The sequence below is a fragment of the Ruegeria sp. AK4 genome (genome assembly GCF_056541025.1).
This window is the reverse complement of the sequence record NZ_JBQFXS010000004.1, coordinates 1-225875: the sequence shown is the minus strand read 5'-3', so window position 1 is coordinate 225875 and position 225875 is coordinate 1. Positions and strand designations below refer to the sequence as shown.

Here is a 225875-nt window from a genome sequence, read left to right as displayed (position 1 = left end):
GGTTGCCGTGGTTGCCCATGACCAGACCAGCCGCACGGGCATCGACCGCCGCGACGGGTTCGTCAACCGCATCGCCGAAAAGTACCCGGATATCGAGGTCGTAACCGTTCAGTACGGCCAGGGCGACCACCTGAAATCGACCGAGGTGACCAAAGCGATCCTGACCGCGAACCCGGACCTGAACGGCATCTTCGGCACCAACGAAGGCTCGGCCATCGGCGTGGTGAACGGGGTACAGGAACTGGGCACCGAAGGCCTGGTCATCATTGGCTATGACAGCGGCAAGGCTCAGAAAGACGCGATCAAGAGCGGCCTGATGGCAGGTGCCATCACCCAGAACCCGGTTGGTATCGGATATGAGACAGTAAAAGCCGCGGTTTCGGCCATGAAAGGCGAAGAGGTCCCCGCGCTGATCGACACCGGCTTCTACTACTACGATGCCTCGAATATCGACGATCCCAAAATCTCGGCCGTCCTGTACGACTAAGACCTGACCACTCACGGAAACTGGCCCGCCTATTGGCGGGCCTTTTTTGTTGGGGCTTATGCCGCTGCCTGTCGCCGTTTTTGGGGTGACTTCAGACTGGTGTCTCGGAGATTGGCGGGTGGATGTTGAAAGGTTGATCCGAGCGCTCAGCCGTTTGGGTTGAGTTCGGAATGGCCGAAGCGTCAATCATGTTCGCAGGCTTGGATCGCGCAACAAGCGCCCGATCTGCCAACGATGAGAGGGCGATTCCAGACGTTTTGGGAGATTGCGCCAGAAGTTCTGCATGTTGATCGCCTGGGGTGATTTGGTACCTCAAAGCCATGCGGAAGGCACTGAGAAAGCCTGATTTTTAGCAATCTACTTCAATGTGCTATGATTGCTGTCTGGGGTGGTAGGATACCACGCTAAGTCATTGATATATATTGTTAATACATGTAAAATGGAGAGGGCATGGGGTCAAGTTCGAATTCTTGTATTCCGGTTTGTATCCGCAACAGAAAAATTGTCTTAGTAACTTGGCCAGTGTTGCAAACAGGGTGAGTGCTGGCGGTTTCTTAGACCAAACAGATGGGCCTGTCCTCTGCTAGCTCAGGCCGCCTACTATCCCAAAACTCCAGGCGACGGACATACTGGGTCGCCTCCGATTACGCGGCCCTTGGGGCGCAAACGACGAATTCCTCCTCGCCGTCACCGCTCAGAACCTCCGTAAAGTGGCCAAGATCTTTCCTGCACGGCAGCAACCACAAAAAGCCTGCGCAGGTACTCACGCTTGGTTCGCCGCCCCTCGTTCTGCGACAGAAATGCGTCGTTTTTCAACAGAATCGAGCGGGAAACTGACGTTCTCCGCAGGCGCAAATACGAGGGTCTTTTTGTCGCTGAGCGGTCATTTAACCTCCCAGCAGTTCACAAAGCGAACCGCCGCTCAACAAAATAATACGGATCATACTCATCATTGGCAAAAGGGGGTGGGTCGACCTAAGTCGGCCAAATACTCATTGCGTGGTATATAATTGATGAAAGAATGCGCCGACCAGTAGGTTCGCACGATCCGGTGGCAGAGCACGGCTTTCGAGCATAAGTTTCGAAGCTTCTTGAGCCAATCGGTGTTCATAATGCGCGGAAGCGCAAGGGGGAGTTTTGACGAAAGTTCTGTTGGTGGAAGACAATGAAATGAACAGCGATATGCTGTCGCGCCGGTTGGAACGCAAAGGGTTTCATGTTGTCGTCGCGAAGGACGGGCTGGAAGGCGTGTCCATGGCTGGTGAAGAAAGTCCCGACATCATTTTGATGGATATGAGCCTGCCCGAAATTGACGGGTGGGAAGCGACACGGCGTATCAAGGCAGCGCCCGGGACGGCGTCGATCCCGGTGGTGGCCCTGACCGCGCACGCGATGGCCAGTGATCGGGAAAAGGCGCTGGAAGCAGGTTGCGACGACTTCGATACCAAACCGGTCGAGCTGAGCCGTTTGCTGGAAAAGATGGGGAAACTTTTGCCCGCGACCTGAGGAAGAACCGCTCAATCCGCGGCCGTTTTGTGTCGGGTGACATAATAGGTTCTGACCCGACCCTTGCCTTTCACCCTTGTTTCGACAGGTTCAGAGATGTCAAAGCGATGTTCGACCTGTCTGGCGGTGGCCTCGGACACCTGCACCCGGCCCGGCGCACCGGTTGATTCAAGACGGCTGGCAAAATTAACGGTGTCCCCCCAGACATCGTAAAGGAAACGGTGCGATCCGATGATGCCAGCAACCACTGGCCCGGTATGCACGCCGACCCTGATATGCATCGGGTGGTCTGTTTCAAGGTTCAGCGCCTCGACCTGATCGAGCATCCGAAGCGCCATCTCGACCATCACCTCGGCATGATCTTCACGACCGTCCGGCACCCCGGCGGCAACCATATACGCATCGCCAATCGTCTTTATCTTTTCAACGCCAAGTTCCGTCGCCGTTTTGTCGAACCCCGAGAAAATCCGGTTCAGGTAGGACACCACCTGTGCCGGGGCCAGCCTGGCCGACATCTCGGTAAAGCCGACGATATCGGAAAAGAGCACGGTGACGTCGTTGTGGCGGTCGGCGATTGTGGCCTCGCCGTCGTTAAGGCGCGTCACGATCTGTTGCGGCAGAATGCTGAGCAGAAGGTCTTTGTACTTCTGCTTTTCCGCTTCCATCATCTCAAGGTACTGGCGTTCGCGCTTTCGCCAGCGGTTTTTTTCAAGCGCCGCGCTGATCCGGGCTTGCAACAGGATCGGGTTGAAGGGTTTGGGCAGGTAATCCTCGGCACCGGCCTCAATGCAGCGCGCAACGCTTTCGATCTCATCCAGGGCTGAAATCATAATGACGGGGATATCATGAAGGGTGTCATCCTGTTTCAGACGGGCCAGCACGTCGAAGCCGTTGATATCCGGCATCATCAGATCGAGCAGAACCAGGTCGAACGGCTGGCGGGACATCTTGTCCAGAGCGGAATAGCCGCCATCGGCAGTCCAGACGCGATGCCCGTCCCGCTTTAACCGGCGGGCCAGCAAGTCCCGGTTGGCCTCGGCATCATCGACGACAAGGATGTCGCCGGTTGATCCGGATGTATCGGCGATTGAAGGCAGGGGCTGCATGCTCTGGACCAGATTTGCAAACATCGCGACCGTCTCGCGCGGTGTGTCAGATATTTTGAGGCCATCACCAGACAAAACCGAGAGCGTGTCGATACGTTGCAGCAAGGTGCAGGTGTGGTCCAATAGCCCCAGCAAGTCCGGCTGCAGATGTTCTGCGTTCAGGTCCTCCAGATCCTCCAGCATCATCTCGCTGTAGCCTTTGATCGCATTCATCGGGGTACGCAGGTCGTGACGCAGCCGCTTCACGCCCTCATCGCCGCTGACCGTCAGCTTAATCGCCATCTCGGGGTGCAGAAGCTGATCCACCAAGGCGCTCAGCTCCGTCGTCGCCTGAGAAATCCGATCCAGATCCGAAGTGACTTCATCCAGATTCAGCCGCCTGGATTCGCTTTGAAGCAACTCGCAAAACCCGACAATGGCGCTGACCGGAGAGATGAGGTTTTGCCGCAAATTGGCCAGCCACACCGCCTGTGCGTTTTGTGCTTCGTTTTTGGGGCTGTCATTCACAACTTATGTGTCCCTTGCAGGGGCAGGCCGGTGTTTGACCAGAATGTCGTTCAACTGGTTAAGGATGGTTTCAATTTCATCCCCGTCCTTGCTGATCAGCGTCTCGACCGAACCGCTCAGCCGCGCGCGGTCATCGTTTGACAGGGTCTTCGCGGTGACAACGATGACGGGTATGTTCTTCCAGTCCGGGTTCTTCCTCATCCCCGCCAGAAATTCAAAACCGTCCATCTCGGGCATCATCAAATCCAGCAAAATGACGTCCGGAACGGATGCAGAAAGATGTTGAAGGGCGTCCAGCCCGTTGACGGCCTGCTCGATCTGCCAGCCTTCCTTGCCCAGAACCCGGCAGATCATTTCGCGGGTTGCAGCCTCGTCTTCCACGACAAGGGCGCGGGGTGCCGGCCGGGGCGGACAATGCTCTTTCAGCGCGTTCAGCAGTGCGACCGTGTCGATGGGCTTGCCCAGATACTCGCTGGCACCCAGCGACAACCCGCGCGTGCGGTCCTCTGCGAATGTCAGCATGATCACCGGGATGTCTGTCAGATCAGGGTCGTCTTTCAGCTTGGACAACACCGCCCAGCCGTCGATCTCGGGCATGAACACGTCCAGCGTGATGGCGTCAGGCCTGAATTTGCGCGCCAATTCCAAGGCTTCGCCACCCTTGGTCGAGGCAAGAACGCGGTAACCTTCCCTGCGCAGCCGCCGTCCCAAAAGGTCATGTACCGTCGGGTCGTCATCGACCAGCAGAACCAATGGCGCGTCTGAATCGCCACCTTGATCGTCCTCCGAATACCCTTTTCCCCGCAGCAGGTCTGTGGACGGATCTCTGCAGATACTCGGAAGACGAATGGTGAAGGTTGACCCCTGGCCGAGCGTGCTGGCGCAGTGAATGCTGCCGCCCAGCTGTTCGCAGAAGACCTTGGTGATCGACAGCCCCAGACCGGTACCCCCATAGTTGCGGGTGGTAGAGGAATCCGCCTGAGTGAATGCGTCGAACACCCTGTCGACTTGCCCGGGCGACATGCCGATGCCCTGATCGGCGACCGAAAATTCAAGCTGATCCTGTTCCTTGGATCGCAGAACGGACAGCGTGATTGTCGCGTTTTCAGTGAACTTGCAGGCGTTGGACAACAGGTTGAGCAGTGCCTGCCTCACCTTGGTCAGATCGCAGACCATATCCCCGATGTTCTCGGCACACACAATCTCAAGCGTGTTGCTGTTCTTTTCCGCCAGCGGTCGCACCGTCGTTCCGACGTCGTTGATCATCTGAAAAACGTCGAAAGGTTCCAGATTGAATTCCATCTTGCCGGCTTCGATCTTGGACAGGTCCAGAATGTCATTGATCAGCGCAAGCAGGTGTTTCCCGGCAGATTGAATTTTCCTGAGATCGCTCAGGTTAGCCTCGTCATTCTGGTCGATGGATTCCTCGAGCATCAGTTCGCTGTATCCAATGATCGCATTCAGCGGCGTGCGCAGCTCGTGACTCATGTTGGCGAGGAACGTGCTTTTGGTTTTGTTGGCGGTTTCTGCGATATCCTTCGCTACGCGCAGTTCGCTTTCAACTTGCTTCTGGGTGGTAATATCGCGGCCGTAGATATTCGCGTAACCGCCTTCCGGAACCGGCCACAGCAACAGGGCATAGATCAGACCACCGGCCTCATATTCGAAATCCTGCCGTTGATCTTCGCGCAAACCCTTGGCGACACGTTTGCGCCAACCTGTTCCCACACGGTCGCCGACCTTCAGCTGCAGCGCTTTGATCAAGGGCGCGCTTGCCCTGTTGGCATAGACAAGTTTGCCCTGACCGGTGATGCGCAAAACCGGGTTGGGATTCTCTTCGGGAATACGCGCCAATTCGCGCATCCGCATTTCCGCCTGCTTTAGCTGCGTGACGTCCCGCCCGTAGAGGTTGACGTGCCGGGCGTCCGGCACCGGCCAGAGCAGTAATGCGTAGACCATGCCATCGGCGTGACATTCAAAGTCCTGCCGCTTGTCTTCCTGCAATCCCTTCCTGACACGGGCCAGCCAGTCCTCGGTGACATCCGCCCCGACTTTCAGACCCAGGGCATCAAGCATGGGATCGCTGGCCTTATTCGCAAAGAGCAGCTTTCCGTCACTGCTGATACACATCACCGGATTGGGGTTTTCCTCGGGGATCTGGGCAAGCTCGGCGTTGCGGGCTTCGACCTTCTTCAGTTCGGTGACATCGCTGTAGATCGCAACGGTTCCGTTGTCACCGGTCTTGCGCTCGCTGATCTTGATCCACCCGCCGGATGTCCGGCTTTGCATCTGGGTGCCGTGGGGGTTTTCGTGGCGTTTCAGCCGTTGCGCCAACCATTCTTCTTCTCGTCCGATCGCATCTGCAATCACGTTCAGCGACAGCGCTTTGCGAACGACCTGTTCGAACGTCATCCCCGGTTTCACCAGATCTTCGTGCCCCGGATACAGCATCTTCCGATACGTCTCGTTCGCCAGAACCAAACGATCATCGGAATCATAAAGGGCAAAGCCTTCCGGGATTGTGTTTATGGCATCGACGATCCGGTCCAGCGCCCGGTTTGGTCCAACCGGCTTTGACACAGGGTGATCGTCGGATTGGTTCATTCTGCGCTCTCCATCTGACGAGACCGGCACGTCGGTAAGTCACTGTTTTCAGTTGAATTGAAATGCGGGACCAAAACAAGGCTGTTTCGGCCCGTCTGCATGTGCCTTTGGATTGATGTTGATAGAGCCGCCATTCACCCGGGTCCCGTGAGGCCATTGGAAATCGCCTGACGGCGGGCCGGGTCGTTCCTTCTGCTGCGCACCGCAGCCCGGCGATAACCATGGGATCGGCAGGATTGGGCCGTGTTCACCGGTTCAAACCCGCTGCGCGCAAACCCTGTTGATAGAACTCGTGATCCTCCGGTCGCGCGAAAGGATGTGTGCGTTCTGCCAGCTGGAGCGAGGCGCCGGGGTCCAGACGCTTTAGGTCAAGAACAGCCTGCCGCGCCTCATCCAGCTTGCCGCAAAGGGCATTGTTCACGGCAAGATCAAGATAAGAGCTGCCGCGGTTCGGCTGGGCCCGGATTGACGCCTCGGCCCACGCGATGGCTTCTTCGTGCCGGCCTGCCACAAACCCGCAGAGTGAGCGAATGGAGTACCACAAAGCCATCAAAGGATCGCGCGGGCTGAGCCTGATCGCGGCCATGATATTATCGAGCGCTTCCTTGCCGTCGCCCAGATACACCTGAGCTCTGGCAAGCAAAGCATAGGCATGGGGGTCGTTGGGGTTGAGGTCAGTGGCCTCCCGCAACTTTCTTACGGCGTCCTGATGATGGCCTGAAAACAAATCTGCCGCACCAAGTAGGGCCATGGCATACGCGTCGCGGTCGTTCATCGAAACCGCCCGCTGCGCCAGCCTCACCGCCTCGGCCTTGGAAGCGTCAGGATCAACACTCCAGCCGTTCACGCATTGCATCAGATGCGTAAATGACAAATCCGCCAGCCCGAATGAGCTTTGCGGGTCCAACTCGACGGCTTTCATGAGCAGGTTCTGGGCTTCGGCTACGTCTGCTTTAGTGAACTGCGAGATATGCCAATGGGCGCGCGCGGACAATTCCCAGGCATCCATCCGGGGGATCACCTTGCGCCTTGCGCGTTGCATTTCAGCAGTCAGGTATTCAGGTGCAACAGCGCCCACAATTTTCTGCGTGATCTCGTCCTGCAGATCGAAGATGTCTTCAATCACGCCGTCAAATCGATCGGTCCAGACATTGTAGTTTGCAATCGCGTCGATCAGTTGCACCGAGACGCGTACCCTGTTGCCGACCCTTCGAACGCTGCCCTCAAGTACGTACTGCACGCCCAGATCGCGGGCGATTTGCTCTGTCCCGATGGCGCGGCCCTGGTAGGAAAAGCTGGTATTTCGAGAGATCACGAAGAACCAGTGAAACCGGGACAGCGCGGAAATGACCTCTTCGGCGATACCTTCGGCAAAAAAGGTCTGATCCGCGTCGTCGGATAAATTGTCAAAGGCCAGAACCGCAATCGAAGGCCGTTCCGGCACCGCAAAAAAGGTAGCTCTGGATGGCTGATGCGGACATTCCCCAACCATAGGCGACCAAAGGCTCTGCGATGTTTTTGAGTTTCTGGGAACCCAGACAGGTGAAGTGATCCGAAAGCCTGGCATCAAGGCTGCGCCGCGCGGTCTCTGAAATCACCAGTGAACCTGGCTCAGCCAGATTCTGAAGGCGAGCGGCCACGTTGACGCCGTCGCCATAGACGTCTTCATCGGCAAAACTCACATCGCCGCTGTGCAATCCCATTCTCAAGGTGATCCGCGGATCATCGGTCAGTGCGTTTTGGACAGCCATCGCGCACTCGATACCATTGACCACGCTGGGAAATTCAACCAGCCAGCCGTCCCCCATGCTTTTTATCACCCTGCCGCGATGCGCACCAATTGCCGGAGTAAGAATGTCGTTCCGAAAACGGCGCAGCGCGGTCAATGTGGCAGCTTCATCCTCCCCCATGAGTTTGGAATAGTTTGCCACATCCGCAGCCAGAATAGCGGTCAGCCGTCGTTCAGAGGCGTTCGACATGGATGCAGCATAGCCCACGGCAGGCGAATGGGAAACTTCAGTAGCTTTGGGTAAAACGTTAATGCCTCCGCTCCAATTTCGGCTGTGAACGCCAAGGGTTCGATGACAGCGGCTGAAGATCGGAACCACTTCGCGCAACCGACCGTTTTTGTTGTTTAAGTATGTTTTCATCTATGGTGAGCGCACGCGATCTTTGGACCGGGGGACTGCCAAATGACAACGCACACAGGTTACCTGCTGATTGCCGACATTACCGGCTACACTCAGTTTCTGACATCTTCGGAAATGGATCATGCCAATCCCATTCTGCAATCCCTTCTGAGCGTTCTGCTTGAGCAGGTCGGAGACCCGCTGCACTTCTGGAAAACCGAAGGCGATGCCGTTCTGGCCTATTCGACACGACAGGATTTCCCGTCAGGAGAGACATTTCTGACCATTTGCGAAAATCTCTACAACGCGTTCACCCTCAGACGGCAGGATATAATCGCCAACACGACATGTCCGTGCCGGGCATGCGCCAATGTCGGCGGTCTGGACCTCAAGATCATCGCCCATCACGGTCAGTTCGATGAAATTCAACTGGGGCCAACCAAAGACATCTCTGGCGCTGATGTCATTCTTGTTCACCGATTGACCAAGACGGAAGTTGCCGAGCGCACCGGCATTCACAGCTACGCCTTGTTTAGCGAAGCGGCGGAAGAAGCCATGGATATCAGCGATATAATGGAGCCGTTTTCCCAGGAAATAGAACATTTTGGTGAAGTCGGAATGAAGGTCTACAATCTGGCCAAATCATGGGAAAAGATGCGCGCTGATCGCCCGCGCGATTTTCTCGAAGAAGAAGAAGGCGTGTGGACCCTGCGCTACCATTTCGATGCGCCCATGTGCCTCGTGTGGGAGGCCCTCGTCGTTCCTGAACACAAGCTGAAATGGATGAACAGTGTCAGCGACATCAAGATGGAGAACCCTTTGGGACGTCTTGGCCCGGGGTCAGGCTATCATTGCGCGCATGCAATGGCCCAGTTCTTTTATCGGGTCACGGATTGGGAACCCTTTGAGTACTTCTCGACCCGCATCCTGGACCCTGCGCGCCCCGATATCAGCTTTCCCGAGACTTATCATCTGACAGAAACAGATACAGGCACCGAACTGCGCTACACAATGGGTATGGCAACGGATGCAGATGGCATGCGTTCGGAAATTTCCGAGCAGGAATGTTCCGCGTTTTTGGCGGAATTCTGGGCGGTGTCTTTTGCGGATATGAATAAGCAACTCAGCCAGTCCAAATAGCACCGTGCGGCTTGAAGTCGGGCGACAGGTCTGTCTGGCCCACGAAGTGGATTACGGCACGAAACAGCGGATTTGACCGTTGGACCATTCCCCAAACTTCAGGCGTCGAAGTTCCAGATGTCGCGCTGAACCTTCCAACCGTCGTCGCCTTTTCGGAAGTACAGAACATACTTTCCTGTAAGTTCCTGCCCTCCCATAGAACCCGTCAGGGTTCCAGTGGTAACGGCGCAATCTCCGCCGACATGGGCGTCGGTCAGATTGGCCACAACATCGCTCAGGCCACCATCAATGGCTGCCTGCCAATACTGCCGAATGGCTGCGTGACCCGTCATGATCGGCGCTCCCGGCGGCATGGCCGCACCATCTTCAGCATAGGGTGCCGTCGCCCGACTTGCGTCCTTTGCATTGATCCCTGCGATGATTGCCGCGTCGAGTGCTTTTACAGTATCAATATCCGACATTGTTTACACCCGAGTTTTTGCTGGTGCCGTCAGGTTATCACAGGAGTTCGGGTTGATGTTCGTCTCTGGTGTTCAACCTCGGGCGCCGCATCGCCGCAAGTCGGAACCGAGGCCTTTGAGGCTATCTGTTGTCCTCAGTTGAGAGAGCATTGGGCAGGATATGTTTCCGCTATCGCAGTTAGCAGTAAGTTCATTCAACGCCGCTTCCAGAACTGCCAACTCCTTGATTTTACGGCGCACATTGGAGACATGACGCTCTGCCATCTCCTTCACGGTTTGGCAGTCTGCACTGCTGCCTTCTGACAGGTCGAGCAGCGTCTTCGCGTCTGCAAGTGGGAATCCTAAATCCCGGCACTTTCTCAAAAAACGCAACCTTCCAACATCACGTTGTGAGTAGAGACGGCGATTGTTGGAGGCGCGCTCGGGTTTTGGCACAACTCCTTCGCGTTCATAATAGCGGATGGTTTCAATGCCGACTCCACTTTGCCGGGAAGCCTCTCCAATCGCAATCATATGAAATTGTCCTGCTTGATCCTGTAGTGGCTACAGAATTTATACACCGCTTGGGTCATCACTGCAAAGCCATGCCGTGAAGACCAGTGGAGAAAAAGGATGCAGAAATACCTTGGCCTCAGTTATTTAGGATCGGTTTCAGCGCTTGGCGTGGCGACCTGCTGTGTTCTACCCATGGCCATGATGTTGCTCGGGTTGGGTGGCAGTTGGCTGGCAATATTCGGGAAAATTGCGGCAGCAAGTTTTTATGTACTGACAATATCGACTGCGCTGGTCGCGTTGTCTTGGTCGGTATCGCATCGACGCGGATCAATTGGGCGGCTGAAATGGTGGCTTGCCGGAAGCACAGCTATGATCGGGCTAGCATGGGTCATCGTGTTCAATGAGGCTCGGATCAACGATTATCTGATTATGCAGATGTGAGACTATGACAAAACAAACCGTGGTGCTTGAAAGCACATTGACGTGTCCCAAATGCGGACATGCCGAGACAGAGGAAATGCCGACAAACGCCTGCCAGTGGTTCTATAAGTGCAACGCGTGCGAGACAATATTGAAGCCACTCGAGGGCGACTGCTGCGTATACTGCTCCTATGCCACCGTTCCGTGCCCGCCAATTCAGATGGGCGATAGTTGTTGCGGTTGAGTTAAAGGGCAGGTTTGTTGCGCGATGTGTGAGTTCATCAGCTGCAAAATCTCGCACCGGCGGCGAATGTCCGAATAGAGGGCTGCACTTGCAAAAATCTATTGGCGCGTTCACTGACAAATATGGGCCACTATTGATTGCCCTTTCATCAGCGATGACCCAGATGCTGCGCCGTCTCGGACGGCAGGTGCGAGCCAGAAGAAGATGATAAAACATCAACAACTAATGCCGATGTGGCGCCATTTCCGGGCATTCAGTTCCTGTTCCTGAGCTACGTTGCTCGGAACAAATTCGTTGTCTACCATATGTATTGACGCACGAAATTGGGATCTTTGTGACTATGTCTATTCAGTCAGGCTATCTGCTCATCGCCGATATCACCGGTTACACTGGATACTTGACCCGGTCAGAGTTGGAACACGCCAACCCGATCATCCATTCTTTGCTGGAGGCAATTGTGATGGAATTGAAGGACCCAATGAAGTTGCGGGGCCTCGAGGGTGACGCCGTTTTCGCGTATTCGAGTGGGCCATTCCCTTCTGGCGAAACTTTCCTCAATATTTGTGAAAGCCTTTATCGGGCGTTCGCCGAACGCCGTCGGAACATTGTGCAAAACACGACTTGCCCCTGCAACGCGTGTCGCAACGTAGCCGATCTCGATCTAAAGATCCTTGCGCATCACGGAAAATTTGAAGAACTGTCGATCGGACCGATGAAGGATATTTCCGGTGCTGACGTCATACTCGTGCATCGTATGGCGAAGACCGATGTGAAGGAGGATACTGGTATCCTCAGCTACGCACTGTTCTCGGAAGACGCGTTCCGGGCAATGGGCATTGAATCTGACCTCATGCAGTATAGCGCTCAATTCGAGCACTTTGGCGATGTGCCGATGCGGGTCTACGACCTTGCTGCGGCCTGGCAACGATACCGGGAAGTCGCCGGACCCGTCCGCATTACCGACGAGGATGCCGTGTTCACAACCCGGCACACACTAAACGCGCCACCGGTAGTGGTTTGGGAAATGCTCACAGATCCGCGGCTCAAGTTGCGCTGGATGATGTTGAAAGACGCCTATCGGGAAGGGGATGCATCGCGCACTTCGGCCGGCGTTCGTTTGCACTGCATTCATGAAGCCGCTCACTTTCAGATGCTGATCGTCGACTGGCATCCATTCGATTATGTGACGGATATTCTACACAATTCGTCTATTGAGGGTCTCACTAATTTGGAGACCTATGAGTTAGTCCCTGTAGCTGAAGGCACCGAGATCGTGTTTCGAATGGGGCGGCTTACTGATGCCGAGGGAATACATCATCCCGAGGAGGAAGCAGCGGTGATCGAATTATTCGAGAATTTTTATCCAGTGGCTTTCGGTATTCTCGACGAGATGGCATTGGAGGCTCGTCAAAAGAGTCAGGAACAGTAAAGTTGGGTATTTAGGGGCGACACCGCCGCTAAATGGGCTGAGGGTGTGAGCGATACATCGAAGAAGGTGGGACCTTTACGATCGGGGTTGTTCGCTTCAAGCCAGAATGGGCTTGGAGTCATTTAGATGGCCGCAATGGCTTTCAAGCGAACCTCGCGGTAATGTGCAGCCACTTCCGCTTTGTTAGGCAGACCGTGATTTCGAGTTGCGTTCGGCTTTGCTCCTGCGGCGAATGGCGGCAATGCGGGCTGCGGCCGCAGCATTGCGACCTGCCGCTGGATGTCGGCAATGGGCCGTAGGCGATGGCAGCTAAGTACCGCATGGGCTTGCGGACTTGACCATAACGCGCTGTACTGCTTTGTGGTACTCTCCCCGAGATATGCGAGGCAAACTGTTTGCGCTCAAGCCCGAACCTTCCTCCGCTTCTATCGCTTCGTGCTTTTTCAGCCGTTGCGAGGCTCTTGAGTTTTCGAAAGGCCGCGGATGAATTGCTGATATCGCAAAGTACGGTCAGCCATCACATTCGGCAGCTTGAAACGATACTCGGAACGCCGCTTTTCGCACGGCATGCCCGCAGCATCTCGTTAACTCCTAAAGGGGAGCGTTATCTCGTAGAAATCAATGCCGCATTCCGTACGATCGCGGATGCGACCGCAGAACTTCGGGCCGAAGCTGGGCGGGAGACGCTTCGCGTCACGGCGCTGCCGTCCTTCTGTTCAATGTGGCTCATGTCGCGTCTTGCCTCATTTTCGGATGTGCATCCAGGGATTGACATTGAACTGGACCCGACACTCGAGATTGTCAGCTTTGCGCGCGACGAGGCTGATCTGGGCGTGAGGTTTGGAACCGGCCCTTGGAAGGGCGTGGATGCCCGGCTGCTGCATGTCGAAAAGATTGCCCCCGTTGCACATTCCGAGCAAACCTTCACGCTCACGGACCTGTCTGACGAACAACTTCTCATGAGCCGCAAGGAGCAGGAATGGCAGTCTTGGGCGGAGTCGCGGGGAATTGATATTGCGGGCGTGAAACGGATGCCGCTCAACGACTACAATGTGGTGATCCAGGCCGCAATCGATGGCGGAGGGGTGGCAATCGGTCGTCAGTTACTCGTTGAAACACTCGTGCGTGAAGGTCGCCTCACTTGGCTCGCTGAACCCGAGACAGTAGACGAAGACCTCGGCTATTGGCTGGTAAGCGCTGAAGGACGACCTTTCACCCGAGCAATGTCGCTATTCGCTGACTGGCTAACCGAGGCTCTCGCGGAAACCGGTTTTTGAGACCCATCACTTTTTGAGACCCATCACTAAGCGATCTAAAAAATAGATCACTCGTGCGCTTCCTTCGAATTGGTAGGGCTTCGAGCGCCAAATTAAATTCCTCCTTGTAACTGAAAGGAGGACACCATGACAAAAACGCGACCCGATAACCGCCAAGCGCATGGCCAAAACGACCTGTTTTCAAATTTCGTCTTTCGCGGGCCTGTCGCAGAAAAGTCTGGTACGCCTGTAAAACTCGGCCTGCTTCAACGCCCTGTCGTTGCGGGCTTCCACGCATTGACAACTCGTAAGACGCGACAGGCACTGGAAGGTCTCGAACGCTTTCGTTTGTGCGACATCGGCTTGGAATCGAGCGATATTGATCGCGCTGTACGAGATGCCGCTGACCAGGCGTCCGAAGCATTCGCGCGCCGGTTACACGGTCGCTGGCGTATCGCCGCTCAAAGCTCTGGAAGCCTCAACGCAGATAGCGAATGCCTTATGTGCGCCGGAAGGGGGCAGTGATGAGTATACGCGACCCTTCCGCTTACAAGAACCAGGTCACACGCCGCACAATGCTGCAATTGACCGTGGCGGGCGCGTTCAGCGCGGGCCTTCGACCATCCACGAGCTTTGGAGAACCCAACATGACCCACCCGACACCTGCAGTACCGGCCAATGCCACATTTGGCGGCACTTGGCCTTTTCCCGCACGCTACACCGACGCGCCCGGTTACGCCGCCCACTACGTTGATATCGGCGAGGGGCCCGAGACTCTGCTTCTGCTGCATGGCGAGCCCACCTGGAGCTATCTTTTCCGGCACCAGATCGCCACGTGGTCGCGCCATCATCGGGTCGTCGCGGTTGACCATATGGGTTTTGGCAAGAGCGCAACCCCAGGCGACCGGACCTATTGGCTGCAGGATCATATCGACAATTTGGAGGCGGTCGCTCTTGCCCTCGACCTGCGCGACGTGACCCTTGTGATGCATGACTTTGGCGGACCGGCGGGTATGGGCTTCGCAATCCGCCATCCGGACCGGATAAAGCGGATTGTCTCCGGCAACGGACCAACGCCGTTCGGTCAGGCCGATCTCGTTGACCGGCTGGTTGCGAATGCTGGCGAAGCCCCCTGGTTTCAGTGGATCCTGAAAGCGCAAGATGACGGCACTCTGGAACCGCTTCTGGGCCAGCTTGATTACACGATCCTGTCCACAATGAAGTTAAACGGTTTCGAAGACGCCTCAATCGTCACGGATGTTTGGCTCAACGCCTATCGGGCGCCATTCCCAACACCGGCAGAAGCTGCCGGCGCGATTGGATGGGCCAAGGGGTTTGCGACCGGGGCGCATAAGTTTGAAGTACCGGACGCGGCGGCCCGACTGGCGATCAGTGCGAAACCAGCACTCGCGATCTGGGGGGAAGAAGACCGGACGCTGAATGCAAAGCACTTTCTTCCACTGTTCAAGGCGGTGTTTCCGAACGGTAGAATTCAGCGCCTGCCGGGGGCCGGCCATTACAGCCCTGAAGACGCACCGCGTGAAGTGACGGATCACGTGCTCTCTTTCATCGGCTAGGGGCCGACGCGAGCGCGACGCCTGGGTCGAAATCCGATCTTGGAGCGGCGAGCGTGTATCCCGCATTGTATCCCAACTTCGGAGGCATGGGATACATGTCGACTTGAAGGGGCGGAATTCCCCTTATTTTGTTGCTCTTTCGGAGAATGGTGGCTGTGCAGCCAGTCTCGAGCTATCCAGTCTCGCGCAGAAATCCCTGTTTACAGGGTATTTACAGGGAAATTTCATGATTTTGGCCTGATTTGAGCCGGATTTGTAGCTCTGAGCCCTGGTAAAAGACGTTAATTCAAAGCGTTACAACTGATTTCCCTGTTCTTGAAGAACAGGGAATTCCATTCCCCTGATCAAGGAATTTTGCCTCAACAAAACAGGGAAACCTCCTGGCCTTCAGGGATCTTCTCGGGAAAGGTTTTTCAGGGCGACAAAGGCTGTCTGGATTCTTGCTCTTCGAAACAACCGATTCAAACAACTCTTGGGTGTTGCGGAAGCAGATTGTTCATGTTATGTTCTTATTGGGTGATTCCAACCTGCAGAAGGGACGACTGTGCGCGCACGGCCGTCCTTTTTGCTTTTCTGGCGGGTGCTCCGCCAGGCGGCCGGCGTGTCTGGTCGTGTGAATAACTGTGCAGGAATAGAGGAAGAAAGAAGATGGCAAGAGACAAAATAGAGCAAATCGCGATCCGCGATCTCAAACCCTGGGCCCGCAATGCCCGGACACATTCGAAGAAGCAGGTTGGTCAGATTGCCGACAGCATTGAGAGGTTTGGCTTCACCAACCCAGTGCTGATCGATGAACACAGAGTGATCCTGGCCGGGCATGGTCGTGTTGAAGCCGCCCAGACGTTGGGTCTTCGCGAGGTTCCGTGTTTGCGGCTTGATCACATGACGGATCAGGAAAAACGCGCCTATGTGCTGGCGGACAACAAGCTGGCCCTTAATGCCGGTTGGGATGAGGATCTGCTTGCTGCAGAACTCGGTGCGCTTATGTCCGATGATCTGGACTTCGATATCGGGCTGACCGGATTTTCGATCCCCGAGATCGACGGTCTGATGGAAGCTGTCGCGCCGGAAGAGCCTGGCAATCCGGAAGACGAAGCAGTTCCTGAAGAAGCGCCAGCGCGCGTGCGTCCAGGGGACATCTGGCAGCTCGGTCGTCACCGGTTGGTCTGCGGTGACGCGTTGGACGGCGTAGTCATTGACGCTCTTATGGATGATGCAGAGGCCAAGATGGTCTTTACGGATCCACCTTACAATGTTCCGATCGACGGACATGTCGGCAATTCCGGCAAAACACAGCATCGAGAATTTGCGATGGCCGCAGGTGAGATGTCGACGCGAGAGTTCACGCAATTCCTCACGGACGCCTTCCGCAACTTAGCAGATCGCAGTGTTGATGGGTCTATCCATTTTGTCTGTATGGACTGGCGCCACATGGGTGAGATGATCGAGGCGGGGCAGCGGGTTTATAACGAGCTCAAGAACCTGATTGTCTGGGTCAAGGACAACGGAGGAATGGGCACCTTCTACCGATCTCGCCATGAACTGATCTTCGTCTTCAAGAACGGCTCGGGCACTCATACCAATACATTCGAGCTGGGGCAGCATGGTCGGTACCGCACAAATGTTTGGGAGTATCGCGGGGTTAATACGATGCGGGCAGGGCGCATGGAGGAACTGGCTCTGCATCCCACCGTTAAGCCGGTTCAAATGATCGCGGATGCCATCCGGGATGTATCAGGACGCGGTGACATCGTCCTATACGTGTTTGGCGGTTCAGGTTCCACTTTGATTGCCGCAGAGAAAACGGGTCGCCGCGCCTATCTGTGCGAGTTCGACGAAGTTTATTGTGATCGCATCCTGGCGCGTTGGGAAGTCTATGCCAAGGATGACGCACAACAAATTCTCTGTGGGTGGGTCCCGCCCTCGAATGCTCCGTCACTGGAGGCCGCAGAATGAAGCAGGTAACTCAAAAACTGCCAGCGGTCCGTCCTGATGCAGATTATGAAGTTGGCTATGCAAAGCCACCAAAGGCAACTCGGTTCAAACCGGGCCAGTCCGGCAATCCCAGGGGCCGTCCGAAGGGGGCCAAGAACAAGCGTCCCGGACTTCATGAAAAGCGGATGAAGGATATTATTCTTGATGAGGCCTATCGTGATATCACCGTGCGGGATGGTCATCGCGATGTGACCATCCCAATGGTGCAGGCCGTCATGCGGTCTTTGGCGGTTAATGCAGCGAAGGGACAGCATCGCGCTCAACGATTGTTCTCTCAACTCCTGGCCGAGGTGGAAAGCTCCCGGAAGCTTTTGCACGATGAGCATCTGGACAAGGCGCTCACCTACAAGATCGAGTGGGAAAAGGAGTTACGCCGGAGAGCGGAAATGGGTGTAACTGGTCAACCGGAGCCTGTTCCGCATCCGGATCACATCAAAATCGACTTCAGAACCGGAGTAGTCCGTATAGTTGGCCCGATGACCCGGGAAGAGAAGGAAGAGCTCGATTATTGGCGCAGCAGGCTTCCTGAAATAAAGGCGTCTATCAATGAGCTGCGCCAAGCATTGATCGACGAAACTGATCCGGACGAAATTGCCGACCTGGAGGCCAGTATCAGGACCGGTGAGGATCTCTGTGAACAAATCGAAACCGCCCTCAGCGTGGTCGACGGGGCGGGGCTGCGCAGATGAATGGTGGGGGCGAACACTATGCTGTTCAGAGATCAAAATAAGCGAAGAGGCAATCTCGCCAGATGGCCAATGGGCATCAGCGGTGTGGAATACCCAAGTTGCCAATCGCCAGGGCTTCGCCAAGGTTTGTAAGAAAGCTGTTCACCTCTCGTGCAGAGGTGAAATGGTAGGTGATTTTGTCTGTCGGCGCGCTTTCAAAAAACGCGTGCATGTTTTGACGCCCTGTATGGCGGGTCCGCCAGATCCAGGACCAGAACTCCCAGTTGAGTTGTTCAGGACACCCGTCGGGAAGGTCCGGGCGCGTTCGACCGAAGTAAAGGAAAGTACGACGCAAAACGCGCCACGCCCGCAAGCTCAAGGGGATGTCGAGCCAAATCAGGGTGTCCGCCCGCTTCAGGCGTTCGGGCCAAGTGTAACTGTGACCCCCTTCAAATATCCACTGCGGTTTTTTGATCACCTCCAGCGTCATTAGCGACTTTTCCGCCCAGTCTCTCTCAACCCAACCGGATTTCCAGTGGATGTGGTCGATATGGACAACTGGCAAGAATGTCAAAGTCCCTAAACGTCGTGCCAGAGTCGATTTTCCCGAGCCGGGTTGTCCAATGATCATTACACGCTGCATGACAGCATGGTGATCAAAGACAGTGACATGCGCAATGGGAATAGCTAGCTGTTCTTAGTTTGCAAGCTAACTGGCTGAAGTCGCACTCTGCTTCGGACAATTTCAGCGCTTTCGTTGTTAACGCCTAGCCGCCACCAACGACTGGAGGTTCAATTGGACCACTTCATTGGATGACGGACATGTCAGCTTTAGGGATCTGAGCGATCAATCACGGTTACCGCAGAGAACGGCAGCGCTGAGCCCAAACTGATTGATGCTGCGCTGAAGAACAATGTCCACTTATCGGTAATTCGGCAGAGGCTAATCTGAGACTTCTGCCTTGTTGGTTCACTTATTGAAGAACTCCGCCACAGCATCTGCCGACACCTTCACGGCCTCGAGCTTGTAGTAGGAGTCCACATGGGAGAACTCGTCAACGGCCAGTTCATCGTGCTTGTTTGTCTGCTTCTCGGCAAACTGGGTTGAACATGGTGAGGTAGTGTTGGAAAAGTCAGTTTTTGGCGAAAGTCAGTGAAAAAGCAGGCCATGGAACGACGCCACGAGATTTCGGCCAGGGGGTCGGCCAAATCATCAGTGCGGCGCTGTATGTGGCGCTCATGACCTGTTGAGCGCAAACCGACACGACTTTTCGCATGTTCTGAATTTTTGCGGAAAACTGAGAGCCAGGAAATTCTGACTTTTTCAACACTATCTCCGCAGAGCGGTCGTCCATTTGAGTGGGCCTTTTAGTTCCGCAAGATACCGAAATTCAAAACCCATCCATCTGTCAGTATCGTGACCGAACCAAAAGATTGAACAAGCGTTGGTGCAATTATCGATACAATTCTCAACGTTACTGTTTTCGTGCATATCGACTTTCTGATTTGGTTGGCGCTTTACCGCGTTTGACCAGGGATGGTCGGCAACACTCTGTCAGGTGCTTGTCGACGTCTGTCGTTTCTTTTCAGGCCAAAACTCATCCACCACGACATATGCAACGATCACGAAAATCGCAGCACTGGCGACTTGCAGAACGCGCGTGATGCTTTTGACGTCGGCCTCATCCGAAAACGGAGAAATCGATCCACCATAGACAATCAGCACCGTCGTCAGGGCCGAGCCGGCCGCCGCAGCGAACGAAGCCTGAGATTTTCCGAGTGCTCCAAGCGATATGCAAAAGAAAAAGCACAGCAGAATTGGCGTCAGAAAAATCGGGGCAATGACGTTAATTTCGTAGCAAAGAATCGACACTGCCGCACCAAGCAGGTTTGCCGTTAGCATTGCCTTGGCCACGGTTTTGCCCGCGGCAGGCATCGCCGCCAGCTGCTGGCTGAGAAGTGCCACAAAGAACAGAACCAGCAACGCCGATGCGCCGGATACGAAAAACGCCAAGGCAAATGGAACCGTGACAAGCGACATTCTGACGATCCGGCGATGCGGGTCAAAGTCTGTTGGCGATGCTGCCTTTTTCTCGGCCGCTGTCTGGGGTGCGGCTGGTATCACCACAAACATCAGTGTCGAAACGAACCCTGCAAACAGCAGGTTCAGTGGTATCCAGAAAACAAGCAACAAAGCCAGATCCTGCGATTGCAGCGCAAGGTTGGGGATCATCAATGCCCCCATCAGGGCGATGACTCCGGGTAAAACACCTGCGCCGGAAACCGACCAAATGAACGACAGGATAATCCCGAGGGCCACCAGAATGAGGAAAACCACCGGATAGGGCGCGAAGGTAGATGACAGCAGGAAGGAAATGAACATCATCCCAATCGAGAAGACAAACAGCTTCGCGAAGGCCGCCAGTGGCAATGCGGCTGGGGCCTGAAGAAACAGGGCCGAGAACACGGCCCCGACAACGGCCAGAGGCCAACCCAGAAACAGCCCCAGCGCGAAGACGCCAGTTACACCCAGCGCGAGTCTGTGTACTGCGCGCCGATCCTCAGTAGGCATAGGACAGGATCGAAACCACGCGAATGTAGGCGCGGCCCACCGCGTTCAGCAAAGAACTGTCGCTGAGGTACATGATCACGTCGGCTTGTCCGTTGAGCTGAAAGCGCAGGTCATCCTCGGTGCTTCCGGCCTCGTAACCCGGCAGCACGATACGTACCGGGAAACGCTCGGGTTCGCGCAGAAATCCTTTGGTGCTTGGAGGGCTGGCCAATTGGCCGGGTGTGTCGCCGCCGCTTAGGGAAACAGCTGCGCTAAAGCTTTCGATGACGCCAGGAACAATTTTGCCGGGATGCATGTCCAGCACCACATCCACGGGAGACCCAACCGACGCCCGGCCCAGGTTGTTTTCGGTGAAATACGCCTCGATCCAGACATCCGTCGCATCCAGGAAGGTCAGCAGGTCCTGCCCGGACCGGGCATAAGTTCCGGGTGCGATCAGCAGGTTAGAGATCACACCCGTCGCCGGGGCGCGCAGTTCCGTCCATTCAAGGTTAAGCTCTGCATCCGCCAACGCTGCCAACGCGCGTTGAATTTTCGGGTTTTCAATTCCCTCGTTGCCCAGCCTCTGCTTGGCTTTTTTCAGATCTGCTTTGGCGTTTTCAAAATTCGCTTCAGATTCGGCCAGTTGACCCCGCGCATCGTCTGCTTTCGAGACGGCAATCAATCCTTTCTTTTCGAGTGCAAAAACGCGTTCTGTTTGGATGCGCATGGTGTCCAGATCACTTTGCGCCCTTGCCAGTCTGGCCTGAGCGGCGCTTACTTCTGCCGACGAGGCGCCAACCTCTTGTGTTGCTGCTTCCAGGTCCGCTTCGGCTTTGTCGCGATCAATTTCGTAGGGTCTGGGGTCAATCCGAACCAGTAAATCACCGGCCGATACGACCTGACCATTTTCGACCAAAACCTCGATCACAGTTCCGGTGACTTGCGGGACGATCTGGGTTGCCACGGCCTTGACCCTGGCATTTCCTGTAAATGGCGTTTTTCGATCAGCAACCAGATACCAGACGAGAAGAACCAAAATAACGGCTAGGGTAGCCCATATCGTCTTCCTCATTGCGCCGCTCCGTCCGCAGCGTCATTGCCTTCCGGCGTGGCATCGATCCAAACCTTGAACAGCTCGTAGAAAACCGCAAATAGAACTGGTCCCATGAAAATGCCGATCAATCCATAGGCCATCATACCGCCGAGAACGCCGATCAGGATCACCAGCATAGGCGTTTCTAGGCCTTTTGAGATGAAGACGGGCCGCAGGAAGCTGTCCATTATCGTTGTAGGAATGGCCAGAATGGTAAATACCAGGGCCGCGCCGCCTGACATCGAACTCCACGCGTAAATGATAACCGGTAACAGAACCAATCCCGGTCCGATCTGGATGATCGAGAGGATCAGGCAGATGAACGCCAGTGTCGCAGCGGATGAAATCCCGAACAGCGCCAGCAAAATCCAGACAACCACGGCTTGAATGGCTGCTACACCGATGACACCTTTGGTCACATTCCGGATCGTCGCACCCGCTAGTGTAACGAACTCGCCACCTCGCGGCGCGAAAACCCGGTTGGCAAAGCGCTGAAGACCTTGCACCAGCGACGGGCCGGGGCTGAACAAACCCCCCATGATCAAAACAGAAAGGGCAAGTCCCAATAGTCCGATTCCGATGCCCAGAACCTTTCCGAATAACGACTTGGTGATCTCAAGAATCTGCGCCCCGTATTTTGCAAGCGCACCATCCAGATTCCTTTCAAACATTCCCCAGACCTCGGCAATTCTTTCTCCGACCAGGGGCAAGTCCTTGATGCTGTCCGGGGCAGGTGGAATCTCCAATTCGCCGCCGTCAGCCTGTTCGGCAAACTCGGACCCAAGTTCAGCAGCCCCCGACACCGCAGTGGCAATCGGTCCCAAGGTCAACAAAAGGCCCAGCAAAACCAGTATCGTTGCGGCAAGCGACTTTCGTCCGCCCAGCTTGGACTGCAGCCAATCGAATACTGGATAAAGCGCCACACAAAGGATCGTGGCCCAGATCACCACACTCGCCAGCGGGGCGACCATTACCAATGCGCTGTAAAGGAATAGCCCGAGAAAGAGCAAACGTATCGCGAGGTCGACGATCTTGGCGTCCTGTGTCTTTTCCATTCCATCCCTCCGTTACTATGTTAACAATACACTCAAAAAACTTAATATGAATATCTTTTGTGAGTTCCGGGCTTTGGCCGTAGTTTGGACCTTTGCACCGCCTTGGACGGCGATTTGCTCAATCACTTAGAACCCAACCTTCAGGCGACCTTGCTGCGCTTGTTTCCTTTGGCGCTTTTGTGGGTGACTATTCGTCGTCCTGAGACAGGATCGTGTTTGCGATTGTCGTCGCCGCAGCCACAAAGATGCCCAGACCCACGATGATGTAGGCCATCGTAAAGATCTTCCCCGCTGCAGTCTGAGGGGAAAAATCACCAAACCCTACGGTCGAGATTGTCACGACAGAAAAGTAGATGGAATCCAGCCAACTCCAGCCTTCAACATAGTGATAGAAAACAGATGCCCAGAGGATCATTCCAAGTGTGAAAGCAAGCAGGCTTTTGACCCGGCCGTCCCGAAAGGCGACACCTATTCCCCGCGTAATTCTTGTCAGTGAGTTCATTGGTCTCTCATATATTGGAAATCGTATATATCATTAATTTGATGATATGAGAAACCGGGACGGGTTGGTCGTCAGAACCGTCAGAAAGATTGCGCATAAAATGACTGTTCGTTTTCAAAAAATCCCAAAAGGGCGGGTGTTCCCGTTTTTTTGTACTGGGCTGCACGGCATCACGACAGCGCAGGTGTTCACGCGGACCGAAGTTGATTCCTGTTTGATTAAGTTACTGGAAATTGGCAACTTATCCCTCAGGTGCACCCAGTGCTCAGGGCGTCAGCAGAGCCGCGTATTCAAGTGTCGCACGTGGAATTGGCCCAACCACACAGTGCATCGAAACCAAAGGAGTAGAACGTGCGTTTGATTTTCAAAGGCGTTTTGATTTGCTGCGCGATCGCGGTTGTTGCTGTTTTGGCGGCTTGGCTGTTCCTGTCCTCGGCGCTGTTCTCTTCGCTTAGGACCGGTTTCGTTGAAAACCTGATCTCCAAAAAACTTGGTCAGGACGTCTTGGTAGAGGACGAGGTGCGTTTGGGCCTTGGTCGGCAACTGCAGGTCTCGGCGGCGGGGCTGGTGCTTCCCGGTTCGTCTGGAGCTGACGCGAATTTGGCGGCTATCGACGCGATTGAGTTCGAAATCTCTGCCCGCGATCTTTGGAACAGCAAGCTGTCGCTCAGCAACCTTGCCATATCGGGTGTTCACCTGAACCTGATCACCGACAAAGACGGAAATGAGAACTGGCAGTCGCTTTCTACAGTGGAAACCGAAAAGCCTGAGAATTCTCAGAAACCCTCTGTCGGCGGAATTCTGGCGGTTAGTCGAGTTGACCTGACCGACGTCACCATTCTGTACCAGAACGGCCTGAACGGACTTGATCTGAATCTTCAGCTTAAGGATCTGGTGCTGGCGCGTGATGAGGGAACGAGCACCGCGTCTGCCGTTGGGACAGGTTCGCTAAATGGCGAGCCGTTTGACCTGAATGGGTCATTCCCAGCGGAAGACCCGTTTCAGATGGCGATGGACTTCGAACAGATATCGATTGCGGCTGAACAGATCCCCCAAGAGAACGGGTTACAGATTAGGGCGACTGTGGAGATTGCAGAACTTGGACAGCTTCAGGACGTACTCAAACTTAACCGCGTGCTGGAAGGGTCGGGCAATGTGGCGGCGACCTTCAAATCGGCCGATGGCGTCGCCCGGATTGATGATCTGAGCGTATTGGTTGAATTGGATAGCGGGCAGAGCCTTTCGCTGACGGGCCAAATCGGAGAGTTGGGGAACCCCGCAGATGTGTCGCTGACAACCCGCATTCGACTTTACCCCGAAGATGCGGAACCGGCCCCCGCGGCATCTCGCTATGACCTTAAGCTTATTGCGGTTGATATGGTTATGGACAGCGTGCCGGGGCAGGTGCCTCAGCGGCAAATGGTCATTAAAACCAACGGGTTCACATTGGACACCGCCGGTGAAGGGCCGCCGCCGGTCAAATTTTCGGAACTTTCCAGAACACCGGACGATGCATTGCGGATCGGAAACATCAATCTGCGGATCGGGAACCCGGCTGATCCGTTTGTCATTTTGAATGGATCAGTTGATGACGCGCTGCAATTGCAAGGTGTATCAGCCGAAGGTCTGATGGATATTCCCGCCAGCAGCTTGATTTCGCCCGAACTCATGGGGCCAGACGATCAGCTTGGCCGGTTTTCGGGTGACTTTCATTTGAACGGGGACATTAATCAACTTTCACTGACCAACCTTGATGGCAAGACGAGCGAAACGGATGTCTGGTCCCTTGAGGTCCACGGCACGGTCAAGAATGTCCTCAAGTTCGAAAACCTGGATCTGGCAATCGATGTTGATGTTCCATCCGGTGCAGACCTGATGTCTGCATTGTCGCTGGACACCGTTGAAACCGGGAGCGCGCGCTTTGGGATCGAATTGGTGAGTGAAGGCACCGATTGGAACGCAAACGCCAGCGTCGAACTCGCCGAGTCCGTACTGCTCGTAAAGGCAGATCTTGATGACGCGACAAGCGATCCTGTGCTGCGGGGCACGATTGAAAGTGACCTGATTAAGATCGATCAACTTCGGGATATCGTTCATGCCGCAGCGCAGTTGAGAAAGCTTGGCAGTGCAGCGCAGGATGTCGAAGACGCCAGCGCCGAAGCCGATGAACCCGGCGCATTGAGGGATATGACGCTGAAACCCATCGGACGTTCCGTTCTTCTGTCGGGTATTGATGTCGATGTTGACATTGACCTTCGGCACATCGAAGGCGCCAAAGGCGTCAGCAGCTTGCAAAGCGAACTGACGCTCGACGAAAACGAGCTCCGCGCCGGTCCGCTGGCATTTGAATATGGCGGGGCCCAGTTCGAGGTAAGTGGGCAGATGGATCTTTCTGATGAGGCGCATCTGCTGACCCTTTCCGGCAAGGCCGGTGGTTGGCAGTTGGACGACATCCTTCACAACCTGAACTTCAAAAAGGGTGCAAGTGGAACGATCTATGCGGATTTTTCGGTGACCGGAGGAACCAATTCCGCCAAACACTTTATCAGTACCATGAGCGGCAGTGCCACGGTTTCTATGCGCGACGGGTCAATCGAAACGCAGTTGTTGGATCTGGCGGGGCTGGGCGTTTTGCCTTGGGTTTTTTCCAAGGAAAAGCAGAAGGTTGCCCCAATCGCATGTATACGGGCACCCCTTAGCATTTCCAACGGCAACATTACGACCAAGCAAACCGCATTGGAAACGGATCAGGTGCAGGTTGTCGTCTTTGGCGGTGTTAACATAGCCGAAAAGGCCGTGGACCTAAACCTGCAACCGCGCAAGATCGGTAAGCCGCTTTCGCGCAGCCCGTGGCCGGTCACGTTAAAAGGCCCGCTGACTAAGCCGAACGTCAAGGTAAAGGAAGGGCCAAAACGGCTCAAGCGTTCGGACGGTGCGGATCAAATGCCAGCACAGCGGAAGCTGTGCATTCCGGATATCCTGCAATTAAAGTAGCAGTGCGGTCGAAACATCAGCTGAGAGAGGACGCGGTCGAAATCAAACGATTTCCCCATATTGCCTTAGGTTCTGGATCCAAAAATTGTTGCCGCTGTCTCGGTCGCATACTTCGAACCCCTGAGGCTCAGAGGTGTAACACAAACAATCTATTCTGGCAGACTTACGAACAGATGAAGCTCTCCAGCCTTACTTTCCGAAGAGCCATGGCAAGCCCAGGGTTGACGACCGACGTGTTCTGGGTGGGATTATTTTCATCAATTGCAATGGGTTGCGGTGGTCCGACGCCCATCGTGAATGTGGGCACCCAAAGACGCTTAACAAACGTCGACTTCTTCAACAATATCCGGACAACCCCACCTTTTGCTCACGCGGCTATTGCTGATGCAGCATCCGCTTGCAAGCGCCGCACGTTGATCATTGCGATTTAGCACAAGTCAGCAGTAATTGGACGGCGCGGAGATTGCCGGTCACCCAATCGGTAAACAATAATGAGCACATCTGCCAATCAATCAAAAGCCGCTTATGCGCTCAATTAGCCAGTACATCGACACTGAACCGATGCCATATGCGGCAATCACTGTCGCATTTTGGCTGATCGGGCGTGCCATCAGCCGCCAGATTGCAAGCAACAGAGCCAATGCTCCAATAAAACTCAATTGTCCGGCTTCAACACCAAGGTTAAATGCAAGCAAGGCTGCTGGAATATCATTTTCGGGCAGACCAATGTCAGCCAAGGCACCTGCGAAGCCAAGGCCATGCAATAGCCCAAATCCAAAACATACGATCCAGGGCTTTTGTTTCGAAAGCCGGAACCGACCTTCTTCATCCTTCACAATCTCCGTGGCCAGAAAAACGATGGACAGCGCGATGACGGCCTCGACCGGCGGACCAGGAACATTCAAGACACCAAACGTCGCCAGCGCCAGAGTGAAGGAATGTGCGAGTGTGAAGGCCGTCACAGCGCCGACCAGTCTCCAGGGTTCGCGCACCAGAATGAAAAGCGCAAAAACGAACAGAAGGTGATCCCAGCCTTCCAGTATGTGCTCGAAACCCAATAAGGCATAAGCAGCAAAAACTGACCATGTCGTCTGCTCAGAAGGTATGTTCTGGACGGCTATCTCAGGCGTGAAGCGGAGCGTGGTCGGCTCAGCGTTTAGTGGGTGCAAACGAACCAATACGTCGTTCTTTTGAGCCTCCAAGCCGTCAATTACGATCGGCCGCCCCGTGATATCCGCGTGGCACTCGACGATCCAAGATGAAACCCATGCTCGACCGTCTGAGATTGGAGCAGGCCCGCGAATCGGCGTACACTCTTCTGGCAACACCGCGTCAATAGCCATTGGCTGGCCATTCACATCAGGCTTTCGCCAGTGGACGCTCCAGGTGCCAGGGGAGATTTGACGTATCTCCAAGTATCCGGGATCAAGTGCGTGGGCATTTGCCTTGGCTGCGGGCCAAGCGTACAGCACAAAAACCAAAAGGCAGATCAGCCATCTCATTCGGCGGGACCTGATGAATCGGGGCTTACAATCTCGTAGTTTTGGACCAAGCTATCGTATTGCGCCTGGACCAGTTCTTCGCTCGCGGCGCGACGCCAGTCGCCCAAGACATCACTGTGAATTTCGGACAAAGGCGGTGTACGGCTAGGCTCAAAGGTGCGCACTTGAACAAGATGTACACCGTAGCCCGATTGGATCGGCCCTGCCCAAAGACCTGTTTCAACCTCTCTGAGACCTTTTGAAAAGCCAGTGCCAAAGACCGAGTCAATTACTCTGGTCGCGGTTAATGGCATTGAAGCAGGCAACAGTGTTGAAGCGGCTAAATCTGTAGCATCTTGCCCTCCTCTCAGTGCGGCCAGTGCTGCCTCAATTTGGGCCTCGCTGGGGTCTTCACCCAGGAAAATCTGGGTAAACGCCACCTTGTCAGGCGTTGCATACCTTGCGGGGTTTTGATTGAGAAACGCCTCTAGCTCTTCATCCTCCGGAATCATTGACGTGGCTATTGCTTCTGTCAGAAAGTCCATTTTCTGACTCAGCCGAGACCTGATCACGGTATCTCCGCGATCCAGGCCAAGTTTTCTTGCTTCTCTGACCAGAACCTCTTCACGAATTGACGCGTCGACCAAGGCTATTAGTTCGGCATCTCTTGGTCGACGGTTCCACCTGGCTTCAAACTGATCTGCCAAACGGGCGACGTCGTCCTCGTCCACCGTGATGACTTCCAAAGTCTCGACCGTCTCGTTCTCCGGCGCAACAATATGGAACCAAATGAAAATAGCCGTCCCAATCAAAAAGAAATGGCACAGAGGTTCTTTCAGAATTCTCATGAGGGCTCCTGCAAAATCCGAGCTTGAGCTCTCATTTCAGTTGTTTTTTGCAAAGGGTCCCACACCACGCAATCTTCATACCTATGGTGACTGCCCCGAGGTGAGTTCACCGTCTCGCTGTCTAAGTCCATACCTAAATCATGTTACTCCGCGGGGGTGTACCAAATCGGGGAGGAATACGCGCGCTCCTGGTGCGTTAGAACGGCATCCTGCGGCAACTCTGCACCGAACCTCAGCTTGTCATAGAGAACCCAACGAGGAGTTGGGATTTCGATTGCCCGAACGTAGTAAAACGCCCTTGCGTTGGGGTCGAAATCCGGGTCGGACCAAACCTTCACCAACTCGGCGGTGCCGATTGTGTTGGTCCAACTTGCTGTCTCCAGATCTACGGTGTTTCCTACAGCTGGAAGCTTGCCATTTTCGTCAGCCACGCGGTCATCTGACCACGCGACATCGTAAACTTTTTCCTGCAAGCCACCGTCCGAGTCGAGCCATCCCTTCACAACCTGAACGCGGTCTAGATTTGCCCCGACCGGGTCGCGCAGGGCAGCAATCAGGAAGGACGGTGCCCCATCACCTTCGCGGGGGCGCAAATCCGACCCCATGGGAACACCTTTGGTATAGCCAACATCTGCAAGGAACCGGGTTTCTACGTCTGCATCGCTAAAGTCCCATCCGCCAAAGAACCTCAACCCGATCCGAGGTCCGGTCGTCGCGTAGGTTTCGCGCCGCTTGAATGCGTCGAAGATCGCCGCGCGAGTGTTCTCGGTCGCCCAAACAGCTGTGTACCCAGACGCGACCAGAAGATCGCCGGGTATTTCACCAAGATCGTTGGCGATGAATGGGTGCTTGATACGAGAGGCCGATGGCTCAACGCTGACCGACTTGCCAAAAAAGTTGTCCTCTTCAGCCGTCGCCAACGATGTATGGCTGTCCGTAGCGCCACCCATGCCGAACTTGTAGGGGTTCACGCCGAACTTTTCTTCCAGCATCAAGCCGCGTTTCAGCGCTTCTCTAGCGTATTCTCCGGCCAGCATATCCTCTGTCTTGAGCTCGGTGATATCGAGATTGCCGACGTCCCAGTTTTCGTAGTCTGCAAATTCATCATCCGGGCTCAGGAACGGGTGCGCTTCGCCGTCGCCCTTGATCTGCGTAACTTCATAGTGCGGTTCCCATTTAGCGCGCGCAGCTACGTATTCTTCGTCCACCACACCGCCGTGGTATGTGTCTTCAGTTGGAAACATCCATCCATTTGACAAGTTTCCGTTATGGGCAAAGGCGACAGCACGACCGCCGGTCTTCTCCTGATACTCTTCAAGCCAAGCATAAAGCGATTTTGGGTCTGTGTCGCCGTAAGGCGGTTGCGTGACTGGGGGGACCATCTGAAGCGCTCTGATCGGCCCGTCCCGCAACATAACGTTCCGGTGAAGGTTAAACCCCTTCGGGACAGAGGTCCACTCGAACCCGATAAAGGCTGTAAAATTCCCAGGGTCGTTGTGCCGCTCGGCCGCGAGAACAATGTGTTCCCAGGTAAACGCAAAGGCGTCCGCACCAGGGCTGTAGGACTCAAGCAGGATTTCCGGCAAGGTCATTTGAGAGAAATTTGTAATGATATCAAAGGCGGTCTTTCCGGCTTCTTCACCGCCAGCTTTATACCCTTCGTACCACTCCAGACCTTTTGGGTCGGAAATAACGCCTGGCTTGCCGGCTTGCAGATCCGGAGCGAACCCCATCAGATCAGTGTGATCCGTCAAGACCATCCAGTCCAATGGTCGCCCCAGTCTGACGGGTTGGCCTGTCGAGGAGATGACCTGTTCACCCTTTGCAAAGCGCCACGCATCGTCTGGCAGCAACGTGTTTCCAAAAGCGCCCGCGTCCAGAGAAAGCCCCGTGTGAAGATGGGTATCACCCCATAAGGGCCGCTCTGGAAAACTGCGTTGTGCATATGGGGAGTAGGGTTGTTCCAGGAATAAGCTTTCAGCTGCCTCTTCGCTTGGTACGGCGTCTGAAAAAGCGGAAGCTGGCGCAATCGCCAGCGAGAGAACAAGGGTGGAAACCCGGTACATATTGACCTCCCAAATCAACAATACGGTTCGAAACAGGGCTCTTGTCGGCCCGCTAATATTCGATTTTGTTTATATCATAAGGTTTCAATTTCAGTTAAATAGTTTTCTCCGACGATGTTCATTAAGCCATCGTGTTACGCAATTCCTTTCCAACACGAGCTTTTCGGCGGCGAATTCCAGGCCTCGGCGTAGTCATAGGCGATGACTAATCGTATGGGCGAGGGGTCCGAAAACAAGGCCCGCCAATTGGAATTTACTGTCGCAAAACATGTCCAAACTCGACTTATTCGGGTGCGATTTCGTCCTGTAGAACCATGTTTAGAAAAAACTGCGTTGCGGGGTCCGTTTCTTCATGCTCAACCAAGGCCTCAAACTTTTGGTGCAGCGCAGTTTTGCCCCAATTTCGGGTTGCAACAGCGATTTGCAGGGTCAATTCTGGATCTCTATCCAGAACATCTGCAAAAACCCGTATGATCTCATCCTGGAACTGCGTTTGCGACGAACCAGCGTCGGACAATGCCCGAACCAGAGCCTTCTTGTCATCCCGCGTCTTCCTGCGGTCCTGGAGCGCGAGGCCAATTGCGTTGATCGCATGTAGCCTGTCCGCCTCTATGCCGGCGAGCGCCCACTCATGAGAATGCAAACCACCGGATCTCAAGGATCTGGCAAAGTGCGAGCGGGCAATAGAACGTGCCTGTGGATCGGTTTGTAGTCCCAATAGTCGAATAGCAACGGGCCAGTAGGCAAAGCGGTTCAAGTTATGCAACTCTTCCAAGATCTGGCTGGTTGAAACCCTGCCGCCAACCGGGCGCAAATATGCATAATCTACCCGCCCGATTTCCACCATGGCCATGTCATGCAGAACTTGATCCGGGTGCCACAAATAGTCAGAAAAGAACGAAACGCGTGCGGCGTTGTCAGTTTCTCCCAAACGCCAAAGCCCACCATTGGTTTTTAGTTTTTCAAGAAACTCGCTTCTATCCGAATTCATAACAAAGATGCGGCGCCAAGCCCGCGAAGAATCGCGCCCAGCCTTGTCGTTGAATTCTGGTCCATATGTCAGCAGAACCGTTGTCGTTGGATCAGCCCGGAATGCCCGCCGTGTAACGCTGTCTATGAGAAATGGAATATTGGGTGCGTTACTAAGCTTTTGGTCGCTCCCCTTAAAGACGCGTCGAGTCGAATACTCGAATGGATTTTCTAGTGCTGGACCTGCAAATACAACGACTTCTGCAGCCAGAATTTGATCAGAAATGGATGCCTCCGGCAGTTCAGCACAAACCACGCAAGCATGCACAGCAAGCGGCGCCGCAAACCCGAGAATGCATATGAAAGCTGCAATAGTGCTTCGCATCGTTGGCTCACAGACCCAAAATTCAATTCGCAAGCGTTACTGGTGCATTGAATGTACCAAAAATACACTGCTTTGCGAAACCGCGTTGATACTTGAAGGTCTCTCTTCGACCCTGAGGCTTTGAACAACAGCCTGAAAATGAGAAGAAGACTCGATGTACAAGCTACCAATTCGTTACACTTTATGGCTTGAAGAATGAAGAAGGCAATGCGACGTACTCGTCGCTTGTCGACCAGTTGCAACCTCGAATGAACGTCGACCGTGTCCGCGGCCTGTGAAACGTCTGGTCCAGCTTCGCTGCGCCAAACATCGATGACCAGTTTGCCCGCCGCACAGCAGCGTCCGCAACTTCGTAAATGCAGCAATTTTCATGCGGCGGGCGCGCGCACGAAAAATCGCAAAGACCACCTTGGGCTCGGAGCAGACGTTCACTCAGTCTAACCGAACATCTGCTCAGCGGACAAAACTGACCTTGGAAATTAGGTGGCGATTAATACTTCTCCCTCTATTTCCATTGCAAACCCAAGAGGTAACCCAGACACACCAATCGCAGAGCGAGCATGACGGCCTATATCTTGACCGAAAACTTCGATCACAAGGTCGCTGAAGCCATTCACAACAACATGCTGCTCCGAATATCCCGGTGCAGAAGTTACCATTCCGAAAACACGGAGCCATCCTGTTATTCGCGACAATTCGCCGATTTCCGTCTTGATATTCGCGAGCACAGTCAGCGCCACTTCGCGAGCTTCTCTATATGCTTGTTCTGTTGTTAAATCAGCCCCTACTGTTCCGAATGGGCCGCTCAGACTGCCATCTACTGCGCTTTTGGGGTGCCCCGAAAAAAGGAGACGATTTCCTCTGATGTTCACAAAATCAAATGGCAGGACCAAGCCCTTGGGCAGCTTGGTAGGCTGCGGCAGTTTTAAACCTAATTTTTCTAACCTATCTTCTGGTGTCGACATACTTACTCCTCAACTCAATGAACTACTTAAGCTCAATTCAATATGAAATAGTATGTCTTCTTTGACGTAAACGCAGCACACTATTGCTCGGCGGTCGAGCAAGCGTCCGCAGAGCGCTCATAGTGAATGCGAAAGAAATTTTCCGTGCGTTGTGCTAGAATAAACCTGAAAAACTTGCGAGGGGGGCAACGTGGAGCAACGGTTGCGTGTCTGGCTGAGCCGCCTTGGATTAGAAAGTTATGCTTCGTTGTTGGAAGAAAACGACGTCGACCTTGAGACTCTGCGCCATTTGAATGATGAGGATTTGAAAGAGCTTGGTTTCAGCCTTGGGCACCGGCGTCGCCTGCTTGCAGCGGTTTCGCCAGCGATAAAGCCCGTAAAGAAAGGCGCGATTGACAATGCAGCACCGGAACGTCGGCTGCTCACTGTACTTTTCGTTGATATTGTGGACTCCGTTGTTCTCTCCAGACAGCTAGATCCTGAAGAGATGCGAAACTTGGTCACAAAATACCAGTCGGCAGTCGTCTCAGCTGTTCTTCGGTATCAAGGCTATGTTGCCAAGTTTCTCGGCGATGGTGTTTTGGCGTACTTTGGGTGGCCCGAAGCGCATGAAGACGAAGCCGAGCGAGCAGTTAGGGCAGCAAAAGACGCCTTTGCTGCGATACGGGAAATTCAATCGCAAGACGGACGACAACTCCAAGCTCGCGCTGGTGCAGCAAGTGGGGAAGTCGTTATTGGCACGATAGTAGGCGACGTCATGAATGATGACGCCGCAATTATCGGTGCAACGCCGGGTTTGGCTGACAGGCTTCAACGTTTGGCGCGGCCAAACGAAATTGTTGTTGGCCCACTAACCCGCCAACTCTTGGGGCGCCGCTTCGAAGTGGAAGACATTGGTCAGCATGAATTGAAAGGGTTTGACGAGCCTGTTCAAGCTTGGCGCGTAGGCGCAGAAACAACGGTCGAGACGCGTTTTGAAGCATCTAGGTTCCAAGGGTCCACACCATTGGTTGGCCGAGCTGCGGATCTGCAAAGTATTCGTGATGCATGGCAGAAAGCAAAAGCAGGATCCGGTCAGGTGGTTTCTTTTACCGGAGATCCGGGCATCGGCAAGTCGCGACTGGTAGAAGAAATGCGGCGCGAAATCTCTGGAGACAGGCGTTTCGGCTATCGTTATCAATGCTCTCCTCATCACACCAACGATGCCTTTTTTCCATTGATCACTGGAATGCGGAGAGCTGCCGGGATCGCAGAACAGGACACGGTAGCGGCACAACTTGAAAAACTAGAGATCATACTGGGGCTGACGGATGTCCCGTTGGTCGAAAGCGTACCTCTGATCGCGTCGCTTTTAAGGGTTGAAACTGAAGGTCGCTACGATGACCCGAATCTCCCTCCGGTGCAGTTGCGCCGCGCGATAATTAGGTGCCTGATAGATCAAGTACTTCGTATGAGCGCGCAGCACCCGATCATCATAGTTATCGAAGACATCCATTGGGCCGATCCGTCGACTCTTGAACTGCTGCAAGACATGATTTCTGAGGCCACCAAAGCACCAATCATGCTATTGCTAACGTACCGACCGGAGTTTCAACCTAATTGGAGCGACTGCGGCTATTGGCGTGAGATTGTCCTTAGTCGGGTCGGTCGTCGGCAATCTTTGCGGATTCTAAACTCCGTTTCTGGGGGAGACGTGAGTGAGGAAGCGGCCGCGCAAATTGTTAAGCGCGCCGATGGCGTGCCGCTCTACATTGAGGAACTGACCAAGGCATTTCAAGAGGCGGGGTTGAGTAGTGGGGATGTTGTTCCCGCCACTCTTCACACATCTCTTTCAGCACGCCTCGATAGGCTTGGGTCGGCAAAGTCGATTGCTCAGATTGGGTCCGTTATTGGACGGGAGTTCGAGCACGAAGATATTGTGGACTTGTCGAGAGAAGTAGACTTGGATTGCTTGCAGGCGCTTGAGAAGCTCGTTGACTCGGGATTAATACTCCGCAGGGGCGTTCCGCCAACGGCAAGCTACATGTTCAAGCACGCCCTCGTCCAAGATGCCGCCTATTCGACCCTACTAAAAAGTCGACGCCAAGAGCTACACTCAGCATTTGCCGATTTACTTGAAAGCAAAAGTGATAGCAGAGCCGACGAGGCCGCAGGAATCGTGGCGCATCACGCTTTTCATGGCGAAGATTGGCCGCGTGCTTTCCGGGAGTTTCGCAGAGCAGGCGAAGACGCGGTTAATCGCTCGGCGCTGCGCGAAGCGGCAGGCCAGTTTCGTAGGGCACTTGACGCTCGTAAAAAAATTGAACTGGACGCTGAAACCGCGAGAGCAGCAATCGATACGAAATTTGCGCTTCGGAATGTTCTGTGGGCGCTGGGCCAATTTGCCGCTATATTGGAGCCACTAGACGAGGCTGAGAAGTTGTCGCTGACCTTGCAAGACGATGTGCGTCTCGGTTGGGTTTCCGTTTATCGTGGAGCAAGTTTGTGGCAAGTCGGACGTTCGGCGGAATCCAAGGCGGCCGCTGAACGCGGGCGAGACATTGCTCGGAATTCTGGTGATCGGTCGCTAGAAGTTGCGGCTGATTTCTACCTTGGTTGTACATTCGTAACCTCCGGTGAACTGCGCACAGCCGAGAGATACTTCGAACGTGTCGTTTCAAATCTGCCTGGTGATGCTGCGCTTGAAAAGTGCGGACTGCCTTTTGCACCTGCGATTATCGCCCGGTCTTGGCTGGTATGGTCTTATGCCGAGCGTGGCGAATTTGAACATTCTTCGCACCACGCAGAGCAAGCCGTCGCGCTCGCGAACCTTCAAGACAACCCTTTCAACCGCGCGCATATTGGTTACGATATTGGCTATTTTCAGATTGTACGGGGAGAGATCGCTGCTGCGCTTGCAACTCTTGGCAACGCGAGTTCAACCATCGACACGTGGGGGCTTACTTACTTATCCCCTTTCACGAACGGTTTTTTTGGTTTTGCTGAAATCTTGGCTGGAGAGGTAGAGAAAGGTCTGGCTAGGCTCGAACAGGCTTGCCATTTGTATGATGACATTGGGCTTGGTTTGTTTAAGTCATTGGTGTTTTCCCAGCTTGCCTTCGGATACCTTAAAGCTGGGCGTATCGAAGACGCATCCAAACGTCTCGGTCGCGCACTCGATATAGCGCGCAGCCGTGGTGAACGTGGTCACGAAGCTTTTGGTTTGTTTGTTATGGGTGAAGTTTTAAGCAATTCAGGCGCCGGTGAAGAATATGACGGGATGAAATGCTTTGAGCGTGCCTTGGAGATTTCCAATGAGTTAGAAATGCGCCCATTGGCAGAACAGTGCGAAAGCGGGCTCAACAAAATTAAATCTAGGTGGGGGCATAACGATGCCGGAGATCATATGAGCCGAGACAACCAAATTTTTGATAAGCTTGGCCATCCAAGTAACAAACGATCCTAGGCGAAGTTACAACCAATCGGTCTTGTCGTGATGTGCGTGTAGTCGCTGCACAATCCGCCGCAAGTGATTGTTTCATTACTGGTCATATTGGGCTTAAGGCCGAAACCACTCCTGTGAGGGTGGTTTCGCTGTCCGCATGTTCGCTTAGGAGTCGGCAATAATACTTAAACTGTGGACGTTAGCATTCCGACTAGGTCGTCAGGCCTATCAACCATTACGTAGTGCCCGCATGGCACCGAAACCACCTTCCACCCCGACTGATGCTGATACCGCTCGAAAAACGGTCGGCCTAACCCTGGACTCCAGCCAGTGGCATAGATGTAGGTCCGCTTTATCATCTCCGCTCCGCCGCTTACCAATTGCATCGGTTGCTCAAATGTCTTGAGCGGTTGCGCGACACTCCGACGATCCACCCACGCACAGTCTGCTCCGTTCACCGAAAAAGCCTCCGCCGGGCCTGGCGCAACTTTGCCATCGACGGCACCAGCTCGAAGCCCTGCCGCGATCTCCGCAGGCAATACGTCCAAGGCCGTCTGCCCATCGCTCGGCACAAGCGCATCGAGATACACAAGCGAATGAATAAGGTCAGGCACCCTGTCTGCGACACCGGTAACAACCATGCCGCCATAGCTGTGACCGCATAAAACAATGTCGGAGAGTTCCTCGCACGCGATTACCGCCAGAACATCCTCGATATGCAAGGCAAGATCGGTTTCGTCACTCACGAGATGAGCGCGCTCGCCCAGGCCTGTCAGTGTCGGGGTGAAAACGTTGTGACCCAACCCGCGTAAAATATTGGCTACGCGTACCCAACACCATCCCCCCTGCCACGCTCCATGGATCAATACAAATGTCGCCACAGCCCGCCCCAGCATCGTCGAAACAAGATAACAGTAGATTTAGAAGGGCCGCTCCGTCCACAACATCGTTTGGTCGGATTTCCTTCCCAATAGTCGCTATCACCTTAAACGCGCCATAAAATCGGCCTAATGCCTCTACTCTTAATCAACGCTGTACAATCCCCGCTCTCAAAGTGATGGTCTGGCAATTTCGTTGATCTCTATACTGCTCCGACCAACTTAGCTGTATCAGGATCAAATGGTTGGTTCTCATGTCGCTTCGCGAGACAGGGTTTTAGGCTCGTACAGCATGTCTAACACTGCGGGCGCACACAGCATAAAACTGAAATAGCTAGGATGGGTTCAGAGCAATCGTCCGCCAACGTCTGTCGGGCATGCGGCCAGGAAAAACACCACCAACAGAAGTTGCGAGGGAAAAAACCGCCGTTCGATGCTTTCAAAAATGAAATGTGCTACCATGAGAGGATTGGGAGGAGATGTTGGATGCTCGATTTCCCTATGCGCATAGCATTTTTTTCTATGGCGTTCGCTTTACCGTCGAACGTCTTTGGCCAGGAACTTGATCCACAAACCGCAGCTGGGAAAGCACTATACGAAGCTGAAACCCATAGAGTTGGCTGCAGGCGATGCCACGCAGCCGATGGAACGGCTGAGGAAGAAGGCAAGTCCTTCATGGCGGAAAGGAGCATTCAAGGAAAATCTGCGGAGGAAATCAGGATCGCAATTATGGCCACGCCAATGATGTGGACAATCAAACTTAGTGAAGAAGAGCTGGTGCAGCTTGCAGCTTACCTTAAGCATCTCCAGGCGGTGGCTAACTTGGAAGACCCGTCGAAGTAATGGATAAAGAGACCTCCCAAAAGTGGATGAGAAGCGGGCCGTATCCAGTTGTCCATTTAGGGTTCGCTGCAAGTGGCATCTGAGATTTTGGGCATGTCTGCTTCGCGGACTTCCCTGTCGTTCACTAACAAAGGTTCTTAGTTAACAATGCCTCCAAAGTACAAGAACTCCAGGCCGGCCCGACCCAATAAAAGCAAAATACCTCCCGGCGACGCCACTCACTTACGTCTCCGGGAGGTAACCAGACAGGTCTGGTGGATGCGTGGGCAACAGAGGTAATACAAGATTGCCACGCATTCGAATACTTGAATCCAAAATGCAACATTTCAAGTTTTTTACGCGTGTAAAGTTACAATTGTCGCGCAATTGGCGTTTGTTCTTGTATTCAGTCTTTCAGACTGTTTCCAAAGCCAGGACAACATGGTCCAACACCTGCTTACATTTTGTGGCTAGTGTTGTGAATTGCATTCATACAAATCTAGCCATAATGCGCATCTGAACACGCTGTTCAGATAGTCTGGACATTCCCGTGTCCAGACTTTGGCCCGCGTCGGCGATCATCCCAGATAAGGCGGCGCGGGCCGTTTAGCGTCCACTGGGACAAGCTGCCCGTTTCTCGAGTGACCACATTGGGCTCGGAGCGGCCATTCATCGCGGTCGGTGCAAGCGACTGCTATGCAGGACAAACCGGGCTTTCATCCGAGTTGAAGTTTCATCCCATTATGACTTGGCACAAAACCCAATGCCTCATAAAAGCGCAATGCATCGTCCCGCCGTTTGTCTGTAGTTAGCTGTACAAGACTGCATTTGCGCTCTTCACATTGTTCAATGGCCCACTGGAAAAACAGACGTCCAATACCGCGTCCACGCAAATCTGATGAGATACGCACACTTTCTATTTGTCCGCGCCATGCGCCTTTTCTTGACAGCCCCGGTATAAAGCTAATCTGCATATAGCCGATGACTTCGCCATTGATCTCTGCAACCGCCATCATCTGGTTGTGGTCTATGGTAATCGCTTCGAATGCCGCCAGATAATCTGGTCCGACTATTTCACTTTCACGCCCTCTCCCAAGACCATCGTCAGCAATCAGAGATACAATGACGCTCAAATCTTCACGCTTTGCGGTTCGGAAAACTACTTGATTGTCCGTCATTTGGACCGCGCTCCATCATCATTCAAATCATTCGACAACGGGTATCAGAGTATTCAGAAATTTGAGAATCGGTAAATATGGGCTCGGAGCGGTCACTCGTTAAGTCGTGACGGATTAGTACTTTGCGGACAATTCGGAAGTAAACTGTATTTGAAAGTAAGGTACATCTTTCAGCGGAGTAGGTATTTACGATGAACATTTTTCGGCGGACTGATTGGGCCTCAGGCGAAGGTTGGAACGGAAAACTCGAAGGGCACAACGCCGGTACGGGTATTTCATTTCTTTTTAATGAAGTGACCGAATCCGGGAAAGGACCGCCATCGCACAAACATCCCTACGATGAAGTGTATCTGGTACGTCAGGGGCAAGCCAAGGTTACTGTTGGAGACGAAGAGGCAGTTGTGAACGAAGGCGATATCTTGGTCATTCCAGCTAATACGCCACATAAGGTTTTGACATCAGCTACAGGACCCATTGAGATTATCAGCATCCATGTGTCTGGCAAGTTTATGATGGAAATCCTGGAATAGGCTACGTCCCATTCCGAAAAGTGGGTCTAGGGCTCGGAGCGGACTTCCAACGTGCGCGCTGTGAGCGACTGCTTGGCAGTCTCTCCGGCCGCTCGTGTACAAGTTAACCGGAGGCTGGTCTCATAAATTGGAGGTAGGTTTGCCGCAGCGCGACCGCCCATGGCGGCGATTCTCGTGCTATAATAGGGAAGGATGGGTACCGGAACTTCATTGCCAGGCCAGGTTCGGAGGATCGTCAGCCATGCCGGATCACCAGATCGCAGCACGTCCGCAGCATGGCAGCGTCTTGCAGTTGGCCGTCGCGGCTCTTGCTTTTCTCTCGGCCCTGCTGCTGGCGGGGTCGAGGGCCGATGCGCAACTCTGCCGCTCTTTTTTCGGCGCTGGTCTGTCGGACGCCATCCTTGCAGAGATCGGTCCGGCGACCTGCGAGGTCGGTTGGTCGAACGAGGCGGGGTTGCCGCCCTTCATCGGACGTCACCGGATCATCCATCCGACCAGTTGGCTGCACGACCAGACTGCGACCCGGCAACAATATGTGGAGGCAGCCGCGCAAGCGGTCGACGATGCGATATCCATGCTCAACGCGCTCGGCCTGTTTCGCGGTCAGAGTTTCGACACGACCCTGCTGATGGGTGCGGACGAGTTGAGCGCAGCGCTGGCCTCCAGTCCCGCTGCAGTCGGCGATTTCTGGCCGGATGAGGCGGGAGGCTCGGTCTGCCCTGCATTTTCCGGCCATTGGCAAGTCACCAGGCGGTTTTCACCTGATGAGTTCAAGTTTGTAATCGCCCACGAACTCTTTCACTGTTTTGCGTTGTGGAACTACAACGCCGAAATCAGCGCTGATGTCGACCGTTGGTGGATGGAAGGCATGGCACATTATTTTGCCCATGTCCTGTATCCGACGAAAGATGTTGAGCACCGCGACGCGCCCGACTACTCGCCCGGCCTTCCCGTATTCAGGCATAACCGGCTTTCGCTGAGCTATTCGACTGTGGCGTTTTTTCTCTGGCTGGAATTGCGGGGGCAGAACGGTTTGATCTTCGACACGATGGCACGGCTCGACGAGGCTAGAGATCCGGTTTACTTCCACGAACTGCTCAGCGGCTGGCCGGATATCGCGCCGAACTTCCACGGATTCGCGCAGCAGTTCTATTCCGAAGGCTTTGTGGAAGTGACGGGCAGCAGGGTGCCGATCGCGCAACCCGACCCATTGCCTGCTGAGATAAATGAGGTCGTGCCGGATTCCCGCGGAACGCTTGAAATCTTCGCGCAGCCATTTGAGATCCACGCAGAGAGATTCACTCTGGACGGTGGGCGCGCCTACGATATCTCGGTCGGCGAAAACGAGGTTCCAGGTCGCTACCATGTGCGCATCGCGAGTGGCGACTGGCAGGCCATGCCGGATTCGATCATCACCAGGTGTAACGAGGAACAAGACGTCACGGTTCTGGCGACCAGCACCGCCTCGCCTTCCGAAGTGCGGGAGGAGCCCTATACGCTTGATATCGAACTCCGTTGGGAGCCGGCAGGGGTTTGCGCATGCCCCTTCGATCCCGCGCCCACAGCCCTGATCCTGCAAACACCCTCAATGTGCTCGGCAGAAGCAGCGATCGACCGCTGTCTGATCGGTCTCTGGTCGCTTGCGCCCGGATCCTATCGGGCAGATCTGGAACGGATGGTGCCTGGCTCGGTGCATTCCGCTGAGGCTGTCGCTAATATCGCGATTTCCGAATCCGGCCTGGCAGAGGGCTGCATGCACGCCTCGGCTCATATCTCGGCGCCTTCAGCCTCGGACGGTCCGCCAGTCGACGTCAAGACCACGATGGCCGTGACTAGCACACATCAGTTGTCCTCGACCGACTCGGGCGAGCTTTGCGTGACGGAAGTGAGGTCGATCTCCTCGGTCGATTCAGTGGCTACCGTGCTGGGTCAGACGCTCCGAAACTCGACGGCAGGCTCGCCCTTTCCGTTCACCTTACGCTCGGACTACAGCTGCGATGCCGAAAATCTGCGGCTTCGGATCTATCCGCCGGGTGTGGATTATATCGAACACGAATTCATCCGCGTGGACTGAGAACAGATCATCGAAGCGGCCATTCAACTTGCTCGCTGAGAGCGACTGCTCTGCGGGACAAAGCCGTCGTTAGCTACATTGCAGCACGTTTAGATTGAGTGAACGACTGCTTGAGCGGACTCAATCTTGGTCTTGGTTAGCGGATCGAGAGTTTCAAGCGGGTCTCAGTTCAGACATTGAAACTTCCAACTGATGCGACGCTTTAGCTATTTGAAGCCGATAGTGAGCGTCAGCTCGGCCTCTTCAGAAGGTTGGTGCGAGCTTGGCCGTACATTGCGGAACCGGTGTGATAAATCAAACCTGAGCTCGAAAAAGGCGGGGTACCTTATTTCAAGTAAGCCCTAAACTGAACACAGTTGATTTCAGAGTGCTGCCTTGACGGGCGTACTTCCATTGATGATGGTTATTTTATGAGCACTTTGAGAACATTTTTGCTTTCAAATCTGTGCATCCTGGTGTCTTCCGGATTGCTCTATGCAGAAAGTGGGATCGTAAAGTCCTTTGCAGGTTGCGCAGGGCGCTTCTCGGCTGAAATGGAACACGCGTGGCTTTTGAACGATCCAAAAGCTCAGGACTATGAACTGCGGCGCGGCGGATTTGTCTCGTTGCTGGAAGCGACTACGACAGCGGACAATGCAGAATTTGTCCTGGGCCACAGGGTGAATTCCAAACACGCGCACGCACGCTTGCTACAAACCGCGACCTTTGCTTCGGATGAGGTGAAAGCAAGTGCGGCGCGCCGAGCTGCCAATCAGTATTTGGATCAATGCAACCTGTTGATCCTAGGCGGCGCTTGAAGACTGCTTCGCTGCATCGCCGCATTATTGAGCGTGACACGCTGCGCTGCCGCAAAATTAGGCAGTACCATCAATCAATCCAAGAACTCGGGCTTTGAGTCTCTGAGAGCTGCAGAAAACTGCCTTAGCACTGTGTTGTGCCGCAAGACGGCTCGGAACATGTGCGAAGGTGCCCGGCCTAGGAACCTGAAGACGCCCTCGCACACCGCAATTATGCGTGGGGGGTATATGGGACGTTTCGGCGCCCCGAACAACCCTGCTGCGCATCGCACAAGAGGAAATGCTGATGCACACCAAACTTCTCACCACAACCGCTGCAGTCCTGTTGGCCAGCTCTCTGCCTGCACTGGCCGATTGCCCGATCAAGGTTGGCGTCCTTCATTCGTTGTCCGGTACGATGGCCATTTCGGAAACCACGCTGAAAGACACGATGGAAATGCTGGTCGAACAGCAAAACGAAGTCGGTGGTCTTCTGGGGTGCGAGCTTGAAGCTGTCGTTGTAGACCCAGCCTCGGATTGGCCGCTGTTTGCCGAAAAGGCGCGCGAATTGCTGACAGTGCACGAAGTTGACGTGATCTTTGGCAACTGGACTTCTGTTTCCCGTAAATCCGTCCTGCCCGTAATCGAAGAACTGAATGGCCTACTGTTCTATCCGGTTCAGTACGAAGGCGAAGAAAGCTCGAAAAACGTATTCTACACCGGAGCAGCGCCAAACCAGCAGGCAATCCCGGCCACTGATTATTTCCTGGACGAGCTGGAAGTTGAGAAATTCGCGCTGCTGGGAACCGATTACGTCTATCCGCGGACCACGAACAACATCCTCGAAAGCTATCTGAAGCAGAAGGGTATCGCGGAAGAGGATATCTTCGTCAACTACACACCCTTTGGTCATTCGGACTGGTCCAAAATCGTGGCCGACGTGGTTGCGCTTGGCGCGGACGGCAAGAAAGTTGGCGTGATATCGACGATCAATGGCGACGCGAACGTCGGTTTTTATAAGGAACTTGCAGCCGCAGGTATCTCGGCTGACGACATTCCGGTTGTGGCCTTCTCGGTTGGTGAAGAAGAACTGGCTGGTCTTGATACCAGCAACCTTGTCGGTCATCTGGCGGCCTGGAACTATTTCCAATCGGCCGAAAGCGATGCAAACGAAGCGTGGGTCGAAGCTTGGAAAGCACGAATGGGTGACGAGCGTGTGACCAACGACCCGATGGAGGCCCATTACATCGGCTTCAACATGTGGGTAAACGCGGCAACGGAAGTTGAAACCACGGGTGTCGACGCCGTTCGGACCGCCATGTACGGGCAGGAGTTCCCGAACCTAACAGGTGGTACGGCCGTAATGCTACCGAACCATCACTTGGCCAAACCGGTCCTGATCGGCGAAATCCAGGAAGACGGTCAATTCGACATCATCAGCCAGACCGAAGAAGTTCCGGGCGACGCCTGGACCGACTATCTGCCTGAATCCGCCGTTCTCGTGTCGGATTGGAAAGAGCTTGGTTGCGGTATGTACAACACCGAAACCGAAAGCTGCGTGCAGATCAAGTCCAACTACTAAGGTCTTAACCCGAACTCCTCGGGGCGCGCGAGTTGCGCCCCGAGACTCAATACAAAGGTCTTCCTCAATGACGCTTCCGTTCAGGTGGGCAGTACTTGCCCTGCTGGTTCTTTCGGTGCCTACGTTTTTGCAAGCGCAATCCGCAGACGCCCCTGTGCAACAGGTTTTGCAGTCCCATGCGGACGTAATTCAGAAATCCTCTCGCAAAACGATTGGCCCAGCGATTGGTGCGTTAGCGCAAAGTGGACTGCCGGAAGCGCAGACCGTTCTGGAACGTTGGCAAGCCAAGGACATGTGGTTCAACAAAGAAACCGGTCTTTTTGTCTTTGCCTCAAAGGCCGACGGTGGGTTGCAGATTTTCGATGTATCTGGCGGGGCCGAGATCGGGGTTGTCGACAGGAAGGAATACAAACAACTCAAGCCCAATTCTGGAATTCGCGGGTTGATCGCGTCTGCGCTGGTGCAGTTTCAGCTGAACGATCCCAATCCCAAGAACCGCGACGCCGCATTGACAGCAATTGAGCGAGATGCCGAAGCGTCGCATCTGTCCGCACTGCGTGCTTCCATCGAAACGGAACAAGATGCCAACCTCAAGGCGCGCAAAGACCGGTTGGAGCGCTTGCTGACCATTCGCTTTGATGAGGATGAAGCCGCAAGGCTTGCTGCAATTGACAGGTTTGCCGGCGATCTGGGGGTCGATGTCCGGGCAACGCTCAATCCGCTGGTTTCCTCTAAAATCAAGGTCGCAGACGAAATCCCGGATGGCGCGGTTCGCATTGAGGTTGGATCAGACGAGCTAACGCAGGACCAAGCCTATGGCTTACTTGTCGCGAATGGGTTGGCACCGGAACCGGTAGATGCGGTAACAATTAAGCAGACTCTGATCGCCAACATAAACGGCGATACCGTTGCTGGTGTTCAGGTCGCGAGCCTTGACGAGGACGCCGCACGAGAAGCCGCGTATCAGGTGTTGGCTCAGCAAGGCCTTGCGGCCCCACTGGTGGCACAAGCTGACGTTGCTGAAGCCGTCCAAAACCATAAGTTTTTCAAGGTTTACGTCTCGGCGCCCCTACCCATCGCCCTTGCTGCGCAGGCTGCTTTGGACAACATCGAAACACAAGTTGCTTTGAACCAGACAGCCGATCTGGTGTTGGATGCGCTGTCTTTGGCCTCGATCTACTTCCTTGCAGCAATTGGTCTTGCAATCACCTTCGGGGTCATGGGCGTGATCAACATGGCCCATGGTGAGTTCATCATGATGGGAGCCTACACCGGCTATGTGGTGCAGTTGTTTATTCCTGACCTGACGCTTTCGATCCTTGTGGCAATTCCCTGCGCATTTCTCGTGACATTCGGGGCCGGAGTTCTGCTGGAGCGACTGGTCATTCGGTGGCTGTATCACCGGCCGCTAGAGACGTTGCTGGCAACCTTCGGCGTTTCTGTTGCATTGCAGCAACTGGCCAAGAACATCTTTGGCACGCAGGCGCGTCCTCTGACGGCTCCGGCATGGTTGGACGGCTCGATGGTGCTGAACGACATCGTATCGATCAGCTACATCCGCATTGCGATCTTCTTTCTGGCACTGCTGTTTCTGGCGCTGTTCCTTATCGTCATGAACCGAACAAGGCTGGGCTTAGAGGTGCGTGCCGTAACCCAGAACCCCCGCATGGCGTCCTCAATGGGAATTAACCCGGATCGGATCAACATGCTGACGTTCGGCTTGGGTTCGGGCATCGCGGGCATCGCCGGCGTGGCCATCGGGCTTTACGCCAAAGTCACGTCCGAGATGGGATCTGACTTCATTGTGCAGAGCTTTATGACGGTGGTCGTTGGTGGCGTTGGCAACATCTGGGGCACGCTGCTGGGCGCGACGATGGTCGGAACGCTGCAAAAGGGGATCGAGTGGTTCAATCCGTCCAATACCCTGGCGGCGCAGACCTACATGATCCTTTTCATCATCCTGTTCATTCAATTCCGACCTCGCGGCATTATTGCGCTTAAAGGTCGGGCGGCGGAAGCGTGATATGGTTGACATGACCTCTACGGCCGAGCCGATATGCAAGCCGCTGGTGCTGCGCTATCCCTCTGTCGCGATCTTTCTGATCATCCTGACCCTGTTTGCGGCGGTCATCACCGTTTTGGGCGAAGGGTTTGGCATCGGGCTGATTTCCACCAGTTTTATCAAGACGCTGGGCAAAACGCTGTGCCTGTGTCTTGCAGCGCTCGCGATGGATCTGGTGTGGGGATACACAGGTATCCTGTCGCTGGGGCACATGGCGTTCTTTGGAATTGGCGGCTACGCCATCGGCATGTGGCTGATGTACGCCCGCACCGAGATTATCGTTGTCGACAGCCTCGCGACCTCTGCCTTGCCGCCGACAGCACAAGAAATTTCGGATGGTATCGCCACCCAGATTTTCGGCGTTGTCGGCGCATCAGAGTTCCCCCCGATCTGGGCTTTCGCACATTCCCTGCCGCTGCAACTGGCCGCTGTCGTACTGGTGCCCGGTCTGCTGGCGCTTGTTTTTGGGTGGCTGGCGTTCCGCAGTCGGGTGACTGGGGTTTACCTGTCGATCCTGACGCAGGCGATGACGCTGGCGCTGTCCCTGTACCTGTTCCAGAACGACAGCGGGTTGCGCGGGAACAACGGCTTGTCGGGGCTACAGAACCTGCCGGGGTTGGACTCGGTGCCGCAATCAACGGTTTCAATACTATTTTTTTGGGCATCGGCGCTGGCGCTTGGGCTCGGCTACCTCGTCTGCGCATGGGTGGTATCCGGTAAATTCGGATCGGTCATTCGCGCCATTCGCGACGATGAAAGCCGGGTTCGGTTCCTTGGATATTCGGTCGAAGCCTACAAGCTTTTCATCTTCACCTTCACCGCCGTGATCTGCGGTATCGCGGGCGCCTTGTACTACCCACAAGCGGGCATCATAAACCCGGCCGAGATAGCGCCCATTGCGTCAATCTACTTAGCCGTTTGGGTGGCGATCGGCGGGCGTGGACGGCTGTACGGAGCAGTGATCGGCGCGGCCTTTGTCTCGTTGCTATCAACCTGGTTCACGGGAGGCCAGGCTCCAGACATCTCGCTTGGTTTCTATACGATCCAATGGGTCGATTGGTGGACTATCCTGCTTGGGTTTTCGTTTGTCGCGGTCACGCTGTTTGCGCCCCGTGGCATAGGGGGGCTGATCGACAAGTTTACTAAACAACGCGCGCCTGATCGCCATGGTGCCAACCTGGGGCCAGACCTTGGATCGCTGCGCGAAAAGGAGGCGAACGAATGAGCACGCTTCTGGAAGTCTCTGGCGTTTCCGTCTCCTTCGACGGTTTCAAGGCCATCAACAATCTGACGTTCCAGATCGGCCCAGCCGAAATGCGGGCGGTCATCGGCCCGAACGGGGCTGGAAAGACCACGTTCATGGACATCATCACAGGCAAAACCAAGCCGGACGACGGTCATGTTCTCTGGGGCGAAATGTCGGTCTCATTGCTTTCGATGAGCGAAAGCCAGATCGCCCAGGCCGGAGTGGGACGAAAGTTCCAACGCCCGACCGTATTCGAAGATCAAAGCGTCCGCGAAAACCTGATGCTCGCCCAAAAAAACAAACGCGCGCCGCTGGCTGTATTGCGGTTTCGGGCGCGTCGGAAAGATCATGACAAAGTCGCCGCCCTTGCCGAGGAAATCGGACTGCAGAGCGCCTTGGACCGCAAGGCCGGTGAACTCAGCCACGGGCAAAAGCAATGGCTCGAGATCGGGATGCTGCTGGCCCAGGATCCGCAATTGCTGCTGGTGGATGAGCCTGCGGCCGGGATGACCCCGGCAGAGCGCAAACATACGACCGACATCCTTGTTGCAGCGGCCAAAACCCGAGCCGTGGTCGTCGTGGAACACGATATGGAGTTCGTCAGCCGCCTCCACTGCAAAGTAACTGTTCTGCATGAGGGGTCAGTTCTGGCCGAAGGATCGTTGGACCATGTCACCCGGAACGAAAAAGTAATTGAGGTTTATCTTGGCCGCTGAACTTCTAAACATCTCCGATCTGACCCTTCACTATGGAGGCAGCCAGATCTTGAACGGTGTCGACATCACCGCGCGTCAGGGTCAGGTGACCTGTGTCATGGGCACCAATGGCGTTGGAAAAACAAGCCTGTTGAAAGCGATGTCCGGCTCGCATCCCCGCAGCGGTGGCGACTATGTGCTGAACGGCGAAAAAATCGGCAATGTCACTTCCTTTGAGCTTGCCAGAAAAGGAGTGGCTTACGTACCGCAAGGGCGCGAGATCTTTCCGTTTTTAACGGTTCGCGAAAACCTCGAAACCGGCTTCGCCTGCCTGCCCCGCAGCGATCACACGATACCCGGCTATATCTTCGAGCTTTTTCCGATCTTAAATGAGTTCCTTTCTCGGCGCGGGGGCGACTTGTCTGGTGGTCAACAGCAACAGCTTGCAATTGCGCGCGCGTTGATCACGAAGCCAAAGATATTGCTTTTGGACGAGCCGACCGAAGGTATTCAACCAAACATTATCAAACAGATCGGGGAAGTCGTTGGGCTGCTACGCGATCAAGGCGAAATGGCCATAATCTTGGTCGAGCAGTTTTTTGAGTTTGCTTATTCGCTAGGCGATGAATTCTTGGTTCTCGAGCGAGGCACCCCTCATCTACGCGGCTCCAAATGCCAAATTGGCAAAGAACAACTAAGGTCCGCGGTATCTGTTTAACGGCATTATAGTGGTTCCGTTTTGCCCTGACATGCCTGACGCACCGCATTTAACACTTCGGACTTATGCACATACCGTCTCTTAGCTCACTTAGCTGTATAGAATGCCGATTACTTGCAGTTTTTTGTATTCCTATGTTCGTGGATCTGGAGCATTTTGGGCTCGATGCGGTGATCTGACTATTTTTATCCGATGACGGCTTTCTGCGTTAAGCGGCCATTCTTCCACTGGACTTGCGGTCCGAATAGAGAGGTACTGTCCATGTCGCGACGCACCCAACACTACGCCGCGCCTTTTGCGCCCGGGTCCCCGGGCTCTCCTCGGTAGCAGGGTTCCTTTCAGCCTGCGTGAACCAAAAGGAGAAGTGCAAATGGCAAAATCATCTAAGCCAAAAACCAAGAAAGAAGACTTATTCAGATGCTGACCCGGAAAGCCGGGGCGGATGCGGCTATGATCAGCGACAAGCTCGGCTGGCAGACGCACACAACGCGGGCGGCGCTGACCGGGCTGCGCAAGGCCGGCTACGAGGTTCTGGGCGAGAAGCCATATGATGGCAAGCCCAAGCGCTACCGGATCTCGGCCATGCCCGCCCAAACTGGCAAGACTGCAGGCGCCGAAAAGACCGATGCCCGGTAAGCCGGATCCGGATCGACCGCTGGCGATTGCCGATTGGCAGGAAGCTTTCGGGACTCCTCCGCCGCCATACCTTTCCGTAGCGTTCATGCGCAAGGCGTTGGCTTATGAAGAGCAGTGCCGCTCTTCGGGCGGTCTACCGGCGGTGACACGACGCAAGCTGCGAAAGATCGCAGAAGGCAAAGGGATTGCACATGTCAGCAGCGGCGACCTTCGATCCGGCGCGTACCTTGTGCGGGAATGGAACGGACGGACCTACCAAGTCGAGGTGACCGAGCGCGGATATCACATGGATGGTAAAGACTGGCCGTCGCTCTCGCCATCGCAATGCATATCACCGGCACGACATGGTCGGGTCCGCGCTTTTTCGGTTTGACCCGCAAGGTACGGGGCGGCACATGAAGAAGATCCGTTGCGCTATATACACCCGCAAAAGCTCGGAAGATGGACTGGAACAGGAGTTCAACTCGCTGCATGCCCAGCGGGAGGCCTGTGCTGCTTATATCGCCAGCCAGAAACATGAAGGCTGGGTTTTGGTGCGAGAACAGTATGATGACGGCGGTCTCTCCGGCGGATCGCTGGAACGCCTGGCCTTGCAGCAGCTATTGGCGGATATCCGGGATGGGAAGATCGACCAGATCGTCGTCTACAAGATTGACCGCCTGACCCGGTCGCTGGCCGACTACGCCAAGATCGTCGATATCCTTGATACCGCCGGCGCCTCTTTCGTCTCGGTCACGCAGTCCTTCAATACGGCGACAAGCATGGGACGTCTGACGTTGAACATGCTACTCAGCTTCGCGCAGTTCGAGCGCGAAGTGACCGCGGAACGGATCCGGGACAAGATTGCCGCCTCCAAGCGCCGCGGTCTCTGGATGGGTGGGCAGGTGCCGATGGGGTATGATCCGGATGGCCGGACGCTGAAGGTTAACGAGTGCGAAGCCGAGACGATCCGAACGCTCTACGCGCTTTACGAACAACACGGGACGATCCGGCAGGTAAAGGTGAAGTCCGACGCTTTGTTACTTCGCACCCGGCGCAGAACACTGTCTTCTGGTGAGATCCGTGGTGGCGGCGCCTTCGACCGCGGGCATATCCATCACATCCTGACGAACCCGGTCTATGCAGGGCGCATCCGACACAAAGATCAAGTGCATGAGGGTCAGCATGACGCGATCATTGCCCCCGACCGATGGGACGCGGTTCAGCTCAGGCTGCAAGGGATGGCTTCCCGAATACGCTTGAGAAAGACGCCGCGCCGCGTGTCGCTGCTCTGCGGGAAGATCTTCGATGAAACCGGAGATCGTCTGACGCCGTCGCATTCACGAACAAAAAAGCGTACCCGTTTGCGCTACTATGTCTCGCACCGGTTGATCGCACGCAGCGGGGAGGAGAACCTTGATGGCTGGCGCCTGCCGGCGGATCATCTCGAGGCCCAAGTCGGCAATCTTGCGCGCCACCATCTCACCAGCCCGACATTTGCAGGGCGCCTCTGCCCACAGTCCGACGCCGGTAAGATCGCCCGGGTTCTCAACAAGCTGACGGACCTGACCTCGGAGCCGGATCGCAAAAAGATCCTGCCGCTCGTGGGACGAATCGACATTGCGCCGGGCAAAGTCATGCTCAAGCTCGATCCCAAAGCCGTCGCGGTTGCTCTGGATATCGACATCGATGCAATGGACGCAATTGCGCTCCAGCTCGAAGCGCCTTTCCAGCTACGGAAGCGTGGCGTTGAGACGAAGATTATTCTGGCCGAAACTCCAGTTGGGAAAGACGAGGCTTTGATACGGAACATTGCGCTCGCACATCACTGGCTGGAGCGGATCAAGGCGGGCGATACCTTTGGCGATATCGCTAGAAACGACGGCATCTCCAAACGACGCGTCCAGCACATGATTGATCTTGCCTTCCTCGCGCCAGATATCATTCACGACGTTCTGACGGGCAAACAGCCCCTCGGCTTTACGTCTGACTGGTGCAAATCGCGAACCCTGCCATCAGACTGGCAGGACCAGCGCGCGCTTCTCGCGACTCTCTGATCCACCAAACCTACACCTGCTACCGCGAAAATGCCGAGCGCAGACTTTCGGAGATTTGCGGCTGTGTGCCGGAACGGTCCACGGTCTGCGCGATTGCGCCACGACGCTAACCCGCAGATAACCCGCGACTATTCAGGGTACATCTTGCACGGTCTGGATATGGGGGAGTGGGTGGCTGGGGTGGTAGGATTCGAACCTACGATACACGGTACCAAAAACCGCTGCCTTACCACTTGGCTACACCCCAACGGTGAGCGGCTATCTACGATTGTTGTTGGCAGGGTTCAAGGGCTTTTGGGGAAAAATCTGAGGCGGTCTCGAAATTATTTTTGGGCTGCGACCCGTCGAGGTTGAGACGACCTTGCTCGGAGGATGGCAAAGCAATCTGTTGTGGCTTTTCGCCGAGCGCTCGCAGGATGTTCAGCGCAAAATGGGCTTGGTGGCTGAAAGGGATAATGCCGTCTTGCAAGCCATAACTCCCTGCACTGCATTGGCAAGTTTGGAACGACCCGGTGGTAAGGACGCGGCTAAGGCAAATTCGCTCTGTCCCGGTATGAATGCCATTATTGCGCGGCACGCGGCAGCCAACGTCCTGTAAAACATCGGGAAGTGATAAACCTCATTGTGTGGCGCCGCCAAATTATCTAGCGTTCAGGTCAGAGAACCTTGTGCTTTGGGAGCTGCCGATGAAACTGAACCCGGACGTGGCTGAGGCCCTGAACCGTCAGATCAACAGCGAGCTTGCTGCCTCTCACACCTATCTGGCGATGGCCGCTTACTTTGAAGCTCAGGAATTGCCGGGCTTCGCCCAATGGTTTCGCGAACAGTCGGCAGAAGAGGTGACCCATGCGATGCGCCTGTTCGACTTCATGGCAAAGCGCGGGGGGCGAATCGAGGTATCGGGCATCGATCAGCCGAAATCGGACTACGGGTCACCGGCCGAGGCGCTGGAAACCGCGCTGCGTAACGAGGAAGCCGTGACCTCCCAGATCAATGCGCTGTTCGAGCTGGCCCACAACGTCAGGGAATTCAGCACGCAGAACATGCTCAACTGGTTTCTGGACGAGCAGACCGAAGAAGAGGATCTGTTCGGGCAGATCCTCGACAAAACCAGGGCGGCCAACGGGGATCGGTGGAACCTGTTGCTGCTGGATCAGGAACTGGGCGCGCGGGGCGGCGAAGCCCCGTCCGAGGCGTAGCCAGCAGCTATTCGCGGATTTCCGACGGATCGACGCCCCACAGGTTGGCTTTCAGGGTCCAGCCGCGATAGCCGCCCGCCGAGATTTTGCACCAATCCAGCGAGCATGTGTCCAGACGCGCCACCACTCCGGTTTCGAAATGCGCATTGACCGGCGAGTCCGGGTCGGGCCGCGCGTAGACCGGCAGCATCTCGGATTCGATCAGAACCGTGCGCACGCCTGAAAGCAGGGCGTAATGGACCCACCCTCCGGCACCGTCGCGGTCCTGAACCTTGCGCCAGTTGCCGTATTCCGCCGTGATCTGCAGCGGCATGCCGCGCCGCTTGAACACCCAGTCGATTCGATGGGTCAGGGATGGCCCGCGGCGCACGTTGCCCTCGGCGGCTTTCATCGAGACATAGCGGGGCAGCGGCAGGTTGGTCACCGGGCCGCGCTTGTCCTGTGCCGCGACCGCGCCCGGCCCCTGCGCAAACAGGAACGCGGTCAGGATCGCCAAACAAAGGCGCTTTACCGGTAAAAGACCACTCACTGACTGTCTGCTCTTGTGCCTGTTGATCTGCTTGCGAAAAAAGGTCGTCTCAATGCCCATGGGGTTCTTGTGCCCCGCCGTATCCTGCGCCACGATGCCATGGCGCGCGAAGGTTTGCAAAGCAGTGGGAGGGCAGAGGTGCCAAGAGAACGTCTGAGTGTTGTCGTTACGCGACGGTTGCCCGAGGCGGTGGAAACCCGGTTGAGCGAACTGTTCGATGTCCGTTTGCGCACGGATGATACCCCGATGACCCGCGATGAACTGGTCGCAGCGGTCAAAGAGGCCGATGTGCTGGTGCCCACGGTCACGGATACGATTGATGGCGGTCTGCTGGGGCAGGCCGGCGAAAACCTGCGGCTGATCGCCAATTATGGGGCCGGTGTCGACAATATCGACGTGGCGACGGCACGGCAGCGCGGCGTGCTGGTGTCCAACACGCCGGGTGTTCTGACCGACGACACCGCCGATATGACCATGGCTCTGATCCTGGCCGTTACCCGGCGCATCCCCGAAGGGTTGGGCGTGATGCAAAAAGGGGACTGGACCGGCTGGGCCCCCACCGCCTTTTTGGGCGGCAGGATCGGCGGACGCCGGTTGGGCATCCTTGGAATGGGCCGCATCGGGCAGGCCGTTGCGCGCCGGGCCGCGGCGTTCGGGATGCAGGTGCATTACCACAACCGCCGCAGGCTGCGCCCCGAGACCGAGCAGGAGCTCGAGGCGACCTATTGGGAAAGCCTGGACCAGATGGTGGCGCGGATGGATGTGATTTCGGTCAACTGCCCGTCGACGCCGTCGACGTTCCACCTGATGAACGCCCGCCGTCTGAAGCTGATGAAGCCCTCGGCGGTGATCGTGAACACTTCGCGGGGGGAAGTGGTGGATGAAAACGCGCTGACCAGGCTGATCCGGTCCGGTGACATCGCCGGGGCGGGGCTGGATGTCTACGAGAACGGCATCAACGTCAATCCGCGCCTGCGGAACCTGCCAAATGTGGTGCTGCTGCCCCATATGGGCTCGGCAACCCTGGAAGGGCGGATTGAGATGGGCGAGAAGGTGATCATCAACATCAAGACTTTCGAGGATGGCCACAGGCCGCCCGATCAGGTCGTTCCCGCGATGTTGTAGGCTGATCGCGCCTTCGTCGAGGGCGCAGGGGGGCGTTATGCAGAGGTATGAGGGCGGATGCCGGTGTGGGGCCGTGCGGCTGTCGGCAACCGGACAGCCCCTGCGGGTTGGCATGTGCCATTGCCTGGACTGCCGCAAGCATCATGGTGCCTTGTTCTACGCCGCTGCCGTTTTTCCGAAGGACAGGGTGACCGTCACCGGTGAACCCCACAGCTATGCCGGACGGTTCTTTTGCCCCACGTGCGGGTCGCCCGTATTTGCCCGGTCCGGGGATGAGGTCGAGGTGCATCTTGGCACGCTGGACGAGCCAAACCAGCTGCAACCGAGTTACGAAAGCTGGGTGATCCGGCGCGAGGCGTGGTTGCCTGCATTTCCCGGAATGGTGCTCTATCAAACTGACCGCGACTAGACCCGACATCAAGGGCGGGGAGCCGGGTTTGATATTGCCCTGATCCGGCGCGCCTTATAGCCATGTACGAAACGGCCCACTGACGGCTCTGCCCGGGGAGGAGACAATGGTTCAGGCAACCGACTTGCCGCGAAACGACGCCGGGATTGAAACCGCGATCGGCATTCTGAAACAACGGTTCGGCGACCGGCTGCAAACTGGCGCTGCGATCCGGGAACAGCATGGCCATACCACCACCTGGATCACCAACCAGAACCCGGACGCGGTGGTGTTTCCGCATACGACGGACGATGTCGCCGAGATTGTCAAAACCTGCGCCGCGCATAAAGTGCCGGTGATCCCCTTCGGGACCGGCACCTCGCTGGAAGGGCATGTGAATGCGCCAGCGGGCGGGGTCTCGGTGGACCTGACGCAGATGAACCGGGTGCTGGCGGTGCATGCCGAGGATCTGGATTGCGTCGTGCAGCCGGGTGTGACACGCCAGGACCTGAACACCCATCTGCGCGATCAGGGCCTGTTCTTTCCAATCGATCCGGGGGCCAATGCGTCGCTGGGCGGTATGGCGGCCACGCGCGCCTCGGGGACCAACGCGGTGCGGTATGGCACGATGAAGGACAATGTGCTGAGCCTTGAGGCGGTAATGCCCGACGGGCAGATCATCCGCACCGGCAACCGTGCGCGCAAATCTTCCGCCGGGTATGATCTGGCACGGCTGCTGATCGGGGCAGAGGGCACGCTGGGGATCATCACCGAACTGACCCTACGCCTGCATGGCATCCCCGAGGCGATCAGTTCCGCCCGCTGTTCCTTCCCGACCGTCGATGCCGCCTGCCGGGCTGTGATGATGACCATCCAATACGGTATTCCGGTGGCACGGATCGAATTGCTGGACCAGTTGTCGGTCAAGGCCGCCAACGCCTATTCCGGCCTGACCTTGCCCGAAACGCCCCTGTTGCTGCTTGAATTCCACGGCTCGGAAGCCGGTACGGCGGAACAGGCTGAAACCTTCGGACAGATCGCCGGAGAGTTCGGCGGCACCGATTTCGCCGCGACCTCGACCACAGAGGAACGCAACAAGCTCTGGCAGGCGCGCCACGACATGTATTGGGCCAGTTTGCAATTGCGCCCCGGCGCGCAAGGCGTTTCGACCGATGTGTGCGTGCCGATTTCGCGTCTGGCCGAGGCGGTGGGTGCCGCACAGGACAAGGCCGCGGCGCTGGGCCTGATTGCCCCGATTGTTGGGCATGTGGGCGATGGTAACTTTCACACCCTGCCGCTGATCGACATCGACAATGCCGATGAGATCGCGCGGGCGGATGAATTTATCGGGTGGCTCAACGATCTTGCCATCTCGATGGAGGGCACCTGCACCGGGGAACACGGCATCGGGCAGGGCAAACGCCCCTATCTGATCAAGGAACTCGGGGCCGCCACGCAGTACATGGCCGCGATCAAAGCGGCGCTGGACCCCGACAACATCATGAACCCGGGCAAGATCCTTTAGAGACCCTTCCAACTCAGGTCAGTATTCCGCCCCGAAATCGTCCAGATTTTCTGGTGAATCCAACCGGAACTGGAAGGGATGATGTCATGAGCGCCAAATACCTTGCTGGCTTCGCCGTTGTCTGCGGCCTTGTGGTTGCCGGTCTGGATTACATGCAGCAGGCGAAAACGACCGAGGGCGGGTTGAGCGTGCAGGACTATGCCGCGTCAGTCTCGTCCCGCATGGGGTTTTCCGGTCAGGTCGCAGCGGCTGAGACCCTGGCATTTCTGCCTACAGCCCCCCAAGGCTGGTCGCGCAGCGCGCCATCAGCCGGGGGTGGCGCATCGGTCTGGGGCAACCTCGACCGTCAGCATGACGCGGTTGGATGGGTCTATGACAACGGCACGGATGTCATCTGGCTGGAGGCCGCCCGCCCCGAGTTGCAGAAAACCAAAGGTGTCATGGCCGGAATGGCCGAGATTTCAGACGGCGAGGTTGCACCTCAGCCTGACTACCTTGGCTACGCGGTCGTCGGCGGCATCGGTTTCGGCCAGTTGCAGGTGCCAGCCCAGACGGCCTTTCGCACATTCGACGGCTGGGTCGGATTCGACGACGAAATCCGGATACGTGCCCGCGCCGCCGCATCGGACGAGGCTGTTCTTGCCCTGCTCGGGGACCTCGATTTCGACGGGCTGAACAACGCGCTGAAACACCCCGTTCCGACCATCGGGCAGGCGGTGCAAATCCCACCCGCGCAACAACCCGAGATCGCCGGGCAGATGATCGCCTTGCGCCGGGCGATGATTCAGGCCCGCGCCGACCTGGCGATCGAACGCACGCTGAATTCGGACGACCATATCGCGTTGATCAACGGTTTCGTCAAAGGTATCGCGCCCGGCGCCACGCTTGACGCAACAGGGGGCGAGGTGCCGGACTACGACACTGTCCTGCAGACGACGTATCGAAACGCGCTGGCTCTGATCATGGCGCAGCCGGGCGCGGAAACGGTCACCGATGCAGGCGCATCGGGTCCGTCCAGACTGACCTGCGCCAAGACCGGGATCAGCACACGCTGCCGCTCGGGCGGCTGAATCAGCCACGGAAACGGGCGGATTTGCGACCTGCATTTCACATGCGGGTCGTTTTTTTCATCTCACTGGTCGGATGAATGTCGCGTTTGCTGTCCGAAGTGCGCCATATGGTGTCAACTTAATTCAAGGGGAGACACCCGGCTATGAAAACCCAAGTCAAAGCACTGGTTGTTGGCGGCGGCGCCATCGGGACCTCGATTGCCTATCACCTGGCCAAGGCGGGCTGGGACGATGTGATGCTGATCGAACGGGATGAGTTGACCTCTGGCTCGACCTGGCACGCGGCGGGTCTGCTGCCGCTGTTCAACATGTCCTATGCGACGACCCATATCCACAAATACTCGGTCGATTTCTACAAGACGCTGGAAGAGGAAACCGGCCTGAACGCGGGTTTCGCCGTGGTTGGCAACCTGCGTATGGCGCAGACGCAAGACCGCATGGACGAATACATGCTCTATGCCTCGACGGCCGAGACCTGTGACGTCAAATACGAATGGCTGACGCCCGACCAGATCAAGGAACGCTGGCCGCTGATCGAAACCGGCGATCTGAAAGGCGCGATCTACCACACCGAGGACGGTTACATTAACCCGGCCGATGTGACGCAGGCGATGGCCAAGGGCGCCCGTCAGCGCGGCGTCGATATCGTCCGCAAGATGCAGGCCGATGCCTTCCATTGGACCGGCACCCACTGGGAAGTCACCTGCACCAAGATGGTCGAGCAGGGCGGCAACCTTGTGCCTTCGGACGAGCAGGTCGTCATCAGTGCCGAGCATGTGGTGACCGCCAGCGGCAACCACGCGCAGCGCACCGCCAAGATGCTGGGCATCAAGATGCCGGCGATCCCGGTCGAGCACACTTTCATCGTCATGGACAAGGACCCCGAGCTAGTCAAATGGCGTGAGGCTGGCAACCCCGAACACCCCGTTGTGCGCGACGCCGACAACGAATCCTATGCGCGCGAGGAACGTGGCGGCTGGATTTTGGGCATCTACGAACACGGTGCCCCTGCGCGGTTCGAATACGGCGTACCCGACAGCTTCCGCGCCGACCTGTTTCCGCTGGATCTGGACCGGATCGCCGAGCAATATATGGCGATGGCCGAACGCGTGCCCTCCTGCGCCGAATCTGGCCTGAAGGACGATTTCAACGGCCCGATCTGCTACACGCCTGATGGCAACCCGCTGGTTGGTCCCGCTCCGGGTCTGCGCAACATGTGGCTGGCCGAGGGCTTCTCGTTCGGCATCACCGCTGCGGGTGGCACCGGCTATTATCTGGCGCAGATGATGGTCGATGGCGAAGCTGAAATTGACATGGCCTCGCTGGACCCCAAACGGTATTCGTCCAACTGGATGACCACCGAATTTGCGGCCCGCAAGAACGAAGAATGCTACGAGCACGTCTATATCCTGCACCACCCCGACGAAGAGCGTGAAGCCTGCCGTCCGCTGCGCACCGTTCCGGCTTATGACCGCCAAAAGGCGCGCGGCGCGCAGTTCGGTTGGGTCAATGGTTGGGAACGTCCGAACTATTTCGGCCCGCTGGATGCACCTGACAATTTCGACAAAGAGGCGCGCAGCTTCCGCCGTGGCGGCTGGTGGCAATACGCCGTCGAAGAAGCCAAAGCGATCCGCGAGGGCGTCGGTCTGATCGACGCATCGGCCTTCACCAAGCATGTGGTCAAAGGCCCCGGTGCGACTGCATTCCTTGACTGGTTCACCTGCAACAAGCTGCCCAAAGTTGGTCGCATCAACCTGACCTACGCGCTGACCGCGCACGGCACCACCCGCACCGAATACACCATCGTCCGCAATGGCGAGAACAACTATTACCTCGTCTCTGCCGGTGCCTGGACCGAGTATGACGCCGACTATCTGCGCAAGGCGGCCGAGGACAAGATGGAGGAGTTCGGTTACATCGAGATCCAGGATGTGACTACCCAGTGGGGCGTTTTTGCCATCGCCGGACCCAAATCGCGGGACGTGCTGAAAGAGGTCATCAAGGATGCCGATCCGGACACCGCATTGTCCAACAAGCGCTTCCCGTGGCTGTCGGCCCGCCAGATCGAACTGGGCATGTGCCCGGTCAATGCGATCCGCGTGGCTTATACCGGTGAGTTGGGCTGGGAACTGCACCATCCCGTAGAGATGCAGAACTATCTGTTCGATCTGCTGGAAAAAGCCGGTGAGAAACACGGGATGAAGCTGGTCGGCGCCCGCGCCCAGAACTGGCTGCGGCAAGAGAAATCCTATCGCGCCTTCGGCACCGAACTGGGCCGCGACGCGACCCCGCTGGAAGCCGACCTGCCGCGCTTTGTCGATCTGTCCAAGGATTTCTACGGCAAAGCCAAGCTGGAAGAGACCGGCGTGCGCGTCAAATGCTGCACCCTGCTGATCGACGGACCGGACGATGCCGACCCCTGGGGCCGCGAGGCGCTGTATACGCCCGAAGGCGAGCGCGTGGGCCGTCTGACCTCGGGCGGGTATTCGGTGGCCTTCGGGAAATCCATCGGCATGGGCTATGTGAAGCCTGATCTGGCGGTCGAGGGCACCAGGCTGAAGGTCAAGATGCAGGACAAGCTGTGGGATGCGGTCGTGACCTGCGACAGCCCCTATGACCCGAAGAACGAGACCATCCGCAAGGACGGCTGATCATTCGGCCAACCTTGCCAGCAGGACCAAAGTCAAAGCCCGCTTCGGCGGGCTTTGTTGTTTGGATCATCCGGCAGGCTTTTCCGCGATGAAGGCAAGGTTGTTCGCGGGCATCTCGATCACATCCAGAACCCGCAAACCTGACTGCCCCAAATGCTCGGAAATTTGGCCGTCATTCTTGTATCCGATGCTGGCGTCCTGTTGGATCAAGGCTGCGTGAAACCGGATGTCACCCTCGCTCGTCAGCGCGCCGTTTCGCATGAAAGGCCCATAGAGTATGAAACGCCCCTTCGGGCGCAGCGCTTTGGCGGCCTCGTCAATCAGGAGTTCGGTTTCCGGCCAGGAAATCAGATGGATCAGGTTGATCAGGACAATCAGATCCTGCCCACCCAGATCAGTGTGCCAGCCCGGAACCAGGGCATTCAGCTCAACCGCTTTGGCGACATTGGGCAATCCCGCCGAATAGGCGTCGATACTGGCCCGGCGTTCCGTATCAATCTCGGTCGGTTGCCACGAGAGGTCCGGCAACCGCCGGGCAAAGGCGGCCACGTGCTGGCCGGTTCCGCTGGCGATTTCCAGCGCCTTGCCAATGGCGGGGGCAGTCCTGTCCAGCAAATCGCACAGCGCGTCGCAGTTTCGCGTGGCAGCTGGTGCGACCAGACGCGCGCCCTCGGCCCGAACAGCGCTGCCCGCGCGATTAGGCAAAGGCCGCTTGTTCATGCCCGTAACCTGTCCGGACGCAACGCGGCAACCACGTCGGGGGCGAGCTCTGTCGTATCTCCGGTGACCAGCGCCGCCACCAGTGCAGAGGCCGCCGGCGAGGTCTGGAACCCGTAGCCGCCTTGTCCCGCCGACCAGACGAATGTGGGCTCAGCCGGGTCCGGCCCCAGTACCAGAGTTCCATCCGGGGCAAAGCTGCGCAGACCGGCCCAGGTGACCTCGACCCGTGTTACCGGTTCGGTAACGACGTCCTCGTACCGGGCCAGACCTTCGGCCAGAACCATGTCGTCGGCATAAGCGTCCTGAGGCGGCACCGGGTCCGCCTCGGACGGGGACACCAGCAGTTTTCCGGCATCCGGCTTGGCGTACCAGGTCTCGTCCGCGCCCAGCATCATTGGCCATTTGGCCGTGTCATGCCCGCCCGGGGCAGGGATGCGGGCCATGGACCGGCGGCGCGGTGTGATCCCAATCGGCTGGATACCCGCCATGGCAGCGATTTCGTCGACCCACGCCCCGGCGGCGTTGATCAGGTAACGGGCCTCATAACTCTCATCGGCATCGACCACCCAATGCGCGGCCTTACGGATTGCGCTGACCTTGCGCTTGGTCAGAACCTGACCGCCATTCCGGCGGATCGTCCGGGCGAAATCCTGCAGCAGCCGGTCTGTGTCGATGTCAAAGGCCGCCTCGCTAACGGCGGCAAAGCCAAGACGTTCCGGTTTCAGGATCGGAATCCGGGCAATCGCCTGATCCGGCGTGATGTTTTGCAGGTTCAGATCTGTGGCATCTTTTGCAAAAACCTCGGCCTGCTCTTTGGTGCCAACCAGCATCAGCCCGCGCGGGCTGAGATAGCCGCCGTTTTCCGACCTCAGGAATTCGGCACCGGCCTTGTTCAGTTCCACCACCGATTCCGGACCATAGTTTTTCTCAAACAACGCCGCAGACCGGCCCGAGGCGTGGTAGCCAAGCGCGTCTTCCGCCTCGAGCACGGCCACGCGGCCATGCTCCGACAGGCGTGCACCGGCGCTCAGGCCCGCGATGCCGCCGCCAATGACAAGAAAATCAATCATGTCATTCCGCCCCGGCAGCGGGCTTTGCCCCGGCAAAATCGGATGGGAAATGGAAAAACATCGGCACCGCGCAACAATCCTGAAGCTTCTGATAAGCGTGTGCCAGACTATAAGCAGGCTTGAATTTGCCTATCAACCCATCCAAACATTGATGCATCATAAGCAGGAGGGCAGGGTGAGCACCGCAGATTTACACCCGATGGCCACAGGACATATTCCGTCCTATGTGACCCAGGCGGACGGAAGCGATTTTCTTTTTACATTCATGCTCATATTCACGGTCATCGTGATCGTGCTGATCGGGGTGGGGTATTTCACCCTGCATTCGATCCCGGAAAAGATCGCGCATGAATCCAACCATCCCCAGTTCCAACTGGTTGGGATACTGGCGCTTTTGGCCCTGTTTACTCATAACGGGCTGTTCTGGGTTGCGGCCATTCTGGTAGCAGGGTTCCAGTTCCCCGACTTTGCCGCCCCGCTGCGCGGGATAGCCGATGCGATCCGATCTCTGGCACCGCAACGCGCACCGGAACCGCCTGCGGACCTGCCCGACCCCGAACCCACCGCGCCGCAGGAGCAGTAAGTCATGCTTGAAACACTGATGTGCGCGCTTATTACCGTGCTGCCCGATTACCTGTTCCGCCGCTTCGTTCAGGGCAAGCGGATCGGGCACGAGATCACCCTGTTCACCATGTGGTACGAGCTGCGGTGGGGTCTGACGACCTGTGCCATTCTGGCGCTGACCGTGATCACCACATTGTTCTATTTCCACCCGTCCAGCAGCACCGCCGCATCCTATTTCCGGACCGTGACGATCCTGCCCCAGCTTGGTGGGCGGGTGTCCGAGGTGTATGTCCGCAACAACGAACAGGTCACAGCGGGCCAGCCGATTTTCCGGATCGAGGATTTCACCCAGACCGCTCAGGTCGAGGCTGCGCATGCCCAGATTGCGCAGGTTCAGGCCTCGCTGAAAGTGGCCGAGACGGATCTGGCCGAGGCGGAAGCCGGTATAGCCGGTGCCCGTGCGGCGCTGGATCAGTCGCTTGAGGATCTGGAGCGCAACACCACCCTGCGCGACGAAGGCTCAAGCGCGGTGCGTCTGGCCGAGATCGAGCGGCTTGAGAACCTTGTCGAAGAGCGTGAGGCGCAGGTGGTTGCGGCCCAGTCGCAACGCGCTGCGGTCGTGCAGCAGATCGAAGAACTGATCCCCGCGCAACTGGCCAGTGCCAACGCGCAACTGGATGCGGCCCTGACCGAGTTGGACAAGACGGTGATCAATGCCGGAGTGACCGGCCGGATCGAACAGTTCGGCCTGCAGGTGGGCGACTATGTCAGCCCGCTGCTGCGCCCCGCCGGTATTCTGGTGCCCTCGAACCTTGGCCGCGACCGGTTTCAGGCGGCGTTCAACCAGCTTTCCGCACAGGTCATCAAGCCCGGCATGATCGGAGAGCTTGGGTGCATGACCAAGCCCTTCACCGTGATCCCGATGGTCGTGGTCGAGGTGCAGGACGTGATCCCCTCGGGCCAGTTCCGGCCTTCGGACGAGTTGCGGGATGTGCAGAACAACACGGTTCCCGGCTCGATCCTCGTCTATATGGAGCCGCTCTATAAGGGCATGGCCGACAAGGTCCCGCCGGGCAGCAATTGTCTGGCGAATGTCTACACCGACAACCACGAACGGCTCGAACACGAAGACCTGGGCTTCTGGGAAAGCGCATTCCTGCATGTGGTCGATACGATTGGCGTGGTCCACGCCGCAGGCCTGCGCCTGCGCCTGATCCTGATGCCGGTGAATACGCTGGTGCTGAGCGGGCATTGAAGCCGAAATTCGCCATCAAGCGGTGGGTCGGACCCACGGCTTGATGGCTACCCACCCCATACCCCTTAGTGAAGAGCCTGCCGTCGCGTGTTAGGCTCGGGCTCGGGTCGTCTCGTTCGGACCTTGACGGTTCGTGCGCGGCGCGGCGGCAAAAGGCCGGATCGCGCGGCGTGCTGTTTAGCTCACAAACCTGACGCAGGGACTGTGTTTCAGGCGCTGCCGGAATTTGCCCTTTCGGGCGGTTTGGTTGTGGAGTTGCAGATTACTCTGCGAGTCTGAACTCCACAAGGTCATCCAGTTTGTACCCATGGGAGAGCAGTGCCTCGGTCACGAGATATGGTAGTTGTTTGAGTGACGGGAAGAGTTTGGTGTTGTCGCCACTTGCGAGTCGCAGTGCCAGGTCTCGTAGCTTGTTCAGGTTCGCAATGTACACAGCCTCATCAATGGTGTCGTTCAGAAACCATGCAGCCAGCCGATCCGTGATCAGAGGCATCGGGCCCGTAATTTTATTGCGTTCCGGGTAAGGAGCTAGTGTGGTCTCTATAACCAGAGCAAACTGATCAGCGCCCTGACGATGGATCGAGGCGCGCAGCGTCTGCGTTACATCATTCTGCGGAACGCCCCGAAACTTCTCGCGCAAAATCAACTTGCCTTCGACGCGGACAAACTTTCTAGGCTCTTCTTGGGTGGCTGCAGTCTGATAGAGTTTGAACGGTGTGCGCCGCAGGTGTTCACCGAATTTCTTCAGCAAGGGCGCAATATCCTTGCGTTTAGCAAGAAGTTCCCCGCTCTTCCACTTACTGACAGTGGACTGGCTCACGTTACACAGAGAGGCAATTGTCGTCTGCCGCATCCCGTGTTCCGATGCGATTCGGATCAGTTTTTCAGTGTCAGCGTAAAACTCGTTGTTTCTTTTGGCGCTCATTTCTTATCCTTAAGTGGGCCGGGCACCTGAAAGCGCCCGGCCGAAAGTCATGACTTTTTGGTACTGATCGTTTTGCGGTTCGGGTTCAGTTGTCCACCGCGATGACCTTGGGCTTTCGCATGGGTCTTGTTCTGTCCCGGCGAGCCCTTGTTGGGGTTTTTGATGTCTGCATTGTGGTTCGGCTTTTTCATGTCGTGCTCCTTTGATGTGTGACACGACTTGTTGGTAGCTTTTCTGCCGGATCGGCATAACGGAGCCAACTGGAATATTTTGGAATACTTGAAATATCAGAATTTCAGACCGGACTATTCTGCAAAAAAGGGGCCCGCGCGATGCGCGAGCCACTTTTTTGTTTCAAGTTGTCAGCCCGATTACTGCGGAATCTCGCCTTCCAGCCCTTCGACAAAGAAGTTCAGACCGGCCAGAGTGCCGTCATCCGCCACTTCGCCGTCTCCCAGCCAGTCGCTGCCGTCCTGCTTTTTGATAGGACCGGTGAAGGGATGGTATTCGCCGGACGCAATGGCTTCTTTCATTGCCAGGGCCTCGGCCTTGACATCTTCGGGTACGGCACTGGAAATCTCGCCGATCCCGACCATGCCTTTCTGGATGCCGTCCCAGGTGTCAATGCTCTCCCAATTGCCATTCATGACGGCTTCGGTGCGAGCGATGTAATACGGAGTCCAGTTGTCGATGATCGAGCTGACACGGGGATGTGGCGCATATTCCGCCATGTCCGCAGCCTGACCGAAGCCGATGACGTTGCCAGCTTCCTGCATCGCCGCCAAAGGTGCGGTCGAGTCCGTGTGCTGCAGGATCACGTCAGCGCCCTGCTCGATCAGAACGGTGGCGGCATCGGCTTCTTTTGACGGATCGAGCCAGGTGTAAATCCAGATAACCTTGAAATCGACTTCAGGGTTTACCTTTTTGGCGTGCAGGTAGGCCGAGTTGATGCCCCGGATCACTTCGGGGATCGGGTAGGAGCCGATATAGCCCACGATGTTGGACTCGGTCATTTTGCCCGCAATGTGGCCCTGGACCGCGCGGCCTTCATAGAAGCGGGCGGAATAGGTGGACACATTGTCTGCCCGTTTGTAACCGGTGGCGTGTTCGAACTTCACGTTCGGGAATTTTTTGGCCACGTTGATCGTCGGATCCATGAAGCCGAACGAGGTCGAGAAAATCAGGTCGGCCCCTTCCAGCGCCATTTGCGTCATGGCGCGTTCGGCATCGGGCCCTTCGGCCACGTTTTCCTGAAACACCAGTTCGACCTGGTCGCCGAAATGTTCCTGCATTTCTTTGGCCGAGTGATGGTGGTGCTGGTTCCATCCGCCGTCATTGATCGAGCCGACATAAATAAAACCGACCTTGGTCTTGTCCTGGGCGAGGGCGCCGGTCGCAAGACCAAGCGCAATCGCGGCTGTCGTCAGAAGTGATCTGAATTTCATGTAGTTACTCCCCAAGTTGGTACAGTTGGCCTCTAGTGCGAGGCATGAAAGGTTCGGCCCAATGCGGCAGGTGCGCTGCTCTTGTCGGCCGAAAGGATCACAAGCACAAGGATCGTGATGATGTAGGGCGACATTGCCAGATACTCGACAGGAATGGCAACGCCCGCTGCCTGCAAATTAAGCTGCAATACGGTGATGCCGCCGAACAAATAGGCACCCAGCAGGACACGCCATGGCTTCCAGCTGGCAAAGACCACCAGCGCAAGGGCGATCCAGCCAATTCCGGCGGTCATGCCATCGGTCCATTGAGGCACGCGGATCAGGCTGATATAGCCGCCACCCAGGCCTGCACAGGCACCGCCGAACAGGATCGCCATGAAGCGGATTTTGATCACCTTGTACCCCAGTGCATGCGCTGCATCGTGGTTTTCGCCCACCGCCCGGAGGATCAGACCGACGCGGGTGTATTTCAGCACAGCCCAGACAGCGGCGGTCAGCGCGATACCGACATAGAGGATCGGGTCATGCTGGAACAGGATCGGGCCAATGACCGGGATGTCGCTGATCACCGGGATGTGGATCTCTCCCATGTCCGGAGGTTTGATGCCCACATAGCTCTGGCCCATCAGCGCACTGAATCCCAGACCAAACAGCGTCAGGGCCAGACCGCTTGCCACCTGATTGGCCAGCGCCACCTGCGTCAGCAGCACGAACAGCAGCGACAGCACCGCGCCGCCAATGGCGGCCGCGATAAAGCCCAGCCAGGGGGATCCGGTCTCGACCGAGATCGCAAAGCCGCTGATTGCGCCGACAATCATCATCCCCTCGACGCCGAGGTTCAGAACGCCCGCCTTTTCGACGACCAGCTCGCCGATCGCGGCCAGCAGCAGGGGGGTTGCAGCCACCATCAGCGAGGCGACCAGAAGGACGGGATTGATTTCACCAAGGTCCATATCACGCTACCTCGCTACGAGCCGCACGGATGCGGTAGTTTGTCAGAAGATCGAAAGCCAGCAGGAAGAACAGGAGCATGCCCTGAAACACCTGAATGGCAGCGGCGGGCAGGCCCAGCTGGGACTGCGCGATTTCACCGCCAATATAGGTCAGCGCCATCAGGCCACCGGCCAACAGGATGCCCACCGGATGCAGGCGGCCCAGAAAGGCCACAATGATTGCGGTAAAGCCATAGCCCACGTTAAAGTCGATGCTGACCACGCCCGCGGGCCCGGACACCTCGAACATCCCCGCCAGACCAGCCAGCGCGCCGGACAGACCCAGACAGAGCAGGATCAGACGCGCCGGATTCACACCAGCGAATTTCGCCGCACGCGGCGCTTCGCCTGTCAGGCGGATGTGAAAGCCCAGCATATGCCGGTTCAGCAGCACATAGGCAAAGATCACCGCGATCAGCGCTGTCACCACACCCCAGTGCATCCCCGACCCGGCGATCAGTTCGGCATTATGCGCGCTTTCATAGGATTGCAGGTTGCGCGACCCGGGGAACCCGAAGCCCTCGGGGTTCTTTAGCAGACCCAACGAGACCGAGGCCAGCATCTGTTCGGCGACATAGACCAGCATCAAAGACACCAGAATCTCATTCGTCCCGAACCGCACCTTCAGAAAGGCCGGGATCATCGCCCAAAGCCAGCCGCCAAACGCGCCCGCGATCACCATGATCGGAAAGATGTAAAACGCATCCAGCGGGTAAAAGGCCAAGCCGGCACCAGCGCCAAAGATCGCGCCCATGATGTATTGCCCCTCGGCCCCGATATTCCAGATACCGGCGCGGAACCCCAGCGACAGGCCGATGGCGATCAGCACCAGAGGCGCGCCCTTCACCAGCAATTGCGGGCGGTAATAAAAGGAAAATTCGCCGAACAGGGGCTCCCAGAAAATGGTTCCGATGGCCTCGACCGGGTTCTTGCCCAGAATGGCGAACAGAATGCCGCCAAACACCATCGTCGCGATCACCGCGACCAGAGGTGTGGCGTAAGACCACGCCTTGGACGGCTGCGGCCGTTTCTCCAACACAATCATCTGCTCATCCCCCGCCTGTCTTCATCTTTTTTTAAATACTCTCGCCGAAGGCGACGCCACGGATCACACATGCGCCACCTCCATTCCATGGGCACCACCCATCATCAGACCGATCTCATCAACCGTCAGGCCCGTGGTTGTGCGCGGCGCGCTCAGCCGCCCTTCGTTCAGTGCGGCGAAGCTGTCCGAGATTTCCATCAACTCATCGAGGTCCTGTGAAATACAGATCACTGCCGTCCCCTTGGCCGCCAGGTCCAGAATGGCCTGCCGGATTGAGGCTGCGGCAGCGGCATCCACGCCCCAGGTCGGCTGGTTGACCACCAGCACATCCGGGTTCTGCAATACCTCGCGCCCAATGACGAATTTCTGCAGGTTCCCGCCCGAAAGCGACCGCGCCGCGTTGTCTGGCCCCGGCGTGCGCACATCAAAGGCTTCGATGATCTTCTCGGCAAAACTCTTGGTCTCGGCCCATTTCAGGAACCCGTTATTCTCCAGCCCTTCCCGCACCGAACCGGTGAGCAGGGCATTCTCTGTCAGACTCATATCCGGGGCGGCGGCATGGCCCAGCCGTTCCTCGGGCGCGGTCAGCACGCCCAGTTTGCGCCGGGAAGTCGGCCCCAGCCTGCCAATGGCTTGGCCGTTGAACTTGATCGCATCCGCAGCGGTCGGGATTTCGCCCGACAGCACGCCCAGCAGTTCATCCTGCCCGTTCCCGGCGACACCGCCGATGCCCAGAACCTCGCCTTTGCGAACCGTCATGTGGACGTTCTTCAGCGCAGTGCCAAATTCCGAGGGCGAAGGCACCGACAAACCGCTGACATCCAGCGCCACCTCGCCGAAGTCACGGCCCGAGCGTTCCGGTGTCTGCAGGGTCGAGCCCACCATCATCTCGGCCATGTCGCGCGCCGAGGTCTCAGCGGGAACACATTCGCCCACATTCTTGCCCAGCCGCAGAATCGTGGCGTGATCGCAGAGCGTGCGAATCTCTTCCAGCTTGTGCGAGATATAGAGGATCGAGGTGCCCTCGGACCGCAATTTGTTCAGCGTCTCGAACAGGATATCAACCTCCTGCGGGGTCAGCACGCTGGTCGGCTCGTCCATGATCAGCAGTTTAGGGTCCTGCAGCAGGCAGCGGATGATCTCGACCCGCTGGCGTTCCCCCGCGGACAGGTCGCCCACGGTGCGATAGGGGTCCAGCGGCAGGCCATAGGTCTCGGACACTTCGCGGATACGCGAGGCCAGATCCCCCATCGGCGGCGGGTTCTCCATCCCCAGCGCAATATTCTCAGCCACGTTCAACGCGTCGAACAGCGAAAAATGCTGGAACACCATCGCGATCCCATCGGCCCGCGCCGCACGAGGTTCTGGCGGAGCAAACGGCTGGCCGCGCAGCAGCATGGTGCCGCTGTCGGGCTTCACCAGCCCGTAGATCATCTTGACCAGCGTGGATTTTCCCGCGCCGTTCTCGCCCAGCAGGGCATGAACTTCGCCCTCACAGATGTCAAAAGACACCTGATCATTGGCCACGACGCCGGGATAGGCCTTGGTCAGCCCTTGCAAGCTTAAAAGTGGAGTGGTCACGCGCTCAGGTCCTTCTTTCCTTCGTTCTGCCGGGCAGGGCGCAAAAGCTGCGCCGCGACACCAACTGCGATCATTTGCGGGTGTTTGCCCAGGGACGGGTCCCCGATCGGGCAGGTGATCCGGCTGATCCGTTCGGGCGCATGCCCCAACGCAGCCAGCCGGGACCGGAATCGCGCCCATTTCGTAGCCGAGCCGATCAGCCCCGCAAAGCGGAAATCATGCAAAAGCAGGCTGTTGCACAGTTCCAGGTCCAGATTGTGTGAATAAGTCAGCACCAGATGCTCCGCATCACGCGGCGCGTGGCGGACCAGCTCTGCCGGTTTGGTCGCGGGAACAACGGTGACGCCCGCCGGAACATCCTGCGGAAACCGCTCGGGCCCGGTATCCACCCATGTGATGGCCAGATCGGGCAGGGGTGACAGAACATCAACCAACGCGCGGCCCACATGCCCCGCGCCCCAAATCCAAAGCTCTCGTGCAGGCTTGTGCACCGGCTCGATCATCCAGCCATCGACCAACTGTGGTTCCGGCGCGATGCCCTGACCGCGCGCGGCGGCCAGCAGGCGTTTGACCGACAGGGGCATATCCCGGTCTGTTGCGGAACGCGCGATCACCCGGTCGTTCAGCGCGTTCACGGCGTCGAGGTCATAGACTTCGCTCAGCAGAGACACCGCACCGCCGCAGCATTGCCCCATCTCCGGGCCAAGCGCGTGGTGGGACAGGCGGGCTGGGGTGGTTTGCGCCCGCGCAGCCTGTGCCGCCTGAAATTCCAGTGTGCCCCCGCCGATGGTACCGCTTTGCCCGAAGCCGTTTTCTTCTGGCCAGACCAGCATCGCAGCGCCCACTTCGCGCGGGGACGATCCCTTAATCCCGGCGATGACCACCCGGACCACACGCCCGTGGGTTTTGACCGCCTCCCTCAAAGCCTCCAGGTCAAATCCCATCAGATGCCTCCCTTCATCCTTTGGACGCCGCGCCAGACCTCTTCGGCTGTGGCGGGCGCATCCAGCGCCGGATAGCTGTCGCCGCAAGCGGCCACCGCATCCGACAGGGCCAGCCAGGCGGATATGCCCAGCATGAAGGGCGGCTCACCCACCGCTTTCGAGCGATAGATCGTGTCCTCGCGGTTCGCACCGTCCCAAAGCGCCACGTTGAAAATGTCGGGCCGGTCGGAACAGGCCGGAATCTTGTAGGTCGAGGGCGCATGCGTGCGCAGGTTGCCCTTGCCGTCCCAGACCAGTTCCTCGGTCGTCAGCCAGCCCGCGCCCTGCACGTAGCCGCCTTCGACCTGCCCGATATCCAGCACCGGGTTCAGCGAGGCTCCGGCGTCATGCAGAATATCCGTGCGCAGGATGCGGTTCTCGCCGGTCAGGGTGTCCACGGCGACCTCGGTGACCGCGGCGCCATAAGCGAAGTAGAAAAATGGACGGCCCCGGCCCTTGATCCGGTCCCATTTGACCTTGGGGGTTTTGTAGAAACCCGTGGCCGACAGGCTGACGCGGCCCTGATAGACCATCGCCGCGGCCTCAGCGAAGCTGTAGCGTTCTGCGCCAACCGAAACCTGCCCGTCCGCGAAGGTCACGGTGGAGGGATCGGCCTGATGCCGTTCCGCCAGATAATCGGCCATCCGGTCGCGGATCGTATCGCAGGCCGCTTTCACGGCCATCCCGTTCAGGTCACTGCCCGAAGATGCCGCCGTGGCCGAGGTATTCGGGACCTTGGCGGTATCGGTAGCGGTGATCTTAACCATCTCCAGCGGGATACCAAAGCGCGCGGCTGCAACCTGCGCCACCTTCTGGAACAGACCCTGACCCATCTCGGTCCCGCCATGGTTCAGATGGACCGAGCCGTCCTGATACACATGCACCAGCGCGCCCGCCTGATTCAGGTGAGTCAGCGTGAAGGAGATGCCGAATTTGACCGGAGAAAAGGCGATGCCCTTCTTGATCACGCCGTTCTCGGCGTTCCACTTCTGAATCGCGGCCTTGCGCGCGGCGTAGTCGCTGGATTTCAGCAACGCCTCGGTCATGCCGTGCAGTTCGAAATCGCTGACCTCCATGCCATAGGGCGTGGTATTGCCACCGGCGGGCAGAGGGCGCACGGGTGCATCGCCCATCTCAACAGCGCCGCGGCTGGTCAGGTCCTCATGCGGATCGGGGTGGCCGAGCGGTTTCTCCGCCGGTTCGGTCTCGGCCACCGCATGCGCCGGCTCATAGTAGTTCCGGCGGCGCAGTTCGACCGGGTCCAGCCCCAGTTCATAGGCGGCGTGGTCCATCACCCGTTCGATCCCGACCATTCCCTGCGGGCCGCCAAAGCCGCGATAGGCGGTGGCGGATTGGGTGTTGGTCTTTAGCCGGTGACTCTCGATCCGGGCATTGGGCAGCAGATAGGCGTTGTCCGAATGCAGCATGGCGCGGTCCGCGACAGGCAGGGACAGGTCCTGTGCCCAGCCGCAGATGGCGTAGTGGTGGAACGAGACGCCTTGGATATGACCGTTCTCATCGAACCCGGCCTTGTACGCGATGCGGAAGGCATGGCGCTTGCCGGTGATGATCATGTCATCGTCGCGGTCATAGCGCATCTTGCAGGCCTTGCCGGTGGCGCGCGCGGCGACAGCACAACCGACGGCCAGCGCGTTGCCCTGACTCTCCTTGCCACCGAACCCTCCGCCCATGCGGCGGGTCTCGACCCGGATAGCGTGCATGGGAACGCCCAGAGCGTCGGCCACCTTGTGCTGGATCTCGGTCGGGTGCTGGGTCGAGCTATGCACCAGCATGTCCGCGCCTTCATTCGGCACGGCCAAAGCGGCCTGACCCTCGAGATAGAAATGCTCCTGCCCGCCCAATTCGAACGTGCCTTCGATCACATGGGCGGCATTTGCAATGGCCGCATCGGCATCGCCCTTGGCGTAGATACGCGGGCCGTCCTCGAACCGGCTGTCAGCGGCCAGCGCCTCTTCGACCGTCAGGATCGGGGTGTCTTCGGCATAGTCGATCTTGCCCAGACGCGCGGCCTTGCGCGCAGCCAGATGGCTGGTGGCGATGACCAGAAACACCGGCTGGCCGATATAATGCACCGTGCCGTCCGACAGCAGCGGTTCATCGTGGATCGAAGGCGAGACGTCGTTGGCAAAGGGCAGGTCCTCGGCGGTCATCACCATGACAACGCCTTGGGCCTCTTTCACCGCCGACAGGTCCATCGCGGTGATCGCGCCCTTGGCAATCGGGCTGAGGCCAAAGGCCAGATGCAGCGTGCCTTTGGGCGTCGGAATGTCATCCACGTAGCGCGCCGCGCCTGCCACATGCAGAGGGGCAGTGTCATGGGGGAGGGATTTGGTCACGCTCATGCCGACACCTCCAGCACGTTGGTCACTTCACCCTGATCTTCAAGGAAATACCGTTCCAGCATCGCTTTGGCGGTTTCCAGACGATAGGTTGCCGAGGCGCGCATGTCCGTGAGTGGTGAATAATCGTCGGCAAAGGCAGGCAGCGCGGCGTCAATCGTCTCGCGCGTCCAGGGTTTGCCGATCAGCGCGGCCTCGACATGGGTTGCCCGTTTCGGAACACCGGCCATGCCGCCAAACGCGATACGCGCCTGCGTGACGGTGCCCTCTGAAACGGTGATATTGAAACAGCCGCAGACGGCCGAGATATCCTGATCGAACCGCTTGCTGAGCTTGTAGGTCTTCAGCCTGTCCGGCTGACGGGGGAAGCTGACGGCCTCGACAAACTCACCGGGCGCGCGGTCCTGTTTACCGTAGTCGATAAAGAATGCTTCCAACGGGATGGACCGGCGCTCATCGCCTTTGCGCAGGTGCAGGGTTGCATCCAGAGCAATCAGCGCAGGCGGGTTGTCCCCGATCGGCGAGCCGTTGGCGATGTTACCGCCCACGGTGGCCGCGTGGCGCACCTGAACGCTGGCATAGCGGTGGATCATTTCAGCGTAGGAGGGATGCAGATCGGCCAGCGCCTCGCCCATCCGGTTCATGTCGACCATCGCGCCGAAACGGATTTCGCTGTCGGTGATCGTGATTTGTTTCAGGTCATCGCAGCGGTTCAGGAAGATCACCGGGTCCAGATCGCGCAGCTGTTTGGTGACCCAGAGGCCCACATCCGTCGCACCGGCGATCAGGGTGGCGTCCGGGTTCTGGGCATAAGCCGCGGCCAAAGCGTCGGATGATCCGGGCAGCATGGGCGAGGTGTTTTGTGCAGCAACAGGCGCGTCCTTGACCCAGACCGGCACGGGCTGATCCTCGACAACCTGCGCCGCCCGAATGATCGGCGCGTAACCCGTACAGCGGCACAGGTTGCCGGCAAGCTGGGTGTCGTGATCGGTTGCGCCATTTGCGTGGCTTGCCACCATCGACATGACGAAACCGGGGGTGCAGAAGCCGCATTGCGACCCGTGCAGGTCCACCATCGCCTGCTGGACCGGATGCGCCTCGCCATTCGGGCCGCTGGCCCCTTCGACGGTGCGGATCGCCTTGCCATGCAGCTGGGGCAGGAAGAGGATGCAGGAATTCAGCGCTTTGTGGCCATCCTCATCCGTCACCATGACGGTACAGGCCCCGCAATCGCCTTCGTTGCAGCCTTCCTTGGTACCGGTCAGGCCGCGATCCTCGCGCAGCCAGTCCAGCAGGGTCGCTGTCGGATCGACATCCGCCAGTTCCACTGTCTCTCCGTTCAGAAGAAACGTGATATTCATTCGAGAAACCCGTCGCCTTACCCGGTTGCGCCCCTCTGGCCCTCCTTCGATGCGACGTAGAAAGAGTGGCGGGCGAGTAGCTTGCCGTTCGATGTTAGAAACAGCGCGGCTGATCTGGCAAGAAAAACTGCCTGGGCGATACATCATTAGGCCCTGCTGGCGGTCAAGTTGCGTATGTGTTGAGTCTTCAGCCCGTTGAAATAAAACCGTTTTCTGCCCTGTGCGCTCGGTGCCCCCCGAAGCACCTTCTGGAAAAGCCGAATAATCAGAGGTGAATTATTTAGCTTCTCAGGACAGCGGTTCCCGCTTTTGCAGCGCCGCTGGCTGGGATAGCGTAGCGGTCATGAGCAGTACTCCTCGATTCATTCACCTCCGCGTTCACACCGAATATTCATTGCTGGAAGGCGCTGTGCGGCTGAAAAAGCTGCCGGGGCTGTGCGAGAAGGCCGAGATGCCCGCCGTTGCCGTGACGGACACAAATTCGATGTTCTCGGCGCTGGAATTTTCCGTGACCGCCAGCGGGGCCGGTATTCAGCCGATAATGGGCTGTCAGGTCGATCTGACCTATGTGCAGGCACAGCCGGGGGAAAAGCCGAAAGCGCCCGCGCCCTTGGTGCTGCTGGCGCAGTCCGAGGCTGGGTATGAGAACCTGATGAAGCTCAGCTCCTGCCTTTATGTAGACAAGAGCGGGCAGTTGCCGCAGGTCACGCTGGACGAGTTGGCCGCGCGCTCGGACGGGCTGATCTGCCTGACCGGCGGGCCGGATGGACCGGTGGGGATGCTGTTGCAGCAGGGCCAGCGCCCGGCGGCTGAGGTTCTGGTGGACCGGCTGGCCGGGATGTTCCCCGATCGTCTTTACATCGAACTGCAGCGCCATCCGGGCGAGGATGGCCAGCCCGAGGCCGAACGCCTGACCGAGCGTGGCCATGTCGAGATGGCCTATGCCAAGAACCTGCCTTTGGTCGCCACCAATGACGTCTATTTCCCGACCTCGGACATGTACGAGGCGCATGACGCTCTGATCTGTATCGCAGAAGGCGCTTATGTCGATCAGCAGGACGACCGCCGCCGCCTGACCGCGCAGCATTATTTCAAGTCGCAGCAGGAAATGGTGACCCTGTTCGCCGATCTGCCCGAGGCCATCGAGAACACGGTGGAAATCGCCAAACGCTGCGCCTTTATGGCCTATCGCCGCGACCCGATCCTGCCGAAGTTTGCCGATGATGAGGTCGCTGAACTGCGCCGGATGGCCACTCAAGGTTTACAGAGGCGTTTGATGGTAATCCCTCATGCCGTACCGATTGAGGAGTATAAGGAACGGCTGGAGTTTGAGTTGGGCATCATCGAAGGCATGGGCTTTCCGGGCTATTTCCTGATCGTTGCCGACTTTATCCAATGGGCCAAGGATCATGACATCCCGGTGGGGCCGGGGCGGGGTTCGGGCGCGGGCTCCTTGGTGGCCTATGCGCTGACGATCACCGACCTTGACCCGCTGCGCTATTCGCTGCTGTTCGAACGGTTTTTGAATCCTGAACGGGTCTCGATGCCCGACTTCGATATCGACTTCTGCATGGACCGGCGTGAGGAAGTGATCCGCTACGTCCAGCAAAAATACGGGCGCGACAAGGTGGGGCAGATCATCACCTTTGGTGCGTTGCTGTCGAAAGCTGCCGTGCGCGATATCGGGCGGGTGTTGCAGATGCCCTATGGACAGGTGGATCGCCTGTCCAAGATGATCCCGGTGGAAGGGGTCAAACCCGTCTCTATCGAGAAAGCGCTGAAAGACGAACCCCGCCTGCGCGAAGAGGCCCGGAACGAAGAGGTAGTGGACCGGCTGCTGACCTATGGCCAACAGGTCGAAGGGCTGTTGCGGAACGCCTCGACCCACGCGGCGGGGGTGGTGATCGGGGACCGGCCTCTGGATGCGCTGGTGCCGATCTATCAAGATCCCCGGTCCGACATGCCCGCGACCCAGTTCAACATGAAATGGGTGGAACAGGCCGGGCTGGTGAAGTTCGACTTTCTGGGTCTGAAGACACTGACCGTGATTCAGAATGCGATGGACCTGATCTTCAAGTCCGGGCGGCCTTTGCACGTCGCCGCCGATGGCACCGAACTTTATGAACCTGCCGACGGGGCCGAGAACCAGATCAACGCCATCCCGCTGGATGACGAGGCAACGTATAAGCTCTATTCAGCGGCCAAGACGGTGGCGGTGTTCCAGGTGGAATCCTCGGGCATGATGGATGCGCTCAAGCGGATGAAGCCGGACTGTATCGAGGATATCATCGCCCTCGTCGCGCTCTACCGTCCCGGCCCGATGGAAAACATCCCCAAGTTCTGCGAGGTCAAGAACGGGCTGAGCAAGCGGGACACGCTGCACCCGTCCATCGACCATATTCTGGACGAAACCCAGGGTATCATCGTCTATCAGGAACAGGTGATGCAGATCGCGCAGGAAATGGCGGGGTACTCCTTGGGCGGCGCCGACCTGCTGCGCCGCGCGATGGGTAAGAAAATTCAGGAGGCGATGGACGCCGAGCGGCCCAAATTCCTCAAAGGTTCGGCTGATAACGATGTGGACGAGGCCAAGGCGACCGAGGTCTGGAACCTGCTGGACAAGTTCGCCAATTACGGCTTCAACAAATCCCACGCCGCCGCCTATGCGGTGGTCAGCTATCAGACCGGCTGGCTGAAGGCGAACCACCCGGTCGAGTTCATGGCGGGTGTAATGAATTGCGATATCCACCTGACCGACAAGCTGGCCGTCTACTTTGAAGAGGTCCGCAAGGGGCTGGAATTGCCCTATGTGCCGCCTTGCGTGAACCGGTCTCAGGCGACGTTTGACGTGGTGAATGGCGAACTGGTCTACGCGCTGGGCGCGTTGAAAAACGTCGGTGTCGAGGCGATGAATCTGGTGGTCGAGGGGCGTCGCGCCGGGGGCGCGCAGGATGAAAAAAGCGACAAGCCCTTTGTCAACCTGTTCGACTTCGCCCGCCGGGTCGATCTGAAGAAGGTCGGCAAACGCCCGCTTGAGATGCTGGCGAGGGCTGGGGCCTTTGACGAGCTCGACAAGAACCGCCGCCGTGTGTTCGAAAGCCTTGACCCGTTAGTGCAGTATTCGGCGGCCATTCATGACCAGAAGAACTCGAACCAGGTGTCGCTGTTTGGCGAGGCGGGCGATGATCTGCCCGAACCGCGCCTGTCGCCCAGTCCCGACTGGCTGCCTGCAGAACGGCTGAGCGAAGAGTTCAAGGCCATCGGCTTCTACCTCTCCGGCCACCCGTTGGACGACTACATGCCCGCGCTGAAACGCAAACAAGTGCTGACGCTGGATGAAGTGACGGAAAAGGCCCGCTCGGGTCCGCTGATTGCGAAAATGGCGGGCGTTGTTGCCGGGCGGCAGGAGCGGAAATCGGCGCGCGGCAACCGGTTTGCCTTTGCCCAACTCTCGGACCCGACAGGTGCGTATGAGGTCACGCTGTTCTCGGAAACGCTGGAGAAAAGCCGCGAGTTTCTGGAAACCGGCGCGCAGGTGGTGCTGACCGCCGAGGCGACGATGGAGGCCGATCAGCTTAAACTGCTGGGCCGGTCGGTCGGACCGGTGGATTCGGTTGTGGCCGATGCCGGGGCAACCGGTCTGCGCATCTTTCTGGACGAGGCGCAGGCCCTGCCCACCGTCGCCAAGGTGCTTGCCGACGCGGCGGATGCGGCCAAGAACGCCGCACGCGGTCCGATCCAGCTGTTGCTGATCGCACCGGGGCTGCCCGGCGAGGTCGAGATGGATCTGGGCCATGACTTCCCGATCAACCCGCAGATCAAGGGGGCGATCAAATCTCTGGAAGGTGTGATCTCGGTCGAAGAAATCTGACGCCGGGCTTTGTTGCCAGACAGTTAGCGCCCCGCTAGGCTGGGCGCAGAAGGATTGTTTGGGCATTGGCCACGGGAGGGCGTTCACATGACGATTTCAGGTCTCGGGTTCAGGACGGTTGCGATGGCGGCAGCGGCATCGCTTGCTTTGGCATCGGCCGGATTGGCGGATGACAAAAAGAAGAAGACCATTGAAGGTGCGCTGATCGGCGCTGGTGTCGGAGCCCTGATCGGCGATGGAAAGGGCGCGGCAATCGGCGGCGTGGCCGGGGCGATTATCGGACATAACTGGAAGTGAGCGCGATGATGAAGCCATTAAAGACTGTATTCGCATCCCTGTGCCTATCCTTGCCGGTTGCGGTCGCGGCTGACGAGGCCGCTGAACAAATGGTTCAGGACGCTTTGCCGTTGATGCACTACACATGCGCCTCGATCGCGGAAGAGGCGGATGGGGACGAAGCCTTTGTCGTGACCGTTGTTGAAAAGATGACCGCCCTGTCGCTTTATAACCGTCAGATCAATATCGACGATCACGCGACCACGGACGAGGAAAAAGCCCAGTTGCGCGAAACCTTTATCGCCGCTCTGTCCGAAGGCTGCGCTGCCGACAAAAACGCCCTGTTGGGCGGCGTGGTCGACAACGCGGTGAAGGTGACGCTGGGGTTGTAAACGCTCAGTAATGTGGCGGGCGTTCGTCGCCATAGACAATCCCGCCCGATCCATCCTGCGCCCGTTCAGCCTCGCGCTGGAACAGCATTTCGACGCGGCGGGTCAGGCGGTCGATCTCGTCCTGTTGCCGGGTGACGACTGCGTTCAGATCCTCGACCGTGCGGGTCAGGTGGGCGATCTGTTCTTCCAGATGCTGCATGTGGGACTCCTTGATATGCCGGTCATAGCGACCCTGTGACGGCAAGGCCAGCGAAAGCGCGCCTTGCCCCGATGCGGGCCATGGGATAGACCGCGCGCGGAAGATGACCGCGAAGGACGCCCAGATGGCCAAGCCCAAGAAACAGCCCCGCCCCAAGGCCGTAACGCCAAAGGGATTCCGCGACTATTTCGGCGAGGAAGTCACGCAGCGCACCGAGATGCTGCGGACGATTGCGGGCGTCTATCATCGGTATGGCTTTGACGCCCTGGAGAGCAGCGCGGTCGAGACCGTCGAGGCGCTGGGCAAGTTCCTTCCCGATGTGGATCGCCCCAACGAAGGCGTGTTCGCGTGGCAGGAGTTCGACGAAGGCGGCAACGGTGATTGGATGGCCCTGCGCTATGACCTGACCGCGCCTCTGGCCCGGGTCTATGCGCAGCACCGCAACGATCTGCCGACGCCCTATCGCCGCTATGCGATGGGGCCGGTCTGGCGCAACGAAAAGCCGGGGCCGGGGCGGTATCGCCAGTTTTATCAGTGTGATGCGGATACGGTGGGCACGGCCAGCATGGCGGCGGATGCCGAAATCTGCGCGATGCTGTCGGATACGCTTGAGACCGTCGGCATCCCGCGCGGCGACTATCTGGTGCGGGTCAACAACCGCAAGGTTCTGAATGGCGTGCTCGAGGCGATGGGCCTAGGCGAAGACGCCGCCGCCCGCGACAACGTTCTGCGCACCATCGACAAGTTCGATAAGGTGGGTGAGGCTGGCGTGCGCGAGTTGTTGACCAAGGGCCGTCTGGATGCCTCGGGCGCGTTTATCGATGGTGTGGGTCTGAGCGACGATCAGGCCGAACCGGTGATCGCCTTCCTGACCTCGAAAGCCGCAGATACCGCCGGAACGCTGGCCAACCTGCGCGCCGCTGTGGGCGACAGCAAGATCGGCGCGGATGGGATTGCCGAGCTGGAACAGATCGGCGCGCTGCTGGATGCGGGCGGCTACGGGGCGGACCGGATCGAGATCGACCCCTCGGTCGTGCGGGGCCTCGGCTATTACACCGGGCCGGTCTATGAGGCAGAACTGACATTCGAGATTTTCGACGAGAAAGGCCGCAAACGTCAGTTCGGATCGGTCTCGGGCGGCGGTCGCTATGACGATCTGGTCAAGCGCTTCACCGGGCAGGAAGTGCCCGCGACAGGTATCTCGATCGGCGTCGATCGCCTGCTGGCCGCCCTGCGCGAAAAGGGCCGGATCGCTGCGCAGGCGACAGGTCCCGTGGTGGTGACGGTCATGGACCGCGACCGGATGGCCGACTATCAGGCGATGGTGGCCGAGCTGCGCAATGCGGGTATCCGGGCCGAGGTCTATCTGGGCAACCCCAAGAATTTCGGCAATCAGCTGAAATACGCGGACAAGCGGAACGCGCCGATTGCGGTCATTGAAGGCGGTGACGAAAAGGCGGGTGGCATCGTGCAGATCAAGGACCTGATCCTGGGCGCGAAGATCGCCGAAAGCGCCACGCTGGAGGAATGGAAAGAACGCCCCAGTCAGTTCCAGGTGCCGCGCGGTGATCTGGTCGCCAAGGTGCAAGAGATTCTGGACAGTCAGGACTGAGCCATGGCCAACCGTTCCCAGATACAGGCCCGCGCCGCGATGATGCGTGTCCGGTTCGAGGCCGCAGGCGCGCAGGTCGTGGACCCGCCGCTGTTGCAACCGGCGGACATGCTGCTGGACCTCTATGGCGAGGATATCCGTGCCCGCGCCTATGTGACCTCGGACGCGTTGCGCGGCGAGCAGATGCTGCGCCCCGACTTCACCCTGCCCGTGGTGCAGATGCACATGCGCGAAGGCGCCGAGCCCGCGCGTTACACCTATTCCGGCGAGGTGTTCCGGCGGCAGGAACACGACCCCGACCGCGCCAACGAGTACATTCAGGTCGGGTATGAGGTCTTTGACCGCAACGATCCCGCCGGAGCGGATGCCGAGGTGTTTTCTCTGTTCGCGCTGCAACTGCGCGGGCTGCCCCTGCGGGCGGCAACCGGCGATATCGGCATCCTGACCGCCGCAGTACAGGGCCTGCGGACGACAGATCGGCGCAAGGCGGCGCTGATGCGTCATCTGTGGCGTCCGCGCCGGTTCCGTATCCTGCTGGATCGCTTCGCCGGGCGAAAGCCCGAGCCCGAGCACCGGACAAAACTGCTGGATGCCCTCGACCCCATGCAGTTCGACGCGCCCATGACCGGTAAACGGCGTGCTGCGGAGATTGAGGCGCGGATCGAGGCGTTGCGCGAAGATCGCGAGACGCCTCCGATTTCGGACAACGAACTGGCCGGGCTGGAAACGCTGCTGAACGTGCGCGAAACCATGCCTTTTGCCCTGGAACAACTGCGGGACGTGGCCGTCGATCTGCCGCAGATCACCCCGGCGCTGGACCGGCTCGAAGCGCGGATCGCGGCCCTGCAGGCGCGCGGCGTCGATGTGGATACGCTGGATTTCGAGGCCGCCTATGGCCGGACCTCAATGGAATATTATGACGGCTTCGTCTTTGGCTTTTATGCCGAAGGCCGCCCCGATCTGCCCCCCATCGCCACCGGCGGGCGCTATGACGCGCTGACGCGGCAGTTGGGCAATGGGGCGGAAATTCCCGCCATTGGCGGCGTGATCCGCCCCGACCTGATGCTGGACGTGGAAGGGGACCTGCGATGAGCCTGAAACTTGGCGTGCCCTCCAAGGGCCGGTTGATGGACAAGACATTCGCGTGGTTCGCCAAACGCGGCATCACCCTGTCGCGCAGCGGGTCGGACCGGGAATATGCGGGCAAGGTCGAAGGGATCGACGGCGTTTCGCTGATCCTGCTGTCGGCCGGAGAAATCCCGCGCGAACTGGCTGCCGGGCGCATTCATCTGGGCGTCACCGGCATCGATCTGGTGCACGAGAAACTGCCGCGCTGGGAACAGCAGGTCGAAGAGATCTCGCAGCTTGGATTCGGCAAGGCCGACCTGATCATTGCCACGCCGACCTGCTGGGTCGATGTGGATACGCTGGACGATCTGGATGCGGCGGCGGCGGCGTTCCGCAAGACCCACGGCCACCGGCTGCGGATCGCTACCAAGTATCACCGCCTGGTGCGCGAGTTCCTGACCGATGCGGGCGTGGCGGATTACACGCTGGTCGACAGCCAGGGCGCGACCGAAGGCACGGTGATGAACGAAACCGCCGAGGCGATTGCCGATATCACGTCTACGGGAGAGACCCTGAGGGCGAACCACCTGAAAATCCTGTCGGACGGGCTGATCCTGCAATCTCAGGCCACGCTGTGGCGCAGCCGGGTCGCCAAATGTGACCCCGAGACCAAGGCGGTTCTGAACGCGCTGCTGGATCGGCTGGGTTAAAGCACGCCGATATCCGCCAGCGCGCGGTTCAGATCGTCGGGCAGGACATCGTCCTGTTCGCGGGATTTGGGCAGATCGGCGGGGGTGTCCTCGGGTTTCAGATAGCGCCAGCCCTGGAACGGGCGTTTCAGGGCGTTCTGGGTGCGGTGCACTTCGGGGTCGAGCACGATGGCGCAGCGGCGGATGCCGTCATCGCCGCGCACCTCATCGAGCCGCAGAATGCGCTGACGGCATTGGATCACGCCTTTGACCACCCAATAGATCGAACCGCCGTTCAGAATCTCGGCCTCGCGCTTGGGCCACATGCGGGTGACGTGACGCGGCAGCCCATCCTCGAACCGTTGGCGATAGCTGTCCTGCCACGCGATCAGCGTGTCGACGCTTTCCGATCCGACAGACAGTTTGATGAGGTTTACGTACTTATCCACAGCTTTCCCACAGAGTCGTCCCAAAGCACTGCTTGATATTGTAGCTCGGTATTCACTTTCATCAAGGTGTAGTGGGTGATAGGCTTGCAACCTCATTTAGCACAGGGAATCACCAATGAGCCGCTTTGCCGCCCCCATCGCCGAGCAGATCTGGGATATGAAATACCGTTTCAAACAGGCGGATGGCACGCCCATCGACCAGACGGTCGAGGACAGCTGGCGGCGCATCGCCCGCGATCTGGCGCGGATCGAGGATGATCCGGCCCATTGGGAAGAAAAGTTCTACGCGGCGCTGGAGGATTTCAAATACCTGCCCGCCGGTCGCATCACCGCAGGTGCAGGGACCGCGCGGCAGGTGACGTTGTTCAACTGCTTCGTCATGGGCACCGTGCCCGACAGCATGGGCGGCATCTTCGACATGCTGAAAGAGGCCGCGCTGACCATGCAGCAGGGGGGCGGCATCGGCTATGATTTCTCGACCATTCGGCCCCGTGGCGCGGATGTGAAAGGGGTTGCGGCGGATGCTTCGGGACCGTTGTCTTTCATGGATGTGTGGGACGCCATGTGCCGGACGATCATGTCCGCAGGCTCGCGTCGGGGGGCGATGATGGCGACGATGCGCTGCGATCACCCGGATATCGAACAGTTCATCACCGCCAAGTCCGACCCCGCCCGCCTGCGCATGTTCAACATGTCGGTGCTGGTCACCGACCCGTTTATGGAGGCCGTCAAGACCGACGGCCCGTGGGAACTGGTGTTCGGCGACAAGGTCTATCACACCGTGCAGGCCCGCGATCTGTGGAACAAGATCATGCAGGCCACTTACGATTATGCCGAACCGGGCGTGATTTTCATCGACCGGATCAATCAGGCCAACAACCTGAGCTATGTCGAGACCATCGCGGCAACCAATCCCTGCGGCGAGCAGCCCTTGCCGCCTTATGGTGCCTGCCTGCTGGGCTCGATCAATCTGGCGCGTCTTGTCGCCGAACCGTTCGAGGACGCGGCCCATCTGGATGAGGCCGCGCTGCAAGAGCTGGTCGCGACCTCGGTTCGCATGATGGACAACGTGGTGGATGCCTCGAAATTCCCGCTGGTCGAGCAAGAGGCCGAAGCGCAGGACAAGCGCCGCATCGGGTTGGGTGTCACCGGTCTGGCCGACGCGCTGCTGATGCTGGGCCTGCGCTATGGCTCGGACGAGGCGGCGCGTCAGACCGAGCGCTGGTTGCACGCGATCGCCCGCGCCGCGTATCTGGCGTCGGTCGACTTGGCGAAGGAAAAAGGCGCGTTCCCCTTGTTCGATGCCGAGAAATATCTGGCCAGCGGCACCATGCAGCAGATGGATGACGATGTGCGCGACGCGATCCGCGAACACGGTATCCGCAACGCGCTGCTGACCTCGATCGCGCCGACCGGGACGATCTCCCTGTACGCAGGCAACGTGTCTTCGGGGATCGAGCCGGTCTTTGCCTATGCCTATACCCGCAAGGTGCTGCAAAAGGACGGCTCGCGCACCGAGGAAGAGGTGGTGGACTACGCGGTGCAGATGTGGCGCGACAAGTTCGGTGACACCGAATTGCCCGACTATTTCGTCAACGCGCAGACGCTGTCTCCGTCCGATCACGTCAAGATGCAGGCGGCGGCGCAGAAATGGATCGACAGTTCGATTTCCAAGACGATCAACTGCCCAGAGGATATCAGCTTTGACGCCTTCAAGGATGTCTACATGCAGGCCTGGGATCAGGGCTGCAAAGGCTGCACCACCTATCGCCCGAATGACGTGACCGGTTCCGTCCTGACAGTCTCGGAAAGCGACGACAAGGCACCGGGCGAAAGCGCCGATGCGCCGCATCAGGTCGATGGTGGTGAGGTCGTGTATATGTCCGAACCACTGGACCGCCCGCAGGCGCTGGAGGGATCGACCTACAAGCTGAAATGGCCCGACAGTGAACACGCGATCTATCTGACGATCAACGACATCGTCCACGGAGGCCGCCGCCGCCCGTTCGAGGTGTTCATCAACTCGAAGAACATGGAGCATTACGCCTGGACGCTGGCGCTGACCCGGATGATCTCGGCCGTGTTTCGGCGGGGCGGGGATGTGTCCTTTGTGGTCGAGGAACTGAAAGCTGTGTTCGACCCGCGCGGCGGGGCCTGGGTGAAGGGTAAATACATCCCGTCGATTCTGGCCGCGATCGGCGGCGTGATCGAGCAGCACATGATCAGCATCGGCTTTCTGGAAGGCGAGGGCATGGGCCTGAAATCCGACCCGCAGGCGCAGGTGGTCAACATGGATGCGCCACGTGGCAAAGCCTGCCCGTCCTGTGGCCAGTTTGACATGGTCATGATCGAAGGATGCATGACCTGCCGCAGTTGCGGGCATTCGAAATGCGGTTAGTGCTGTAGGTCGAAAAACAGGCAAAGGGCCGGTTTTCAATACGTTAGCACCGAACCGGCTCAGCCCCCTGATTCCGTTCTGCAACATTCATCTGATTGCTGCATTTCGGTCTCTTTTCCGCCGGAATCAGGGCTGATACTACAATGTGATTAAGTGGTGGGTAGTCTTAAGGGTGCGAGCAGGCAAATGAGAACCGGATCAAACGGTCGTGTAGCCATATCTTGGAAACAAACGGAACTTGACGGGCTCGAGGCTGCGCCTCTGGCCTTTATGGTCGTTGGGGCGGCGTGGTCCTGGCGGGGGCAGGCGGTGGCGCTTGGTGCCGTTGCCGGCCAGAGCCTTGAGCAGGCCGGGATTGCAGGTGGAGTCGTGGCCTGCACAAGCGGTCAGGCCTCGGGGGGCTGCGATCTGTCCGGTCAGGTTGTTGGAACCGTTGTTCTGTCGAACGGCGCGCAGCGGTTCAGTGCGGACATGGTCGTCGATGCGGAAGACAGCGCCCCGACTTTGGTTTTTGAAGGGACCTGCCCGCCGCGACATCAGGATTTCTGGATCAGCGAGATCACCGAAATCGAGCTGCCGCAAATGGCAAGCATCGAGCGTCCCTCGACGGTTGTTGCCTTTCCGTCACGGTAAGTCCCGCGTTTGTCGGGATGGCAAATAAGCGGCATCCGGTTGCCCGGCATGTTTTTACAAAATTCAACGGTCGTGGGCGTAGCCTGTTGACTCTGCAATTTCGGCGGATATAAGCGCGGCTTCATTGGTGTTGGTGGCCCCCGCAAGGGGATGCCTGTCATGGGGGGAACCTCAAGAGGACAACGCCCTTCACTCGACCTCTCCCTTACCAAGGGAGTGCTCTACATAACGAAGGAGAACAGCCGTGACCAAACGCACGTCTGCCAAGTACAAAATCGACCGCCGGATGGGCGAAAACATCTGGGGTCGTCCGAAATCCCCGATCAACCGTCGTGAATACGGCCCCGGCCAGCACGGCCAGCGCCGCAAGGGCAAACTGTCGGACTTCGGTCTGCAGCTGCGCGCCAAGCAGAAGCTGAAAGGCTACTATGGCGACCTGACCGAGAAGCAGTTCCGCCGCATCTACGCCGAAGCCGTGCGTGTGAACGGCGACACCGGTGAAAACCTGATCGGTCTGCTGGAACGCCGTCTGGACGCCGTCGTCTACCGCGCCAAATTTGTAGCAACCGTCTTTGCCGCGCGTCAGTTCGTGAACCACGGCCACGTCAAAGTGAACGGCAAGCGGGTCAACATCCCCAGCTACCGCGTCAAAGAAGGCGACGTGATTGAAGTGCGCGACAAGTCCAAGCAACTGGCTGTTGTTCTGGAAGCCGTTGCTCTGGCCGAGCGTGATGTGCCTGATTACATCGACGCCGATCACTCGAAAATGACCGCCACTTTCGTGCGCGCCCCGGGCCTGAGCGATGTGCCTTACCCGGTCATGATGGAGCCGAACCTGGTTGTCGAATTCTACGCGAAGAACTGATCTTCGCCGACGTTTCGAATTTGGAAAGGCCGCGCCGTTTGGGTGCGGCCTTTTCTTTTTTTGGTGCTGGTCAGGCTGCACATATGGCCCGGAAATCCTCACCGAACACGGCAACGTCCCGCTTCAATCCCGCCTGACGGAATTGCCGCTTTTCTCAAGGCGTTGAGGCAGGTATGAGGGGCGCAATCAACGGAGCCTTTCATGACAAAGATCACCCCGCAACCCGGCATTATGGACATCGCGCTGTATCAGGGCGGCCAGTCGCATGTGGCGGGTGTGAAGCACGTGATCAAGCTCAGCTCGAACGAAAACCCGTTTGGTCCAAGCCCCAAGGCGATTGAGGCAGCGCGCGACAGCGTGGCCAACCTGCATCGCTATCCCGGCACCGATCATGCCAGCCTGCGTGCGGCAATCGGGGCGCGGCACGGGCTTGATCCGGCGCGGCTCGTCTGTGGCGTCGGCAGTGACGAGGTGCTGCAATTCGTCGCCCAGGCCTATGCCGGGCCGGGGGATGAGGTCATCCATACCGAGCACGGGTTTTCCATGTACCCGATCATCGCGCGGATGGCCGGAGCAACGCCGATCATGGTGGCCGAGCGCGACCGCAAGGTCGATGTGGACGCCATCCTGAACGCGGTGACGGGCAAGACGCGGATTGTGTTTGTCACCAACCCGGGCAATCCGACCTCGACGATGATCTCGGATGAGGAACTGGAGCGACTGGCGCAGGCGTTGCCGGAAACCTCTCTGATGGTGCTGGACGGCGCTTATGCGGAATTTGTCGATGGGTTCGATGGCGGCGCGGCTCTGGTCGACCGGCACGACAACGTCATCATGACCCGGACGTTCTCAAAGGTTTACGGTCTGGGCGGCATGCGGGTGGGCTGGGGTTATGCGCAACGACCGATTATCGACGTGCTGAACCGTGTGCGCCAGCCGTTCAACCTGTCGCTTACCGCTTTGGCGGCGGCTGAGGCGGCGGTGAACGATGTGGAATTCCTGTCCTTCTGCCAGTCCGAGAATGCTCGCCTGCGGGTCTGGCTGGCAGAGGAGCTGGCCAAGATCGGCGTGCCTTCGGATGCGTCCTGCACAAATTTCATCCTCGCGCGGTTTGCCGATCAGGCCGAGGCCGAGGCCTGCGACGATTACTTGAAAACCCAGGGTTTGATTGTGCGCCGGGTTGCGGGCTACAACCTGCCGAATGCCCTTCGGATCACCGTGGGCGATGAAGAGGCCTGCCGCCGCGTGGTTGCAGCCATTACCGCGTTCAAAGGGGGCGCCGCATGAGCCAGATTTACGACCGTGTGGCGCTGATCGGGCTGGGCCTGATCGCCTCTTCCATGTTCTGGGCCATCAAACGCGCCGGTCTGGCGGGCGAGGTCTCCGGCTATGCCCGGTCTCAGGCCACCCGCGACACCGCCCGCCGCATCGGGCTGTGCGACCGGGTCTGCGACACGGCGCAAGAGGCGGTCGAAGGGGCCGATCTGGTGGTACTGTGTGTGCCAGTTGGCGCGATGGGCGCGGTCGCCAGCCAGATTTCGGCGGCGCTGAAGCCCGGCGCGACGGTCACGGATGTTGGCTCGGTCAAGCGGCATGTCATTCAGGACGTCTCTCCGCACATCCCTGAAGGTGTGCATTTCATCCCCGCGCACCCGCTAGCGGGGACCGAGCATTCGGGGCCGGAATCCGGTTTTGCCGAACTGTTCGACAACCGCTGGTGCCTGCTGGTCCCGGTCGAAGGCTCGGACCCCGACGCCATTTCCCGCCTGCGCGCGCTGTGGGAGGGCATGGGGTCTTATGTCGATGAGATGGACGCGGATCACCACGATCTGGTTCTGGCCGTGACCTCTCATGCGCCGCACCTGATCGCTTACACGATGGTTGGTGTGGCCGATGACCTGCGCCGGGTGACGGATACCGAGGTGATCAAGTACTCGGCCGCCGGTTTCCGCGATTTCACCCGCATCGCCGCGTCTGACCCGACCATGTGGCGCGACGTGTTTCTGACCAACAAGGACGCGACGCTGGAAATCCTCGGGCGCTTCACCGAGGAACTTTTTGCCCTGCAGCGCGCCATCCGAACAGGTGACGGCGAGCATCTTTTCGACTATTTCACCCGTACCCGCGCGATCCGGCGCGGCATCATCGACGCGGGGCAGGATACGGATGCCCCCGATTTCGGACGGGGGAAATCAAACTGATGACAGGGCTTTGGGGGCGAATTCTGATCGGTTTGGCGGTGGTCTGCGCCGCAACAGGTCAGGCCGCGCCTCTGGAACAGTCTCTGATCCCCGCCGCGCGTCCGGCGGCATATTCGGATATGGCGCTGGCTTCGGCAGCGCTGCCCACGGCAGAGCCAGCAGTCGCCATTGCAAAGATCAGGCCGGAAACCCGCCCGATCTCGCCGCAAATTCAGGCTGTTGCCGCGCGCCCGGCGGATTTGCCGCTGCTCGGCCCCGATACCTCTCTGACGCCATACATGCGGCCCAAATCACTGGAACAGCAGGTGTTGTTCAAGAAGCGCAAATTGCGCAAGGGGTCGGTTTGCGGAGATATCGACATTCAGGGCAAAGCGGTCGGCAAAGTGCCGGGCCGGATCAAGGCGTGCGGAGTCAAGGATGCGGTGCAGATCACCTCGGTCTCGGGGGTGCAGCTGAGCCGACCGTCGACGATGGACTGCGGAACGGCGATTGCGCTGAACAAATGGGTCGACAAATCGGTGAAACCGACTTTCAAGCGGCGCGGGCCGGTGGTGCAGCTACAGGTGGCGGCGCATTACGCCTGCCGGACCCGCAACAACCGCAAGGGCGCCCGGGTGTCTGAACATGGCAAGGGCCGCGCCATTGATATCTCGGGCTTCGTGATGGCGGACGGAGAGGTTGTCACCGTCTATGACGGCTGGCGCAAGAACCCGTCACAAAAGCAGCTCAAGAAGATCTGGCGCGGGGCCTGCGGGCCGTTCGGCACTGTGTTGGGCCCCAATTCGGATCGTTACCACCGCGACCATTTCCATCTGGATACGGCGCGCTATCGCACCGGACCCTACTGCCGCTAGCGCAGGATCAGGCGCGGGGCGGGGCCCAGCGGGATCGGACCCAGGGCGACAAATCCGTCGCGGAAATTCAATTGCACGTCCAGCGCGTTCGGGTTGCCGCCAAGACCTGCCAGAAAGTTCAGTGCCGTTGTCACCGGGTTCACCGCCTGATCGGGCAATGCACCGGCGGCGTTGGCCATCGCGATCATGTCACGCCAGTTTTCAGCCTTTACCGCAATCTCGCCGGTTGGGATGCCCTGCGCATCCACGTCCAGATGTCCAGTTGCAAACAGGCGCAACTCGCCCCATTTGACCTCGGCCAGATCAAGATCGATGGCGACCGGCTGCGGACGGCCCCGTTCCAGCGCGCTGCGGTCCCAGGGCTTGTCGAAGGTTGCGACCATATCCAGTTCCAGCGCCTCGAAAGCCTGCGGCAGGGTCGTGGCCGAGCGCATCAGTTTGCGCAAATCTTCCCCGGGCGTGAAGCCGTCCATTTCGGCGGTGATGGCATAGGCCTCGGGCCGGTCGGTCTGCGCCATCACAAGGCCAAAGGTCTCACCAGCCGCGACGGCGCCGGTGTCTTCGGTGACGGACCAGGGGCCAGCGGTCAGGGCCAGCTTTTCCACGACAATCGCGACGCCGGGCTGCAGTTGCAACTCGGCGGTCAGATCTTCGGCCATAATGGTCGCGGTCTGGTCGAAATAAGACAGCCGCTGCGGCGTGTCGGCAAAGCGCAGCACCTGCCGCCCGGGCCAGATGGCGGGGCTTTGAAACTCGATCCAGTCGGCGCTCCAGGCGGTGCCGTTGACCGGGTCCGCAAGGGCCGGGTTGCTCAGCCGGGTCGTGTGATGCGTGGGATAGCCTGCGGTGGCGACGTCCGAAAAATCTGCCTGCCAGCCCAGTTGCTGCTGCTGATCGAACCACCCGGTGATCGCATTGCGCAGGCCATATCCGGCGATGAACCAATAGGCGCTCCATGCGACACCTGCAAAAATGAACACGCGTATCAGACGGCGCATGAGGAATGGCCCTTTTTCCTGCCCTGAAATTGATGTTTATAGGCCTAAACGGGCAAGGACCAGTGCAATGACGATGTGGGTTTTCGGATATGGATCGCTGCTGTGGAATCCGGGTTTCCCGGTGGCGCGCAGCGAACAAGCGACGCTGCACGGCTATGCAAGATCATTTTGCATGAGCTCCATCCACCATCGCGGAACCGAGGAAAAACCGGGCCTTGTGCTGGCGCTGGATGAACAGGAAGGCGCGCATTGCAAGGGTTTGGCCCTGGCGGTCGAAGCCGGGCACGAGGACCGCACGCTGCACGAACTGCGCGAGCGCGAGTTGATCTCGTCGGCCTATCTGGAACGGATGCTGGATGTGGAACTGCAGGGCAGTGAGGTGGTGAATGCCGTTACCTATGTCATCGATGCCCACCACGTACAGTATTGCGGTGGCATGCCGTTGGAAGAGCAGGCACAGATCATTGCGCACGCGGTTGGCGGGCGCGGGCCGAACACCGAGTACCTGTACAATACAGCCGAACATCTGGCCGAGATCGGGCTGCGCGATCCCGATCTTGAGTGGTTGTCGCAACGGGTGCGCGCCCTTACCGCATAAACCCTTGGCGTCACCGGCGGAACTTCGCTAGATTCGGGCCAGAGCAGGCAAGTACCGGGAACCACGCGCATGGCGCAGGCACGACAGGGCGTAAGACCCCATTTCTCGCATCCCATTCGTCAGATTGTGATGATGTTGATCGCAATTGGCCTTGCAGGGCTTGGGGTCTTTATGGCGCTGCCCTACGTGCTGCCGGTTTTCTACGCCAATCCTTACCTGAACGGGTTCATCCTGCTGGTCTTCGTCATTGGTGTGTTTGCCTGTTTCTATCAGGTCGCGCAGTTAATGGGGTCTGTGCGCTGGATCGAGGCCTTTGTCGGCGGCGTCGTGCGCGAAGACGCGAGAACGCCGCAGCTTCTGGCCCCTTTGGCCTCGCTGCTGCGAGAGCGGGGCGCGCGGTCGCAAATCAGCAGCAGTTCGACCCGGTCTATTCTCGATTCCGTGGCCGAACGGGTCGAAGAAGAGCGTGAGATCACGCGCTACATCACCAATGTCCTGATTTATCTGGGCCTTTTGGGCACGTTCTTCGGGCTGGCCACCACGGTTCCCGCCATCGTCGACACGATCCGCAGCCTGAACCCGCAGGAGGGTGAGGAAGGTCTGGCCGTCTTCAACCGTCTGATGACGGGTCTTGAGGCGCAGTTGCAGGGTATGGGCGTGGCATTTGGCTCGTCACTGCTGGGTCTGGCGGGCTCGTTGATCGTGGGTCTGTTGGAACTGTTCGCCGGGCACGGTCAGAATCGGTTCTACCGCGAGCTCGAAGAATGGCTTTCGTCCATCACCCGCGTTGGCTTTGCCGGTGTCGAGGATGGCGCAGGGCCCGAGATTGAGGTTCTGACCCCGGTTCTGGACGCGATGTCGGAACAGATGGATGCCTTGCAGGACCTGTTTTCGGCGCAGGAACTGGACCGGGCCGAGGTTTCGGCCAAGCTGGGCCAGTTGGTTGATGCGATCGGCCAGATGAACACAAGGCAGTCCGAGACCGAAGGCGTCACCGCCGCGCTGGAACGGGTGGCCTTGGGGCAGGACGCTCTGCTGGATCACATGCGCGATCATGGGGCAGGCGAAGGGATCGATGCTGAAAGCCGCATGCGCCTGCGGTCAATGGACGTACAACTGCTGCGCATCCTCGAAGAAATCTCTGCCGGCCGGCAGGAGAGCATGAACGAGTTCCGCAAGGATATCGAACTGCTGGTCAAGGCCATGACCCTGCCGCGCGGCGCGGTGCGCAGCTCGCCGGACGGAGAGTAACCCATGGCCCTGTCCCGCCGCACCGGTCAACGCTTCCAGGGCTCGGTCTGGCCCGGTTTCGTGGATGCGATGACGGGGCTGCTGATGGTGCTGACCTTCGTGCTGACTATCTTCATGGTGATCCAGTTCGTGCTGCGCGAAACCATCTCGGGGCAGGAGGATGAACTGACTACCCTCGCCGATGAGATCGCGGCCCTTGCCGGGGCGCTTGGGCTGGAAGAGCGGGAAAACAGCCGGTTGCAGGCGCGGCTTGGGGCGCTGAACACCACGCTGTCGCAGGCCGAGGACGATCTGGCGCAGGCGCAGGCGCTGATTTCTTCTTTGACCACCGAACGGGACCGTCAGGCCGCCGCGTTGGATCAGGCGCAGACCCGCATCACTGATTTCGAGGCGCAGGTGGCCGCTTTGCTGGCCGATCAGGAACGGGCTTTCGGTGACATCGCCGCTTTGGAAACCCAACGGGAAAAGCTGCTGACCGAGCAGGAAGCGCTGAACCTGGCGCTCGCGCAAAGCCGCGATGAAATTGATGCACAGGCCGAGGCGGCTCGTCTGGCCGCCGCCCGTCGCGAAGCGCTGGAAGCCTTGGTGGCTGATCTGGAGCAAAGTGGCGAGGATCGCGCCGCTCAGATCGCCGATCTGGAACAACAGTTGACGGATGAAGAGGCCGCCCGGCTGGCAGAAGCCGCCGCTGCCGAAAACCTGCGCAACCGTCTGCAGGATGCGGATGCGGAACTGACCGCAATGACGCTGGCCTTGGAAGCGCAGCGGCAGGAGGCGGAAGAGACCCTGACCCTGCTGGCCGCCGCTCAGGCCGCCAAGGCCGAGCTGGAACGTCAGTTCGGAGAGTTGAACGCCGAGGAATTGAAAGCGCAGTTGCAGGCCGCGCTAGAGGCTCAGTCGCAGGCTCAGGCAGATGCGGATGAACAACAGGCGCTGGCCGCCCAACGCGAGGCGTTGCTGGCCGTCGCCCGCGACACGCTGTCGGACGAAAAGGCGATCTCGGAAGAGGCGCAGCGTGAGGCCGCCTTGCTGAACCAGCAGGTCGCGGCCCTGCGCGGGCAATTGGGATCGCTGCAAGCCCTGCTGGATGATTTCGAAGAACGCAATGCCGCCGCCGAGGTGCAGATCCAGACCTTGGGTCAGGACCTGAACGCCGCTCTGGCCCGCGCCGCCTCGGAAGAGCGCCGCCGGCGCCTGCTGGAAGAGGCCGAGCGCAAGCGACTTGAGGCCGAGGCCGAAGCGCTGGCCGGGCAAAATCAGGAACTGGCGGCGCAGGCCGAGGATTTGCAGCGCTACCGCTCGGAATTCTTCGGCAGGCTGCGCGACGTGCTGGGCGATCAGGAGGGCGTGCGGATCGAAGGCGACCGGTTCGTGTTCTCGTCCGAGGTGCTGTTTGCAACGGGCTCGGCGATCCTGTCATCCGAGGGTCGTCAGGAGGTCGCCAAGGTTGCCGACATCCTGCGCACCGTGGCGGCGGAAATTCCGCCCGGTCTGAACTGGGTGATCCGGGTCGACGGGCATACCGATAACGTGCCGCTGGCCGGATCGGGGCGGTACCGGGACAATTGGGAACTCAGCCAGGGCCGCGCCTTGTCGGTGGTGCGCTACATGGTCGATGCTTTGGGGATTCCGCCCAGTCGCCTCGCGGCCAACGGGTTCGGAGAGTTCCAGCCGGTCAATCCCGCAGACACGCCCGAGGCGCGGGCGCAGAACCGGCGGATCGAACTGAAACTGACTGAAAGATAGGGCTGTGGCGGCTGAGCAGCGCTTCGCCCGATACCTTAGCCATCCGCAGGTGGTGATTGACCCGACCGTGGACATACCGAACTGGTCGCTGAACGAAACCGGACGGTCCCGGGTTGATCATCTCGCGTGTCGTCCGGGCGAGCTGGAGCGGACAATGCGGATCGTCAGCAGCGCCGAGACGAAGGCCCTCGAAACGGCTGCTCCGCTGGCTGATGCTTTGGGCGTGGAATTGGAAATCCGCCCGGACATGCACGAAAACGACCGCAGCGCGACGGGGTTTTTGCCGCCGGAGGAATTTGAAACTGTGGTCGATCAGTCTTTCGCCAATCCCGATGACAGCGTGCGCGGATGGGAAAGGGCCGTCGATGCGCAGGCGCGTATTTTGAAGGCGGTGTCAGAGTGCCTGTCTGAACCGGGGCAGGGGGATGTTTTGTTTGTGGGGCATGGTGGCGTGGGGACGTTGCTGTACTGCGCTTTGGCCGGTTTGCCGATTGATCGGAAACATGATCAGGGTCCCGGTGGCGGCGGCAACTGGTTTCAGTTCAATGTGCGGGACAGGCAGCCGAAACATGGTTGGCGGCCAATGGAGGACATGGTCGGGCGCTAAACGTCAACACATGAAAAAAGCCCGCTGAGGTTACAGCGGGCTTTCGATATCAGTTCGGTGATACACCTAGTCCGCAGTCAGAAGCGGAGGCTTGTCACCCGGAATGCGCCGTTGATCCGGCCCAAGAATTTCCAGGTTCAACTCGCCCTTCTTGACCGAAACGCGCACCACACCGCCTTTGGCCAGCTTGCCGAACAGCAACTCCTCGGCCAGCGGCTTCTTGATGTGCTCTTGTATGACGCGGCCCAGCGGACGGGCACCCATCTTGTCGTCATAGCCCTTGTCTGCCAGCCATTCGGCGGCTTTCGGGGTCAGATCGATGGTCACACCGCGATCCAGCAGTTGCGCCTCAAGCTGCAGAACGAACTTTTCGACCACTTGCAGGATGACCTCTTTCGGCAGCGGCGCAAAGGAGATCACGGCGTCCAGACGGTTGCGGAATTCCGGCGTGAACATGCGTTCAATCGCAGCGGTATCCTCGCCCTCGCGACGGTCACGGCCGAAGCCGATGGCGGCCTTGGCCTGTTCCTGCGCGCCTGCGTTCGAGGTCATGATCAGCACCACGTTTCGGAAGTTCACCGTGCGACCATTGTGATCGGTCAACTCGCCGTGGTCCATCACCTGCAGCAGGATGTTGAACACGTCCGGATGCGCTTTTTCGATCTCGTCCAGCAGCAGCACGCAATGCGGATGCTGGTCGACGCCATCGGTCAGCAGGCCGCCCTGATCGAACCCGACATAGCCCGGAGGTGCGCCGATCAGACGGGACACAGCGTGTTTCTCCATGTATTCCGACATGTCGAAGCGCAGCAGCTCCACACCCAGCGTATCCGCCAGTTGCTTCGCCACCTCGGTCTTGCCCACACCGGTCGGACCGGCGAACAGGTAGTTGCCGATGGGCTTTTCAGGCTCACGCAGACCGGCCCGCGCCAGTTTGATTGCGCTGGACAAGGCCTCGATCGCCAGGTCCTGACCGAACACCACCCGTTTCAGCGAGGCTTCAAGGTCTTTCAGAACCTCAGCATCGTCCTTGGTGACGTTCTTGGGCGGAATGCGGGCGATCTTGGCGACGACGGCCTCAATCTCTTTCACGCCGATGGTCTTGCGGCGTTTGCTTTCCGCGACCAGATGCTGGGCCGCGCCGGCCTCATCGATCACGTCTATGGCCTTGTCAGGCAGCTTGCGGTCGTTGATATAGCGGGCCGACAGTTCCACCGCCGTTTTGATCGCGTCGGCGGTATATTTGATCTCATGATGCTCTTCGAAATATGGCTTGAGGCCGCGCAGGATTTTCACGCTGTCCTCGACCGAGGGCTCGTTCACGTCGATCTTCTGGAACCGGCGGCTCAGCGCGCGGTCTTTTTCGAAATGCTGGCGGAATTCCTTGTACGTGGTCGATCCCATTGTGCGCAGCTTGCCGCCCTGCAAGGCGGGTTTCAGCAGGTTCGACGCATCCATCGCCCCGCCCGAGGTTGCGCCCGCGCCGATCACGGTGTGAATCTCGTCGATGAACAGCACTGCGTCGGGGTGATCCTCCAACTCGGTCACGACGGCTTTCAGACGTTCCTCGAAATCGCCGCGATAGCGGGTTCCGGCCAGCAGCGCGCCCATATCCAGCGAGTAAATCGTGGTATTGGCCAGCACATCCGGGGCCTCACCAGCCACGATCTTATGCGCCAGACCTTCGGCGATGGCGGTTTTGCCCACGCCCGGATCGCCCACCAGCAGCGGGTTGTTCTTGCGGCGGCGGCAGAGAACCTGAATGCAACGCTCAACCTCATCGGCGCGGCCGATCAGCGGGTCAACTTCGCCCGCACGGGATTTTGCGTTCAGATCAATGCAGTATTTCCCAAGCGCGCTTTCCTTTTGCTCGCCTTCGCCCGCACTTGCCTGAACCTCTTCTTCAACCTGATCAGCACCCGAGACTGAGCGGTTTTCGCCATAAGCCGGGTCCTTGGCCACGCCATGGGCGATAAAGTTCACCGCGTCGTAGCGGGTCATGTCCTGTTCCTGCAGGAAATAGGCGGCGTTGCTTTCGCGTTCGGCAAAAATGGCGACCAGTACGTTGGCCCCGGTCACTTCGGTCCGGCCCGAGCTTTGCACGTGGATCGCGGCGCGCTGAATGACCCGCTGGAAGGCGGCTGTCGGCACCGCTTCGGACCCGTCGATATCGGTGACCAGATTTGACAGGTCTTCGTCGATGAATTCGACCAAAGTGCTGCGCAATTCGTCCAGATCGACACTGCAGGCTTTCATGACCCGGATCGCGTCGGGTTCCTCCAGCAGCGCCAGCAGCAGATGCTCTAGCGTAGCAAACTCATGTCGCCGTTCATTCGCAGCCGCCAGGGCCGCGTGGATGGCTTGTTCCAATGTGCTCGAGAATGAAGGCACGCTGGTGCTCCTCTGTCTTGGGTCAGAAGGGGGTGGGTTTTTGGCCGGAACCCCATCCCAACCATGTCCTCATACTATTAGAGTTTGGTTGATCGTGGCGCGGCTTCAAGGGTTTTCTTCCTCTTGACAGTCTAATTTCCTGTGACCGTGACCGTGAAGAGGGGCATTTAAGCATTAAAACCGGTCTTTTCGAGCGCGAATTTCTGCAAAAACTGACGCTGGGTCAGCATTTTCCATCCCCAAATGCGCCTGAATCGCCGTGTCTTTGGCGCGCAAAAACGGGTTCGTGGCCTTTTCCAGCGCCAGAGAGGACGGAACCGTGGGCTGTCCGGCGGCCCGGGCGCGGTCGATATCGTCACTGCGTTTCTGCAGCGCAGCGTTGTCGGGATCGACGGTGATGGCGAATTTGGCGTTGGATTGTGTGTATTCGTGGCCAGAATACACGATTGTTTCGTCCGGCAGGGCGGCAAGTTTGCTGAGAGAGGCCCACATTTGTGGCGCGGTGCCTTCGAACAGGCGACCGCAGCCCAAGGCCATCAGGCTGTCGGCGGTGAAAACCGCTGCGCTTTGCGGCATGTAATAGGCCACGTGACCGATTGTATGGCCCGACACGTCCAGCACCTGAACCGGCTCGCCCCCGATTTCGAATGTTTCGCCGTCTTTCACCTGCTGATCCAGCGGCGGTAGGCGGTGCGCGTCGGCTGCGGCACCGATCACGGTGGCCGGGTGCCGGTCCAGAATCGCGGGCACGCCGTCGATATGGTCGAAATGGTGGTGGGTCAGCAGAATGTGGCTTAACTTCCAGCCGCGCTTGTCCAGCTCTGACAGGATCGGCCCGGCCTCGGGCGCGTCGATCAGAGCGGTGTCGCCGCTGCCGGCATCATGCGCCAGAAAGGCATAATTATCGCTGAGACAGGGGATAGTGACGATCTCAAGAGGCATGGCCTTTTGCCCTTTCGTTGCTAGACTGCGCCCAGCTAAGCCGATTGACCGGGTGTCCGCAATGCATCTTGATGTGCAGGATCTGAGGAATTTTTACTACCGCAGCACACTGGGCCGTGCGGCGCAGGCGGCGATCCGGGGGCGGCTGACCAAGCTGTGGCCCGAGGCCAAGGGCCAGACCGTTGCGGGGTTCGGTTTTGCGGTGCCGTTGCTGCGGCCCTATCTGGCCGATGCGCGGAGGGTGATCGGGCTGATGCCCGGGCCGCAGGGCGTGATGCCTTGGCCCGCAGGGATGCCGAACGTGTCCGTCCTGACGGAAGAGACGCTTTGGCCCATTGAAACCGGCCACGTGGACAAGCTGGTGGTCATGCACGGTCTGGAAACCTCGGAACGGCCCAGCCAGTTGCTGGACGAATGCTGGCGGGTGCTGGGGCCGGGGGGCAGGGCGCTGTTTGTGGTGCCGAACCGTGCGGGCCTGTGGTCACGGACAGACCGGACGCCGTTCGGGTACGGACGCCCATATTCCGCGTCTCAGTTGGAAAACCAGCTTCGGGCACATCATTTCCTGCCGGAAACCCATTGTTCTGCTCTGTACCTGCCGCCGTCCTTCCGCCGCTTCTGGCTGAAATCCGGCGGCCTGATCGAGAAAACCGGGCAGCGGCTGCCGACGATCATGGCCGGTGGCGTGCTGATGGTCGAGGTCAGCAAACATATCCGGCCACCGAGCGGAAGCGTCACAAAAGATGCCGAGCGCCGCCCGATCAAGGCGCTGGATGGCCTGCTGAAACCAGCGTGAGGCCAGGAGCGCATTTACCCCACCTTCGGCGGAAAAAATGCGAGAAAATGGTCACAGGAATCGCAAAAACCTACACTTTGGTAACATTTTTCGCGACCGCCAGCCGGATAAAAGGGTCGCACCCACGCTAAGTCATTGTATTCATACACTTTGTGGATAACGTCCCCCCCGTGATAATATATTGCTAGCTGAGTTCGGCTCTGCTACATCCCCGGTGATTTTGATCCCCGCCCTTCATGGACGGGGTTTCCTCACGCCCCAAGGTAGCGGCCGCTACCCAAAATCGGGGCCTCAAATATCGGAAGGGTGGACGTGTCCGAACCAGCTTCGATTTCCACAGGCATTGCGGAACGCTATGCCACGGCGATCTTTGAGATCGCGAAAGAGAATAATGACCTTGCAGGTCTGGAATCCGGCATCAATGATCTGGCAGCAGCACTGGGCGAAAGCGCCGAACTGCGCGACCTGATCGCATCCCCGCTGGTTTCGCGTGCCGAACAGGAAAGCGCGATTACCGCGATTGCTTCGAAAATGGGTCTGAACACCATCCTCGGCAACACGCTGGGTCTGATGGCGCAGAAACGCCGCCTGTTTGTGGTGCCGCAACTGGTGCAGGTTCTGCGCGACATGCTGGCCGACGAGCGCGGAGAAGTGACCGCCGATGTCGCCTCGGCCAAGGCGCTTACAAAGACACAACTGGAAAAACTGTCCAAAACGCTGTCCGAGCGTGTGGGCAAGACCGTGACAATCAATGCGACCGTTGATGAAAGCCTCATCGGCGGTCTTGTCGTTAAAGTGGGCTCGAAGATGATCGATAGCTCGATCCGTTCGAAGCTGAACTCCCTACAGAATGCAATGAAAGAGGTCGGATAAATGGGAATCCAAGCTGCAGAGATTTCTGCAATCCTGAAGGACCAGATCAAGAATTTTGGTCAGGAAGCCGAAGTGGCCGAGATCGGCCGCGTGCTGAGCGTCGGTGACGGGATTGCCCGTGTATACGGCCTGGACAACGTGCAGGCGGGTGAGATGGTCGAATTCCCCGGCGGCATCATGGGTATGGCGCTGAACCTGGAAAGCGACAACGTGGGTGTCGTTATCTTCGGCTCCGACCGTGACATCAAAGAAGGTGACACTGTCAAGCGCACCAACTCGATCGTGGACGTTCCGATCGGTGACGAACTGCTGGGCCGCGTTGTTGACGGTCTGGGCAACCCGCTGGACGGCAAGGGCCCGATCAATGCCTCGAAGCGTGGCGTTGCAGACGTAAAGGCCCCGGGCATCATCCCGCGTAAATCGGTGCACGAGCCGATGGCAACCGGCCTGAAATCGGTTGACGCGATGATCCCGATCGGCCGTGGCCAGCGGGAACTGATCATTGGTGACCGCCAGACCGGTAAAACCGCCGTGGCGCTGGACACCATCTTGAACCAGAAAGTCTATAACGACGCCGCAGGCGACGACGAGTCGAAGAAACTGTACTGCGTCTACGTGGCCGTTGGTCAGAAGCGTTCGACCGTTGCGCAGCTGGTGAAGAAGCTGGAAGAATCCGGTGCGATTGATTACTCGATCGTTGTCGCTGCAACCGCGTCCGACCCGGCACCGATGCAGTTCCTGGCGCCTTACGCCGCGACCGCGATGGCGGAATTCTTCCGCGATAACGGCCGCCACGCGCTGATCATCTATGATGACTTGTCGAAGCAGGCTGTTTCGTATCGTCAGATGTCCCTGCTGCTGCGCCGTCCGCCGGGCCGTGAAGCCTATCCGGGTGACGTTTTCTACCTCCACTCGCGTCTGCTGGAACGTTCGGCGAAGCTGAACGAAGATTTCGGTGCAGGCTCGCTGACTGCTCTGCCGGTCATCGAAACTCAGGGTGGTGACGTTTCGGCGTTTATTCCGACCAACGTGATCTCGATCACCGACGGTCAGATCTTCCTGGAAACCGAACTGTTCTATCAGGGCATCCGTCCCGCTGTGAACACCGGTCTGTCGGTATCGCGTGTGGGCTCGTCGGCTCAGACCAACGCGATGAAGTCGGTCGCCGGTCCGGTGAAACTGGAACTGGCGCAGTACCGCGAAATGGCGGCCTTTGCGCAGTTCGGTTCCGACCTCGACGCCGCGACCCAGCAGCTGCTGAACCGTGGTGCGCGCCTGACCGAGCTGATGAAACAGCCGCAGTATTCGCCGCTGACCAACGCGGAAATCGTCTGCGTCATCTTCGCGGGCACCAACGGTTACCTCGACAAGATCGACGTGTCGGATGTTGGCCGTTACGAGGCCGGTCTGCTGGCGCACCTGCGCGGCAAGCATGCTGACCTGCTGACCTGGATCACCGACGAAGATCCCAAGATCAAAGGTGAAGCGTCCGACAAGATCAAGGCTGCGATCGACGAATACGCCGCGACCTTCGCTTGATAGGGGGTTCCGATGCCTAGTCTGAAGGACCTTAAAAACAGGATCGAGTCGGTCAAATCGACCCGCAAGATCACCAAGGCCATGCAGATGGTCGCGGCTGCAAAACTGCGCCGCGCCCAGGAATCTGCCGAAGCCTCGCGCCCCTATGCCGAACGGTTCAATGCCGTCATGGCGGGGCTGGCAGCGTCGGTCGGGGGCAGCGACAGCGCCCCCAAGCTGCTCCGGGGTACGGGCAGCGATGATGTCCATCTGCTGGTTGTGATGACAGCTGAACGCGGCCTGTGTGGCGGATTCAACGCGAATATCGCCAAGCTGGCCCGCGCCAAGGCGGACGAGCTGCGCGGCAAGGGCAAGACGGTCAAGGTTCTGACCGTCGGCAAGAAAGGCCGCGACGCGCTCAAGCGTGATTTTGGCGATCTGTTCGTTGGCCATATCGACCTGAGCGAGGTCAAGCGCATTGGCTACACCAACGCGCAGGACATCGCCAAGGACGTCCTGTCCCGCTTCGACGGGGGTGAGTTCGACGTTGCCACGATCTTCTACTCGAAGTTCGTCAACGTTGTGACCCAGATCCCGACGGCACAGCAGGTCATCCCCGCCTCGTTCGAGGACGAAGCGGCAGGTGACGACAGCGGTGCCGTGTTCGACTATGAGCCCAGCGAAGAGGCCATTCTGGCCGACCTGCTGCCCAAGGGGGTTGCGACCGCGATCTTCTCGGCTCTGCTCGAAAACGGAGCGTCTGAACAGGGTGCACGGATGTCCGCGATGGACAACGCGACACGCAACGCGGGTGAGATGATCGACAAGCTGACGATCCAGTTCAACCGCTCGCGTCAGGCCGTGATCACCAACGAGCTGATTGAAATTATTTCCGGCGCCGAAGCGCTGTAGAGACATACCGGAGACGAAACATGGCGAATGCAAAAGGCAAAGTCACACAGATCATCGGGGCCGTCGTAGACGTGCACTTCGAAGATCAGCTGCCTGAAATTCTGAACGCGCTGGAAACCACCAACAACGGCAAGCGCCTGGTGTTGGAAGTTGCTCAGCACCTGGGTGAAAACACTGTCCGCACCATCGCGATGGACGCGACCGAAGGTCTGGTCCGTGGCGAAGCGGTCACCGACACCGGCGCACCGATCTCGGTTCCGGTTGGCAACGCCACCCTGGGCCGCATCCTGAACGTTGTGGGCGAACCGATCGACGAAAAAGGCCCGGTTGAAGCAACCGAAGCCCGCGCGATCCACCAGCCTGCACCGACCTTCGACGAACAGTCGACCGAGTCGGAAGTTCTGGTCACCGGCATCAAGGTTGTTGACCTGCTCGCCCCCTACGCCAAAGGCGGTAAAATTGGCCTCTTCGGCGGCGCCGGCGTGGGCAAAACCGTTCTGATCATGGAACTGATCAACAACATCGCAAAAGTGCACTCGGGCTTCTCGGTGTTCGCGGGTGTTGGTGAACGGACCCGTGAAGGGAATGACCTGTATCACGAGATGATCGAATCGAACGTGATCAAGCCGGACAATCTGTCGGAATCGCAGGTTGCCCTGGTTTACGGTCAGATGAACGAACCTCCGGGTGCGCGTGCACGTGTTGCTCTGACCGGTCTGACCCTGGCCGAGCAGTTCCGCGACCAGTCCGGGACCGACGTTCTGTTCTTCGTCGACAACATCTTCCGCTTCACTCAGGCGGGTTCCGAGGTTTCGGCTCTGCTGGGTCGTATTCCTTCGGCGGTGGGCTACCAGCCGACGCTGGCCACCGACATGGGCGCGCTGCAGGAACGCATCACCTCGACCAAGTCGGGCTCGATCACCTCGGTGCAGGCCATTTATGTTCCTGCGGACGACCTGACCGACCCTGCGCCTGCGACCTCGTTTGCGCACCTTGATGCGACCACCGTTCTGAACCGTGCGATCTCGGAAAAGGGTATCTACCCCGCCGTTGACCCGCTCGACTCGACCTCGCGTCTGCTCGACCCGGCCATCGTCGGCGAGGAGCACTACAAGGTTGCGACCGACGTTCAGCAGATCCTTCAGCGCTACAAGTCGCTGCAGGACATCATCGCCATCCTCGGCATGGACGAACTGTCGGAAGAGGACAAGCTGACCGTGGCCCGTGCCCGTAAGATCGAACGCTTCCTGTCACAGCCGTTCGACGTGGCCGAGGTTTTCACCGGCTCGCCCGGCGTTCAGGTTCCGCTGGATGTCACCATCTCGTCGTTCAAGGCCGTTGTGGCTGGCGAATACGATCACCTGCCCGAAGCGGCCTTCCTGATGGTCGGCGGCATCGAAGAAGTGATCGCCAAAGCGGAAAAGATGGCCGCAGAAGCCGCCTAAGGAGTATCTCTGATGGCAAACACGATGCAATTCGACCTCGTCAGCCCCGAGCGGAGCCTTGCTTCGCTTGAGGCCACCGCGGTCCAGATTCCCGGCGCGGATGGGGACATGACGGCGATGCCCGATCATGCCCCCACCATCACCACGCTGCGCCCCGGTCTGCTCAAGGTCGAGGCACCCGAAGGGTCCAGCGAATACCTGGTCACCGGCGGGTTTGCCCAGATCAACGGCGACGGCCTGTCGGTTCTGGCCGAAAAGGCCATTCCGGTGGCCGAGGTGACCCGGTCGCATCTGGACGACCTGATCGCCGAAGCCCGTGCCTCGCACGAGGCCGCCAAGGCCGGTGACGATCAGACCATCGTCGACGATGCAGCCAAACTGCTGGCCGACATGGAAGCGCTTGGAACGCATATGAGCCTGTAAGGGTTTCATAGCATTTGAAAATTCAGACGGCCTCGCAATTGCGGGGCCGTTTTTTTGTCGTGCTTTTGCCGGGGGATCGCGGTAACTTCCGGGAATTCAATGATAATGATGACACTAATGAAGAAATTTCAGACCCATCCCATCGGCATCGATCAGGGCGAAGAGGTGCTGTTTTCCGAATTCGCCGAAGGCGGCGACATGTGGACCGGAGACGGCCCCCGGGAACGCCGCACCGCGATCCGCTTCTCCGAGGCGTTCCGCTCGCGCCCCGTGGTCCAGATCGGCGTGTCGCTATGGGATGTGGACACATCCTCGGCCCTGCGTGCCGAGGTTCAGGCCGAAGATATCACGGCAGACGGCTTTAACGCCGTGTTCCGAACCTGGTCCGATACCCGCATCGCCCGGATACGGGTGTCATGGATGGCGATCGGAGAGGTGGCGCATGCGGATGACTGGGATATTTCGTAAGAAAAAAGCCCATATGGGAAGTGGCAACTGGAAATGAGATTTATTACAAAGCGAAGAATTTGGGTTTGGGGGCTTGCCGCGTTGGCGCTGGTCATTGTGTATTCCAATTTTTCAGGCAGAAAAGATGCACCTGTCCCAGCTCTGCTACAAGGGCTGCCAGCCAACTTTGAAGAGGCACGAGAGCAGTTGCAAACCCGCTTGAATGATAAATTCATCTTGCCGGTCAACGAGCAAGAGTTGATGAACTTTCTTTCACAGCAAGGGTTCGGAGTGTCTGCTGTGGTTCGAAATGCTCGGTTCAGCAAACCGGAGTTTGCGTGCACCTATATCTGGGACATTCGCTGGGACTCTGAGGCTGCAGTTGTAACGAGTTTAACAGCGGATGTCGGCGCAATTTGTGTGTAGAGTGCCGCCACTTTTTAACTGATGGGGCGGCGGCTGATTTTACCCACCTCACCCTTCAATCATATCCACCCGCGTCGCGTGGCGGCCGCCTTCAAACTCGGTGCCCAGAAACGCGTCCACGATGTCCAGCGCCTGTCCTTCGCCGACGACCCGCGCGCCGATGGACAGCATGTTGGCGTCGTTGTGCTGGCGGATCATGCGGGCGGAAAAGGCGTCTGAGCAGACACCGCAGCGGATGCCGGGCACTTTGTTCGCCGCCATCATGATGCCTTGCCCGGTGCCGCACAGGATGATGCCCAACTGACACTCGCCCGAGGCGACGGCCTGCGCTGCGGCTTTGCCGTGCTTGGGGTAATGTGTGCTTTCAGGCGTTGTCGGGCCGATATCGACGACCTCCCACCCTTTGGAGGCGATGTGCGTGGCGACGGCCTGGCGCAACGCGATGGCTGCGTGATCACTTGAGAGAACGATGCGGTTGGATGCAGTCATGAGGGCAATGTCTTGTTGTTCAGGAGGGTCGGTGTTGGGGCGGAAAGCACCCCGGTCAGACCTTAGTCCATGTGGTAGAGGGACTCGTAGATCGGGGTCAGCGTCTGGTCTTCGAACAGCGAGGACACACTGGTGCCGTTCCAGATATTCAGGATCGCCTGCGTGAAAATCGGGGCGGTCGGCACGGTTCGGATGTTGGCTGCGTTGGCGACCTCGGGCGTGGGCTGGATCGTGTCCGACAGGACCAGAGATTTCATCACCGAATTGGTCACACGCTCGACTGCGGGGCCGCTCATGACGCCGTGGGTGATATAGGAATGAACCTCTTTCGCGCCGTTATCCATCAGCACCTGCGCGGCCTTGCACAACGTGCCAGCCGTGTCGCAGATGTCGTCGACGATCAGGCAGATCTTGTCTTTGACGTCGCCGATGACGGTCATCTCGGCCACTTCGCCCGCTTTTTCGCGGCGCTTGTCCACGATCGACAGGGGGGCGTCGATGCGCTTGGCCAGTTCCCGCGCGCGGGCGACGCCGCCGACGTCGGGTGAGACGACCATGATCTCGTCCAGCCGGTCTTTGAACTGCGCTTTGACGTCCAGCGCAAAGATCGGCGAGGCATAGAGGTTGTCGACCGGCATGTCGAAGAACCCCTGAATCTGCGCCGCGTGCAGGTCCATGGTCAGGATGCGCTCTATCCCGGCACCGGTCAGCATGTTGGCGACCAGCTTGGCCGAAATCGGCGTGCGCGCCTTGGTGCGGCGGTCCTGACGGGCATAGCCGAAATAAGGGATAACTGCGGTGATCCGCTGGGCTGACGACCGGCGCAGCGCGTCGGCGATGATCAGCAATTCCATCAGGTTGTCATTGGCCGGGTTCGAGGTCGGCTGGATGATGAACATATCCTCGCCACGGACGTTCTCGAAGACCTCGACGAATATCTCGCCGTCATTGAAGCGTTCGACGCGGGCATCGACCAGACCCTGATTGACGCCGCGGTGCAGGCTCATGCGGCGCGCGATGGTTTCGGCAAGCGGAAGGTTGGCGTTCCCAGCGATAAGCTTGGGTTCGTGAAGTGTCGGCATCGGCTGAAGGTCCCCGGGCAGCAATGGCAATGTGACAGATTCGTGATGTTGACACCGCTTAGCATGGCCTTACCGTTCCGCAAAGATAACGCAGCGGAGAAAGTGAATATGGCCCGGATTGACTACTATTTTGCGACAATTTCGCCGTACACCTACCTGGCGGGCACGCGCCTTGAAGAGATTGCGGCGAAGCATGGGGCCACGATCAACTACAAGCCGCTGGACATTATCGCCCTGTTCGGGCGGACCGGTGGCACTGCGCCCAAGGACCGGCATATTTCGCGCATCGAATATCGCGCGCAGGAGCTGCTGCGCCAGTCGCGCACCTTGGGGATGGAATTCAACCTGCAGCCCGCCCATTGGCCAACCAATGCGGCCCCGTCCTCTTACGCGATCATTGCCGCGACAAAGGATGGATCGGGGGATATCGGCAAGCTGTGCCATTCGATCCTGCGCGCCTGCTGGGCCGAGGAAAAGGACGTGGCGCAGGACGATGTGATCCGCGATTGCCTGTCGCAGGCGGGGTTTGATCCGGCGCTTGCCGATAGCGGCTTGCTGGTCGGGGCCGAGACCTATGCCGCCAATCTGGAAGAGGCGGTGGAACGCGGCGTGTTCGGTGCACCCTTCTACATCACGCCGGACGATCAGCGGTTCTGGGGGCAGGACAGGCTGGCTGATCTGGACCGGCATCTGGCCGAGATGAACGGGTGACGACCGAACCCGCGACCCAGCCTGTTTACGTCAGAACGATCGGAGAGGGCGCGCGGCATCTGCTCGCCCTGCACTGTACGCTGGCGCATTCCGGGGCGTGGTCGGGTGTGTCAAAGGCGCTGAGCGATGCCACGCTGATTGCGCCGGATATGCTGTCGCATGGCCGCAGCCCGGACTGGGACGGGCACAGCGATTACTTCGATGCGGTTACAGCTTTGGCCAAGGATCAACTGACCGAGCCAATGGATATCATCGGCCATTCCTTCGGCGCGATGATCGCGCTGCGCCTGTGCATTGAATGCCCCGAACGGGTGCGCAGCGCGGTGTTGATCGAGCCGGTGTTCTTTGCTGTCGCCCGGACGGACAGGCCCGACCTGTTCGCCCGACATGAACGGGACGCGCAGCCGGTGGACGATGCTTTTGCGGTCGGAGACACCGCGTTGGCCGCCCGGCTGTTCAACCGGATGTGGGGGGCATCCTCTGGCCCGAAATGGCCGGACCTGCCGGAACGCTCCCGCGCGGCGATGATCCGGGGGATCGATGTGGTTCCTGCGGTCGACGGTGTTTTGTTCGACGACGCCGCCCGGTTGCTTGACCCGGCCAGACTGAAACGCGCATCGATGCCGATCCTGCTGCTGGCGGGCACCGAAACGCATCCGGTTCTCCCGGCGATTTGCGAGGGTCTGAGGGCGCGGTTGCCCTCAGCCAACAGCGCCGTCGTAGAGGGGGCAGGGCATATGCTGCCGATCACGCATCCCGGCCAAACAGCCGCGCTGGTTCAGGCGTTCTGGCGCGACACTCCTACAGCAGGGCCAGAAACCGGTCGATCTGATCCGCTTCGATAGACCAGTCGCAGACCAGCCGGCAGGCGAGGTTTTCGGCCTCGTCTTCACCCTCCAGTTCATCGCCCCACAGGTGATAGACCGCCCCAGCCTCGTGCAATTGCCGGTGCTTGGCGCGTGGAAACGAGGCAAAGACCATATTGGCCTGAGGCTCATGCAGGAACGAGGCCCCCTTGGCGCGCAGCCCGTCCGCCAGACGGGCGCAGTTGTCATTGGCCTGACGCGCCAGTTTCAGCCACAGGTCATCCTGCAGATAGGCCGCCATCTGCGCCGACAGATAGCGGTGTTTGGAAAACAGATGCGCCCCGCGTTTGCGGCGCAGCTCAAACTCCCAGGCCTTGCTTTCATCGAAGAAAACAACCGCCTCGACCCCCATGAGCCCGTTCTTGGTGCCGCCGAAACTGACCGCATCCACACCCGATTTCCACGTCATCTCGGCGGGCGAGCAATTCAACGCGACCAGCGCGTTGGTAAACCGCGCACCATCCATATGCACGGGCAGGCCGAACTCTTTGGCCACTGCACAGAGCGCCTGCATTTCCTCCAGAGAATAGACCGATCCCCGCTCGGTCACCTGCGTGATCGAAACCGGACCCCGCTGCGGGCCGTGCACGCCGCGGGTTTCTTCTTTCAGGATCGTCTTGCGCAGGGCCTCGGCAGTCATCTTGTCACCGCCCGGCACAAGGGTCAGCTTGGCGCCGGTGTAGAACTCGGGCGCGTTGCATTCGTCTTCGTGGATATGCGCAACCGGCGAGCAGAACACCGTTTCCCAGGGCTGCGAGAGGGTCGCCAAAGCCAATGAATTCGCCGCCGTACCTGTTGCCACCAGATAGACCGCAGCGCCCGGAGCCTCGAAGATACTGCGGATGCGATCCCGCACTTCGTTCATCAATGTGTCCGCGCCATAGGCCATCTGATAGCCCTGATTGGCCTCGGCCAGTTTTGCCATGACCTGCGGATGAACGGGGCCGGAATTGTCAGAGGCGAAGTACATCAGCTGGGCTCCTCGATGATATAGTCTTCCCATTCTTCCATGGGCGTTTCGAACTCGGACACCGTGCGCCCCTGAACGGACACGCCCGCGCGGTGCACGCTGTCCGGCGTACCAGACAGCAGCGGGTGCCAGTCGTAAAGCGGTTTGCCTTCCCACAGCAGCCGATAGGCGCAGGTCTGCGGTAGCCAATAGGCGTGACTGTCGATATTGTCGGGCGTCATCACGATGCATTCGGGCACGAATTGATGCCGGATGTCGTATTGGGTGCAGCGGCAGCTTTCATCATCCAGCAGGCGGCACGCGACACAGGTCAGGGCAACCTCGCCCGAATCCTCGTCTTCCAGCTTGTTCAGGCAGCATTTGCCGCAGCCATCGCACAGCGCCTCCCATTCCTGCTGGTTCATTTTGCGCAGCGGTTTGCGTTCCCAGAACCTGTGGGTCAGGCCGGTGCGGTCAATGGGGTCGGTGCTCATAACACCGCCAGAAGGCCGCGCGCCTGTTCGCAATCCGCATCCATCTGGGCGATCAGCGCGTCCAAGCCGTCGAAGGTCATTTCAGGGCGCAGGAATTCGACAAGACCGACGGACAGAGTTGCGCCGTACAGATCGCCCGAGAAATCAAACAGGAAGGTTTCGATATTGGGTAATTCGCCCTGAAACATGGGCCGGACCCCGACCGAGGCCGCGCCGTGATAGCTGCCCTTTTGCGGGCCATCCAGCACATCGACCAGCACCGCGTAAACGCCGAATTTCGGCGGGTGCAGGCCCTCGATCGACATGTTGGCGGTGGGAAAGCCCAGTTCGCGCCCGCGCTGTTCGCCCCCGATCACCGTGCCTTCGATCCGGTGCCAGTGGCCCAGCATCGCCGCCGCATCGCGGGGGCGGCCTTCGCTGAGCGCGGTGCGGATCGCGGTCGAAGACACAACGCTTTCGGTTTTTTCCATCAACGGAGCAATTGTCACGCCGAACCCCATGTCTTCCCCAAAACGGACCATATCCTGCGCCGTGCCGCTGCGACCTTTGCCAAAGCAGAAATCGGCCCCCACGACCACGTGTGACAGACCCAGCCCGTCGCAGAGGACGTTGCGGGCGAATTCCTCGGGGGACAGCCCCGCAAGCGCCGCGTTAAAGGGCAGTTCATACAGCTTTTGCACACCCAGCTTTTGCAGTCTGTGCGCCCGCGCATTGCCCCGCATCAGCCGGAACGGAGGCGCATCGGGCGCAAAGTACTCGCGCGGGTGCGGCTCAAACGTCAGCACGCCCAGGGGGGCATCCGGCGCAGCGTTGCGGGCCAGTTCGATGACCGAGCGATGGCCGATATGGACCCCGTCAAAATTGCCGATGGCCACGCTGGCGCCTCGGTCCTCAGGGTCGACAAACTGGAAATCCCGGATGATCTGCATGCAGCTTGCCTAGCGGGACTGGGGGATGGGTTCAAGCACCTGATTACGCTCATTTCAGGGCTTAACGCCCGTATCACGCCCGCCTACCATGAGATGAAACAGACTGGGATTGTCAGGATGCGAAAGATCGCGGCGCTCATCTTTCCGGGTTTTGAATTGCTGGACCTCTTCGGCCCGATGGAAATGTTCGGTTTGCTCGAGGACAGGTTCGAACTGACGCTGGTAGCCGAACATATCGGCGCGGTCGCCAGCAACCAGAAACTGGCGGCCCATGCCACCCGATCCACCGGCGACGGCACCGAGTATGACATCCTGTTCGTGCCGGGCGGCGCGGGCACGCGGCGCGAGGTTGATAACGCGGAGCTGCTGGGGTGGATCGCGCAGGTCGCCGATAAGGCCGAATTCACGCTGAGTGTCTGCACCGGCAGTGCGCTGCTGGCGCGGGCCGGAGTGTTGAACGGGCGGCGCGCAACCACCAACAAGGCCGCTTTTGAATGGGTCGCCAGTCAGAGTCCCGATGTCGATTGGATCCGACAGGCGCGCTGGGTCGAGGACGGGCGGTTTTTCACCTCGTCCGGTGTGTCAGCCGGGATGGATATGGCGCTTGGGGCCATCGCTGCGATGCACGGGATTGAGATGGCCGAGACAGTTGCGAAATGGTGCGAATACAGTTGGCACCGCGACAAAGACTGCGACCCGTTCGCGAAGCTGCACGGTTTGGTTTGAGAAACCGCTTTCCGCGCAGCCTGCAGAGGTATCAGTCGAACTTCCGCGAGGGGGCCAGAACCATCGCCTCACCCACCAGCACCTTTTTGCCCTCGACAGCGCAATGGCAATCCAGCTTGACCCGGCGCTTGGCGAAATCGATGTCGATCACCTTGACCTCGGCATAAACCGTGTCACCGGGCCGCACCGGAGCGAGGAATTTCAGCGATTGCCCCATATAGACCGTGCCGTGACCGGGCAGTTGCTCGCCAATCACTGCCGAGATTAGGCCAGCGGTCAGCATTCCATGCGCGATGCGCCCTTCGAAGATCGTGTCGCGGGCGTAGTCATCATCCATATGCACCGGATTCCGGTCGGTCGAGACCTGCGCGAACATCTCGATATCCTCATCTGTCACCACTTTGTGCAGATGCCGGGTCATGCCCATTTCGATGTCTTCGATACAGATCGTTCCGCGCGGAAGATTGTCCAACATGTTGCCCTCGCTCGCATTCAAAGGGTAACAAAGAAACTCAAGCTACCCCAGTTCGGTAACTTTATTACTTCGCAGGCGCAGAAAATCAAGCCTTTTCTGACTACCGCAGGCGGCCGATTGTGTAGGTGGGATTGATATTTTCCCTTTGGATGTAATCCTTTAGGGACTCGTGGTGCGGATGGTGCGACGTTTTGGTCTCGGCCGCGGCCAACCCGCCCGAAATAAACAGCGTATCGATTCCCTCGCCCATGCCGCCCAGGATGTCGGTATGGGGGCCATCGCCGATAGCCAGAATGTCGCTGTCGGATGCATCAACACCCAGTTCCTGCAGCCTGCGGCGGGCCAGATCGTAGATCGGCGGGTGGGGTTTGCCGAAATACAGGCTCTCACCGCCCATTTCGGTGTAGAGCTTTGCCAAAGCGCCGGCGCACCACTCGCGCACCTCACCCCGGTCCACGACGATGTCGGGATTGGCGCAGAGCAGTTTCAGGCCCATCTGTTTGGCATAAAGGAAATCGGGGCGGTTCACATCAGGGTCCGCCATCGGATCGAACGGACCACAGCAGACGATGCCCTCGGCCTGGTCCAGCGGGACGCGTTCGATATGGATGGGGTGATGCAGCAGTTTCAGCGGCTCGAAAAACCCCGCATCGCGCCCCCACTCGCCCATGAAATAGACCTTGTGGCCAACAGCCCCGCGGAACATCGCTGAGCGGGCGGAATCTCCGCTGGTGGCGATGGTGTCATAAGCATCCGCAGGCACGTTGAACTGGGTCAGCTGCGTGGCGACGCCCGCGCGCGGTTTGGGGGAATTCGTGACCAGCACCACGGTCCCGCCCTTTTGCCGGTACGCCTGAAGCGCGGCGACGGCTTCGGGGTAGGCGGTGATGCCATTGTGCACGCAGCCCCACAGATCGACGAAAAGCGCTTTGTAGCGGTCAGAGATTTCGGCAAGCGTGTGGACGATCTGAGTCATGACAGGCCCTTGTTGGAATGGCAGGAATGCTGCCCAAGCCTATGGCAGAGCCTGACCCGTTTGGCCAGTAGGGGGCTTTGCCCCCGCCGCCCTTCGGGCGACTCCCCCAGGATATTTGTGGACAGATGAAGCATGGGCCCCTTCATTCGCCTGTCTCAAAATATCCCGGAGCGCGAGGCAGAGCCTCGCAAGAAAAAAGCGCCCCGAAGGGCGCTGATCGGTGGGTATCAGACCTTGAGGTTCGGGATGATCTGCTTTTTCCGGCTCATGATGCCGGGCAGCACGACCGCGTCGCCATCGACCGATGCGCCGAAGCTCTTTTCCGCAACGCCTTTGACCAGATCGTTGGGCACCAGCAGGGTTGCTTCCTCGTTCAGAATATCGACGACGAACAGCAGAACCTGATCGACGCCGTCTTCCCTGGCGACATCAACCATCGAGTCCGCCAGGCTGGCCTTGCGGTCCAGCACGACGCCCGGTGCGGTGGTTTCAAGAACCGAGACGCGGAATTTGGTGCCGTCGACCTCGTATTCCTTGCTGTCCATGCGCAGCAATTCGGCATCCGAGAAGGACGAAACGTCCGATTTCGCCGCAAACATGTCAGCGGCATAGGCCGAGATATCCAGCTCCAGCTCAGCCGCCAGCCTTTCGGCAACGGCGCGGTCATGGTCGGTGGTGGTGGGCGAGCGGAATTCCAGCGTGTCGGACAGGATGCAGGTCAGCGCAGCGCCTTTGATGGCGTCGGGCATCTTTGCCGCATCGTCGCCCATCAGATCGACCATGATGGTCGCGGTGCAGGCCAGCGGGCGCACGGTGATGTCGATCGGGCCTTTGGTTTCCAGACCGCCGACCAGCTTGTGGTGGTCGATGATGGCGCGGATGTCGGCATCGTTGATCGTGTCGGGCAATTCTGCGGGGTTGTTGGTGTCGACGATGACAACCGGCGTGTCCGCCGCCAGGTCTTCGATGATGCGCGGCTTGGGAAGGTCCCAGTTGTCCAGCATGAAAGCCGCTTCGGTGTTGGGTTCACCCAGAAGCACCGGCTCGGTTGTCTCGCCTTTGACTTCGTTCAGGTACCAGGACCATAGGATCGGAGAGCCTGTGGAATCGGTGTCGGGGGATTTGTGGCCAAATACGAGCGTTGTCATGTCAGCGTCCTGAGAATGATAAATTTGCGCGCCTTATAGGGCTGTCGGGGCGGGTTGTCACCCGGCAGCATCGTCCCTGCGGCGGTTGGTCTTGAAATCGCCGGTTTCGGTCAGAAAGGCGCACGGGTCAGGGTGTAGCCGGCCTGCTGCAACTGGTTCAGAAGCCCGTGATCCCCACTCAGATGCCCGGCACCCACCGCAATGACGGCGGTCTGATCTTCGATCGCCAGAATGTGCTTCATCCAGTTGTCGTTTCGGTCGACCAGCATCTGTTGTTCGAACCCGTCCCATTCGGCATTGAACAGCTCGGGTTCAAGGCCCGAAACTTCCAGCCCGTGAATGCGCGCCAGTTGCATGATCTCGGCGTGTTTTTCTTCGATATAGGCGTTGGCCAGCGTGGTCAGCTGGTCCTCGCTGCCCTGAATGGCACCGGACAGGCGCAGCAGCGACTGAACCTGTTCTTCGATCGTGTGGCTGTCGAACATCGCCACAAGGTCTGCGATCTGTTCCAGCGAATGCTGCGGGATGTTTTCCGCTTCGGCCAGTTTGGTCAGGCGCGCATCCATGCCGTGGTTGGCATCGGGATTTTTCATCAGGCAGGGCGGCACGCCCAGCATCATGCTCAAAAACCACGGCCGCATCTTGGCGGCCATCCAGCCGGGGATGCCGCGCTCGGCCAGAGTTGCGGACAGCGTGGCCCAGTCTTCATCAGACATAAGGTCAATCAGGGTCGGGCCAGAGGTGATCATCACCGGGCTGAGGTCTTTGGCCAAACCCTTTTCGAAGGCGTCCATCTCGGCCTGCGTGACCTCGAAGTAAAACGCATCAGCCTGGCTGAGCGTTGGGGTCAGGCGCTCGACAACCGCCTCCATGCGCGGGTCCGTTGTGTGCAGCGTGCCGACCAGATGCAGAACGGTATCGCCTTTCCGCGCAATCCAGTGGTTGCCTTCGGGAAACGGGATATCGGCCACGGCAAGCTGCAACTCTTGCTGTTGCCCGGGCGTCAGATCGAGCCGCAGGTCGCGCCCCTCACACGCCGCGTGGGCGGTCGCGGGCAGCAGCAGGAAGGCAAGGAATGTCATCAGGCGCATGGGTGGGTCCGTGGGATCGCAGAGGGGTTGCGCCAAGACATAGCCACGCCCGCACATGTCATGCAAGCGGCCCGGTGCCGCAAGTCTGGCATTCGGCGGCAATTCGAATAGCATGCAGGCATGGACCGCGAGCAGGATCTGTACCCTCCGATCAAGGCGCTGTTGGAGCGTCAGGGCTACACCGTCAAGGGTGAGGTCGGTGCTGCCGATGTGGTGGCCATGCGCGAAGGCGAAAGTCCGGTCATTGTTGAACTGAAGCTGCGTTTCTCGCTGGCCTTGTTCCATCAGGCGATTGCCCGGCTCAGGATCACCGATCAGGTCTATATCGCGGTCTGCAAACCCAAAGGGCGGTCGGCGCGTCGGGCGTTGAAGGACAACCTTGCCCTGTGCCGCAGGCTGGGGCTGGGGCTGATAACAGTTCTGGCAGACGGGCGGGTCGAGGTGCAATGCGATCCCGGCCCTTACGCGCCGCGCAAGGACAAGGCGAAAACCGCGCGCCTGCTGCGCGAGTTTGAACGGTTGGAGGGCGACCCGAATTCGGGCGGGGCAACGCGCCACGGAATCGTGACGGCCTACCGGCAGGACGCTTTGAAATGCGCAGCACATCTGGCCGAGCATGGCCCGACCAAAGGGGCCGACGTGGCCAGATCGGTCGGCGTTCCTGTGGCCACGCGGCTTATGCGGGAAAATCACTACGGGTGGTTTGAGAAGATTGAAAAGGGCGTCTACGGTCTTACATCCGAGGGGGCCGAGGGCCTTAAGCACTGGGCCTATAGCTGGGAAGAGGCCGAATGACCCGCCTCTGGGCCGGTAATGCCAAAAAATCCTTCACGTCTTGTTGACTCGGGGTTTGTGACCCCCTAGCTATGCGTCGTTATCACTCGGCAAGCATGAGTGCTAACGCCTCGTCATCCGGCGAGGGGAGGATAAATAAACTTTGAGCCCAAGGAGCTGCAAAGATGGCATTGAAACCGCTTCATGACCGTGTGCTGGTCCGTCGCGTAGAAAGCGAAGAGAAAACCGCAGGCGGCCTGATCATTCCTGACAGTGCAAAAGAAAAGCCCAGCGAAGGCGAAGTCGTCTCGACCGGCGAAGGCGCACGCAAGGACAGCGGCGAGCTGATCGCAATGGCCGTTAAGGCCGGTGACAAAATCCTGTTCGGCAAATGGTCGGGCACCGAAGTCACCATCGACGGCGAAGAGCTGCTGATGATGAAAGAAAGCGACATCATGGGGATCATCGAGTAAGCGGCGCGCTTTCTCTGATCTTTATCTCAAACATATTTCTCAAGGAGAAACGACATGGCTGCTAAGGACGTCAAGTTCGAAACAGACGCGCGTAACCGTATGCTGGCAGGCGTCAATGTTCTGGCCGACGCGGTAAAAGTGACCCTCGGCCCGAAAGGCCGCAACGTGGTTCTGGACAAATCCTTCGGCGCACCGCGCATCACCAAAGACGGTGTTTCGGTTGCCAAGGAAATCGAACTGGAAGACAAGTTCGAAAACATGGGCGCGCAGATGGTGAAAGAAGTCGCCAGCCGTACCAATGACGAAGCCGGCGACGGCACCACCACCGCAACCGTTCTGGCGCAATCCATCGTCAAAGAAGGTCTGAAGCAGGTTGCAGCGGGCCTGAACCCGATGGACCTGAAGCGTGGCATCGACCTGGCAACCGCCAAGGTTGTTGAAGGCATCAAAGCCGCTTCGCGCGAAGTCAAGGACTCGGCAGAAGTTGCTCAGGTTGGCACCATCTCGGCCAACGGCGAAGTCGAGATTGGCCAGCAGATCGCAGACGCGATGCAGAAAGTTGGCAACGAAGGCGTCATCACCGTCGAAGAAAACAAAGGTCTGGAAACCGAGACCGATGTTGTCGAAGGTATGCAGTTCGACCGTGGCTACCTGTCGCCTTACTTCGTCACCAACGCAGACAAGATGATCGCAGAGCTTGATGACTGCATGATCCTGCTGCACGAAAAGAAACTGTCCTCGCTGCAGCCGATGGTTCCGCTGCTGGAACAGGTGATCCAGTCGCAGAAGCCGCTGCTGATCATTGCCGAGGATGTTGAAGGCGAAGCGCTGGCGACTCTGGTTGTCAACAAACTGCGCGGCGGCCTGAAAATTGCTGCTGTCAAAGCACCGGGCTTCGGCGATCGCCGTAAAGCCATGCTGCAGGACATCGCGATCCTGACCGGCGGTCAGGTGATCAGCGAAGATCTGGGCATGAAGCTCGAGTCCGTCACCATGGACATGCTGGGCACCGCCAAGAAGATCGAAATCACCAAAGACGAAACCACCATCGTCGACGGTGCAGGCGAGAAAGCCGAGATCGAAGCCCGCGTTGGCCAGATCCGCACTCAGATCGAAGAAACCACCAGCGACTACGACCGTGAGAAGCTGCAGGAACGCGTTGCCAAACTGGCAGGCGGTGTTGCCGTGATCCGCGTCGGCGGCATGACCGAAGTGGAAGTGAAAGAGCGTAAGGACCGTGTGGACGATGCTCTGAACGCAACCCGCGCTGCCGTTCAGGAAGGCGTTGTTGTGGGTGGCGGTGTTGCTCTGGTTCAGGCCGGCAAGGCGCTGGACACTCTGGAAGGTGCAAACCCCGACCAGAACGCAGGCATCAACATCGTCCGCAAGGCTATCGAAGCGCCGCTGCGCCAGATCGCCGAAAACGCAGGCGTTGACGGTGCGGTTGTTGCAGGCAAGGTCCGTGAATCTTCGGACGCTTCGTTCGGCTTCAACGCGCAGACCGAAGAATATGGCGACATGTTCTCGTTCGGCGTGATCGACCCGGCCAAGGTTGTCCGTACCGCTCTGGAAGACGCGACATCGGTTGCCGGTCTGCTGGTCACCACCGAGGCGATGGTTGCCGACAAGCCCGCCAAAGAAGGTGCGCCCGCAGGTGGCGGCATGCCCGACATGGGCGGCATGGGCGGCATGATGTAAGCACGTCGAATTCGCCCTGGCGAATTCTGACGACCCCGAAAGGCGCTTGGCCGAGTGGCCAGGCTGCCGAAAGGGGGCCGCAGCAAAAGATTGACGGGGTCGCCTTCGGGCGGCCCCGTTTCTTTTGAATGCCCGTTGCGCGGGCATGCCTCCGGCGGGAGTATTTGGGAAAAGATGAAGGTGGGGCAGTTGCGGGAAAGTGAGTGTGCAAAGCGTGCCGAACCCGCTATGCGGTTGATATGAAGCTGTTCCTTCTTACCGCCCTGACCATGTGCGCCTTTGCGGCGAATTCGATTCTGAACCGATTGGCCATCGACAGCGGCGCGAGCGACCCTGCCGGGTTTGCGGTTGTGCGGGTGCTGTCCGGCGCTGTTGTGCTGGCCGTTCTGGTTTCGCTCCGGGCCGGGCATCTGCCCCTGCGCAACCGGCGCAGGATTGCAGGGGCGGGGGCGTTGTCGCTTTATATGATCGGGTTTTCAATCGCTTACCTGACATTGGACGCAGGTCTGGGCGCGCTGATCCTGTTCGGGGTTGTTCAGATCACGATGTTTGCGGTCACCTCTGCCACAGGCAGCGCGCCGACCGGCCGACAGGTTGCCGGGGCGGCGATTGCGCTGGCCGGTCTGGCCTATGTGCTGTGGCCCTCTGGTGCGGTTCAGGTCAGCCCCGTCGGCGCGGCGCTGATGACTGCGGCGGGGATCGGTTGGGCGATCTATTCGCTAGTCGGAAGAACCGAACCGGATGCGCTGGCCGGAACGGCGGCCAATTTCATCGTGGCGCTGCCAGTTACCGCACTGGCTTTGTTGGCGAGCGGCGGCGGCTGGCACATGACCGGTGCCGGGTATTTGCTGGCCGCCCTGTCTGGGGGCGTGACGTCGGGGATGGGCTATGCGCTCTGGTACCGGGTTCTGCCGCTGCTTGCGCCCACAACGGCGGCGGTTGTCCAACTGAGTGTCCCGATCATCGCCATTGTCGCGGGCGTTGTGCTTTTGGGCGAGGTCGCCAGCCTGCGCCTGATCCTTGGGGCGGCGCTGGTTTTGGGCGGCATTGCGCTGGCGGTGCTGCAACGGAAGCTGCGCTAGGGGTTTAACCCGCCCCCGTTAGGCTTTATCTGGCGGCTTATGAGATACCTGCTCGCCCTGTTTCTGTTCCTTGTTCCGCCTGCAGCTCAGGCCAAATGCGTCGTGCTGCTGCACGGCCTTGCCCGGACCGAGGCGTCCTTTACGGTCATGGAGCAGCTATTCAAAGCCCATGGCTACACCGTTGTGCGCCCGGGCTATCCTTCGACCGACCTGCCCATTCCCGAACTCGCCAGTCAGACATTGCCCGATGCTTTTGCCGCGTGCGGGGACGCCCCCGTCAATGTTGTGGCCCATTCCATGGGCGGTATCCTGTTGCGCTATTGGCTGCAGGACAATCACCCGGATAATCTGGGCCGCGTCGTCATGCTTGGGCCGCCCAATCAGGGCAGCCAGCTTGTGGATGAGCTTGGCGCGTGGGAGGTCTTTGGCATGCTGAACGGCCCCGCCGGGTTGGCGCTTGGGACCGGCCCCGAGGGGATCCCGCGAAAACTGCCGCCGGTCGAGTTCGAACTGGGCGTGATTGCGGGCGAAAACTCTCTGAACCCGCTGTTTTCCTCGATGATTGACGGCAAGGATGACGGCAAGGTCTCGATCAGGACCACCAAGGTCGAGGGGATGGCCGATCACATCGTTCTGCCCGTGACCCATACCTTCATGATGAACAATCCGCGTGTGATGGCACAGGCGCTGCATTTCATCGAGTTCGGCCAGTTTGATCCGCAGATCACCTGGCTGGACGGCGTGCTGGATGCGATTGACGAGATTTGCATCGGGCAGGATTGCTCGGAACCGGACTCGGAGCCGACTGAATGACCGCATTAAACCTGACGATGACCGGTGCGCAGGTTCTGCTGCCGGAACACGGGCTGACGCATGCCGCTCTGGCGATTGCGGAAGGTCTGGTCTGCGACGATCCGTTGGGTCCGCGGATCGATCTGTCCGGATATCTGATTCTGCCGGGGATTGTGGACCTGCATGGCGACGGGTTCGAACGCCACATCGCGCCGCGCCGGGGCGCGATGAAACAGATGGATCAGGGCATCCTGTCGGTCGAGGCGGAACTGGCGGCAAACGGCATAACAACCGCCGTTCTGGCCCAGTTTTACAGTTGGGAGGGTGGGGTGCGCGGCCCTGAATTCGCCGCTCAGGTCTTCGGGGCCATCGCCTCGGTGAAAGACAGCACTGTCACCGATCTGATCCCGCAATTGCGGTTCGAGACGCATATGCTGGACGACTATCAGGGATTGCCCGACCGGGTGGCCGAGTGGCAGGTGCCCTATGTGGTATTCAATGACCATCTGCCGCATGACCGTCTGGCGCAGGGCCGCACGCCGCCCCGTCTGACCGGGCAAGCCCTGAAAGCCGGACGCAGCCCCGAGGCGCATCTTGAGATGCTGCAAACCATGCATGCCCGCAAGGCCGAAGTCCCGCCCGCGCTCGACGCGCTTTGTGCCGACCTGACCGGGCGGGGCGTTCGGATGGGCAGCCATGACGACGCAACCGCCGAAACCCGTGCGTGGTGGCGTCAGCGTGGCGTGACGATCTCGGAATTCCCCGAAACGCTCGAGGCCGCCGAGGCTGCACGCGTCGCCGGGGACCACATCATCCTCGGCTCTCCCAACGTGGTGCGCGGCGGGTCGCACAAGGGCAATGCCAGTGCGCTGGACCTGATTGCGATGGGTCTGTGCGATGCGCTGGCCTCGGATTACCACTATCCCAGCCCGCGCCGTGCGGCGCTGATGCTGGCCAAATCCGGCCTGCTGGATCTGGCCGGGGCATGGGCGCTGGTCTCTTCCGGCCCCGCCCGCGTGCTGGGCTTGGCCGACCGCGGCACTCTGGCCGCAGGAAAGCGCGCGGACCTGATCATTCTGGACGCGCAGACCTACCGCGTGGCCGCCACCTTTGCGGCAGGGCGGGTCAGCTACATGGCCGGGGATATCGCGGCCCGGTTCTTCACCTGATCCGCCCTTCATCTGTCCAAAAATATCCCCGCCGGAGGCATCGCGCGTCAGCGCGATTTCTCAGCGAACGATCCGGTTGAAATGTCCCATCTTCCGACCCGGCTTGACCTCGGCCTTGCCATAGAGATGCAGCGCCACATCCCGTTCGCGCGCCAATTCCGGCACGCGGTCCATGTCGTGACCGATCAGATTCTCCATCACCACATCCGAATGCCGCTGACCGTCGCCTAAGGGCCAACCGGCCACCGCGCGGATATGCTGTTCGAACTGGTCTACGGCGCAGCCATTCTGCGTCCAATGGCCCGAGTTATGGACACGCGGCGCAATCTCGTTCACGATCAGACCCTGCGGTGTCACAAACAGCTCGACCCCCATGACCCCAACGTAATCCAGCGCATTCAGGATATTGGCCGCCAGCAGCACCGCGTCGGTGCGCCGGGCGGGGGGCAGGCGGGCGGGAACGGTAGTGGTGTGGAGGATGCCATCCCGATGCACATTCTCGCCCGGATCGAAACAGGCAACCTGACCGTCCAGACCCCGCGCTGCGATGATCGAGACCTCATGGCTGAAGTCGACAAACCCTTCGAGGATCGAGGGGGCACCGGCCATTTCCGCCAAAGCAGCTTCCACCTCCTCGGGCGCGCGCAGCCGCGCCTGACCTTTGCCGTCATAGCCGAACCGGCGGGTTTTCAGGATCGCCGGGGTTCCGATCTCGTCAATCGCCGTGTTCAGGCTGTCCAGATCGGTAATGTCGGCAAAGGGGGCAGTGTTCAGGCCCAGCCCCTGAAGAAAGGTCTTTTCGGTCAGCCGATCCTGACTGACCCGCAGCGCCTCGCGCCCGGGGCGGATCGGACGATGCGCTTCCAGCAGGTCCAGCGCCTGCGTCGGGATGTTCTCGAATTCATAGGTGATGACATCGACCGCGTCGGCAAATGCCTTTAACGCCCCGGCATCGTCATAGGCCGCGGTTGTCACCCGGTCCGCCACCTGCCCGGCGGGCGGGTTTGCGCCCGGCTCGTAGATGTGGGTCAGGAAACCAAGCCGCGCCGCCGCAACCGACAGCATCCGGCCCAGTTGACCGCCGCCCAGAATTCCAATCGTTGCGCCGGGGGCAAGCATGTCAGTCATCCTCAGGTCTCCAACCGTTTCCCAATGGCGGTCAACGCCGTGTGTAATGCGTCATGCGCTTTGCCTGCGCGCAGGGTTTCCGTCATCTGCAGGCTCAGCGTGCCATCCGTCGCCAGCGCATCACGTTCTTGCGCCAACCGCCCCGATTTGCCCTTTTCCATCACGGAAAGGAAGCCCGCGACCAATTGAGTTGTGTAAAACTCGGCGCTGTCCGCGTCGCCGGTTTCCCCGGCCAGCCAGTCAGCGCCCGTGGCCAGCAGGTCCAGCAGGCCGGGCACCATGGCGCAGACAGCGAAATGGGCGTTCAGCGCAGCCTCATCCGCCACTTTGACCACGGGGTTTTCCGGCGCGAACAGATCGGCCAGCAGGCGGTCATTGCCAAAGGCTGCCAAAGGGCATCCACCCGCTTCCAAAAAGCCCAGCGGAATGGTCTGCACAAAATCCGAGACAGGGGCGCAGAGTACCGCCAATTGCGCCGCAGGCACTGCGGCCATGACCGATACGATCCGTTGATCCGCGCGGAAGGTGAGTGGCGTCAGGACCTCTTGCGCCAGATGCGGGCGCAGGCAGAGGAACACGATCTCTGACGCGTCGATCACGGCCTGAGGCGCACCGATGGTGACACCCAGTTTGGCTTTCAATTGTGCCGAGACCTGCGCGTTGCGTTCCGTCACCGCAATCTCATGGCCCTTGGCCGCCAGAAACCGCACCATCGGGGCCGCAATATGCCCGGTGCCGATAAAGCCGATACGGCTCATCCCTCGGGTTCTTCGGCGATCGAGGCGGACAGGGCGGCGCGCCACGCATCCAGCCTTGCGGCCAGTTCGGAGTCTTGCAGCGCCAGAATACCAGCGGCCATCAGGCCCGCATTGGCCCCGCCAGCCGCGCCGATTGCCATGGTGGCAACGGGAAACCCTTTGGGCATCTGCACAATAGAATACAGCGAATCGACCCCCGACAGCGCCCGCGTCTGAATCGGCACCCCAACCACCGGCACCCGCGTTTTTGACGCCATCATCCCCGGCAAATGCGCAGCCCCGCCAGCGCCTGCGATAATCACCTGCAGCCCGCGATCCACAGCGGTTTTGCCATAGTCCCACAAACGGTCCGGAGTGCGATGTGCCGAGACGATGCGTTTTTCGTATGTCACGTCCAACTCGTCCAGAATACCAGCGGCTTCCTTCATCGTGGGCCAGTCCGACTGGCTGCCCATAATGATGCCCACTTTCACGTCACTCATCCGCTTGTGCCCCTGCCACCTGAAAGAGCGCGCACTATAGCCAAATCCGCATTCGTGGCAATGCGTCAGGCAATGATGTCGGGGGTCAGGCGATCTTCGATCAGGCGGATGATGTCTTTCAGCCGCAATTTCTGCTTTTTCAGCCGTTTGATCGTCAGTTGATCCGAGGTCCCTTTGGCCTGAAGCGCCTCGATCGCCTCATCCAGATCGCGGTGCTGGCGGCGAAAAACCTCAAGCTCAACGCGCAGAACTTCATCTGTTTTCATCGAAAGGTCGGTAGGCGCGTTCATGGGCGACTCGGGGTTGGTGGTGGTGCTTGCCACACAAGATAGTGTGTCCGGGTTTATCCCGCCAGACCTTGTGGACATCCCCGTATCTTCCCATATTCTATTGTACGCGGTTGCCAAAACGGGGCCGCACCATACGTCGCTTTGACATAAAAGGACGAGACAACGTGTCAAAACTTACCTTGGGCTCATACCCGCATCTTTTGGGGTTCGAGCAATTGGAACGCCTTCTGGAGCGGTCTGCAAAGGCCGGCAATGAAGGATACCCGCCCTATAACATCGAACAGACCTCGGATTTTTCGTACCGCATCACTCTGGCGGTGGCCGGGTTCGCGGAAGAGGATCTGTCGATCACCATCGAGGATCGCCAACTGGTGATCCGGGGCCGTCAACGCGACGACAGCGAGGGGCGCATATTCCTGCACCGTGGCATCGCCGCGCGTCAGTTCCAGCGCATGTTCGTGCTGGCCGACGGTGTCGAGGTCGGTGAGGCGATCATGGAAAACGGTCTGCTGCATGTGGACCTGACCCGCGCCGTGCCGGAAACCGTGGTGCAGACAATCAACATAAGAAAGGGGTAAGAGCAATGAATACACCGATTGAGATGAATGCCGAAGGCGACCGGATCGTTTACGTGAAAACCGTCGAAGTGGCAGACCTGCCGCGCGATCTGCGCGATCAGGCGGGCGATCTGGATCAGCTTTACGCCGTGCATGATTCCGACGGGCAGCAGCTGGCGCTTGTGGCCGACCGCAAGCTGGCCTTTGTGCTGGCCCGCGAACACGACCTGTCCCCGGTGGCCGTTCACTGAACGGCCCCCTCCACGCCGATTGGGGCGTGACATTTCCCGCAACACGCGCGACACATACGAACCGGCAGCACCTGCCGCTTGCACTGCATCGGGGAATTTTCTGCATGAGCTGGTTCGATTTTGATTGGGTAGACGCATTCAGTGATCGCGCGTTCGGCGGCAACGGATGCGCCGTTGTCCATGGCGGGGCCGATCTGCCCGAGGACGTTTGCACCGCCTATGTTCGCGAAACGTCTCTGGTCGAATGTACGTTTACCGGCCCGTCCGATGTGGCGGACGTGAAGGTGCGTTATTTCCTTGCCAGCCGTGAGATCCCCTTTGCCGGGCATCCCACCATTGCCACCGTGGCCGCCCTGCGGTCGCGGGGGCTGTTTTCGGGTGATACACTGACGCTGGAAACCGGGGCTGGGATCGTGTCCATTTCGCTGACCGGCGAAGAGATCGAGATGACTCAGGTCGCGCCCAAGTTTGGCGCACGTGTTCCTGCCGATCTTGTGGCCGCAGCGGTCAGCCTGCCTGAGGATGCTATCGTATCCCCGCCCCAGATGGTCTCGACCGGGCTGCCCTTTTGCATCACGGTTCTGAAGGATCATGACACGCTGCGCGCCGCCAAGCTGGCCGAGGGGCCGCTGCGCGAGGTGGCTGCGAAGGCGGGATATTCCGGCTCGGACATGGCCGAGCCGTTTCTGGTCACTTTGAAGGGGGCGACGGAGGCGGGCGACACATTCTCGCGCCTGCTGATGGCGCCGCCCAGCCCGCCCGAGGATCCCTTCACCGGGTCGGCGACCGGCGCGATGGCGGCCTATTTGTGGAAATACGGCCTGATGGACAAAGACACCTTCACCGCCGAGCAAGGCCACGACATGGGCCGTCCGGGGCAGGCGACCGTGACACGGGTTGGTTCGGTTGAGGCGATGACCGGGATAAAAGTTGCGGGGCACGGCCATGTTCTGATGCGGGGGCAGGTGGATTTGCCGGACAGGCTGCAATGACCGAGCCAGCGATTGCGATATTGCCCTATGGCCACCGGCTTGGCCCCGATTTGGCCAAGGTTCCGCTGGACGAATTGATCTGGCCCGAAGGCTTCCCCGACCGCCTGACGGGCAAGACAATCGGAGATCTTGAACCGACCGATCACCTGATCATGTATCCGAATTCAACCGTGCATCTGCGGTGGCGCAGGGGCACCCGCGCGCAGATTTCGCTGATGATGGGCGAGCCTTCGGCGATCCATGCCAAGCACGACCGGATGTTGCGGTTCACCTGGCGGCGCTTTTTCCGGGTGCTGACCTTTCACGATGTTCTGCTGCAGGGCATCCCAAATGCGGTGTTCCTGCCCTACGGCCCGACGATGGTGCCCAACTGGCGCGATCTGGACGTGACGAAGACCAAATCCTGCTCGCTGATCGCCTCGGCAAAGCGGGACCTTGTGGGGCATCAACTGCGCCATTCGCTGATCGACTGGGTGCGTGAAACCGGGGTTGATGTGGATATCATGGGCCGCGGCTACACCCCGTTCGACGACAAATCGGACGGGCTTGCGCCCTATCAATATTCCGTCGTGATCGAGAACGTGCGTGAGAAGAATTATTTCTCCGAAAAGCTGACCGATGCGATCCTGTGTTCAACTGTGCCAATCTATTGGGGCTGCCCCAATATCGGCGATTTCATGGATACATCCGGCATGATCCTGTGCGAAGCGCAGGCCGACATCCAGCGCGCGGTAGAGGCCATGTCGCCCGAGGATTACGCAGAACGCCTGCCGCATCTGAAAGCGATCCAGCCCAAGGCCGCAGAGTTCGGCGATTTCGAGGGCCGCGCCGTCGCGGCGATCCGGGCCGCGTTGCAGTAAACCAGCGTCTCAACGAAAAAGCCCCCGGCGGGACCGGGGGCTTTTTGGGTTTTTTTGCGATTTACGTCGCGGCGATCAGGCCCATGCTTTCCAGTTTCAGCAGCACCTGATGGGCGCAGTTGTCGACCTCGACATTCTCGGTCTCGACGCTCAGTTCGGGGTTCGCGGGAACGTCGTAAGGGTCTGAAATCCCGGTGAATTCCTTGATCTTGCCTTCACGCGCCAGCTTGTACAGGCCCTTGCGGTCGCGGCGTTCGCATTCCTCGATGCTGGTGGCCACATGGACTTCGCAGAAGGCACCGAACTGTTCGATCTCTTCCCGCACCGCGCGGCGGGTGGTGGCATAAGGCGCGATGGGCGCGCAGATGGCAATGCCCCCGTTCTTGGTGATCTCGGACGCTACATACCCGATGCGGCGGATGTTCAGGTCGCGATGCTCTTTTGAGAAACCCAGTTCCGACGACAGGTTCTTACGAACGATGTCCCCATCCAGCAGAGTGACCGGACGGCCCCCCATCTCCATCAGCTTGACCATAAGCGCGTTGGCGATGGTGGATTTGCCGCTCCCTGAGAAGCCGGTGAAGAACACGGTAAAGCCCTGCTGGCTGCGCGGCGGTTTGGTCTTGCGCAGCTCGGCGACCACTTCGGGGAAGCTGAACCATTCGGGGATTTCCAGACCCTCGGCCAGACGGCGGCGCAGTTCGGTGCCGCTGATGTTCAGGATCGTTACGTCATCCTTGTCGAGGATCTCGTCATTCGGCTCGTACTGGGCGCGTTCCTGCACATAGACCATGTGTTTGAAATCAACCATCTCGACGCCGATTTCATCCTGGTACTGGCGGAACAGGTCCTGCGCGTCATAAGGCCCATAGAAATCCTCACCGGTCGAGTTCTTGCCCGGACCCGCATGGTCGCGACCGACGATGAAATGGGTGCAGCCATGGTTGGCCCGGATCAGACCATGCCAGACCGCCTCGCGCGGGCCGGCCATGCGCATGGCGAGGTTCAGCAGGCTCATCGAGGTCGTCGAGGCCGGATACTTGTCCAGAACCGCCTCATAGCAGCGCACGCGGGTGAAGTGGTCCACATCACCGGGCTTGGTCATGCCGACAACCGGGTGGATCAGCAGGTTGGCCTGCGCTTCCTTGGCGGCGCGGAAGGTCAGTTCCTGATGCGCGCGGTGCAGCGGGTTGCGGGTCTGGAAGGCCACGATACGGCGCCAGCCCAGCTTGCGGAAAAAGGCGCGCATCTCGTTCGGGGTGTCGCGGCGGGCGCGGAAATCATAGTGGACGGGCTGCTGGATGCCGACCACCGGGCCGCCCAGATAGACCTTGCCTGCAACATTGTGCAGGTAGTTGACGGCAGGGTGGGCATCGTCATCCGCGCCAAACACCTTCTCGGCCTCGCGAGCCTTGTCCGGGGTCCAGCGGTCGGTCACGGTCATGGTGCCGAGGATCACGCCCTCCTGGTCGCGCAGGGCGATGTCCTGACCCAGTTCGATGCCGTCGGCGAAATCTTCGCTGACATCCAGCGTGATCGGCATCGGCCACAATGTGCCATCGGCCAGACGCATGTTTTCGACGACGTTGTCGTAATCCGCCTCGCTCAGGAACCCTTTCAGGGGGTTGAACCCACCATTCATCAGCAGTTCCAGATCGCAGATCTGGCGCGGGCTCAGATCCCAGCTTGTCAGGTCGGCGGCTTCGACCTTGAGTTTCTGGGCCGAGTCATAAGACACGTACAGCTCGGGGATCGGGGCCAGATTGCTTAACATCGTCATGAGAATACTCTTATCGCAGTGGTGAAGTACCAGTGATTCCTCGGTGTTCGAGGGGCATTTGCCCCGGCTGTCCAACGAAGTCCACAGGCATGCTGAAAACAAAGGACGATATGCGTCGATTTTCTTTGGATTGGAAGGATTTTCCGCTTCCGCCTGCAAAACCCGACCAGGGTCCCGCAAAATGGCAACAATTCCCTCAGTCCGAGGATTTGTGTTCCTGCGCGTAAACGGACGGATCAAAGCCCGAGACCCGGCGAATTGGCAGCGCGGGAACCGGGTGCTGGACGCCCCGCAGCTCAAAACGCTGCAACCGGGCGGGCGGGACAGTCAGGCCCGCTGCTGTCAGCAGTTCGCCTGAAACCAGAAGCTCGACACCCAGTGCTTTGGTTTGGCCTTCCAGACGGCTGGCGACATTGACTGCGTCGCCGATGATGGTGCGGGGGGCATGGCCTTCGGCGCCGATCTCACCCAAAACCAGATCACCCAGATGCAGGCCCATCCCGATGCGAATTCCGGGGCTTCCTTCGGCTTCGAGCTTTTCGTTGAAACGCTCCAGTGCCTTGCTGATGTCGATGGCCGCTTTCAGCCCGGCTTTGGCCGAGGCGGCGGCGTCGGGTTTTTCGAACACGGCGAGCAAGCCGTCTCCCATATATTTGTCGACAACACCGCCATCTGCGGTGATTGCCGGGACGATGGCGTCGAAAAAGCGGTTCAGCAGGAACACGATGTCATATGGCAACTGTCCCGTGGTGCGCGCGGTAAAGCTGCGCATGTCCAGAAACAGAACCGCCAGCTGGCGTTCCTGTCCCTGGCTGGCGTGGCCGCGGTTGCGCCCGCCATCGGGGCGATACACGCGATAGATCGAAATCGGGTCGGTCGGGCGGATCTGGCAGGCCAGCCGGGTTTGCGGCGACGCGCCAACTGCGGCCAGGCTGCGGGCCTCGACCTCGCTGGGTGGGGGCAGGAAATCCGAGCCGTCCTCGATGATGACCCGGCAGGTGGTACAGCGCCCCTTGCCGCCGCAGAGCGCCGTATGCGGGATGCCGTTCGCCTGTGAGATTTCAAGCAGCGTCATGCCCTTCTCCGCCACAACCTCGGGGCCGCGCGAATAGGTCACCCGGACGGAATGCCTGCGCCGCCACAGTTTGCGCCCGACAAAGACCATCGCGGTCACCGCAAGCGCCGCGAGAAATGCCGCCACCGCATTGTCCTTGACGCTGAACAAGGTCTGAAAGGCTTCGGGCGAGGGCCAGTTATAATGTTCGATATATTGCTGCCGCAGGAACTCATCCGCGAAATCGGCCCAGATGCGCCGCCCTTCGGTCAGCAACCCCGCCAGCGCGAACGAGGGGATAAAGACCGCCACGCCGATCAGATAGGGCACGGCCTTGCGCCACCAAGCTGTCAGCCGCAGCCACATGTGAAGGCCGATGCAGCCATGCACCCAGACCAGCAACAGCAACAGGCTTTGCATCCAGATGGCGGAATTGGGCCACATCAGCACGATGATATAGCCCATCTCGTCATTGACGTCGAAAACCTCGTGCGCGAAGCGGGTTTGCACGATGTGAGAGATAAGCTGAAGCGGAATCAGCAGCCCCAGAATGATCTGCAGGGCCGTACTGAACGGCATGCGCAAGGTCCTGCGCTGCGCGATCGATGTCAGCGCCAGCCCCGCGTGCAAAAACAGCGCGATGTAGAGAACCACGCTCATGACATCGTGGCGGGTGACGGCTTTGCGACCGTCTTGCATGCCGTGCAGGAAATCGGTGTGAAACAGGCCCAGACCGATATTTATGAAGTGAAAAAAGGCAAAGGTGAACAGGACCAGACCGCTGCCAATCCTGAGCCGGGTCGACCAGCCACCACGCCAAAGGGGGTTATCCAATCAGATCACCTGCATTCGCTTTGCTTATGCCCGAGTCTGATACGGGTGCGCGAACGGGTCAAGCTAGGGTTAGGAATAAGACGGAACCCATGTGGTTGCCGGTGCATCGACGTGGATCAGCGCAGAAGAGATATTGAACAGTACGATATGGCCGAGGTCGGGGCGCGAACGTGAGCTATACAGCAACCCGTCAGCCCCTTCGGAACGGGCATCGTCCGAAAACTGCCATGTCGGGGAACGGCCCGTATCGCCGTGTATGTCCTGCCAGACAATCGACGCCTCGCGCTGTCCACGCAGGTCCACCAGCCGAGCCCCCGCGATACGCGTGCGCAGCAATACCCGTGGCGGGTCGCCCGCCGAGACATAGCGCCGGATCGCGACCCCGGCCCCCTCGGCGCTGAGCGAGGCGTAAAGCGCCGTTTGCCCCGCGTAATGAAAACGCCCCTCGGGTGCCCTTGCGGGGGCCAGAGGGGCGTCGATTTGCGACAGAAACAGAATTCTCCAGACCGGGCCCGAGAATTCCAGCACCTGTTACTCCTGCTCGGCCAGGAACCGCTCGGCGTCGAGTGCGGCCATACAGCCCATGCCTGCGCTGGTGACGGCCTGACGGTAGACGTGGTCTGTCAGATCGCCCGCGGCGAAGACGCCGGGGACCGAGGTTTCGGTGGTGCCGGGTTTGGTCACGACATAGCCGCCCATATGAGTGTCCAGCGTGTCTTTGACCAGTTCGTTGGCGGGCGCGTGGCCGATGGCGACGAACACGCCTTTGCACGGGATCTCGGTGATCTCGCCGGTTTTGACATTCTTGACCCGGACACCTTCGACGCCCAGCGGGGCATCGGTGCCGATCACTTCGTCCAGCTCATGGAACCACAAAGGCTCGATCTTTTCATTCTTCATCAGTCGATCCTGCAGGATTTTCTCGGCCCGCAGCTCGTCCCGGCGGTGGATCAGGGTGACCTTGCTGGCGAAGTTGGTCAGGAACAGCGCCTCTTCCACGGCGGTGTTGCCGCCGCCGATCACCACGATTTCCTGACCGCGATAGAAGAACCCGTCACAGGTGGCACAGGCCGAGACGCCAAAGCCCTTGAACTTTTCTTCCGACGGCAGGCCAAGCCATTTCGCGCGGGCACCGGTGGCCAGAATGACGGCGTCGGCGGTATAGGTGCTGCCATTGTCGCCCTTGGCCGTAAAAGGCCGATGGCTCAGATCCAGATCGCTGATGATATCGCCAATCACTTCGCAACCCATCGCTTTTACGTGATCCTGCATCCGGACCATCAGATCGGGGCCCTGAACCTCGGTATCGCCGGGCCAGTTCTCGACCTCGGTGGTGGTGGTCAGCTGGCCGCCGGGTTCGATCCCCTGCACCAGAATGGGGTTTAGCATCGCGCGGCTGGCATAGACGCCGGCCGTGTACCCTGCGGGCCCCGACCCGATGATCAGAACCTTGGTGTGACGTGTCTCGGTCATGGTATCCCCGCTCGAACTGCCTGAACCGGGCCGTTTGCCCGTCGCACCGATATAGCGAGGGGCGGGCAGGGCTTAAAGCCCCCTCTTGCCCCTGATCCACCATGCGCTGCGGGCAGGGCTGCGCCCGGCCTGTGAATCGCAAGATCAACAAAATTGCGCGGATGCGAAACATTATTGCGCATGGGCGGGGTACTGATATAACAACCGAAAAATCAGGAGCATTTGATGGTCACGACTCGGCTGGATGAAATCGACCGCAAGATTCTGGCAGAATTGCAGGCGGACGGTCGTATGACCAATGTTGAACTGGCCAAACGTGTCGGAATCTCGGCCCCGCCCTGTCTGCGGCGGGTGCGCACGCTGGAAGAATCCGGCTACATCACCGGCTACCATGCCGATGTGAACGCCCGCGAACTGGGATTCGAGGTTCAGGTCTTTGTGATGGTCGGTCTGGACAGTCAGGCCGAATCGGAACTCAGCGCATTTGAAGAACGCTGCCGCGACTGGCCGCTGGTCCGCGAATGCCACATGCTGAACGGCGAGGTGGATTTCATGCTGAAATGCGTGGCCCCGGACCTAAGCAGTTTTCAGCAGTTTTTGACCGGCGAGCTACTGACCACGCCGAACGTGGCCAGCGTCAAGACATCGCTTGTTATCCGAGGCGCAAAAGACGAGCCAGGCGTGCCGTTCGACGTTTTGGAAGAACGAATGAGCCGGACGGCTTAAGCTGCGCGCCGCGTGCACTCAGGGCGATTGGCGGCAACATGGCCGCAATCGCCAACGAAAGTATCCAACTTAGTAATATCTGCATAATGCCCCCACACTGCAGTAATCATTAACATCTCAGGCCGTGATCGCGTCTACCTCTCCGTCTCCGGCGCGCGGCATCAGCAGCGGGCCAAAATCGTTCAGCGATTCGATATGCGCAAACAGGTTCAGATAGATTGACCGTAGCGAATGGCTGATCATCCGGACCGCGTTCACACCTGGGTGATATGTTTCAAATTGTAAACCATCCACGCGGATAACGGAATGCCGTTTTAGGCAAATGTGAAACAATTCCACGGGCGTAGGCGGCATTGTCTCAATCACCCCCATCCCGTCCTGAAACTCGGAGACCGGCGTCAGAATCGGTGCGCCTTCATTCAGGTGGCGCAGATGCGCGGGCGTGCCCAGAATGCGGGCAGCCGGGCCGGCAATGACGCCGGACATCGGTTTTTGCATGCCGAACGTATCGGCCATGATCCGCGTCAGCGGGCGAGTGCGGCCCCTGGCGTCCTCGCGTCCGGGGATCAGAGTGACAGACCCCTTCCATAGAACCGTTTCCGACGCGCCATCCTGCGTCAGGACCGTATCGCCGGGCATCAGATCCTCGATCGCCATCGGGCCAAGTTCGGTTTCCACCAACGAGCCACGGGTGAAGGCGCAGAACGCGTCTTCGAACATGGGCAGCGCCGGCGCGATATGGCGGGTCTGCGCGACCTCGCCGTTCTTCAGCAACGTGCTGACTTCGTAGCGGCGCAGTTGCGCTTTTCTTTTGGTGGCCGGGCGCGGTGCATTTTTCAGCAGTGCCGTCGTTTCGACGGCGTTTCTGGCCGCCCGGGCCAATGAATTAGGAATAGTCATCGATATTCCTTCCCCTCTAAATGTCCGAACAGCCGAGAGAAATCCCCATACATTCCCGCCTGACGGTTTGGTTCTTTGCCTTGAAATAAATGGACAACCTCTGGGCGCCGGTCTGTAATCCAGCACACAGCGAATAAATTTCGCATCCCATCGGTCAACACATTGACCCCCCAGACAAACTCGTACTTTGCGGGTTGCAATTTCCCGCGCACACACTCCGAACACTGGTCGCGGTCAGGGCCGCGACCCGCAACGCATCAGACCGGAGCAGTCCCTGATGCGCCTTAAACCCGTCGGGACCGGCAGCTGGCCCCTTGGGTATTCTGTTTCAGCGTCGTGTTGCCAAACGGCGCGCGACCCTGAGGGAGTTGCTTGAAACCCGCTTCCACGGCATTTCCAGTTTCTGGTCCCGAGCCGCCGCAACCACGGCGCTGAGAAACCGAGATTTTGTCTTCATTCTCTGATCCTGCTCTGCTTGGGGTCTGACGCCCCGTTTCCCTTGAAACCCTAACGTGACGCTGGTTTGCGGCACGGATAAGGCTGAACCGGGATCAATTGCGGACAAAAAATAGAAGTTTGATGTTTACCTTTTACAAGAAGGCCAGACATCAACGGTCTGTAAGTCAGATAACCACCTGAGGACTGGCACAAAATTCCACACGATTCTTGAGTCCGGTAAACACAATAATTGTGGCGGAAAGGTGGCGGGTTTGCCTTAATTGTGGCGAAAACTACAATCTGATGGCCGAGATCAGGCGGCCATAATCGGCCTCTTTCGCGTGGGTCGCGCGGCGATAGGAATAGAAGCGGTCCGGGTCGGAATAGGTGCAGTGCCGGGTCCATTCGACCTGATCCAGCCCCGCCTGACGCAGCCGGTGCAGGCCAAAGGCGGGCAGGTCAAACAGCAGCCTGTCCCCCTGTCCATTGGCGAAGAATCGGGTGTTATCGAGCGAATCGGCGGTGAAATCGTCCAGAAACTCGGGCCCGACCTCGTAGGCGCGCTGCGAGATGGTCGGGCCGATCACCGCGCGGGTGTTTTCGCGCGATGCGCCCAACTCCTCCATCGCGTCCAGCGTGGATTCGAGAACGCCGCTCAGCGCGCCGCGCCAGCCCGCATGCGCGGCCCCGATCACTTTCGCGTCAGGATCGGCGAACAGGACCGGCTGGCAGTCAGCGGTCAGGATGGTCAGGGCCAGACCGGGCGTGGCCGTAACCACGGCATCCGCCTTGGGCTTTTCGCCGTTCACCGGGCCATCGACCGTGATCACGGTCGGGGAATGCACCTGATGCACACCGATCAGCGCGTCCGGTTCGACCTCCATCGCATCGGCGACGCGGCGGCGGTTCAGGGCCACAGCCTCGGTCTGGTCCGACGATCCATGGCCACAATTCAGCCCCGAGAATATCCCGGACGAGGCCCCGCCCCGTCGGCTGAAGAACCCGTGCCGAACAGGGTACAGCATGTCCGAAGTCAGAATTTCCAATGTCATGGTTCCAGTCCCGGTGGTGGCGCAGAGTGAAGCGGATAGAGACCCAGTACTTTGAACAGGTTTCCCATTTCATCCGGGTGCGTCAACCGGCGATGTGCGGCAATCAGGTTTTCTAGTTGCGAACCGCCCTGCGACCGGGCCAGCGCCTGCGCCCGGGCGGTGATCCCCAGCCGTTCCAGAAACACGCCCTGCGGGGTCAGCCGCGTATGGGCGCAACCGGTTGCCTTGGCCGCAATGGCCAGGGGTTCGAAATCCACATGCGCCGTCAGATCGGCCTGACCCGGCGCGTCCAGCGGGTCGGTTTTTTCATGCGCCCTGAGCGCCTGCAGCGTGTCGCCCAGCGAATGCCAATCGCCGTAATCCACGATCAATGCAGCCCCGCCATGCCTTGCAATCCGCCCGGCGATTTCCGTCAGAAGCGGAATCGCTCCGGCGCAGAGCTCGACCAGATCGCCCTCTTGAGTGTCCTCGAGCCGGTCGCTCAGCGCCGCCTGTGGCGCTTGCGGACCCAGTCCGAAGGTCAAAGAGTCTTCCGTTGTTCCGATCAGGCGTTCCCGCCAGCCTTCGCCGTCCCTTTGAAATTGGCGGATGGGCAGGGCGTCGAAGAACTCATTTGCGACCAGAAACAGCGGCAGGTCCGGCAGGTCAGCCGCGCTGTCGATCCAGCGCGGATCATAGCCTTTCAGTGTCTCGGCCTGTAACTTTTTCAACGCAGGTGAGGCCTCTAGCAGAACAACCTGCACCGCCGCGTGAAATCCCGGCACGCCGCATGTGGCGCGCAGGATATCGGCCATCAAGGTTCCGCGCCCCGGTCCAAGCTCGGCCAGTGCAACTTGGGAAGGTTGCCCCTGATCGAGCCAGCTTTGCGCAAGGCTCAGGCCGATCAGCTCCCCGAACATCTGGCTGATTTCCGGGGCGGTGATGAAATCCCCGCCGGCGCCCAGCGGGTCGCGCGTGCTGTAATATCCCAAGGTGGGGTGCAGCAGGCATTCGGCCATGTAGTCGGCCACACTCATCGGGCCATCCTGGCGGATGCGCGCGATCAGGTGATCCCGCAGGGTCATGTCGCCGGACGTGCGCGCATCGCAAACCAAAGGCCCAGCGCGATCATCGGCAGCGACAAGAGTTGCCCCATCGTGAGCCCATAGCCGCTCAGATGCAGCGCCAATCCCAACGGGTTGCCCTCGGACACGAATTGCGCGTCGGGTTGACGGAAGAACTCGACTATAAAGCGCGAGGCTCCGTAGCCCGCCAAAAACACACCCATGACAAGTCCCGGTTTGCGAAACGCGCCGCGGCGATAGGCCAGCCAGATCAGCAGTGCACCGAGCAGAAGCCCCTCGAGCGCGGCTTCATAAAGCTGCGAGGGGTGGCGCGCGCACAGTCCAGCCACAACGCCCGGGCAATCCTGCGCAGCGCCGCCGGGGAATATCACCGCCCAGGGCAGTTCGCTGGGGCGGCCCCAAAGCTCGGCATTGACGAAGTTTGCCAGACGCCCCAGCAACAGGCCGGGGGGCACCGTGTAGGCGATCAGATCGCCCAGCGACAAAGCCGGAATCCGATGGCGGCGGGCAAACAGAAACGAGGCAATCACTACGCCCAGCAGGCCGCCGTGAAAGGCCATCCCGCCCTGCCAGACTTTCAAGATGTCCGCAGGGTGCGACAAGTAGTAGGCAGGCTGATAGAACAGCACAAAGCCCAGCCGCCCGCCCAGAATGACGCCGAGGATGATCCAAGTGATCAGATCCTCTAGCTGTTCGGGGCGCATCGGCGGCGTCTCATCCCGCCACAGGGCAGGGCGGCGCAGCGCCATCGCCGCCATGCGCCACGCGATCAGAATGCCCGCGATATAGGCCAGCGCGTACCACCTGAGCTCGAACTCGAACCCGAACAGCGAGATCGAGAACAATTCGGGCGACAGATCGGGGAAATTCAGAACAGCCTGCATGTGCGTCTCATTGCCCGGGGTTTGCGGGGCAAGTCAACCTTGAGCCCGGGCCATTCTTTACCCATATAGAGAACAACCGCGATTTCGGAGTTAAAGCCATGCAAACCCGCAACAAGATCCTCGACGATGTTTCCCAACTGATGACCAACGCCATGGGCGTGGCGCAGGGCGCGCGGGAAGAGGCCGAGAATGCGATGAAGTCGATGATCGACCGCTGGCTGGCTGACCGCGATTTCGTCACCCGCGAGGAATTCGACGCCGTCCGCGCGATGGCTCAGAAAGCCCGCGAGGAAAACGCCGCGCTCGAGGCGCGGATCGCCGCGCTTGAGGCGAAGCTGGACAAGTAACGTCCGTTTCAGGGATTTGATGACAGGTACACCGCCGTGCAATCCACCCTCGGATTATGCGGCGACGTGAATCTTGCCGCCTTGCAGAATTTTATCAAGACAAAGCTGTACACGACGCCAATATTTTGATCGGCGTTGCCATTCGTCCACAACTTATTGCTGTTATCCCCAATAAATAGGGTTGTCAGAACCCATCTCGCGTCGCACCATATTTAGTACAGGCCTACGGGGGAAGCCCGGCTTGTAGAGCAGGCAACTAGCGCTGGGGCGCTGCCAGCCCCAAAATGCTAGAGAGTAGTGAGGTGGCATTATGGCCCTTTCCGAGCAGTTTCTAGAAGAAGACCTTCATCCAATCGATATTGTTGAACATCTGGCTGAACATCACGACTGGGATTTCGATCGCATTGGCGACGATCAGATCGCCATGGCGGTCGAAGGGCAGTGGCGGACCTATTCGATCACGCTGGCCTGGTCCAACTATGACGAAACGCTGCGCATGGTGTGCTCGTTCGAAATGGAGCCACCGACCGAGCGTGAATCCGAACTGTACGAGTTGCTCAACAAAATGAACGACCAGTGCTGGGCGGGGGCGTTCACCTACTGGGCGAACCAGAAACTGATGGTCTATCGCTACGGTCTGGTTCTTGCGGGCGGCCAGACGGCCAGCCCCGACCAGATCGACACGATGATCACCGCCGCCGTCATGAGCGCCGAGCGCTACTATCCGGCGATTCAGCTGGTGACATGGGGCAACCGGACGCCCGAAGAAGCGATGCAAGTCGCCATTGCAGAGGCCTACGGCCGGGCGTAAAGCTTTGCCCCGAACCTTTTAAGTCAGGGGAGGGGCAAACCAATGGACATGTCTCGCGTGGCCGAGCAGGGTCTGGTGCTTTTGGGGTGCGGAAAGATGGGTTCCGCAATGTTGGCGGGTTGGCTGGAACACGGCCTGCCCGCCGCTTCCGTCTGGGTGATTGATCCCTATCCCTCGGACTGGCTGAAAGCACAGGGCGTCAACATCAACACACCGCTGCCCGAAGCGCCCGCCGTGGTGCTGGTGGCCGTCAAGCCGCAGATGATGGGCGAGGCCCTGCCCGCCATTCAGGCGCTGGGCGGCGGCGGCAGCCTGTTCATTTCCGTGGCTGCGGGCACGTCGATTGCCACCTTCGAGAATATTCTGGGGTCCGGTACACCGATCATCCGCGCGATGCCGAATACGCCTGCTGCTATCCGTCAGGGGATCACCGCGTTGATCGGCAACGCCCGGTCTTCGGCGGCGGATCTGGAGCTTGCCGAAAACCTTCTGTCAGCTATCGGCGAAACCGTGCGTTTGGAGTCTGAGGCTCAAATGGACGCGGTGACCGGCCTCAGCGGGTCCGGTCCGGCCTATGTCTTTCACCTGATCGAAACGCTGGCCGCTGCCGGTCAGGCGCAGGGGCTGCCGCATGAACTGGCGATGAAGCTGGCGAAATCCACCGTGGCCGGGTCAGGTGCGCTGGCGATGGCGGCCGAGGAAGACCCCTCGCAATTGCGGGTCAACGTGACCTCGCCCAATGGCACCACGCAGGCGGCGCTTGAGGTGCTGATGCACGAGGAAGAGGGGTTCCCGGACCTGTTGCACCGTGCTGTCAAAGCCGCAACCGACCGATCCAGGGAGCTGTCCCGTGAGTGAGATTACTTTTGACGAGTTCCTCAAGGTCGACATCCGCGTGGGCGAAGTAACCCGCGCCGAGCCCTACCCCGAGGCCCGCAAACCCGCGATCAAGATGTGGATCGACTTTGGCGATGAGATTGGCGAGCGCAAAACCTCGGCCCAGATCACCGCGCATTACGATCCGGCGACGCTGGTGGGCAAGCAGGTGATTGCTGTGGTGAATTTCCCGCCACGCCAGATCGGCAAGTTCATGTCCGAGGTGCTGGTGCTGGGCCTGCCGGATGAGCAGGGTGAAATCGTTTTGATCGGCCCGGACGGCAAGGTGCCGCGGGGCGGGAGGATGCACTGATGAAGCTTCTGATCGCCCGCCCGATGACCGCCGCTGTCGAAGCCCGCGCCAAGGCCGAGTTCGATGTCGAGTTCCGCAGCAATACTCTGCCGATGACGCAGGACGAAATGCGGCAGGCGCTGTCCGGGTTCGACATTGTGGTGCCAACGCTGGGCGATCTGTTCTCGGCGCAGGTGTTCGCCGCTGTGCCAAAGCCCCGTTGCAAGCTGCTGGCCAATTTCGGGGTCGGTTTCAATCATATCGACGTGGACGCCGCCCGTGCCGCGGGCATTGCCGTAACCAACACACCGGGTGCCGTCACCGACGCCACCGCCGACATCGCCATGACCTTACTGCTGTCCACCGCCCGCCGCGCGGGCGAGGGGGAACGGCTGGTCCGCAAAGGGGAATGGCAGGGCTGGCACCCGACCCAGATGCTGGGCCATCACGTCACCGGCAAGCGCGTCGGTATCGTCGGCATGGGCCGGATCGGTCAGGCCATCGCGCGGCGGTGTCATTTCGGGTTCGGGATGTCGGTTGCCTACCAGTCACGCAGCCCGAAACAGGTGGATTTCCCCGCCGAGTACATTCCCGACCTGAACGCTCTGGCCGCAGCGGTGGATTTTCTTGTCGTGGCTGTTCCCGGAGGCGCGGACACACAGCACCTGATCAACGCGCAGGTGCTGCAGGCCATGAACCCGACCGCCATCCTGATCAACATCGCGCGCGGCGAGGTCGTGGATGAAACCGCCCTGATCGCTGCCCTGCAAGCGGGCCAGATCGCGGGCGCGGGTCTGGACGTTTATGAGTTCGAGCCGACTGTCCCCAAGGCCCTGATCGACATGGAAAACGTTACCCTGCTGCCGCATCTGGGCACCGCGACCGACGAAGTGCGGACCAGCATGGGGCACATGGCACTGGACAACGTGGCGGCTTTCGTCGCGGGAGCTGACCTGCCGAATCCGGTCTAGGCGCCCACGGCCTCGCGCCAGTGTTTGCGGCAGAGCGAGACATAGGTCTCGTTCCCGCCGATCTGCACTTGCGCGCCTTCGGTGATGGTGTTGCCGTTCTCGTCCTGACGAATCACCATCGTCGCCTTGCGACCGCATTCGCAGATCGTGCGCACCTCACGCATCTCATCGGCCAGCGCCAGCAAGGCGGCAGAACCGGGGAACAGCTTGCCCTGAAAATCGACCCGCAGGCCGTAGGCCAGAACGGGAACCTTCAGGTCATCGACCGCACGGGCCAGTTGCCAGACCTGATCTTCGGACAGAAACTGCGCCTCATCCACGAACACACAGGCGACCCGGCCCTGACCCAAGCGCGTTTCGATCATCGAAAACACGTCGTCTTCGGGGCGAAACGTATCCGCTTGCTCGGAAATCCCGATGCGTGAGGCGATCCGCCCGGTCCCGGCGCGCCCGTCCACGGCGGCGGTCATCAGATAGGTGTCCATGCCCCGCTCGCGGTAGTTGTGCGAGGCCTGCAGCAACACGGTCGATTTGCCCGCGTTCATGGTGGAGTAATTGAAATACAGTTTTGCCATGTGGCGGGTCTAGAACGCCGGACAGAAAGGAACAAGTCATCAATGGCGGTGGAAAGCGACGTCGCCATTGCAGCTGCGAAGACCGAGCACACGCTCTATGGGGATGGAGCCCCCGCGCTCGCAACAGCGACGCCGTCGGCCAACATGTGGCCTAAACGTTGTGAAGACTGAAATCCCGTCCCACTATCACTCGTTACCGGCAAGAACTGCCGCCACTCACTCACAAAATCCCCCGCATATCTGAGGGATAGTCAATTTATGGCATTTCAATTATGACTGGAGTATGGGAAATTTCCCTTCCCTTTCCCCCAAATCAAATGGGCAGGACAGGGCGCGCGGGTAACAAAGGTAAAACGATGGCAGATATTGGGGCTTATCTGAAAAAGCACACGGAATCCCTGGTGAAGGATGTCGGCATAGAAGCGGCGTGCGAGATTACGGGCAAGTCAAAGGCCACGTTGGGCCGGTATTATTCCGACAATGCCGAACATGCCGACCGGTTCATGCCCGTAGACGCGGTCGCCCGCCTTGAGAATGTGGCGACCTACCCCCATGTGACCTCGGCTCTGGCGGATCTGAAGAACATCACCTTGTCCTATGACGGCCGCAACACCGAAGCGCCGCGGACCGGTGGGGTGAACTCGGACGTCATTGCGCTGAGCCAGCGGTTCGCCATGCTGATGACCGAGTATCAGGCGGCTATCGAGGACGGGATCATAACCGTGAACGAGGCCAAGCGGCTGCTGAAGGAAACCAGCCTGCTGCAGCAGGTTCTGATCGAGATGAAGCTGCATCTGGAAGAAGAAAGCGTCAGTCAGCCCTGATCCGGGCCTTGGCGGACGGGCACCACTGACGGTGGTGCGGCAGTAAAATTCTGCCTCAATTATGTCACTTCGATCTCGTAGACAGCCTTTCAGACAAGAGTGCTGAAGGCAAAGAAACATGCAAAAAGTGCAGGGATCGTACAGGATCCTGACGGATAAAACTGCGTGCCGGCTTTACATGGCCGCCCTTGCGGTGCTTGTCGGCCTGATGACCCTTGGCGGTTATGTTCAAGGTCCTGATGACATCATGCGCTGGGTTGCGGTGTCCGATCTGCTGGGCGGGCAGGGGTGGTTCGATCCCTATCAGCACCGGCTGGGGCCGGATGGCGGCACGTTGATGCACTGGTCCCGCCTGATCGATGCGCCCATTGCCGGGATTTATGCGCTGAGCAGTCTGGTGCTGCCGCCGGATGCTGCCTATCAATTTACCGCCTTCCTGTGGCCCACGCTGCTGGCCGGGCTGCTTTTGTGGGCGTTCGCGATCATCGGCGGCGCATTAGGGGGCCGCGCGGGGGCCGTGTCCGCTCTGGTCATGGCCGTGATTGCGATCAACAGTTCGGGCAAATTCGATAAGTATTCCTTTGATCACCATGGGTTGCAGGTCTTGCTGTTTGTGTCTGCGGTGATGTTTTTCATTCTCCGCAAGGATATCCGGCACGCGGGTCTTGGGCTGGGCCTGTGTCTGGCGTTGTCCCTGTCCATCGGCACGGAATCGCTGGCGCAAATCGGGCTCATCGGCCTGTTCGTTGCGGTCGATTGGGTCTTGTCCGGCAAAACCAGCCGTCGCCGCACGATGGAATTCGGGGCCGCGATGGCCGGTACACTGTTGCTGGCAGCGGTGGCGACGACCGGGGGTGAGAGTTTCTTTTTCCCCGGCTGCGATTCCCTGACGCTCAGCGTGGCCCTGCCTGCGGGCGTGGCGGCGCTTGGGCTTTTGGCGGTCGCAGCCGGTGCGTCGGGCCGGTCGGTCCGGGCCCGGCTCGGGTGCTTTGCGGCGGTCGGGGCGCTTGCCGTGGGTCTGGCGTACAGCTTCGCGCCCTATTGCCTTGAGAACCCGATCAACCAGATGTCGCCCGACATGCGCGCCTTTTGGCTGAGCCAGGTCACCGAGGCCCAGAATGTCAGCGTATTCATCCAGCGACATGCAGGCGAAACCGTCGCGCTGATCGCGATCTCTGTCTTCTCGATGATTGCGGCGGGCGTTTTTGCCTATGGGTCAGAGCGGAAGATCGAGTATCTGCTGCTGCTCGGCCTGATCGCCATTGCGTTTGTTCTGTTCCTGTACCAGTCCCGGATGATGACCTTTCTGGCCCTGTCGATGGTGGCTGTGCAGGCGCAGGTTCTGCGGGTGATCTACCAGAAGTACCGGGTAAACGGACAAAGGCTGTTCGGTGTCCTTTTGGTTGCGTTTGTCGTTCTGATGTCCCCGAAAACCGGGGCGAGCCTTGAAAAGCGACTTGCGGCGGGGGCGGAAACCGTGCCGGACACAGGCGCAGCGGTGCAGGTCAGCGCATATGCCTGCACCACACCGCAGGCCACACGCCCGTTGCGCGATCTGAAACCCGGTCTGATCCTCGCCGATTTCGACTATGCCTCGTACATCCTGCGCGACACGGATCATTCGGTTCTGGGGGGGAACTACCATCGGAATGAGGCCGGAAACCTCGCGCAGATTGACCTGTTCCGGTCCGAAGCCCGCGACACTGGCCCCCGCCTTGCCGCGTTGGGCATCGACTATATTCTGGTCTGCGAAGCCAACGCCCGGACAGAATACTGGTCGTCGGTGTCTAAGGGTGAGGGGTTTCTGGCCGGGCTGCTGAACGGCGATCTGCCGGACAATGTGACCGAACTGCCCCGCGCGCAGGGTGCGGCGTTCCGCATCTACGCGGTAAAAGGCTAACCGCGCCGTTTGATGATCACCGATCCGACCGAATAGCCAGCCCCGAAGGAACAGATCAGACCAATCTCGCCATCTTCCAGATCGTCAGAGTATTGCGAAAAGGCAATGATGGACCCGGCGGACGAGGTGTTGGCGTAGTCCTGCAGGATGTTGGGCTGTTCACCGGCTTCGGGCTCGCGGCCCAGAACCTTTTTGCCGATGAAATCGTTCATCGTCTTGTTGGCCTGATGCAACCACAGACGTTTCAGATCGGTGCTGGCGACGCCCTCGGCCTCCATGTGATCGCTGATGTGCTTGCTGACCATGGGCAGCACTTCCTTGAACACTTTGCGCCCGTTCTGCATGAACTGCATGTCGCGCCTGTCGACTACCCCGTCGGGGCGCGAGCGGCGCAGGAAGCCATTGTTATTGCGGATATTGTTGGAAAACGCGGTGGCGCAGCGGGTCGAAAGAACCTCGAAATGCGGGCCGGTGGCGTCTTCGATCCGTTCGATCAGGGTGGCCGTGGCCACGTCACCAAAGATGAAGTGGCAATCGCGGTCGCGCCATTCGAGATGGCCCGAACAAATCTCGGGGTTCACCACCAGCGCCGCCCGGACCGAGCCTGACCGCACCATATCCGCCGCTGCCTGAATGCCGAAAGTGGCCGAGGAACAGGCGACATTCATGTCGAACCCGAACCCGTCGATCCCCAGCGCCTGCTGAATCTCGATGGCAATCGCCGGGTAAGCGCGTTCGTGGTTCGACGCCGCGCAGATTACCAGATCGACGTCTTCGGCTTTGCGCCCCGCCTGCGCCAGCGCCTTGTTGCAGGCATCCACCGCCATCTCGGTCATGATCCCCGGCTCATCATCGCTGCGCTGGCGCAGCAGCGGGTGCATGACATCCGGGTCCAGCACGCCGGATTTGTCCATCACAAACCGGTTCTGAATGCCCGACGCCTTGACGATGAATTCTTCCGAGGAATGTTGCATCGGCTCGATCTGCCCCGCCGCAATCGCATCGGCATTTTGGGCGTTCTGCTTGTCGGCATAGGCGTTGAAAGCCTGAACGAGTTCGGCATTGGTAATGACGTTCTCGGGCGTGAAAACACCGGTTCCGGTGATGGCGGGCGTGTACATGGCGGGTCCTGAATCGCTTGGATTCGCTCAAAATGCAGTCTCGGCAGGGTTTGATCAAGGTATGTTGACCCGAGGGCAAGGGCTGAGGTGGCGGGAAATCACCTTCGTATCTTGAATAGTTCTGAAAATGAAGTATATCGCGCCAAGACACAGCACGAGAGGTCCCATGTCGGACGACACAAACAGCAGGCCGGATCACCTGACGCCCGAGATACAGGCGATCATGGGTGTCTATGCGCTTTACTGGAAACTGGAAGAGACTTTCGAGTGCATCGAAACCGAGCTGAGCCACCCGGAATGCCACATGCTGATCAAGCTGGATCAGCCCAAACGCATGGGTGTGCTAGCCGCGGATATGTTAAGTGTTCCATCTACCATCACGGCTACCGCGGATGCGCTGGAACAGGCTGGTTATCTGACCCGCGAGAAAGACCCCGCCGACCGTCGGGCCTTGCTGCTGGTGCTGACCGACAAAGGCCACGAGGCCCGCGACATGCTGGTGGCCGAGGCCGGAAAGCTGTTTCACCGGGCATCCGGTCTGAATGCCGAAGAAACCGCTCAATTCGCGCAACTGGCGCGCAAAATCCGTGACAACGTTCTGAAAACCGGAATTCCCGAGGGATTGAAAAAATGAAACTGCTGACCGCTCTGGGCCTTGCTATGGCCGTTCTGGCGACTCCGATGGCCGCGCAGGAGGTTTCGAAACCCGTAAAACTGATGCTGGTGCGTGAGACCGAGCCCGGCTTTTCGCGCCAGTTCTTTGGCCGCGTGGCGGCGCGCCAGACGGTGGACCTTGCTTTTCAGGTGCCGGGGCAGATTGTCGAGATGCCAGTGACCGAGGGTTTCGTGATCCCCAAGGACAACCTGATTGCGCGTCTGGATCAGGAACCGTTCGAATTGCGCCTGAACCGCGCGAAGCTGCAAAAGGAACAAGCGGACCGGACCGTGGCCCGTCTGTCCCGGTTGCGGGGCACCACAGCCAGCCAGGTGGCGGTCGATGACGCCGAGACCGAGGCGCAACTGGCCGCCATCGCCCTGCGCGATGCCGAATATGAACTGGAACACGCCACGCTGAAGGCCCCCTTCGACGCGCTGGTGTCCAGCCGCGCGGTCGAGGCGTTTACCACCGTGTCGGCAGGCACCCCTATTGTCCGCATTCACGACATGTCCGAATTGCGGATCGAGGTGGACGTGCCCGAAATCCTTTTCCAGCGCTCGGGTCAGCAGGATGACATAACGCTTACCGCCAAATTCCCGGTCAGTGATGAGGTTTTTCCACTGGAAATCCGCGAATTCGATGCCGAATCCTCCAGCGTCGGGCAGACCTATCGCATCCAGTTCGGGCTGACCCCGCCCGAAGGCTTGCAGATCCTGCCGGGGTCCTCGGTGACGGTAAACGCCAAGGTGCGGGACCAGCGTGTAGGCATCATCGTGCCCGCGACGGCAATCGTTGCTGATGCCGCTGGCGAATTGGGGGTCATGGTTTTTGACCCGGTTGGCGCCGATGAAGGGACCGTGCAGCGCGTGCCGGTGACCATCGAGCCGACCCAGACCGGTGATGTTCGTGTGCTGAGCGGTCTGTCGGATGGCCAAGAGATCGTCGTGGCAGGCGGCGCGGCGCTGACAGATGGTCAGACCGTGCGGCGCTTTGCCGGTTTCTCGAACTAAAGGGGCGGGCAGATGAAAATTGCGCGCGCATCCATCGACCGGCCGCTTTACACGTGGCTGATCATTCTGATCGCCCTCTTTGGCGGCATTTGGGGGTTCCTGTCGCTGGGGCGGCTGGAAGACCCGGCCTTTACCATCAAAAACGCAGTCATCATCACGCAATATCCCGGTGCCACCGCCGAGCAGGTCGCGCTGGAGGTCTCGGAACCGCTTGAATCCGCGATCCAGCAGATGGGTGAGGTGGACACGATCACCTCGGTCAATCAGCCAGGCCGGTCGCTGATCGAAGTCGAGATTCAATCCACCTATGACGGCTCGGAACTGCCCGATATCTGGACCCGCCTGCGCGCTAAAATCCGCGATGCGTCCCGCAGCCTGCCATCGGGCGTCGGCGCGCCTTACGTCAATGACGGGTTCGGCGATGTGTTCGGGCTGTTCTACGCCGTCACCGCCGACGGCTTTTCGGATGCCGAAAAGCACGAATTGGCCACATTCCTGCGCCGCGAGTTGCTGACCGTGGACGGCGTTGCCGATGTCGAGGTTCAGGGCCTGCCGGAAGAGGCAATTTTCATCGAACCCGATCTGGCCATTTCAGTGAACCAGAACGTGCCCATTCAGGCGCTGAATGAGGCGATTGCCAATGCGGATTCGGTCAACTCATCCGGTTCCTTGCGGTCCGGCAATGACCGCACGACGATCCTGACTGCGGAAGGGTCCGACAGCGTGTCGGCGATTGCCGGTCTGTCGGTTGGCTCGCAGGGGCAGGTGATCAACCTGTTCGACATGTCCAATGTCTACCGCGCCCGCCAGACCGATCCGCAGGTCATGATCCGCTTCAACGGGACCGAGGCGTTCACGCTGGGCATCGCGGGCCTTTCAACGGAAAACATCGTCGAGGTCGGAAAACGCGCCGACGCCAAATTCGCCGAGCTTGATCCGAGTATTCCCTTCGGCGTCGAGATTCTGCCGATCTACCAGCAACACGTCGTGGTCGAGCAGGCCTCGAACGATTTTCTGGTCAACCTTGCGATGTCCGTGACCATTGTGGTGGCCGTTCTGGGCATCTTCATGGGTTGGCGGGCGGCTATCGTTGTCGGCTCGACCCTGTTGCTGACCGTTGTCGGCACGCTGTTGTTCATGGCGCTTTTTTCGATCGAGATGGAGCGGATTTCGCTGGGCGCGCTGATCATTGCGATGGGGATGCTGGTGGACAACGCCATCGTGGTGGCCGAGGGGATGCAGATCGCCATGCTGCGCGGCAAATCCTCGCGCGATGCGGCGGAAGAGGTCGCCTCGAAAACGCAAATCCCGCTGCTGGGGGCGACGGTTATCGGCATCATGGCTTTTGCCGGTATTGGCCTCAGCCCGGATGCGACAGGGGAATTTCTGTTCTCGCTTTTCGCGGTGATCGGCATTTCACTGCTGCTGAGCTGGGTGCTGGCAATCACCGTGACGCCGATGCTCGGGCATTATTTCTTCAAGCAGGGCAAGGCGGGTGAGGTTGACGCCTATGGCGGGATTCTGTTCCGCATCTATGGCGTCATCCTGCACTGGGCGCTGCGGTTCCGCTGGCTGGTTGTTGCCGGGCTGGTTGCGGTCACGGTGGCCTGTTACGCAGGCTTCGGGCTGGTGAAACAGCAGTTCTTCCCGGATTCGAACACGCCGCTGTTCTTTGTGCATTACAAGCTGCCGCAGGGCACCCCGATTGCACGCACCGGCGCGGATATGTCGGTTTTCGAAGACTGGCTGGCCGAGCGTGACGACGTGGTATCCGTGACAAGCTTTGTGGGGCAGGGCGCGACGCGGTTCATGCTGACCTACTCGGCCGAGGACCCGAACCCCAGCTACGGCCATATGATCATCCGCACTGAGACGCTGGACGATATCCCGGCGCTGCAGGCCGATCTGGAAGCGTTCGGAACCGGCCGCTTCCCCGAAGGCGAGTTCCGCACCAAGCGTCTGGTCTTTGGCCCCGGTGGCGGCGATCCGATCCAGGCGCGGTTCTCGGGCATCGATCCGGTCGTGCTGCGGCAACTGGCCGAAGAGGCGGTGCAGCGTATGGCCGCAGCCTCGCCCAACGCGCTCAATATCTATCAGGACTGGCGCGAGAAAGAACTGGCGGTGCGCCCGATCTACGCCACCGAACGGGCGCAGACAGCGGGTGTCAGCCGCGAGGACATCGCGGCCACCCTGCAGTTTTCGACCGATGGCATCAGCGGCGGTGTCCTGCGGGAACGCGACCGCCTGATCCCGATCATCATCCGGCGGGCGGCGGACGGGGATTACTCCATCGTCGATCAAGTGGTGTATTCGGACCAGTCGGAACGCTTTGTGCCCGTCGAACAGATGGTGGATGGGTTCGAATACGAGGCGCTGAATACGCTGGTGCATCGCAGGGACCGGGTGCTGACCATCACTGTCGGGGCCGATATCCCGCCGGGCATTACGGCGGCGCAGGTCCATGCCGAGGTGCGCGAGGCCATCGAATCCATCGACCTGCCGCCGGGCTACAAGATGGAATGGGGCGGCGAGTATGAAAACTCGCGCGATGCGCAGGAAAGTTTGGGCAGGCAATTGCCGCTGAGCCTGCTGATCATGGTGCTGATCTCGGTGTTGCTGTTCAATGCGCTGCGTCAGCCGATCATCATCTGGCTGCTGGTGCCGATGTCGGTCAACGGCGTTGTCATCGGCCTGTTGGGAACCGGCCTGCCGTTTACTTTCACCGCGCTGTTGGGGCTGCTCAGCCTGTCGGGCATGCTGATCAAGAACGGCATCGTTCTGGTCGAGGAAATCGACCTGGTCCGCGCCACCGGAAAACCCCTGCGCGAGGCGATTGTCGAGGCATCCGTTTCGCGTCTGCGCCCGGTCATGCTGGCAGCGATCACCACCATTCTGGGGATGGCACCGCTGCTGACGGATGCGTTCTTCGTGTCGATGGCAGTGACGATCATGGGCGGTCTGGCCTTTGCCACCGTGCTGACAATGGTGGCCGCGCCGGTGTTCTACCTGCTGTTTTTCGCGCGCGATGAACGGCGGGTGGCACAGGCCGCCTGACGCCCGTTTGGGTCCGGCCACGAGCCGGACCCGTTCCCTCAGATCAGTGGGACAAACGGCACGTCGCATGCGGCAAGGGCGGTGAGGGCAGCGATGGCCAGTAGAATGCGCATTTTTGTGTTCCTTCTGCTCGATGACCCAAAAAATGAGCGCCCGCTGACAAAACGTCAACGGGCGCAAATTCTTTCCGGCGCGGTGCGCGCTTTGTGGCTCAGAAGGGTGCGGTCAGCCTTGCAGCGACTGCACCTCGACATCCCCTTCGGCCTGCGCCTTGATCGCCAGCGCGGCGGCGTGGCTGGCGGCGGCGGTGGTGAAATAGGGGATCTTGTCATAAAGCGCGATTGAGCGGATGGACTTGCTGTCCTCGACCGCTTGCGCGCCTTCGGTGGTGTTCATCAGCAACTGAACCTGACCGTCTTTCAGCATATCGACCACGTCCGGGCGGCCTTCGTACACCTTGTTGACCACATCGCAGGGCACGCCCTGATCTGCCAGCCAGCTCTGCGTGCCGCGGGTCGCGACCAGTGCGAAGCCTTGCCCGACCAGAACCTGCGCGGCCTCGAGCATTGCGGGCGTCTTGTCGGCGTCCTTGATCGAGATGAAGGCGCGGCCCGAGGATGGCAGCACCATACCAGCCCCCATCTGCGCCTTGAGGAAGGCGCGCGGGAAGTCGCGGTCCCAGCCCATGACCTCACCGGTCGAGCGCATTTCCGGGCCCAGAATGGTGTCGACGCCGGGGAAACGGGCGAAAGGCAGTACCGCCTCTTTCACCGAAAACCACGGCATGTCCGGGTCGGCCAGCGTCATCTGATCGGCGATCTTGCTGTCCTGACCTTCTTTGTAGGCCGGGCGCATCGGGAAGTTTGCCAGTTGCTCACCCGCCATCACGCGCGCCGCGATAGATGCAATCGCACTGTCGGTGGCCTTGGCGACAAAGGGCACGGTGCGCGAGGCGCGGGGGTTCACTTCGATCAGGTAGATCTCGTCGTCTTTGATGGCGAACTGCACGTTCATCAGGCCAACGACGTTCAGCGCCTTGGCCAGTTTGAACGCCTGATCCTTGATCTGGCCAAGGATTTCCTTCGACAGCGAATAAGGCGGCAGCGAACAGGCCGAGTCGCCCGAATGCACGCCAGCCTCCTCGATATGCTGCATGATGCCCGCGACGTGCACATCGGTGCCGTCGCACAGCGCATCCACATCCAGTTCCACCGCACCGGCCAGATAGCTGTCCAGCAGAACCGGGCTGTCGCCGGAAACCACCACGGCCTCGTTGATGTAGCGCTTGAGTTGATCCATATCGCGCACGATTTCCATCGCGCGGCCGCCCAGAACGTATGAGGGGCGGATGACCAGCGGGAAGCCGATCTCATCGGCGATGGCCAGCGCCTCGGCGTCGGTCGATGCGATGCCGTTCTTGGGCTGTTTCAGCCCCAGATCGTTGACCAGCGCCTGGAACCGTTCCCGGTCTTCGGCCAGATCGATGGCGTCGGGCGTGGTGCCGAGGATCGGAATGCCCTCGGCCTCAAGCGCGTTGGCCAGTTTCAGCGGCGTTTGCCCGCCGAACTGGACGATGACGCCGTGCAGCGTGCCGTTTTCCTGCTCTTTCGTCAGGATTTCCATGACATGTTCAAAGGTCAGCGGCTCGAAATACAGGCGATCCGAAGTGTCATAGTCGGTGCTGACCGTCTCGGGGTTGCAGTTGACCATGATGGTCTCATACCCCGCCTCGGTCAGGGCGAAACAGGCGTGGCAGCAGCAATAGTCGAACTCGATCCCCTGACCGATCCGGTTCGGGCCACCGCCGAGGATGACAACCTTCTTGCGGTCGCTTGGGCGCGCTTCGCATTCGACCTCACCCATCATCGGGGCCTCGTAGGTCGAGTACATATAGGGCGTCTGCGCCTCGAATTCGGCGGCGCAGGTGTCGATGCGTTTGAACACCGCCGAAACGCCAAGATTGCGGCGGGCCCGACGGATGTTGGCCTCGTCCCGCCCGGTCAGATTGCCCAGACGCGCATCGGTGAAGCCCAGCATTTTCAGCTTGCGGATGCCGTCTTCGGTCACCGGCAGACCATCCTTGCGCACCTGACGCTCGGCATCGACGATCTCCCGGATGCGGGCCAGGAACCACGGGTCAAACTTCGTGACGCCGAAAATCTCATCATCACTCAGGCCATGGCGCATGGCCTGCGCGATTGTGCGCAGCCGGTCGGGGGTCTGCTGGCTGATCGCCTTGATCACGGCGGCCTTGTCGTCAGCCTCATCCCAGAGACCTACATTCAGGCCCGGGATTTCGATCTCATCAAAGCCGGTCAGGCCCGATTCCATCGAGGCCAGCGCCTTTTGCATGGATTCGTGGATGGTGCGGCCTATGGACATCGCCTCGCCCACCGATTTCATCGCGGTGGTCAGGTAGGGTTCGGAGCCCGGGAATTTCTCGAACGCGAATTTTGGGATTTTGGTGACCACATAGTCGATCGTCGGCTCGAACGAGGCGGGCGTGACCTTGGTGATGTCATTGTCGAGCTCGTCCAGCGTATAACCCACAGCCAGCTTGGCCGCGATCTTGGCAATCGGGAAGCCGGTCGCCTTGGAGGCCAGCGCGGACGAGCGCGACACGCGTGGGTTCATTTCGATCACGACCATGCGGCCATCGTCGGGGTTGATTGCCCATTGTACGTTCGACCCGCCGGTTTCGACGCCGATCTCGCGCAGAACGGCAATCGAGCCGTTGCGCATGATCTGGTATTCCTTGTCGGTCAGCGTCAGCGCCGGGGCCACGGTGATCGAGTCGCCGGTATGCACGCCCATCGGATCGACGTTTTCGATGGAACAGACGATGATGGCGTTGTCGGCGGTGTCGCGCACCACCTCCATCTCGTATTCTTTCCAGCCCAGCAGGCTTTCATCAACGAGGATCTGGTTGACGGGTGAGGCATCCATGCCCGAGCGGCAGAAATGGATGTAGTCCTCGCGGTTATAGGCCACACCGCCACCGGTGCCGCCCAGAGTAAAGGCGGGGCGGATGATGGCGGGCAGGCCGATCTCTTCAAGCTCATCCAAGGCCATCTGAACCCCGGCATCCAGATCGGTGGACCCGTCTTCCCGCCTGGGCGCGGTGACAATCGTGGCCTTGGGGTTTTCCAGACCCAGCCGATCCATCGCCTCGCGGAACAGCTTGCGGTCTTCGGCCATTTCGATGGCGTCGCGCTTGGCGCCGATCATCTCGACGCCGAATTCGTCCAGCACACCCATCTCTTCCAGCGCCAGCGAGGTGTTCAGGCCGGTCTGTCCGCCCATGGTAGGCAGCAGGGCGTCGGGGCGTTCTTTTGCGATGATCTTGGCGACAACTTCGGGTGTGATCGGCTCGATGTAAGTGGCGTCCGCCAGACCGGGATCGGTCATGATCGTGGCCGGGTTCGAGTTCACCAGAATGACCCGGTAGCCTTCTTCCCGCAGCGCCTTGCAGGCCTGCGCGCCGGAATAGTCGAACTCACATGCCTGACCGATGACAATGGGACCCGCCCCGATGATCATGATCGACTGGATGTCGGTTCTTCTCGGCATGGCGTTACCCCTTGGATGTTCAGCGAGTCGCGGGCACCGCCCAAGCGCCCAAATTGTCCTGCGTTATAGGGGCCGCGCGAAAAGGTGCAAGGGGGATCGGAAACAGGGGCGAAATTGCCGCTTTCCCCTCTTTCCCTTGGCAGCGTATTCTCTATACCGCGCAGCACGGCAAATGAGGATGCACTTGCGTATTCGTTTTGATCAGGGGCCTGCCGGTCCGGGAAGCTTTTTTGACCGGCCATCCCACATAATCCGCGCCGACAATGCGGAGGACGTGCCCCAGGCCCTGGCGGCGCTGGATGCGGCGCGCGCCGACGGAGCATGGATCGCCGGATATGCCAGCTATGAACTGGGCTACGCGCTGGAGCCGCGCCTGAGCTCTCGCATGCCAAAGGATCGCCGCCTGCCGTTGATGGTGTTCGGGGCATATGCGCCGCCATCGCAAAGCGACCTGCCGAAACCTATCGGCGGGATATCCGCGTTCAAGCCGCGCTGGGACGAGGCGCGGTATGCCCGCGCGTTCCAGACCGTCCATGACGCCATTGGCGCAGGCGATATCTATCAGGCCAACCTGACATTCCCGATTGATCTGACGGTCGAGGGCGACAGCGCCGCGCTATACGCCGCGCTGGCAGCCGGGCAGCCTGTCGGCCATGGCGCGCTGGTCGAACAAGACGATCTGCCGGACCTGCTGAGCCGTTCGCCCGAGCTGTTCTTCCGCACCGATGAAACCGGACGCATCGAAACCCGCCCGATGAAAGGCACCCAGCCCCGCAGCGAGGATATGGCCGAGGACGCCCGGAACCGCAATTTCCTGTCGACCGATCCGAAGAACCGGGCCGAAAATCTGATGATCGTCGATCTGCTGCGCAATGATATCAGCCGCGTGGCGCTGCCGGGTTCGGTTCACGTGCCGGAACTGTTCAAGGTCGAGACCTATGCGACGGTGCATCAGATGGTCTCGTTGGTGCGGGCACAGTTACAGGTGGGGGCGGAATTGTCGGAAATCCTGACCGCCTTGTTCCCCTGCGGATCGATCACCGGCGCGCCAAAAATCCGCGCGATGGAAATACTGGCCGATCTGGAACCCTGGTCGCGCGATATCTATTGCGGCACCATCGGCTGGGCCGCCCCCGATGGCCGGTCCGAATTCAACGTGGCCATCCGCACGCTGATGGTCGAGGATGGCCGGGCCACGCTGAACGTGGGCGGCGGAGTGGTCTGGGACAGCACAGCCGCATCTGAATTTGAGGAAGCCTTATGGAAAGCCCGCTTCGCCCGCCAGTTGAGCCTGATTTCCGCCTGATCGAGACGCTGGCCTACAGGCCGGATCAGGGATTCGTGCGCAAGGACCGGCATGTGGCCCGTATGGCCCGGTCGGCGGCTGCGCTGGATTTGCCTTTCTCGGCTGAGCGGGCCGAGGTTGCCTTGTCCTCGGTTTCCGGTGGGGCTGACTTGCGCTGCAGGCTGACAATGGACGCCAAAGGCGCGTTTAACCTGACCACCGCCGCTTTGGCGAAAAACCCTCTCAAATGGCGGCTGGCGATTGCCGGGCACAGGCTGAAATCCTCGGACATCTGGTTGCGCCACAAGACCACCCGGCGCGCGCTCTATGACGATGCCCGCGCCGCGATGCTGCCCGAGATCGATGAGCTTTTGTTCCTGAACGAACGCGATGAACTGTGTGAGGGGACGATCACGAACCTGTTTCTGGACATGCCCGACGGGCGCTGCCTGACCCCGGCGCTGGCCTGCGGGTTGCTGCCGGGTATTCTGCGCGAAGAATTGCTTGAAAAAGATAGCGTTACCGAAGCCAGATTGACCTTGACCGATCTGCAAAACGCCCGAACTGTTCACATGGGAAATTCATTGCGCGGGCTGATCCCGGTGGAGTTGGTGAACCAGTGAGCAAAGACAGCACCATGGTCGGGCCGCCGGTCGCGATGCTCCGGCTGCGGGTCGAGTTCGGCCTGTTCTACATCGCCGCCCCGCTGGTGATTGCCGTGTTCTTCCCGCCCGACTGGATGTTTCCGGCGCTGTTTGCCTTTACCGGGCTGGGCATTGTCCTGCTGAACTGGACGCCGGGATTTCGCTGGGCTGAACTGCGGTACGAATGGGCGAACTGGTCGTGGCGCGAGTTGCTTTTCTTCACGCTTGCCATGGCGGCGTTTTGCACGCTCCTGATTCAGATCACCCGGCCCGAGGCTGCCTTTTTCCTGCTGCAACACCGGCCCGAGATGCTGGCTATGATCTGGATCGGCTATCCGCTGGCCTCGGCCCTGCCGCAAGAGCTGCTGTTCCGGTCGCTGTTCTTCCGCCGCTACCACGCCATCCTGCCCGATGGCCGTGCGGCGTATCTGCTGAACGCCTTTGTGTTTTCCTTTGCGCATCTGATGTATTGGAGCTGGATCGTCGCCGCGATGACCTTTGCCGGAGGGCTGCTGTTTACATGGGCCTACAGGCAGCGCGGCTCGTTTTTCTACGCGGTCCTGCTGCACGCGATTGCGGGCAATATCATCTTTGCGGTCGGGCTGGGGGTCTATTTCTACTCGGGCAAAGTGCAAAGGCCGTTTTGACGGCGCGACCTGCCTTGACTTTCCAGACCTGACAGGGTGTATCGGCGCGACAAATTCTGCGCCCGAAGGGATATGATCCATGCACGCCTATCGCAGCCACACCTGCGCCGCTCTGACCGCCGCCAATGTCGGTGAAACCGTCCGCCTGTCGGGATGGGTGCATCGGGTCCGAGATCACGGCGGCGTGCTGTTCATCGACCTGCGCGATCATTTCGGCGTGACACAGGTTCTGTGCGACGGCGACAGCGCGGCTTTTGCCGAGCTGGAAAAGGTCCGGTCCGAGTGGTGTATCCGCATTGACGGCACCGTCAAGGCGCGCGACCCGGAACTGGTGAACCCGAAACTGCCCACCGGCGAGATCGAAGTTTACGTGCGTGGGCTGGAAGTGCTGGGCGCAGCCGACGAACTGCCGCTGATGGTCTTTGGCGATCAGGAATACCCCGAGGAAACCCGCCTGCGCTATCGTTACCTCGACCTGCGCCGCGAGGCGATGCAGCAGAACATGACCCTGCGCTCGGACGTCGTGGCATCCATGCGCAAACGCATGTGGGATCAGGGCTTCCGCGAGTATCAGACACCGATCATCACCGCCTCGTCACCCGAAGGCGCGCGCGACTTTCTGGTGCCCTCGCGCCTGCATCCGGGCAAATTCTACGCGCTGCCGCAGGCGCCGCAGCAGTTCAAACAGCTGATCATGGTGTCGGGCTTCGACAAGTATTTCCAGATCGCGCCGTGCTTCCGCGACGAAGACCCGCGCGCTGACCGTTCGCCCACCGATTTCTACCAGCTCGACCTTGAGATGTCGTTTGTCGAGCAGCAGGACGTGTTCGACACCATCCAGCCGGTGCTGACCGGCGTGTTCGAAGAGTTCGGCGGCGGTCGCAAGGTGGATCAGGAGTGGCCGCAAATCTCCTACAAGGACTCGGCGCTGTGGTACGGCACCGACAAGCCTGACCTGCGGAACCCTATTAAAATGCAAGTGGTCTCCGACCACTTCCGCGGCTCTGGCTTCGCGATTTTCGCGAAGCTGTTGGAGCAGGAGGGCACCGAAATTCGCGCCATTCCTGCGCCGACGGGTGGCAGCCGCAAGTTCTGTGACCGCATGAATGCCTTTGCGCAGAAAGAAGGCCTGCCCGGTATGGGCTACATCTTCTGGCGCGATCAGGGCGAAGGGATGGAGGCCGCAGGGCCGCTGGCCAAAAATATCGGCCCCGAACGGACCGAGGCGATCCGGCAGCAATTGGGTCTGGGTGTCGGCGATGCGGCGTTCTTCCTGGGTGGCAAGCCGAAGGCCTTTGAAAAGGTCGCCGGCAAGGCGCGGGACGTGATTGGTGAAGAACTGAACCTGACCGAGAAAGACCGCTTTGCCTTTGCCTGGATCGTGGACTTCCCGATTTATGAGCAGGACGAGGAAACCGGCGCGATCGATTTTGAACACAACCCGTTCTCGATGCCGCAGGGCGGGATGGAGGCGCTGAACGGTGATCCTCTGGACGTGCGCGGCTATCAGTACGATCTGGCGTGCAACGGCTATGAACTGGTGTCCGGCGCGATCCGGAACCATAAGCCCGAGATCATGCTGAAAGCGTTCGAACTGGCCGGCTATGGCGAGGATGAGGTCAAATCCCGCTTCGGCGCGCTGTTTAACGCCTTCCATTACGGCGCACCGCCGCACGGCGGCTGTGCTGCGGGCATCGACCGGATCGTGATGCTGCTGGCGGATGAGGCCAACATCCGCGAGGTCATGATGTTCCCGATGAACCAGCGCGCCGAGGACCTGATGATGGACGCGCCGTCCGATCCGACCTCGGACCAGTTGATGGAACTGGGGCTTCGGATCATCCCGCAGGACTAAGAGAGTCGCCCGCCACGAGCGGGCGGTTTGCATTTGGGCGGTCAGATAACGCTGACGCAGACGGGTTTGCCGGAACACATTCCGGGTGGCAGCATGCCGCTGGCCTCGTGCAACTCCGAGGGTGGGCACATGTACTAACCCAGCGGGTTGCCCAGCCGATTCCGGTTCTCCCGAATGGTGCGTGCTGCTTTGCGTGTTTGACGGTACAGCCACAGGCACAGAACCGACGCGGCGATGAGGCTGGCCACGGCCATCTCAGATCGCCTCGCGCCGTTCCAGCCTGCTTTGCACGATCCCGGCCAGTTGCGCTGCCTCAGCGGTGATCGGGGTGCCCTGCGCCCGCGACACCGCAAGCTTTCGGGCAGCTTCGGCCAGAACGGTATCGTCGGCCTCGCGCGCGACGCCGCGCAGGAACTGGGCGGCGTAATCCAGCGTCCGGGGATCGTTGGGGCCGGCCAGCACATCCGCGATATGGGCCATATCGTCCTGATAGGCCATGGGGTCCGGGCGGATCACCTCGTCCCGGACGGCATGAAGATCGCCGGGGCGTCGATCCTCGGGCAGAAGTTCCAGGATGGATTTCTGAAAATACGACATTGATTTTAGTGGTTTGGGCAAGAAACCATCGGCCCCGGCCCGTCGCGCATCCGCTTTGGCGCAATCATCACCGGACATGCCCAGAATGACGCTGATCCGGGGCGAGGCCTGGGTCAGTTCCGCAATCAGGTCCGCGCCTGATCCATCCGGCAGGCCCATATCCACCAGAATGACCGACGGGCGGTAAATCTGCAGATGGCGTCGGGCCGATTTCAGGCAGTCGGCGCGCCGAATTCTGGCGCCGCTGTGCAGACACATAAGGCGGATCACGTCGCAGGCATACCGGCTGTCTTCGACAACCAGAATGGTTTGGCCCAACAGGGGCCGCGTTGCGGTGGGCGTGGCGATAGTGGTGGCGAAAGGGCCCGAATCGTCCATGGCAGATCTCCTATCCAGCAGATGCCTTACGCTAGGAACTTCTGGCTAACACAGGGTTAACGGGCGATTTGGCGCACTTGTCCTTTGCCGGGTCTGCCCCCATAACCCATGCAACAAAAGGACAGAGGAGAACATCATGATCGGTCGTCTTAACCATGTTGCCATCGCCGTGCCGGACCTGGAGGCCGCGTCTGAACAGTATCGCAGCGCGCTGGGTGCCACGGTGGGCGCGCCGCAGGATGAGCCCGATCATGGCGTGACCGTTGTGTTCATCGAACTGCCCAACACTAAAATCGAACTGCTCTACCCCCTTGGCGACGACAGCCCGATCAACGGGTTTCTGGAAAAGAACCCTGCAGGCGGCATTCACCATGTCTGTTACGAGGTCGAGGATATCATCGCCGCCCGCGACCACCTGAAGGAAACCGGCGCGCGTGTGCTGGGCTCGGGCGAGCCCAAGATTGGCGCGCATGGCAAGCCCGTTCTGTTCCTGCATCCCAAGGACTTCAACGGCTGCCTTGTGGAACTTGAGCAGGTTTAAACCCCCTAACCCCGGAGAGTCCGACATGACGATCACCGCCGCATTGGTCCTGTTCGCTGTCATCTGGTTCATGACCTTGCTTGTGGTGCTGCCCATTCGCATCAAAACCCAGGGCGATCTGGGCGAGATCGTGCCGGGCACCCATGCGGGCGCGCCGGAAGTGCATCACATGAAGAAAAAGCTGTGGATCACCACCGGCATTTCGGTGGTGCTGTGGGCCATTATCGCGGGAATCATCCTGTCGGGCGTGATCTCGGTGCGCGATTTCGACTGGCTGAACCAGTTGGAGCCGCGCTAGGCGCTGTCAGGTCCTGCTGCCAGACAGGCTGTGGAAGATATGGGTGAATGTGGCGGCTCCGATAATCGGGATCACCAGATTCACCAGCGGCACCGACAGCGGGATGGCCATCAGCGTTCCGGCAATCCAGATGGTCGTCGAATGCTTTGCCCGCAACTTCCGAGCCCCATCGCGGCCCAAGCGGCGCATGGCGGCCAGCGTGAAATATTCGCGCCCCAGCAGGAACCCGTTCATGGCCCAGAAGATGAACGGCGCAAACGGGGTGAAGATCGCGTAAAGGATCAGCGCCAGCAGGTTTGCCACGATCAGAACGCCCAGAAAGCCCAACCCATCGTGCACTGCCTCGGAAACGGGAATGCGACGGGCGGGGGGCAGGGTTGAATAATGCTTGTCTTCGACCGCTTGCGCGACCTCGTCCAGAAAGATCGAGGTGATGGCGGAGGCGACAGGCACCATCAGGAACACCGGCAACACGAGCACCAGAAAGATGCCCGAATAGTTCAGCACGTCGTTCAGCCACGGGACAACGCCCACGAACGGCAGCGAGATTTCATTGCCCGACAGCGTGTTGATGAACCAGATTGCCCCCGCGCAGGCGACCACCAACAGCAGGATTGTCAGGCCGACACCGCGCAGCAGAACGGCGCGGAACTTGGGGTCTCCGATCTGTCCCAACGCGGCGAAAAAGGCATTGAGGATGATCATTCAGACACCCATGTCGTCAACGCCGCGACATCCGGGCGGGGGCGCTCGGGCGGGGCGGTGCCTTCGGTGGCGATGTGGATCAGGCCCGCAACGCGTTCATGTTCGGCCAGACCGAATGCCTTTTGGCAGAAATCCCGGTCATGCGTTTGCCATCCCGTCAGCCAGTTCGCCCCCCAACCGGCGGCCAAAGCCGCGTTCAGAAGGGCCAGACAGACCGCGCCAGCAGAATAGGTCTGTTCGATGGCAGGAACCTTTTCGCTGGGTTTTTGCACCTCGATCACCGCGACGGCCAGATGCCCCATGTCGAACTGGCTGCGGGCTTTGGCGATATCCTCGGGGGTTTTGCCCAGGGCGGTGCCGCATTCCTCGGTCAGTTGCGCGAGGCGCGGCATGGCCCCCTTTTCCAGCACGACAAAGCGCCAGGGCTCCAGCTTGCCATGATCGGGGCTGCGCGCGGCGGCTGTGAGCAAGGGCCGCAATTCAGCCCGCGTCGGGGCCGGAGCGATCAGCGTCTTGGCCGGGCGGGACCGGCGCGACTGTAGAAATTCCAGAGCGGCCGGGTTTTTCAGGGACATATGTTAACTTCCTTTACATGAGCAGTCTGTAAGTTGGTCAGCATGGCCCCCGATTCAAGGGCTAACTGTCGATTTGCCCAGTTCATTTTCATTCCGCGACCGGTCATGCAAGGGTGTCGAAACAAGCGGGGGGGGGATATGGCCCGATCCAGACCGCGAAACCTGCCGGACCTGCGCAATCTGGCAACACCGGGGGCCGAGGTTCCGGTCAGGGTGACGCCGAAAGCGGCGCAGGATCAGGCGACGTTTGAAGCTGGGCAGATACATATCCGGGTCACAGCGCCGCCGGAAAATGGCAAGGCCAACAGAGCCGTTCGCACCATTCTTGCGCAGTGCATGGGCGTCGCCCCATCCACGCTGTCCCTGAAACGGGGGCAGACCAGCCGCGACAAGGTTTTTGTCTATGACCCTTAGTCCTGCGTTTCCCGCAACTGATACACACCCTCGGGCAGGTCCAGCGCGGCGGCCAGATCGCGCACCTGTTCGGGCGAGAGGGTGATTTTCTGCACCTGATCCGTCCGCGGGTCCAGTTGTTCCAGCGTAACGCATTCGGCGAAGTTGTTGATGACCACATCCTCCTGCAAAGGCTTCTCGCCTTCGTCGATCAGAGTAATGACGGTCGAGTCGAATTCATGCTCAATCGAAAACATGTGGGCAGAGTGCCGGTGGACGCCGCGCAATGCAACCCGTTGGCGACCGATCAGGCGTGGCCCCGCCGGGGCGACCGCGCTATGGTGGTTGGGCGGTATGACTGACCGGAAAGGGTCCTGATGACACGTGCGATCTTCTTGGCAGTCCTATTGCTGCTGGCGGCCTGCGATTCGGACGTCTTACGCGTTCTGCCCGCCGAGGATTGGGAGGCGCGTTCGGCGGATACTCAGGTCACGACCGAGACGTTTCGAGAGGTCAGCCGCGCCATCGGGGCCGAGGCCCGGACCCAATGTTTGCGTCAGGCACCATCGGGGAATTGCGACTTCCGGATACTGGTAGACCTGAACCGGCGCGCGCCTGCCAACGCCTTTCAGACATTGGATGAAAACGACCAACCGGCCATCATATTCACCCGCTCCATGATAAGCTCGGCGCAGAATGCGGATGAACTGGCATTTGTCATGGGGCACGAGGCGGCGCATCACATCCTGGATCACATCGAACGGCAATCCAGAAACGCAAGCGAAAGCGCTGCCCGGTTCGGTGATCTCGCCCGATTGCACGGGGCTGATGCCGCCGGGGTGGAAGAGGCGCAGAAACTTGGCGCGCAGGTCGGCGCGCAGATATATTCTCAGGATTTTGAGCTTGAGGCCGACCAGTTGGGAACCATCATCACCTACAAGGCGGGCTATAACCCGCTGGTCGGGGCAAAGTTCTTTGCCTGCATTCCCGACCCCGGCGACCGGTTCCTCAGCTCGCACCCGCCCAATGCCGAGCGTGTTCAGATCGTTTTGGAAACAGCGGCGCAGTTGGGGCTGACGGAATGACCACTCTGACGCGGCTGGGCGTTATTCTGACGGATCGCGGATCGAAATACGCGGTGTCGGGGGCGCAGGTCACGACCCGGGCCGAGATTGACGCGGTTCTGAGCGACCTGAAATCGGACAAAAGCTATGCCAAGGCCACGCATAACACATGGGCCGCGACCCTGCCGACTGGTGCTCTGAAAGCGGATGACGGGGAAAGCGGTGCCAGTATGGTGATTCTGCGGATGATGGAGCGGGAGGGGTTAGAGAATCACGTGATCATCGTAACCCGCTGGTATGGCGGTAAAAAGCTAGGCGGGGACCGATTTCGGCGCGTTCAGGACGCGACCCGCGCTTATCTGGATCGGATCGGCACCGCGAATTGACCTGAGTCAAAGGACGTCGCGCACAATGTCTTTACCCTGAACGCAACGCGAGACAGGGAAGGATGCCAAATGCCCAGCCAGAACAATTTGCGACTGCACGCTGGATTGGTTGACGACATGGCCAGCATGCTGGACGTCGATCTGGAAGAATCCGCGATCGGAGGCAAGGTCAGTATCGACCAGATCTCGGACGCGGTTTTGCGGTGCACCGAGTGCCCGAACCCCGGCCATTGCGAGCAAATCCTGGCGCAGACCGCCAAACTGCAGCAGGCGCCGGAATATTGCCGGAACCGCGAGTTGCTGCACAAGCTGATGCCATAAGGGGTCTGCCATCATGCCGCATCTGGGGGACGTCATGGCACATATCCGCCTTGTCTTGCGGATGGGGCAGGCGACCGGCGCGGATATCGTCGCGGCGCACCGCGCGGGCCATCTGAGCCAGCAGGAATGGGCCGGGATGATCCGGTCCTGTCAGGGATGTGCCTGGGCCAGCCAATGCCCCGAGTGGCTGGATGAACACGAAACCGCTTTTGACGCGCCGGAAAACTGCCCCAACCGGGCCCGGTTCGCGGCGCTGAAAGCCGCAGGATAGCGAGGCCGTCGATGCCAAAGGATGATCTTGGAGACATCGAAAAACACTTCTGGCTGACCCGGTCCGTCGCCCGCTGCATGGGCGTGTCGCTGACCGAAGCGATGGCCGAAAAGCGGCTTGCCCCCGAAGACTACGCCGAAATGGTCACCAAATGCCGGGCGTCGCACTGCAGCGGACAGTGTGAGATGTGGCTGGCAACGCAGCAAACCATGGCCGGCTCCGCGCCTGAATTCTGCGCCAATGCAAACCTGCTGAACGCGTTGAAGTAACCGCTAAAGCTTGGAATGCGTCCCGTCGCACAGCGGCGATTTTGACGAATGTTTGCAGCCGCAAAAGAACACTTTCTTGCTGGCATCCGCAGTGTATTTCACCGGCTCCAGCCCGGTACCCTTATGTGATCCGTCGCAAAAGGGCTGTTTGCCGGATTTGCCACAGGCACACCAGAAATAGGTCTTTCCCTCGGTCACCTCGACCGGGAAAGGAGAGGTTTGGGCAATGATCGGCGTGTCGGACATGTGGCGTCTCCGTCTTTGGCTGATGTCTGCGAACCAGTGTAGAGCGCCGCGCTGAAAAGGGTAGCCGGTGCCGTGCATCCGGCCACGGTAAATGCGGATTCGAGCGTGGTTCCGCCTTAGGTCACGGATTCGTGATTGACTCTGTTGCCAGACTGACCAGCAGGTCTTATCCTGAGACCGGCCCCGAAAAGCTGGGCAATATCAGAAAATTAATAGAGGATTGACGGACATGAAACTGAAATTCGCTGCCGTTGGCGCATTTGCTCTGATCCTGACTGCCTGCGCGCAGCAGGAAGAACCGACCCCTGTCTACGTTCAGCCCAGCTATGACAAGGCCGGCAATGCAAGCTGCCCGGGCGGGTATGAACTGGCCACGACCGAGGCTGGCCAGACCGTTTGTAACCCGGTCACTCAATAAACCATTTCGCGGGCGGTCCAGACTGTGGGCCGCCTGCCTGTTTTGGAAAGTAAAGCCGCCCGTGGGGCGATTTTTGCTTGCCTGATCACGGCGGGGGTATGATCGTTCATACGCAACGACACTCACCCATACCCAAGGCCGATGCAGTACTTTTTCACCCGTCTCAAGGACCGAACCCGCTGGAGCTGGCAGGGCCTGCGCGCAACCTGGCGGGATGAGTATTCGTTTCGTGCATGGGGGTGGGCCAACCTCGTGTCGGTGGTGTTGGTCTGCTGGCTGCCCGTCGGGTCAGCCGAGCGCGCCCTGATCATTGTGCTCGGGCTTCTGGTGCTGGTGGCCGAGCTGTTCAACACCGCGATCGAGCGTGCGGTGGACTTTACCTCGACCGATCAACACCCTCTGGCCGGTCAGGCCAAGGATGCCGCAAGCGCTGCGGTCGCCCTGGTGGCCGTTGCCGCTGGTGTTGCCTGGGTGTTGGCGCTGGTGGGGCTGGCCTGATTGGTCAGTATCTTCTGAAATGGTACTTCTTCTTGATCACAAGCGACCTGCGCCCGTGGCGTCTGGTTGACTTATGTGGATAGCGTCCGAATTTGTGCCGTTTCAGCCCGGAACGATGGTATTTCTTGACTGGCTTTCTGGGATGAACCACGTGCTTTTTCGAAGAATGCTTGGTCTTGGGCACAAAGTAATGGCGTTTTACCGGGTGCTGACTGCGCAGTTTGATGCCCACATCTGTGCCGCCCACGATGATGATGGCTGTGGTTTTCTTGCCGACATGATGGGCAACAGCTGCCGAGTCGGGAAGTGACGCAGCCAGCACAGACAGCGCGCATATCGAAGCGATCGGAAATCTGCGGAACATGACACCCTCCGTGTGGTTTCATGTCCAATATCGGTGCGGGGCACGGCGCTTACCAATAAACTCGGGTCACGCTTTTCTCAGACCGCTTGTTCAGGCCAGCTTGCCCCACAGGTCGTATTCCCCAGCCTCGTCCACCTCGACCGAGACGATGTCTCCGGGTTTGAGATGCGTGAAACCCTCGTCTATGAACAGGTTGCCGTCGATCTCTGGCGCATCGGACTTGGTGCGGCAGGTGGCGGCTTCGTCATCGACCTCATCCACGATGACGTCGATTGCTTTACCGACCTTGGCCTGAAGTTTGGCCTCGGATATCGCCTGCGCTTTTGCCATGAACCGATCCCAGCGGTCCTGTTTGACCTCGGCGGGCACGTGACCCGGCAGGTCGTTCGACCGTGCGCCATCGACGTTTTCGTATTGAAAGCAGCCGACGCGATCCAGTTGCGCCTCGTCCATCCAATCCAGCAGGGTCTGGAACTCGGCCTCGGTCTCGCCGGGGTAGCCCACGATGAAGGTCGAGCGCAGGGTGATGTCTGGGCAAACTTCACGCCATGCGTGGATTTCATCCAGCGTTTTGGCCGCCGCCGCAGGGCGCGCCATGCGTTTCAGGACGTCCGGGTGCGCGTGTTGGAAGGGAATATCCAGATAGGGTAACACGTTACAGCCCGCATCCGCCATTAGCGGGATCAACTCGCGCACATGCGGGTAGGGATAGACGTAATGCAGCCGCACCCAGGCGTCGAGTTGCCCCAATTCGCGCGCCAGATCGGTGATGTGGCTGCGCACTACACGGTCTTTCCACGGGTTCACATCGTATTTGCGATCCAGCCCATAGGCCGAGGTATCCTGCGAGATCACCAGCAATTCGCGCACGCCATTATCGACCAGCTTCTCGGCCTCGCGCAGGACCGCGTGTGCCGGGCGGCTGGCCAGTTTGCCACGCATGTCGGGAATGATGCAGAACCGGCACTTGTGGTTACAGCCCTCAGAGATTTTCAAATAGCTGTAATGGCGCGGGGTCAGTTTCACGCCGCTGGCGGGCAGCAGGTCGACAAACGGGTCTGGATCGGGCGGCACAGCCACATGAACCGCATCCAGAACCTGCTCGTATTGATGTGGCCCGGTGACGGCCATGATGCGCGGGTGATGTTCGCGGATATAGTCCGGCTCGGCCCCTAAACACCCGGTCACGATAACCTTGCCGTTTTCGACCAAAGCCTCGCCAATCGCGTCCAGCGACTCGGCCTTGGCGCTGTCAAGGAACCCACAGGTGTTCACGATCACGGCATCCGCCCCCGAATAATCGGGCGAAATACCGTATCCTTCGGCACGCAGGCGGGTCAGAATGCGCTCACTATCGACCAACGCCTTGGGACAGCCCAGCGAGACCATGCCGATGGTCGGCTGGTTGGGGCGGGCCGTGTCGGAAATCCGGGCGGCGGGCGCCAGGTCGGGGCGGAGGTTCGGCGGGTTCGTTGTCATGGCGCGGCATATAGTGGGGAAAGCTTCCCCTTGCAAATGCGGCGCGCGGTTTGAATGATTAAATCAAACAAGCCAAAAGGCGGAGAGCAGAAAATGAAATGGCTTTTGCGCATCCTGTTTATTCTTGTGGCCGTGTTCGGGCTGGTCGTCGGGGCGCTGCTTCTGATGCCGGGCGACAAGCTGGCCGCTATCCTGACCGAGCAGGTGCGCGCGGAGACGGGCCGAGACCTGACCCTTTCAGGCGATGTCAAAATTTCCTTCTGGCCTGTCCTTGGGATGGAGACCGGCCCCGTGACATTCGGCAATGCCGAATGGGCCGGACCGGAACCGATGCTGAGCGCCGACAGCCTTGCCGTTGGTGTGGATGCCGCCGCCTTGCTGTCGGGCGATCTTAGGATCAAACGCGTGTTTGCCGAGAAACCGCTGCTGCGGCTGGAATTGTCGCAAGGGCGCGGCAATTGGGAGCTTCGCGTTCCTGCCACCACCACGAACACCACCGCATCTGCCAGCGCGGGCAGTACCGCAACGTCCGACTCCCGTCCGGTGACATTAGACCGGTTGGAACTGACCGACGCGCGGCTCATCTATATTGAAAACGGCGTGACCCAGATGGATTTCGCCGGGGTCAACCTGTCGGCCAGTTGGCCGGATGTGACCGCGCCGATGGTGATGGCGGCCAACATGGCCGTGCCCGGCGGTACTGTACAGGTCGACCTGAAACTGCCGGACCTGCCCGCGTTTTCGTCTGGCGTGGTCACGCCGTTGGACCTGAAACTGAAAGCGCCCGGAGGAGAGATCGGATTTGACGGGCGCGTCAACCTTGCCGGTGAGATGGACGGCAAGACGCAGGTCGTCGCCCGAAACACCGAAATGATGCTGGCCGCCTTTGGTCAGGCCGGGGTTGGTGTTCCGCTGGGGCTGGGGCGCGTTGCCGACATCTCGGGCCAGATGACATACACCAAGGATGGCCGCGTCTCGCTGCGGGATATGGTGGCCAAGCTGGATCACAACCGTTTTGCGGGTGAGGCCGATATCGTGATCTCGGACCCGCCGCATATCACGGCCCGTCTGGACGCAGGGGACCTCGATTTGTCCCGGTTTGCCGAACCCGCCACAAGTTCAGGTGGGGGGGCCGGTGGCGCATCCTCGGCACCCAACGGATGGTCGACCGACCTTATCGATGCATCCGCGCTTGCCCTGGCAAATGGCAACATCCGACTGACGGCCAAGTCAATCGCCGTGCCCGATCTGACGCTTGGCCCCAGCAACCTGACGCTGAGCCTCGACCGGTCGCGCGCGGTTCTTGAAATGAAGCCTGCCACCCTGTTTTCCGGCAAACTCACCGGACAGGTCGTGGCCAACAATCGCAACGGTCTGTCCGTTGGCGGCAACTTTCAGGCCAGCGGCATCAGTATTCAGCAGGCCCTGTCGGTGCTTGCGGACGTCGAGCGCCTGTCCGGTACCGGATCGGGCAGCTTCGAGTTCCTCGGGGTCGGACAGACCGAGCAGCAGATCATGAACTCTCTCAGCGGCAAGGGGCGTCTGGATGTAGGCAAGGGCGTGATCGCGGGATTTGATCTGGACCGTTTGATGGGGCAGGGCGGGGGCTCGGGCGGGACGACCGTGTTCAACAGCCTGACGGGCAGTTTCACCATCGACAAAGGCGTTCTGACCAATAACGACCTGCTGATGCTGCTGAACAATTTCCGGGCAGATGGCAAAGGAACCGTGGGTCTGGGCGCCCGCAACATCGATTACCTGTTCACCCCGGTTGCCCTGCGCGCCAATTCCGGCAAGGGCATTTCGGTGCCCGTGCGCATCGTCGGCCCGTGGAGCAACCCGTCGCTCCGACCGGACCTGACCAAGGTCATCGAGGCCGCCGCCGAGGGCAAGATCAAAGAGCTTGAAGGCGACGCCAAGCAAAAGGTTCTGGAAAAGGTCGGGAACGAGTTGGACACCACGGTCACAGATACCGGCCAGATCGAAGACGCCCTCAAAAAGAAGCTTGAGGATGAGGCCAAGAAAGGCCTGCTGAAACTGTTTGGTGCCGACTGAGCGGCACCGAACAGCTTTGATGATCAGATGGTCTGGTCGTAATCCCCGACACCGGGCTCGGTGCGGATGACGGAGTCAATGTCGGCGAAAATCGCGCGCATTTCGGCTTCACTCTTGCTGCTTTCGCAGACGACCACCAGATTGGGCGTGTTTGACGAGGCGCGCACCAGACCCCAACTGCCATTGTCCAGAATGACCCGCGCGCCGTTGACGGTGACGACCTCTTTGATGGTCCGGCCCGCAAAGGGCTCGCCTGCGTCGCTTTTGGCAACCAGCTTGTCGACGAGCCGGTTCAGGATGTCGTATTTCTCGGTATCGGCGGCATAGGGCGACATGGTGGGCGTGGACCATGTCTTGGGCAGCGCCTTGCGCAGGTCCGACATGCTTTTGTCGGGGTTGCGGTCCATCAGTTTGCAGATCTCGACCGCAACGCGCATGCCGCAGTCATATCCGCGCCCAATCGGCTCGGCCAGAAAGTAGTGGCCCGACTTTTCAAACCCGGCCAGAGCGCCGATTTCCTTGACCCGCCGTTTCATGTGGCTGTGGCCGGTTTTCCAGTAATCGGCCTTGATGTCATGCGCCTGCAACTCGGGGTCGCTGGCGAACAGGCCGGTGGATTTTACATCCGCGACAAAGGTCGCGCCCGGATGCAGCCGTGCCAGGTCGCGCGCCATGATGACGCCGACCTTGTCGGCAAAAATCTCCTCCCCCTCATCATCGACAACGCCGCAGCGGTCGCCGTCGCCGTCAAACCCAAGCGCCAGATCGGCACCGCTGGATTTCACCGTGTCTGCCATGTCGTGCAGCATCTCCATGGCCTCGGGGTTGGGGTTGTAGTTCGGGAAGGTGTAATCGAGCCGGTTGTGGCTGGGCACGACCTCAACCCCGATCCGTTCGAAAATTTCGGGCGCAAAGGCCGAGGCGGTGCCGTTGCCCGTGGCGCAGACAACCTTGAGCGGGCGGGACATTTTGAATTCGCCGGCCAGATCGTCGATATACGCCTCTTTCACACCCTCGACGAATTCATACGCGCCTCCGGGGCGGGCAATGCCCTGGCCGTTCAGGACGATATCGCGCAGTTCCGACATCTCATCCGGACCGTGGGTCAGCGGGCGGTCAAAGCCCATTTTCACCCCGGTCCAGCCGTTCGGGTTGTGGCTGGCCGTCACCATCGCCACCGCAGGCACATCCAGATGGAATTGCGCGAAATAAGCCATGGGACTAAGCGCAGGGCCGATATCCTTGACCTGAACCCCTGCCTGCATCAGACCGAGTATCAGCGCGTTCTTGATCGCCAGCGAATAGTCGCGATAGTCGTTGCCCACCGCAATCACCGGGGCTATCCCGCGCTTGTGCATCTGGGTGCCAAGCCCCAGTCCAAGGGCGGTCATGCCGGGCAGGTTGATCTCATCGGGGTATTTCCAGCGGGCATCGTATTCGCGGAACCCGGTGGGTTTGATCATCGCGTCGCGCAGAAAGCTCCAGGTGTTGGGGGTCACCTCAGGCAAAGGTTTGGTCATAACTGGTCTCAATCGTTAAATTTGAATCGGGTTGGCTTTGGCCAGCGCATCAAAGCGCATCAAGGTGTCAATCAACTGGCCCATCTGATCCAGCGGGATCATGTTCGGCCCGTCCGAAGGCGCGGTGTCCGGGTCCTGATGGGTTTCGATGAAAACAGCGCCGACCCCCAAAGACACCGCAGCGCGCGCCATCACCGGCGCAAATTCACGCTGCCCGCCCGAGGAGCCGCCTTTGCCGCCGGGCTGCTGCACAGAATGGGTCGCGTCCATCACAACCGGATAGCCGGTCTGCGCCATCTGCGGCAGCCCGCGCATGTCGGCCACCAGCGTGTTGTAGCCAAAAGACGTTCCCCGCTCAGTCAGCAGGATGTTCTGGTTGCCGGTGCTTTCGATTTTCGTGACGATATTCGGCATTTCCCACGGGGCGAGGAACTGGCCCTTTTTGACGTTCACCGCCTTGCCGGTGTTCCCGGCGGCCAGCAGCATGTCGGTCTGGCGGCACAGGAATGCGGGGATTTGCAGAACATCCACAGCCTCAGCCGCGATGGCGCACTGGGCTTCGGTATGCACATCGGTCAATACCGGGATACCCATCGTTTTGCGGATACCGTCCAACACCTGCAGCCCCGCATCGATCCCCATCCCGCGTTTGCCAGACAGCGAGGTGCGGTTGGCCTTGTCGTACGACGCCTTGAACACATATTGCGCGCCGGCGGCATCGCAGGCCTCTTTCATAGTGCCCGCGATCATCTGGGCGTGATCCGAGGTTTCAAGCTGGCAGGGGCCGGCGATGAGGGTCAGCGGAAGGTCATTGCCGACCGTAAGGTCGGAGATTTTTACATGTTTCATGTGTCTTACGAGGATACCTGTTCACGAAGGACCGACGCGGTAAGCGAGATCATCAGGTAGATACCAGCAAACAACAGGAAAGCCAAAATCGTATTTTCGAACTTGCGCGGATAGGTCGGTTCCTGACTGGGCACCGGGTTGACCGAGACGGTCAGATAGCGCACCTGCCGGTTGGCTTCGGTCCGCGTGGCCTCCATTTGCTGCATGGCCGTTTGCAGCATCATGTCGCGGGCCACCAGATCGGCCTGCGCCATCTGTATCCGCACGCTCAGCCGCGCCAGCGAGTTTTCGCCTGCCGAGGCATCCAGCATCTCGGCATTCAGTTCCGCCAGCACCTTTTCAAGCCGCGCGATATCGGCGCTGACGCCGTCGACCTTGGCCTTGTTGGGGCGCAGGTTGTCGTTCAGGGCGGCCAGTTCCAGTTCTTTGTCCTGCAACAGGATCTCGATTTCATTGATACGGGCTCGCAGGCCTGCGATCACGTTTTCAGGGTCCAGAACCGCGCCTTGCAGTTGCAGTTCGATCAAATCCTCCTGCGCCTGCCTGCGCGCGCCCTGCGCGTCTTCAAAGCTTTGCAGCGCATCGCGCATCTGGTCTGATCGCTTTTTTTCGGACAGGGCATTCACGCGGTCTTCGGCATAGGAAATCAGGCGCTCGGAAAACGCGGTTGAGGTCTGCGCGTCGGGGGCGGCGACCTCCATCCGGATGACCCCTTCGGTCGGGTCGTAGCCGATGGTGATCATGCGTTTGAACAGCTTATAGGCGTCCTCCAGCGTTGCATCCGGGGCCAGCCGTTGGATCGGGTCGATCCAGTCCTGTTTGAACACCTCGGAAAACCCGGCGTCCTGATCCAGCAGCAAAAGCGCCTCTTTGGATTCGAGGAAGGACTGCACGGAAATGGAATCCTGCGTCGTTGCGAATTGGGTTCCGGCCAGAAGGCCCCCAATGCTGCCGGGGCCGCCATCCGCCTGCAGGATCAGAAACTCGGAATCGCTGGCGTACATCGGCGTTGCGATGCGGTAGAAATAGAAACCGACGACAAAGGTCGGCAGCACCACAAAAGCGGCCAGACGCGCGAACAGCGCAAACAGCTTGCGGCGACGGCGCTTGGCGATGTCTTTTTGAATCTGACCGATTTCCAGATTGCGGCGCTCTGCCGGGCTCATCTCGGGCCCCGGCAGGTTTTTTGACTCGTCCCGCACCGTTTGCGGCAGTTGGATCTTCACCTTGTCTTTGGCGGCGGCATCCTCGGGCTTTTTTTGCGCCGCCAGATCAAGCAGATTGGTCCGTTCAAACGGATCGATGCCCTGTTTGCGCAACAGACGCACCGCATCATAATCCGAGGTCGCCGCCAACCCGTGTTTCTGCGCCAGCCGCCGGGCGACACGCAACTGGCGGCCTGTCAGGCCCTCGCGCTTGATCTCATCCAACTCGGTTCCAACTTGCGGCTCATTCGCTGCAGAAGGCCCCTGCGTCGCGTTGCGGATGCGCGCCATCGCCTCGGACCGCGCTTCGGCGCCGCCGTCGGCCTGCGCCTTGCGCCGCCAGTTGTATTTCTTAACCTTGGGTTTCGTAGTCATATAACTGTTTTGCCTCTTCCAAGGTTTCGAACATGTAAAGCTGCCCGTCCAGTAGAACCGCCGCCTGCTGCGCAAATTTTTCAAGCGTCGCGGGGCTGTGGGACACGATCACCAGCGTCGTGGTCCGCAGCCTTTCCTGCAGGATCGAGCCCGCTTTCTTGTTAAACTCGACATCGGTTGTCGAGGGCATGCCCTCGTCAATCAGGTACATGTCGAAATCCAGCGCCAGCATCAGCGAAAAGGTGAACCGGGCCCGCATGCCCGACGAATAGGTCGCCAGCGGCTGGTTGAAATACTCGCCCAGACCGCACAGCCAGTTGCAATACGCCTCGACATAATCGGGGTCCATGCCGTAGATTTTGGCGATGTAGCGCGCGTTTTCCAGCGCTGACATCTTGTTGGACACGCCGCCGGTAAACCCCATCGGGAACGAGACCCGGCAGTCGCGCCGGATGACCCCTTCGTCGGGTTTCTCAAGCCCCGCCATCATGTTGATCAGCGTGGTTTTTCCGGTGCCGTTGGGGGCCAGCACACCCAGCGATTTGCCAAGCTCGATCCGGAACGAGACCTGGTCCAGGATCACCTTGCGGCGCGTCCCGGTCCAGAAGGACTTGCTGACATTCTCGAACTCAAGCATTCACGGCCTGCTGCTCATTTTCTTATCGCTCTTATGGATCGGCGATGAAGCGTTAACCTTACCGGCCCATATTGGCCACATTATGTCGAATTTTGAAACAAATGATCAATGTGCTCTGCCTATGTTGACTATGCGCAAGCCGGGTCAGGAGTTGGACGCCGCCGCCATAGCGCTTATCTGTTTCAGGTACCATGCATCGACCCTAGTTCAGAGAATCTTGCGATCAGATGAATTCTTTGGCCCGTGAAATCAGCAATTGCCGGTTATGCGCCGACCGGTTTGCCGAAACCGCCACGGCCCATCAGCCCCGGCCTGTCGTGTGGTTTCGACCGGGCACGCCGATCCTGATTGCCGGTCAGGCCCCCGGCGCGCGGGTGCACGAGTCGGGTCGGCCCTTTACCGACCCGTCCGGCGATCGTCTGCGTGACTGGCTGGGCATTGATGAGGCTGTTTTCTACGACCGCGGGCGTGTCTCCATCGTGCCGATGGCCTTTTGCTTTCCGGGCTATGACGCGCGCAATGCCGATCTGCCGCCGCCCGCCATCTGCCGAAAGACCTGGCATGATCGGGTGATGCAGCATTTGGGGAAGGTGCCCCTCACGGTGTTGGTGGGCGGGCATGCGCACAAGTATCACCTGCGCGCGCGCAGCTCTGTCACTGAAACCGTGCGTAACTGGCGAGACCATGCGCCGCGGGTCTTTGCCTTGCCTCATCCATCCTGGCGCAATACGGCATGGCTGAAGAAAAACCCGTGGTTTCAGGCCGACCTGCTGCCGGTCCTGCGCGCCCGGGTACAAGAGGTGCTGAATGACTGAGACCACGGCGCTGGACACAGCCCATGCCGCGATGCAAGCCGCCCCGCAGGACGATGCCGCGCGGCTGAGGTTTTTCGAACGGCTCGCCGACAGCGAACTGTTCCTGATGCTGACGGAAGAGGCGCAGGGCGACAACATCCATCCCGAGCTGTTTGACGTCGCCGACGGGCGCTTTGTACTGGCCTTTGATCGCGAGGATCGATTGGCCCAGTTCGCCGGACGCCCCGTGCCTTATGTCGCGCTGTCCGGGCGGGTGCTGTCGGCAATGCTGGCGGGGCAGGGGATCGGGCTGGGATTGAACCTTGAAACTGCCCCATCCTCGATGCTGATCCCGTCCGAGGCGCTGGGTTGGCTGGCTGAAACCTTGCAGCACGGCCCCGAAGAGGTTCAGGAGAGATTGGCAGAATTCCTGCCGCCTGCGGGCCTTCCCGATACGCTTTTGGCGGCTTTGGATGCCAAACTGGCAACGGCTGGCGGATTGGCGCAGGCTGCTTATCTGGTGGCCACCAAATTACAAGGCGGAGCCGCCGGGCATATGCTGGGTTTTGTCGGGGCCGTCGAAGGCGCGGAGCCCGCGCTGGCCAAAGCCGCGTCCGAGGCGCTGACGTTTTCGGGCGTCGAGGCGGGCGCGATGGATGTCGGCTTCTTCGCACCCGAGGACGCCGCCGCCGCGCTGTTGGCCAAAACCGGCCTGCGGTTCGATCTGCCGCAACCCGAGCCATTAAACCCGGTGCGCGAGGCCCCCGGCTCTGACCCGGACAAACCGCCCGTTCTCAGGTAGACCACGCGGCAACCAACGCGCCGCGTGATCTAGCGAATTATTCTGCCGCCGGTTCCAGCTTGTCCTGCGTGCGGGTCTCAAAATCACTGGCGTCGTGACGTTCGTGCAATTGTGTATGGGGCTCGCCAAAGGCACGGTTGACCATACGGCCACGCTGCACAGCCGGGCGTTCGTCGATCGCCTTGGCCCACCGCATGACGTTCTTGTAGGAGCCCACGTCAAGGAATTCAGCCGCGCTGTAGAGCCGGCCCAGAACCAGTTGGCCGTACCAGGGCCAGATCGCCATATCGGCAATGGTATAGTCTTCGCCCGCGATGTAGGTCTTGTCGGCCAGTTCGCGATCCAGAACGTCCAGCTGGCGCTTGGCTTCCATCGCAAAGCGGTTGATCGGATATTCCCACTTCTCGGGCGCATAGGCATAGAAATGGCCGAAGCCGCCGCCAAGATACGGTGCGCTGCCCATCTGCCAGAACACCCAGTTCATGACCTCGGCGCGCTCGGGGCCGGATTTCGGCAGGAGGGCGTCAAACTTCTCGGCCAGATGGAACAGGATCGAGGCGCTTTCGAACACACGCACCGGGTTCTCGCCGGACCGGTCCCATAGGGCGGGGATTTTGGAGTTCGGGTTGGCTCCGACAAAGCCCGAGCTGAACTGGTCGCCTTCGCCGATGTTGATCAGCCAGGCGTTGTATTCGGCACCTTCATGACCCAGCGCCAGCAGTTCCTCAAGCATGACGGTCACTTTGACGCCATTGGGGGTGGCCAGTGAATAAAGCTGCAGAGGGTGGTGCCCTACAGGAAGGTCCTTGTCATGGGTCGCCCCGGCAATGGGCCGGTTGATATTTGCGAACCGCCCGCCGCTTTCGCTGTCCCATGTCCAAACGGCCGGGGGGGTGTAAGTGGATTGATCGCTCATTTGTTGCCTTTCTTGCGACTGCCGGGGCCGCGAGCCCGACCATGTTAGAGCTAATGCCCAAAAAAGCCAGAGTCCAACCCATCAATCGGGCCGGGTCTGTAATAAACCGCTCACAAAATACCCGTCCCGGTCACAGCGGCGCGAGGGGGACTACGCAGCAGAAAGGAATCGCCTATTGTCATGACAGTCATGCCGGAACGGCACCTCGAAACTAGTAAAAGGAATGACCCCATGAAACGCTTTGCCCTGTCTTTTGCGACGGCACTGGTTCTGGCAGTCCCGGCATTTGCCGGCCCGCAATATGTCGACGGCACCGGCTTTGCCGTGTCCGGCTATGATGTTGTCGCCTATCGCGATCTGGATCAGGTTGCAGTTGGCCAGACACAGCCGCAAGGTGTGCGCGGTAAAGCCGACATAACCGCAGAATACAACGGTGCCACCTGGGCGTTTGCCACGGAAGAAAACCGCGACAAATTCCTGGAAAACCCCGCTTTCTACGCGCCGCAGTATGATGGCCATTGTGCCTATGGTGTGTCCAAGGGCGGCAAGGTTCCGGCCAACCCGAACCTGTGGCGGATCGTCGATGACAAGCTGTATCTGAACATCACCGACGTCGTGGTCGGCTTTTGGGAGGAAGACGTTCCCGGCAACATCAACCTGGCCGAAGGCAACTGGCCGGGCATTGAAGGCGGGGCAGCCTCGACCAATGTCATTCCCAAGTTTACCTCGGAAGGTCCCGTGACAAACTAAGACGCGGGTAACCGTCCCTAGCCCGGCTCTCCCCCCGAAAGAGCCGGGCACTTTCGTGGCCGATCACGCGCTCAGCCAGAATTCGTCTCGGGTTTCCTGATCGGCCTCGAACCTGATCCGCACGCTTTTGGCGCCGGGGAACTTTCGTTCGCAGATTGTATCGGGCACCACGACTTCACCGGACCCGGAATCCCTGGACTGGAAACTCAGAACTTCGGTTTCGATGTTGCGTGTGCCCGACAGCACCGAGGTCGGCAACGCCACGCGGTTTGCACCCCGGCAGACCGGAGTGGTCACGAAATACGTCAGATGGCGGCCAAAGCACCCCACCGCGTCCGGCACATGGTCCGAAGCGTTATCGGCCTGATCTTTCGAACCAGCCCCGTTTGCCTCGGGGCTATGCGCCAAGGCCCGGTCCGCGCCCAGCATGGCCTTGCAGGTGGCAATGTCATCCTGCGGCAATTCGATGATGCGTTTCTTCAGACGGGGCCGCCGCGGCATCCGTGCCACCGACCCGGCCGCGCCTTTCACCGTCAGGCCTTGCTTGCGCAGAAAATCATAGGCCGCCTTGGCGCGTGAGAAATTCGCACAATTCCCGCTGGTATGATCAGGATGTGCGTGAAAGGCGATCTGCCGCCAGGCATCCCTGATGTCATCGGCACTGGCATTGGGCTCTAACCCGAGGTCCGCCAATGCATCACGTCGCGCCCTGATCTTATCGACAGGCTCCATAACCAACTCACTCATTAAACAACACATGTTCACAATGTCGAATGTCAGCGCTTTGTCAAATTCCGCCCGAAATTGAAGCAGTTACAGAAAACAATGGGGCGGCGGGACCGGGATTGTGTGTCGCACCGACGGGCTTAGGGTCGCGGGCGCGTGCGTTTTGATCTTTGTGGAACACAAAAAACACCCGGACCGCAGGGCGATCCGGGCAAGTACAGGGAAGTGGAGGGCTCAGGCGACGTTCTGCAAGTCGGCCTTGGGTGTGATTCCCAGCGCGAAACAGACGTCGCGGGTCAGTTCCGGGCGGTTCAGCGTGTAGAAATGCAGCTTGTCCACACCGCCTTCGATCAGGTCCGAACACAGTTCGGTGCAGATCGCGGTTGCAAGCAGATCTTCGCGGTCGTCGCGCACTGCCTTTGCGAACGCATCTTCAAGCCAGGTCGGGACAAGCGCGCCGCAGCGCTTGGCGAAGCTGCGGGTGCCCTTCCAGTTCTCGATGGGCAGGATGCCGGGTACAATCGGCTTGTCGATCCCAGCCTTGGCGCAGGCATCGCGGAAGCGGAAGAAGGTCTCGGCCTCGAAGAAAAACTGGGTCAGCGCCTCATCCGCGCCCGCATCCAGCTTGGCCTTGAGCCAGTCGACATCCGCCGCCGTGTCGCGGGCTTCGGGGTGTTTCTCGGGGTAGGCACCGACCCGGATGTTGAACTTGCCGGTCTCGGCCAGCGCGGAAATCAGTTCGATCGAGTTTGCAAACCCCTCGGGGTGCGGCACGAACCGGTCCTGACCGCTTGGCGGGTCGCCGCGCAGGGCGACGATGTCCTGAACGCCCGCTTTCGCGAAGGTGTCAGCGATCTCGAGCGTTTCCTGACGCGAGGCATCAACGCAGGTCAGATGTGCCGCAACCGGCAGTCCGGAAGATTTGTGCAGGGTCGCAACCGCATCGCGGGTCAGTTCCCGTGTCGTCCCGCCGGCACCGTATGTGACCGAGACAAAACGCGGATCCAGCGGGGCGAGTGTCTGAACCGTGTCCCACAGGCGGAATGAGGCCTCCAGCGTCTTGGGCGGGAAGAACTCGAAAGAGATATCAGGTCTGATCATCATAGCCTCACTGCATGTGCCTGAGCCCTTGTGCCATGACATGCAATGTGAGACAAACTCATATTCCTCAAGAACAACATGAGCCTGATGAAAGATGCATATTGAGTTTCGCCACCTGCGGACAATCAAGGCGATCTACGAATGCGGGGGGCTGGCGCGTGCGGCCGATCAGCTGAACATCACCCAATCCGCGCTGAGCCATCAGATCAAAGGGTTAGAAGATCAGGCCGGGGTCGAACTGTTCCTGCGCCGGTCAAAGCCGATGAAGCTGTCGGCTGCGGGCCTGCGCCTGCTGCGTCTGGCGGAACAGATTCTGCCGCAGGTCGAAGCCGCGCAGCAGGAGTTTTCCTCGCTCCGCGACGGGCGCACCGGCAGGATGCATATCGCCATCGAATGCCATGCCTGTTTCGAATGGCTGTTTCCGGTGCTTGAATCTTTTCGGAAATCCTGGGGCGATGTGGATGTCGATATTCGCCCCGGACTGGCGTTTGACGCGCTGCCCGCCCTGCAGAAGGAAGAGGTTGATCTGGTGGTCTCCTCCGACCCCGAAGACCTGCCCGGTGTCGAGTTTGTGGAACTGTTCGACTATAACGCCGTCTTCGTTGCGGCCTCCGCCCACCCGCTGGCTGAAAAGGAGTTCATCGAGGCCGAAGACTTTCGCGGTCAGACCCTGATCACCTATCCGGTCGAACGCACCCGGCTGGATGTGTTCAGCCAGTTGCTGATCCCGGCACGGGTCGAGCCAGCCTCGATCAGGCAGGTGGAGCTGACCGCCGTGATCCTGTTGCTGGTGGCATCCAACCGGGGGGTTTCGGTGCTGCCCGACTGGGTGGTGCGCGAGGTCAAATACAACTCGGACTACGTGACGCGACCCCTGACCAAAGACGGCATCACACGCCGTCTCTACGCCGCTGTCCGGGCCGAGGATCTGGAAAAACCCTTTGTGCAGGAACTGGTGAAACTGGCCCGGGACGAGGCCCGCAAGCTGCAGGCCCAGTAACGGCATTTGCAGAAGGGCGGCTATGCAAATCATTCCTCTTGGCAAGGACGCATTGCCCCAGTATACGCGCGGTTTGACCGGACAGGAGCCTTTGGACAATGGTTGGCAGTGCAAACCTCAACATCATGATCAAGGCCGCGCGTAAAGCGGGGCGTTCTTTGGTCAAGGATTTTCGTGAAGTCGAGAACCTGCAGGTGTCGATGAAAGGCGCGGGCGATTTTGTCTCAAAGGCAGATATCGCGGCCGAGAACATTCTGAAGGAAGAACTGCTGGGTGCCCGTCCGACCTATGGCTGGCTGGGCGAAGAAGGCGGTGGTCAGGACGGCGAAGACCCGACGCGCCGCTGGATCGTCGATCCGCTGGACGGCACCACAAACTTTCTGCACGGGCTGCCGCACTGGGCTGTGTCGATCGCGCTTGAACACAAAGGCAAGATCGTCGCCGGTGTGATTTACGACGCCGCCAAGGACGAGATGTTCTTTGCCGAAAAAGGCGAGGGCGCGTGGATGAACGACACCCGCATCCGCGTCTCGGGCCGTCATCGCATGATCGAGTCGATCTTTTCCACTGGCCTGCCCTTTGGTGGCCGGTCCGACCTGCCTGCCACGCTGCAGGATCTGGCGCGTCTGATGCCGACTTGCGCTGGCGTCCGGCGCTGGGGCGCCGCGGCGCTGGACATGGCTTACGTCGCCGCGGGCCGCTATGAAGGCTTCTGGGAACGCCGCCTGAATGCCTGGGACGTGGCCGCCGGGATCATCATTGTCAAAGAAGCGGGCGGTTTTGTTCAGTCGCTGAACCCCGAAGGCAGCGTTCTGGAAGACGGTGAGGTCATCTGCGCCAACGAGCCGATCTTTGACACGTTCGCCAAGGTGATCCGGGGCTAAACCACCGGCCGGCTATCTGCGCGGCACCCGGGGGATACGGGACCGGGACAGCCGGTATTTGGCCTCGGGGTGCGGCGGATGGCCATGCGTTCGGTTCCAGAACTGCGTGCCCCCGCGTTTCAGCCATAGCGGCACGCACAGAATCAGACCGACGATGAACCCTCCGGTGTGCGCCCAATAGGCCACGCCACCCTGGTCCGGGTTGCTGGCCAGGCTGCCCATGAACTGCATCGCCAGCCAGACCCCCAGCATGACGAATGCGGGGATCGAGAAGACGCGGAAATAGACGATCAGGATCAGCAGGATATCCACCTGCGCCTTCGGGAAGAGCAAAAGATACCCGCCCATGACGCCCGCGATGGCCCCGGACGCGCCGATTGTCGGCACAACCGAATCCGGTGCAGTGACCACATGGATAAGACCGGCCCCGACCCCGGCGACGAGGTAAAAGAGCAGGAAGGGCAGATGGCCCATCTCATCTTCGAGGTTGTCGCCGAAAATCCACAGGAACAGCATGTTCCCGGCCAGATGCATCCATCCGCCGTGCAGGAACATCGAGGTCACGAAGGTCTCGAACGCGACGCCGTCACTGATGCGGGCCGGGATGATCGCATAGTCAAAAAACAGCCGGTTGATCAGCGGCCCGTCATTCATGATCCCGACATAGCTGAGAAAGATCAGTATGTTCGCGGCCATCAGCGCATAAACGACATAAGGTGTCCGCCCCGAGGGGTTATGATCGCGAATAGGAAACATGGCGCGACGCTGGGCTTTTCCCCGCCCAGCGTCAAGGGCCGGTTACGCCGCACCTCCCAGAAGGGCCGCATTGCCGCCTGCGGCAGTGGTATCGACGCACACATGGCGTTCGCCCAGAACCCGGGCGCGGTCGGGTTCGCCCGGGATCAGCGGCAGGATGGGGCCATTCCGGCGGGACAGATGCGCCTCGATCTGACGGGCGGTTTCTTCATCCCCCCACCAGAGAACCCCCGAGATGCCGGTCAGGTTCTCCAACCGGTGCAGGTCCGCCATCCCGGTCATTTCAATAGCCGTGCCACCCAGTGCCAGAACCGCCTCGGCCTGTGCCCGCGCGGCAGTTTCGCCCGGACCCATGCACAGAAGCGGCGGGCGCGGGAATTCGGTCAGCCGGTTCGATTCACCGGTCGGGCCGGGCAATAGCTGCGAGGTTGCCGGGGCCGGTTGGCCCTGCAGCGCCGGGATGTCTGCCGTGGCCTCCCATGTCTCGTCCGTGGTCTGACGATCCGGCGCGCAAAACCGGGCCATGTAGCTCGGACCGCCGGCTTTGGGGCCGGTGCCCGAAAGACCCTCGCCTCCGAAAGGTTGCGAGCCGACGATGGCACCGATCTGGTTGCGGTTCACATAGATATTGCCCGCGTGGATCGCCTCGGTCACGTGCTGCACACGGTCGTCGATCCTTGTGTGCAGGCCAAAAGTCAGGCCGTAGCCGGTTGCGTTGATATCGGCGATGACCTGGTCGATCTCTTGCGACTGGAAGCGGGCCACATGCAGGACGGGCCCGAATATCTCGCGCTCCAGCGCGGCGATGCCGGGGATTTCGATCAGGGTCGGGGCAATGAAGGTGCCCTCGGGCGGGGTGCCGAGGTCTTTGAGCACGCGCCCTTCGGCCCGGGCATTTGCGACGTGATCCGCAATCCCTTGCCGCGCCTGTTTGTCGATCACCGGCCCGCAATCGGTCGAGATCAGCCACGGGTTGCCCACCAGCAGCGCATCCATCGCGCCTTGTAGCATGGTCAACACGTCTTCGGCGATATCCTCTTGCAGGTACAGGCAGCGCAGGGCGGAACAGCGCTGACCGGCGGATTGGAACGCGCTTTCGATGATGGACTGAACGGCTTGTTCGGGCAGGGCGGTGCTGTCGACGATCATCGCGTTAAGCCCGCCGGTTTCGGCGATCAGCGGCGTGCCCGGGCGCATATGGTCCGCCATCGCCGCCCGGATTTTCAGCGCGGTCGCGGTAGAGCCGGTGAAGGCCACCCCGTTTACCCGATCGTCCGAGGTCAGGGCTGCCCCCACCGCCGGTCCGCCCGGCAGCAATTGCAGCGCATCGCGCGGCACGCCGGCTTCGTGCAGCAACTGAACCGCCCGGTGCGCGATCAGAGGGGTCTGTGGCGCGGGCTTGGCCAGAACCGCATTGCCAGTGGCAAGGGCCGCTGAAATCTGGCCGGTGAAGATCGCCAGCGGAAAGTTCCACGGACTGATGCAGGTGAACAGCCCGGCGGGTTCGGCATCGGGAATATTGGCCGCGTAGTAGCGCAGGAAATCCACCGCTTCGCGCAGTTCGGCCACAGCGTCCGGCAGGGATTTACCGGCCTCGCGCGCCAGCAGGGCAAAAAGCTCGCCATAATGCGCCTCGTACAGATCGGCGGCGGCGTTCAGGATACGGGCGCGCTCGTCGGCGGGCGCTTGCCACGGGCTGGCCGTCGCCAAAGCCAGTTCGACATCCGCAGCGCTGGCCGGTGCGACCGCGCCCGGCCTGTCCTGCGGTTGCGCCGGGTTGATAACGGGCTCATCCGCCTCCGGCTGGGCCGTGTCCGACAACAATGGCTGCGCGTACCAGTGTTGCGCCCGAAACGGATCCCGTGCGCCGTCGATCCGGTCGAGCGTCGGCGTATGTTTCAGATCAAACCCGACGGAGTTCGGGCGTTCGGGCTGGAACAGTTCCGGCCCGGTCGTCAGAGGGGCAGGGGGCGTCCGAACCGCAACAAAAGGATCGGCAGCGACCTCCTCGGGCGGTACGTTTTCGTCGACGATCTGGTTGACGAAGGATGAATTCGCCCCGTTCTCCAACAGACGGCGGACCAGATAGGCCAGCAGGTCCCGATGCGCGCCGACCGGGGCGTAAATCCGGCAGCGGGTGGTTTGCTTGTCCATCACGATCTGGTGCAAAGTCTCGCCCATGCCATGCAGGCGCTGGAACTCAAACGGCTGATCCTCGGCCATATGCAGAATGGCGCTGACCGTGTGGGCGTTATGGGTGGCGAATTGCGGATAGATGCGGTCGGTCATGCCAAGCAGCTTGCGGGCATTGGCGATATAGGACACATCCGTCGCCGCCTTGTGGGTGAAGACCGGGAAGCCATCGACCCCTTCGACCTGCGCGCGCTTGATCTCGGTATCCCAATAAGCGCCTTTGACGAGGCGGACCATCAGCTTGCGATCATGGCGCTGGGCCATGTCGTAGAGCGTATCCAGTACCAGCCCGGCGCGCGGGCCATAGGCCTGCACAACGATGCCGAAGCCGTGCCAGCCTGCCAAGGCGGGTTCGGCCATGACCTCTTCGATGACCTGCAGGGACAGCGACAGACGGTCTGCCTCTTCCGCGTCCACATTCAGGCCCATGCCCGCCGCCTTGGCCAGCAGCGCCAGCGCGCGCAGGCGGGGGACCAGTTCGTCCATCACCCGGTCTTCCTGTGCCAGCTCGTAGCGCGGATGCAAGGCCGACAGCTTGACCGAAATCCCCGGATTGGCGCGGATGTCGTCGTGGGTGCAGGCCTCGGCAATGGCGGCAATGGCGCGCGAATAGGACAGGTGGTAGCGGGCGGCGTCGGCCTCGGTCCGGGCGGCCTCGCCCAGCATGTCGTAGGAATAGGTGTAGCCCTTCGCCTCCATCCCGCGGGCGCGGTCCATGGCGGACTGGATGGTTTCGCCCAGAACGAACTGACGGCCCATTTCTTTCATCGCGCGCCCGACAGCGGTGCGGATCACCGGCTCGCCCAGCCGTTTGATTGCCCCGCGCAGCGCGCTGACCGGTGAGGTTTTGCCTTCGTCCAGTACCTTGCCCGTCAACATCAGCGCCCAGGTCGAGGCGTTGACCAGCGAGGACGAGGATTGGCCCAGATGCTTGCCCCAATCGGACGGGGCGATCTTGTCTTCGATCAGCGCGTCGATGGTTTCCGCATCGGGCACCCGCAACAGCGCCTCGGCCAGACACATCAGGGCCACGCCTTCGTCGGTGGACAGGCCGTATTCCGCCAGAAACACCTCCATCATCCCCGGTGAGGTACTGGAGCGGATGTCGCGCACAAGCCCGGCGGCGGCCTCGCAGATGGCGCTGCGGTCCGCATCGGACAGGGCGGATTGGCTGATCAAGGTGCCAAGAATGGCGGCTTGATCCGCATAGGTCTGAGAATCGATCTGGGTGCGCAGGCTGTGGGACATGTCTACTCCGGGGCTTTTTAGCACTATAGCCGCTAATTGGCGGGACAATGGCCTGAAGAATGTGATAGTGTAGGCTAATCTACTGAAATTCAGGTCATAGGCGATGCAAAAAGACTTTCCGGGATTGGACCGGTTCGATCAATCCATTCTAAAGGTACTTGCGGAAGATGGCCGTGTCTCGGTCGCGGACCTGGCCCGGCAGATCGGATTGTCGAAATCGCCGACACAGGCCCGCCTGAAGCGGCTTGAGGCCGAGGGGGTCATCACCGGCTACCGGGCCATGCTCGATCCGATTCGCCTTGGGCTGGACCACGTGGCCTTTGTCGAAGTGCGCTTGACGGACACCCGCGAAAAGGCGCTGAAAGAGTTCAACATGGCGGTTCGCCGGATCCCCGAGATCGAACAGGCTCATATGATTGCATCCAATTTCGACTATCTGCTCAAGGTTCGGACCGGGTCGATGTCGGAATACCGGGCGGTGCTGGCGGAAAAAATCTCGTCGCTGCCGCATGTCGCCAATACCTCGACCTTCGTGGCGATGGAGGCGGTGAAAGAGACCGGGCTGCTGGGCGCGCCCGACAGTCCGAGTTGACGGATACCGATCCAGCCCCACCATTGGGGTATGAAGCGGATGTTCCCCATGCTGGCCGTGCTCGCGGCAATCGCCACCGCCGCCGAGGCGCAGGACTGCCCCGCCGCGCCGGACCATATCGACGGTGTGGATGCGCTGATTGCGCAGGTTCAGCGGGCCGAGTCGCAAAGCGACGCCCGGGTGATCTCGCACCAGATGTGGGAGTTGTGGACGGACGCGCCCGACGCAAAATCCCAAACGCTGCTGAATCGCGGCATGGCCCGGCGCGAGGCATGGGACCTGATCGGAGCCTTGGGCGAGTTGAATCAACTGGTCGCGTATTGCCCGAACTATGCCGAGGGGTACAACCAGCGTGCCTTTGTGAACTACCTCAGACAGGATTTCGCGGCCGCCCTGATCGATCTGGACGCCGCGCTGGAATTGTCGCCAAACCACGTGGCGGCGATGATCGGCCGGGCGCTGACCCTGTTGGGCCTCAACCGTCTGGCCGAGGCGCGGGATGCCTTGACCGATGCGCTTGAGCTGAACCCGTGGCTGTCCGAACGGGCCTTGCTGGCGCCCGGAGGTCCTTTGGAAGCACCGGGACAGGACATCTGACCGCCGTAGTCGCAGATGCGCGTGAAACGCTGCCGTAAGGAACTCTGGAGGCCATTTCGGTTCCTGACGCTGTGCAGAACAAGGATCACTCAGTCCAAAACGACGAGCGGGTATTTGGCTCGCTCCAAATTTTGGTCCGAGGCGCACCGATCCGGTGTGCGTCACCAGTTCGTGTTGCACTTGAAAGATTGGTTGCGCTGGCCGCTGGATGAGAGTGCCAATTCGAGGGTGGCGACACATCTTCAAAATTCTGCAGCGCCGCCTGTTGAACCAGCCGTTCGTTGCAGGCGAAGAGAACGCGATGCTGGTTGACTAGCGCGGTGGGCAACTTGGAGCCCTCACCATGCACAAGTCCGCTATCTTTCCTGCCCAAGGATCAGGGCAAAGGCCTCGGTCCAGGCGGTGGCGAGTTCTTCGGCGGATTTGCCAAGCACCTTGCGGTTCACGCAAGAGCCTTCCAACAGGGGGAGCAAAATCAGCACGGCTTGGCCTGCCTGCAACGGCTCTACGCCCGCCCTAACCAACGAGGACTGATAAAAGGCTGCGAGGCGCGCATAGTAGGCGTCGAGTGCAGCCTGAATGTCGGACGAATGGTTTGCCGCCGCCCAGACTTCTTTGAAAATGGTCGAATAGCGGTCGAAATCCGGATGCGACAGGACCTCGAGGAACAAGCTGCGCAGCGTCGCCTTCAGATCAGCCGAACCGTCGGTGTCCCGCCTGTTCAAGTTGGCCTCGTACGGCTCAAGGAAGCGCAGCAGCAGCGCAAGCAGCAGGTCTTCGCGTGTCGCAAAATGGTATTGCAGGTTGCCCAGGCTGATCCCCGCACAAGCGGCCACCTTTCGCATAGTCAGTTCCGCATTGCCGATTTCCAGAAGCAGCGCTTCGGTCGCGTCGAGTATTAAGGTCTTGCGGTCCTGTGCGGCCATGCGGCCCCCTTTGGCAATTTTTTAACTTACGGCTGCACATACGCCTCTTGACCACCAAGGTCAATTGACCTAAATCGGTGTCAAGTTAGGTCATATGACCTAAAACCCTAAAGCTGCAAACCCCGGAAAACGCCAGTCGGTGCGGGCGTACCACGGCGTAGATCCATTGACCAAAGGACCAACCGCATGCATTTCCTCACCATTCCCTACCTTGCCCTGACGCTTGCCATTGTTTTCGAGGTGACGGGCACAGCCTTTCTCCAGAAGTCGGAACAGTTCACCCAAGCCTTGCCAACGGCGCTCATGGTCGCCTTCTACGGGCTGTCCTTTTACTTCCTGACGCTCGCGCTTAAATCGATCCCCATCGGTGTTGCCTATGCGATGTGGGCGGGGCTTGGCATCGTACTGGTCGCGCTGCTCGGGTTCGTGATTTTCGGGCAGAAGCTGGACCTTGCCGGAATTGCCGGTATCGGGCTGATTGTCACCGGGGTGGTGGTGTTGAACACGCTGTCGAGCACTGCTGCACATTGACGCTCTGAGAAACTAAGTATCTTCTTCAAAAGCTCCCCAAACCAGAGGTATCGCCGTGATCGAAGCCCTCCGCACACCCGACGAAAGATTCGAGAACCTGCCGGATTACGGTTTCACCCCGCATTATGTAGAAGACTTACCTGGTTACGAGGGCCTGCGCGGCCACAATCTGGACGAAGGTCCGCGTGACGCTGACGAGGTGTTTCTTTGCCTGCATGGCGAACCTACATGGAGCTACCTCTATCGCAAGATGATCCCGGTCTTTATGCGCGCTGGCGTGCGGGTGATCGCCCCCGACTGGCTTGGGTTCGGGCGCTCTGACAAGCCGATCGACGACGAAACCTATCATTTTGACTTTCACCGGAATTACATGCTGGCCCTGATCGCGCGGCTGGACCTGCGGAACGTCACCTTGGTCTGTCAGGATTGGGGTGGGCTTTTGGGTCTGACCCTTCCGATGGAGATGCCTGATCGTTTCAATCGCCTGCTCATCATGAACACCGCGCTTATGGCAGGCCCCGCCAACAACCCCGCTTTTGACGAATGGAAGGCAACGATCACTGCGAACCCTGATGTGCCGCTCGCGGCAGTCATGCAGAAATACGCCCCCGAGATCACCGCCGCTGAAGCCGAAGCCTATGCCGCACCCTTCCCGGATGTGCGCTACAAGGCCGGTGTGCGCCGGTTCCCGCAGATGGTCGCCACCACGATGGATGCCCCTGGCGTCGCGATCTCGCAACGCGCAGGCAAGTTCTGGTCGCAGGAATGGACAGGTGAAACCTTCATGGCAATCGGAATGCAGGACAAGATGCTCGGCCCCAACGTGATGCGCCATATGCAGACGGTGATCCGCGGCTGTCCCGAGCCGATGGAGGTTGAGCAGGCGGGACATTTCGTACAGGAACAAGGCGTTGAAGTGGCCGAGCAGGCACTGAAGGCTTTCAAGCTCTTACCCGGAACGGCAAAAACCTGACCACGGAACCTTGTGGAACAAAACCGCGAACAGGGTGGAAGCGGCAATGTTCGCGGTGCTTATTTTGACAAGGACAGTCACGTGCGCAGAGAACGTCCGGAACGAGGAGCGCGTCCCTAACCGATGCTATCCGCAACCAATCCGACACATGCGTGCAGCGATGCCCCACCCGGTATCACCCGGACTGCGAAGAGAAGCGTGACCCGACTGAGCGACACTGATCCCGTGCAACGAAGGAAAACGGGTTTGACCCAGATACCCAACCAGAAAAGCAGACATCCAAATTCAGGCTTTACTCTTTCCGAGCTACGAAAAACCGCCATCATTCGTCTTCACTAAACAGTCAGTTAATGCACAAGACTTGTTTTCAAGGTGAGGGACGCTTGCAACGCCTTCCACGGGTTTTCGATGGGCGCGAAGGGAATTCGGTTTGGGCTAACCGTCATCTTTCGGGTAGATGAATCCGTTCACCGGGTAGAAACTGCCATACCGGCCCGGATGGCTTTCGACCCGGACCAGCGTCCAATCATTGTTTTTGGACACATCCTTGACGCCCATTTTCAAGGATACCTTGTTGCGGTGCCAGTTAGCGTGGTTCACGACAACTTCACGGTCGGTGACAACATCCGAGACGACAGCCACATGGCCAAGGGGCATTCCGTGGGTTGCCCGAAACGACATGACAGCTCCGACAACCGGTTCATTGCCTCGCTGAAAGATATTATGCGCCTTGCCCCACCAGTCTTTGGCGTTGCCGCGAATTTCGATGCCGCTGAGATTGCGTGCGTAGGGCACGCACCAAACCCTTTGCCCGCGAGCCTGCTTTTTCGAAACCTCTTGCAGCGCCATCAACTGACGTTCCGGATCGATATCCGCGTCGTTTGGGTTTTGTGTGCAGGCAGAGACAAGAACAACGAGCCCCATCGCAACTGCAACGCGGGCGATGCCGGTCAGGGGCGACCAAATCGTATTCGTTTTGCGGGCGCTGTTCTGCAAGAAGCTTCATTGTCGGTTTGAGTGGTCTCGGAGTTTTACGACGATATTGCGGGTTATGAAAAGATATCTGCCAATTCCCCGGCGGGAATTTGCCTGTCCTCAGTCAGACATCGCGAAATCGAACCTTGGGCGGCAAGATGGCCTTTGGCTGGTCTCGCAAAACAAGCTGTCCAAAGTCTCGGGTAGCGGTCACTCGACGACGCTTGCATGAAATTGTCTTTTGGTCCGCTTGAGCGCCGAGAGAGCAAGCGCCAAGCGACCTCGCAGCCTCTGCTTCCCGCGAATTTCCGTTCTCTGCCAGTTCCTCTTGTTGATCAGAGGCGCTACGATCGCCGATGAGGCAACAATCGGGCATACAGATGCGAAGTTTTATCTTCCCACCGTTAACAGCGTTTTTCCTAGGCGCGATCATCAATTTTGAACCCGCAGCAGCGGCGTCACTTGGACAATACGAAGTTTTTGGCGTCGAAGACGGAGACATGCTGAAATTGCGGGCGGGGCCCGGAATAGGTTTCAATGTGATCGTCGGTCTTCCAAATGGAACCGCGTTGAGGGTTCACAGTTGCGAGCAGACCGGAGGCACCCGTTGGTGCCGGGTTTCCCTGAAGCGGGCGCGCGGGTTAAAGGGATATGTCTCTTGGGCATATCTGCGAAAAATGTGATCTAACTTTGGGCAGTCCCGGAAAACGGAACGATTGGGGCCGGTGCCAATCGGCTCAGGCTGGCTGCAGCGTGTGGTCGTTCAAAAGCAGTGTTTCAATCACGTCGCAATGAGGCCCGGCCCGAGGTTAAAAAGCGCCACCCTCCGAATGATTTGCGGCCTCGGCGCTGATATCCGGGTGGTGCCACACCAGCAACCCGATCACAGACGATGCTGCAAAGAAGGCGATCAACCCGAACGCGACTGAAAACGTACCGGTTGCGTCCAGCGCGAAGCCAGTGATGACGGGTGCCAGAAAACCAGCCAATGCAAAACCGCTATTCATAATGCCCATGCAGGTCCCCGCGCGTTGCGGCACGATGTCGGCTATGACCGCATAAAAGATCGGGTTGGCACCAAGTCCTGCGGATACAGCGATCGATATGCAGATCAGCGCGATCGGAAGACTGTCCACAAAGGCGAGCGGCAGAACGGCCAGCGCAACAAGACCGTGTAGCATTGCCATAGGATAAGTTCGCGCGATCCGAAGGGTCCTGGTTCTGATCAGCAACCAGTCCGACAAGCGCCCCACTGAATACAAGGTAACTGCCGCGGCGGCCCAGGGTATCGCAGCAGCCCATCCGATCTGTTTGAGGTCCAAGTGATAGGTCGTCCGCAGGAATTCAGGCAACCAGGTCATCACGAAAAAGATCAGATACCCAAATACAAAATAGGACCAGTAGCTGGCAAGAAGGGTTGGGGTTTTCAACAGAACCCTGAAGTCCTGGCGCGAAATCCGGTCGCTGTTGGCGGGTGCACCCGTATCCCTGCGACCTTCGTTCACAAGGTCCCGTTCGGCATCATTCACGAAACGCGATTGTTCCGGTGAATCGCTGGAAAGCCAGAGCCAGGCGGGCAACCACAGCATGCCCAGCAGGGCGAGGCCAAAGAACATGATGCGCCATCCAAACTCGACGATGACATATGTTGCCAAAGGGGCACCCACGGCCAAAGCCAGAGGGATCGCCACCAAAGCGGTGCCCATCGCGGTGGACCGTTCATGTGGCGGCAACCACCGCTCCAATACCCGCGAATGCGCCGGAAAGGACGGCCCTTCGGCGAGCCCAAGTGCCATACGCGCGCAATAAAGCATCGCGAAACCCGTCGCCGCGCCGGTCCAGCCAATTGCAACGGACCAGAGCAAAACCGCGAGCGTAAACGTCCTGCGGGCTCCAAATCGATCTGCGAGATAACCGCCGGGCAGCGTGGTAAGAAAATACCCGATGCCGAATGCACCTAGCACCAAACCCAGGTGAGAAGCCGACAGGCTGAACTCACTTTGAATGGCATGAGCCGCGTAGGAAATCGCCGAGCGGTCGACATAGTTAATCGTGTTGATCAAAAACAAAAGGACAATGATGGTCCAGCGAAACCGGGTCGCAGGAACAGATGCATTGGTCATGACGTTGCTCCGCCAAGTAATATCCAACGTTCTCGGAGTGTAGACGGTGCCAAAGCGCTTTGCCAAGCAATACCACGGATGCCTGCGACGGTCCCCTTGCCGGACGGGTGAGGCATCGCAGCGCTGATTGCGGGTGTCAAACGACTGTCTCACGGAAGCGCCGCGCTGCCTTCGAAATCGGCTCCGAACCCAATGCTGAATTCAAATTTGAATTCATGAGTCTGGACAGCCCTTTTCACGCTTTAGTGGATCAAAAAAACTTGTGGCAGCGACTCGATCCTTCAGAAAAGCTTATACTGGTCGAGTCGAAGGCACCTGATGCTGCAGTACCCATGTGGCGACCGTCTGGGTTTATTCTGATGCAAATTGAAGGAACGAACAGATGTCATTTAGACTTTTCGGATCAGTAGTTGTCGCTGGCACCACGATCATCGCAGCTTCTTCGACCGCACAGGAAATTGCCGACACGATCTATTCGGGCGGACCAATCCTGACGATCAACGATGAACAGCCGACCGTCGAGGCTGTAGCCGTCAAGGACGGACGCATTCTGGCGGTCGGTGGTCTGACAGAGGTTATGAGCAAGCAGGGAGATGCCACCGAACTGTTCGACTTGGATGGCCGGGCGATGCTTCCGGGGTTTGTCGACAGTCATGGGCACGTAGTGTTTGGCGGATTGCAAGCGCTCTCAGCCAATTTGCTGGCCCCGCCTGACGGCAAGGTCACGGACATTGCAAGTCTACAAGAGACGTTGCGCGTATGGGTTGAAGAAAACACCGACGCTGTCGAACGCGCAGGTGTTGTCATCGGGTTTGGCTACGATAACGCTCAACTCGCTGAGCTGCGGCATCCAACCCGCGGAGAGTTGGACGCAGTATCAACTGACCTGCCAATTATCATTGTGCATCAATCCGGGCACATCGGGGTCGCCAACTCCAGGGCGCTGGAACTTGTGGGGTTTGATGCGTCCACGCCGGATCCTGCCGGTGGCATCATTCAGCGAGACGCAAATAGAGAGCCAAACGGAGTTCTTGAGGAATATGCGTTCTTCGGCGCGCTTGTTCCAATTCTGGGTCAACTTGGCCCGGATGCCCTGTTGGCCTTCGCCGAGGCAGGCGCGGAGCTCTGGGCCAGTTTTGGCTATACGACGGCTCAAGACGGGCGTTCTTCTGCAGAAGTGGTGGAAGCCCTCAAAGCCGTGGCCGCCGAAGGCAAAATCCCGATCGATGTCGTGGCGTTTCCAGACGTGTTGGAGGCACAAGACTACATCGCTGAAAACACTTCATCCGAATACGCAGACGGTATCCGCGTTGGCGGCTGTAAATTGACCATCGATGGGTCACCGCAAGGCTTCACGGCGCTTCGGGATCGACCCTATTACGATCCGGTAGGTGACTATCCCGCGGGCTACGCTGGCTATGCCGCCGTAACGATGGAGCAGGTGCAGGAGGCTGTGAACTGGTGCTACGAGCACGGTTTCCAGATCATCACGCACGCCAATGGCGAAGGTGCTTCGGACATGCTGATCGCGGCGCTGGAGGTTGCTCAAGCCAATTTCGGCGACCCGGGAAACCGCCCGGTACTGATCCACGGTCAGTTCATGCGTGAAGATCAGGTGGATGCATATAAACGCCTTGGCGTGTTTCCGTCGCTTTTTCCGATGCACACGTTTTACTGGGGTGATTGGCATCGTGATCACACGGTTGGACCGGTCAACGCAGACAATATTTCGCCCACAGGCTGGCTCGCAGAACGGGACATGATGTTCGGGTCGCACCATGATGCTCCGGTGGCGTTCCCCGACAGCATGCGCATACTCGATGCGACCGTTACACGCCGGACCCGCTCCGGAGACATTCTTGGGCCACACCAACGCGTTGACGTAATGACGGCCTTGAAGGCTTTGACAATCTGGCCAGCGTGGCAGCATTTCGAGGAAGATCAAAAAGGCTCAATCGAGGTCGGGAAGCTCGCGGATTTTGTTCTGTTGGCGCAAGACCCCACCGCCATTGATCCTGAAAAACTGGATCAGAACCGGGTCGTTGCCACCATTAAAGAAGATGAAACGATCTACGAGGAAGGAATACGCGAAGGGCGTCTGAACTACGAACCACGCGGCAATGGCAGCGATCCCTATGCGGATTTCCTGCGGTCGTTCGCAATTGCCCAAGAAATGCAGAAATCGCCCGGTGCGTTGAGCCGAATGCGGCCATCGGTTCTGGCCCGAGCACCGCATTCAGGCGCCTGCGTGGTCCGCACTTTGGGCGACATCGTCACTGCATCGCTTGTCGCGCCGACCGAAGGCAACCAATAGCTAAAAACGCGTGGAGTTTGTCGTAACAAACAGAACGGGCTGAGGGCTTCCTGCATTGAGTTAGTTCGACGGACCTCAGATATGGCGTTCGCAGCGAACATTGGGTCAAACGGGCCGGTGTCAATATCGCTCAATCCCGCCCTTCAATGACAAGTTCCACAGCGGCATGAACACCGTCTGCGGTCGCAGTGGGTCTCGGTTCATAACGCGCCTCGTCACCAGCTTGGTACTTTCCGGTTCGAACCAGAACAGCCGCGCCCAAGCCTGCCTTCAAAGCGCCCGCGATATCGCTTTCGGCATCATCGCCAATCATCGTGACGTCAGCAGGCTCTAGCCCCATGCTTTGCGCGGCAGAGTGGAAGAACGCTGGCGAAGGCTTCCCAAACAAAAAAGCATTTTTACCGCTCGAATACTCAAGCGCCCGGACGAAAGCGCCAGCATCCAGGCTCAATTCACCGTCTGCATCACGAAATACCCTGTTCGACGCCAATGCAAGAAAGGGAGCCCCGTCTTTGATCAGGCGAAAGGCCGCGTTCAACCGTTCATAGGTGAAGAAGCAGCCAGCATCGCCAACGATGACCGCTTGGGGACCGGATCTCGGGCACGCTGCAAAATCCTCTTCCAGATCCGGATGGATCAGCAGATGTGGCGCAAAACCGTTTTCCTCTAACCAAGCACAGGCTGCCGCCGCTGGTGTGAGGATTTCGGTGGCATCCGCGTCTATTCCAAAGCTCTGTAGCTTATCCAGAATAACGCGCTTCGGTCGTCGGGTGGAATTTGTCAGAAAGCGAACCGGAAGTCCTGTGTTGCGAATGGTTGCGACAGCCTCTGCAGCGCCCGGCAGCGGCTTGTCACCCTGATACAGAACACCTGCGATATCAAACAGAACGCCTTTGCTCACACCTACCTCTTAAACTACGAAAACCCTTTCTCTCGGGTCAATTTGCCCAAGCGATGGTTCGCTCTTGACGCCCACTTAGCCATCACATAGGAAAGCGAAACATTGAGCGGGTATAGCTTAATGGTAAAGCCCCTGCCTTCCAAGCAATGATGACCAGTTTCATGGTGTTGCTTGGACTTTCTAACAGTTTCATTTCATTTAAATATTAGTCATACCGTGTTGCATGGCGTATCATTGCGTATCAATCCAGTTCCGACAAAAAGCTGACAAAATGCCAAAGCTCACAGAGACATTCGCACGCAAGGTTCCGCAGACAAAAAGCGGTACCGCCAAGCACTGGGATGTCGAGGTAAAGGGGCTTGTTCTCTTCGTGGGGAAACAGTCGAAAACCTGGTATTTCCAGAAAGACGTTGGAGGGCAAACCCGACGGGTTTTAATCGGGCGCTACCCCCTGATTTCTGCGGACGTCGCACGCCAAACTGCTTTGGGTTTTGCGTTGGACTGGGGCAGGGGAGCGGGCAAGCGCATACAGATCGGCGCGCCAACGCTTGAGACGGCAATGGAAACCTATCTGGCACGTCCCAAGCTTCGGTCTGAGGCCCACCGATCCGGTGTGCGTCAGCAGTTCGAGCTTCATTTGAAAGATTGGCTGCGCCTGCCGCTGGACGAGATCACCAAGTCGATGGTCGTTGAGCGTCACAGATCCATGGCTGCAACGCCATCTTCAGCAAATCATACTCTAAAGTACTTTCGGACAGTCTGGAACCATGCGCGGCGCGTACATGATCTGCCGGAAAGCCCGACGATGGCCATCGAGTGGTATCAGGAGCAACCAAACGGTTCGATCATCGAGGACTTGAGCGCATGGCGCGAGGCCGTGGATGATCTCTACAACCCCATCCACAAGGTCTTCTACGAATTGCTCTTGTTCACAGGCTTTCGCAAAACCGAGGCACTGACGCTTGAATGGAAGAATGTGCACGAAGATCACATCCATTTGCCGATGACCAAGAACGGGCGCAGTTTTGATCTTCCCATCTCACAGGTTCATCACGAGATATTGGCACCACTGCGCGGTCTGCATCGTCAATGGGTGTTTCCCTCGCCCAAATCGCCCAGCGGGCATTTGAAGGGACCCGAGCGTCTGCAATGGTCCATTCATTCCCATCGCCGGACATTTGCGACGGTCGCCATGGAGGCTGGAATACTGGAAGAGATTGTGGGGCGCCTGCTCAATCACACACCGCTGTCAATCACCGGTCAGCGCTACGTGAAGCCGTCGCTCGACGCACTCAGACCAGCTATGGAAACAGTGTGTGACGAACTGAGCGCTCGCAGTGAGCGATCTTATGACCGAGGTGTTCTATAGTGAAAACTTCGTTTGTAGTGAGGAAAGCAAAAATAGGCATGGTCGATCAAAAAGTGATGCTCGATGATGACGGGATGGTTCTGCTGGGGAACGCGTTGTTGCTTGGCTACCTACACGCGATGGTGTACCGCCGACGAAACGGGCTGCTAGATCAGGAAATTCGAATTGACCGAAATGAATACTCGGAACGAAGGCAACTGCACGAAGTGCTCGAATTGGCTGGCGCTTACCAAGATTTACTTTCAGGACCCATCAACTCATCAGGCGAAAAACAAGCCGTGCGAATTCCTGAGTTCGACGACAATATCCTGAGGCTTGCAGCCAGTGACAGGCCAATCGCAAGACTTCGATTGGCAGACTTGGAGTTTCCGGCATCATTTCCGCAGCTAAATTCGATCGAGGAGCAATTGGCGCCTTTGAGCGCCTACGAACTTCGAAGACCTTTGTCTTTGCTGGGCCCAACAGATTTTACCCGGTTTTTGAAGGATATTGTCATTTCATATTTTCAGGGCACCGACAGTGTCATGTTGAATAATGCATCTGCAAATCCGGGTTCGCAAACACGTTCCGTTGGCTTGACTGCAGCAACAAAGAGATACCTCGATGCTGAGGAAGTAACTGCCGGCGGCGGGCCAAGAACTGGGTGTGACATCAAGGCAGAAAACATGGCGGCCAAATGCTTGGCTGGCTTGGAATTAGACTACCCTCATTGCCGAATGAAGAAACGCGTCGCAGTCAACGCGTTTCAGGAACTTGGTTTTTCTGAAATCGCTTCGCGTCGTATCTGGGCAAGCGGAGCGCCAAAGGCATGGAAAAAAAGTGGTAGAATTAGGAATGACCAACCTTTGATTTCTGCCAACACATTGATTGATTGTTATAAAAAACAGAAACCCCAGTAGTTTTTTAAACAGTGAGTATATTATTGAGTACCGATGCTTGTCATCTTCATTGCACAGCGAAACGCAACAGGATGATACATCATGCAGCTAACAGCCTTACCTCCCGATCTTTTGCTAACACGCTCAGAAGTCGAGGTGCATTTCGGGCTTTCCCGACGCTTTCTCGAGGTTAACGCAAACCGATTTGGGGGACCGCCAATGATAAAAATCGGTCGGAGCGTCAGGTACAGAGTTTCTGATCTAAGGGACTGGATTGACCAAAACCGCGTCGTAGTTGGCAGTTCAAGACGAGGGACAGAAGATGCGTAAGTTCGACAAGAACGGCAATAAGACTTTTGACCATGGAACTTATGTTCGCCGAGTAATCCTTGAGACAGAAGCATGGCGAGCCATGACACCCAAAGCCCAAATGCTCTACATCTGGCTTCGCTTGGAGTGGAAAGGTGCGAGATACAACAATAACGGAAAGATAAAGCTGAGTTGTCGGCAAGCGGCACACCGCCTGGGCGTTGGCGTCAATACGGCGATGAACGCATTCCATGAACTCCAGGCTAAAGGCTTCATTGTTGTTACAAGACTTGGTGCGCTTGGTGTGGAGGGTGAAGCACGTGGACCGTCATATGAGTTAACTGAAATTGGAACAGCAAATGCGCTCCCCAAGCTGCTGTTTTGCAAATGGCCAGAACACGGTGATTTTGAGGTTCTGCGTCACCAACGATCGGGTGGATAAAATGAAGAAAATCCTAAACCACGTAACTAAATTCAAGACATTGCCATATCCGAAACGGTGACGATGAATTGAAACCTGTCTCCCATTTGGTGCTCTATTGTCTCGAGTCTTGTGACGTTTGGCTTGTATTACAGCAGCGCTCCGTCGCGAATATCGCGACATCCTTATTACCATAGCCAGTAGCTTGGAAAGTTTGGTTGCAGGATAGTAGGTTTCATCTTTGAGCAGATAAATTTGGTGCCCGGGTGAGGGGGCGGGTAAAAGTCTGCATTACGTTTTCGGCTAGACCCGCCCTCCAATCATTCGGGGATTTTTTTTCGACAGGGAATGCTTTCTAGAGCTAGAGAGGCGAAAGATGATCCCTGTGTCGCAAAAAACCATTTCTAATCAATGTATTGCCTGTTTGTTGTCCTGGAGCGGGCAGATATTTTTGAGATTTTTTTGTTTTGGTGCATGCAGCTCGCTGCCTTTCGCGTGAGCAAGCAATGCGTCCTATACCGGACATTGATTGAATTGTGGTCAATGTCTTCACTGCGGAGATAGTGTTGAAAAAGTCAGAATTTCCTGGCTCTTAGTTTTCCGCAAAAATTCAGAACATGAGAAAAGTCGTGTCGGTTTGCGCTCAACAGGTCATGAGCGCCACATACAGCGCCGCATTGATGATTTGGCCGACCCTCTGGCCGAAATCTCGTGACGTCGATCCATGGCCTGCTTTTCCACTGGCTTTCGCCAAAAACTGACTTTTTCAACACTATCCGAACAATGTGTAAATTGGGAGCAGCAGGGCGAGTGTTGGCTCTCGCAGAGCTCAAGCTATCAACTATTCCTCCTACTTTGGCTCGGAAGTGCCAAGAGACCCGCGCCAATTATGACCAGAATACCAATCAAACCCAAGGAGTTGGGCAGCTCCGCGAAAAACAAACCGCCCCAGATCAGACTGAACACGAGATAGCTGTAGTCGAAAGCTGCGACTGTATTGGGTGGCCCGAGCTGGTAGGCAACCGCTGCTCCAACACTGCCGATCAAGATAAACCCCGCGAGCGCCATAAGCGTGACCAGCAGTCGCAAGTCTACCATCTGCCATGGGCCGAGAATAAACGATCCATCTTGTCCAGCAAAAGCGCCTAGGACAGCCCCGCTGACTATGAACGCAACATTCAACACAAGTGCCAGACTGAATGGATCATCGTCGCGGCATTTGACCGATGTCAGCACCATTGCACCGGCATAAAGACCGGCTGCGATGATCGGCATGAGCGTTCCGAGCGCAAGATCTGATGTATCAGGTTGGATAATGAGCAGCACTCCAATGAAGCCTGCCGCGATTGCGAAGATGGCGCGGTGCCGAGGCCAACGGCCCGCAACGCTTGCAGCCAACGCGACGATGAAAAGCGGGCCCGTGTAGTAGGCCGCCGCTGCCAGCGATAAGGGCATAAGCGGCAAAGCTGAGTAATAGCTCAACCACATGAGCACGAGCAGAATGCCGCGAAGGACGGCCCAAGCAGGATTCTCCAGTCTTATCCCTCCGCGACGGTGTGTTAGCCACCAGAGCATGGGCACGACCATGCATGACCGCAAAATGAACATTTGCCACAACGGAAGCGACAGCCCGGTTCCTTTGATCAGCGCGTCGCCGAGAGAGAGAGCAGCAACGGCGGCAATGATCGCGAAGATGGCGAGACTGGTCTGGCTTTTGGTTGTCGTCAACGTCATCTCGGCTACCGATCTCCATTACACTATTGACCAGAAAGCATGTATGCTCTCATGTGAAAAAGGAATTTTTCACCCATTTGCATGACTAAAAGGAATGGATTTCCGACCATGTCACATCCCCCTCTCTCTCGTCTTCGACCATTCGAAGCTGCGGCTCGTTATGAGAGCTTTTCCAGTGCAGCGGAGGAACTTGGGATGACACAGACAGCGGTGAGCAAGCAGATCGCTGCATTGGAGCGGGAGTTAGGCGTCACGCTCTTCGAGCGACGCAACCGTGCTGTATTTCTGACCGATGCCGGGCGGCGGCTTGGCAGGGTCGTTGGCGCGGCTCTGTCCGATATCACAACCGAGGTAGCCGCAATTCAGGGAAAGCGTCGGTCTGCTGAACTGATTTTGCACTGCCAACTATGTGAAGCGTTCTACTGGCTTATGCCGCGTCTGGCCCGATTTCACGAACGCCACCCAGGTGTTGAACTGCGCGTCGTTAGCAGCCTCAATCCACTGACCGAAACCTCCGAGGCATTTGACGTGGCCATGCAGACATCTGGCCGCGCTTCGGGGTCGGCCCGTTTGGCCTTTACGGCAGCGGATGACATTTTTCCGGTTTGTGCTCCGTCGCTGGTCGCGGACGCAAAGCTACCTCTTAAGCCGAATGAGGTTGGACGGTTTCCGTTATTAGTCCATGCTGTCATGCCGCAAGATTGGGCAGGCTGGGACGACTGGTTCGAAGCTGTCAGCGTCGACACGGCCAATCGTCCCAAATATGTGTCGTTTGATAGCTATCCACTAGTTCTCCAAGCTGCTGTAGCCGGTCAAGGCATCGCTCTCGGTTGGGGCAGAACCACCGAGGGGATGATTGCAGAAGGCAAGCTCATAAGACCTTGTAACGAAACGATCGCTCGCCCGACGGAAATTTCCGTCTTTCGCGGTGGATCCCGTCACGTTCACCCAAACACCGATCAGCTTATCGAGTGGCTGGGCGAAGAATTGAACGAATAGCAGTCCATAGTACTGTACGCAGCATTCAGAACTATGGGCTCAGAACGGACTTTAGCGCGGGTGCAGCAAGGCGCGGCAGCGGCCTCGATGATGCTGGCTTTACGCGAAAACCAGATCATACGGCGGGCATCTGCTGGGTTGCGCAATGGATACCGCCACCCATCTCACCCAATGGGTCAACATTCAAAGTTACGATCTCCCGCCTGGGATAGCGCCGCGCAAGAGCTTCTCGCGCGATCTCGTCGGTTTCTCGGTCTCCAAATTCGGCGGCAATCACCGCCCCATTGCAGACATAGTAGTTTGCATAGGAGGCTACGAAATCGATGCTGCTCACCCGGCGGATCACCGGCTCAGGAATGACCTCCACATCCAAACCGCTTGCGACAAGCACATCATGTGTTTCAACGGCAGCGAAATTGAACGGGTCTTCCAGATCGGGGTCATCCGGCAGATTGATCAGTACACGCCCCGGACCAGAAAACCGCGCAAGACTGTCAATGTGATAATCGGTGATGTCCTCGCCCCAGACACCAGGCGACCAGATCATCCGGTCAGCGCCGTAGGCGGTCAGCAACCGGCGCTCGATCTCGTCGCGGCTGAGGCCGGGATTTCTGTTGTCGTTCACCCAGCTGCTTTCGTGTGCAATCAACAGACCATGCCCATCCTGCTCCGCGCCCCCTGCTTCTCCGCGTAATCCGGTTGGCAAGAGCTGCAGCCCCAGACGTTCGGCAACACGCTCGGCAATCAGGCTATCGCGGGCATTCACTTGTTTTTCCCCCCAGCCATTGAACTGGACATGGCTGATGGCAAGACCGCCAGCGCCGTCTACCACAAAGATCGGTCCTGCGTCGCGGCACCAGAGATCTTCAGTGGCGATGTCCCATAACTCTACTTTTCCCGAAAGCTTTGCCTGTGCCCCTGCGTGATCCTCAGCCGCACTGAGCATCTTCACCGGCTCGAACTCGCTGATTGCATTCGCAATATTGGCAATCGTCTGCTGAGCCATATCGAGGAAGACAGGGTCAGGATGAACCATGCGGTTTACGGGCCATTGCATGAAAGTAAGCTGGTGAGGATCTTCTTCCGGCGGTACGTAGAACCCAGAATTGGCAGTTGCCCTATTCATCCCGAGCAATCCCACCATTCCCAGTGCCCCGCTGCCGACCATCATACTACGCCGCTTCATAAACCCTCACAATCGTTTGAGAAATGGCGATCCTGTCTATTTTTGCGGGATAGTCGACATCAACACAAGGTCAAGAATCGCGTAGATAGCCTCGCGGAGAGCGGAGCAGCTGCATTCGGTGACTACATTGATTGCCTTAGAGCAATCGGTGCAACAGCAACGCAATCGGATTCCAACAGATGACTCGAAGTCGACATTGATGCATTTCGAGTCTGCGAATTCTAAGCGGAGCCTTGCCGTGTGGCTTGTTTCGAACCGGGTACTTACCGCCTAGTCACATTGGGGGAATTTTGCCGAGCAGGTGTTTGCGAGTGCGACTCTCACAAACACGCGGAGATTGGCGCAAAACAGACCTACACACTCATTGCGGGTGAAGCCCAATGCGTTTGGGTGTTTCTGGTGCCTGTCCGGACATAACCACCCAACGTTTACTTAGGAGCCACGTAATGAAACCTAAATTTGTCGCCGCAGCTGCAGCCGTCGCATTCGGACTGCCCACTCTGGCCGCAGCGCAATCTGCGGACACCAATGGAGATGGTGTTTTGACTATTGAAGAGGTGCAAGCTGTTGCGCCGAATGTCGATGCCGATACATTTACGATGATGGACGCCAATGGAGATGGTTCTCTGGATCAGGATGAGATTCAGATTGCGCAAGAAGCGGGGATACTGCCGTCAGACAACGGCTAATCTGCTTGTTGAGAATGGCGGCCCGATCCTCCCTGGGCCGCCTGACTCCGCTAAGCAGCTGGTTGAAGCAAGCACACCTCTCAGAGTTATCCGTTCTTTCGAATTGCGAACAAGGGGGATCGAGCTTGCCATATCCAGCTCTCATGCGTCGTTTTGCATATGGTTGGGTTTGAACGGCCGATTGGGTAAGATGTACCTAAGAAGCGATTGCACTATACTGACCTAATTAAAAAGCGGATTGTGACATGCCGGTTTTTATCACTCTAACCAATGCAGATATAAACGATCCCGGTTTTTGGGCTTCGCTGGATATTGGCCCCGATAGCACGATTGATGCATCGGGGCTGAGCAACGCGATCCAAGTTTCTATGACTGGAAGCTCCATTACCTTCACCAACACGAGTACAGGCACCGTAACGGCCTATACCGATGCCGATCTTGCCGGAGGGTCATTCAGCCAGTTCGTCGAGTACATCGGTAACAACAATGATGACAATGTAAGTGGGTCCGTTGGTCTGAATGCAGGTGGGTATAGCGGTGGGCGAGGAAACGATACCCTTGTCGATAGCGGTTCGCTTGGCGGAAGCATCAGCGGTGGGCGTGGCAATGACACCCTGCAAGGCGGCTCAGGCGACAACAATATCTTTGGCGGTCAGGGTCAAGATATCCTGCGCGGCGGTTCAGGAAATAACAATCTCAGTGGAGGCGGCGGTCGCGACACGCTTTTTGCGGAAGACGGCAGTGGCAATCTGGACGGCGGCGGCGGGAGAGACGTCATATACGCCGGTTTGAACACAAGTTTCGTTGATGGCGGCAATGGGAACGACCGGTTGATTTTGCCTCCGGGCTCTACATTCACTCCGTTTTCTCCTGGATCTACCGGCGGGACGGCCAACCTACCGAACGGCCGGAGTTTCACCTATCTGAGTATCGAGACGGTCGAAATCGCATGTTTCACTGAGGGAACGCAAATTCGCACCCCAAGCGGTGATCGCCTAATCGAAGACCTGAAAATTGGCGATCTGGTTGAAACACTGGATCATGGACAGCAGCCCGTGAGATGGATCGGCAAACGTTCTGTTTGCGGGCGGGGCAAGCATTCCCCAATCCGGTTTGCGCCTGGCGCAATCGGAAACCGTCGCGAGCTGCGTGTATCACCCCAGCATCGAATGCTGGTTTCTGGTTGGCGCTGTGAACTGTATTTCCATGCACCCGAGTTGCTCTGTGCCGCCAAACATCTGTGTGATGGAGACCAAGTCTGCCGTGATCCTTGTGATACGGTAAACTACATCCACATCATGTTTGACAAACACGAAATCGTAAACTGCGAAAATGCCCTACTCGAAAGCTTTTACGCAGGTGAACACATACTCAATGCAGATCTACAAGTATATCAGGAGTTAATTGAGGTTTTCCCCGAGCTTGCTGACAGAAGATACAAACCAAGTCCTTCTCGCCCGTTTATCCGCCGCATCGAAGCTGCTCTCATCAACTAGATGAAAAATTGGATCTCGAACCCAAGCTGTTCAGCCCCAGCCCAAAAAGCAAGCTAACAAAACGATGCTCTGCAAATTGTCCAATGTCCTCGTCTAGCTCTACGCAAACCATTGCGACCAGATTTGCGCAAGCGGCAACGGCGGCGCGAGGGTGCTGTCAGACTAATTCGAACCAGCCTCAGTTTGCCGCAGAAACCGCGAACCTATCCGGAAAAAAGTTGACGCCACTCGCTGAGAGCAGCGGCCCGGGTCAGCTTGAAGGTGTCTCGGCTGGCTAGCGATCTTTCCTGGTTCAAATGGTTGTAGACGGAGGAATGGACGGAGGTAAATTTCTGTATACTTCGCATGCGCCTGAAACGCTGCATCGCGCGTTCGCGTCGTCGAAACGACAGGTGCGAATTTTCGACATGGTTGTTGAGCCACCTTCCCGTCTGTTGTATTTCGAGCGCGCCCAATATTCTGTGCACAGCCTTATAGGATTCAATGCGGTCGGCAACGATCTCTTTGGCGCAACCATGCCGCTTCATCAATTTCTTGAGTAATTTCAATGCTGCAGCCGCGATTGGTCGTTCGTAAGATCGGATTGAATGACCGCACCGAGCCCTTAGCTGGCGTTGCCAAAGAGGCCTCAGCGAGCCGAAAGAAAGCCTCTGCTGGAAAATCGTCGTCGATACTCAGCAGGGCTGAGACCAGTCATCTTTTTGAACAGGCGCCGGAACGCTCGGGAATCTGAATACCCGACGGCCTCTGAGACAGCTTCGACACTGTGGTCGTCCATCTCCAGAAATTGCTTGGCCTCCTCGACCCTAAGCGACTGCACATAGTCTTTGGGGCTGTAGCCCGTTGCCGCGCGGAAGCGTCGGTCGAACGTACGTCGCGGGAGGCCAGAGCGAGAGATCATCCGCGCTACTGCGTCACGCTTTCCATAAGCATCGGCGAGCCAAGTCTGGCATTCCTGAATGACTGCGTCCTCGCTCTGCGACCTTCTCTTGGGAGCTGCGTAGTGTCTTTGGCCGTCGGGTTTTGGATCGACACAATAGAACCGCGCTGATTTCGCTGCGTGCTCCGGACCGATGTAGCGCGCAATCAGGTAAAGCGCGAGGTCCTGCCAGGATGCCATACCTCCTGACATCACGATACAGTCTCCCTCTCCTGCAAAAGTAAGCGTGCGGTCCGGACAGAAAGCCACGCGCGGATAACGCTTCTCAAAAACCTCAGCCATGGACCAGTGCGCCGTCGCCTCTTGACCGTCGAGGAGCCCGGCGTCCGCCAAGAGCGCCGAGCCAGAGCATGCCGTTGCCAGGCGCGCGCCTGCCGAATGTCGCTCGACGATCCAGTCGATCTCCGGCCCCAAAACCTCCTTCGGCGGGGTCATCATACCGATCCTGAAGTTTGGCAGGCAGATGATCTCTGCGTCGTCTGCTTCTTCAAGCGTCGCGTCAGGTGCCACTGGGACGCGGCTTATGCAGCGGAATGGCTCCTTGGCTCTGGCGACGATCCTAACTCGTGTCATTGGCGGAGTGGGCGCGCCCTCGGTGAGGTAGGACCACGCAGACCCTACTGACGTCAGCAAATCATAGATGCCGTAGAGAATGGCGCCCCGGCAACTCTCGGCCGCAAGGATGTCGATCCGCAGAGGTTCAGCGATGAAATCCCTGGTTGTCATTTTCATACTCTCCTCTTCGAATCCGATGGCCGATTTGGCCCTCTTGTGGCCGGTTCGACCCTGACAAATGCGTTTTTCGTCCACCAGTTTGGAGCAGACTACAAAAGCACGCGAGGAAAATCATGACCTACGAAGCTTTCAAGTTTGCAGAAAAAGAGGGATGGGACGCCCGCGCTGCTGCCTATGACGAATTCACCGGGCGGGTGACGACCGGCGCGATTCCGACGCTTCTGGCGATGGCCGAATTGGCCCCAGGCAAACGTATTCTGGACCTTTGCTGCGGCACCGGAAGGGCTGCGGGCGCAGCAATCGCACTTGGCGCTGACGCCGAGGGCGTTGATGTATCTGCGTCGATGGTCAAGGTGGCGCAAAGCGCTTTCCCCGCAGCACGCTTTGTAACCGGTGATGCCGAGTCGATACCAAAAAATGATGCTGACTTCGATGCTGTGATTTGCTCGTTTGGGATTATGCATGTGGGCAGCCCAGAAACCATGTTTAACGAGATTGCGCGCGTTTTGAAACCCGGTGGGCGAGTAGCACTCAGCCATTGGATTGGACCGCCACAGTCACCGTTGTTCCGGATCGTCTTTGGCACGATGCAGAGCATTGCGGACATGTCCGTCGTCCCTGCGTCACCGCCCCCATTCGCTCTTTCTTCGGAAGATACCATGCGAGAGCAACTAGAAGCGGCTGGTTTTAGGGAGTTTTCAAGCGCCCGAGTTCCACTGGTCTTCAAAGCTCCAAAAGGACAGTTCGCCAATCATTTCCGAAATTTCGCTGCAAGGGCGGCTGTTATTCTCGACAAGCAGAATGAATACGTCCTGAAAGAAATCTACTCCTCTTGGGATGCCCAGTTAAAGGATTTTCTCGATGGCGAGGAATACCACGTTCCGATGCCCGCCATAGCAGCGACTGCCGTCCGAGGTGCCTAGATCCATGATGATCTTTCGACCTATGCTCGCGGCGAGTATGAGTAGGTGGAGGTTGTTCAACTCTCGACAATCGCTCAGTCCGCATTGCCGGCACTCGCCTTAGTTAGTCATGCATGCGATCTGAGGATGGCAGCACAGAACAGAGTTGGAGCAACCCGACTCAAGGACAAGGAACGCACGACATGGCTATCGCAGGAAAGCCAGCTCTCGTCGTCGGCGGCAGCGGAGGCCTGGGCCGCCGATTGGTAGAAAGACTCGCGGAGGCCGGCGCAGACGTCGCCGTAGGCTGGAGCAGCGGCGAGGGTCGCGTAGCCGAGGCCTGTGACGCAGTCAAAAAGCGCGGACGCCGAGCGGTTGCCGTTCGGCTCGACCTGCGCGACCCAGCCTCGGTCGAAGCAGGTGTAGCGCAGGCGTCAGAGGCACTGGGCGGCCTCGCGATCCTGATGAACGCCGCCGGCGCGGCCGGGGGGCCGCCGGCGGGCGATCTCGTCGCCTACGACCCAGAAACCTGGGACCGCATCAGCGACATCAATTTCCGCGGTCCTTTTCTCGCCTCCCGAGCCGCTGCACCGCATCTGCGCGCCGCACGGGGCGCAATCGTCAATTTCGGCTCGACTAACGAACACGGGACTTGGGGCGCCGACCGGGCCTTTCAACCGACGAAGGCCGCCGTCTCGGGCCTGAACCGGTTCCTTGCGTCCACGCTGGCGCCGGAAGTGCGTGTTAACTGCGTAGCGCCGGGTTTGATGGAAAACACGGTCATGAGTGGCGGGGCGCCGGAAAGCTTCGTTTCGACGTGGCGCGAGGCGGCGACACTTAAGAAGACCACTTCCATCGAGGACGTGGCTGAGCAGGCGCTGACCTTTTGCAGGGCGGAGACGGTCACCGGGCAGACGCTGGTCATCGACGGGGGCCTGACCTTCCGATAGTTCCCCACTCAGTATCGAGAAGCTAACCTGCCACTCAATTCAGGGTGGCTTTGTCCCGCAAATTCGCCAGTCCAGCCAGGGAAGTCCAACGTCCGGTTTCTGCGTTTCTCGACGTGCTTCGCTGGCAAAATCAGTCGTGCGATCAAGGGCAGTTCAGGGCTCTTACCGCCAGTCGAAACGCCCCACAGAGAACGTCATCAACGAGCCCGACCTGCCCATTTGACAGCGCGCAGCCAAGGTCGGCTTTTTCATGGGTTGGCGAAAAATGCGGCTCGGATCGCGGCCTTCATAGCGTCCTGAGGCCCTTGTTCTTTTGGCTTGCTGGATGCCATCACCAGCTTGGACGCAGGCGTGTTTCCAAGGCCCAATGCATCGTTCACCACCGATAGACTGCCGAGCAGCGAGGAGCGACTGAGAAGACCCACTGCGATCCCGGCTTCTACTGCTGCAATCACACCAGAGACGCTTTGGCTAGAGTAGACAACGCGATATGGTTTTCCGCGGGCTTGCAATGAAATGACCGCCGCGTCGCGCCACCAACACGCATGATCGAACAAGGCCACTGGAAGGCTTTCATCGGCCCGAAAGTGCCGGTGCGCCGACGAAACCCAACATGTCGGGTCTTCATAAACAACCTCCTCGTGACTGGACGGGCTTTCGACCTCATAGACCGCAAGGTCCAGCGCCCCTTTATCGAGGGCTTCTGGAAAACTTGTACTCAAGGCGCAGGTGACATCCAGTTCGACTTTCGGATGTTGACGGGCAAAGGTCGCAATGATCGCCGCAAGTCTGGCGCGCCCGTGATCGTCGGGTATGCCCAAACGCAGTTTGCCGCTTACTGTGTTCTGTGAAATCTCTAGTAGCGCCGCGTCGAGACGTGCCGTCACCTCCTGCGCGACTGTAAATAGCTTTCGTCCCGTTTCGCTCAAGACCACCCCGCGACCATGCCTGTCAAAGACCGGCTGACCCAGGATCGCCTCGAGGCGCTTGATTTGAAGACTTGTCGCAGATTGCGACCGGTGGATGCGGGCAGCACCGTCCGTGACGCTTCCGGCATCAGCCACGGCGACGAAGGTTCGCAGAAGATCGCTATCCAGATTTTCCATCAGTTTTTCCAATATCGGAAATTGAAACTATGCGTTTCACAGATGCCTTGTGCCGCACTATTTTTCAAGGTCAGAGGAGTACCCCATGTCAAATCAGACAGTTGCCCACCAACCACCTAACCGGAAACCCCTGGTGTGGGGCGTGTCTTTGCTGCTGCTGGCAGGCGTCTGTCTTGCCTGGCCGGAACACACCGCAAACGCAGCAAAGTTTGTCCTATGGGGCCTGATTGTCGTGGCCCCCATCGTCATTCCGGGCATCGTGCTTGCAGCCTGGATCATCGCAAGCGGCGCGGACACCCACATCGCTGGTGCCTTCGAGGGAAGGACACTGAGGACGGTTCTGGCAGCCTCGCTCATTGGAGCCATCACGCCCGTATGCGGTGTGACCGTTCTGCCTTTGATGGCCGGACTACTAGCTGCGGGCGTACCACTCGCTCCGATCATGGCCTTCTGGCTGTCCTCTCCGATAACGGACCCCGCAATGCTCGCGACAACAGCGGCGACCCTTGGTCTGAGCTTTGCGATTGGCAAGATGCTTGCCGCTTTCGGATTGGGTCTATTCGGCGGCGCGGTCACCGGCCTGTTCGTCAAGATGCCCTGGGCCGAGAATGCGCTTCGGGACAATGGCCTGGCGCGCCAGCTAAGTGCTGTACGATGCGGTGAAGATCAGGCCTTTGATCCTTGGGTCTGGCGGTCTGAGGCGCGTCGTCGTGCTTTCAGAAAACAGGTCTGGGCAACCACGCGGCTTATCCTGATTTGCCTGATTCCGGCATTTGCCGCGGAGTATTCCTTGAACGCGGCCCTTACACCGGGCGCACTGGCCGCATATGTTGGCGAAGACAAATGGTGGGCCATACCCGCCGCTGTCTTCGTCGGTGCCCCGGCCTATATCGACGGTTACGCTGCGCTCCCGCTGACACGAGGGTTGATCGACAACGGCATGTCCGAAGGGGCAGCGATGGCGTTCCTTGTTTCGGGCGGCGCGGTAAGCATCTGGGGTGCTATGGCCATCGCACCGGTGCTCAAATTGCAACCGTTCATGCTCTATCTGCTGCTTGCAGTTCTGGGGTCACTCGGGGCGGGGTATGTCTTTGGGTGGATCGTCTGAGATTCAGCGTTAACGGGATGCAGACGTTCAGTGAACGGCAAAATGGTCCGGATGCCGCTATTCGTGGCTGGCGCAGCGGACGACTGCTCAGAGCCCCAAACTGCTTGATGCTGCGCTGAAGAACAATGTCCGCTTATCGGTAATTCGGCAGAGGCTAATCTGAGACTTCTGCCTTGTTGGTTCACTTATTGAAGAACTCCGCCACAGCATCTGCCGACACCTTCACGGCCTCGAGCTTGTAGTAGGAGTCCACATGGGAGAACTCGTCAACAGCCAGTTCATCGTGCTTGTTTGTCTGCTTCTCGGCAAACTGGGTTGAACATGGTGCGGTATGGGGGCAATTGTCTCGTTGCGATCCTTGGATTGGGGCTCCAAAAAATGTGTTTCAAATTCTTATCGGCCCGCACTTGTTAAGCCGTGGATAACCAGTCCAAGTATTTGCAACTTAATTACGCGCCAAGGCGGAACTTGGTCGGTGTCATTCCGGTTTGACCTCGGAAAAAGCGAGTGAAATGGGACTTGTCGGAATAGCCAAGAATCAGACCAATCTCCGCAATGGTCATCCGGTCTTCTTTTAGGTGCTCCTTGGCGATATCGACACGCAGCCGTTTGATTTCACGGGGTAGCGTTGTGCCTTGTTGCTGAAGCGCTTTCACAAACCTCTCCTGCTGTATTCCCAGCAATCCAGCCACCACATTTGGTCCCAAATCGGTTTCATCTAGTTTGTCGCGTAAGACAGATCGCAAAGCTGCCACCACGGATACCTCTTCATCTTGTCGAGGCGAGCCTATGGGTTTGGCAGAGCCCTCAGAGACATGATGCAAAAACAACCATTCCACAGGAAAACTGATTTGCATTCCGGGATCGGTTCCCACGCCAACTTCGATCCCTTTGTAGTCGATAGGCAGACCATTGATGTATCTGCTTTCCCATCGCACACGCGAAGGGTCCCAGGAATCGCCGACGACGGTCTGCAATAGGCGTACATAGATTGCGGCACCAAAACCGGTTACCTGTATGGGTGGGACAGTTGGTTCCTGTTGTCTATCGATACGATAAGTCGCTTTGTCCGCTTCAATGATAAGGCTGTGCCGAACAGAATTGGACTCCTGAGGCACAAGCCCGACAAATCGGGTAAAAAACTCGAATAGTGTTTTTGTAGTCTGCAGGGCTTGAGCGAACGGAGGCCACTCTTGCAGGTCAAACGTCTCCCCTACATTCAGTCCAAGGTATCGATCCCCTGACACTTCTGAGAAGGCATTCACCAGACCGTAGACCAACTCTGAGTGAACGAACACGGATGGGTCAGACAACAGTTCGGCTTTCAAGCCGACTTGATCCAATGCTGGTTGCGGATTGATCTTACGTTCGGTGAGATATTGCAGAAACGGAGCAGCTAAGGAGAGGCGAATAAAGCCCTCGCTATGCTCTCGGGAGGTGGAGTTGAAAGGCAAGCTCGTCACTCTTGTTAGGATTAGCAGTTTTATTCAGTGGCCATTTTTACAATCACATTCGAACATCCTAATTCAAAAGTGGCAACCGAGGCAAAACTTTCCGGACTACAGTTGGCAAAACATGAATATGAAGGGAGTACTTATGTCCGGTCTGCGAATGTCTCTTTGCTCGGCGGCAATTGTCGCTGCAGGTCTCTCTTTTGGAATCTCAGCGCAAGCTCAGGATCAGGAGGAACCCCAAACTCTGTTTACCAACGTGCATGTCTTCGACGGTGTGAATGAACAGCGTATCGAAAATGCCAGCGTTCTGGTCGAGGGCAACCTGATCAAGGCCGTCTCAACCGATGCGATTGATGCCCCCAATGCCACGGTCATTGACGGAGAGGGGCGGACACTGACTCCCGGGTTTATCGAACTGCACGCGCACCTCATGCTGATGGGGCCGACCTTGCCCGCGATGGAGGCCAACACAACGTGGGAAGATTTTGCCATTCACGGTGCACGGATGGCCGAGATGTATTTGATGCAGGGTTTCACCACAGTCAGGGATGCGGGTGGGGCCAATGGCGGGTTACGCCGCGCAATTGACGCAGGCCAAATTGACGGACCGCGCTACTTTCCTTCCGGTGCATTTATCGGAACGCGCGGCGGTCACGCTGACTTCGCGAATTTCACCACTCCACCGGGTTCAGAGACCAACATGAGCCGTCTGAACTTGGCGCAGGAGGTAAGCGGTGTGGACGACGTTTACAGATTTGCGCGTAACAACTTCCGCATGGGTGCGACCCAGTTGAAGTTCATGCAATCCGGCGGTGTGGTTTCGGCTTTTGACCCATGGCAGCTACTAGCCGGATCGCCTGAGGAAATCAGGGCCGCCGTGCAAGTGGCTAATGAGTATGGCAGCTACGTCATGGCGCATTCGTATCGTAAGGAAGCGATCCTGAGTGCGCTTGATGCAGGCGTCATGTCCATCGAACACGGCTTCTCGTTTGACTGTGAAATTGCCCAGGTCATGAACGAAAAAGGGGCGTACATCACCACCAACCTGACGGCCTTCGATCCCGGACTGCTCGATATTCCGGCAGTGGCAAACGTCCCGTCGAGCCTTGCCAAAGCCAAGTCTGCCTCGGCCACCTTTGCAGGCTATATCGAGAACATGAAGGAATGCCCTGTGAAGCGAGGGTTTCAGACCGACTGCGTTGGTTCGGTTGAGGCGTGCAATATCCAGATTGCCTACGAAAAGCACCTGAACAACGAGTTTTTCGGGCCCTACACATCCATGGTCACGCTGACATCGACAGGTGGCGAGGTGGTCGCTTTGTCAGGTGACTTCATGAACCCGTATACCGCTGGGAAACTGGGTGTGATCGAAGAAGGCGCCTATGCGGATATCCTGCTGATCGACGGTAACCCGCTCGAGGATTTCTCGGTGGTTGGTACGGGTGATCAGTGGTTCGGTGCCGGCCCGAGGCCAGAAAGCCCTGATACGATTCGACTGATCATGAAAGATGGCGTTGTCTACAAAAACACACTGAATTGACCTGTCTAAGTAGCCGGAGAGAATTTATGCACCATTGGTTTCGCGGGGTAATATTCGCAGGGTTCTTTTGGTGTGGGCATTCTGCGCTGGCGACGCCTGAAACCGCATTAGATTGGGCCGACCTGCCAGACCCGTCTGTGCAGGTTTATGAGGACCCCTATCGCGATCTAAGTCCCGAACAATTTGACGATGTCCTCTATGTCGTGCGGCTGCGCGGCAGGCTGCAGCAGGATGGTGGCAGCGAAGAACAGCGGCAAAAGTGGCAAATGCTTTTGACCGAGACTGAGGATGCCTTGGCAACTAATGGAATTGATGTCGACTGGCTGCTCGATCAGCGCGAAGTTGTGATGGAACGTCGAAGAAAGGCAGGGACAAACGGAAACCCACAATTCGACGGACAAACAATCACACTGGCGGGCTTTGCCATTCCTGCTCCGAATGATCCGGACGGGCGGCCTGTCGCGTATTTGGTTCCGGAACGCGGGATGTGCAGTCATATGCCGCCACCTTCGCCCAACCAAATGATCCGTGTGCGGTTGAACGGGGACTGGGCGCCCCGCTATTTCCATGAACCCGTTCGGCTGACGGGCATGCTGACCATCGATCCTTCTGTTCAGAATATGATGGTTGTGGACGGCCTCATGCCAATGAATGCGACTTTCCAGTTGGAGACGGAACGTATCGAAACTCTTGAAACCGAAGCAGACAGGCTGGAATGGAAGCAGCGTGCCGCCGATCGCATCCGGGCAGCGGGAGATCGCAAGACCGGTGGGGCAAAGGCGTCTGAATGGTAAGACTTCTGGTTGCTACATTGAGTATTGCCTTTGCTGGCGCAGCGTCGGCGCAAGGACTGTCTGGGCCCTCTTCGGTCGAAGCTGATCTTGCCCCCGGAGATGGATTGGCCGACCCACAATATCGTTCCGACTTTCCACGCAACATCGCACCGGGTTGGTTTGAGTGGAAAGACCGGTTGGCTGGGGGCGGGTTTCGGTTCAATATTGATTACCTGGCGCTAGGCCAAACCACGAATGCTGATCTGGGAACCGGCGAAGCGGCTAGCGGAATTGCGCGTTTCTACGGGAATTGGCAGGCGAATGAACGGGGCTCTGTGACATTCAAGATCGAAGACCGGCACAGCTATACCGATGTGGCCCCGCAGTTCCTTGGGCTGGATGGCGGGGCGCTTTCGATCACCGGCACAGCCTTTAACGACAATGGATTACTGCTGACCAACCTGTTCTGGACCCAAAGGGCCGAGAGCGGCGCTTGGACGTTGCAAATCGGCCAGATTGATGTGACGGACTTTGTGGACATCTATGGACTGGTCAGTCCCTATAGTGGCTTCCAAAACCTGTCATTCAACACCAACCCGACACTCAACGCGCCCAACCCGGGTCTTGGCATTGCCGGTGGGATCAAGCTGAGCGAAAACTTCTACGCTGTCGCGAGCGTTGCAGACGCAAATGCCGATCCGTCTGATCCAAACTTTGATGTGTTCAGCGACGGCAATCTCTTCAAAACACTCGAACTTGGGTACACGTCCGGCTTTGATCGCATCTATTTCGACAATGTCCATCTGACCCTCTGGCATGCGGATGCGGCCGAAGATAGTAGTCGAGCAGAAGACTACGGCGCTGCGTTTTCTGCCGCATGGTTTGTTGACAATAAGTGGATGCCATTCTTTCGGGCAGGGGCCTCAAAAGGGACCGCCGCGCTTTACGACCGGTCGGTTTCTGCCGGTCTGGGCTACTATGGTCGCAATACCGATCTGGCCGGCCTGGGCCTGAACTGGGCCGAGGCCCGAGGCATAGATGGCGATCAGTTCACGCTGGAAGCATTCTACCGGTTTTCAATCTCACCCGGACTGCAGATCACGCCGTCCCTGCAGTACATTTCTGACCCGCTGCTGAACCCCACTCAGAATAGCATTACGCTGTTCGGCCTAAGAACCCGGATCGTTTTCTGAGATGGTTCGAAGGTAGACGCCAAAAATAGCGAAACATTCAGTTTTGTCGATTAAAGGGAGGATCTTTTACATGCGTACCTTGTTTTTGGCAGGCACGTTGTCTGTTTGTTCGACTGTGTGCTTCGCGCAAACTTACGACGTCGTCATACTCAACGGTCGGGTAATGGACCCGGAAACCGGGTTCGACCAGATCGCTAACGTTGGAATAAGCAACGGCTGGATCACTGCGATTACTGACGATGAAATTGACGGTAGCGAGGTCATTGACGCGACAAGGCACGTTGTGGCTCCCGGGTTTATCGATCTCGAACAGCATGGGCTGGACCCTTGGGGTATCAAGGTAAACCTTCGTGATGGCGTTACGACTCAAATGGACTTCGAGGTTGGGGCGGCGAACATCGATGAATGGTATGGAGCGCGCGAAGCCGCGACGCAGGCAAACTATGGCACGGTCGTTGGGCAAGAATTCGCACGGATGCGGGTGCATGACGGCCTTGTGCTGGAAGGTGGGAACATAGACTTCCGGAACTTTTTCGCATTGAGGGCACAATCCGTGGAGGACGGTGTTGAAGGATGGTCTTCTGTACCAAGCAACCGTGAGCAGATGAACGAAATCACTGCGCAGCTTGATGAAGGACTGCGTCTTGGGGCCCTCGGCGTCGGATCGACCATCGGCTATGCACGTGAAGGCATCACGACCTATGAGATGATCGAGGCACAGCGGGCTGCGGCGCGTTATGGTAGATTGACCTCTGTCCATCACCGATTTCACCCCAGCGCTTCGACACCGACAGAAACACAGACGGGTGTAAATGAGATTTTGGTCAACGCGATGGTGCTTGGCGCACCGCTGCACATTCATCACGACAATGATTATGGGTGGTGGGAAAATCAGGAAAAACTCCAGATGGCCCGCGATCAAGGCTACAACGTCTGGTCTAGTTACTATCCTTGGACCGCTGGATCAGGAAACTACGGAGCCTCGATAATTGCCCCCGAAAATTGGGAAGGCTCAATGGGGTACAAATACGAAGACACCATCTTTGACCCCCAACTTGATCGCTTCGTTACAAAAGACGAGTTTTTGAGCTTTGCTGAGAATGAACCAGGACGGACGGCAATTGTTTTCAGCCCGCCAAGGGAGCAATGGCTGAATGATTGGATCACCATCGCGGGCTATGGCATCTCGGGCGACGGTATGGCCGGGCTAGACATCGAGGGCAACTTGATGAGTTGGGATGCTCCATACGAAGACTATGCTGGGCATCCTCGGTCAGCAGGCAGCCACGCGCTTGTCTTGAGACTGGCCCGCGAAGCGAATGTTCCTCTTATGCTCACACTCACCCAGCTAAGTTACATCCACGCTAAGCGATTAGGTGACACAGGCTTGCGAGCAATGCAGGTGCGTGGGCGAATGCAAGAAGGCATGGTCGCGGACATCACGATTTTTAATCCGGAGACTGTGACCGAAAAGGCGAACTATACTCTCGGTCAGCAAGGTCTTCCGTCAGATGGCATTCCGTATGTGCTCGTTAACGGAACCATCGTTGTAAAAAAAAGTGAAGTGCAGCGCGATGTTTATGCGGGACAGCCGATCCGGTTTCCGGTCGAAGAACAAGGGCGTTTCGTTCTTGCTGGCCGCGAGCAGATCATGGGTATTCTCACACCGGATACCGGCACTGCCCGTCCAACACTGCTAGATGACATTACAAATAGTGAAGCCAGTGTCGCACCTGCCACTTCACCAGCCAAACAGACTGCATCGGTAGAGCCGACCGAACCCTTTGATTGGTTTACACCTCGCCACGGTCTTAGTGACGGTGCTCTTTTCTTTTGCGTCGTGCATGCTCGCTTCGAGGACCCTGCGCAAGCAAAACGCGACTATGCGAAGGCTATGATGTCAAAAACGGGAGGTTCTATGCCTAATCAGTCGGAACAACGCAGAGCAAACTGACTTGCAGAGACCAAGCATCGAGAAACGAAGCTTTGTTTTAGGCTGAAACCGGTCATCCGCAACCAGTCAGCTTACGGCAGCTTTATCCGCATAGCAGTCGCTTGCATCGACCGCGATGAATGGCCGCTCCGAGCCCAAAACAGACATGTTCTGTTTGCGTCGAATTTCACGAGAGGTGGCGTTGTGCGCGTTCAAGGGCGTCGATAGACAACGTGGCCGACACTGCATTACAATTCACAAAGTTCATTGAATGGCTATCGCGAACAGGAAAGCGCGAAATCCGATGCGCGCTGAACCAAACGTTCAGATAATTCTGAAAGCAGGTCTTGAAACCATTGAAGAACCGAAGAGACATCATTTCCGGTTTAAGTGTTTTTTGTGGCGCTGGTCTTGTTGCGCCTGCTCTGTTGTCATCCAAGGCGATTGCGTCGCAGAAAGTGCTGCGTATCATGCGTTGGAAAAATTTTGTCCCAGCATACGAAGTATGGTTCAACGACGAGTTTGTCGACAAGTGGTCGCGCGAGAACGACACAGAAGTCATGGTATCGAATGTGGGCCTTGGCGAAATCGACCGGCTTGCAGCGGAAGAAGTGAAAGCTGGTGAGGGGCACGATCTGGTGCTCTTTCTTTCACCACGGCCATCGCTGGAAGATTATACGATCGATCACAAAGACATTCACATCGAATGTGAAAAGCGATTTGGCGAAGCTCTCGAATTTGTGCACCAGAGCATCGTTAATCCGCGCACGGGACGCTACCATGGCTTTGCGGAAAGTTATGCGCCTACGCTCGTCACATACCGAAGTGACGTCTGGAGCGCGGTAGGAACTATCCCGGACAATTGGGACAACATCAGAAAAGCGGGGCGCGCAGCGAAACTGCTCCACGAAGCTCCTTTGGGACTCAGTTTAGCGCCTGAACATAATGCGGACCACAGCCTGCGGGCATTGATGGCGGCTTTCGGATCGTTTGTTCAAAATGAGGACGGGCGCCCTTCACTGGTCTCCCCAAATACCCTTGAGGTTCTGAAATTTGGCAAAGCTCTTTATGAAGAAACGATGTCACCGGAAGTCCTCAATTGGACATCTGCATCCAATAATCAAGCGATGTTGTCCGGAGCCGCGAGTTTAACCATTGATACGATGTCTGTGGTTCGAGCAGCAGAGGCAAAACGCTTGCCTGTAGAGCCTTATCTAACGTTGGCAAAATTGCCCGGTGGACCATCTGGGCGGGGTGGCCCCGCGTTTGCCACAAATACGTTTGTTATTTGGCGCTTCGCTCGTAACATCGATGGCGCACAAAAATTTCTCCTAGATTACATCGGTTCATTCCAGGATGGCCTTGCCAAAAGTGGGTTCCAGAACATGCCAACTTTTCCGGGTGCCGTTCCCGATCTTGGCGAACTGATCCATGACGCATCCAAAGCAAGCAGACGGTACGACGTTCTCTCAGATGTGCCCGACACCCTTACAAACCTCGGATTTCCCGGGCACTCCAATGCAGCGACCGACGAGGTGCTAAACCGCCGTATTATTCCTGAAATGTTTGCGCGCGTGGCAAAAGGAGGTGCCACACCTCAAGAGGCAATGGATCTGGCTGGCGCCGCCATTGCACCAATTTTCGACAAGTGGCGCGAAGCAGGTAAAATTTAACCCAATCACAAAAGGTTAGGCCCATGCGCATTCGGAACAAGCTACTTCTTGCTATTACAGTTCCGGTCGCGCTTCTTATTTTGCAAATCCTGCTTGTAAACGTCTTCATTCGCGAATTGCAGCACGCGGTGAATTTCATTTCATCTGCGCATGAGACCATTGAAAACAGCTTCGCTGCTGTTGACCTGGTTACCGATCTGCGCGCTGAAGCAAAACAATTGCCTGTCTCCTTTATGACCGATGGCGCAGTACAGAGCGATGATGTCCAACCATTCCGAGTCGGATTCGAACTGCTGAGTGAGCGAATAAGGGCTATTGGTGTGGGCGTAACAGATCAACGTGCCAGTGACTCAGAGGCGGCAGTTCTAGCAGCTTTTGACCGCGTCCGTAGCGAGTTGGAAGCAACAACAGCGGCACTTTCGGTGGATGCGGCAGATATGGATACCTTGCTGGAAAGAGCGATATTTCTTGATGCAGCTCTTGTTTCTTTGTCACGTGCGCTAGACGAACTCACTGTTGGTTTGCGTGCGGACTTACAAATCGCTGTAGACCGCGAGCGGGAAATCCACAATCGACCGATCATAGCTGGCATCGCCATTGGTGTTCTTACAGTTGTTATGCTGCTGGTCTTCACCTGGCTGGTCGTTGATCGTCATTTTGTTGCACGCTTGAGTAGTTTGAGCCGCTCTATGTTGTCCATCGCTAGTGGTGACCTGCGTGCATTTGTGCCCGAATCCAAAGCAAGAGACGAAATCTCTGAAATGGCAAAGGCACTCAAAGTATTCAGAGATACGGCAGTGGAAGTTGAGGAAAAAAATCTGCGCCAAGTAGCTGAAGCACGGCAGCGGCTCATCGATGCCATCGAGAGCATCGCGGAAGGGTTTTCTCTTTACGACAGTGAGGATCGCCTCATCCTGTCCAACCGGCGCTATCAAGATCTTGTACAGCCAAACACCAACGAAGCTCTCAAACCAGGCACCTTCTTCAAGGATGTCGTTGAGGCGGCAGCGCGTTCGGGTCAGATCATCGATGCGATCGATCGAGAGGAAGGCTGGATTGATGATCGGCTCCGCCGTCACAAGGACCCGGTAGGTCCTTTTATTCAACGACACATGCCCGATCGATGGATAGAGGTTACGGAACACAAAACAAGTGATGGCGGAACCGTGGCAATTTACGCTGACATGACAGAGCAGAAAAAATCTGAATTAGCCTTGCTTGAAGCGAAACAGCGCGCCGAGGAGGCTACTGAAATGGTGTCCCGGAAAAACGCGACCCTCGAAGGGTTATCGGCGCAGTTGTCCAAATACCTTTCACCGCAGATTTATTCTTCTATTTTCAGCGGCCAGCAAACAGTGGAAATAGCGAGTAAGCGAAAGAAACTGTCTGTTTTGTTCGCCGACATCGTTGGCTTCACTGAAACCGCCGACACACTCGAATCCGAAGAACTCACCAATCTGCTGAACAACTACCTGACCGAAATGTCGCAGATCGCACTCCGTAACGGGGCCACGATCGATAAGTACATCGGTGATGAGATCATGATGTTTTTCGGAGACCCCGAAACGCTTGGTGTTCGCAAAGATGCCGCTGCGTGCGTGCGGACCGCGGTTGAAATGCAGTTACGAGGAAAAGAACTTGAGCGCCAATGGAGGGACTTGGGTATCGAGAAACCCTTCAGGATGCGGATTGGCGTCAACACAGGTTACTGTACGGTGGGAAACTTCGGCAGCGAAGACCGAATGGACTACACGATCATCGGCAATGAAGTGAACCTTGCCGCTCGGCTTCAAACACTGGCTGAACCAGGGAGAATTGCGATCGCGCATGAGACATTTTCTCTGGTTCGTGACCAGTTCAACGCAACAGAGTCGGAACCTAGGATCGTGAAGGGCTTTGATAAACCGGTTAGAAACTATCTTGTAGATCTGCCTGCTATCGACGAGACGGTCGTAGAGCCAATGCACACGATTTCCCGAGACGGTCTAAGCGTCACATTAGAGATGAAAAAGATATCACACGATGACCGCGCTCAAGCGATAAAGGAAATCAAACATCTACTTATTCTGCTGAACGGGAATAACTGACCGAACCAAGCAGGCTTAGCGTCCTATTCGACCAGTCCAAGTTGTCGCGCAATGGTGGCGCTGTCATAGTAGTCACGTCCCTCAACCACCTTCCCGTCCTTAACACGCATCACCGAGCAATAGCGGACTTCGGCCCGCCTTCCAGTTGGCGGGAAATCTCCAAGGCTTGAGCGCAGCGTACCAGTGTGCGTGCCCGTGTTTCGGAACTCGACAGTAGCCCACTCGCCGCATTGGCTGACTACGACATTCTCAACCTTGCACAGCCCATCGGGGAAAGCCTCGCGCCAGCGGTGGTAGTCTGCTTTGTACGCTTCCTTTCCGGCAAGTTTCTCGCCACGCGCGATGTCCTCAAAGTCGCAATCCTCAGAAATTACGGCTGCGCCTCGGTCGGGGTCACGCATATCCCAGGACTCGTGAAACTGCCGAACTATTTTCTCCGTGGGGTGCATTGCTTTGATACCTCTCATTTAAGTGTGGGCAGTGTGCACACGCACTTACACCGACAATTCGAAGACCTCTCATGGGAATTGAGTGGCTAAAGGAACTTCTACGTTTTGATGGGCCCACTTCCGCATCTCGGGATGGGGCGACCGCAATCTGCATATGCCAAAAACATGACTATTTCTTCGGGACGCGGCCCATCCGGCACACAAAGCGTCATTGTATCGAAATGATCGAAGGACCAGGGGTTGTCTTTGTGGCCAAGCGGCAAATCGATTGAAGTTCCAGCCGCTCCAATCTTTACGTTGGATGGAATGACGGCGTCGCCCCCATCGGCAGCGGCTCGCATCGGAGCGCCAAGTCTGGGATGTATGACTGCGCCACCATGCTCCATATCTCCGGAAACCCCAACAATCGCGGCCTTCCCATAAGATACTGGTGCTCCTTTAAGCTGCGAAACGGCTTGTTCAGCGAGGTGTTGCCCAAGTTCCGCCCCGATCTCAAAAAGTGGTGCGAGGTCTGCTTCGAAACGGCCTGCCATTGGGTTTCGAAAAACTGCAGCGGCCGCAACGCGGCACACCTCATCACATTGCACGCCAAAGGCATCGGACGTTATGTGCTCTCGCACTATTACAATTTTGCGCGCCTCGACCATGAATGCCCCCATTTCCCTCGTTGAGGCATACTGCGGACAAATCGGCCGCGCGTCGACTTCGAATTTTGCCCTTTATACATCGATTGATACTTTCTGAAGTCTGCTTCGGGCTCGAAGTGGTCACTCTCTGGGGTACGCGTAATTGGTTGGTGGCGAACCCAAGTTGACCTTCGAATGCGATCAGTCGCCGGTGATCGAGTTCTACAATAACGCGGGTTTGTGGTACAAATTGAGTACATCTTTTTCCTGGGGGGGGGTAAGTTAATGCGCGCATCACACATATTATTGGTTGCCGTCTTAGGTGCTGCTCCCGCGTGGGCGTGCGAATTAGCATGGCCAGATGGCAATATTTCCGTTCCGCCAAAGATTGAATCCTTCATCCTCACGGAATGCACTTGGTACAAAGGTACGACGGATGAGAGCCTCGAGGAGTGTATTCGTGGTGAGAAATATGGGTATCGAGCTGTTGTCATGATGTTAAACGATAAGGACTCGGGAGAACGTGCTACCGAAAGGTACAGGGCGTGCAGAGCAGGTCTGGGCGATTTCGGAGGGCGATTTCATCGACGTCGCGCAGAGTGCATTGGTCGTTCACTTGGGATTGTTTGGAGGTTCGAATTAACACAAAAGACGTCTCTGCTGCCGCAACCGACTATCAGAGCATCAATTGCAAACTCAATAAAACCTTTGCTGCCGCTCACTCGGCCGAAAAACTGAACTCGATCGACAAGAACGGCAGCTTTGTCCGCAGAGCGGACGTCGCCTAGTCATTGTGAATTCCGGATTGTCTGCTTCCAATCCAGGCAACCGGACGCCACGTTTCGCATCGATGTCCGTTTTTAGCGATGTGATTGGGAACGCCAACGGTTATTCATCTGCTCCGAACGTCAAAGCTCAAGTAGCCTGTTTTCCCCTCAATTCGTGCGGAGTACGCTTAAACTCTGCACGAAAACATTTGGAAAAATGACTGGTCGAAGAAAATCCAGTTGCAAGAGCGACCTCGGTAATCGGAATGCGGGATTGCACCAGAAGCCGGTAAGCCTCGCGCAGCCTCAGTCGCATGAAATGCCGCTTTGGCGATGCACCAAGGTAGCGCTTGAAAAGCCGTTCAAGTTGACGCGTGGAAATGTTGGCATTCTGCGCGAGTTGCGCAGGAGATGCAGGTTCCTCAACTGTGCGTTCCATCTCGGCAATGACTTTTGAGACAGTAGGATGAAGAATGGTCAAACTATTGGGTGTCGCGATATCAATCGATTTTTGAATTTGCCGCAAAGGCGTGTAACACATCGCCTCAGAGACCAGATCAGCAAACTTTTCTCCGTGTTCGAGTGCTACGAAGTCCAGAAACAAATCTATGCCGGATACACCACCGGAGCTGGAACACCGTAAGCCTTCAAAAACATGCGTTCGATTGCTCAATTCAACATTTGGAAACTGCTCCGAAAATCCTTTGCAGTACCAGGCATGAAGAGCTGCCGGAGCACTTCCCAACAACCCGGCTTTGGCCATCGCGATAGCACCTGTACCTAGTCCGGTCACACGGGTCGAACCGCGTGCCATGCGACCCGCCCAAACCTTCAACGTCCTAACATCCAGATCAAAGACGTTCTCACCGGATACAATGACGATATCTTCTGCGGCGCTCACGTCACTCAACTTTGCGCTGACCTCAGTTGCAACACCTATGCTTGAAACAACCGGATCGCTGGTAAGGCCACAAAACTGCCAGCCATAAAGGGTGCGACCTGCAACAAGGTTCGCGTTCTGGAGCGTCTCGAGCGCTGAGTTGAGTGAGAGAGAAGAAAATCCTTCCAGCAGAACAAAGTGAAAGAAATGTGGGGTCTGATGGCCATTGGTCTGGCAGGTTGACATGCCCTCTTCGATGTCGGTGCTTTCCTGTGGCACAAATGCTCCAAACCAGAACTCAATTCATGGAGACAAAAGCATATTGAAGTCAACTTTTGTCCGCAAGTTCGGGATTCTCTCAAAACGCGTAAGGCGGACTTTAGTAAGCACAGATCAAACGGCCGATTTGTCCGCATAGCCGTCATCGCCGCCGCCAACGCGCAAAGGTTGCAATGCGGACAAAGCTGCTGTTGGGCTAGTGTCCGCTAAGCGCAACTATGGCGCTGTTCTGACCATCGCAGGCAGAGTAGCGAACGGCGGCTTTAAGCCAAAATGACGCTAAGGCTTGCGTTGATCACCCCAGTTCAGCCACGCCGCATCCTCCGGCGACAGGAGCGAAGCACAGAGGCTTGAGTAGCGACCAATATCCTCGGGCGTCAGACGGCCTTCCCACTTGTTTGACGTACCGGATGCAAAGAAGCTTGCTTGGTCGTGAAAAGGTGAGCTTTCATGAAACCGCATTTCACTGGCTTCAACGGCCTTGCGCATGCTGGCGAATGTATTGGCCTCTGCCAATTCATCTAAGGTCTTCAGTGACACACAGATTTCGAGAATGTCTGCCAGACGCGCAATCTGTCCGTGCAGATCGCGGCTTAGATCAGCATAGTGAAAAAAATGTACATTCCCTTTTGGTTGGCGCGTCTTGGCTTGCATATAGTGATGAACAATCGACGAGACAGTCAAATCGTCAGTGCCCGTATCGGTAAGTGGACTATCTAGGAAACGATCATACCCCGCTCGAATGTCCGGAGGGAACATACCAATCAAGCCACTGTTGTCCTTCATGTTTTCAACGTGGCTACGGAACGAAAAATGCACGTCCACGGGATGGCGGTAGACGACGATATAGGTGGGTTCCGCTCCATAGGCGATCCCGTCCATCGGCGTGTGAGTCTTGATACAGCGGCGGCGCTCAAGATTGGACTGGGATGCGGCAATCGCCTTCCGGTCGCGGAACGCGGCATCCAACCATGGGGCGTCCTCTCTGTTACCAGCTTCTGGAACCACGCGGCCATGAATTAGCATCATCACTATGTTCAGCGTCCATGTAGTGCCACACTTGGGCGGCGTATTCACGATGATATCGTTCGGGCGTAAGTTGAACTCATCCCAAATATCCGTGTTGGTTACAGGTCCGAGATAGTCGCGAAGTTTTTCTGTCAGCACGGCTGTCATCTCGGCCTCCTGAGCCACAGTGTTTAAGAGTAGCTAACCATATTCGGCGTAACGCATGATAGCTATTTGTCGAGACCGGTCAGATATCCAATTTCAGATGCGCGAACCATTGGCAGCAATATCCGAGCCGCAGACTTTGGTGGTTGTTGTTGCGAAGGTTCCAGAAGCCGCTGCTCATACAACACACAGCATCGGTCAAAATGGGCTCGGAGCGGTCATCTGACAGTATCAGTAGGTCATAGGGTCGGTTCAGACCGCATCAAGTTCGGTTATGCGGATAAAGCCTTCTATTGTTGTGGGATGACACACGGTATGTTGAGCAACGTCCGTTCGACTACCATAACGACAATTGAATCGAGCATCCCAAGTATCTCGCAACATTCGATCGACCGGAGCCCTGAATAGGCTTTCTTGTTGCCGGCGATCTTGCTTCGGCGTCGGCACAGAGAACACTCTTCGTGATCAATTTGCTTCATCAACTCTTTGCCGGGCATTAGAATGCCAGCAATGGGCTGAACGAGGTTTGGAGTTGCCGAAGTCATGTTTGACCTGAATGGTTCCCACACGTGTAAATCCTGGTTGTCTGCGACTTTTGCTCTTGTTCTTATTGTTTGTCCTGCAACCGCGGGCGAGTTGCACAAAGCTGCGCGCAAGGGGGACTTGGACAAATTAGCCATTTTGATAACTGAAGGATACGATCTTAATGAGTTGGATGCGGTGGTTGGTGGCGCTCTGCACTGGGCCGCTGCGCGAGGGCATCTCAAGGTTACCTCTAAACTTGTAGAAGCAGGCGCGATCGTCGATCTCGAAGCGAATCCTCCGGACAGATTGACGCCGCTGCAATTGGCGAGTTCTGCGGGACATTTCGACGTAGTTAAATTCCTCGTAAGGGCGGGCGCTCACATCGAGGCTGGAACTGACATGGCGGGGACACCGCTACACCTTGCTGCACAGTCCAATCATGCCGATATTGCTCGTTTTCTTTTGGAAAGTGGGGCAAACTCCGAGGCCACGGCTGGAGATATACTCGGAACGTACCCAATTCAGTGGGCAGCGAAAGAAGGTTCCACCGACGTTATGAAAGTCTTTTTGGAAGAAGGCATTCCCGTTGATATGGCGCAGGACGATGGTACCACCTCACTACACCTCGCAGTTTACTACTCTCAGTTCGAAATGGTTGAATTGCTTGTTTCAAAAGGGGCAGATCCGTTTGCGAATTCGGAATACTGGAATACTCCAGTGTTCCTCTCACATACAAATCCCGAAATGACCGCTCTTTTTGAGTCACTCGGAATACCCTTCAACGAATAGTTACCTATTTTCTTCGCGTTGGCTGCATTCGGCCATCCGTTCTTAGCTTTAGAACCGGTGAAATCATGTTCGATGCATTCGTTGCTCAAATTTCAGTTTAAAGCCGCCCCCGGAACGAAGTGGACAATAGAATTGTTATGCCTTTGCGACGAAAACGTGCCCTTGAATACGGCCAGATATCGAGCCAACACCAAAGGATTTCTCAATATCAGCCGCCGCCGCTTCAGTGATTTCATCTAGCAACCCTGCCGCACGTTCTTCCAACTCGTTCCTGAGCGGAGTTCCTTGGCAATAGGCCAACGCAGGAACCATCGAGCTACTAGCACGGCTTCGTTCAGAAATAGTGAATGTATCCACATGGCTAAATCCTGCTTTGCCAAGGTCGCTGACAATAGCAGTAATGTTCCCGTGCCCGTGAGGTGTTCTTGCCAAAAACACAGGCGGATCATCGGGAAAAAACCGTGACACGGTCGCCGTTACGCTTTGAGCAAATTCATTTTGCTCTATCTGATCCCAGACGTTGAAAATAAAGCAACCATCTTCCCTCAAGACGCGTAGAGCTTCCCGATAGCCTGCTATCTTATCAGGGAAAAACATCACACCAAATTGGCAACAAACGACGTCGAATGTCCCCGCGTCAAAAGGTAGTTGCAGTGCGTCAGCCTGCCACCACTCAATTTGATCCGAAGATGGCTGTTGGCTCGCCGCTCTGTCCAACATCGGCTGGTTGAGATCCGTGACAACATAGCGGGTGGATTCATTCAGCAACGGTGCCAAAGCGCGGATGACGACACCGCTACCAGCAGCAGTTTCAAGAACATCTTTCGGGCTCAAATTTGCAACCCTCTTCGCGATGTCGTCAGCATATGGTTCAAAAATCAGTGGAACGAGATATTCGTCGTAAACATCAGGTATCGACCCAGTGAAATTCTTGTCTTTGGATGACATTACGAACGCTCCCCAACTAGGTCTTGAACTAAAAAGATAAATTCATAGCACAGTTTCATTGGTTGGTCACTTCGGGCTCGAAGCGGACGGTGGGGTATTCCCGGCTAAGGGTACACGACCATAGGAAGAACCAAGCCCCAAGGAGTTTCCTCAGCAGGGCGCAATTCCTTGAAACCTGTTTTTTTGTATGCAGCAATCGCCCGGACATTGCTCGGGTGTGGATCAGTGGCGATCATTGGTGCACCCTCCTCAAAAAGTGTTTTGAGCCTT

214 protein-coding genes, 1 tRNA gene and 2 pseudogenes (1 of these 217 running past the window's edge) are annotated in these 225875 nt (G+C 58.6%); 124 read left to right on the top strand and 93 right to left on the bottom strand.

The genetic code is table 11. The features are described 5' to 3' along the window. Nucleotides 1-487 carry the 3' portion of a substrate-binding domain-containing protein gene (locus ACR0EZ_RS10100; protein ID WP_480612621.1) on the top strand. It extends 458 nt beyond the left edge of the window, so the window shows 487 of its 945 coding nt (coding positions 459-945); its start codon lies beyond the left edge, outside the window; its stop codon occupies nucleotides 485-487. Between the two features lie 1137 nt (nucleotides 488-1624). Next, nucleotides 1625-1993 (top strand): response regulator, encoded by a 369-nt coding sequence (locus tag ACR0EZ_RS10095; protein WP_480612620.1) that lies wholly within the window; start codon nucleotides 1625-1627, stop codon nucleotides 1991-1993. 11 nt (nucleotides 1994-2004) lie between these two features. On the opposite strand, the gene ACR0EZ_RS10090 is transcribed toward ACR0EZ_RS10095, so the two are convergent. The 4 genes from ACR0EZ_RS10090 to ACR0EZ_RS10075 form a co-directional block, all read right to left on the bottom strand. Then, nucleotides 2005-3606: an adenylate/guanylate cyclase domain-containing protein gene (locus ACR0EZ_RS10090; RefSeq protein WP_480612619.1), complete on the bottom strand. Its 1602-nt coding sequence runs from the start codon at nucleotides 3604-3606 to the stop codon at nucleotides 2005-2007. Between the two features lie 3 nt (nucleotides 3607-3609). Continuing rightward, complete coding sequence (locus ACR0EZ_RS10085; protein WP_480612618.1) at nucleotides 3610-6210, bottom strand: response regulator; 2601 nt, start codon at nucleotides 6208-6210, stop codon at nucleotides 3610-3612. Nucleotides 6211-6457: 247 nt separating this feature from the next. Continuing rightward, a complete protein-coding gene (locus ACR0EZ_RS10080) occupies nucleotides 6458-7654 on the bottom strand; it encodes a tetratricopeptide repeat protein (protein WP_480612617.1) in 1197 nt (398 codons plus the stop codon). Beyond that, entirely contained in the window at nucleotides 7617-8189 is a 573-nt protein-coding gene (locus ACR0EZ_RS10075; protein ID WP_480612616.1) for an adenylate/guanylate cyclase domain-containing protein, read from the bottom strand. The genes ACR0EZ_RS10080 and ACR0EZ_RS10075 overlap by 38 nt, the downstream gene beginning before the upstream one ends. A gap of 213 nt (nucleotides 8190-8402) precedes the next feature. On the opposite strand from ACR0EZ_RS10075, the gene ACR0EZ_RS10070 reads away from it, so the two are divergent. Further along, complete coding sequence (locus tag ACR0EZ_RS10070; protein WP_480612615.1) at nucleotides 8403-9479, top strand: DUF2652 domain-containing protein; 1077 nt, start codon at nucleotides 8403-8405, stop codon at nucleotides 9477-9479. Between the two features lie 98 nt (nucleotides 9480-9577). Here ACR0EZ_RS10070 and ACR0EZ_RS10065 read toward each other — a convergent pair whose 3' ends face one another. Together ACR0EZ_RS10065 and ACR0EZ_RS10060 are read right to left on the bottom strand one after the other, a co-directional pair. After that, nucleotides 9578-9940, bottom strand: coding sequence for a YybH family protein (locus ACR0EZ_RS10065; RefSeq protein ID WP_480612614.1), 363 nt, complete (start codon nucleotides 9938-9940; stop codon nucleotides 9578-9580). 72 nt (nucleotides 9941-10012) lie between these two features. Next, nucleotides 10013-10453: a MerR family transcriptional regulator gene (locus ACR0EZ_RS10060; protein ID WP_480612613.1), complete on the bottom strand. Its 441-nt coding sequence runs from the start codon at nucleotides 10451-10453 to the stop codon at nucleotides 10013-10015. Nucleotides 10454-10552: 99 nt separating this feature from the next. Here ACR0EZ_RS10060 and ACR0EZ_RS10055 point away from each other — a divergent pair, with 99 nt between their 5' ends. From ACR0EZ_RS10055 to ACR0EZ_RS10020, 8 genes are all read left to right on the top strand, one after another. Continuing rightward, nucleotides 10553-10876 carry a hypothetical protein gene (locus tag ACR0EZ_RS10055; RefSeq protein ID WP_480612612.1) on the top strand — a complete coding sequence of 108 codons (324 nt, stop codon included), beginning with the start codon at nucleotides 10553-10555 and terminating at the stop codon, nucleotides 10874-10876. 4 nt (nucleotides 10877-10880) lie between these two features. Then, nucleotides 10881-11099 (top strand): GDCCVxC domain-containing (seleno)protein, encoded by a 219-nt coding sequence (locus tag ACR0EZ_RS10050; protein WP_480612611.1) that lies wholly within the window; start codon nucleotides 10881-10883, stop codon nucleotides 11097-11099. Nucleotides 11100-11439: 340 nt separating this feature from the next. Then, nucleotides 11440-12528 carry a DUF2652 domain-containing protein gene (locus ACR0EZ_RS10045; protein ID WP_480612610.1) on the top strand — a complete coding sequence of 363 codons (1089 nt, stop codon included), beginning with the start codon at nucleotides 11440-11442 and terminating at the stop codon, nucleotides 12526-12528. Nucleotides 12529-12923: 395 nt separating this feature from the next. Continuing rightward, nucleotides 12924-13805: a LysR substrate-binding domain-containing protein gene (locus tag ACR0EZ_RS10040; RefSeq protein ID WP_480612609.1), complete on the top strand. Its 882-nt coding sequence runs from the start codon at nucleotides 12924-12926 to the stop codon at nucleotides 13803-13805. A gap of 126 nt (nucleotides 13806-13931) precedes the next feature. Continuing rightward, complete coding sequence (locus ACR0EZ_RS10035) at nucleotides 13932-14309, top strand: hypothetical protein (RefSeq protein WP_480612608.1); 378 nt, start codon at nucleotides 13932-13934, stop codon at nucleotides 14307-14309. Further along, on the top strand, nucleotides 14309-15361 hold the full coding sequence (locus ACR0EZ_RS10030; protein WP_480612607.1) for an alpha/beta fold hydrolase: 1053 nt from the start codon (nucleotides 14309-14311) through the stop codon (nucleotides 15359-15361). Before ACR0EZ_RS10035 ends, ACR0EZ_RS10030 begins: the two co-directional genes overlap by 1 nt. 648 nt (nucleotides 15362-16009) lie before the next feature. Continuing rightward, entirely contained in the window at nucleotides 16010-17317 is a 1308-nt protein-coding gene (locus ACR0EZ_RS10025) for a site-specific DNA-methyltransferase (RefSeq protein WP_480612606.1), read from the top strand. Further along, on the top strand, nucleotides 17314-18045 hold the full coding sequence (locus ACR0EZ_RS10020; protein WP_480612605.1) for a DUF5681 domain-containing protein: 732 nt from the start codon (nucleotides 17314-17316) through the stop codon (nucleotides 18043-18045). The genes ACR0EZ_RS10025 and ACR0EZ_RS10020 overlap by 4 nt, the downstream gene beginning before the upstream one ends. Nucleotides 18046-18121: 76 nt before the next feature. Here the strand turns inward: ACR0EZ_RS10020 and ACR0EZ_RS10015 are convergent, their stop codons facing one another. The 6 genes from ACR0EZ_RS10015 to ACR0EZ_RS09990 all read right to left on the bottom strand — a co-directional run bounded on the left by ACR0EZ_RS10015 (nucleotide 18122) and on the right by ACR0EZ_RS09990 (nucleotide 23228). Beyond that, the gene (locus ACR0EZ_RS10015; protein ID WP_480612604.1) at nucleotides 18122-18667 is read right to left on the bottom strand and encodes a P-loop NTPase family protein; all 546 of its coding nucleotides are present in this window, start codon (nucleotides 18665-18667) and stop codon (nucleotides 18122-18124) included. Nucleotides 18668-19157: 490 nt separating this feature from the next. Continuing rightward, complete coding sequence (locus ACR0EZ_RS10010) at nucleotides 19158-19379, bottom strand: hypothetical protein (protein WP_480612603.1); 222 nt, start codon at nucleotides 19377-19379, stop codon at nucleotides 19158-19160. 200 nt (nucleotides 19380-19579) lie between these two features. Further along, nucleotides 19580-20596 carry a DUF2955 domain-containing protein gene (locus ACR0EZ_RS10005; RefSeq protein WP_480612602.1) on the bottom strand — a complete coding sequence of 339 codons (1017 nt, stop codon included), beginning with the start codon at nucleotides 20594-20596 and terminating at the stop codon, nucleotides 19580-19582. After that, complete coding sequence (locus ACR0EZ_RS10000) at nucleotides 20586-21542, bottom strand: HlyD family secretion protein (protein ID WP_480612601.1); 957 nt, start codon at nucleotides 21540-21542, stop codon at nucleotides 20586-20588. Before ACR0EZ_RS10000 ends, ACR0EZ_RS10005 begins: the two co-directional genes overlap by 11 nt. Before the next feature lie 104 nt (nucleotides 21543-21646). Beyond that, nucleotides 21647-22726 carry an AI-2E family transporter gene (locus ACR0EZ_RS09995; protein WP_480612600.1) on the bottom strand — a complete coding sequence of 360 codons (1080 nt, stop codon included), beginning with the start codon at nucleotides 22724-22726 and terminating at the stop codon, nucleotides 21647-21649. Nucleotides 22727-22913: 187 nt separating this feature from the next. Next, nucleotides 22914-23228 carry a potassium channel family protein gene (locus ACR0EZ_RS09990; RefSeq protein ID WP_480612599.1) on the bottom strand — a complete coding sequence of 105 codons (315 nt, stop codon included), beginning with the start codon at nucleotides 23226-23228 and terminating at the stop codon, nucleotides 22914-22916. Nucleotides 23229-23579: 351 nt separating this feature from the next. Between ACR0EZ_RS09990 and ACR0EZ_RS09985 the strand changes: the two genes are divergently transcribed. Together ACR0EZ_RS09985 and ACR0EZ_RS09980 are read left to right on the top strand one after the other, a co-directional pair. Next, nucleotides 23580-26222 (top strand): AsmA family protein, encoded by a 2643-nt coding sequence (locus ACR0EZ_RS09985; protein ID WP_480612598.1) that lies wholly within the window; start codon nucleotides 23580-23582, stop codon nucleotides 26220-26222. Between the two features lie 173 nt (nucleotides 26223-26395). Then, nucleotides 26396-26550: pseudogene (locus tag ACR0EZ_RS09980) on the top strand (IS5/IS1182 family transposase); the annotation flags it as partial. Nucleotides 26551-26734: 184 nt separating this feature from the next. Here the strand turns inward: ACR0EZ_RS09980 and ACR0EZ_RS09975 are convergent. The 5 genes from ACR0EZ_RS09975 to ACR0EZ_RS09955 form a co-directional block, all read right to left on the bottom strand. Then, the gene (locus tag ACR0EZ_RS09975) at nucleotides 26735-27724 is read right to left on the bottom strand and encodes a HupE/UreJ family protein (protein WP_480612597.1); all 990 of its coding nucleotides are present in this window, start codon (nucleotides 27722-27724) and stop codon (nucleotides 26735-26737) included. Further along, a complete protein-coding gene (locus ACR0EZ_RS09970; RefSeq protein ID WP_480612596.1) occupies nucleotides 27721-28551 on the bottom strand; it encodes a peptidyl-prolyl cis-trans isomerase in 831 nt (276 codons plus the stop codon). Before ACR0EZ_RS09970 ends, ACR0EZ_RS09975 begins: the two co-directional genes overlap by 4 nt. 143 nt (nucleotides 28552-28694) lie before the next feature. Next, on the bottom strand, nucleotides 28695-30617 hold the full coding sequence (locus tag ACR0EZ_RS09965; RefSeq protein WP_480612595.1) for a DUF3604 domain-containing protein: 1923 nt from the start codon (nucleotides 30615-30617) through the stop codon (nucleotides 28695-28697). Between the two features lie 283 nt (nucleotides 30618-30900). After that, on the bottom strand, nucleotides 30901-32004 hold the full coding sequence (locus ACR0EZ_RS09960; RefSeq protein WP_480612594.1) for a hypothetical protein: 1104 nt from the start codon (nucleotides 32002-32004) through the stop codon (nucleotides 30901-30903). Nucleotides 32005-32450: 446 nt separating this feature from the next. Further along, nucleotides 32451-32936: a RidA family protein gene (locus ACR0EZ_RS09955; RefSeq protein WP_480612593.1), complete on the bottom strand. Its 486-nt coding sequence runs from the start codon at nucleotides 32934-32936 to the stop codon at nucleotides 32451-32453. A 190-nt stretch (nucleotides 32937-33126) separates the two neighbouring features. Between ACR0EZ_RS09955 and ACR0EZ_RS09950 the strand changes: the two genes are divergently transcribed. Further along, entirely contained in the window at nucleotides 33127-36381 is a 3255-nt protein-coding gene (locus ACR0EZ_RS09950; RefSeq protein ID WP_480612592.1) for an adenylate/guanylate cyclase domain-containing protein, read from the top strand. A gap of 164 nt (nucleotides 36382-36545) precedes the next feature. On the opposite strand, the gene ACR0EZ_RS09945 is transcribed toward ACR0EZ_RS09950, so the two are convergent. Next, nucleotides 36546-37256 carry an alpha/beta fold hydrolase gene (locus ACR0EZ_RS09945; protein ID WP_480612591.1) on the bottom strand — a complete coding sequence of 237 codons (711 nt, stop codon included), beginning with the start codon at nucleotides 37254-37256 and terminating at the stop codon, nucleotides 36546-36548. A 468-nt stretch (nucleotides 37257-37724) separates the two neighbouring features. Between ACR0EZ_RS09945 and ACR0EZ_RS09940 the strand changes: the two genes are divergently transcribed. After that, nucleotides 37725-38081, top strand: a complete 357-nt coding sequence (locus ACR0EZ_RS09940) for a c-type cytochrome (protein ID WP_480612590.1) — start codon at nucleotides 37725-37727, stop codon at nucleotides 38079-38081. A gap of 695 nt (nucleotides 38082-38776) precedes the next feature. Here the strand turns inward: ACR0EZ_RS09940 and ACR0EZ_RS09935 are convergent. Further along, nucleotides 38777-39238 (bottom strand): N-acetyltransferase family protein, encoded by a 462-nt coding sequence (locus ACR0EZ_RS09935; protein WP_480612589.1) that lies wholly within the window; start codon nucleotides 39236-39238, stop codon nucleotides 38777-38779. Nucleotides 39239-39429: 191 nt separating this feature from the next. Between ACR0EZ_RS09935 and ACR0EZ_RS09930 the strand changes: the two genes are divergently transcribed. The 11 genes from ACR0EZ_RS09930 (at nucleotide 39430) to ACR0EZ_RS09880 (ending at nucleotide 51593) form a co-directional block, all read left to right on the top strand. Next, nucleotides 39430-39768, top strand: a complete 339-nt coding sequence (locus tag ACR0EZ_RS09930) for a cupin domain-containing protein (protein WP_480612588.1) — start codon at nucleotides 39430-39432, stop codon at nucleotides 39766-39768. A gap of 241 nt (nucleotides 39769-40009) precedes the next feature. Beyond that, complete coding sequence (locus ACR0EZ_RS09925) at nucleotides 40010-41842, top strand: ImmA/IrrE family metallo-endopeptidase (protein WP_480612587.1); 1833 nt, start codon at nucleotides 40010-40012, stop codon at nucleotides 41840-41842. A gap of 410 nt (nucleotides 41843-42252) precedes the next feature. After that, nucleotides 42253-42639: a hypothetical protein gene (locus ACR0EZ_RS09920; RefSeq protein ID WP_480612586.1), complete on the top strand. Its 387-nt coding sequence runs from the start codon at nucleotides 42253-42255 to the stop codon at nucleotides 42637-42639. Between the two features lie 286 nt (nucleotides 42640-42925). Beyond that, nucleotides 42926-44200, top strand: coding sequence for an urea ABC transporter substrate-binding protein (gene urtA / locus ACR0EZ_RS09915; RefSeq protein WP_480612585.1), 1275 nt, complete (start codon nucleotides 42926-42928; stop codon nucleotides 44198-44200). 67 nt (nucleotides 44201-44267) lie between these two features. Continuing rightward, nucleotides 44268-46223 carry an urea ABC transporter permease subunit UrtB gene (urtB, locus tag ACR0EZ_RS09910; protein ID WP_480612584.1) on the top strand — a complete coding sequence of 652 codons (1956 nt, stop codon included), beginning with the start codon at nucleotides 44268-44270 and terminating at the stop codon, nucleotides 46221-46223. Nucleotides 46224-46233: 10 nt separating this feature from the next. Next, nucleotides 46234-47487, top strand: coding sequence for an urea ABC transporter permease subunit UrtC (gene urtC, locus ACR0EZ_RS09905; protein ID WP_480612761.1), 1254 nt, complete (start codon nucleotides 46234-46236; stop codon nucleotides 47485-47487). Further along, nucleotides 47484-48224 carry an urea ABC transporter ATP-binding protein UrtD gene (gene urtD / locus ACR0EZ_RS09900; RefSeq protein WP_480612583.1) on the top strand — a complete coding sequence of 247 codons (741 nt, stop codon included), beginning with the start codon at nucleotides 47484-47486 and terminating at the stop codon, nucleotides 48222-48224. The genes urtC and urtD overlap by 4 nt, the downstream gene beginning before the upstream one ends. After that, nucleotides 48214-48921: an urea ABC transporter ATP-binding subunit UrtE gene (gene urtE / locus ACR0EZ_RS09895; RefSeq protein WP_480612582.1), complete on the top strand. Its 708-nt coding sequence runs from the start codon at nucleotides 48214-48216 to the stop codon at nucleotides 48919-48921. Before urtD ends, urtE begins: the two co-directional genes overlap by 11 nt. A 411-nt stretch (nucleotides 48922-49332) precedes the next feature. Beyond that, nucleotides 49333-49557 (top strand): DUF3489 domain-containing protein, encoded by a 225-nt coding sequence (locus ACR0EZ_RS09890; protein ID WP_480612759.1) that lies wholly within the window; start codon nucleotides 49333-49335, stop codon nucleotides 49555-49557. Then, nucleotides 49547-49930 (top strand): DUF2924 domain-containing protein, encoded by a 384-nt coding sequence (locus ACR0EZ_RS09885; RefSeq protein WP_480612581.1) that lies wholly within the window; start codon nucleotides 49547-49549, stop codon nucleotides 49928-49930. Before ACR0EZ_RS09890 ends, ACR0EZ_RS09885 begins: the two co-directional genes overlap by 11 nt. 22 nt (nucleotides 49931-49952) lie before the next feature. Then, complete coding sequence (locus tag ACR0EZ_RS09880; RefSeq protein WP_480612580.1) at nucleotides 49953-51593, top strand: recombinase family protein; 1641 nt, start codon at nucleotides 49953-49955, stop codon at nucleotides 51591-51593. 172 nt (nucleotides 51594-51765) lie between these two features. On the opposite strand, the gene ACR0EZ_RS09875 is transcribed toward ACR0EZ_RS09880, so the two are convergent. Both ACR0EZ_RS09875 and ACR0EZ_RS09870 read right to left on the bottom strand, forming a co-directional pair. After that, nucleotides 51766-51840 (bottom strand) — tRNA-Gln (locus ACR0EZ_RS09875). Between the two features lie 15 nt (nucleotides 51841-51855). After that, the gene (locus ACR0EZ_RS09870) at nucleotides 51856-52062 is read right to left on the bottom strand and encodes a hypothetical protein (protein ID WP_480612579.1); all 207 of its coding nucleotides are present in this window, start codon (nucleotides 52060-52062) and stop codon (nucleotides 51856-51858) included. Between the two features lie 217 nt (nucleotides 52063-52279). Here ACR0EZ_RS09870 and ACR0EZ_RS09865 point away from each other — a divergent pair, with 217 nt between their 5' ends. Next, nucleotides 52280-52792: a ferritin gene (locus ACR0EZ_RS09865; RefSeq protein ID WP_480612578.1), complete on the top strand. Its 513-nt coding sequence runs from the start codon at nucleotides 52280-52282 to the stop codon at nucleotides 52790-52792. A 7-nt stretch (nucleotides 52793-52799) separates the two neighbouring features. On the opposite strand, the gene ACR0EZ_RS09860 is transcribed toward ACR0EZ_RS09865, so the two are convergent. After that, entirely contained in the window at nucleotides 52800-53321 is a 522-nt protein-coding gene (locus tag ACR0EZ_RS09860) for an SH3 domain-containing protein (RefSeq protein WP_480612577.1), read from the bottom strand. A 138-nt stretch (nucleotides 53322-53459) separates the two neighbouring features. Between ACR0EZ_RS09860 and ACR0EZ_RS09855 the strand changes: the two genes are divergently transcribed. The 5 genes from ACR0EZ_RS09855 to ACR0EZ_RS09835 all read left to right on the top strand — a co-directional run bounded on the left by ACR0EZ_RS09855 (nucleotide 53460) and on the right by ACR0EZ_RS09835 (nucleotide 60080). Further along, nucleotides 53460-54446 carry a 2-hydroxyacid dehydrogenase gene (locus ACR0EZ_RS09855; RefSeq protein WP_480612576.1) on the top strand — a complete coding sequence of 329 codons (987 nt, stop codon included), beginning with the start codon at nucleotides 53460-53462 and terminating at the stop codon, nucleotides 54444-54446. Nucleotides 54447-54483: 37 nt separating this feature from the next. Continuing rightward, on the top strand, nucleotides 54484-54855 hold the full coding sequence (locus ACR0EZ_RS09850; RefSeq protein ID WP_480612575.1) for a GFA family protein: 372 nt from the start codon (nucleotides 54484-54486) through the stop codon (nucleotides 54853-54855). Nucleotides 54856-54961: 106 nt separating this feature from the next. After that, nucleotides 54962-56359, top strand: a complete 1398-nt coding sequence (locus ACR0EZ_RS09845) for an FAD-binding oxidoreductase (protein WP_480612574.1) — start codon at nucleotides 54962-54964, stop codon at nucleotides 56357-56359. An 86-nt stretch (nucleotides 56360-56445) separates the two neighbouring features. Further along, nucleotides 56446-57429, top strand: coding sequence for a hypothetical protein (locus ACR0EZ_RS09840; protein ID WP_480612573.1), 984 nt, complete (start codon nucleotides 56446-56448; stop codon nucleotides 57427-57429). Between the two features lie 143 nt (nucleotides 57430-57572). Beyond that, nucleotides 57573-60080 (top strand): GcvT family protein, encoded by a 2508-nt coding sequence (locus tag ACR0EZ_RS09835; protein WP_480612572.1) that lies wholly within the window; start codon nucleotides 57573-57575, stop codon nucleotides 60078-60080. 66 nt (nucleotides 60081-60146) lie between these two features. On the opposite strand, the gene ACR0EZ_RS09830 is transcribed toward ACR0EZ_RS09835, so the two are convergent. Further along, nucleotides 60147-60800 (bottom strand): DUF938 domain-containing protein, encoded by a 654-nt coding sequence (locus ACR0EZ_RS09830; protein ID WP_480612571.1) that lies wholly within the window; start codon nucleotides 60798-60800, stop codon nucleotides 60147-60149. Then, nucleotides 60797-61870, bottom strand: a complete 1074-nt coding sequence (locus tag ACR0EZ_RS09825; protein WP_480612570.1) for an NAD(P)/FAD-dependent oxidoreductase — start codon at nucleotides 61868-61870, stop codon at nucleotides 60797-60799. The genes ACR0EZ_RS09830 and ACR0EZ_RS09825 overlap by 4 nt, the downstream gene beginning before the upstream one ends. Before the next feature lie 175 nt (nucleotides 61871-62045). Here ACR0EZ_RS09825 and ACR0EZ_RS09820 point away from each other — a divergent pair, with 175 nt between their 5' ends. Beyond that, on the top strand, nucleotides 62046-62453 hold the full coding sequence (locus ACR0EZ_RS09820) for a hypothetical protein (protein WP_480612569.1): 408 nt from the start codon (nucleotides 62046-62048) through the stop codon (nucleotides 62451-62453). A 3-nt stretch (nucleotides 62454-62456) separates the two neighbouring features. After that, complete coding sequence (locus ACR0EZ_RS09815; RefSeq protein WP_480612568.1) at nucleotides 62457-63689, top strand: HlyD family secretion protein; 1233 nt, start codon at nucleotides 62457-62459, stop codon at nucleotides 63687-63689. A gap of 262 nt (nucleotides 63690-63951) precedes the next feature. On the opposite strand, the gene ACR0EZ_RS09810 is transcribed toward ACR0EZ_RS09815, so the two are convergent. The 9 genes from ACR0EZ_RS09810 to xdhA form a co-directional block, all read right to left on the bottom strand. Next, nucleotides 63952-64614: a helix-turn-helix domain-containing protein gene (locus ACR0EZ_RS09810; protein WP_480612567.1), complete on the bottom strand. Its 663-nt coding sequence runs from the start codon at nucleotides 64612-64614 to the stop codon at nucleotides 63952-63954. A 47-nt stretch (nucleotides 64615-64661) separates the two neighbouring features. Continuing rightward, the gene (locus ACR0EZ_RS09805) at nucleotides 64662-64805 is read right to left on the bottom strand and encodes a hypothetical protein (protein ID WP_480612566.1); all 144 of its coding nucleotides are present in this window, start codon (nucleotides 64803-64805) and stop codon (nucleotides 64662-64664) included. A gap of 180 nt (nucleotides 64806-64985) precedes the next feature. Next, a complete protein-coding gene (locus ACR0EZ_RS09800; RefSeq protein ID WP_480612565.1) occupies nucleotides 64986-66059 on the bottom strand; it encodes a BMP family ABC transporter substrate-binding protein in 1074 nt (357 codons plus the stop codon). Nucleotides 66060-66091: 32 nt separating this feature from the next. After that, complete coding sequence (locus tag ACR0EZ_RS09795) at nucleotides 66092-67012, bottom strand: ABC transporter permease (protein ID WP_480612564.1); 921 nt, start codon at nucleotides 67010-67012, stop codon at nucleotides 66092-66094. A gap of 1 nt (nucleotide 67013) precedes the next feature. Next, a complete protein-coding gene (locus tag ACR0EZ_RS09790) occupies nucleotides 67014-68096 on the bottom strand; it encodes an ABC transporter permease (RefSeq protein WP_480612563.1) in 1083 nt (360 codons plus the stop codon). A gap of 63 nt (nucleotides 68097-68159) precedes the next feature. Continuing rightward, on the bottom strand, nucleotides 68160-69677 hold the full coding sequence (locus tag ACR0EZ_RS09785) for an ABC transporter ATP-binding protein (RefSeq protein WP_480612562.1): 1518 nt from the start codon (nucleotides 69675-69677) through the stop codon (nucleotides 68160-68162). Beyond that, on the bottom strand, nucleotides 69674-70621 hold the full coding sequence (gene xdhC / locus ACR0EZ_RS09780; RefSeq protein WP_480612561.1) for a xanthine dehydrogenase accessory protein XdhC: 948 nt from the start codon (nucleotides 70619-70621) through the stop codon (nucleotides 69674-69676). Before xdhC ends, ACR0EZ_RS09785 begins: the two co-directional genes overlap by 4 nt. Beyond that, nucleotides 70621-73023, bottom strand: coding sequence for a xanthine dehydrogenase molybdopterin binding subunit (gene xdhB / locus ACR0EZ_RS09775; protein ID WP_480612560.1), 2403 nt, complete (start codon nucleotides 73021-73023; stop codon nucleotides 70621-70623). Before xdhB ends, xdhC begins: the two co-directional genes overlap by 1 nt. Then, nucleotides 73020-74381, bottom strand: coding sequence for a xanthine dehydrogenase small subunit (gene xdhA, locus ACR0EZ_RS09770; protein WP_480612559.1), 1362 nt, complete (start codon nucleotides 74379-74381; stop codon nucleotides 73020-73022). Before xdhA ends, xdhB begins: the two co-directional genes overlap by 4 nt. 343 nt (nucleotides 74382-74724) lie before the next feature. Here xdhA and dnaE point away from each other — a divergent pair, with 343 nt between their 5' ends. From dnaE to ACR0EZ_RS09755, 3 genes are all read left to right on the top strand, one after another. Beyond that, complete coding sequence (gene dnaE, locus ACR0EZ_RS09765; protein WP_480612558.1) at nucleotides 74725-78252, top strand: DNA polymerase III subunit alpha; 3528 nt, start codon at nucleotides 74725-74727, stop codon at nucleotides 78250-78252. 87 nt (nucleotides 78253-78339) lie between these two features. Further along, nucleotides 78340-78549, top strand: a complete 210-nt coding sequence (locus ACR0EZ_RS09760) for a YMGG-like glycine zipper-containing protein (protein WP_480612557.1) — start codon at nucleotides 78340-78342, stop codon at nucleotides 78547-78549. 8 nt (nucleotides 78550-78557) lie between these two features. Continuing rightward, on the top strand, nucleotides 78558-78920 hold the full coding sequence (locus ACR0EZ_RS09755; RefSeq protein ID WP_480612556.1) for a hypothetical protein: 363 nt from the start codon (nucleotides 78558-78560) through the stop codon (nucleotides 78918-78920). A gap of 4 nt (nucleotides 78921-78924) precedes the next feature. Here the strand turns inward: ACR0EZ_RS09755 and ACR0EZ_RS09750 are convergent, their stop codons facing one another. Next, nucleotides 78925-79119, bottom strand: coding sequence for a SlyX family protein (locus tag ACR0EZ_RS09750; protein ID WP_480612757.1), 195 nt, complete (start codon nucleotides 79117-79119; stop codon nucleotides 78925-78927). A gap of 124 nt (nucleotides 79120-79243) precedes the next feature. Between ACR0EZ_RS09750 and hisS the strand changes: the two genes are divergently transcribed. Genes hisS through hisG form a run of 3 tightly spaced genes read left to right on the top strand, consistent with a single transcriptional unit; the run spans nucleotide 79244 to nucleotide 82509 of the window. After that, a complete protein-coding gene (hisS, locus tag ACR0EZ_RS09745) occupies nucleotides 79244-80731 on the top strand; it encodes a histidine--tRNA ligase (protein ID WP_480612555.1) in 1488 nt (495 codons plus the stop codon). A 3-nt stretch (nucleotides 80732-80734) separates the two neighbouring features. Continuing rightward, the gene (locus ACR0EZ_RS09740; protein ID WP_480612554.1) at nucleotides 80735-81823 is read left to right on the top strand and encodes an ATP phosphoribosyltransferase regulatory subunit; all 1089 of its coding nucleotides are present in this window, start codon (nucleotides 80735-80737) and stop codon (nucleotides 81821-81823) included. Next, nucleotides 81820-82509, top strand: a complete 690-nt coding sequence (gene hisG, locus ACR0EZ_RS09735) for an ATP phosphoribosyltransferase (protein WP_480612553.1) — start codon at nucleotides 81820-81822, stop codon at nucleotides 82507-82509. Before ACR0EZ_RS09740 ends, hisG begins: the two co-directional genes overlap by 4 nt. Here the strand turns inward: hisG and ACR0EZ_RS09730 are convergent. Further along, nucleotides 82506-82937, bottom strand: coding sequence for a DUF1489 family protein (locus tag ACR0EZ_RS09730; protein WP_480612552.1), 432 nt, complete (start codon nucleotides 82935-82937; stop codon nucleotides 82506-82508). The two genes, hisG and ACR0EZ_RS09730, sit on opposite strands and share 4 nt — an antisense overlap. 115 nt (nucleotides 82938-83052) lie before the next feature. Here ACR0EZ_RS09730 and ACR0EZ_RS09725 point away from each other — a divergent pair, with 115 nt between their 5' ends. The 6 genes from ACR0EZ_RS09725 (at nucleotide 83053) to ACR0EZ_RS09700 (ending at nucleotide 89888) form a co-directional block, all read left to right on the top strand. Next, nucleotides 83053-85335: an adenosylcobalamin-dependent ribonucleoside-diphosphate reductase gene (locus ACR0EZ_RS09725; protein ID WP_480612551.1), complete on the top strand. Its 2283-nt coding sequence runs from the start codon at nucleotides 83053-83055 to the stop codon at nucleotides 85333-85335. Between the two features lie 186 nt (nucleotides 85336-85521). Next, entirely contained in the window at nucleotides 85522-85968 is a 447-nt protein-coding gene (locus ACR0EZ_RS09720) for a hypothetical protein (RefSeq protein WP_480612550.1), read from the top strand. A gap of 244 nt (nucleotides 85969-86212) precedes the next feature. Next, nucleotides 86213-86833, top strand: coding sequence for a 30S ribosomal protein S4 (gene rpsD, locus ACR0EZ_RS09715; protein ID WP_480612549.1), 621 nt, complete (start codon nucleotides 86213-86215; stop codon nucleotides 86831-86833). A 201-nt stretch (nucleotides 86834-87034) separates the two neighbouring features. Beyond that, a complete protein-coding gene (hisC, locus tag ACR0EZ_RS09710; RefSeq protein ID WP_480612548.1) occupies nucleotides 87035-88120 on the top strand; it encodes a histidinol-phosphate transaminase in 1086 nt (361 codons plus the stop codon). Further along, nucleotides 88117-89034 carry a prephenate/arogenate dehydrogenase family protein gene (locus ACR0EZ_RS09705; RefSeq protein WP_480612547.1) on the top strand — a complete coding sequence of 306 codons (918 nt, stop codon included), beginning with the start codon at nucleotides 88117-88119 and terminating at the stop codon, nucleotides 89032-89034. The genes hisC and ACR0EZ_RS09705 overlap by 4 nt, the downstream gene beginning before the upstream one ends. Then, complete coding sequence (locus ACR0EZ_RS09700) at nucleotides 89034-89888, top strand: extensin-like domain-containing protein (protein WP_480612546.1); 855 nt, start codon at nucleotides 89034-89036, stop codon at nucleotides 89886-89888. The genes ACR0EZ_RS09705 and ACR0EZ_RS09700 overlap by 1 nt, the downstream gene beginning before the upstream one ends. Here ACR0EZ_RS09700 and ACR0EZ_RS09695 read toward each other — a convergent pair. Then, on the bottom strand, nucleotides 89885-90886 hold the full coding sequence (locus tag ACR0EZ_RS09695) for a DUF2125 domain-containing protein (protein WP_480612545.1): 1002 nt from the start codon (nucleotides 90884-90886) through the stop codon (nucleotides 89885-89887). The two genes, ACR0EZ_RS09700 and ACR0EZ_RS09695, sit on opposite strands and share 4 nt — an antisense overlap. A gap of 67 nt (nucleotides 90887-90953) precedes the next feature. Here ACR0EZ_RS09695 and ACR0EZ_RS09690 point away from each other — a divergent pair, with 67 nt between their 5' ends. From ACR0EZ_RS09690 to ACR0EZ_RS09675, 4 genes are all read left to right on the top strand, one after another. After that, nucleotides 90954-91484 carry a gamma-glutamylcyclotransferase gene (locus tag ACR0EZ_RS09690; protein ID WP_480612544.1) on the top strand — a complete coding sequence of 177 codons (531 nt, stop codon included), beginning with the start codon at nucleotides 90954-90956 and terminating at the stop codon, nucleotides 91482-91484. Nucleotides 91485-91553: 69 nt separating this feature from the next. Then, on the top strand, nucleotides 91554-92735 hold the full coding sequence (locus tag ACR0EZ_RS09685; RefSeq protein WP_480612543.1) for a biopolymer transporter ExbB: 1182 nt from the start codon (nucleotides 91554-91556) through the stop codon (nucleotides 92733-92735). 3 nt (nucleotides 92736-92738) lie between these two features. Further along, entirely contained in the window at nucleotides 92739-94481 is a 1743-nt protein-coding gene (locus ACR0EZ_RS09680) for a peptidoglycan -binding protein (protein ID WP_480612542.1), read from the top strand. A 4-nt stretch (nucleotides 94482-94485) separates the two neighbouring features. Then, nucleotides 94486-95088, top strand: coding sequence for a histidine phosphatase family protein (locus tag ACR0EZ_RS09675; RefSeq protein WP_480612541.1), 603 nt, complete (start codon nucleotides 94486-94488; stop codon nucleotides 95086-95088). A 66-nt stretch (nucleotides 95089-95154) separates the two neighbouring features. On the opposite strand, the gene clpA is transcribed toward ACR0EZ_RS09675, so the two are convergent. Then, nucleotides 95155-97479, bottom strand: coding sequence for an ATP-dependent Clp protease ATP-binding subunit ClpA (clpA, locus tag ACR0EZ_RS09670; RefSeq protein ID WP_480612540.1), 2325 nt, complete (start codon nucleotides 97477-97479; stop codon nucleotides 95155-95157). Nucleotides 97480-97653: 174 nt separating this feature from the next. After that, a complete protein-coding gene (gene gloB / locus ACR0EZ_RS09665) occupies nucleotides 97654-98421 on the bottom strand; it encodes a hydroxyacylglutathione hydrolase (protein WP_480612539.1) in 768 nt (255 codons plus the stop codon). A gap of 61 nt (nucleotides 98422-98482) precedes the next feature. Here gloB and ACR0EZ_RS09660 point away from each other — a divergent pair, with 61 nt between their 5' ends. From ACR0EZ_RS09660 to ACR0EZ_RS09625, 8 genes are all read left to right on the top strand, one after another. Then, nucleotides 98483-99217, top strand: coding sequence for a methyltransferase domain-containing protein (locus ACR0EZ_RS09660; RefSeq protein ID WP_480612538.1), 735 nt, complete (start codon nucleotides 98483-98485; stop codon nucleotides 99215-99217). A 312-nt stretch (nucleotides 99218-99529) separates the two neighbouring features. Then, nucleotides 99530-100090 (top strand): F0F1 ATP synthase subunit delta, encoded by a 561-nt coding sequence (locus ACR0EZ_RS09655; RefSeq protein WP_480612537.1) that lies wholly within the window; start codon nucleotides 99530-99532, stop codon nucleotides 100088-100090. Then, nucleotides 100091-101629, top strand: a complete 1539-nt coding sequence (gene atpA / locus ACR0EZ_RS09650) for a F0F1 ATP synthase subunit alpha (protein WP_480612536.1) — start codon at nucleotides 100091-100093, stop codon at nucleotides 101627-101629. A gap of 12 nt (nucleotides 101630-101641) precedes the next feature. Further along, nucleotides 101642-102520: a F0F1 ATP synthase subunit gamma gene (locus tag ACR0EZ_RS09645; RefSeq protein WP_480612535.1), complete on the top strand. Its 879-nt coding sequence runs from the start codon at nucleotides 101642-101644 to the stop codon at nucleotides 102518-102520. 20 nt (nucleotides 102521-102540) lie between these two features. Beyond that, the gene (gene atpD, locus ACR0EZ_RS09640) at nucleotides 102541-103965 is read left to right on the top strand and encodes a F0F1 ATP synthase subunit beta (protein ID WP_480612534.1); all 1425 of its coding nucleotides are present in this window, start codon (nucleotides 102541-102543) and stop codon (nucleotides 103963-103965) included. Between the two features lie 12 nt (nucleotides 103966-103977). Beyond that, entirely contained in the window at nucleotides 103978-104388 is a 411-nt protein-coding gene (locus ACR0EZ_RS09635) for a F0F1 ATP synthase subunit epsilon (RefSeq protein WP_480612533.1), read from the top strand. Between the two features lie 117 nt (nucleotides 104389-104505). Continuing rightward, nucleotides 104506-104856 carry an H-type lectin domain-containing protein gene (locus ACR0EZ_RS09630; RefSeq protein WP_480612532.1) on the top strand — a complete coding sequence of 117 codons (351 nt, stop codon included), beginning with the start codon at nucleotides 104506-104508 and terminating at the stop codon, nucleotides 104854-104856. A gap of 33 nt (nucleotides 104857-104889) precedes the next feature. Further along, nucleotides 104890-105261, top strand: a complete 372-nt coding sequence (locus tag ACR0EZ_RS09625; protein ID WP_480612531.1) for a hypothetical protein — start codon at nucleotides 104890-104892, stop codon at nucleotides 105259-105261. Nucleotides 105262-105309: 48 nt separating this feature from the next. On the opposite strand, the gene rpiB is transcribed toward ACR0EZ_RS09625, so the two are convergent. Further along, on the bottom strand, nucleotides 105310-105750 hold the full coding sequence (rpiB, locus tag ACR0EZ_RS09620; protein ID WP_480612530.1) for a ribose 5-phosphate isomerase B: 441 nt from the start codon (nucleotides 105748-105750) through the stop codon (nucleotides 105310-105312). Between the two features lie 62 nt (nucleotides 105751-105812). After that, on the bottom strand, nucleotides 105813-106832 hold the full coding sequence (locus tag ACR0EZ_RS09615; RefSeq protein WP_480612529.1) for a ribose-phosphate pyrophosphokinase: 1020 nt from the start codon (nucleotides 106830-106832) through the stop codon (nucleotides 105813-105815). A gap of 108 nt (nucleotides 106833-106940) precedes the next feature. Between ACR0EZ_RS09615 and ACR0EZ_RS09610 the strand changes: the two genes are divergently transcribed. Further along, complete coding sequence (locus ACR0EZ_RS09610; RefSeq protein ID WP_480612528.1) at nucleotides 106941-107543, top strand: DsbA family protein; 603 nt, start codon at nucleotides 106941-106943, stop codon at nucleotides 107541-107543. Then, nucleotides 107540-108388 carry an alpha/beta fold hydrolase gene (locus ACR0EZ_RS09605; protein WP_480612527.1) on the top strand — a complete coding sequence of 283 codons (849 nt, stop codon included), beginning with the start codon at nucleotides 107540-107542 and terminating at the stop codon, nucleotides 108386-108388. The genes ACR0EZ_RS09610 and ACR0EZ_RS09605 overlap by 4 nt, the downstream gene beginning before the upstream one ends. On the opposite strand, the gene ACR0EZ_RS09600 is transcribed toward ACR0EZ_RS09605, so the two are convergent. The 3 genes from ACR0EZ_RS09600 to ACR0EZ_RS09590 are packed head-to-tail and all read right to left on the bottom strand — an operon-like array spanning nucleotide 108345 to nucleotide 110781. After that, complete coding sequence (locus ACR0EZ_RS09600) at nucleotides 108345-109379, bottom strand: threonine aldolase family protein (protein ID WP_480612526.1); 1035 nt, start codon at nucleotides 109377-109379, stop codon at nucleotides 108345-108347. The two genes, ACR0EZ_RS09605 and ACR0EZ_RS09600, sit on opposite strands and share 44 nt — an antisense overlap. Continuing rightward, nucleotides 109379-109852, bottom strand: coding sequence for a YcgN family cysteine cluster protein (locus ACR0EZ_RS09595; RefSeq protein WP_480612525.1), 474 nt, complete (start codon nucleotides 109850-109852; stop codon nucleotides 109379-109381). Before ACR0EZ_RS09595 ends, ACR0EZ_RS09600 begins: the two co-directional genes overlap by 1 nt. After that, on the bottom strand, nucleotides 109849-110781 hold the full coding sequence (locus ACR0EZ_RS09590; RefSeq protein WP_480612524.1) for a bifunctional riboflavin kinase/FAD synthetase: 933 nt from the start codon (nucleotides 110779-110781) through the stop codon (nucleotides 109849-109851). Before ACR0EZ_RS09590 ends, ACR0EZ_RS09595 begins: the two co-directional genes overlap by 4 nt. A 117-nt stretch (nucleotides 110782-110898) precedes the next feature. Between ACR0EZ_RS09590 and ACR0EZ_RS09585 the strand changes: the two genes are divergently transcribed. Next, nucleotides 110899-111507, top strand: a complete 609-nt coding sequence (locus tag ACR0EZ_RS09585; protein ID WP_480612523.1) for a DJ-1/PfpI family protein — start codon at nucleotides 110899-110901, stop codon at nucleotides 111505-111507. A 31-nt stretch (nucleotides 111508-111538) separates the two neighbouring features. Here the strand turns inward: ACR0EZ_RS09585 and ACR0EZ_RS09580 are convergent, their stop codons facing one another. The 4 genes from ACR0EZ_RS09580 to ACR0EZ_RS09565 form a co-directional block, all read right to left on the bottom strand. Further along, nucleotides 111539-111982, bottom strand: a complete 444-nt coding sequence (locus ACR0EZ_RS09580) for a MaoC family dehydratase (RefSeq protein WP_480612522.1) — start codon at nucleotides 111980-111982, stop codon at nucleotides 111539-111541. Between the two features lie 100 nt (nucleotides 111983-112082). Next, complete coding sequence (locus tag ACR0EZ_RS09575; protein WP_480612521.1) at nucleotides 112083-112958, bottom strand: TIGR01459 family HAD-type hydrolase; 876 nt, start codon at nucleotides 112956-112958, stop codon at nucleotides 112083-112085. Nucleotides 112959-113185: 227 nt separating this feature from the next. After that, the gene (locus ACR0EZ_RS09570) at nucleotides 113186-114106 is read right to left on the bottom strand and encodes a manganese-dependent inorganic pyrophosphatase (RefSeq protein WP_480612520.1); all 921 of its coding nucleotides are present in this window, start codon (nucleotides 114104-114106) and stop codon (nucleotides 113186-113188) included. A gap of 110 nt (nucleotides 114107-114216) precedes the next feature. Next, entirely contained in the window at nucleotides 114217-115197 is a 981-nt protein-coding gene (locus tag ACR0EZ_RS09565; protein ID WP_480612519.1) for a TraB/GumN family protein, read from the bottom strand. A gap of 120 nt (nucleotides 115198-115317) precedes the next feature. Here ACR0EZ_RS09565 and ACR0EZ_RS09560 point away from each other — a divergent pair, with 120 nt between their 5' ends. From ACR0EZ_RS09560 to ACR0EZ_RS09535, 6 genes are all read left to right on the top strand, one after another. Continuing rightward, on the top strand, nucleotides 115318-115992 hold the full coding sequence (locus ACR0EZ_RS09560) for a DUF2161 domain-containing phosphodiesterase (protein WP_480612518.1): 675 nt from the start codon (nucleotides 115318-115320) through the stop codon (nucleotides 115990-115992). 164 nt (nucleotides 115993-116156) lie between these two features. Further along, on the top strand, nucleotides 116157-116444 hold the full coding sequence (locus ACR0EZ_RS09555) for a co-chaperone GroES (protein WP_480612517.1): 288 nt from the start codon (nucleotides 116157-116159) through the stop codon (nucleotides 116442-116444). 54 nt (nucleotides 116445-116498) lie between these two features. Continuing rightward, a complete protein-coding gene (groL, locus tag ACR0EZ_RS09550; RefSeq protein WP_480612516.1) occupies nucleotides 116499-118142 on the top strand; it encodes a chaperonin GroEL in 1644 nt (547 codons plus the stop codon). Between the two features lie 239 nt (nucleotides 118143-118381). Beyond that, nucleotides 118382-119224, top strand: coding sequence for a DMT family transporter (locus ACR0EZ_RS09545; protein WP_480612515.1), 843 nt, complete (start codon nucleotides 118382-118384; stop codon nucleotides 119222-119224). Between the two features lie 39 nt (nucleotides 119225-119263). Further along, complete coding sequence (locus tag ACR0EZ_RS09540; RefSeq protein ID WP_480612514.1) at nucleotides 119264-120037, top strand: alpha/beta fold hydrolase; 774 nt, start codon at nucleotides 119264-119266, stop codon at nucleotides 120035-120037. After that, complete coding sequence (locus ACR0EZ_RS09535) at nucleotides 120034-121185, top strand: alpha-D-ribose 1-methylphosphonate 5-triphosphate diphosphatase (RefSeq protein ID WP_480612513.1); 1152 nt, start codon at nucleotides 120034-120036, stop codon at nucleotides 121183-121185. Before ACR0EZ_RS09540 ends, ACR0EZ_RS09535 begins: the two co-directional genes overlap by 4 nt. A 60-nt stretch (nucleotides 121186-121245) precedes the next feature. On the opposite strand, the gene ACR0EZ_RS09530 is transcribed toward ACR0EZ_RS09535, so the two are convergent. The 4 genes from ACR0EZ_RS09530 to ACR0EZ_RS09515 form a co-directional block, all read right to left on the bottom strand. Then, nucleotides 121246-122313, bottom strand: a complete 1068-nt coding sequence (locus ACR0EZ_RS09530; RefSeq protein WP_480612512.1) for a 5-(carboxyamino)imidazole ribonucleotide synthase — start codon at nucleotides 122311-122313, stop codon at nucleotides 121246-121248. A 2-nt stretch (nucleotides 122314-122315) separates the two neighbouring features. Then, the gene (locus ACR0EZ_RS09525; RefSeq protein WP_480612511.1) at nucleotides 122316-123071 is read right to left on the bottom strand and encodes an NAD(P)-binding domain-containing protein; all 756 of its coding nucleotides are present in this window, start codon (nucleotides 123069-123071) and stop codon (nucleotides 122316-122318) included. Continuing rightward, the gene (purE, locus tag ACR0EZ_RS09520) at nucleotides 123068-123553 is read right to left on the bottom strand and encodes a 5-(carboxyamino)imidazole ribonucleotide mutase (RefSeq protein WP_480612510.1); all 486 of its coding nucleotides are present in this window, start codon (nucleotides 123551-123553) and stop codon (nucleotides 123068-123070) included. Before purE ends, ACR0EZ_RS09525 begins: the two co-directional genes overlap by 4 nt. 65 nt (nucleotides 123554-123618) lie before the next feature. Beyond that, nucleotides 123619-123843: a YdcH family protein gene (locus tag ACR0EZ_RS09515; protein ID WP_010441787.1), complete on the bottom strand. Its 225-nt coding sequence runs from the start codon at nucleotides 123841-123843 to the stop codon at nucleotides 123619-123621. Between the two features lie 164 nt (nucleotides 123844-124007). On the opposite strand from ACR0EZ_RS09515, the gene ACR0EZ_RS09510 reads away from it, so the two are divergent. From ACR0EZ_RS09510 to ACR0EZ_RS09495, 4 genes are all read left to right on the top strand, one after another. After that, a complete protein-coding gene (locus tag ACR0EZ_RS09510) occupies nucleotides 124008-124421 on the top strand; it encodes an Hsp20 family protein (RefSeq protein WP_058275530.1) in 414 nt (137 codons plus the stop codon). A gap of 5 nt (nucleotides 124422-124426) precedes the next feature. Continuing rightward, entirely contained in the window at nucleotides 124427-124651 is a 225-nt protein-coding gene (locus ACR0EZ_RS09505) for a DUF1150 family protein (protein WP_480612509.1), read from the top strand. 104 nt (nucleotides 124652-124755) lie between these two features. Then, complete coding sequence (locus ACR0EZ_RS09500) at nucleotides 124756-125643, top strand: PhzF family phenazine biosynthesis protein (RefSeq protein ID WP_480612508.1); 888 nt, start codon at nucleotides 124756-124758, stop codon at nucleotides 125641-125643. Further along, on the top strand, nucleotides 125640-126503 hold the full coding sequence (locus ACR0EZ_RS09495) for a glycosyltransferase family 10 domain-containing protein (protein WP_480612507.1): 864 nt from the start codon (nucleotides 125640-125642) through the stop codon (nucleotides 126501-126503). Before ACR0EZ_RS09500 ends, ACR0EZ_RS09495 begins: the two co-directional genes overlap by 4 nt. Before the next feature lie 61 nt (nucleotides 126504-126564). Here ACR0EZ_RS09495 and ACR0EZ_RS09490 read toward each other — a convergent pair whose 3' ends face one another. From ACR0EZ_RS09490 to trxB, 4 genes are all read right to left on the bottom strand, one after another. Beyond that, the gene (locus ACR0EZ_RS09490) at nucleotides 126565-128283 is read right to left on the bottom strand and encodes a bifunctional sulfate adenylyltransferase/adenylylsulfate kinase (RefSeq protein ID WP_480612506.1); all 1719 of its coding nucleotides are present in this window, start codon (nucleotides 128281-128283) and stop codon (nucleotides 126565-126567) included. Nucleotides 128284-128479: 196 nt separating this feature from the next. After that, the gene (locus ACR0EZ_RS09485) at nucleotides 128480-130171 is read right to left on the bottom strand and encodes an adenylate/guanylate cyclase domain-containing protein (RefSeq protein ID WP_480612505.1); all 1692 of its coding nucleotides are present in this window, start codon (nucleotides 130169-130171) and stop codon (nucleotides 128480-128482) included. A gap of 69 nt (nucleotides 130172-130240) precedes the next feature. Further along, a complete protein-coding gene (locus ACR0EZ_RS09480; RefSeq protein ID WP_480612504.1) occupies nucleotides 130241-130699 on the bottom strand; it encodes an RES family NAD+ phosphorylase in 459 nt (152 codons plus the stop codon). Between the two features lie 3 nt (nucleotides 130700-130702). Further along, nucleotides 130703-131644, bottom strand: coding sequence for a thioredoxin-disulfide reductase (gene trxB, locus ACR0EZ_RS09475; RefSeq protein ID WP_480612503.1), 942 nt, complete (start codon nucleotides 131642-131644; stop codon nucleotides 130703-130705). A gap of 225 nt (nucleotides 131645-131869) precedes the next feature. On the opposite strand from trxB, the gene ACR0EZ_RS09470 reads away from it, so the two are divergent. Continuing rightward, on the top strand, nucleotides 131870-132370 hold the full coding sequence (locus ACR0EZ_RS09470) for an Lrp/AsnC family transcriptional regulator (RefSeq protein WP_480612502.1): 501 nt from the start codon (nucleotides 131870-131872) through the stop codon (nucleotides 132368-132370). A gap of 117 nt (nucleotides 132371-132487) precedes the next feature. Here the strand turns inward: ACR0EZ_RS09470 and ACR0EZ_RS09465 are convergent, their stop codons facing one another. The 4 genes from ACR0EZ_RS09465 to lgt all read right to left on the bottom strand — a co-directional run bounded on the left by ACR0EZ_RS09465 (nucleotide 132488) and on the right by lgt (nucleotide 136708). Next, complete coding sequence (locus tag ACR0EZ_RS09465; protein ID WP_480612501.1) at nucleotides 132488-133270, bottom strand: Hint domain-containing protein; 783 nt, start codon at nucleotides 133268-133270, stop codon at nucleotides 132488-132490. 731 nt (nucleotides 133271-134001) lie between these two features. Beyond that, complete coding sequence (gene pgeF / locus ACR0EZ_RS09460; protein ID WP_480612500.1) at nucleotides 134002-134760, bottom strand: peptidoglycan editing factor PgeF; 759 nt, start codon at nucleotides 134758-134760, stop codon at nucleotides 134002-134004. Further along, complete coding sequence (locus tag ACR0EZ_RS09455; protein WP_480612499.1) at nucleotides 134757-135824, bottom strand: class I SAM-dependent methyltransferase; 1068 nt, start codon at nucleotides 135822-135824, stop codon at nucleotides 134757-134759. The genes pgeF and ACR0EZ_RS09455 overlap by 4 nt, the downstream gene beginning before the upstream one ends. Then, nucleotides 135821-136708 (bottom strand): prolipoprotein diacylglyceryl transferase, encoded by an 888-nt coding sequence (gene lgt, locus ACR0EZ_RS09450; protein WP_480612498.1) that lies wholly within the window; start codon nucleotides 136706-136708, stop codon nucleotides 135821-135823. The genes ACR0EZ_RS09455 and lgt overlap by 4 nt, the downstream gene beginning before the upstream one ends. 98 nt (nucleotides 136709-136806) lie before the next feature. Here lgt and ACR0EZ_RS09445 point away from each other — a divergent pair, with 98 nt between their 5' ends. From ACR0EZ_RS09445 to ACR0EZ_RS09425, 5 genes are all read left to right on the top strand, one after another. Further along, nucleotides 136807-137055, top strand: a complete 249-nt coding sequence (locus ACR0EZ_RS09445; protein ID WP_050604795.1) for an accessory factor UbiK family protein — start codon at nucleotides 136807-136809, stop codon at nucleotides 137053-137055. 310 nt (nucleotides 137056-137365) lie between these two features. Then, a complete protein-coding gene (locus ACR0EZ_RS09440) occupies nucleotides 137366-137866 on the top strand; it encodes a type III secretion system chaperone family protein (protein WP_480612497.1) in 501 nt (166 codons plus the stop codon). A gap of 42 nt (nucleotides 137867-137908) precedes the next feature. Beyond that, nucleotides 137909-138724, top strand: a complete 816-nt coding sequence (proC, locus tag ACR0EZ_RS09435; protein WP_480612496.1) for a pyrroline-5-carboxylate reductase — start codon at nucleotides 137909-137911, stop codon at nucleotides 138722-138724. After that, nucleotides 138717-139055, top strand: a complete 339-nt coding sequence (locus ACR0EZ_RS09430; RefSeq protein WP_480612495.1) for a tRNA-binding protein — start codon at nucleotides 138717-138719, stop codon at nucleotides 139053-139055. Before proC ends, ACR0EZ_RS09430 begins: the two co-directional genes overlap by 8 nt. After that, nucleotides 139055-140005, top strand: coding sequence for a 2-hydroxyacid dehydrogenase (locus ACR0EZ_RS09425; RefSeq protein ID WP_480612494.1), 951 nt, complete (start codon nucleotides 139055-139057; stop codon nucleotides 140003-140005). Before ACR0EZ_RS09430 ends, ACR0EZ_RS09425 begins: the two co-directional genes overlap by 1 nt. On the opposite strand, the gene ACR0EZ_RS09420 is transcribed toward ACR0EZ_RS09425, so the two are convergent. Further along, on the bottom strand, nucleotides 140002-140580 hold the full coding sequence (locus ACR0EZ_RS09420) for a thymidine kinase (RefSeq protein ID WP_480612493.1): 579 nt from the start codon (nucleotides 140578-140580) through the stop codon (nucleotides 140002-140004). The two genes, ACR0EZ_RS09425 and ACR0EZ_RS09420, sit on opposite strands and share 4 nt — an antisense overlap. A gap of 356 nt (nucleotides 140581-140936) precedes the next feature. On the opposite strand from ACR0EZ_RS09420, the gene ACR0EZ_RS09415 reads away from it, so the two are divergent. Together ACR0EZ_RS09415 and ACR0EZ_RS09410 are read left to right on the top strand one after the other, a co-directional pair. Then, on the top strand, nucleotides 140937-141404 hold the full coding sequence (locus ACR0EZ_RS09415) for a hypothetical protein (protein WP_480612492.1): 468 nt from the start codon (nucleotides 140937-140939) through the stop codon (nucleotides 141402-141404). A gap of 178 nt (nucleotides 141405-141582) precedes the next feature. After that, complete coding sequence (locus tag ACR0EZ_RS09410) at nucleotides 141583-143304, top strand: hypothetical protein (protein ID WP_480612491.1); 1722 nt, start codon at nucleotides 141583-141585, stop codon at nucleotides 143302-143304. On the opposite strand, the gene ACR0EZ_RS09405 is transcribed toward ACR0EZ_RS09410, so the two are convergent. Beyond that, entirely contained in the window at nucleotides 143301-144425 is a 1125-nt protein-coding gene (locus ACR0EZ_RS09405) for a beta-ketoacyl-ACP synthase III (protein WP_480612490.1), read from the bottom strand. The genes ACR0EZ_RS09410 and ACR0EZ_RS09405 overlap by 4 nt on opposite strands. A 166-nt stretch (nucleotides 144426-144591) precedes the next feature. On the opposite strand from ACR0EZ_RS09405, the gene ACR0EZ_RS09400 reads away from it, so the two are divergent. The 3 genes from ACR0EZ_RS09400 to ACR0EZ_RS09390 are packed head-to-tail and all read left to right on the top strand — an operon-like array spanning nucleotide 144592 to nucleotide 149147. Continuing rightward, nucleotides 144592-145059, top strand: a complete 468-nt coding sequence (locus ACR0EZ_RS09400) for a MarR family winged helix-turn-helix transcriptional regulator (RefSeq protein ID WP_480612489.1) — start codon at nucleotides 144592-144594, stop codon at nucleotides 145057-145059. Continuing rightward, on the top strand, nucleotides 145056-146093 hold the full coding sequence (locus ACR0EZ_RS09395) for an efflux RND transporter periplasmic adaptor subunit (RefSeq protein WP_480612488.1): 1038 nt from the start codon (nucleotides 145056-145058) through the stop codon (nucleotides 146091-146093). Before ACR0EZ_RS09400 ends, ACR0EZ_RS09395 begins: the two co-directional genes overlap by 4 nt. A gap of 12 nt (nucleotides 146094-146105) precedes the next feature. Further along, entirely contained in the window at nucleotides 146106-149147 is a 3042-nt protein-coding gene (locus tag ACR0EZ_RS09390) for an efflux RND transporter permease subunit (protein ID WP_480612487.1), read from the top strand. A gap of 225 nt (nucleotides 149148-149372) precedes the next feature. Here ACR0EZ_RS09390 and carB read toward each other — a convergent pair whose 3' ends face one another. Beyond that, entirely contained in the window at nucleotides 149373-152717 is a 3345-nt protein-coding gene (carB, locus tag ACR0EZ_RS09385) for a carbamoyl-phosphate synthase large subunit (protein WP_480612486.1), read from the bottom strand. A gap of 178 nt (nucleotides 152718-152895) precedes the next feature. Between carB and ACR0EZ_RS09380 the strand changes: the two genes are divergently transcribed. The 4 genes from ACR0EZ_RS09380 (at nucleotide 152896) to aspS (ending at nucleotide 157148) form a co-directional block, all read left to right on the top strand. Then, nucleotides 152896-154023: an aminodeoxychorismate synthase component I gene (locus ACR0EZ_RS09380; RefSeq protein WP_480612755.1), complete on the top strand. Its 1128-nt coding sequence runs from the start codon at nucleotides 152896-152898 to the stop codon at nucleotides 154021-154023. Next, nucleotides 153978-154625, top strand: coding sequence for an aminotransferase class IV family protein (locus ACR0EZ_RS09375; protein ID WP_480612485.1), 648 nt, complete (start codon nucleotides 153978-153980; stop codon nucleotides 154623-154625). Before ACR0EZ_RS09380 ends, ACR0EZ_RS09375 begins: the two co-directional genes overlap by 46 nt. Further along, nucleotides 154622-155293, top strand: coding sequence for a CPBP family intramembrane glutamic endopeptidase (locus ACR0EZ_RS09370; protein WP_480612484.1), 672 nt, complete (start codon nucleotides 154622-154624; stop codon nucleotides 155291-155293). The genes ACR0EZ_RS09375 and ACR0EZ_RS09370 overlap by 4 nt, the downstream gene beginning before the upstream one ends. A gap of 79 nt (nucleotides 155294-155372) precedes the next feature. Then, nucleotides 155373-157148 (top strand): aspartate--tRNA ligase, encoded by a 1776-nt coding sequence (gene aspS / locus ACR0EZ_RS09365; RefSeq protein ID WP_480612483.1) that lies wholly within the window; start codon nucleotides 155373-155375, stop codon nucleotides 157146-157148. 255 nt (nucleotides 157149-157403) lie between these two features. On the opposite strand, the gene ACR0EZ_RS09360 is transcribed toward aspS, so the two are convergent. Continuing rightward, nucleotides 157404-158123, bottom strand: a complete 720-nt coding sequence (locus ACR0EZ_RS09360) for a response regulator (protein ID WP_480612482.1) — start codon at nucleotides 158121-158123, stop codon at nucleotides 157404-157406. Nucleotides 158124-158259: 136 nt separating this feature from the next. Between ACR0EZ_RS09360 and mce the strand changes: the two genes are divergently transcribed. Next, a complete protein-coding gene (mce, locus tag ACR0EZ_RS09355; protein WP_480612481.1) occupies nucleotides 158260-158664 on the top strand; it encodes a methylmalonyl-CoA epimerase in 405 nt (134 codons plus the stop codon). 25 nt (nucleotides 158665-158689) lie between these two features. Then, nucleotides 158690-158962, top strand: a complete 273-nt coding sequence (locus ACR0EZ_RS09350) for a DUF1467 family protein (RefSeq protein ID WP_480612480.1) — start codon at nucleotides 158690-158692, stop codon at nucleotides 158960-158962. Between the two features lie 6 nt (nucleotides 158963-158968). Here the strand turns inward: ACR0EZ_RS09350 and ACR0EZ_RS09345 are convergent, their stop codons facing one another. Both ACR0EZ_RS09345 and ACR0EZ_RS09340 read right to left on the bottom strand, forming a co-directional pair. Next, nucleotides 158969-159667, bottom strand: a complete 699-nt coding sequence (locus tag ACR0EZ_RS09345) for an EI24 domain-containing protein (protein ID WP_480612479.1) — start codon at nucleotides 159665-159667, stop codon at nucleotides 158969-158971. Then, nucleotides 159664-160242: a nitroreductase family protein gene (locus ACR0EZ_RS09340; RefSeq protein WP_480612478.1), complete on the bottom strand. Its 579-nt coding sequence runs from the start codon at nucleotides 160240-160242 to the stop codon at nucleotides 159664-159666. The genes ACR0EZ_RS09345 and ACR0EZ_RS09340 overlap by 4 nt, the downstream gene beginning before the upstream one ends. Nucleotides 160243-160380: 138 nt before the next feature. Here ACR0EZ_RS09340 and ACR0EZ_RS09335 point away from each other — a divergent pair, with 138 nt between their 5' ends. Next, the gene (locus tag ACR0EZ_RS09335) at nucleotides 160381-160656 is read left to right on the top strand and encodes a DUF167 domain-containing protein (protein WP_480612477.1); all 276 of its coding nucleotides are present in this window, start codon (nucleotides 160381-160383) and stop codon (nucleotides 160654-160656) included. On the opposite strand, the gene ACR0EZ_RS09330 is transcribed toward ACR0EZ_RS09335, so the two are convergent. Then, on the bottom strand, nucleotides 160653-160892 hold the full coding sequence (locus ACR0EZ_RS09330) for a hypothetical protein (RefSeq protein ID WP_480612476.1): 240 nt from the start codon (nucleotides 160890-160892) through the stop codon (nucleotides 160653-160655). The genes ACR0EZ_RS09335 and ACR0EZ_RS09330 overlap by 4 nt on opposite strands. 120 nt (nucleotides 160893-161012) lie before the next feature. Between ACR0EZ_RS09330 and ACR0EZ_RS09325 the strand changes: the two genes are divergently transcribed. The 5 genes from ACR0EZ_RS09325 to ACR0EZ_RS09305 all read left to right on the top strand — a co-directional run bounded on the left by ACR0EZ_RS09325 (nucleotide 161013) and on the right by ACR0EZ_RS09305 (nucleotide 162946). Beyond that, a complete protein-coding gene (locus tag ACR0EZ_RS09325; protein WP_480612475.1) occupies nucleotides 161013-161720 on the top strand; it encodes a M48 family metallopeptidase in 708 nt (235 codons plus the stop codon). After that, nucleotides 161717-162085 carry a YigZ family protein gene (locus tag ACR0EZ_RS09320; protein WP_480612474.1) on the top strand — a complete coding sequence of 123 codons (369 nt, stop codon included), beginning with the start codon at nucleotides 161717-161719 and terminating at the stop codon, nucleotides 162083-162085. Before ACR0EZ_RS09325 ends, ACR0EZ_RS09320 begins: the two co-directional genes overlap by 4 nt. Before the next feature lie 69 nt (nucleotides 162086-162154). Beyond that, on the top strand, nucleotides 162155-162406 hold the full coding sequence (locus ACR0EZ_RS09315) for a DUF6455 family protein (RefSeq protein ID WP_480612473.1): 252 nt from the start codon (nucleotides 162155-162157) through the stop codon (nucleotides 162404-162406). Nucleotides 162407-162419: 13 nt separating this feature from the next. Next, a complete protein-coding gene (locus tag ACR0EZ_RS09310) occupies nucleotides 162420-162677 on the top strand; it encodes a DUF6455 family protein (protein WP_480612472.1) in 258 nt (85 codons plus the stop codon). 11 nt (nucleotides 162678-162688) lie between these two features. After that, on the top strand, nucleotides 162689-162946 hold the full coding sequence (locus ACR0EZ_RS09305; protein ID WP_480612471.1) for a DUF6455 family protein: 258 nt from the start codon (nucleotides 162689-162691) through the stop codon (nucleotides 162944-162946). A gap of 3 nt (nucleotides 162947-162949) precedes the next feature. On the opposite strand, the gene ACR0EZ_RS09300 is transcribed toward ACR0EZ_RS09305, so the two are convergent. Then, a complete protein-coding gene (locus ACR0EZ_RS09300; RefSeq protein WP_480612470.1) occupies nucleotides 162950-163192 on the bottom strand; it encodes a CDGSH iron-sulfur domain-containing protein in 243 nt (80 codons plus the stop codon). A gap of 229 nt (nucleotides 163193-163421) precedes the next feature. Here ACR0EZ_RS09300 and ACR0EZ_RS09295 point away from each other — a divergent pair, with 229 nt between their 5' ends. Both ACR0EZ_RS09295 and ACR0EZ_RS09290 read left to right on the top strand, forming a co-directional pair. After that, nucleotides 163422-163610, top strand: a complete 189-nt coding sequence (locus tag ACR0EZ_RS09295) for a hypothetical protein (protein ID WP_480612469.1) — start codon at nucleotides 163422-163424, stop codon at nucleotides 163608-163610. Nucleotides 163611-163751: 141 nt separating this feature from the next. Further along, a complete protein-coding gene (locus tag ACR0EZ_RS09290; RefSeq protein WP_480612468.1) occupies nucleotides 163752-164108 on the top strand; it encodes a diacylglycerol kinase in 357 nt (118 codons plus the stop codon). Between the two features lie 4 nt (nucleotides 164109-164112). Here the strand turns inward: ACR0EZ_RS09290 and ACR0EZ_RS09285 are convergent, their stop codons facing one another. Continuing rightward, on the bottom strand, nucleotides 164113-164472 hold the full coding sequence (locus ACR0EZ_RS09285; protein WP_480612467.1) for a hypothetical protein: 360 nt from the start codon (nucleotides 164470-164472) through the stop codon (nucleotides 164113-164115). Between the two features lie 90 nt (nucleotides 164473-164562). Continuing rightward, nucleotides 164563-165951, bottom strand: a complete 1389-nt coding sequence (gene rimO, locus ACR0EZ_RS09280; RefSeq protein WP_480612466.1) for a 30S ribosomal protein S12 methylthiotransferase RimO — start codon at nucleotides 165949-165951, stop codon at nucleotides 164563-164565. A 93-nt stretch (nucleotides 165952-166044) separates the two neighbouring features. Here rimO and ACR0EZ_RS09275 point away from each other — a divergent pair, with 93 nt between their 5' ends. After that, complete coding sequence (locus ACR0EZ_RS09275; RefSeq protein WP_480612465.1) at nucleotides 166045-168006, top strand: AsmA family protein; 1962 nt, start codon at nucleotides 166045-166047, stop codon at nucleotides 168004-168006. 23 nt (nucleotides 168007-168029) lie between these two features. Here ACR0EZ_RS09275 and ACR0EZ_RS09270 read toward each other — a convergent pair whose 3' ends face one another. From ACR0EZ_RS09270 to ACR0EZ_RS09255, 4 genes are read right to left on the bottom strand one after another with little or no spacing between them, the layout of a single operon-like run. After that, nucleotides 168030-169526 (bottom strand): phosphomannomutase/phosphoglucomutase, encoded by a 1497-nt coding sequence (locus ACR0EZ_RS09270; RefSeq protein WP_480612464.1) that lies wholly within the window; start codon nucleotides 169524-169526, stop codon nucleotides 168030-168032. 15 nt (nucleotides 169527-169541) lie between these two features. Continuing rightward, nucleotides 169542-170375, bottom strand: coding sequence for a 3-deoxy-8-phosphooctulonate synthase (gene kdsA, locus ACR0EZ_RS09265; RefSeq protein ID WP_480612463.1), 834 nt, complete (start codon nucleotides 170373-170375; stop codon nucleotides 169542-169544). Nucleotides 170376-170380: 5 nt separating this feature from the next. Beyond that, complete coding sequence (locus tag ACR0EZ_RS09260) at nucleotides 170381-171955, bottom strand: KpsE/RkpR family capsule polysaccharide export protein (protein ID WP_480612462.1); 1575 nt, start codon at nucleotides 171953-171955, stop codon at nucleotides 170381-170383. Next, a complete protein-coding gene (locus tag ACR0EZ_RS09255; RefSeq protein WP_480612461.1) occupies nucleotides 171933-172592 on the bottom strand; it encodes an ABC transporter ATP-binding protein in 660 nt (219 codons plus the stop codon). Before ACR0EZ_RS09255 ends, ACR0EZ_RS09260 begins: the two co-directional genes overlap by 23 nt. 227 nt (nucleotides 172593-172819) lie before the next feature. Here ACR0EZ_RS09255 and ACR0EZ_RS09250 point away from each other — a divergent pair, with 227 nt between their 5' ends. Both ACR0EZ_RS09250 and ACR0EZ_RS09245 read left to right on the top strand, forming a co-directional pair. Then, nucleotides 172820-173407: a uracil-DNA glycosylase family protein gene (locus ACR0EZ_RS09250; RefSeq protein ID WP_480612460.1), complete on the top strand. Its 588-nt coding sequence runs from the start codon at nucleotides 172820-172822 to the stop codon at nucleotides 173405-173407. After that, the gene (locus ACR0EZ_RS09245) at nucleotides 173400-174188 is read left to right on the top strand and encodes an SseB family protein (protein WP_480612459.1); all 789 of its coding nucleotides are present in this window, start codon (nucleotides 173400-173402) and stop codon (nucleotides 174186-174188) included. Before ACR0EZ_RS09250 ends, ACR0EZ_RS09245 begins: the two co-directional genes overlap by 8 nt. A gap of 37 nt (nucleotides 174189-174225) precedes the next feature. On the opposite strand, the gene yghU is transcribed toward ACR0EZ_RS09245, so the two are convergent. Continuing rightward, a complete protein-coding gene (gene yghU, locus ACR0EZ_RS09240) occupies nucleotides 174226-175104 on the bottom strand; it encodes a glutathione-dependent disulfide-bond oxidoreductase (protein WP_480612458.1) in 879 nt (292 codons plus the stop codon). Nucleotides 175105-175335: 231 nt separating this feature from the next. Between yghU and ACR0EZ_RS09235 the strand changes: the two genes are divergently transcribed. Further along, a complete protein-coding gene (locus tag ACR0EZ_RS09235) occupies nucleotides 175336-175854 on the top strand; it encodes a YHS domain-containing (seleno)protein (protein ID WP_480612457.1) in 519 nt (172 codons plus the stop codon). A gap of 63 nt (nucleotides 175855-175917) precedes the next feature. Here ACR0EZ_RS09235 and ACR0EZ_RS09230 read toward each other — a convergent pair whose 3' ends face one another. Both ACR0EZ_RS09230 and metF read right to left on the bottom strand, forming a co-directional pair. Next, entirely contained in the window at nucleotides 175918-176601 is a 684-nt protein-coding gene (locus ACR0EZ_RS09230) for a J domain-containing protein (protein WP_480612456.1), read from the bottom strand. Between the two features lie 213 nt (nucleotides 176602-176814). Beyond that, a complete protein-coding gene (metF, locus tag ACR0EZ_RS09225) occupies nucleotides 176815-177681 on the bottom strand; it encodes a methylenetetrahydrofolate reductase [NAD(P)H] (RefSeq protein WP_480612455.1) in 867 nt (288 codons plus the stop codon). 94 nt (nucleotides 177682-177775) lie between these two features. Between metF and ACR0EZ_RS09220 the strand changes: the two genes are divergently transcribed. Next, nucleotides 177776-178681: a LysR family transcriptional regulator gene (locus tag ACR0EZ_RS09220; protein ID WP_480612454.1), complete on the top strand. Its 906-nt coding sequence runs from the start codon at nucleotides 177776-177778 to the stop codon at nucleotides 178679-178681. 98 nt (nucleotides 178682-178779) lie between these two features. After that, nucleotides 178780-179565, top strand: coding sequence for an inositol monophosphatase family protein (locus ACR0EZ_RS09215; RefSeq protein WP_480612453.1), 786 nt, complete (start codon nucleotides 178780-178782; stop codon nucleotides 179563-179565). Nucleotides 179566-179577: 12 nt separating this feature from the next. Here the strand turns inward: ACR0EZ_RS09215 and ACR0EZ_RS09210 are convergent, their stop codons facing one another. Continuing rightward, complete coding sequence (locus ACR0EZ_RS09210; protein WP_480612452.1) at nucleotides 179578-180321, bottom strand: rhomboid family intramembrane serine protease; 744 nt, start codon at nucleotides 180319-180321, stop codon at nucleotides 179578-179580. A 42-nt stretch (nucleotides 180322-180363) separates the two neighbouring features. Continuing rightward, nucleotides 180364-183762 carry a bifunctional proline dehydrogenase/L-glutamate gamma-semialdehyde dehydrogenase PutA gene (gene putA, locus ACR0EZ_RS09205; protein WP_480612451.1) on the bottom strand — a complete coding sequence of 1133 codons (3399 nt, stop codon included), beginning with the start codon at nucleotides 183760-183762 and terminating at the stop codon, nucleotides 180364-180366. Nucleotides 183763-183865: 103 nt separating this feature from the next. Here putA and ACR0EZ_RS09200 point away from each other — a divergent pair, with 103 nt between their 5' ends. Beyond that, nucleotides 183866-184354, top strand: a complete 489-nt coding sequence (locus ACR0EZ_RS09200) for an Lrp/AsnC family transcriptional regulator (protein WP_480612450.1) — start codon at nucleotides 183866-183868, stop codon at nucleotides 184352-184354. 30 nt (nucleotides 184355-184384) lie between these two features. After that, nucleotides 184385-184951: a tetratricopeptide repeat protein gene (locus ACR0EZ_RS09195; RefSeq protein WP_480612449.1), complete on the top strand. Its 567-nt coding sequence runs from the start codon at nucleotides 184385-184387 to the stop codon at nucleotides 184949-184951. A 356-nt stretch (nucleotides 184952-185307) separates the two neighbouring features. On the opposite strand, the gene ACR0EZ_RS09190 is transcribed toward ACR0EZ_RS09195, so the two are convergent. Continuing rightward, nucleotides 185308-185877, bottom strand: coding sequence for a TetR/AcrR family transcriptional regulator (locus tag ACR0EZ_RS09190; protein WP_480612448.1), 570 nt, complete (start codon nucleotides 185875-185877; stop codon nucleotides 185308-185310). A 186-nt stretch (nucleotides 185878-186063) separates the two neighbouring features. Here ACR0EZ_RS09190 and ACR0EZ_RS09185 point away from each other — a divergent pair, with 186 nt between their 5' ends. Both ACR0EZ_RS09185 and ACR0EZ_RS09180 read left to right on the top strand, forming a co-directional pair. Next, nucleotides 186064-186408, top strand: a complete 345-nt coding sequence (locus ACR0EZ_RS09185; protein ID WP_480612447.1) for a DMT family transporter — start codon at nucleotides 186064-186066, stop codon at nucleotides 186406-186408. 55 nt (nucleotides 186409-186463) lie between these two features. Further along, entirely contained in the window at nucleotides 186464-187381 is a 918-nt protein-coding gene (locus ACR0EZ_RS09180; RefSeq protein WP_480612446.1) for a haloalkane dehalogenase, read from the top strand. A gap of 435 nt (nucleotides 187382-187816) precedes the next feature. On the opposite strand, the gene ACR0EZ_RS09175 is transcribed toward ACR0EZ_RS09180, so the two are convergent. Next, on the bottom strand, nucleotides 187817-188377 hold the full coding sequence (locus tag ACR0EZ_RS09175) for a CHAP domain-containing protein (protein ID WP_480612445.1): 561 nt from the start codon (nucleotides 188375-188377) through the stop codon (nucleotides 187817-187819). Between the two features lie 359 nt (nucleotides 188378-188736). Between ACR0EZ_RS09175 and ACR0EZ_RS09170 the strand changes: the two genes are divergently transcribed. Next, the gene (locus tag ACR0EZ_RS09170) at nucleotides 188737-189039 is read left to right on the top strand and encodes an SH3 domain-containing protein (RefSeq protein WP_480612753.1); all 303 of its coding nucleotides are present in this window, start codon (nucleotides 188737-188739) and stop codon (nucleotides 189037-189039) included. 126 nt (nucleotides 189040-189165) lie between these two features. Here ACR0EZ_RS09170 and ACR0EZ_RS09165 read toward each other — a convergent pair whose 3' ends face one another. Beyond that, entirely contained in the window at nucleotides 189166-190479 is a 1314-nt protein-coding gene (locus tag ACR0EZ_RS09165; protein ID WP_480612444.1) for an MFS transporter, read from the bottom strand. Nucleotides 190480-190861: 382 nt separating this feature from the next. Between ACR0EZ_RS09165 and ACR0EZ_RS09160 the strand changes: the two genes are divergently transcribed. Next, nucleotides 190862-192793 carry an amidohydrolase gene (locus ACR0EZ_RS09160; protein ID WP_480612443.1) on the top strand — a complete coding sequence of 644 codons (1932 nt, stop codon included), beginning with the start codon at nucleotides 190862-190864 and terminating at the stop codon, nucleotides 192791-192793. 130 nt (nucleotides 192794-192923) lie between these two features. On the opposite strand, the gene ACR0EZ_RS09155 is transcribed toward ACR0EZ_RS09160, so the two are convergent. Further along, complete coding sequence (locus ACR0EZ_RS09155) at nucleotides 192924-193694, bottom strand: TIGR01458 family HAD-type hydrolase (protein WP_480612442.1); 771 nt, start codon at nucleotides 193692-193694, stop codon at nucleotides 192924-192926. Nucleotides 193695-193965: 271 nt separating this feature from the next. Between ACR0EZ_RS09155 and ACR0EZ_RS09150 the strand changes: the two genes are divergently transcribed. The 3 genes from ACR0EZ_RS09150 to ACR0EZ_RS09140 all read left to right on the top strand — a co-directional run bounded on the left by ACR0EZ_RS09150 (nucleotide 193966) and on the right by ACR0EZ_RS09140 (nucleotide 196692). Beyond that, the gene (locus ACR0EZ_RS09150) at nucleotides 193966-195063 is read left to right on the top strand and encodes a tyrosine-type recombinase/integrase (protein WP_480612751.1); all 1098 of its coding nucleotides are present in this window, start codon (nucleotides 193966-193968) and stop codon (nucleotides 195061-195063) included. Next, nucleotides 195063-195962 carry a hypothetical protein gene (locus ACR0EZ_RS09145; RefSeq protein ID WP_480612441.1) on the top strand — a complete coding sequence of 300 codons (900 nt, stop codon included), beginning with the start codon at nucleotides 195063-195065 and terminating at the stop codon, nucleotides 195960-195962. The genes ACR0EZ_RS09150 and ACR0EZ_RS09145 overlap by 1 nt, the downstream gene beginning before the upstream one ends. A 301-nt stretch (nucleotides 195963-196263) precedes the next feature. Then, nucleotides 196264-196692, top strand: coding sequence for a hypothetical protein (locus tag ACR0EZ_RS09140; RefSeq protein WP_480612440.1), 429 nt, complete (start codon nucleotides 196264-196266; stop codon nucleotides 196690-196692). Nucleotides 196693-197508: 816 nt separating this feature from the next. Here the strand turns inward: ACR0EZ_RS09140 and ACR0EZ_RS09135 are convergent. Further along, on the bottom strand, nucleotides 197509-198405 hold the full coding sequence (locus tag ACR0EZ_RS09135; protein ID WP_480612439.1) for a DMT family transporter: 897 nt from the start codon (nucleotides 198403-198405) through the stop codon (nucleotides 197509-197511). Between the two features lie 81 nt (nucleotides 198406-198486). Here ACR0EZ_RS09135 and ACR0EZ_RS09130 point away from each other — a divergent pair, with 81 nt between their 5' ends. Further along, nucleotides 198487-199404: a LysR family transcriptional regulator gene (locus ACR0EZ_RS09130; RefSeq protein ID WP_480612438.1), complete on the top strand. Its 918-nt coding sequence runs from the start codon at nucleotides 198487-198489 to the stop codon at nucleotides 199402-199404. 115 nt (nucleotides 199405-199519) lie between these two features. On the opposite strand, the gene ACR0EZ_RS09125 is transcribed toward ACR0EZ_RS09130, so the two are convergent. Then, nucleotides 199520-200590: an agmatine deiminase family protein gene (locus ACR0EZ_RS09125; protein WP_480612437.1), complete on the bottom strand. Its 1071-nt coding sequence runs from the start codon at nucleotides 200588-200590 to the stop codon at nucleotides 199520-199522. 446 nt (nucleotides 200591-201036) lie between these two features. On the opposite strand from ACR0EZ_RS09125, the gene ACR0EZ_RS09120 reads away from it, so the two are divergent. Further along, nucleotides 201037-201279 carry an EF-hand domain-containing protein gene (locus ACR0EZ_RS09120; protein ID WP_480612436.1) on the top strand — a complete coding sequence of 81 codons (243 nt, stop codon included), beginning with the start codon at nucleotides 201037-201039 and terminating at the stop codon, nucleotides 201277-201279. 245 nt (nucleotides 201280-201524) lie between these two features. Beyond that, entirely contained in the window at nucleotides 201525-202775 is a 1251-nt protein-coding gene (locus ACR0EZ_RS09115; protein ID WP_480612435.1) for a Hint domain-containing protein, read from the top strand. A 203-nt stretch (nucleotides 202776-202978) separates the two neighbouring features. On the opposite strand, the pseudogene ACR0EZ_RS09110 reads toward ACR0EZ_RS09115, so the two are convergent. Further along, nucleotides 202979-203332: pseudogene (locus tag ACR0EZ_RS09110) on the bottom strand (DDE-type integrase/transposase/recombinase); the annotation flags it as partial. 71 nt (nucleotides 203333-203403) lie between these two features. Further along, nucleotides 203404-204447: a GlxA family transcriptional regulator gene (locus ACR0EZ_RS09105; protein WP_480612434.1), complete on the bottom strand. Its 1044-nt coding sequence runs from the start codon at nucleotides 204445-204447 to the stop codon at nucleotides 203404-203406. Between the two features lie 116 nt (nucleotides 204448-204563). On the opposite strand from ACR0EZ_RS09105, the gene ACR0EZ_RS09100 reads away from it, so the two are divergent. Together ACR0EZ_RS09100 and ACR0EZ_RS09095 are read left to right on the top strand one after the other, a co-directional pair. Continuing rightward, on the top strand, nucleotides 204564-205373 hold the full coding sequence (locus ACR0EZ_RS09100) for a class I SAM-dependent methyltransferase (protein WP_480612433.1): 810 nt from the start codon (nucleotides 204564-204566) through the stop codon (nucleotides 205371-205373). A gap of 182 nt (nucleotides 205374-205555) precedes the next feature. Beyond that, complete coding sequence (locus ACR0EZ_RS09095; protein WP_480612432.1) at nucleotides 205556-206302, top strand: SDR family NAD(P)-dependent oxidoreductase; 747 nt, start codon at nucleotides 205556-205558, stop codon at nucleotides 206300-206302. Nucleotides 206303-206550: 248 nt separating this feature from the next. Here ACR0EZ_RS09095 and ACR0EZ_RS09090 read toward each other — a convergent pair whose 3' ends face one another. After that, entirely contained in the window at nucleotides 206551-207420 is an 870-nt protein-coding gene (locus tag ACR0EZ_RS09090; protein WP_480612431.1) for a LysR substrate-binding domain-containing protein, read from the bottom strand. 73 nt (nucleotides 207421-207493) lie between these two features. Here ACR0EZ_RS09090 and ACR0EZ_RS09085 point away from each other — a divergent pair, with 73 nt between their 5' ends. Next, nucleotides 207494-208516, top strand: a complete 1023-nt coding sequence (locus tag ACR0EZ_RS09085; RefSeq protein ID WP_480612430.1) for a permease — start codon at nucleotides 207494-207496, stop codon at nucleotides 208514-208516. Between the two features lie 449 nt (nucleotides 208517-208965). Here the strand turns inward: ACR0EZ_RS09085 and ACR0EZ_RS09080 are convergent, their stop codons facing one another. After that, nucleotides 208966-209970, bottom strand: a complete 1005-nt coding sequence (locus ACR0EZ_RS09080) for an AraC family transcriptional regulator (RefSeq protein ID WP_480612429.1) — start codon at nucleotides 209968-209970, stop codon at nucleotides 208966-208968. Here ACR0EZ_RS09080 and ACR0EZ_RS09075 point away from each other — a divergent pair. The 6 genes from ACR0EZ_RS09075 (at nucleotide 209960) to ACR0EZ_RS09050 (ending at nucleotide 219169) form a co-directional block, all read left to right on the top strand. Then, nucleotides 209960-211510 carry an amidohydrolase family protein gene (locus tag ACR0EZ_RS09075; RefSeq protein ID WP_480612428.1) on the top strand — a complete coding sequence of 517 codons (1551 nt, stop codon included), beginning with the start codon at nucleotides 209960-209962 and terminating at the stop codon, nucleotides 211508-211510. The genes ACR0EZ_RS09080 and ACR0EZ_RS09075 overlap by 11 nt on opposite strands. Before the next feature lie 26 nt (nucleotides 211511-211536). Then, complete coding sequence (locus tag ACR0EZ_RS09070; protein ID WP_480612427.1) at nucleotides 211537-212304, top strand: DUF3299 domain-containing protein; 768 nt, start codon at nucleotides 211537-211539, stop codon at nucleotides 212302-212304. A 314-nt stretch (nucleotides 212305-212618) separates the two neighbouring features. Then, nucleotides 212619-213476 carry a carbohydrate porin gene (locus ACR0EZ_RS09065; RefSeq protein WP_480612426.1) on the top strand — a complete coding sequence of 286 codons (858 nt, stop codon included), beginning with the start codon at nucleotides 212619-212621 and terminating at the stop codon, nucleotides 213474-213476. Between the two features lie 70 nt (nucleotides 213477-213546). Further along, a complete protein-coding gene (locus tag ACR0EZ_RS09060; protein WP_480612425.1) occupies nucleotides 213547-215430 on the top strand; it encodes an amidohydrolase family protein in 1884 nt (627 codons plus the stop codon). 326 nt (nucleotides 215431-215756) lie between these two features. Next, on the top strand, nucleotides 215757-217082 hold the full coding sequence (locus ACR0EZ_RS09055) for an extracellular solute-binding protein (protein WP_480612424.1): 1326 nt from the start codon (nucleotides 215757-215759) through the stop codon (nucleotides 217080-217082). Nucleotides 217083-217105: 23 nt separating this feature from the next. Next, nucleotides 217106-219169, top strand: a complete 2064-nt coding sequence (locus tag ACR0EZ_RS09050; RefSeq protein ID WP_480612423.1) for an adenylate/guanylate cyclase domain-containing protein — start codon at nucleotides 217106-217108, stop codon at nucleotides 219167-219169. 23 nt (nucleotides 219170-219192) lie between these two features. Here ACR0EZ_RS09050 and ACR0EZ_RS09045 read toward each other — a convergent pair whose 3' ends face one another. The 4 genes from ACR0EZ_RS09045 to ACR0EZ_RS09030 all read right to left on the bottom strand — a co-directional run bounded on the left by ACR0EZ_RS09045 (nucleotide 219193) and on the right by ACR0EZ_RS09030 (nucleotide 223346). After that, nucleotides 219193-219618, bottom strand: a complete 426-nt coding sequence (locus ACR0EZ_RS09045) for an ester cyclase (protein ID WP_480612749.1) — start codon at nucleotides 219616-219618, stop codon at nucleotides 219193-219195. Between the two features lie 98 nt (nucleotides 219619-219716). After that, nucleotides 219717-220265, bottom strand: coding sequence for an amino acid synthesis family protein (locus ACR0EZ_RS09040; protein ID WP_480612422.1), 549 nt, complete (start codon nucleotides 220263-220265; stop codon nucleotides 219717-219719). Between the two features lie 894 nt (nucleotides 220266-221159). Then, a complete protein-coding gene (locus ACR0EZ_RS09035) occupies nucleotides 221160-222170 on the bottom strand; it encodes a GlxA family transcriptional regulator (protein ID WP_480612421.1) in 1011 nt (336 codons plus the stop codon). Nucleotides 222171-222449: 279 nt separating this feature from the next. After that, nucleotides 222450-223346: a sulfotransferase domain-containing protein gene (locus ACR0EZ_RS09030; protein ID WP_480612420.1), complete on the bottom strand. Its 897-nt coding sequence runs from the start codon at nucleotides 223344-223346 to the stop codon at nucleotides 222450-222452. Between the two features lie 540 nt (nucleotides 223347-223886). Between ACR0EZ_RS09030 and ACR0EZ_RS09025 the strand changes: the two genes are divergently transcribed. Next, nucleotides 223887-224657 (top strand): ankyrin repeat domain-containing protein, encoded by a 771-nt coding sequence (locus ACR0EZ_RS09025; RefSeq protein ID WP_480612419.1) that lies wholly within the window; start codon nucleotides 223887-223889, stop codon nucleotides 224655-224657. A gap of 135 nt (nucleotides 224658-224792) precedes the next feature. On the opposite strand, the gene ACR0EZ_RS09020 is transcribed toward ACR0EZ_RS09025, so the two are convergent. Continuing rightward, nucleotides 224793-225605, bottom strand: a complete 813-nt coding sequence (locus ACR0EZ_RS09020; protein ID WP_480612418.1) for a class I SAM-dependent methyltransferase — start codon at nucleotides 225603-225605, stop codon at nucleotides 224793-224795. Between the last annotated feature and the right edge of the window lie 270 nt (nucleotides 225606-225875).

Excerpts from the sequence above, each read along its gene's own strand:
- ACR0EZ_RS10085 (WP_480612618.1), bottom strand. The coding sequence starts at position 6,210 with ATGAACCAATCCGACGATCACCCTGTGTCAAAGCCGGTTGGACCAAAC.
- ACR0EZ_RS10075 (WP_480612616.1), bottom strand. The coding sequence starts at position 8,189 with ATGTCGAACGCCTCTGAACGACGGCTGACCGCTATTCTGGCTGCGGAT.
- ACR0EZ_RS10070 (WP_480612615.1), top strand. The coding sequence starts at position 8,403 with ATGACAACGCACACAGGTTACCTGCTGATTGCCGACATTACCGGCTAC.
- ACR0EZ_RS10065 (WP_480612614.1), bottom strand. The coding sequence starts at position 9,940 with ATGTCGGATATTGATACTGTAAAAGCACTCGACGCGGCAATCATCGCA.
- ACR0EZ_RS10060 (WP_480612613.1), bottom strand. The coding sequence starts at position 10,453 with ATGATTGCGATTGGAGAGGCTTCCCGGCAAAGTGGAGTCGGCATTGAA.
- ACR0EZ_RS10055 (WP_480612612.1), top strand. The coding sequence starts at position 10,553 with ATGCAGAAATACCTTGGCCTCAGTTATTTAGGATCGGTTTCAGCGCTT.
- ACR0EZ_RS10050 (WP_480612611.1), top strand. The coding sequence starts at position 10,881 with ATGACAAAACAAACCGTGGTGCTTGAAAGCACATTGACGTGTCCCAAA.
- ACR0EZ_RS10045 (WP_480612610.1), top strand. The coding sequence starts at position 11,440 with ATGTCTATTCAGTCAGGCTATCTGCTCATCGCCGATATCACCGGTTAC.
- ACR0EZ_RS10035 (WP_480612608.1), top strand. The coding sequence starts at position 13,932 with ATGACAAAAACGCGACCCGATAACCGCCAAGCGCATGGCCAAAACGAC.
- ACR0EZ_RS10030 (WP_480612607.1), top strand. The coding sequence starts at position 14,309 with ATGAGTATACGCGACCCTTCCGCTTACAAGAACCAGGTCACACGCCGC.
- ACR0EZ_RS10025 (WP_480612606.1), top strand. The coding sequence starts at position 16,010 with ATGGCAAGAGACAAAATAGAGCAAATCGCGATCCGCGATCTCAAACCC.
- ACR0EZ_RS10020 (WP_480612605.1), top strand. The coding sequence starts at position 17,314 with ATGAAGCAGGTAACTCAAAAACTGCCAGCGGTCCGTCCTGATGCAGAT.
- ACR0EZ_RS10015 (WP_480612604.1), bottom strand. The coding sequence starts at position 18,667 with ATGCAGCGTGTAATGATCATTGGACAACCCGGCTCGGGAAAATCGACT.
- ACR0EZ_RS10010 (WP_480612603.1), bottom strand. The coding sequence starts at position 19,379 with ATGGACGACCGCTCTGCGGAGATAGTGTTGAAAAAGTCAGAATTTCCT.
- ACR0EZ_RS10005 (WP_480612602.1), bottom strand. The coding sequence starts at position 20,596 with ATGCCTACTGAGGATCGGCGCGCAGTACACAGACTCGCGCTGGGTGTA.
- ACR0EZ_RS09995 (WP_480612600.1), bottom strand. The coding sequence starts at position 22,726 with ATGGAAAAGACACAGGACGCCAAGATCGTCGACCTCGCGATACGTTTG.
- ACR0EZ_RS09990 (WP_480612599.1), bottom strand. The coding sequence starts at position 23,228 with ATGAACTCACTGACAAGAATTACGCGGGGAATAGGTGTCGCCTTTCGG.
- ACR0EZ_RS09975 (WP_480612597.1), bottom strand. The coding sequence starts at position 27,724 with ATGAGATGGCTGATCTGCCTTTTGGTTTTTGTGCTGTACGCTTGGCCC.
- ACR0EZ_RS09970 (WP_480612596.1), bottom strand. The coding sequence starts at position 28,551 with ATGAGAATTCTGAAAGAACCTCTGTGCCATTTCTTTTTGATTGGGACG.
- ACR0EZ_RS09965 (WP_480612595.1), bottom strand. The coding sequence starts at position 30,617 with ATGTACCGGGTTTCCACCCTTGTTCTCTCGCTGGCGATTGCGCCAGCT.
- ACR0EZ_RS09955 (WP_480612593.1), bottom strand. The coding sequence starts at position 32,936 with ATGTCGACACCAGAAGATAGGTTAGAAAAATTAGGTTTAAAACTGCCG.
- ACR0EZ_RS09945 (WP_480612591.1), bottom strand. The coding sequence starts at position 37,256 with ATGCTGGGGCGGGCTGTGGCGACATTTGTATTGATCCATGGAGCGTGG.
- ACR0EZ_RS09940 (WP_480612590.1), top strand. The coding sequence starts at position 37,725 with ATGCTCGATTTCCCTATGCGCATAGCATTTTTTTCTATGGCGTTCGCT.
- ACR0EZ_RS09935 (WP_480612589.1), bottom strand. The coding sequence starts at position 39,238 with ATGACGGACAATCAAGTAGTTTTCCGAACCGCAAAGCGTGAAGATTTG.
- ACR0EZ_RS09930 (WP_480612588.1), top strand. The coding sequence starts at position 39,430 with ATGAACATTTTTCGGCGGACTGATTGGGCCTCAGGCGAAGGTTGGAAC.
- ACR0EZ_RS09925 (WP_480612587.1), top strand. The coding sequence starts at position 40,010 with ATGCCGGATCACCAGATCGCAGCACGTCCGCAGCATGGCAGCGTCTTG.
- ACR0EZ_RS09920 (WP_480612586.1), top strand. The coding sequence starts at position 42,253 with ATGAGCACTTTGAGAACATTTTTGCTTTCAAATCTGTGCATCCTGGTG.
- urtA (WP_480612585.1), top strand. The coding sequence starts at position 42,926 with ATGCACACCAAACTTCTCACCACAACCGCTGCAGTCCTGTTGGCCAGC.
- urtB (WP_480612584.1), top strand. The coding sequence starts at position 44,268 with ATGACGCTTCCGTTCAGGTGGGCAGTACTTGCCCTGCTGGTTCTTTCG.
- urtC (WP_480612761.1), top strand. The coding sequence starts at position 46,234 with ATGACCTCTACGGCCGAGCCGATATGCAAGCCGCTGGTGCTGCGCTAT.
- urtD (WP_480612583.1), top strand. The coding sequence starts at position 47,484 with ATGAGCACGCTTCTGGAAGTCTCTGGCGTTTCCGTCTCCTTCGACGGT.
- ACR0EZ_RS09885 (WP_480612581.1), top strand. The coding sequence starts at position 49,547 with ATGCCCGGTAAGCCGGATCCGGATCGACCGCTGGCGATTGCCGATTGG.
- ACR0EZ_RS09880 (WP_480612580.1), top strand. The coding sequence starts at position 49,953 with ATGAAGAAGATCCGTTGCGCTATATACACCCGCAAAAGCTCGGAAGAT.
- ACR0EZ_RS09865 (WP_480612578.1), top strand. The coding sequence starts at position 52,280 with ATGAAACTGAACCCGGACGTGGCTGAGGCCCTGAACCGTCAGATCAAC.
- ACR0EZ_RS09850 (WP_480612575.1), top strand. The coding sequence starts at position 54,484 with ATGCAGAGGTATGAGGGCGGATGCCGGTGTGGGGCCGTGCGGCTGTCG.
- ACR0EZ_RS09845 (WP_480612574.1), top strand. The coding sequence starts at position 54,962 with ATGGTTCAGGCAACCGACTTGCCGCGAAACGACGCCGGGATTGAAACC.
- ACR0EZ_RS09840 (WP_480612573.1), top strand. The coding sequence starts at position 56,446 with ATGAGCGCCAAATACCTTGCTGGCTTCGCCGTTGTCTGCGGCCTTGTG.
- ACR0EZ_RS09835 (WP_480612572.1), top strand. The coding sequence starts at position 57,573 with ATGAAAACCCAAGTCAAAGCACTGGTTGTTGGCGGCGGCGCCATCGGG.
- ACR0EZ_RS09830 (WP_480612571.1), bottom strand. The coding sequence starts at position 60,800 with ATGAACAAGCGGCCTTTGCCTAATCGCGCGGGCAGCGCTGTTCGGGCC.
- ACR0EZ_RS09825 (WP_480612570.1), bottom strand. The coding sequence starts at position 61,870 with ATGATTGATTTTCTTGTCATTGGCGGCGGCATCGCGGGCCTGAGCGCC.
- ACR0EZ_RS09815 (WP_480612568.1), top strand. The coding sequence starts at position 62,457 with ATGCTTGAAACACTGATGTGCGCGCTTATTACCGTGCTGCCCGATTAC.
- ACR0EZ_RS09810 (WP_480612567.1), bottom strand. The coding sequence starts at position 64,614 with ATGAGCGCCAAAAGAAACAACGAGTTTTACGCTGACACTGAAAAACTG.
- ACR0EZ_RS09805 (WP_480612566.1), bottom strand. The coding sequence starts at position 64,805 with ATGAAAAAGCCGAACCACAATGCAGACATCAAAAACCCCAACAAGGGC.
- ACR0EZ_RS09800 (WP_480612565.1), bottom strand. The coding sequence starts at position 66,059 with ATGAAATTCAGATCACTTCTGACGACAGCCGCGATTGCGCTTGGTCTT.
- ACR0EZ_RS09795 (WP_480612564.1), bottom strand. The coding sequence starts at position 67,012 with ATGGACCTTGGTGAAATCAATCCCGTCCTTCTGGTCGCCTCGCTGATG.
- ACR0EZ_RS09790 (WP_480612563.1), bottom strand. The coding sequence starts at position 68,096 with ATGATTGTGTTGGAGAAACGGCCGCAGCCGTCCAAGGCGTGGTCTTAC.
- xdhC (WP_480612561.1), bottom strand. The coding sequence starts at position 70,621 with ATGGGATTTGACCTGGAGGCTTTGAGGGAGGCGGTCAAAACCCACGGG.
- xdhB (WP_480612560.1), bottom strand. The coding sequence starts at position 73,023 with ATGAGCGTGACCAAATCCCTCCCCCATGACACTGCCCCTCTGCATGTG.
- xdhA (WP_480612559.1), bottom strand. The coding sequence starts at position 74,381 with ATGAATATCACGTTTCTTCTGAACGGAGAGACAGTGGAACTGGCGGAT.
- dnaE (WP_480612558.1), top strand. The coding sequence starts at position 74,725 with ATGAGCAGTACTCCTCGATTCATTCACCTCCGCGTTCACACCGAATAT.
- ACR0EZ_RS09760 (WP_480612557.1), top strand. The coding sequence starts at position 78,340 with ATGACGATTTCAGGTCTCGGGTTCAGGACGGTTGCGATGGCGGCAGCG.
- ACR0EZ_RS09755 (WP_480612556.1), top strand. The coding sequence starts at position 78,558 with ATGAAGCCATTAAAGACTGTATTCGCATCCCTGTGCCTATCCTTGCCG.
- ACR0EZ_RS09750 (WP_480612757.1), bottom strand. The coding sequence starts at position 79,119 with ATGCAGCATCTGGAAGAACAGATCGCCCACCTGACCCGCACGGTCGAG.
- hisS (WP_480612555.1), top strand. The coding sequence starts at position 79,244 with ATGGCCAAGCCCAAGAAACAGCCCCGCCCCAAGGCCGTAACGCCAAAG.
- ACR0EZ_RS09740 (WP_480612554.1), top strand. The coding sequence starts at position 80,735 with ATGGCCAACCGTTCCCAGATACAGGCCCGCGCCGCGATGATGCGTGTC.
- hisG (WP_480612553.1), top strand. The coding sequence starts at position 81,820 with ATGAGCCTGAAACTTGGCGTGCCCTCCAAGGGCCGGTTGATGGACAAG.
- ACR0EZ_RS09725 (WP_480612551.1), top strand. The coding sequence starts at position 83,053 with ATGAGCCGCTTTGCCGCCCCCATCGCCGAGCAGATCTGGGATATGAAA.
- ACR0EZ_RS09720 (WP_480612550.1), top strand. The coding sequence starts at position 85,522 with ATGAGAACCGGATCAAACGGTCGTGTAGCCATATCTTGGAAACAAACG.
- hisC (WP_480612548.1), top strand. The coding sequence starts at position 87,035 with ATGACAAAGATCACCCCGCAACCCGGCATTATGGACATCGCGCTGTAT.
- ACR0EZ_RS09705 (WP_480612547.1), top strand. The coding sequence starts at position 88,117 with ATGAGCCAGATTTACGACCGTGTGGCGCTGATCGGGCTGGGCCTGATC.
- ACR0EZ_RS09700 (WP_480612546.1), top strand. The coding sequence starts at position 89,034 with ATGACAGGGCTTTGGGGGCGAATTCTGATCGGTTTGGCGGTGGTCTGC.
- ACR0EZ_RS09695 (WP_480612545.1), bottom strand. The coding sequence starts at position 90,886 with ATGCGCCGTCTGATACGCGTGTTCATTTTTGCAGGTGTCGCATGGAGC.
- ACR0EZ_RS09690 (WP_480612544.1), top strand. The coding sequence starts at position 90,954 with ATGACGATGTGGGTTTTCGGATATGGATCGCTGCTGTGGAATCCGGGT.
- ACR0EZ_RS09685 (WP_480612543.1), top strand. The coding sequence starts at position 91,554 with ATGGCGCAGGCACGACAGGGCGTAAGACCCCATTTCTCGCATCCCATT.
- ACR0EZ_RS09680 (WP_480612542.1), top strand. The coding sequence starts at position 92,739 with ATGGCCCTGTCCCGCCGCACCGGTCAACGCTTCCAGGGCTCGGTCTGG.
- gloB (WP_480612539.1), bottom strand. The coding sequence starts at position 98,421 with ATGCCTCTTGAGATCGTCACTATCCCCTGTCTCAGCGATAATTATGCC.
- ACR0EZ_RS09660 (WP_480612538.1), top strand. The coding sequence starts at position 98,483 with ATGCATCTTGATGTGCAGGATCTGAGGAATTTTTACTACCGCAGCACA.
- atpA (WP_480612536.1), top strand. The coding sequence starts at position 100,091 with ATGGGAATCCAAGCTGCAGAGATTTCTGCAATCCTGAAGGACCAGATC.
- ACR0EZ_RS09645 (WP_480612535.1), top strand. The coding sequence starts at position 101,642 with ATGCCTAGTCTGAAGGACCTTAAAAACAGGATCGAGTCGGTCAAATCG.
- atpD (WP_480612534.1), top strand. The coding sequence starts at position 102,541 with ATGGCGAATGCAAAAGGCAAAGTCACACAGATCATCGGGGCCGTCGTA.
- ACR0EZ_RS09635 (WP_480612533.1), top strand. The coding sequence starts at position 103,978 with ATGGCAAACACGATGCAATTCGACCTCGTCAGCCCCGAGCGGAGCCTT.
- ACR0EZ_RS09630 (WP_480612532.1), top strand. The coding sequence starts at position 104,506 with ATGAAGAAATTTCAGACCCATCCCATCGGCATCGATCAGGGCGAAGAG.
- ACR0EZ_RS09625 (WP_480612531.1), top strand. The coding sequence starts at position 104,890 with ATGAGATTTATTACAAAGCGAAGAATTTGGGTTTGGGGGCTTGCCGCG.
- rpiB (WP_480612530.1), bottom strand. The coding sequence starts at position 105,750 with ATGACTGCATCCAACCGCATCGTTCTCTCAAGTGATCACGCAGCCATC.
- ACR0EZ_RS09615 (WP_480612529.1), bottom strand. The coding sequence starts at position 106,832 with ATGCCGACACTTCACGAACCCAAGCTTATCGCTGGGAACGCCAACCTT.
- ACR0EZ_RS09610 (WP_480612528.1), top strand. The coding sequence starts at position 106,941 with ATGGCCCGGATTGACTACTATTTTGCGACAATTTCGCCGTACACCTAC.
- ACR0EZ_RS09600 (WP_480612526.1), bottom strand. The coding sequence starts at position 109,379 with ATGTACTTCGCCTCTGACAATTCCGGCCCCGTTCATCCGCAGGTCATG.
- ACR0EZ_RS09595 (WP_480612525.1), bottom strand. The coding sequence starts at position 109,852 with ATGAGCACCGACCCCATTGACCGCACCGGCCTGACCCACAGGTTCTGG.
- ACR0EZ_RS09590 (WP_480612524.1), bottom strand. The coding sequence starts at position 110,781 with ATGCAGATCATCCGGGATTTCCAGTTTGTCGACCCTGAGGACCGAGGC.
- ACR0EZ_RS09585 (WP_480612523.1), top strand. The coding sequence starts at position 110,899 with ATGCGAAAGATCGCGGCGCTCATCTTTCCGGGTTTTGAATTGCTGGAC.
- ACR0EZ_RS09580 (WP_480612522.1), bottom strand. The coding sequence starts at position 111,982 with ATGTTGGACAATCTTCCGCGCGGAACGATCTGTATCGAAGACATCGAA.
- ACR0EZ_RS09575 (WP_480612521.1), bottom strand. The coding sequence starts at position 112,958 with ATGACTCAGATCGTCCACACGCTTGCCGAAATCTCTGACCGCTACAAA.
- ACR0EZ_RS09570 (WP_480612520.1), bottom strand. The coding sequence starts at position 114,106 with ATGACAACGCTCGTATTTGGCCACAAATCCCCCGACACCGATTCCACA.
- ACR0EZ_RS09565 (WP_480612519.1), bottom strand. The coding sequence starts at position 115,197 with ATGCGCCTGATGACATTCCTTGCCTTCCTGCTGCTGCCCGCGACCGCC.
- ACR0EZ_RS09560 (WP_480612518.1), top strand. The coding sequence starts at position 115,318 with ATGGACCGCGAGCAGGATCTGTACCCTCCGATCAAGGCGCTGTTGGAG.
- ACR0EZ_RS09555 (WP_480612517.1), top strand. The coding sequence starts at position 116,157 with ATGGCATTGAAACCGCTTCATGACCGTGTGCTGGTCCGTCGCGTAGAA.
- groL (WP_480612516.1), top strand. The coding sequence starts at position 116,499 with ATGGCTGCTAAGGACGTCAAGTTCGAAACAGACGCGCGTAACCGTATG.
- ACR0EZ_RS09545 (WP_480612515.1), top strand. The coding sequence starts at position 118,382 with ATGAAGCTGTTCCTTCTTACCGCCCTGACCATGTGCGCCTTTGCGGCG.
- ACR0EZ_RS09540 (WP_480612514.1), top strand. The coding sequence starts at position 119,264 with ATGAGATACCTGCTCGCCCTGTTTCTGTTCCTTGTTCCGCCTGCAGCT.
- ACR0EZ_RS09535 (WP_480612513.1), top strand. The coding sequence starts at position 120,034 with ATGACCGCATTAAACCTGACGATGACCGGTGCGCAGGTTCTGCTGCCG.
- ACR0EZ_RS09530 (WP_480612512.1), bottom strand. The coding sequence starts at position 122,313 with ATGACTGACATGCTTGCCCCCGGCGCAACGATTGGAATTCTGGGCGGC.
- ACR0EZ_RS09525 (WP_480612511.1), bottom strand. The coding sequence starts at position 123,071 with ATGAGCCGTATCGGCTTTATCGGCACCGGGCATATTGCGGCCCCGATG.
- purE (WP_480612510.1), bottom strand. The coding sequence starts at position 123,553 with ATGAGTGACGTGAAAGTGGGCATCATTATGGGCAGCCAGTCGGACTGG.
- ACR0EZ_RS09515 (WP_010441787.1), bottom strand. The coding sequence starts at position 123,843 with ATGAACGCGCCTACCGACCTTTCGATGAAAACAGATGAAGTTCTGCGC.
- ACR0EZ_RS09505 (WP_480612509.1), top strand. The coding sequence starts at position 124,427 with ATGAATACACCGATTGAGATGAATGCCGAAGGCGACCGGATCGTTTAC.
- ACR0EZ_RS09500 (WP_480612508.1), top strand. The coding sequence starts at position 124,756 with ATGAGCTGGTTCGATTTTGATTGGGTAGACGCATTCAGTGATCGCGCG.
- ACR0EZ_RS09495 (WP_480612507.1), top strand. The coding sequence starts at position 125,640 with ATGACCGAGCCAGCGATTGCGATATTGCCCTATGGCCACCGGCTTGGC.
- ACR0EZ_RS09490 (WP_480612506.1), bottom strand. The coding sequence starts at position 128,283 with ATGACGATGTTAAGCAATCTGGCCCCGATCCCCGAGCTGTACGTGTCT.
- trxB (WP_480612503.1), bottom strand. The coding sequence starts at position 131,644 with ATGACCGAGACACGTCACACCAAGGTTCTGATCATCGGGTCGGGGCCC.
- ACR0EZ_RS09470 (WP_480612502.1), top strand. The coding sequence starts at position 131,870 with ATGGTCACGACTCGGCTGGATGAAATCGACCGCAAGATTCTGGCAGAA.
- ACR0EZ_RS09465 (WP_480612501.1), bottom strand. The coding sequence starts at position 133,270 with ATGACTATTCCTAATTCATTGGCCCGGGCGGCCAGAAACGCCGTCGAA.
- pgeF (WP_480612500.1), bottom strand. The coding sequence starts at position 134,760 with ATGACATTGGAAATTCTGACTTCGGACATGCTGTACCCTGTTCGGCAC.
- ACR0EZ_RS09455 (WP_480612499.1), bottom strand. The coding sequence starts at position 135,824 with ATGACCCTGCGGGATCACCTGATCGCGCGCATCCGCCAGGATGGCCCG.
- lgt (WP_480612498.1), bottom strand. The coding sequence starts at position 136,708 with ATGCAGGCTGTTCTGAATTTCCCCGATCTGTCGCCCGAATTGTTCTCG.
- ACR0EZ_RS09445 (WP_050604795.1), top strand. The coding sequence starts at position 136,807 with ATGCAAACCCGCAACAAGATCCTCGACGATGTTTCCCAACTGATGACC.
- ACR0EZ_RS09440 (WP_480612497.1), top strand. The coding sequence starts at position 137,366 with ATGGCCCTTTCCGAGCAGTTTCTAGAAGAAGACCTTCATCCAATCGAT.
- proC (WP_480612496.1), top strand. The coding sequence starts at position 137,909 with ATGGACATGTCTCGCGTGGCCGAGCAGGGTCTGGTGCTTTTGGGGTGC.
- ACR0EZ_RS09425 (WP_480612494.1), top strand. The coding sequence starts at position 139,055 with ATGAAGCTTCTGATCGCCCGCCCGATGACCGCCGCTGTCGAAGCCCGC.
- ACR0EZ_RS09420 (WP_480612493.1), bottom strand. The coding sequence starts at position 140,580 with ATGGCAAAACTGTATTTCAATTACTCCACCATGAACGCGGGCAAATCG.
- ACR0EZ_RS09415 (WP_480612492.1), top strand. The coding sequence starts at position 140,937 with ATGGCAGATATTGGGGCTTATCTGAAAAAGCACACGGAATCCCTGGTG.
- ACR0EZ_RS09410 (WP_480612491.1), top strand. The coding sequence starts at position 141,583 with ATGGCCGCCCTTGCGGTGCTTGTCGGCCTGATGACCCTTGGCGGTTAT.
- ACR0EZ_RS09405 (WP_480612490.1), bottom strand. The coding sequence starts at position 144,425 with ATGTACACGCCCGCCATCACCGGAACCGGTGTTTTCACGCCCGAGAAC.
- ACR0EZ_RS09400 (WP_480612489.1), top strand. The coding sequence starts at position 144,592 with ATGTCGGACGACACAAACAGCAGGCCGGATCACCTGACGCCCGAGATA.
- ACR0EZ_RS09395 (WP_480612488.1), top strand. The coding sequence starts at position 145,056 with ATGAAACTGCTGACCGCTCTGGGCCTTGCTATGGCCGTTCTGGCGACT.
- ACR0EZ_RS09390 (WP_480612487.1), top strand. The coding sequence starts at position 146,106 with ATGAAAATTGCGCGCGCATCCATCGACCGGCCGCTTTACACGTGGCTG.
- carB (WP_480612486.1), bottom strand. The coding sequence starts at position 152,717 with ATGCCGAGAAGAACCGACATCCAGTCGATCATGATCATCGGGGCGGGT.
- ACR0EZ_RS09380 (WP_480612755.1), top strand. The coding sequence starts at position 152,896 with ATGCACTTGCGTATTCGTTTTGATCAGGGGCCTGCCGGTCCGGGAAGC.
- ACR0EZ_RS09375 (WP_480612485.1), top strand. The coding sequence starts at position 153,978 with ATGGAAAGCCCGCTTCGCCCGCCAGTTGAGCCTGATTTCCGCCTGATC.
- aspS (WP_480612483.1), top strand. The coding sequence starts at position 155,373 with ATGCACGCCTATCGCAGCCACACCTGCGCCGCTCTGACCGCCGCCAAT.
- ACR0EZ_RS09360 (WP_480612482.1), bottom strand. The coding sequence starts at position 158,123 with ATGGACGATTCGGGCCCTTTCGCCACCACTATCGCCACGCCCACCGCA.
- mce (WP_480612481.1), top strand. The coding sequence starts at position 158,260 with ATGATCGGTCGTCTTAACCATGTTGCCATCGCCGTGCCGGACCTGGAG.
- ACR0EZ_RS09350 (WP_480612480.1), top strand. The coding sequence starts at position 158,690 with ATGACGATCACCGCCGCATTGGTCCTGTTCGCTGTCATCTGGTTCATG.
- ACR0EZ_RS09345 (WP_480612479.1), bottom strand. The coding sequence starts at position 159,667 with ATGATCATCCTCAATGCCTTTTTCGCCGCGTTGGGACAGATCGGAGAC.
- ACR0EZ_RS09340 (WP_480612478.1), bottom strand. The coding sequence starts at position 160,242 with ATGTCCCTGAAAAACCCGGCCGCTCTGGAATTTCTACAGTCGCGCCGG.
- ACR0EZ_RS09335 (WP_480612477.1), top strand. The coding sequence starts at position 160,381 with ATGGCCCGATCCAGACCGCGAAACCTGCCGGACCTGCGCAATCTGGCA.
- ACR0EZ_RS09330 (WP_480612476.1), bottom strand. The coding sequence starts at position 160,892 with ATGTTTTCGATTGAGCATGAATTCGACTCGACCGTCATTACTCTGATC.
- ACR0EZ_RS09325 (WP_480612475.1), top strand. The coding sequence starts at position 161,013 with ATGACACGTGCGATCTTCTTGGCAGTCCTATTGCTGCTGGCGGCCTGC.
- ACR0EZ_RS09320 (WP_480612474.1), top strand. The coding sequence starts at position 161,717 with ATGACCACTCTGACGCGGCTGGGCGTTATTCTGACGGATCGCGGATCG.
- ACR0EZ_RS09315 (WP_480612473.1), top strand. The coding sequence starts at position 162,155 with ATGCCCAGCCAGAACAATTTGCGACTGCACGCTGGATTGGTTGACGAC.
- ACR0EZ_RS09310 (WP_480612472.1), top strand. The coding sequence starts at position 162,420 with ATGCCGCATCTGGGGGACGTCATGGCACATATCCGCCTTGTCTTGCGG.
- ACR0EZ_RS09305 (WP_480612471.1), top strand. The coding sequence starts at position 162,689 with ATGCCAAAGGATGATCTTGGAGACATCGAAAAACACTTCTGGCTGACC.
- ACR0EZ_RS09300 (WP_480612470.1), bottom strand. The coding sequence starts at position 163,192 with ATGTCCGACACGCCGATCATTGCCCAAACCTCTCCTTTCCCGGTCGAG.
- ACR0EZ_RS09295 (WP_480612469.1), top strand. The coding sequence starts at position 163,422 with ATGAAACTGAAATTCGCTGCCGTTGGCGCATTTGCTCTGATCCTGACT.
- ACR0EZ_RS09290 (WP_480612468.1), top strand. The coding sequence starts at position 163,752 with ATGCAGTACTTTTTCACCCGTCTCAAGGACCGAACCCGCTGGAGCTGG.
- ACR0EZ_RS09285 (WP_480612467.1), bottom strand. The coding sequence starts at position 164,472 with ATGTTCCGCAGATTTCCGATCGCTTCGATATGCGCGCTGTCTGTGCTG.
- rimO (WP_480612466.1), bottom strand. The coding sequence starts at position 165,951 with ATGACAACGAACCCGCCGAACCTCCGCCCCGACCTGGCGCCCGCCGCC.
- ACR0EZ_RS09275 (WP_480612465.1), top strand. The coding sequence starts at position 166,045 with ATGAAATGGCTTTTGCGCATCCTGTTTATTCTTGTGGCCGTGTTCGGG.
- ACR0EZ_RS09270 (WP_480612464.1), bottom strand. The coding sequence starts at position 169,526 with ATGACCAAACCTTTGCCTGAGGTGACCCCCAACACCTGGAGCTTTCTG.
- kdsA (WP_480612463.1), bottom strand. The coding sequence starts at position 170,375 with ATGAAACATGTAAAAATCTCCGACCTTACGGTCGGCAATGACCTTCCG.
- ACR0EZ_RS09260 (WP_480612462.1), bottom strand. The coding sequence starts at position 171,955 with ATGACTACGAAACCCAAGGTTAAGAAATACAACTGGCGGCGCAAGGCG.
- ACR0EZ_RS09255 (WP_480612461.1), bottom strand. The coding sequence starts at position 172,592 with ATGCTTGAGTTCGAGAATGTCAGCAAGTCCTTCTGGACCGGGACGCGC.
- ACR0EZ_RS09250 (WP_480612460.1), top strand. The coding sequence starts at position 172,820 with ATGAATTCTTTGGCCCGTGAAATCAGCAATTGCCGGTTATGCGCCGAC.
- ACR0EZ_RS09245 (WP_480612459.1), top strand. The coding sequence starts at position 173,400 with ATGACTGAGACCACGGCGCTGGACACAGCCCATGCCGCGATGCAAGCC.
- yghU (WP_480612458.1), bottom strand. The coding sequence starts at position 175,104 with ATGAGCGATCAATCCACTTACACCCCCCCGGCCGTTTGGACATGGGAC.
- ACR0EZ_RS09235 (WP_480612457.1), top strand. The coding sequence starts at position 175,336 with ATGAAACGCTTTGCCCTGTCTTTTGCGACGGCACTGGTTCTGGCAGTC.
- ACR0EZ_RS09230 (WP_480612456.1), bottom strand. The coding sequence starts at position 176,601 with ATGAGTGAGTTGGTTATGGAGCCTGTCGATAAGATCAGGGCGCGACGT.
- metF (WP_480612455.1), bottom strand. The coding sequence starts at position 177,681 with ATGATCAGACCTGATATCTCTTTCGAGTTCTTCCCGCCCAAGACGCTG.
- ACR0EZ_RS09220 (WP_480612454.1), top strand. The coding sequence starts at position 177,776 with ATGCATATTGAGTTTCGCCACCTGCGGACAATCAAGGCGATCTACGAA.
- ACR0EZ_RS09215 (WP_480612453.1), top strand. The coding sequence starts at position 178,780 with ATGGTTGGCAGTGCAAACCTCAACATCATGATCAAGGCCGCGCGTAAA.
- ACR0EZ_RS09210 (WP_480612452.1), bottom strand. The coding sequence starts at position 180,321 with ATGTTTCCTATTCGCGATCATAACCCCTCGGGGCGGACACCTTATGTC.
- putA (WP_480612451.1), bottom strand. The coding sequence starts at position 183,762 with ATGTCCCACAGCCTGCGCACCCAGATCGATTCTCAGACCTATGCGGAT.
- ACR0EZ_RS09200 (WP_480612450.1), top strand. The coding sequence starts at position 183,866 with ATGCAAAAAGACTTTCCGGGATTGGACCGGTTCGATCAATCCATTCTA.
- ACR0EZ_RS09195 (WP_480612449.1), top strand. The coding sequence starts at position 184,385 with ATGAAGCGGATGTTCCCCATGCTGGCCGTGCTCGCGGCAATCGCCACC.
- ACR0EZ_RS09190 (WP_480612448.1), bottom strand. The coding sequence starts at position 185,877 with ATGGCCGCACAGGACCGCAAGACCTTAATACTCGACGCGACCGAAGCG.
- ACR0EZ_RS09185 (WP_480612447.1), top strand. The coding sequence starts at position 186,064 with ATGCATTTCCTCACCATTCCCTACCTTGCCCTGACGCTTGCCATTGTT.
- ACR0EZ_RS09170 (WP_480612753.1), top strand. The coding sequence starts at position 188,737 with ATGCGAAGTTTTATCTTCCCACCGTTAACAGCGTTTTTCCTAGGCGCG.
- ACR0EZ_RS09165 (WP_480612444.1), bottom strand. The coding sequence starts at position 190,479 with ATGACCAATGCATCTGTTCCTGCGACCCGGTTTCGCTGGACCATCATT.
- ACR0EZ_RS09160 (WP_480612443.1), top strand. The coding sequence starts at position 190,862 with ATGTCATTTAGACTTTTCGGATCAGTAGTTGTCGCTGGCACCACGATC.
- ACR0EZ_RS09150 (WP_480612751.1), top strand. The coding sequence starts at position 193,966 with ATGCCAAAGCTCACAGAGACATTCGCACGCAAGGTTCCGCAGACAAAA.
- ACR0EZ_RS09140 (WP_480612440.1), top strand. The coding sequence starts at position 196,264 with ATGCGTAAGTTCGACAAGAACGGCAATAAGACTTTTGACCATGGAACT.
- ACR0EZ_RS09135 (WP_480612439.1), bottom strand. The coding sequence starts at position 198,405 with ATGACGTTGACGACAACCAAAAGCCAGACCAGTCTCGCCATCTTCGCG.
- ACR0EZ_RS09130 (WP_480612438.1), top strand. The coding sequence starts at position 198,487 with ATGACTAAAAGGAATGGATTTCCGACCATGTCACATCCCCCTCTCTCT.
- ACR0EZ_RS09125 (WP_480612437.1), bottom strand. The coding sequence starts at position 200,590 with ATGAAGCGGCGTAGTATGATGGTCGGCAGCGGGGCACTGGGAATGGTG.
- ACR0EZ_RS09120 (WP_480612436.1), top strand. The coding sequence starts at position 201,037 with ATGAAACCTAAATTTGTCGCCGCAGCTGCAGCCGTCGCATTCGGACTG.
- ACR0EZ_RS09115 (WP_480612435.1), top strand. The coding sequence starts at position 201,525 with ATGCCGGTTTTTATCACTCTAACCAATGCAGATATAAACGATCCCGGT.
- ACR0EZ_RS09105 (WP_480612434.1), bottom strand. The coding sequence starts at position 204,447 with ATGAAAATGACAACCAGGGATTTCATCGCTGAACCTCTGCGGATCGAC.
- ACR0EZ_RS09100 (WP_480612433.1), top strand. The coding sequence starts at position 204,564 with ATGACCTACGAAGCTTTCAAGTTTGCAGAAAAAGAGGGATGGGACGCC.
- ACR0EZ_RS09095 (WP_480612432.1), top strand. The coding sequence starts at position 205,556 with ATGGCTATCGCAGGAAAGCCAGCTCTCGTCGTCGGCGGCAGCGGAGGC.
- ACR0EZ_RS09085 (WP_480612430.1), top strand. The coding sequence starts at position 207,494 with ATGTCAAATCAGACAGTTGCCCACCAACCACCTAACCGGAAACCCCTG.
- ACR0EZ_RS09070 (WP_480612427.1), top strand. The coding sequence starts at position 211,537 with ATGCACCATTGGTTTCGCGGGGTAATATTCGCAGGGTTCTTTTGGTGT.
- ACR0EZ_RS09060 (WP_480612425.1), top strand. The coding sequence starts at position 213,547 with ATGCGTACCTTGTTTTTGGCAGGCACGTTGTCTGTTTGTTCGACTGTG.
- ACR0EZ_RS09050 (WP_480612423.1), top strand. The coding sequence starts at position 217,106 with ATGCGCATTCGGAACAAGCTACTTCTTGCTATTACAGTTCCGGTCGCG.
- ACR0EZ_RS09045 (WP_480612749.1), bottom strand. The coding sequence starts at position 219,618 with ATGCACCCCACGGAGAAAATAGTTCGGCAGTTTCACGAGTCCTGGGAT.
- ACR0EZ_RS09040 (WP_480612422.1), bottom strand. The coding sequence starts at position 220,265 with ATGGTCGAGGCGCGCAAAATTGTAATAGTGCGAGAGCACATAACGTCC.
- ACR0EZ_RS09030 (WP_480612420.1), bottom strand. The coding sequence starts at position 223,346 with ATGACAGCCGTGCTGACAGAAAAACTTCGCGACTATCTCGGACCTGTA.
- ACR0EZ_RS09025 (WP_480612419.1), top strand. The coding sequence starts at position 223,887 with ATGTTTGACCTGAATGGTTCCCACACGTGTAAATCCTGGTTGTCTGCG.
- ACR0EZ_RS09020 (WP_480612418.1), bottom strand. The coding sequence starts at position 225,605 with ATGTCATCCAAAGACAAGAATTTCACTGGGTCGATACCTGATGTTTAC.